This is a genomic window from Aeribacillus sp. FSL M8-0254 (genome assembly GCF_038008845.1).
Taxonomy (GTDB): domain Bacteria; phylum Bacillota; class Bacilli; order Bacillales; family Aeribacillaceae; genus Aeribacillus; species Aeribacillus composti.
Genome location: NZ_JBBOZY010000001.1, coordinates 3135172 through 3365857, shown reverse-complemented (window position 1 = coordinate 3365857; position 230686 = coordinate 3135172). Strand labels below are relative to the sequence as shown.

Below are 230686 nucleotides of genomic sequence, written 5' to 3'. Positions count from 1 at the left end.
AAATCTTATTTTACCTTACATTTTTATGCTGAAATTATTTTCAGCTGTTTCAATATGATGATCGTATAACGAACGTTTTCTCGTATCCGGAACTAACAGACTTAAAATAAGGGATAATATAATGCCTCCCATCATAAATCCGCCAAAGACCCATGGGGAAGGACCGAAGGATTCGGCCATTGTTGTCCAAATCATTGGACCGAAACCAACAATGGCGGCTGCCACTTGATACCCGAAGGATAAACCTGTGTAGCGAACCTTTGCCGGAAATAATTCGGAGAATAAGGTGCCCTGTGTTGCGAAAATCGATGCCCAGATGATTCCCAGCATCACGCCTTGCATGATGTATAACCAGGAAGCGCCCTCGTCAACCAATGAAAAATAAGGGATAGATAAGATAAACAATAAAATTAATCCGACAATATAAATGAGTTTTCGGCCAATATAATCAGACAAGTATCCTACAACCGGAATGGTGATAATCATAGTCGCGCAGCCAATGGTAAGGGCTGTTAGTGCCACTTGGTTGGAATACCCCAAGTACACCGTAGAATAAGAAAGAATAAATGACATTAAGAATACATTGAAAAATCCATCCCCAATTTTTAAACCGATAGCATGCAAAACACTTTTCCAATTCGTTTTGAACGTTTCCAAAAATGGTATTTTCGCAATTGCTCCAGCTTCCTTTTGTTGTTTGAAGGCAGGAGTCTCTTCAATTCCGCTTCGGATCCAGAGCGCGAGTCCAATCAGAACAACGCTAAATAAAAACGGAATCCTCCATCCCCATGCCAAAAATTGTGTATCAGAAGTAAAATAACTAATAACCGTTAAGCTTAATGAACCGAGAACTAAACCGATGGGTACACCTAGCTGGGGAATGGAGCCATACAGTCCGCGAAGGCCTTTCGGGGCATATTCGGTTGCCAACAGAACAGCTCCACCCCATTCACCCCCAAGGGAAATACCTTGGATGAGCCTTAAAAGGACGAGTATAATCGGCGCCCAAATACCAATTTGCTCATAAGTAGGAAGAAGACCAATCAAAAATGAACTTCCGCCCATTCCAATAAGTGTAAATATTAAAGCGGCCTTTCTTCCCATCTTATCACCAAAATGACCGAAGATAATGCTGCCGATAGGTCTGGCTGCATAGCCGATGCCAAAGGTTGCAAAAGAAAGCAACAATCCTACAGCCGGATCATGACTTGGAAAGAATAGAAATGAAAACACAAGTCCCGTAGCAGTACCATATAGGTAAAAATCATACCATTCAATGACAGACCCTGATAAGCTGGCAAACAAGATACGGATTTTGTTCATAAAAATACACCCCTCATCTCACATATCTAATAATCAAATTCAAATTCTCTTTTTGAGGGAATTCACGCTTATTTCATTATCGCTTGCACTGGAACGGCGGAATTCCATTAATGACATTCCGAGGTTTAACATGTTGGAAAAGCAGGTTCATAAAGGTAAATTGAATGATTTTAAAGTACATTTTCGGATTTCCTCAACAAATGTTTTTGAATTTTTCCGACAGACGTTCTAGGAAAGTCCTTCACAAACTCGATGGTATTCGGTATTTTAAATTTTGAAAGACGGTTCCGGCAATGTTCAATCAGCTCCTGTTCCGTCGTTTGTCTGCCTTCTTTTAAAATTACAAACGCTTTAATGGCCTCATCCCGCATCTCATCAGGCACGCCGATGACAGCGGCTTCATACACGTCCGGATGTTCCATGATTACATTTTCTACTTCCATTGCCGCTACGTTTTCTCCAGCACGTTTGATCATATCCTTTTTCCGATCAACGAAGTAAAAATAACCGTTTTCTGTCATAATGGCGTTGTCCCCTGTATACAGCCAGCCGTCTTGAATAGTTTCGTTGGTTGCCTTTTCATTTTTGAAATACCCTTTCATAATAGTGCGCCCCGGAATGCCTTTTACAATGATCTGACCGGGTTTGTTGACCGGTACTTCTTTTCCCGCTTCATCCACAAGTTTGACTTCGGCGCTGAGGATGGGCTTTCCGATTCCAGTATTATCCTTTTGCCCGTATAATGGATTCATTAATGGAGGTGCTACAGTTTCTGTCATTCCGTATAGCTGCAACAGCGGTACATTGTATTTTTGTTCAAATTCCTGCAGTTGTTCAGGCGTGACCGATTGTGCAAAGATGATTAAGCGAAGAGGATTTTCTTTGTCTGCCTCATCAAAACGCTGTGCTAAAATCATGCGGATGGGAGCTGCAAACAATGAACCGACCGTTGCATGCAGCCTTTTTGCCTGCTTAAAATATTGGGAAGCACTGAACCGTTCCGTAATGGCAACACTTGCTCCAACGGTTAAGGCAGGCATAAACAGATAGTATTGGCCATTGCCATGAAAAAGAGGAAGTACGATCAAAGCCCTGTCTTCTGGGGTAAAGTTCAGGGTCTTCGAAACAGCCTCGCCAGTATAAAGATAATTGGCATGAGTAATCATGCATCCCTTCGGCTTAGAAGTTGTTCCCGAAGTATACATGATGGAGACAATATCATCGCTTTTGAGGGATATAGGAGGAATGTCTCCCTCTGCTTTTTCAATTAAATGATCCATGCTTATTTCTTTGTATAGATCATTTTTGCAGCGGCTTAACAATATTTTTTTAAGATTTGGCAATTTGCTTTGAATTGATTGAAATTTTTCTAAATACTCCTCTTCTGTAATTAGGAGAACCGATTCCGAGTGGGCTATTGTATATTCCATTTCATTTGCAGTCGAGAGGATGTTTGTTGGTACCATAACCGCACCGACTCTAGCCAATGAAAACCAGCAGACAATGAAGTCAGAACCATTTGGAAGATGGAGAGTAACCCGGTCGCCTTTTTGAATCCCTAAATCCAAAAGTACTTGGCTGAATTTTTTCACTTTTTGCAAAAACGTCTGATAAGTATACATGGTGGTTTTTTTGTTATTATCTTCAAAGACAAGAAATGGTTTATCTCCGTGTAACCTGCATTTTTCATGAAGCAAATCGATAATCGTTCTTTCTCCAATAATATCCATCGATTTCACCCCTATAGTAAACGCTTACATAAAAAATAGACTGTAGTCTTTATAGACTATAGTTTATTTCAATATATTGGATTTGTCAATAATATTTTGTTAATTTAGAATATTTTGTATAATAGGTTTTCCAAGACCGTTAGATATAATAAAAGACAAGTTGAGTTAGGAAAAAAGGGGATTTTTTTATGACATTAAATGCAAAGCAAAAAAAAGCGCTTAAAACCAAAAAAAGAATTTTGGAAACAGCTTTGGAGCTGTTTAGTCAAAAAGGATATAACCAAGTCACTGTGGATGAAATCGTCGAGAAAAGCAAAACGTCGAAGGGAGCCTTTTACGGGCATTTTGCTTCGAAGTCAGAAATTTTTTTGGAAAAGTTTAAGGAAATTGATAACTTTTATGATGAATTTTGCAAAACATTGCCGAATGATTTATCTGCTAAGGAAAAGATTATACGTCTTTCCATCACACAAATGAAGTATTTGAAAAACGATTTAGGGAAAGAGTTAATGCAAACGATTTATATGAATCCCCAAAGTGCCAAGTTTCTGGCGGATACGAATCGAAGATTATATCACATTCTTGAAAATTACTTACAAGAGGGACAGGAAAAAGGGGAGTTCACCAAAGATTTTTCAATACAAGAGCTGGCCATGATCATTTCCAGGTGCATGCGGGGAACTTTATATGATTGGTTTATTTTCGAAAAGGAACTAGATCCGGTCATCGAGATTGAAAAGATGCTTCAAGCGGTTTTTCAAGGAATTGAAAAATGTTGATTCAAAAAATTACTAGAGCTTCAGGATCATAGGAAACTACTTATCCTTGATATGATGAAATTGAGCCATACTGATCATCCTTTTCTTCCTCTCTTATGTTTGAATGTTCTGACACTTACAAGCATAAGAGAGGTTTTGAAAATTGGGAAATCAAGTGGCTCATTTTTTTATGTGGTCGATCCTCTGTAAAGTGACTTAATATTAAATGATCAAATTCAAACATACATCCTATATGTAAAAATTTGTGTTTTTTTGCATAGAGTGAAATCCACGCCAAAAAATGACAGAACATCATCGCTGCTGGCAAGATAAGCAAACAAAGGGATAAATCCTAAAAAACAATTGGAACTGTTTGTTAAAATTATCTATTTTGGGAGGCAGAATAAGTGACTGATTTTATAATTGAGTGACATGTTCATCATCTGTTGTTTGAAGAGGTGATTTATCTGTTTTATTTTGTGTAACTGTTCGTGTTTGCATCAACGTAAAAATTTTCGATATTCCCCTTTAACCAAGATATATCTCATAAAGGGCTCTATTTGACTGCTTATGGATTCTTTTTTGATCTTCTTTATCGGTAGAAACTCTTATTTAAACAGCACATCTCATTCGTTCAGGTGATATCTGGCGATTGGTAAATAATAGGATATGTTTATGGAGTAAAATGATTCATTTTCAAGAAAAAATTAATTTTAGCGGTCTGGTTGTATAAAGTTGATATAGAATCTGTAAATCTATAAATAATCGTGATGGACTTTAATTAGAAATACTAATAATGAACTATACTTAAATAATGATATACTATAATTAAGATATAATTGTTGTAGAAAAGGCGTGTGGCGAAAGCCATGTAGAGCTTTGAATTAGGCAGGTCGCCTGCATCCTTTCTACAAATATTGGGGGATAAGGATGGGGAAAAATGAGTAGCAGACAAACTAACACAGACGTTATTTTAATTGGTGCCGGAATTATGAGTGCGACTTTAGGGACACTGTTGAAAGAATTAGCGCCGGAATGGGAAATTAAAGTGTTTGAAAAGCTCGACAAACCAGGAGAAGAAAGCTCTAATGAATGGAATAATGCAGGAACGGGGCATGCTGCACTATGTGAGCTTAACTACACACCCGAGAAACCGGATGGATCTATTGATATTAGCAAAGCTATAAAAATTAATGAACAGTTCCAAGTTTCCAGACAGTTTTGGTCTTACCTTGTAAAAAACAATCTAATACAAAATCCGCAGGAATTCATCAGACCGCTGCCCCACATGAGTTTAGTCCAAGGGGAAAATAATGTGAGATATTTAAAGAAACGTTTTGAAGCGCTATCAAACAATCCATTATTCCAAGGAATGGAATTTTCTGATGACCCGGAAAAACTGAAAGAATGGATTCCGCTTATAATGGAAGGACGTACATCGAATGAACCGATCGCAGCAACCAAAATCGACTCAGGTACGGATGTTAACTTTGGAGCTTTAACACGCATGTTATTTGACTACTTAAAAGAGAAAGATGTCGAAATATACTACAAGCATAGTGTTAAGGATATTAAACGCACAAGCGACGGTTTGTGGGAATTGAAAGTGAAGGATCTCAATAGCGGTTCAGTTGAAATCCATAAGGCTAAATTCGTATTTATTGGAGCCGGCGGGGGAAGTCTGCACTTACTTCAAAAATCTGGTATTCCAGAAGGTAAACATATTGGTGGTTTTCCTGTAAGCGGATTATTTATGGTATGTAATAATCCAGAAGTTATAGAGCAGCATCATGCAAAAGTTTACAGTAAGGCTAAAATTGGTGCACCTCCTATGTCAGTTCCGCACCTTGATACACGGTATATCGACAACAAAAAAACATTGCTCTTTGGACCGTTTGCAGGCTTCTCGCCTAAGTTCTTAAAAACTGGTTCAAATTTGGATTTGTTTGCTTCCGTAAAACCGCACAATTTCGTAACTTTGTTGGCATCAGCCTTTAAAAACTTTTCTTTGGAAAAATACTTGATCGAGCAGCTTCTGTTAACGAAAGAAAAGCGCATGAATGAGTTGCGTGAATTTATCCCGACGGCTAAATCAGAGGATTGGGATATAGTCGTCGCAGGCCAACGTGTGCAAATTATCAAAGATACTGAAGCTGGCGGTAAAGGAACGATTCAATTTGGTACAGAAGTTGTTACGGCTGCAGATGGCTCGATCGCTGCATTGCTCGGTGCTTCTCCTGGAGCTTCTACTGCCGTACACGTAATGCTTGAAGTAATTAAAAAATGCTTTCCTCAACATTTGAATAAATGGGAACCGAAAATTAAAGAAATGATTCCTTCTTATGGTGTGTCACTAGTGGAAAACCCGGATCTTTTCCATGAACTTCATACTTTCACAGCAGAGACGCTCGGTCTAAACGGACAAGAACCGATCTCTGGTGTAAACGAAAAAGAACCGGTTTATAGCTAATTTCTTGGATGAGAAACAAAGGTGTGGAATGAATAAAGTTTAAAACAGCCACTTTTCATCAGTGGATAATTGTTTCTATAATAAAGAAAAGAGACTGATAAGTCAATGATTTTAAAGCAGAGCTAATATAAAAAAATTGCAGAATAATAGAATATAATTGAAAATAATCCGTTTTTAAAAATTTTTTGTCACGACGAAAAAAAAGAGGGATGTCTAATAAGTCGTTTTTTCGACTTATAGACCTCCCCTTTAATGTTTTAGTAACGTTTATATATTGATGTTTATGTGTTTTTTGTTTTAATGACGTTTTGATTTTTGATATGCCTCCCCATTAGGTAGACAGATTAATAAATAAAAATCTGTTTATCTTCATGGGGAGTTTTATTATGATAACCAAAAGAGTTTATCCTTACGGTGTTACACACATGCGGAATTTGAATGGAAAGCCATTTTGACAATAAAGAGCTTGCTCTCCCGCAGCCTTAAAAGCATTGTAAAACTTGTGTTTGTAAAGAGACACCTGTCTTGGATAAGATTTAAACTTATTTATCAAGATTGACAACAATATTGCCACATAAAAAACACATGTTAGGAGCTGATTTCGTTTGACTTCATAAACGTGTGTTTTTTTGTTGTGAACTTTTATATTAAAATAGTTTTTTAAAATAATGAATGAAATTCTTGGCTAATGGAGTATCTGATACGAAAGCCGGACAGGTAGAGAAACAATTAAATAGTGATAGTGTGCCGGCAATTCAATTTTTCATCTGGTGGGGACAGCGGAGCTATATCGTCTTATGTTGTGCTGCGGATCAGGCGCTTTGCTATTGGCCATCATCTTTTTAAATGAATTGATAGAGAAGCGTTTTGAAAAAAGATGAATATTTCTTGCGGGTATTATTGAAAATGATAATTGTTATCAAATATAATAATGTATAATCACAATGAAAGGAGCAATGTGAGTGTTTGTTCAAATAAAAACTATTTTAGTGACAGAAGGACATGCCGATCGAATTGTTGACAGCTTCACTTCACAGGGAATAATCGAACAGCAGCCGGGTTTTATCGATTTAAGCGTGCTTAAGAAAAGGCAGAGAAAAGGGAATGAAGAAGTACTCGTTATGATTCGCTGGGAATCAGAAGAGGCTTGGAAAGCCTGGGAGAAGAGCGAGGCTCACCTTGCTGGTCACCGGGCGAACCGAGGCAAGCCTGCTCCCTACTACATTTTGGAGAGTCGTCAAGATGTCTTCTATGTGCTGGGTCAGAAGGGCTATGTAGAGTCCTCTACTCGATAAAATAAAGCAGCCTCCAGTCCAAAAGTAGGTTTTTCCTGAACATATGCTCTAAAAATTTTTAAATGCCCATTCATTTTTAGATGATGGTCTATTGTGAATGGGTGTTTTTTAATTGCTTAAGAATCTATTCATGCGTGGGGTTTCTGGATCCAATTGAGCGTCAAAAAGGATTAGAAGAACTTATTAGAAGAATAGTAGATACATAAGAAGGGGAGATCATTGTTGGACGCGATCTCCCCTTCTGGATTTTATGGTATGCAAAGTCCGTACACGGTGGCATTAAGACACACATCTAATTTTCAGTTGCTTAGTGTTCTTGAAAATTATTATTCAATAATTGGCATGATGTTCCGAAAAAATGCAAATGGACGTTCGTCCATTTAAAGAATCCTAAAAACACCCTTCACAGCTAAGCATGAAGGGTGTTTCATCAGCGTTTTAAGAATACAATCGTTCGGAGATAACGTCATCGACTGGAACATAGTCATAGCCAAGGTCATGTGCTACTGCTTTAAAGGTTATATTTCCATTCATGACGTTCACGCCTGTTTTAATCGCTTCACTTTCTTTAATTGCTTGAATTACACCTTTGGAAGCAATTTGCACAGCATATGGAATCGTGACATTTGTTAGGGCAATTGTTGCTGTACGTGGAACCGCACCTGGAATGTTGGCGACTGCATAATGCAGCACTCCATATTTTTCGATAATAGGATTGTCATGAGTTGTTGCATAATTAATCGTTTCAAAGTTTCCGCCTTGATCAATAGCAACGTCGATTATGACTGACCCGGGCTGCATAGATTTTACCATTTCTTCCGTTACAAGCTTAGGTGCTTTTGCACCGGGAATCAGCACCGAACCGATAACTAAATCGGAGTCTTTGACAGATTCTGCAATATTATAAGGATTTGACATTAACGTCTGCACAGTTGAACCAAAAATGTCTTCTAATTGACGCAGGCGTGCAGGATTTAAGTCAATAATCGTTACATCTGCACCAAGGCCTTGTGCAATTTTTGCTGCATTCGTTCCGACTACACCGCCGCCAATAATCGTGACTTTCCCGCGTTTGACACCAGGAACACCGCTTAGCAGTATTCCCTTTCCTCCTTTAGATTTTTCCAAATATTGCGCCCCGAGTTGAGCTGCCATGCGGCCGGCAACTTCGCTCATTGGTGTCAATAATGGCAATGTATTATTGACAGTAATTGTTTCATAAGCAATAGCGGTCACTTCATTTTCCACTAAAGCTTTGGCCAATTCCGGTTCATTTGCCAAATGGAGATAGGTAAATAAAATTAACCCTTTTCGGAAATATACATATTCAGCCGGAAGGGGCTCTTTTACTTTCAGAATCATTTCTGCTTTTTCCCAAACCTCTGAAGCTCTTTCAACAATCTCGGCACCAGCCTGTTTATACTCTTCATCGGTAAAACCGCTTCCGATTCCAGCGTTTGCTTCAATAACTACTTTATGTCCTGCATTTATTAATTGCACAACCCCTGCAGGTGTGATAGCTACACGATTTTCATTATTTTTAATTTCTTTCGGTACCCCGATGATCATCCTCACCATCTCCTTAAAATAACATCTGCACCACTATCATATCTCTTTTAGTTGAACCTTACTTTATGAAAAAATCAGAAAACCGCAAAAGTAATTTGTGTAAATATACAAATTACTCGACATTCATGCTTTCAAGTTTTAAATCCAGAAATAATGTTATTTTCTGGTTAGGGTCTTTCAGGTTTACTCCTGTTATTTCTACAACTCTTTTTAAACGGTAATTTAACGTATTCGGATGAACATGTAATAATTGCGCTGCTTGATAAACATTGCAGTCACATTCTAAATAACTTTTAAGCGTAAGCAATAAATCGGTGTGATGCTTGAGGTCATACTCTCTTAATTTTTTGATTGCCTCACTTTGATAGTGGTCACGAACTCGGATTTGATAAAGTTCATCTAAAAACTGATAGATGCCGATCTCCTGAAAACTATACTTTTGCTGTAATTCATCGGGGAATTTTTCCTTAAGCCTTAATACTTTCAATGCTTGTTTATAGCTGCAATGAACATGCTCCGGAGAATGATAAACGGAGCCGAAAGCACCAGATATATTTCGGATTTGTAAACGCATACTTATTTTGTTGATAAAATCTTTAATAAAACCGGAAAGAGCGTTCATCGCCTCTTTTTCTGTTCTGAGCCGGGTAAGCAATATTAGTTGATTTTGATCAAATAATTTGCTGACTACTTGAACTTGGTGCAATGTTTCAGCCAAATAATAGGCATGTTTTTCAATAGCTTGTGTTATATCATTTTCAAAGTTAATGATAGCAACAGCAAGATTTCCATCCAGATTAACCCCAACTCGTTTAGCCTGGTGTTTAATCTTAGACACATCGTTCAGATGACCTGTTAATAGCTTCCATAGAAATTCTTGATGACTCTCTTCTTCTTTTCGTTTTCTTATTCGCTGAAGGAGGAGCTGGTTTTTCACAAGCTTTGCGGCTTCCTTTAGCAAATGCAATTGATCATCGTCCATTGTTTTATCATTGATTTGTGCCCATATAAAACCTAAAACCTCATTATGTTTTCGAATCGAAACAGCGACACGGTTGCCTAGTCCAACTTCTTTGATTGCAGGGACAATAACAGGTTCATCGCTTTCGAACAGTTTTGCCATAATCCCATTTTTCCAAAGACTGTTAATGATTTTATCTGGCACTTTTCTACTCATAATCGTGGCCATTCTTGCTTCATCTACATTTTCCTTATGTCTGCTGTAGGAAATGATCTGATGATTTGAATCCTCTATCGTAATTGGACATTCAAGCATTTCACCAATACGGTCTGCCAAAAGGTCTAGGGAATCGTCTTGCCGCAACTGCGAAAGTAATTGTGGATAGCCTAATGAATTCCTCATTAATTCTTGCCCCCTTTTGCATTTTTACAGTCTTAAACTAGTAATGAAGGGTCAATTGAAATGAACAAGAATCACCCGTTTAGTCGATCATTATTAAAAAAATTTCTGAACAATTATTAGAAGAGCCTAAACAAGATTCGTACCAAATATCCTTGCCAAGAAGCTCATACCGCCGAAGGTAACATAAAGAGTAATATAGCGAAAAAAAGAATATCTACATGGTCAGCCAAACACCGAGAATCGCAGATTACATTTTGTTTGCTTCTATAAATGCAGCCAATTCTCCAAGGATTTACAGTTATGAAGAAAACTAAATATTTGCTTTTCCTTTTTCATTTACGTGTTTTGCTAATTTCGAGATATTGATTTTTCCTAAATTCGGCCTGGCTTTCTTTTTGATTGATCGATTCTTTGCCGATCATTTATCCTGCAAAAGGGATGTAATACGAAAAATTACTAATAGGAAACGCACTTTTTGCTAAGTAGAAAAACGCGGGGTCAGCATATATAAAAATCTCTGTTAGTTCATAGTTATTTTGAATTAATCTTGCCGATTGTTCAGCAGTTTCACAAATCAAAGGTGTCGTCATCAATTCATTACATTCGGCAGCGATCTTACCAATTTCATGGTATTAGGCTCAAGCACATCATCTGCAATCATTAATTGAATGATTCCACCTCCTTAAAATGGTTTTAATAATCTATAATGAAAATATTCCGTCTTTATTAAAAGCAGCATCCCATATAAACTGTCTTTAAATAGATTATTTTTTTAAAATGCAGCATTCTCAATATTATCGTCAGGAGATCTGACAAATTATAAAAAGTAAACGTTTTCAAAACTACCTATTTTAGAAAAAGTTGGCGAACGTATAGGATAAAATCTGGGTAAAACCGATGAACTGCTTGTTCATTGCACAGACAACGATGCTTTACATTTTGCCGGGTTTCAAAAGAATAGGACATTTTTGCCAGAAACATATGGATACATATTCAGCTTTGTATAATTGCCACTTGATCGAAATCTTCCGCGAAAAACTTCTTCGTATAACGGGTGAGAATTTGCATTACTGTTGGATCAATAAAGTGCTTGTACTCATGCATTTCGAAAGAATACAGCGCTGCTGAACAGTGCTATGCTGATGCTATTATTTTACCACGTTCTTGAGAAACTTGCTTTTGCTTGTCGTGTCGTTAAAATATTTGCTGTTGTGGATATTTAATACTTTAATGGGAAACGCTGGCTCATTTCGAAGGTTCTTTATTTTACGGAAGCTTCCGAAGCTCAAGCATTGCTTGTTTATGGAGCACCTGGATCATTTTTAGCAGCTCTCCCAACGTCATTGGCAGGAGATATTTTAGAAAAATCGGGTGGAATCAATGTAGCATCGAACTTTCCAAAGTTAAAAGAATATCCGCAATACGCTCAATTAGCGGTAGAACGTGTGGTGGAAGCTGATCCAGATATCATTTACTTAATCACACACGGTGATCCTAGCGGAGTAGAAAAAGCTTTTAAACAAGAAATGGAAAAAAATGCAGCTTGGAAAAACTTAGATGCAGTAAAAAAAGGAAACATTGTGGTGCTGCCATCGAATTTGTTTGGCACTAATCCGGGGACAAAGATCACAGAAGCAGTGGAATATATGCGTCAAAGCTTGAAAGATATAGGAAAGGATTCATGATGAATCGAAAGAAACGAATATGGCTTATCATCATTCTGATCATCTTATTGTTTCTAAGCGTATTCTATAGCCTGACAGCAGGCAGTATCTCTATTTCATTTAAGGAATTTTTTGCGGATATGGGCGATAAGGAATCGTTAGTGTACCGTGTTGTTTGGGATTTGCGGCTCCCAAGGATTCTCGTTGGGCTGCTTGTCGGCATGTGTTTAGCGGTTTCGGGTGCGATTTTACAAGCTGTAATGAAAAACCCGCTTGCGGATCCCGGTATTATTGGCGTGACGTCTGGGGCAGGACTAGCAGCGACGGTGATCATGGTGCTGTATCCCGATCAACTGCACATTTTGCCTTTAGCAGCCTTTCTTGGCGCTTTTCTTACGGCTATGCTCATTTATTTGCTAGCTTGGCAAGATGGAACTTCCATTGTTCGAATTATGCTGGTCGGGATTTCAATCAACGCCTTTTTAGGTGCGATCATGTCATGTATTATGATTTTACATAGCGACAAAGTTCAAGCGGTTCTGCCATGGCTAAATGGCGGGATTAGCGGCGTAAGCTGGGTGCATGTAGAGATGATTGTTTATTATGCCATTTTTGCACTGGCATTAGCGTTTTTTTCCATCAAACATATCCGCATGTTGATGCTGGGGGATGAGGTGGCCACTTTATTAGGCCATCAAGTGGAAAGAAGCAGATTTTTCTTAATTTTTGTCAGTGCTCTTTTAGCTGGAATAGCCGTCAGTGTGGCCGGACTGGTAGGATTTGTAGGTCTTATCGTTCCGCATATCATTCGATTGCTCATCGGAAACGATTATCGTTATTTGCTGCCATTATCCTGTGTAGGCGGCGGCATACTCGTTGTGTTCGCAGATGCTGCGGCAAGAAGCTGGTTTGATCCTATTGAACTGCCGGTAGGGATCCTGCTGTCTTTTCTAGGTGGTCCGTTTTTCCTATATTTGGTCTTTAAAGGGGGAGTGAAGCATGCTCACCGTTAAAGATCTGACTTACCACCATTCCAAACGATTCGGCATCAGCGAAATGAATCTGGAATTGCCAAAGGGTGAAGTGATTAGCATTATTGGGCCTAATGGATCAGGAAAATCCACCTTGCTGCGGCTCATCGCTGCCTTATTACAGCCCCAAAATGGCGAGATCATTCTCGATGGAAAAAATATCGTTTCTGCGAATCGAAAAGATATTGCAAAACAATTAACTATGCTGCCGCAAACACATGATGTTACGCTCGATTTTACCGTACGTGAATTAGTAGAGTTCGGCAGGAACCCTTATAAACGCAAATTTGCCCCATTCAGTCAAGAAGATAAAGAAATCGTTGATTGGGCGTTAGCTCTTGCCAATGTGAAACAATATGAACATCAACACTTGTCTTCCTTATCAGGAGGCGAGAGGCAAAGAGCATGGATTGCGATGGTTCTTGCCCAGAGTACTGAATATTTATTATTGGATGAACCGACCACGTTTTTAGATATTGTACATCAATTGGAAATTTTGGAGGTTGTCCAAACGATCAATCAACAGTATAACAGGACGGTCATCATGATTCTTCACGATCTGAATCAAGCCGCACAGTATAGTGACCGCTTAATCGTGATGAAAGACGGGACGATTTATCAACAAGGCAGTCCAGAGGAAGTATTTTCGGAAAAAATGTTTGAAGAGGTATTTGGTATTTCTGTCTCCATCCATGATATGGATGGAAAACCAATGTTTATTCCAAAACGATTCAAAAGAAAGGGGAAAAAAGAATGTACATCGTTACCAATTCCATTCGCGTGAAAAAAGGATATTCCGGAAAGCTAGTGGAGCGTTTTAAAATTAGAAAGGGAATTGAGAAATTTCCTGGGTTCATTCGTTTAGATCTCTTAGTAACGGACGGATTAAAAGATTATGACGAAGTTCGTGTATACACAACATGGGAGAACAAAGAAAGCTTCGAAGGCTGGTTCCACAGCGATGTGTTCCAAAAAGCGCATGAAAATCGAAAACAACATGATTATGTTATTGGAAATCAAGTGTCCTTCCATGAGCTAGTATATTCTTATGTAAAAGAAGATGAGCGTGCTGTCGAAAATTTATAAATAAAAGATGGCAGAACGATTTTTGTGAAGAAGGTTACAAAAATTGATTGGAAAAAGAATTGATATCCGAATTGCGGCCTTTTCCCAATGAATTGCGGGAAAAGGTCGTTTATTTTTTTTCAGCAAAAACAAAAAATGTGGCACGGGGCTGTCCAGAAAGTCAAATCCCTATTGAAAACCAAAAATCATTAACATCGATATTTCATAAAAGGGGGCCGTCAATAAGCCGAAAAAACGACTTATTAGACAGCCCCAATCAAGAAAATAGTTAGTTAAAACCGCAAACACTCCGGCTTGGACAGCGGAACAGCTGTTAGAAACAAGAAAATAGGTAGTTAAAGGCAGTTGCTAAAACAAAATTTGTATAAAAAATGATTGCAAAAGATTTTTCAATATCCTTTGTAATCAAAACTTTACTTCGTTTTTTCACTCTTTTTCAGCAGGAATTTCTTTGCCGTTCAATATTAGTTTGAACGTAACGTCACCCTTTAAAGATGCAGAAACCGCACAATATTTTTGTTTGCCTAATTGGATGGCGCGCCAAACTTTTTTCGGCGTTATATCCCCATTTACTGTAAATGTGATGGTATAAGCGGTGAAAGAAGAGGGCAATTCTTCGCGACGCGTGCCGTCGACTGTAATATCAATTGCCTCAATATGATCTAATTCATGTCTTAAAATCATCGTTACATCAATTCCAATGCAGCCGGCAAGAGCCGCTAGGAGCATTTCTGTTGGGGTTGCGGCACTTCCTTCTCCACCGTAGTTTTCCGTGGCATCCATTGCCATTTTGTATCCGGATGGACCGACTGCTTCAAAAGCACGGCCGCCCTGCCATGTTGCTTTAATTTGCATATTGTTCAATTCCTCTCTTTTAAAACTCTGTAACTTGTTGCAAAAATTTTTGTGCCCGCGCTGTTTGCGGATGTTCAAAAAATGCTGCTGGCTTCGCATCTTCTACGATAACGCCGTCTGCCATAAATAAAATGCGGTCAGCGGCACTCCGGGCAAATTTCATCTCATGCGTTACAATAATCATCGTCATGCCGTCTTCTGCTAATTCTTTCATTACTTTTAATACTTCTCCTACAAGCTCCGGATCAAGTGCAGAAGTCGGTTCATCGAATAGCATCAACTTCGGTTCCATCGCAAGAGCTCTTGCGATCGCTACACGCTGTTGCTGCCCGCCTGACAGCTGAGACGGATAAGCATCTTCTTTTGCTGCAAGCCCGACTTTTTCTAACAAATTGGCTGCGATGCTGTATGCTTTTTCCTTCGGCATTTTTTTCACTACTAATAAAGCTTCCATTACATTTTGGACGGCCGTTTTATGCGGGTATAAATTAAATTGTTGAAACACCATCCCTGTTTTTCGACGAATGGCATAAATTTCTTTTTGTTGTGCTTTTTTTGAAGCATTTGCATCAATCACGTGACCGTCGACTGTAATGGTGCCGCCTGTAATTGTTTCAAGTCCGTTGATGCATCTTAAAAACGTACTTTTTCCTGAACCGCTTGGACCAATGACTGCCACTACTTGATGGGCTGGAATGGATAATGAAATATTTTTTAATATTTCATGCTGTCCAAAATTTTTCTGTAAATTTTTAATCTCTATCATGCTGTCACCACCTTAATAAACAGACAGCCGTTTTTCGATTTTATTTAATAAAAATGTAAAGAATGTACTCATAATCCAATACATCGCTGCAATGGCTAAATAAAACGGCATGTAAACATAATATTGCGCCACTAATAATTGAGCAGAGCGCATTAATTCTGTGACCGCAATAACGGATACGAGCGATGTTTCTTTTAACATTCCGACAAATGTATTGCCAAGTGGGGGGATAGCGTAGCGAATCGCTTGAGGGATGATAATTCGGCGCATCGCCTGGCGTTCCGTCATACCAGTTGCGAGCGCTGCTTCTGTTTGCCCTTTTGGTATGGATTGAATCGCACCGCGAAACGCTTCTGAAACATAAGCGCCGATGTTAATACTTAGTGCAATATACGCAGCAGTTAATGGGCCTAATTCAATCCCATAATCAACTAAGCCATAATAAACGATGACGATTTGCACCAATGCCGGTGTCCCCCGAATAATGGACACATAGGCTCTTGCTATACCACGCAGAATGCGATTGCCCTTAAGCCGGGCAATCGCAATGATTAAACCAATGATTAAACCGAAGAACATGGAAACTACAGTAATGAGTAATGTATAATATGCCCCTTTTAACAAAAAAGGCAAGTTTTCAATGACTAAGTCCATTTTGGCAACCTACTTTCATCATTCTTCGGTCGGCTCTTCGTCAAACCATTTTACATAAATTTCTTTATATGTTCCGTCTTCTTTCATTTCTTTCAATGCTTTATTTAAAGCATCCACCAATTCTTTATTGCCTTTTTTCACAGCAACACCAGCTTGGTCCTCCTTAATTGGATCGCCGACGGCTTTAATTTTATAGCCGTTTTCTTCAATGACTGGTTTTAATGCATAGACATTGTTGATCGTTGCATCAATTCTGCCAGCATCCAAGTCTTTTAATGTTGTAATCACGTCATCATATGTGTTGATTTTAAAATCGCCCACTTTTGGCAATAATTCATTTCGCAAATATGCTTCATCATTCGTACCAAGTCCAACTCCGATTGTTTTTCCTTTAAAATCGTTAACAGATTTGATGTCATTATTGTCTTCTCGAACGATCACTTTGACTTTATTTGTAATATATGGTTCTGTAAAATCGATTTGTTTTTTCCGTTCATCTGTGATTGTCACTTGGCTTACTAAAATATCGAATTTACCTTTTTGAAGCCCAGGAATTAAACCAGAAAATTCTTGTGCAACAAAATTTGCTTTAACGCCTAGACGTTTTGCCAATTCTTTCGCAATGTCAACGTCAAAGCCGTCGTATTCTTTGTTTTCATTCATAAAATTATACGGTGCATAAGTACCCATAATGCCGACAGTGATTTCGCCTTTATCTTTGATTTCCTGTAATGCGTTTTTCTCTTGATCTTGAGTTTGTTTTTCTTTTTGATCATTGTTATTACCGCATGCTGAAAGTATTAGAGCTGCTATTGCAATGAGTGAAATGAACCATCTTATTTTTTTCATGTTTATATCCATTCCTTTCGCTTCGCTCAAGGCACAAAACGTAATGAAACAATTGTGCCACCGGCGTTATTTTTATTATTCTAAAGTCATAGGGATAACAGTCAACTACAAATCACGCGGAGGTGAGTGGGCCACTCTGGTTGCAGGGTGACCGCATGTTTATATGTGTAGATTGCCTTTCCAAGCACAAATAAGTGTGACTTCGAGCACGCAGACTTATCTTTGTATAAACAACTACTCGTTTATTGCTGGGCAATCAGTCAATGCTGTCTATCCCTATAATTCTCTGAAAGGATCATTCCCTATGGCCTTAAAAATTGTATACCCTATCTGTTGTGGAATCGATGTCCACAAAACCTTTGTTGTTGCCTGTATTGCCTCAACAATCAAAGGAGTTACAACTTACAAACGCCATCGCTTTTCTACCTATACAAAAGGATTGAATGAGCTGTCACAATGGCTTTGTGAAAATAACTGTAAGGATGTCTGTATGGAATCTACCGGGAAATACTGGATTCCTGTGTTTAATGTACTTGAAGCTTCCTGCAACATCACTCTTGCACACCCTAAGTACGTCAAGGCGATCCGTGGCAAGAAAACAGATAAAAAAGACGCCAAATGGATTGCTGATTTATTTAAGCATGACCTTGTGGCTGGAAGCTTTATGCCACCACTTGAGATTAGACAGCTGCGTGACCTTATGCGCTATCGTTTTAAACTGACTAATTTTATGTCAAGTGAGAAGAACCGTCTTCAAAACAGTTTAACTGTGTCTAACATCCAGCTTGGAAATGTTGTTTCAGATACCTTCGGCAAAAGCTCTATGAACATCATTGAAAAGCTCCTTAAGAACCCTTTAGACACTTCTTTTGATATTGAACCTTTAATCCACGGCTCCATGAAGAGTAAACTGCCTGAATTGGAGTTAGCCATTGACGGATTTATTACACCGGAGCAGGCTGAAAAATTAAAGGTGATGAAACAGCACTATGAAGACCTTCAATCTCGTAAAGCTGACCTTGAAAAAATCATTCTTTCCCTTGCCGCGTCCTACACAGAGGAAATGAACTTGATCTTAACTGTTCCGTCCTTTAAGAACATCTTTTCCGCCATTGCCGTGGTTTCAGAAATAGGTGTCAATATGGACGTGTTTCCGACAGCTAAGCATTTATGTTCCTGGGCAGGACTTACACCCACAAATAACGAGAGTGCCGGCAAGAAAAAGTCAGTAAGAATTTCGAGAGCAGGCTGCTACATCAAGCCTCTTTTGGTACAGTGTGCCACCGCTGTAGTCAAAAGTGAAAAACATCCCGAAATTCGAAACCGCTATTTGAAACTCAAAAAGCGCAGGGGTCACAAACGAGCAATTATTGCCATTGCACGTATGCTTTTAACAGCTATCTACAACATTCTCAAAAAGAAAGAACCATATAATCCGAATTTATATAAAAAAGCTGATGTTCTTCCAGTAAACCGTGAAATCACGGTAGAACAAGCTCTTTTATTAGCTAAATCCCAAGGGTTTCGTATAATTACTGTTGCAACCTAATATTTCCATCAAGGTCATCGATCGATGGCTTATTTTACTATGCCCTCTATTTCAGTGGTCGCCCGTAAGAGAAATTTCAGACTTATCCTCCTTCATTAGACACCAAAGATTCCAAAAAATTCAAAGTGTACAGTTTCTTCAATGAGCTGTTGAAGTGTTTTTTGCTGTAATGCATCTTTTGATGATGGCGATTGAAATAGCCATCTGGCTAAAACTCCTTCCAGGAGGCTCATGATGAATACTGCCAGTAATTTTGGATCTACTTCACGTGAGATCATTTTCAGTTCTTTGGCCTGTGCAATATTTTCCGCAAAAGCTGTTTCCATGTCTGCTTTAATCTCTTCCACTTTTTCTTGTATCTTTGGCTGAGAATGAATGCCTTTTAGCAATATGTTCATGAAATACTTATTGTTTTCAGCGAAATGAAAAATACGTTCAAACATTTGTGTCGTGGAAGCAACGGAATCTTGCAAGTCCACTTTTTTTGTGCGGTACCCTAGTTTGATTGCATCTAAAAGTTGGGCACGACCTATTTCCAGCATCTCAAGCGCGATCGCTTCTTTGCTTTTAAAATACCAATAAAATGTCCCTTGGGACACATTGCCTTTTGCGACGATATCTGAGACTTTCGTTTTTTCATAGCCAACTGTCGCAAATAATTCTAATGCAATTTGCAATAATTGCTGTTTTCTTTCCTGTCTTCGAGCTTCTGCCTGCACTATATCCCCCCTGACTGACTCATTAGTCAATTAAATCCTATAAGATTACTATAAATTAGTCAACACTTTTGCTTCATTTTTTTAAAAAGCCATGCTGTAAATTTAGAAATGGTTCGGCTGAAAAGAATAACAGAGCGAATCACCGTTATTTTATGGAAATTTGCATTACGTTATTCGTCCCGCTTTCACACACTGTCCTCTGTGTTCGTTCATGAACATAGCAAGAGAAGAAATCAAAGAAACAATGCTTTTCATGTGGAAAAAATGAATCTGCCGATGTCTGCAGCTGTTTTGCTGTTAACGAGATCAACTATCAACGTTTTCTTCATTATTTTCGACTGTATATCCCAGTAATTGATTTAGCTGACTTAGGAAATCAGTGAAAAAGGAGATAAAGATGGATTCATTGTGACTTTGACCTTTTAGGATTTTATTAGCAAAAAACAATGACGCCGTTTGCGAGCACTGATCCTTCTGTAAAGAGCCTTGCTTTTTGCGCGAAAAAAGAGCAGGAATGAGGATAAAATTTTGACACGTAATCAAGTTGTCTTGCATTTAGTTGTGGATAAAGCCAATTCACCTATATTTTCAAAATGATCCTATCTTCTTTAAGTTTTCCTTCAAAAATATCTTCCTCAATTTCTGCTCGACGGTTTTTTATGAAATGTCCTTGCCTTTGTTCACCTAACGTGTGCTAAAGATACCTTTACTATGAAAAGCCGATGGCAAGAGCATCTTCTGTGGTTGAAGCGATCACACTCTGTTCTAATAGACCTAATTTCAAAAGTTTTATGAATTTTCCATACAGATTATCTATAGGATTAATTTACTATGGTAAAATATTACACGTAAATGTTGTTAGGTATTTTGGAGGTATCATTATGTCGAAAATTGTCAATGCTTTTCGAATGCTTCTTTTATTGAAATCACGAGGACGAATGCAAATTAAAGAATTAGCAGAAGAACTTGAATTAAGTGAAAGGGTTATTCGAGTTTATCGAGATCAATTAGAAATGGCTGGATTCCATATTCAGACAGCTAGGGGAAGATATGGCGGTTATGTTCTGCCGAAAAGCAATATTTTTGAATACTTGTCGCTTTCACCAAAAGAATTAGAAGCATTAGTAAAGGCAAGTGAATATTTAAAAAATCATCCTACCTTTTTGCAATTCGATGATTTTGAAAGTGCCGTCATGAAGATTCAAAGTATTTCCAAACAGCAGATTCAGTCTTCGTCTGAATGGCAGCCAATTATTTTAGAGGAAAAAGCAAATGTCGATTGGAATCATGAAAAAGATAAGTATGAACAATTAAATTTTGCAATCGCGGCTCGCAGAAAAGTGAAAATTGTTTATGAGGCTTTAAATTCAGACCGCACTGAACGCATCATTCATCCTTACAAACTGATTCCGTATAAAAAATTTTGGTATTGCATTGCTTATTGTGAGCTAAGAAATGATTATCGTGATTTTAAATTAACTAGAATTCAAGATTATCAAATATATGAAGAAAGGTTTCAGCGTGATGAATCATTTCTGCTCGAAGACTATATTGGTAAAACGAGTATTTATGCTGATACCTATTTTGTTGAATTGCATGTAAAACCACCATTTTCCAAGATTTTAAGTGAAAAGATCTATTCAGAGGATCAAGAAATAGAGCAACAACAAGATGGATCCATCATTTTTCGGGCGACGATGTCCGGGTTGCCGGAATTAACTAGTTTTGTATTAAGCATGGGATCTGCAGTTCAGGTGCTCGGTCCGAATGAACTTCGCCAAAGCGTCGAGGAAGAAGTAGAAAAAATGTCAAAAAATTTTTTAAACTGACATATTAAGTTCCGGAATAGATGATAGGATGATGATAGAAAAGCTTGGAGGGAAAAGAAATGAGACTTCGATGCCAATTTGAGGTTGAAAGGCTACCCGTTGCCTATCGTATGATGTTTGTCAGTCTGATCAAGGAGAGCATAAAACGGTCAGCTCCGACATTGTATGAATCTTTGTATTTTTTTAACGGAAAACCTAGTAAGAACAGCAAACATTTTAGCACTGCATTATTTTTACCAAAGTATAAACTTATCGATGATGAATTCCATATCGAAGGCAAGATATCATTCTTGATCAGTACGCCTGACTATGAATTTTTTCTTCACCTTTATAATGGGTTGCAGCAGATACAAGAGTTTACTTATCAAACGTATACACTTCATCGGGGAAAAATTACACTTTTAGAAGAAAAACAAATAGATCAAATTCCTGTTTATTTTAAAACACTTTCTCCCATTTATATTCGTGATGCTCATAACAGATCAATCGCGCCAGATGATCCTGCATTCGAGCGTGAGCTGAATTATATTGCTAATCTCCTATTGAAAAATTTTCGTGGGCACGGACTTAAACAGCCATTGCAAGTCTTAGAAAATCAACTAAAGAAAACTGTAGTTAAAGAAAAAATCAGAGAATTTGACCACGGGTATCTTTACTTCACTGCATATAAAGGAAATTTTTGTCTAAATGGAGACATCGATGATTTACGCTTGCTTTCCCAGCTTGGAATTGGGTTTCGCAGGAATCAATCGTTCGGCATGGTGGAGGTGATATAACTTGGAAATTTTTTTGCCTACGGGTGAATGGATGATTAATCAAGGTTTGGTTGGATTTGTACGGATTGCTAGGAAAGCCGGACATCATATAGAAATGAAGCAGGACGGTATTTGTTTTGATAGCAGCATATTTAACACAATGGCTAAAGATTATTTTACATATTTTCTTGAAAAATTCAGTGTTGCTGATCGGGATGAAACAAGGCTAAAAAAAATTTTAAGTCGGTGTCGGAAAGAAGAAACATTTAAAGAAGCGAAAAAAAAGCTTGATGAATCGTTAAAGAGAACATGGGATAAGGCAAAAAATTACTGTTCTGATACAGCTGAAGGAACCGAAATGTCTTTGTTGATTGAACAAATTAAGGGATATGATCAGTTCGAAGACATTGAGCAAATAGAAAAAGAAGTTAACCGTTATCTCGACCTACTGAAAACTCCGTTTATTAATGAAAAACAAACAGTAAACTTTTTTAAACTTTCTATACTTCAACCTTATTTCGGTCAGAATAGTTTTCTCAATATTAGTTTAAATAAGTTGACGATTGAGGAACAAATTCAACGCATACATCAAGATTACATCGTTCCAATTTTGTGTGAACTAAAGCTTAAACAACTGCTTATGAATGCAGAGGATGAAAACCAACTATTAAGTTGGCTCAAAGAATGTCCCTATAAACCGATCAAAAATTTACATAAAACGTGGAAGAAAACATCTCTTGCTGACATTCGGGAAAACGAAAATGAACAGTTTTTATCATGCAGTTTTTTTGATGAATGGTATGCATTCGAACATTTAAATGAAGGTCATTTTGTTCCCTTACAGGTTAGTTCTTCAAATGCTTTGAATTATTTTTGGGATTTTGACAATGAAATGAAAATTCCTATTTCCAATCTTGCCAAATTTATATTGTTTTGTGCGCCTGCCGGAGCGGCACTTTCACCAAACGGAAACCAATCAAGCTTTGTGCAAATCGATGGGAGTATGAATAAACTTTTTGAAGTAAATGAACGTTATGCATTATTGCGCGAAGAAGAGAACCCTTTAAACGAAATTATTTTTGATTTAGTTACAGAATTGAAGGAAAAGGGAAATGCGAATCATCGAAATTATCTTTTTATTGATTATTCATCCGATTATCGGTCGAGAAAGACGATATTGAATTATTTTGATTTACCCCGTTCATTAAGTCGTTTCTTCGTGAATGAGCACGAACTATTGAAAAGGATGCATTATTCTTTGCGCAATGCGCTTGCATATGACTTTTTAACAAGGCGCGATGCAAAATGGAGGATTTTCAATGTACTCCGCCAATGCATCGAGAAAAAATATTCATCATTAGATGCTCAGACGGCAGTAGTTGTCCGTCATTTATACCAAAAATATTTGGAAGGAGATGGAGATGTGAAGATCGATTCGAAAACTGAAAGCAAAAGTATCTGGTTTTTATACAACTGTGGACGTGAAGTTCGGCAAAAATACGTGGAAAAAGGACAAGAACCGAAAGTTCAGGGAATTGCTTACCGATTGTTAAATGCAACAAAAGCGAACAATAAAAAGACTTTTATGGATTCTTTAATTCGCGTGTATATGTCTTTGGAGTTGCCAATGCCCTCTCTCTTTTTACAAGTGCTGCACGAAGAAAAGCTTGATTTTGCGACTGTTGCTAATGCGTTTATCGCAGGCTTGGTATCCCAACCCAATGACAAACAACCTGAAGGAGGAAATGAATAATGAGAAAGGCTTTATCATTTACAGTAATATTTCAAGGGAATTCATTAAATTATGGGGAAGGTATCGCCAATATTTCTGAATTAAAAAAATTCCACCGCGGGAATGGTGATGTTCATACATTTGCCTCTCGCCAAAGTCTCCGCTACGACATTGTCCGCCTTGGTAATCAACTTTTTAACTGGAATTTAGATGTTGTAGACAAATCGAAAGGAGTTATTCAATTTAAAGACGAATGCACCATCAAAGATTCAGTTGAAATGGATTTATTTGGATATATGAAAACAAAGGCGAAATCAGGCGCAGAGAGAAGATCTGCAGCTGTTCGCATTAGTCATGCGATTTCACTCGAACCTTTTCGAAGCGATCTTGAATTTTTAACAAATATGGGCCTCGCTAATCGAATTGGAACAGACGCGAATTTAGCAAATTTAGAGCAGCATCAAAGCCTTTATACGTATACGGTAACCATAGATTTTGCTCGTATCGGAGTGGACGGAAAGATTGAACTGCCGAATGAAGAACGTGCTGCCCGTATCAAACAACTTTTGACAATCATTAAAATATTAAATCGTGAAATTAAAGGAAGACAAGAGAATCTTGCACCTCTATTTATTATTGGAGGGGTATACAGTGTTGCTAATCCATTTTTCCTTGGGAGAGTGTCGTTAAAACAAGGAAATCAATACGAACTCAATACAGGAAAAATTGCATCAGTGCTTGAACAAACGATACTTGGAGAAAAGGTGGCAGATCGTACTAATATCGGGCTAGTACGTGGAGTTTTCGATAATGAAAGTGAAATTGAAACACTCGGGAATATCGTGACAATTGAGCAGTTTTTTACAATTCTTGAACAAGAAATTGACGAATATTTTGGTGATAAATGATGCAAGTACTACGACTAAAAATGTTTCAAGAAACTGCCTGTTATACAAAACCGTTTGCTTTGAAAGTAGGAGAAACATATCCGCTTCCTCCATACTCAACAGTAAAGGGCATGATACATGAAGTGTTAAAAGCCAATGAACTGATTCCATTTCGTTTGAGCATCCAAGGTGATTATGAAACAAGAGTTGTAGATTATAAAAAAAGTTATTTTATAAAAGATAGAAAAAGTAAAGAATTTCCTATAATTTTGGACGGGCTTTCAGGAATTGATTATTCCTATACTTCCATGACAGCGATGCCACTTTATATGCATCTTTTGTACAATGTTCAGTTAGTAATACATATCGCTGCAGAGGACGAAATTTTGCAAAAAATTTATAAAGCTTTTTATAGTTATGACGGTCATATCAGCCTTGGACGCCATGAAGATCTCGTGCGTATGGATGAGATAAGATTTATTGAGCTGATAACAGTTGATGAAAGTGACTTAGCTCATTCGATGTATATCCCGAAAAAGATCATTGCAGAGGATGACCTAACGGGTATCCCTTATCGCCTAAATTGGACTTATACAATTAAAAAGGGAGTTCGTGATTGGGTGAAAATCCCAACATTATATGTTGCACAGGGTGAAAAAATTTACAGTGAATTGTTTTATGAACCAATTCATTTTGATGAAGAAGGATATACTGTCTTCTTTAATTAAGCTTTTGTCTATGGACAAAAGCTCTTTTCTTACAGATATAAGGGAGGGAATCAACATTGTGCATCATTTATGCAAAATCAAATCCCGTTGAATCCTTGAAGGAGCACACAGACGAATTATTGAGACAATATGAAAAATTACGTAATGCATATGGCATTTACATACAGAATGAAAGAGTTTGGGAGCTTTTAAAAATTGCCATTCACTATCATGATGCTGGAAAGGTGTATGGACCCTTTCAGCAACGCATTTCAGATGTGATCGGCATTCCTTATAAGGCAAAAACTGAAGCACAAAAATATTTGCCGCACAATTATTTATCTCCATTTTTTCTTCCCTTGGAGAAGCTTTCACTTACTCGTTTTGAACGAAAGGTGCTTATCCAAGCAATTGCTTATCATCATGAACGTGACCATGAGTTAAATTTTGAAGAACTTCGAGAAGCAATTGAACTGGACTTAGTGAAGAAACAAGATCTAGTTCGAAGCCATCTTGAAATTCCTGTTCCGGATCAAATTAAATTGTCCAATCGAGTTTTTAGAGAAATGGAAAAAAGAATTGTCTACGATGAGGAAAAAATAGATGAATATTTATTTTATGTCTTAGTGAAAGGTCTTCTTCATCGAATAGATCATGCGGCCTCTGGGCATATCGATATTGAAGTAGGGATAGAAGAAAATATCGGTGAACGAGCAGTACAATTTATCCTAGAGAAAGGGTCTTCATTAAGAGATGTTCAATTATTTGCGAAGGAGCAACAAGGAAAAAATGCAATTATTGTAGCACAGACGGGAATGGGAAAAACAGAGGCAGCTTTATTATGGATCGGTAATCAAAAAGCATTTTTTACATTGCCTCTTCGAGTCAGTATCAATGCACTATTTGATAGGGTATTTGAACAAATGGGATTCGAGCAAGCCGGACTTCTGCATTCGACAAGCAGCAACTATCTTGATGAAACAGGAAAAGAAAATTGGGAGGTCATCTATGATCAGTCGAAAAATTTTGCTTCAAAATTGCTTTTTACTACGATTGATCAAATTTTAAAATTTCCTTTTAAATATAGAGGATATGAAAAGCTGTATGCAACCATGGCTTATTCGGTAGTTGTCATCGATGAAATCCAGGCTTATGAACCGAAAATTGTAGCGGTATTAATTAAAGCTTTAGAAATGATTAAACAAATTGGTGGAAGGTTTCTAATTATGACAGCGACACTCCCGACTTTATATGTAGAAGCACTTGAAAGTCGTGGAGTAATAAAAAAAGAAGATTACGTATTTCAAACTTTTGTGAATGACGATATTCGTCATCGTATTGCCATATATGATCAACCAATGAGCGATTACTATGAAAGGATCGCTGAAAGTGGGAAGAAGAAAAAAGTATTAGTTATTGTAAATACCGTTAAGCAAGCTGTGGAAGTTTATTCGAAATTGTGTAAACTTACTGATCAAGTATCGCTTCTGCACTCCATGTTTATTCAGGAAGATCGCAGCATTCTTGAAGAAGCCATTAAAGCATTTGACAAAGATCGAAATCAATCAGGCATTTGGGTGACGACTCAGCTTGTTGAAGCATCTATTGATATCGATTTTGATGAGCTTTATACAGAAGTAGCAACATTGGATAGCTTGTTTCAACGATTTGGCAGATGTTATCGAAGACGCTTGCTTGATCACGACAATCCAAACATTTTTATTTTTACTAAAGATGCTTCAGGTATCGGCTATATTTATGATCAAGAAATTGTTTTAAAAAGTATTGAGGCGCTTTCGTTATTTCATGAAAAGTTGATAAAAGAAAAGGAAAAAGTAGAGCTGGTTGCTAATCTTTATAAGCGGGAGTCATTAAAAAATACAAAATTTTTAAAGGAATTTGATCATGCAATGAGGGCGATTGATTCGATTACTGACCATGAATTAACGAACAAAGAAGCACAAAATATACTCCGTGACATCCAGGCTGTTCTTGCGATTCCGAGAAAAATATTTGATGAATATGAGTACCTCTTTGACCAGTTAGCTCAATGTGAAGATCGTTATGAACGCATGAAACTGCGGAAAGAAATTGAGCGAAAAACGGTGTCCATTACCAAAGCCCGAGCAAGAGGTAATACATCACCGATTTTAAAGACGTATCGATCATCTAACGGTAAAGAATATCCATTACTGCCATATATCGAAATATTAGACTTAGATTATGATTTTGACAAAAAAACAAAAAAAGGTACTGGAGTTTCGCTTACTCCTTCTTTATCCCCTTTTGTATAAAGAGGTGTCATTTGTGCGGCTAGATATTCAAGGGATAAAAGTACACTATTATTTTGTTTGTAAAAGGAAGCTGTGGTTGTTTTCAAAAGGTATACAACTTGAGAGTGAGCATGAAAAAGTCGCCATCGGTCAATTGCTTCATGAGCATTCCTATAAAAGAGTACAAATGAAAGAGAAAATGGTAGATGATGTCATAAAACTTGATTTAGTAGATGATGATTATGTCAGGGAAGTCAAAATGTCTAGCAAAATGGAAAAAGCTGATCGGATGCAACTTTTGTATTACTTATATTATTTAAAGCAGATGGGTATTGAAAAAAAAGGGAAGCTTCATTACCCAAAGGAAAAACGAACGGAAGAAATTGAATTAACATCAGAGAATGAGGTGGAAATAGAAAAATTAATAAAAGCGATCAATGCTATTCAATATCAGCCGACAGCCCCGAAAGTAAAGAGACTTCCATACTGTTCATCATGTGCTTACTATTCTTTTTGTTTTGCTCAAGAGGAGTGAGTGAGTTGCAAGATTTTTATGTGTTTTCAAATGGACAATTAAAACGACAGGATAATACTATTTATTTTATCGATGGTGAAGGAAAGAAAAAATCCCTTCCTGTTGATAAAGTATATAAGTTGAATTAAAGATTTACAACTGAACACACAAACGATCGATCGTTTGTTCTGGTTTCTGGTTGATTCGCTGAATAAAGGCTTGGACATTCTTTCTAATTTCTTGCACACTCGAATAGAACACGTTGTAAATCACGTCTGATTTCAGCCATTTCCATAGCCCTTCAATCAAGTTCAATTGCGGACTGTATGGTGGCAAAAAGACGAGCTCTAACCGATCTTCGTGTTCTTTTAAAAATGGCTGAATGAGTTTGGCATGGTGAATTCGAGCGTTATCTAAAATCATCACTATTTTGCCTGTGGGATAGCGTTCTAACACAAGTTGAAGAAATCGAAGAAATGTTTCCGCGTCATAGCGTTCTTCTTCGATGCAAAACACTTCCCCTGTTTCGTAGTTCAACGTGCCAATCAGCTTCAGCCCTTGATGTTTTCCAAACGTCGGAATGATTCGTTGTTTTCCTTTGACAAACCATGTTTTTTGAATCGCTTGGTAATCACGAATCATCGACTCATCTTGAAAGAGGACATGGGCGATGTTCCCATCTACCAGTTTTTTTTTACTTCAGGGAAGGTGATTTCGACGAATTCTTTTTGTTTCTCTTCATCGGCATTGGCTAGTGTATAGGTCGGTTTCGTATAGCTTAGCCCTAACCGATGCAGAATGTCACTTGTTCCGCGAAGCGTGTATGTTGGCCCCCACTTTTGTTGAATGAGTTCAGCGATTATCGCAAGCGTCCAATTATATTTTGCTTCGAATCCCACATCTACGGGGAGCTGATGTTCAATGATCAAAGCCAGCTCTTTTTCCTGCTCAGGGGTCAATCGACGTGGGGCGCCAGGTGAGTATTTCATCTCCAGTCCATCAAGACCGCGCTGGGCGTAGGCATGAATATAGTTATAAATAGTTTTCTTGGATCGACCAATAATCGTTGCGATTTCTCCTTTGGTATATCCCTGCAAATGAAGATAAATCGCTTGGTAGCGTTCATATGCTCGTTTACTTTTTGCTTCTTTCATGGCAGTGGACAACTTTTCGATCTCGTCTTTGTGATTTGGCATCATAGTTTTCTCTCCGTTCCCCTATTTTCTCTTTGTATTTATTCGCCGTGGAACGGGAGAAAACCTTTATTTCAATTTATATAGAAAATCTTCACTTATTCGGAGAAACACAATTTAATAGCAGCTTTTTAAACTTATTGAATCAATATGATATTAATCTACATATATACAATTATTATGGTTTTTATGCTGGTTCATATGTTCCAAGAGAAAAAAAGGTTTCCGGTTTCGTATTAGTTAAACAGGCTGAACATTATTTGAAAGAAGAAAAAAGACTGGATATTGCCCGTTCTTTTATAGAGAGTGCGTCATTTCATATATTGCGGAATTTAAAATCTCATAAAGAAAAGACGACAGATACAATTCGCATAATAACTGAAGAACGAAAAAAATTGGAAAATGCCAATAGTGTTCAAGAAATAATGGGAATTGAAGGCCGAATTCGAAATTGTTATTATCAATCATTTTCACAATTTTTACGTCCTGAGTTCTCTATGGAAAAAAGAGAGAAGCGTCCGCCAACCAGTCCGATAAATGCCTTACTTTCTTTTGGGAATAGTTTAATGTATACGACAGTGTTGACGGAAATATATAAAACACAGTTAAACCCTACGATTAGCTATTTGCATGAACCTTCAGTTAAACGATTTTCTTTAAGCTTGGACATTGCAGAAATTTTTAAACCCCTTATCGTAGAACCGCTAATTTTTTCGCTGATTAATAACCGTCGAATTACACCAAAGCAATTTTCATATGAACATGGCTTCTGTTTATTAAATGAAGAAGGGCGCAAACGGTTTATTGAAAGTTGGGAAAAGAAAATGCAAACTTCTATAAAACATCGAAAGTTGAAGCGTCAAGTAACGTATCGATATTTAATCCGATTGGAATGCTATAAGCTGATCAAGCATGTAATCGGTGACGAAAAATACAAGCCTTTGAAAGCGTGGTGGTAAGTGTGTTTGTCATAATAACGTACGATGTTGGAGAGAAAAGAGTAAATAAAGTTCGAAAAAAATTAAAAGAGTACCTTTATTGGACGCAAAATTCTGTATTCGAAGGGGAAATCACTTTAAGCAGCCTTGCCAAATGCATGTCAGAGCTTGAGGCGATTATTAACAAAAACGAAGATTCGATTTATGTTTATGAAGTGAAAAACCCGCGGAACATAAAAAAGAAAGTGTATGGGCAGGAAAAAAGTTTTGAGACTTTATTCCTTTAATGAAAAAAGCAGTATAATTGATTGTGCCGATTTTTTAAAAATTCAGTAATATGTGATAGTGATTACGAGAATAATGTTGTTATAATAGATTGTATTGATTGACATAGGGTACTAGTGTTTCCAATCTTTTTTTGGGAAGGTTAGTATACATTCATTATTTTAATGAACTCAATTTATGATGATGCATGAAATGGGCTGCTGACGGCTAGTATGTATTTGTAATTTTAATGAAAAAGGCTGAAATGAGACTTGTTTTCGTAGGGATATGGATCAAGATTGGAAGAGTAGCAAGGATAGACAAATATTCTTAGCCTAAGGAATGTTGTTTTTGTCAACAAGTATCAACATTATCTCAATGTTGAAGGCAAAAATCAATATTTGCAGCAAACCTATTATATGAAAAAAGTGATGAAACCTTCGATGAATTCTAGGTTTCAAAGCTTTTTTTCATAGATCTCAAAACACGATTTAACCTTTACTGCAAACTGTACAAATACTTGATCTCGCAAGTTTATAAAAAAGCTTGATACTATCGTTATTTTGGCATTTTTGTTTAAATGGGTTTTATCTGAACTAAGTGGGATATAAATCGGTTTTCTTATGGAGACAGCAAAAGAATTCCTAAAGGTTTTATCTGAACTAAGTGGGATATAAATTACTTAGGTGGGATGAGCGGAAAAGGATTCGGTTTAGTTTTATCTGAACTAAGTGGGATATAAATAGCAAAGAAACAAGCAAAAGGGCAAGTTGATGAAATGTTTTATCTGAACTAAGTGGGATATAAATTGATTCGAACGGCGGTTTGTATATCGAAGTCTACACGTTTTATCTGAACTAAGTGGGATATAAATAGCCCATACAATATAATGTTGAATACTTCTATCTGCGTTTTATCTGAACTAAGTGGGATATAAATAAAATAACCCAACCTTCCGGAGCAACGAATAACTTTCGTTTTATCTGAACTAAGTGGGATATAAATATTTTATCGACTACGTAAATCAAAACACCGTGTTTTTCGTTTTATCTGAACTAAGTGGGATATAAATAATACTGGAGTACGGAGCAGACGGCGAAAAAGCGCTGTTTTATCTGAACTAAGTGGGATATAAATAAATAGAAAGATATGAAACACGCAACTAGAGATAATGTTTTATCTGAACTAAGTGGGATATAAATTCCAGACCTTGCATTAATTAAAGAGCTTGCAACTAAGTTTTATCTGAACTAAGTGGGATATAAATTCACGATTAGCAAAAGCACCCACCTGGACTTTGAAGGTTTTATCTGAACTAAGTGGGATATAAATCGCGAATTTGCTGACGTGTTTTTTGCGGCAGTGAACGTTTTATCTGAACTAAGTGGGATATAAATCGACCTTCTTTAAGCGATAATTCCGTGTTCGCACGAGTTTTATCTGAACTAAGTGGGATATAAATCTTTATGAAAGAGGTTTGGTTACTAGAAGTGAAGCATTGTTTTATCTGAACTAAGTGGGATATAAATCTTTATGAGAAGGGTTTGATCACTAGAAGTGAAGCAGTTTTATCTGAACTAAGTGGGATATAAATTTACATATAAATATCTGCTTTGAAGACATACGTTTGTTTTATCTGAACTAAGTGGGATATAAATCATGAAGTATATTTTTTGTTTCATTGTTGCCATAGTGTTTTATCTGAACTAAGTGGGATATAAATTTAAACCGTCGTAAAAGTAGCTCGGCAAGTTCCGCGTTTTATCTGAACTAAGTGGGATATAAATTAGATTTATTCGGTGCTGTCGTGTCCATTAGTTTTCGTTTTATCTGAACTAAGTGGGATATAAATTGTATTCGTAAACTCATACATGGTCGCAGATAAGGTTTTATCTGAACTAAGTGGGATATAAATCGCAAACCGAATCCTCGACCGGAAATCGAACGAGCGGTTTTATCTGAACTAAGTGGGATATAAATTTTTCATCGTCCAAATATGTGGAATGATGAATAAGTTTTATCTGAACTAAGTGGGATATAAATAAAAAGTACGCAAAGACAGCAGGACGGGACATAAAGGGTTTTATCTGAACTAAGTGGGATATAAATAAAACAGAGCGCAAATTTTATGAGTTTGCTATAAAAGTTTTATCTGAACTAAGTGGGATATAAATAACGAAGGGCGAGGCGCTCACAACCCGGTTGAACAACGTTTTATCTGAACTAAGTGGGATATAAATAAAAATTAAAATAATGTTGAGAAAGAGGGATGAGGGTTTTATCTGAACTAAGTGGGATATAAATTATTTAACGCAAATATATCGCGAAGGAAAAGATTTAGTTTTATCTGAACTAAGTGGGATATAAATTATAGGGGTATGGGTATAATTTTTTATATACCTACGTTTTATCTGAACTAAGTGGGATATAAATTGGTATAGAATGTATTCAGTCGACCAAGTAGGTCTCGTGTTTTATCTGAACTAAGTGGGATATAAATCGCTTATTCGCCATCAACTTCAGCAGGTTCTAAGTCGTTTTATCTGAACTAAGTGGGATATAAATATTAATAGGATACAGGAACGTGTTCTATGGTATTTCAGTTTTATCTGAACTAAGTGGGATATAAATGATAACGAGTAAAAACAACGCACCGACGAAACCAGTTTTATCTGAACTAAGTGGGATATAAATATCACAGAGTTATCGAAAATCGTAAGACAAAAAATTGTTTTATCTGAACTAAGTGGGATATAAATTTGCAAGAACTGTTTATGGCTATTGACAGGCAATGTGTTTTATCTGAACTAAGTGGGATATAAATTTTGGAATGGAATGATAACAAGATGTTCACCTATTCCGTTTTATCTGAACTAAGTGGGATATAAATTATTTCATTTTATACAGTAAATCTATATTTTCAGCGTTTTATCTGAACTAAGTGGGATATAAATTGCAGTTTGTTAAACGATAAATTCGCGATCTTAGCGGTTTTATCTGAACTAAGTGGGATATAAAATGTTTCATTACAGATTCTTTCAGCTTCGCCCAATCAGTTTTATCTGAACTAAGTGGGATATAAAATGAGGGTAAGCGTCAAATCTTGCACACCTTCTTGATGTGCTAATTTCATGAGATAATCTCCTCAAGATGAAATTGAAGGGGGTTTTTTTTATGCCTAAGAATCCTGAATTACGAAAGGTTTGGGAACAACGAATCGCTGACTATCGTAAAAGCGGTCAAACTCAAGTAAACTGGTGCAAGGAAAATCAATGGAGTATTCACCAGTTTAAATACTGGTTAAGAAAAATTGAAAATCCAATCAAAAATCAAGGAAAGTCTACAAAATGGGCATCCGTTACCCTAGAAGATCATTCACAAACAGTTGAAAATTCATTACGGATTGAAATTAGTGGGATTTCAATTGAAGTAAAACCTGGTTTCGATCCGGCCTTTCTTTCAGAAGTGGTTAGGACGTTGAAATCAACATGTTAGCTGGTACAAGAGCTGAACGAGTTTACTTGGCAAAAGGAAGTACTGATTTGAGAAAATCCATTGATGGATTAGCTGCTTTGGTGAAAGAGGGATTTGATTTAGATCCCTTTTCATCAAGCTATTTTGTGTTCTGTAATCGAAAGCGAGATAAATTAAAAATTCTTCACTGGGACTATAATGGTTTTTGGCTTTATTATCGTCGATTGGAAAAAGGAAAATTTCAATGGCCAAATGAAAATGACACTGGAACGATACAAATTAGTTATCGGCAATTACGCTGGTTATTGGATGGTCTTGCAATGGAGCAAAAGAAAGCACACCCAGAAGTAAAGGCTAGAACAGTTATATGAATTTTTTACTTTTAACAAAAACCTTGGAGGAAAATAGCTAAAACCGTCGAATTATTACTACATGATGAAAAATTTAAAGAATCCTACCCAAAACCCATTTGAATTAATTGAAAAACTTCAACAGCAAATCGTTGAATTGACGGCGAAATTACAATGGTATGAAGAACAGTATCGTCTTAGTCAAAAACGAAAATTTGGCTCTTCAAGCGAAAAAACAAATCCTAATCAATTAGAACTACCTTTATTCAATGAAGCAGAGGTAGAGTCTAATGTAAAAGCCGAAGAGCCAACTGTTGAAACAATTACATATCGTCGTAAAAAGAAACGTGGTCAACGTCAAGCTACGTTTGAAAACCTGCCTATGGAAACGATTGAATATCGTTTACCCGAAGAAGAGCAGGTCTGTTCGTGTTGCGGTGAAAAAACACACGAAATGAGCACAGAAGTACGACAAGAATTAGTGATTATTCCGGCTCAAGTCAAAGTTTTAAAACACGTTCGATATGTCTATGGATGTCGTCATTGTGAGCGTAATGAAATAGAGACACCAATCGTTACAGCACCTGCCCCAAAATCTGTGTATCCAAAAAGTTTAGCTTCACCGTCAAGCATGGCATATATTATGAATCAAAAATATGTAGAGGGGCTACCTCTATATCGCCAAGAACAACAGTTCAAACGATTAGGTGTGATCTTATCCAGGCAAACCATGGCCAATTGGATGCTTTATGGTGCCGAAAAATGGCTTGCGCCAATTTATCAACGAATGAAAGAGCATCTCCTCTCTAAAGACATTCTACATGCGGATGAAACAACTGTTCAGGTTTTACATGAACCTGGAAGGTCAAGTACATCGAAATCTTACATGTGGCTTTATCGGACTGGAAGAGAGGATCCACCACTTGTCCTTTATGACTATCAGGAAACTAGAGCAGGAGAACATGCCAAAGAATTCCTAAAAGGGTTTAAAGGATACCTGCATGTCGATGGATATGCAGGATACCATAAGGTATCCGGTGTAACATTAGTTGGATGTTGGGCTCATGCCCGCAGAAAGTTCGATGAGGCTTTAAACGTACTTCCTGAATCCAAACGTCATTCAGCAGTCACAGCTCGGGAAGGACTCAATTTCTGTAATCAGCTATTTGCCATCGAGCGTGATTTGAAAGAATGTACACCAGAAGAACGATATAAAAAACGACTTAAACGCAGCCAACCATTGTTGGAGGCTTTTTCAGCATGGCTAAAAACAGAGAAAAGCAATGTTTTACCAAAAAGTCTATTAGGTCAAGCCATTACATACTGCCTCAACCAATGGGAAAAACTCGTGGCATTTTTAGAGGATGGACGTTTAGAAATCGATAATAATCGAAGTGAACGATCCATTAAACCATTTGTGATCGGAAGGAAGAACTGGATTTTTAGCAATACTCCGAAAGGAGCTAAGGCCAGCTCAATCATTTACAGTATTGTGGAGACAGCAAAAGAGAATAAATTAAATCCATTTTATTATCTTCGCTACTTATTTGAAAGGCTTCCCAATATGGATATAAGCAATATGGATGAGCTTGATCAACTACTTCCTTGGTCCAAAACAATTCCTTTGAATTGTCGGGTTTTTAATAACTTATCACAATAATAGTATTTAATCCCTATCATTAAAAGGTGGGGATTATTTTACGCTTACAAATGAGGAAACTCATGGAAGGTGCAACGACTACCGCAAGGTTTTATCTGAACTAAGTGGGATATAAAATTGAATTTTTCAATCCATTCCCCAGCGTTGCTTTCGGTTTTATCTGAACTAAGTGGGATATAAAATTCTTTTTGGGGATGAATTTAGCTTTAAACCCTTTAAGTTTTATCTGAACTAAGTGGGATATAAAATTAATACCGCATATGTTTTACCGTTGGAACGTTCACCGGTTTTATCTGAACTAAGTGGGATATAAAATCTCTTTCTGAAGTATGAATGCAATGCATACCGTTCTTGTTTTATCTGAACTAAGTGGGATATAAAACATTTCCAATATCTTCAGTTTGCTTTTTGGTCTCGTGTTTTATCTGAACTAAGTGGGATATAAAACTCATCAGCAATGAGGAAGTCGGTGCCATCCTAGAGTTTTATCTGAACTAAGTGGGATATAAAATGTAAATGCCATAATCGCTGTTAACTGGAGAACCCGGTTTTATCTGAACTAAGTGGGATATAAAAATTTGTATGGGAGTGACACCACATCAGATGGAAAAATCGGTTTTATCTGAACTAAGTGGGATATAAATAGAAGAGGAAGTGTTGACCATTCAACTGCAGGTGGGGTTTTATCTGAACTAAGTGGGATATAAATAAAGATATTGGAGCACAAGTAACAACATCAACCGCGTTTTATCTGAACTAAGTGGGATATAAATTGCGTTTCGGTATGCCGATCAGATGGATCAACGACCGTTTTATCTGAACTAAGTGGGATATAAATCGTGGAATTAAATTCACAAATGCATCAGTTGCTGGTTTTATCTGAACTAAGTGGGATATAAATTTTCCAGGCGTATGGAAGATACAGCCTTGTACTTGCGTTTTATCTGAACTAAGTGGGATATAAAGATTAATCTTCTAAGAAAAGAAATGTCTGATCAGTGTGAGTTTTATCTAAACTAAGTGGGATATAAAGTCCAAACGAATCCATTCTTACGACAAAACGCCTGTGATTTTATCTAAACTAAGTGGGATATAAAGTTTTTTCCGTTAGAACCGAAATAAAAAGTAGATTTGTTTTATCACTAAGTTGGATTTAAATAAGGGGAACTTGAACGAATTCGTACAGGTTGAAAATGGTTGTATCAAAACAAAGTGGGATATCAAACCGCTAAGGCTAATTTAAGCGTTAATCATTTCATAAGCAGGCAACACGAATATAACGGAAAAGCTGGAGAAGAACAGTGCCTACTTTCTTAATTTTTGTTTTATACTAGCTTGTCTCAATGATGGTTTCCGTCTTCAAAGGACGGGTCAGTGCTTACTCTTTCTCATAAATCATTTGTACAAATGTGTGATTCTTTTTAATGAAAATATTTTTATAAAGGTTTAAAATGAAACATATACTAGTGCTTTTGTCATAATGCAAGAGAAATTAGCATTGCATGAATCAGAGGCTGGTTTAGGGGGAGTTTCCAATGGCTTGAAAAAGCGGTGAGACGATAATGAATATAAGCTTCTAAAGGTAAAATATTTTATCTATTTGGTTAGCATTCGGCTTGCTTCTTATTCGTGATGCCATTCGGAAAGATTTTATATTGCATTTTTCCCGGAATGGTTGTTTTTATATTTTAGTCGGTGCTCAAAATAGAAAAATTTTTGGTTATGCGGCAGCTTAAGTGCTTTCTGGTTTACCTGTTTTCTTTTTAGTATTTTCCGGTTCTTTTGCAACAGGTATATTCAAATAGCTTCCTACTTTGCCGCTTTCATTTTAGTGATTTCATACGTTCTTTGCCGATGTGTAACCTCCAACTAGAAAAAGAAAAAAAGTTACATAAGAAGGTACGAGGGGGATTATTATGATACGGATGTATAAAAATTTAAATATTGGCTGGAAATATTCAATTGGTTTGATCGTAACAGTGGGATTATTTATTATAGCGTCTATTATTATAGGAAACCAATTTTTTCAAATAAAAAACAACATTGAACAAATTGACCGTAGAGGAGAAAAGGCTGTACATATAACGGAAATGGCTTCGCTTTTCAGGGCTGCTGATATTCGAGTTAGCGATTATATGAATACAATGGATGAAAAAAACTTGCAAGAGTTTAATGATCGTATGCAGGAGTATGAAGACAAAAAGAAGGGAATAGAGTCTCAACTGGAGACTAAAAATCAACGGGATTTATTAGCAAAGATTGAAACAAACAAGGAAATGATTAATGATCTGTTTTTAAACGAGCTAGTTCCGGCTTTGAAGGGTGGAAACAAGGAAGAAATCGGCAAGTTAAGAGAACAAATCGCTGAATTGCGTACAGAAACAGTTGCTCAGCTAGATCAATTGACAAAGGCTGTAGAGGAAGAACGCATTGTAGCTGTCAATCAAACATTCAATGTTATGCAGCACAGCCTACTCATATTGGTTTTATCTGTCCTTTTATCAATCGTTCTTGGGGTAACAGTGGTTTTCCTTATTACACGGACGATAAGGAAAAATTTACTTGTAGCAGTAAAAATGGCGAATCAAATCGCAGACGGGAACCTGCAAGGTCATGCAGTCATTTATGACGGTAAAGACGAAATCGGCCAATTAATCAATGCTATGAATAAAATGAAAGGAAACTTGCATCAGATTATTGGACATATGACAAATGTTTCAGGCAATTTAAGCAAACAAAGCAGAACGCTGTCACAATATTCCGAAGAGGTTCAGCAAGGCAGCCAACAGATTGCTTCTACCATGCAGGAATTATCAAGCGGTGCTGAAGAACAAGCGAACTCTGCATCAGAGCTATTAGAACAGATGAATGAATTTGAATCGATCGTAACAAATGTATTAAAAAATCAACAAGAAGTGCAGACATTTTCAGACTCCATGCTTACTCTGACGGAGGATGGCAGTCAGGCAATGATAAAATCAATCGAAAAAATGGAATCAATTGATGCGAAAATTCAAGGTTCACTCGCAATGGTAAAAGGGTTAGATACAAAAACAAACGATATTGCCAAATTAATTAACGTCATCCAAGAAATTGCCGATCAAACCAACCTTTTAGCGTTGAATGCTGCGATTGAGGCTGCGAGAGCAGGAGAACATGGAAAGGGTTTTGCAGTTGTCGCTGATGAAGTGCGCAAGCTTGCAGAACAGGTAGCTTCCTCTGTTTCGGAAATTACTTCTATCATTCAAGGCATTCAAACTGAATCTAAAAATGTTGTTATTTCATTGGAGGATGGCTATAGAAACGTAGCAGAAGGTACGGAAACTATTTCCAAAACAGGTGATATTTTTAATGAACTAAAAGAGACCATTAAAAAAGTCTCGCATAAAATTCGCGGTATGTCAGAATCGATTAACAGTGTTCTTGACAATACGAAAAAAATGGGAGAATCCATTGAAAGTATTGCATCTGTATCAGAAGAATCTGCAGCTGGAATAGAAGAGGTGACAGCTACTGTTGAACAGTCTAATTCTTCTATGAAGGAAGTAGCAAATTCAGCAAAACATTTGGATAAAGAAGCAATGGATTTTGATCGATTAATACAGCAGTTTAAAATTTAGTTAGTTTTTGAGATTGTATGTAACACACGTCTATTTTAAAAAATGAGGGCCATTTCAAACTTTGATAAATGTAAGTTTGAAATGGCTTTTTGTAATGCGTTTTGAAATGAATTTTTTAAGTTTCAAAATAATAATGACGGTGAAGTCCACAGCCTGGATTAAACTGCGCATTGCAGTTCGGGCATTGATATGCACTGTGTAAATACTCATTAATAGTCAATTCTTTCCCGCAATGGCCGCATAAAATCGCCTTCTCATCAAACAAGGCTTTGGGCCAAACTTGTGGATTTCCGCATCCCTCTTCCTCATGGCATTTATGACATGGATAATAAGTCTGGCAGCAATAAAATTTGATTGCAATAATATCCACATCTTTATGGTAATGCTTGCAACGAGATTGTCTGTCGACAACTTTACCTTTCACTTCTATTCCATTTATGTGCATTGGCTTTTCACCCCAGTTCAAAACGTCTTTATCATGTGCCACAAACAGAACGAAAAATCGTCATTTTTTTATATAAAAGTATAGCATAACTGTTTCTTTCAATTGTGCTTGGTTGTGATGACTTTGGGGGCTGTCTTAGAAAGTCAAATCGCCATTGAAAACAAAAAATCATAAACACCGATATATCAACGTTTCTAAAACATTAATGAGGGCGTCAATAAGCCGATTTTCTAGAAATAGATCAGTCTTTTCTTGATGATTTTGTGATATTGAGCAAAAACGATTATTTTAATGGCGCACAATATGGGCTTAGGGCATGCCGCAAAAGGACAAAGGTGCAGTTCGAAATTTGGGAAGCGATGAGGTTCAAGCGAAATTCATAAAAGTGCAAGATAAAAAGAGGTACCTAAATTGTTTCCTATGAAATGGAATAAAGAAAATACTGTATGCAAAATTGTTTAAAGAAGGCTTGAAACGGGCAGGATTACATATTAAAATTCCTCTTTTTTAGGAATAACAGAACAGCTAAACATAAAAAAACAGTTTGTTTACCTTATCCCTTATTTTCGTCTTAAAATACAAAGCTTTGTTTGCGTGTTACATAATAATAGTATATAATAGTATTAAGTAACATGGATTAAGGGGAATAACTATATGGAATATGTTGAAGCTCTAAGAGATATAAAACAAATCAATGCCATGAAAAGATATTTAAAAAAGCATTCAGAGCGAGATTATGTACTCTTTGTGTTTGGCATCAATACCGGTTTAAAGATCACAGAAATATTGGAAATAAAAGTAGGAGATGTTTTGGGGGATGACGGCTACATAAAGGATTTTTATCTGCTTCCACATAAAGAATCTAAAACGACTAAGGAAGTGTATCTCAACCAAAAAGTAAAAAGGGCGATTCTCCACTATATCCAATCGAGACAATTGAACCGCGAAGATTATTTATTCCAGTCCGCGAAAACGAAAAAGCCCATCACGCGTCAACAGGCTTACCGCATTATCCATCGTGCCGCAGAAGCGGTCGGCATACAAGGGAAAATTGGAACGAACTCTATGCGTAAAACCTTTGGATTTCATGCCTATAAACGAGGAGTCGCCATTTCTTTGCTTCAGAAATATTTTCACCATTCGTCTCCTTCTGAAACACTCAAATATCTAGGAATTTCGAAAGATGAAAAAATTAGAACGGAAATTGATGTAAACCTTTAATATTCAACAACCTTAATCCATTCATTTAAAACATTTATAGAGGGAGGAATTTTTGCATGAATATTAGAGAAAGTGAACTTCCGGGAATTGGATATAAGTTTGAAATTATTACAAAGAACCAAGATAAGCTTGTTATTGTCATCCATGATGATGGACGGAGAGAAATTTATCATTTTGATTCAGATGATCATGATGAGGTTTTAAGTACTGCCACATTTGATGACTCAGAAGCAAGACAAATTGCTGGAATTTTAGGCGGAATGGCATATAAACCTAAAGCATTAGAAACCGTTGACTTTGCGTTTGATGATTTAATTATTGAATGGTATCAAGTAGAACCTGGTGCACCAGTTGTGAATAAAACGATCGGTGAGATTGATATAAGAAACAATTATGGAGTTACGGTCATTGCTATTAAGAAAAAAAAGACAAAGAAGACACACAACCCAGGTCCGGATACGGTGATTGAGGCAGGAGATACATTAGTAATTTCAGGAGAACGAAACCAACTAAAACAACTAGTTAACAACTTATTATCGAACAAAGGAAAGGAGTGAGGTTTATAGATGGATCATTTAGTCTTTGAAGTTGGAACAGCACTTGTCCTTGTTGCAATTGCAGCTATTATCGCAAATAAGCTTAAATTTTCCATTATCCCTTTCCTGATTGTCCTAGGTATGCTTGTTGGCCCGCATGCCCCAACGATTGGGATTATCGACTTAACCTTTATTGAAAGCAAAGAAATTATCCAATTTTTAGGACGCATTGGTGTTCTGTTTTTGCTTTTTTATTTAGGTTTGGAATTTTCTGTTGGAAAATTGATGAAATCAGGCCGAAATATTGTGGTAGGCGGGAGTCTTTATGTAGCAATCAATTTTGTTTTAGGCCTTTTATATGGACTTATCGTCGGGATGCCATGGATGGAGACTCTTATAATTGCTGGGCTTGTCAGCGTGTCTTCCAGTGCAATCGTCGCCAAAGTCCTTGTTGATTTAAAAAGAACAGCAAATCCAGAAACAGAGTTAATCCTTGGGATCATCTTATTTGACGACATTTTCCTTGCTTTATTTTTAACCACAATGTCAGGTGTCTTGCTTTCCGGCTCTACTTCTGTCCTCGGTATCATTACCTCTGTTCTTATTTCGGTTGGCTATATGCTGCTGTTTTTTTTCATTGCACGAAAAGGTTCGCCTTTATTAAATAAATGGTTGAATATTAAATCTGACGAAATTTTCATTATTGTTATATTTGCTGCATTGTTTTTTGTTGCTGGTTTTTCAGAAACCCTTCATGTTGCAGAAGCGATTGGCGCATTGCTGTTAGGTCTAGTTTTTTCAGAAACTGACTATCGAGACCGCATTGAACATCTGGTAGTTCCGTTTAGAGATTTCTTTGGCGCAATCTTCTTTTTCAGCTTTGGATTGAGTATTGATCCATCAACATTAGCTGGTGTGATCTGGTTAGCTTTAGGCGCTGCCGCACTCACAATTGCTGGGAACTTTGTAGCTGGTATGATTTCGGGGAGGAAAGCAGGGCTATCCCATAAAGCATCTACCAATATTGGTTTAACCATTATGGCTCGTGGAGAATTTTCGATCATTGTTGCAAATTTAGGGATTACAGCAGGATTAAGTCCCATTTTAACTCCTTTTACTGCCCTTTATGTTCTTATTTTAGCGATCATAGGACCGCTACTTGCGAAAGAAAGCAAAAATATTTACAAGTTTTTAAATAAGATTTTCAAATGGAATAACACACCGGAAAAGAAAAAAATAAAAGTCCCAGGCGAGTAGCTCGCCAATGGGAAATTTTAAGCTCAATGAACATTATTATACACTAAAAACATCTCTCAAGAAATATAGAAATAAAACGCGAAAAATGTACGTAAGCTGTTTTCAAAAATTTATTGAAAATGCAGGTTTTCTCCTTAAAACAGAAAACCTGCATTCCTTGTAAACTATTACTTTGCGTATAAAATTTCGCATTTTTTGTTTGCGTTTCTTTAACGTATGGATCGAAGCGGCTGAACAGAATGTGCATTTGCTTGTTGACAGTTTCGCTACATAAAATCATCATTGTTGCTGTTGTTTCAATGTACATTTCGAATTTGTTGCACCACTTTTAATTGACATCATTTTATTGTAAAAGATAATGATTGACAATACTTAAAAATATTTTCCCTGAGACGAGAAGCGCACGCTCGTCAAAGTCAAAGCGGGGATGGTGATGAGGATAATGAGTTTTTGGATCGTCTCCTCTTGCGCCGACATGAAAATAAACACCTGGTTTATGCTTTAAATAGTATGCAAAATCTTCTGCTCCCATTGACGGCTGATAATTATAAAAACAGTCAGATGCATACGTCTCGCTAATAATGGCTCGCAATTGTTCGGTTTCATTTCTAGGATTGATAACTGGAGGATAGCCGTTTAAATAATCAATTTCGTAGCTTGCGTGCGAAGCTTGGCATAGTCCTTGAACAATCGCTCTGATTTCCTCCTCAATTTGCTTCCTAACGTTTGGATTAAATGTTCTTACTGTCCCTTCTATTCTAGCGTTTTCTGCAATGACATTGAAAGCTGTTCCAGCTTGAAACACACCAACTGTCACAACAGCTGAATCTATCGGATTCACGCGTCTGCTGACAATTTGCTGCAAGTAGTTCACAATTTGGCTGCCGATGACAAGAGCATCTACTGTTTCATGCGGACGGGCCCCATGGCCTCCTTTTCCTTTTATTTGAATCGTGAATGCATCGACAGCAGCCATAACGGGTCCTTCTCGTAAGCCTATTTTGCCGTACGGAATATCAGTAGAAACATGTGCGCCAAATACAAGGTCAACATCGTCCAGGCATCCATCTTCAATCATAAACTTGGCGCCGCCGGGCGGTTTTTCCTCCGCGTGCTGAAAGATGAATACGATGTTGCCTTTTAAACGGCTGCGATCGATTTCACTTAATACTTTTGCAACCCCGAGGAGAGCTGCTGTATGCCCGTCGTGGCCGCAGGCATGCATAACTCCTTTTACGGACGATCTGTAAGGAGAGTCATTCTCTTCATGGATCGGAAGCGCATCAAAATCTGCGCGGAAGGCAATGGTTTTTCCTTCTTTTCCGCCCTTAATCATTCCGATAACTCCATTTCCACCGATTCCGGTTTTTACCTCAATCCCAAAGGAGGAAAGCTTCTCTGCAATAAATTTTGGTGTATTTTCTTCTTGGAAAGAAAGCTCAGGATGCCGATGCAAATATCTTCTCCATGAAACCAATTGTTCGAAATTTTCCATTAAAGAACGATGAAGCTCTTTAATCATTTTCGCACCTTCTTTCAAAAATTATGATCCTTTTTTTCGATTAAAGTTTGTTAAATCATCATCAAAAATATGAAGTATCTAGTGGTCTAGCTGGGAAGAGAAGTAAGCTGAGTTTTAAGATCAAAAGTAACTCTTTAGCAGCGTTAGATAAAACTCGTCTTTACTTCTAAGCCAACTAAAAAAGGCTTCATCATGTATTATTTTCTTTAATATTTCGCCTTCTTTAGAAGTACGAAAACTGCTTTTTCAGGTATGGTTAAATATTTTAATCACCAATTCTTTATTAAACCTATACAATATATTGCAATTACTTAATATTCATTTTACCTCCCTTTTTTTGTCACACCAAGTAAAATTTTTCATTTATTTATATTTTACAGAACCATTTAAGAATGCATTCGCTGCCTCTATATAGAACTCTAGTAGAAACAAAAGAGGTTAACTCATGAAAAGTTCGCTATTTCTCAAAACGAAAGAACCAAGCTGGAAAAGAGATATAAAGAAAGCGCCATAAAAATAATCAAACAACCAGAAAATAAAAATGACCTGTCCTTTTCCTAAAGCGAGAAATGTAATATTCGATGATTGGTTTTTAAAAACAACACGTCCGGATTAGTACCATAAGATAAGCTGCCATCTTCTTTTCCGGGTTTCTACCATTTTTAAATTGTACATTCCAGAGTGGTTTAATAATTAATTCTTTTTTTCTAGAATATAATGTATCTCTAATTCTTCAAGATCCAATACTAAACCATCATACTTTCATCAAATGATCGAAAATATTCACCCCAACTTATTTATTTTGACATCATTCCATTTTTTACCTTATTAACAATCCAGCGGTTGTTTTTGAAAAACCGTTTTTACCTGACGTTTAGTTCATCTATACGCAAATTTGCTGAATTCTCCTTTGATTTTTAAGTATTTTTAACATTGTTATTTAATTTTCGTAATTTTATAATGAGCGTGTAAATAATTTTCATTATTCTGATAAATGAAAACGTTTTTTTATACACTAACGCATCAGAAATATTTGATACATGCAAAGGAACTGTTGGAATACCGAAATGTTTAGAGGAGTGAATAAAATGAAAGATATCGTTTTGCTGGAAGGAGCAAGAACGGCATTTGCTGAAATATCTGGATCATTTCGAAATACTACTGCGACTGATTTAGGTGCATTTGCGGCTAAAGAAGCTATTCGAAAATCTAATATTTCGCCTGATGAAATTGATCATGTTGTGTTTGGAAACGTTCAGCAATCAAGCAGAGATGCACACATTTTAGCAAGACATGTTGGATTAAAAGCCGGCACCCCGATTGAAGTTCCTGCCGTAACGATTAATCGTTTATGCGGGACGGGGATTGAAGCAATCCTAACAGGCGCCCGCTACATTTTAACGGGAGAAGCAAATGTTGTGCTGGCTGGCGGCACGGAAAATATGAGTCAAGTACCGCATGTCATTCGCGGTATGAGATGGGGAAGTCCTCTAGGTTCGCCTGTTGTAGAAGACTGGTTATGGGATGGACTATATGATACGTATGGCGGCTGCACAATGGCTGAAACAGCTGAAAATTTAGCTGTCAAATATAATTTAACGAGGGAAGAAATTGACCGTCATGCTTTATCTAGCCATGAGCGTGCGATTGCGGCGAGAGAAAAAGGGTATTTTAAAGAAGAAATTGTACCGGTTACTGTGAAAGGAAAAAAAGGAGACATCATTATTGATCAAGATGAACATATCCGCCATACGAGCATGGAGCAGCTTAGTAAATTAAAGCCTAGATTTATTGAAAATGGTGTTGTCACGCCGGGAAATGCAAGCGGTATGGTTGATGGAGCAGCAGCTGTTGTCATTGCATCAAGTGATTATGCAGAAGAAAAGGGGTTAAAACCGATTGCCCGCCTTGTTTCCTGGGATGTTGTAGGAGTAGAACCGAAGTATATGGGGATCGGTCCGGTTCCTGCTATTCAAAATGCATTAAAGAAAGCAAATTTAACGATTTCTGATTTGGACTTAATTGAAATCAATGAAGCTTTCTCTGCTCAATATTTAGCATGCCAAAAAGAATTAGGCTTTGATCTTGAAATAGGAAATGTAAATGGGGGAGCCGTTGCGCTAGGACATCCTCTTGCTGCAAGCGGAACAAGAATCACGACAACTCTTATTTATGAATTAAAAAGGCGAAACAAAAAATATGGCGCTGTATCTGCATGTATTGGCGGAGGACAAGGAATCGCCGCTGTTTGGGAAGCGCTGTAAATCCGCAGAAAAAATTGAATGCTTCGGCTACACGAGAAAATAACGGGTTAAATATATTGTCGGATCAAGCCTTATTTGTTTCCATTCGGCAACGGGATTTCAAAAGAAAAATGGGACAACTGTATCGGAATGTCAACTGCTGATGCAGAACATATTATTGAAGCAGTCTCTGCAACTTTTTTGATTATAAGAGAGTTGATGATAAATAAAAAGGTATGAAATGTTCAGCTGCTGTTGAAGCTGCCTTTTAATTCCGGCTTGGAAAATCTATTTTGAATGAAAAAGCCTCTAGACTGATGAACTTCGTCTAGAGGCTTTCTATTTTATGATGCGGATTGCTTTAAATATGTTTCTCCTTCAGGTTTTGCCCGTTTGATAAAGAAAGTGAGAACGAGGGCGATCAGTGCAATTAACACTGATATTTTGAAAGAAAAGTTGATTCCATTTAGCATTGCTTCATTCATGATATCGGCCATTTTTGCTGGATCACCCGCTGCGGATTGCGCCAATCGCTCCGCTTCCGACTCTGCTTTGTTTTGCATGAGCGTGACCAGCAGCGCTGAACCAGCAGCTCCTGAAACTTGCTGCAACGTGTTGTTCATCGCTGTAGCGTGCGGGTTCATGGTTTGCGGCAGCTGATTGATTCCGTTTGCCATGACGGGCATCATCACCATCGACATTCCCAACATTCTTAATGAGTACATAAGCATTAAAAAGCTGTAGGATGTATCCATTGTTAAGTGGCTGAATTCATATGTTGTAAAAATGGTAATAGATAAGCCGATAATGGCGAGCGCTCTAGCACCAAATTTATCAAAAAGCCTTCCTGTTATCGGCGACATAATTCCCATGATGATTGCTCCCGGCAGCATTAAAAGTCCGGAATCAAAAGGTGAAATCCCGCGAATTGTTTGAATATATATTGGCATAAGCAGCATCGCTGAGAACATCGTCATCGAAAGGACGATCGAAATAGCGGATGATAAGGCGAACATCGGATATTTATAAATTCGAAATTGCAAAAGAGGCTCTTCCATTTTTAATTGCCGCACAATAAACAAGACTAAGCTGATCGTTCCGACAATAATGGTTCCATATACATAAACGGAATCCCAGCCTTTTTCCCCGGCGGAGCTAAACCCGTATAAAATGCCGCCAAACCCGATGCTTGATAAGATGAGCGATAAAATATCCAAAGATATTTGTTTTTGCGGCAAAATGTTTTTTAATTTAAAGATTGCAAGGATGAGTGTGAGAGCAGCGATCGGAATAACGATGTCAAACAATGTACGCCATGAATAATGCTCAACAATCCATCCGGATAGCGTTGGCCCTATCGCTGGCGCAGTGATCATTACGAGTCCAAAAAATCCCATTGCTGTGCCGCGCCGTTCAACAGGAAAAGCGACAAGCATGACATTCATTAATAAGGGAGCCATGATCGCTGAACCGGCCGCTTGAAACATTCTTGCAACCAATAACACGCCAAATGTCGGCGAAAGTGAAGCTAGCACTGTACCGGCTGTAAACAAGCTCATTGCTGTAATATATAGTTGGCGATTCGTAAACTTTTGCAACAAGAATGCGCTGGCAGGAATTAAAATCCCATTAATCAGCATGTAGCCTGTTGACAGCCATTGCGCGGATGAAGGAGATATTTCAAAATCCTTCATAATGGATGGAAGTGCAACATTTAGAAACGTTTCGTTAACAAAAGACACAAAGGCACCAACAAATAAAATGGCAATCATCCCATAAGGCGGTTTGTTTAATGTTTCATGATTGGTCAAGCGAGAATCCTCCTTGTACTTATAGTATATTATTTTATACTGTTGTTATAAAAGATAATAATAATATATACTGATAGTATAAAAAAATCAACAATAACTTTTATTTTTGAGTTCAATCATAAAGGATGTGCAGTCAAATTGAACGATCGAAAAAGACAAGTAATGGAAGCGGCGCATACTCTTTTTGTTGAAAAGGGATTTGTGAGAACATCAGTTCAAGATATTTTAGATAAAAGCGGGATATCGAAAGGGACATTTTATAATTATTTCTCATCGAAAAAAGAACTTTTAATTAGTATTTTTGAAAAGATTAAAATGGAAACAGATCAGCGGAGAATGGAAGTGTTGGCTGGCAGGCAAGCAAACGATAAAAACGCGTTTATCGAACAAATTCAAGTCAAGATGGAAATCAGTAAAGAAAATAAACTATTCGCTCTGTTTTATGGTGTGCTGATGTCAGAAGATGAAGAGCTTAAAGGATTGGTGCAGCAGTATCATTTTGATGAACTTTGCTGGGCACAGAAGAGGATTGCAGAAGTATTCGGGGAACAAGTACGTCCCTATTCGGTTGATTTGGCCGTGTTGTTATATGGAATGGTTCAAAACACCATTCATTTCGCTGTCACTGCCGGAGCAGAAATAGAAATTAACAGCATAATCGCTTATTCGTTGAGAAGAATTGAAAAAATAGCGGAAAATGTTGTGAAAACGAAGGATCAGCTATTTGATCCGGATATAGTAGAAAGGCTGGAGCCGGAAGAGGCTTTGAATCGGAAAAAGAAAAAGGAATCCCTTTTCAATCAAATTGATAAAATAAAAAAATCGGCAGATGAGGAGCAAAAGGAATTGCTATCCTTTCTAAAGGAAGAATTGCAATCTTCTGTTCCGCGGCGAGCGCTGATTTACGCGGTGATGTCCCAAGTTGATCAGAAGAAAAAGCTTGAGCATTTGGTCGATGAGGTGCTAAGATTTAATACTCAAAGGTCTATAAAAGGCTGAATCGTTTTGCCATTCACTTACCAAAAGACTTGGATATAATAATAGGAAATGAAGTTTATTGGAGAGATTAGCGTGCAATTAAATTCCAACAAGATGATTGAAGCCTGTTTGCTAGCTGGTAAAATTATGCTTGAAAATGGAGCGGAAACGTACCGTGTTGAGGATACGATGCAGAGGATGGCTACATCGCTTGGTATAAAGCAGTCTCATTGTTTTGCTATGCCCACTGGAATTATATTTTCCATTGACGAAATGGAACAGACAAAACTTGTACGTGTGCTGGAACGGACAATAGATTTAAATAAAGTTGCGATGGTGAACAACATTTCTAGAAGGATGGCGCAGGGTGAAATATCTGTTGATGAAGCTTTGCTGGAACTGAAGCAAATAGACGAATCAAAACCTGAATATCCAGTTTGGCTGCAATTGACCTCTGTTTCCATCTTGAGCGGCTGGTTTTTAATCATGTTTCAAGGAAAGTGGGCAGATTTTGTTCCTGCCATGATTTCAGGCGGTTTAGGTTTTACATTTTTACTTTATGTTCATCGTTTTGCTAAAATTAAATTTTTTTCAGAGTTCTTAGCATCGTTTGTCATTGGATTTACAGCCATTTGGCAGGTGAAGCTGGGCATCGGGACAGATTTAGATAAAATTATTATCGGTTCTGTCATGCCTCTTGTGCCGGGGCTGCATATCACGAATGCTGTCCGCGATTTGATGGCAGGACATTTAGTGGCTGGATTATCAAAGGGAGCTGAAGCGTTTTTAACAGCTTTTGCGATCGGGTCAGGAATTGCCATCGTTTTATCGATTTATTAATTGAAAGGATTGTTGTCATGCTGTCACAACTTGCAGCAAGCTTTATTGCAGCATTTGCATTTGGAATTATTTTTAATGTACCAAAAAAGACGTTATTTGCATGCGGAATTGCGGGAGCAGTTGGATGGCTTTCGTATTTATTCTTGATTCATTTTAAGATGGATTTAATTATCGCTGCATTTATTTCAGCGCTTCTTGTTGCCTTCATTAGTCACTTGTTTACGAAAATGTATAAAGCGCCGATCATCATTTTTTCTGTTCCAGGTATTATTCCGCTTGTCCCAGGAGGGATTGCGTATGATGCCATGCGCCATGTAGTCGAGCAAGACTATTTTACGGCGATTGAACTAGCAGCTAAAGCTTTTATCATATCAGGAGCTATCGCCATGGGACTAGTGTTTTCCGAAGTATTGAATCGGATGATTATGAAAATTATTCGGTAATAGCTCTTTTCAATTAGTTTACCGGTGCACATTTGCCGCTTAGGGAACAAATTTTTATACATGTCAGTTTTCATGGTCTTGCTTAGCTGATTATGTTTTTTTTAGGTGGGGGCGGTAGCTCTTTTCAATTGATTTGCCGCCTAGGAATAAATTTTTTTACATACTAGCTTTCATAGACACGCTGACCGGACTATGCATTTTGAGGTGGGGAATCGTTCATTTCAACTTGATTTTTGAGGTGGGTAGTAGCTCGTTTCAATTAGTTTGCCGGTACATTTGTCGTCTAGGCACGAATTTTATACCATACTAGCTTTCATAGGACACGCTGGCTAGGCTATGCTTTTAAGGTGGACAATCGCTCATTTCAACTTGATTTTCCGAAGTATTTGTCGTCTAAGAAACAAATTTTTATACATACTAGCTTTCATAGACACGCTGACCGGACTATGCTTTTTGAAGTGTGCAATAGCTCTTTTTCAACTAAATGTCGGTGTTCGCTGATCTGATTATACTTTTTGAGGTGAGCAGCCATGCTTTATCAAGTTTTTGTGTATGGAACGTTGTTAGTCGGGGAAGCAAATCATCATGTTGTAGAGCCCTATTTAATCTCTTGCAAAAAGGGGCATGTGAAAGGCCGACTGTATGATGTAGGAGATTATCCAGCGCTTGTTCTTGATGAAGGAGAAGACGAAGTTGCCGGTGAATGGCTCATTGTGACAGAAGAAGGATTAAGGCAAATGGATTTGCTGGAGGATTTTTTAGAAGGCCGGCCGAATAATGAGTATGAGCGTGTTTGGGTCAAGGATAGCCGGCAAAATATAGAAGGTTTTGTTTACGTATATTCCTTGGAAAAAGCGCAGCATCTTCCTATCATATATTCCAATTCATGGCGAGAGCATCGGAGAAATCAAAAGTAAAAGGCTGATTCAACACATTGCTTTTCAGCGATGTTGAGTCAGCCTTCTTTGTATAGTTTTAGTATTGATTGTGAATGATGAATATGTTTTCTTGTTCATTACATTTGATTGACGGGATTGTGGCATTAGCCCACAACTTCCTGAAAGTAGCCGGCATCCGCCAGCTACTTTCAGATAAAAATCGAAAAAATATAAAAGCAAGTGGAGAGAAACGAATTGTTTTTCTCCACTTGCTTCATTTTAGGGACTTATCGGACAGCCCCGGTGTTTAAACAGGCAGAATGAACCATCCTGCCTACATTATTTCAATTTGATGAGCTGTTCATATTTTTCAAGAATTAGTTTTGTTAACGGGTCGTTTTCGTCAAGCTGGCTGTACTGCTTCAAAGCTGCAGCTGCTCCTTTTGTTTTAATGATTTCTTGCAATTCGACTGCCTCTTGGTCTTCTTTATAGTCAAACAATAGCGCAGCTGATACGGCTGTTGCAAGATTTTCAGGTTTTTGACCGAATTCCATTAATCTTTTGGCTGGTAAAATTAATCGGTCGTTTGCGCCAAGCTTGCGAATAGGTGATCTGGCTACTCTAGTGACATGATCGGAAATTTGTTTGTTTTCAAATCTAGAGATAATCTTATCAATATATTTTTGATGCTCGGAACGATCAAAATGATAAGTTTTCGCCAGCATGTCGCCGGTTTCAGCTAGCGCTCCTTCTAAAATTGGGCGGACAAACGGGTCCAATACAGCTTTGTCGATTGTTTCTATATTTTTGAAATAGCCTAAATAAGCCGCAGTAGCATGTCCAGTGTTGACAGTAAATAGCTTGCGCTCAATATATGGATTTAAGTCGTCAACATAGGTGATTCCTTGAATATTTGGCAAGCTTCCTTTTATGTCTGTTTTTTCCACGACCCATTCAAAAAATGGTTCAACAGAAACTTTTAAAGGGTCCTCGTGGGTTTGTAATGGAACGATGCGGTCGACAGCGGCATTAGGAAAGCCAACATATTGATCCAATTTTTGTTTTTCTTCATCTGTAAGCGATTTGCGTACCTCTTCTTTTAATAATTGGCTGCCGCCGATCATATTTTCACATGCAATAATGTTTAAAGGCTGGACTGACTGTTTAAATCGTTCCTTAAGTCCTGAAGCGATTGTCGGTGCAATGATTTTTAAAATATTTGGACCGACAGCCGTTGTAATTAAGTCAGCTTGGCAAATGAGATCGATGACTTTGTCAGTTTGTTTTGCACTGTTAATTCCTTTTACACCTGTGACGGTGATTGTTTCTTTTTTTTCGCTGGCTAATTCGATGATATAACTTCCTCTTTTATTTAGCTCAGAGATTAGATTTTCATTCACGTCAAGAAAATATATTTCATAGTTAGCTTGATTTAGAAGAGCGCCGATGAATCCTCTTCCTATATTTCCAGCGCCGAACTGCAAAGCGATCATGTTTATTCCACCTCATTGAATAAATTGATTAATTCTTCTTTAGTTGCTGCATTGATGATACGGTCAACATTTTCTTCCTCTGAGCAAAGGATGGCGATTTTCGACAAGAGCTCCAAATGTTCGTTGTCTTTTCCGGCAATTCCGAACACTACTTTAGCAATGTTGCCTTCTCCATATTCTACGCCTTCAGGAATTTGAATAATGGAAATACCTGATGTTAAAATGTCTTTTTTTCCTTCGTCTGTTCCGTGTGGAATAGCTATATGGTTCCCCATATATGTGGAAGTGATTCGCTCTCTTTCAAGCATTTTACTGATATAATGTTCGTTCACATAGCCGTTTTCCACAAGAACCTTTCCGGCTAATTTAATAGCTTCCTCCTGATTGGACACCTTTGCATTTAAAACAATGTTGTCAGTTGTTAGTATTGGCTTCATCTCACTCACTCCAATTAAAAAATTTTTCTTTCATATAATGATGGAAAATCACATTCAGTTTATGATAGACGGCTGTTTCATCTCCGCTTTCAAATAGTGTTAAACTGCTATTGCTCTCAATAATAGATGAACTGATTTGGCTTAATATTTCCAGCTTATTTTGAGTTAGCTGTTCAGGAGCTAAAAGCAGCAATATCCGGCTGATTTCCATCGCATTTCCGTCCATTCCGAGGACGTTGTCCGCTTTGTCCAAATCATAAATACGAAATAAAGGAATCAATACTTCTTCATCTTTTAAATGAAATAAAGCAATTTTTGTCCCGGGAATTCCCAATCCTCCTTTTTGTTCTCTCGCCAAAAGCTTCTTCGCAACGGATTCATCATTTGTGATCAATTTTTCTTTATGCAATGTGCGGGCGATTTCCAAAAGATTTTTTTTATGCTGTCCTGTATTTTCAAGCAAGCTCACATTGAAATGGAGCAAAACTGTTTTGATAATATCGCCCAGTTCAAAAAATTGATCGATGATGTGAATCATATCGTTTGAAGGATTTTTCCGGAAAGGAATGACCGGAACATTGTTTTCGCTTCTTTTGAATTCTGTCAGCTTTTCATTCATGTACCTTTTTATTTTGGCGATATCATGCTCATTTAACAGCGGGTTAACTGTAATATATGGCACATGACGATACGGAAGATCGGTAGTTGAAATAATAATATCGTATTGGCTGACATCCAGCTTTTTCAAATCAATAAGAGAAGCAATATGAATGTTTTCTATTTCAGGAAATTCCTTGCGAAGTCTCGTTGCCAGCATTTTGGAAGAACCGATTCCGCTGGGGCAAACAACTAATCCTTGCAGCGAAATATTCTCCATCTTTGATTCTAAAGCGGAGCCAAAATGCAGTACGAGAAATCCAATTTCATCCTCTGATAACTGAAGATCATAAAAGATTTTTTTTACCCCTTCTTCGACAGACGCGAAAAGGGCGGAAAATTTTGTTTTGATCTGTTGCAGCAGAGGATTGTGCGTATGAATCTTCTCTTTTGAACGTGTAATAGCAGGGACAAAATGGGCTACCAACCCTTGATATAAAGATTGATCTTCCGTCAAGGGAAAGCCGGTTTTGTTGGAAACAAATTCAATGAGCGCATGGACCTTTCTTGAAATGTCTACATCTACATCAAAGAAGGAAAAATCTTTATCTTCTTTTCTACGCGCACCTAATAAATGAGTCGCGACATAGCCGATTTCCGCTTCAGGAAACTTGATCTGAAAGGCTTTTTCCAATTCTTTGACGATCATGCGGGCGGATTCGAATTCTTTTGTGCCTTTCAATTCTTGAAAAACTTGAGGATCGATATCGATTGTTTCGCCTTTTTGGATTCTTTCCGCTGCCAGCATTAAATGGACTGCAAGAGCAATATAGGCACTGTCCGCAATAGAAAATAAAATGGTTTGCCGAAAATTTTCAAGTACTCCTTCAACCGTTTTTATTTTTTCTTCATCAATGATTTCAAAAATTTTTTCCCTTTTTTCATTTTTCTCTTCTTTTATCTGCCTTTCAATTGCTTGCAAAAAACTTTTTTCATCCAATTTCTCCATTATAATGTTTCCAAGGAGAGCCCTCTTTCCATTTTCTGGTCCAATGAGTTCTATTCCGTATCCTCTTTTTCGGATGAGCTTCAAATCAAATTGAGCAATCCATTCTTCGATTTGATCTAAATCATTGCTTACGGTTGCAGAAGTGACGTTTAATTTTTCAGCTAGTGTAAACAGTTTTAGAGGCTCGCTGGCCTCTAAAAGTGAACATAGGATAAGCACTTTTCTTTCTTCCTGGCTAAAGTCTGTGTGCTCTCCAGATCGGATATCTTTTAATAAATTTTGTTTCCGCAGCGATGGACCGAATAAGCGAATTCCTTTTCCTTGCAGGCTGTCAATATAAAGACCATATTTTTTTATCACTTTTTTTATATTTTTAAGCTCCCGGTGAACTGTTCTTGAGCTGACGTTTAATCGTTCAGCGATCTCTTTTGTGGAAATGTGTCGGTCCTCCTGCAGCATTAATTCGATGATTTCCCGTTCTCTCGCCCGCAAGTACATGGAATTCACCCCTTTTAAAGTGCGCAGCTGTGCAATCTACTTATGACTGTTCTTTTAATTTTTCTAGCAGTTCATCGTACTTAGGACTGTTTAAGAAATTCTCAACAGAAATGTGTGTTGCATTAGGAAGCTTTGCTTTTGCTCTATCTGTTAAATCTTTATGTGTAAATACAATGTCTGCGTCATCAGGCAAATTGTTGATGGCAGTGTTTGTTACTTCGATATTTAACCCAGCTTTTTTGACTTTGTTTCGCAAAATGGAAGCGCCCATTGCACTGGATCCCATGCCTGCGTCACAAGCAAAAACAATCTTTTGGACATTGGCTAATTCATTTTCTTGCAGCTCGGCATCTTCGCTGTCTTTTTGCGCTTGATTTGTGAGCATTTCTGCTGCTTTGCTTTCTTTACCTTTTAATTGCTGCATTTTCTCTGCTGCTGCTGATAAGTCTTCCTCGCTGTCTGCTTTCGCTGCTTTTAAGATGATGCTTGAGATGAGGAATGAAACAGCAGTTGCAACAATAACACCAGCCAACACACTTATATAATGTCCTTTTGGAGTCATAATCATTAATGCAATAATACTTCCCGGTGAAGGCACTGCCACAAGTCCGGCATCAAAAAGTAAGAATGTTAACACTCCGCTCGCTCCGCCGGCAATAGCAGCTAAAATTAATAATGGTCTCATTAAAATATAAGGGAAGTAAATTTCGTGAATTCCGCCCAAAAAGTGAATAATGGCTGCACCAGGAGCAGTTTGTTTAGAATTTCCTTTTCCAAACAGCATATAGGCAAGCAAAATTCCTAGACCTGGCCCTGGATTCGTTTCAAGCAAAAATAAAACGGATTTGCCTGTTTCTGCTGCTTGTTCAATTCCGAGCGGGCTTAAAATTCCATGATTAATCGCATTATTTAAAAACAGCACTTTTCCGGGTTCGATAAATATACTTGCGAGTGGAAGCAGGTTGGCATCGACAATGAATTTAACTCCACCTGCCAAAATGCCGCTCAAAGTTACGACAATCGGGCCGATTCCTAAAAAAGCAATAATCGTTAAAATAGCGGCGACAATACCAGCTGAAAAATTGTTGACAAGCATCTCAAATCCGGATTTAACTTTTCCTTGGAACAGTCTGTCCACTTGCTTTATAATATACCCACCAAGAGGGCCCATTATCATGGCACCTAAAAACATTGGAATGTCCGCTCCAACGATTACTCCCATCGTTGCGGTTGCACCCACAACTCCTCCGCGCAGATCATACACCATGCGTCCGCCGGTAAAACCAATTAGAAGCGGCAACAAATATTGTATCATCGGATTCACTAGTTTTGCTAAAGCTTCATTTGGTGTCCAACCAGTCGGTATAAATAACGCAGTGATGAGTCCCCACGCAATAAATGCGCCGATATTTGGCATAATCATTCCGCTTAAATAACTGCCGAATCTCTGTATTTTTACTTTAAGATTTGATTCTGCCATTGTGTTCACCCCTTTTATTTTTTTAGAATAATGTTTCTACATTTTAAATTTTAAAGCGTTATCATTGCGAGTCTCAATTTAAAGAAAAGTCAAGTTTGTCACTTTTGCTGCTGACAAAATTTATTTGAAGTTTAACCAAACGCATGCTTTTTATCCTTCTTTTTAGCTATTTTTTGGCATCTATCAGATGACAAATTTCCTGTATTTTATTACTATAAATGTAACTTCTATTTTCTGTATAAGGTGCTTGAAAATGGAATCGTATTATGTGGAGGGTATCGTAGTGGGGATGAAAAGACACGAAGCTCTGGAAGAGATTGAGAGAGTGCTGGGTATACGGGCTGTTGAAGTGCTGACTCATGTTGGAGAAGAATACTTTCGCTCCCTTGTTAAGTATATTGCAGAAACATTACATGCGCCAATAGTCCTTGTCGGAGAAGTGGACGAAACATCTTCAAAAATAAATGTACTAGCAATGTATCGAAACGGAAATTTGTCTGATGGAGATGTTCAGCCAATACTAGCTTTGGAAAGTTCTTTAAAGGAAGCGAGCTTTTACGAAAAATTTATTCACCAGTTATTCTCTAGATTAAAGGGAGATATAGAAGGCGCCGGTTATTTGGAAATGCCTCTTAAAAGCTACAAAGGGGAGATCATTGGGCTCATTTTTATTATAAACATAGAGACGACGGAGACAAAGGAGAAAGACGAAACGATTTTTCGCTTGTTTAGGGATCGGACTGCGAAGGAAATAGCTAGGAATAAAAAGGAAAAAAGATTATTAAAGCTGGCACACTACGATTCGTTGACTAATTTATTAGAACGGGCTACTTTTCGAAAAATGGTTGATGAAGAAATAGGAAAACATCCTGAAATAAAAAGAGGCTTTTTCTTTATTGACATTGACAATTTTAAAATGATCAATGATTCTTTCGGGCATAAGAAGGGAGACGAGCTGTTAGTCAAATTTGCAAAACGATTAAAAGATATAATGAAAAACGAAAACGCGCTTCTTTGCCGCAATAGCGGCGATGAATTTGTCATCATGCTGAGAGATGTAGAAAAGGATCAAGTTTATAATTTGGCTGCAAACCTTGTCAATGAGCTTCAATATCCACTAATTTTAGGAGAAAATGCTGTGTTTATCACAGTAAGCATAGGAGTTTCTTTTTTTCCTGAGCATGGCCACAATGCAGACACACTGATCCATCATGCTGACTTAGCCATGTATGAGGCAAAAAAGGATGGGAAAAGCACATATCGCTTCTATCAATCTTTTATGGAGCATCATTACGAACGTTTTCTCCTGAAGCAGGAGCTGCGGCGCGGTATTGCCAATAACGAGTTTGTCTTATATTATCAGCCGAAAGTTGACATCATTCAAAGGCGAACCATCGGGTTTGAGGCTTTAGTTCGATGGAATCACCCGGAGAAAGGGTTTCTTTCCCCATCAGAATTTATTGAGTTGGCTGAAGAAGATAATACGATTGAATTGATAGGAAACTTAGGATTGGATGAAGCGTGTAAACAGCTTAAATGCTGGCAGGAGGAATTTAGTAATAAACAATTAACGATTGCGGTCAATATGTCGGCACGTAAATTTTTTCATAGTGATTTAGTTCATCAAGTCCAGGAATCGATTTCAAAATACAAGCTGCCGTATTCTTCGCTTGTCATCGAAATAACGGAAACAACGGCCATAAAAGATTTTGAACATGCGGTAAAAATTATTCAAAAGCTCCAATCATTAGGTGTGCACATTCATCTGGACGATTTCGGCAAAGGTTTTTCCTCTCTTTATTATTTGAATAGACTTCCTGTCAATGCAATTAAGATCGACCGTTCGTTTATACAACAAATCGGGCAGGGGCAAAAGGAAAATCCAATCGTCAACGCCATCATCGCAATGGCTCATTCTCTAAATTTGGATGTCATTGCAGAAGGGGTCGAAACAAATGTTCAGCTCAAATATTTGCTAGGGAAGGGCTGTCATATTATGCAAGGATACTATTTCAGTAAACCTTTGCCAGCGGATAAAGCCGGGGATTATTTAAGAAGAATGTAAATAATGATTCACTTCTGCCTCCATTTCTCAAACCGTTTTGGGAGAGGAGGCATTTATATTTTTGGGATCGGCGTGTTATCAGAGTGCGTTTTTTCATATAAAAGATGCCGGCATATCGAGTCCGGTCTTTTTGTTTTGTAAAAATGTTTATGTGTTTGATAGACTGTGTTATGTTAAGGGAAGATCCCGTAGATTATGTATTAGTATATTTTGAGAAAGAAAGGATGAGAGAAAGGTTTTGCGCATTTTTGTGTATACAGTTTTGATAGCTATTTATATTTTATCTCGTTTTTTTCATGCTCCAGTCATAAGCTATAGCACTGGAGCTGTCGCTTTGGTAGCACTCGCAATTTCAGCGGTTTATGCCAGAGGACTATATCTCATTTCAGGTGCCATATTTTTATTGATTGGATTTGTTTTATTTATTCAAAGTAAGCAGCCATGGCATACGTTTATTTTGCATTTTGAGCAAGTGCTTGGTTTGCTTTCATTGTTTTTCGTATTGCCATTTATGAATTCCATCATTCGTGTCGGAAGGTATGATAAACATTTAAGCTTGTTACTTCAGGATCAAGCTGCTGATCTGAACCATTTATATCGGCGAAGCTCAGGAGTTTGTCATATACTCGGTCTATTTTTAAATATTGCTACAGCCCCCCTTCTTATTAAATCATTAAATGTTATCCTGCGTGATTTGCCCAAAAAAGTGCTAACGAAATTTTATTCGCAAAACTTGCTGCGCGCCTATGCTTTATGTCTTACTTGGAGCCCGATGGAGGTGATGGTGAGTTCAACGATAGACATTACAAAAGTGCAGTATTTTATCATTTTTCCAATTTTGCTTTCGATGGCAATCATAATGCTTGGGTTTGATTGGCTCATGTCTTCGTATAAATATCAAGGTATCCAACTCGCCTTTCATACGCCTCATTTTTTTAATAAGAAAAAGGGTTATAAAAAAGCTTCTGAATTAATCGGAATGCTGCTTTTGTTTATTTTCATGGTGTCGACTGTTCAATATTTTTTACAAAAAGGTTTTCTGTTTTCTGTTGTATTGTTGATTATCCCATTTTCTACCATTTGGTCTTTGTTTATTAAAAAAGGAAAAAGATATTTTACAGTTGCAATCCAGCATTGGAAAGAGCGGACAAGGGGATTAGCCAATTACTTTTTCATGTTTTTGGGAGCAGGTTTATTTGTAGAAATGCTGGCAGACTCGCAATTGCTATCATTTTTAAAACCTGTTTTTGAATTAGGAACTGAAAAGACGTTGATTTTATATAGTACAATAGGACTTTATTTTTTCATTACATCGTTAATTGGTTTTCACCCTTTAGTAGGTTTTGCTTTATTGGCAGAGCTCTTGCAGCCGTTTTTAGTCGACATACCATCAATTCCACTATCCATTGTGTTAATATGCAGCAGCTTGTCGACTGTGATGTTCAGCCCTTTTAATATATCAGTATCAATTTTGTCTGATGAATTAAACGCACAATCTTATCGGATCGGTTCATGGAATATGATTTTTGCATTAGGGTACATTGGGTTCGGCATTGTGGTAGCATGTTTTATTGAAATGTTTTTTATGTATTGACACCGTTTACAATAAAACTTATAATCTTCTTAAAAAGAGATTATTTCCAAAATTCTCAACAATAAATATTTTTTAGATCGATCTAATAGAATTTTAGATCGATCTAAAGAGCTCGGATATTGGATCGATCTAATAGAAGAGTAAACAGAGCCAAATCGATGTGATAAGCAGGTGATTAGATGAGAAAAGCTCAGCCATTTATTAACGGATGTTGGATCAATTCGGGGCGGCCAGTAGTACAGGTGCGGAGCCCTTATTCTGGCGAAATAATCGGTGAGCAGCTGCTGTCAACAAAGGAAGATGTTGAAAATGCTTTATCCTCAGCATTTCAAGCAAAAAAAGAGATTGCAGGAATTCCAGTTTACGAGAGAGCCAATATTTTAAAAAAAGCATCTTCCTTGCTAGACAGCAGAAAAAAGACATTCGCAAAATTTATTTCCGAGGAACTCGGCAAGCCATTGAAAAACACATTGGATGAAGTATCCCGCTCGGTTGAAACATTGGAACAATCAGCGGAAGAAGCAAAACGGCTGATCGGAGAAACGATACCGGGAAGCGCTTCGCAGCGTGGAACGAAAGCATTGGCCATGACGTTTCGTGTTCCGGTTGGGGTTGTTGCAGCTATCACCCCATTTAATGCGCCGTTAAATCTCATTTGTCATAAGATCGGACCTGCATTTGCAGCCGGAAACAGTGTTGTGTTAAAGCCTGCTCCTCAGACGCCTTTAATTGCAGCGGAACTGCTGAAGCTTCTGCTTGAAGCAGGCTTTCCAAAACATGGTATTAATATGGTGCTAGGAGGAGCAGAAGTCGGTCAGCAAATTGTTCAGGATGACCGGGTCAATGTTATTTCGTTTACAGGTGGAGTTGCTGCCAGCCGTAATATATGTGACTTGGCTGGAATGAAAAAAGTGCTGTTAGAGCTAGGAGGAAATGCCGCAACCATTGTACACGAAGATGCTGATTTAAAGAGAGCGGCAGCTTTATGTGCCTTAACAGGCTACAGCAATTCCGGTCAAAGCTGCATTTCCGTTCAAAGAATTTATGTACACGAGACTGTCGTTGAGCCGTTTACAAAACTTTTCAAAGAGAAAGTGGAGCAATTAAAGGTTGGAGATCCATTATCGCCGGATACAGATATTGGCTGTTTGGTGGATGAACGAGCGGCGGAACGCGTTATGAATTGGATCAAGGAAGCAGTCCAATCCGGAGCCGAGTTGATTACCGGAGGAAAACAGCGGGGGGCGACAGTTGAGCCGACCGTTCTTCTGAATCCGCCGAAGCAAAGCAAAGTTATATGTGAAGAAGTGTTCGGCCCGATTGTCAGCATTATTCCGTATTGTACGATTGAAGAGGCAATAGCGGAAACAAATAATTCGTCCTTTGGACTTCAAGCGGGATTATTTACAAACCGCATGGATGTCATTTATCAAGCAGCTAAGGAGCTGGAAGTAGGAGGCGTTGTAATCAACGGCACTTCAAATTTCCGGCTTGACCATTGGCCTTACGGCGGTGTGAAAAATAGCGGGATTGGCCGGGAGGGGCCGCGTTATGCAATTCAGGAAATGACAGAAATGAAGATGATTGTTTTTCAAGATCCTTATTGAATGAAACAAACATGGTGGTGTACAGATTGATTGAGCTATATGTAAAAAAACCGAACGAACTAGAGCTGCGGCATAACAACTCAGTTCCAGCTCCAAAAGGCGATGAGGTAAAAATTCAATTAGTATATGGAGGGATTTGCGGTTCTGATTTAAGTGTTTATAAAGGAAAGCTCCCTTATGCAAAATATCCCGTTCGCGCCGGCCACGAACTTGTTGGGGTGATTGTGGAAAAAGGGGAACAAGCTTCATTTAAAATTGGAACAAGGTGCGTTGTTTTACCGAATACATTTTGTGGAGTATGCGATCAATGCCAAAAAGGTTTGACAAATATATGCAGAAACAAGAAATCGTTAGGCGTAAATATTGATGGAGGGTTTGCCCAAGAGTTTAACATTTCTTCCAAATATGTTTTAGCAGTGCCTGATGACTTGCCGAATAAAAAAGCAGTTCTCGTAGAGCCGCTCGCAGTTATCGTCCATGCCTTTAAAAAGGTCAATGTGGAAAAAAATATGAAGGCAGCTGTCGTCGGCTGCGGGAATGAAGGAATGCTGGCAGCGGCGCTCGCCCATTATTTAGGTGCAAAAGTGACAGCGATTGACATCAATCAGCACAAGCTTGATTTAGTTAGAGAAATCGGTGATATTTCAGTTTTCTTGCCGCATGAGATTGAATCGCTTGAAACGTTTGACGTTGTATTTGAAGCAGCCGGTACAAAGGTTTCAGTTGAAAGCGCTGTAAAATTGGTGAAGCCAGGAGGAGCTGTCGTTTTGATTGGGCTGGCGCAGGAGGCGAATTTTCCGATTGTCCATATTGTGCGCAGTGAAATCACAATATATGGTTCAATAATTTATCAATTTCCAGATGACTATTTGCAAGCGATTGAATATCTACGGGATCCTGAGTTTTCCGTCGAACAAATTGTTTCTAAAATTTTTTCCATTACCGACTACAAGGAAGCTTATGAAACGGCCGCTTCCGGAAATGCTGGAAAAGTTATTTTAAGCTTTAAGGAGGCAGAAAAATTATGAAAAAGCTGGTTTCCGATCAACTCGTTCAATATTTGGAAAACCGCGGGGTTGAACATATTTTTGGTCTTTGCGGCCACACAAACATTGCTGTTTTAGCCGCTTTAGAAAAAAGCTCCATCAAGTTTGTAAATGTAAGGCATGAGCAAATTGCTGCACATATGGCAGACGGGTATGCGAGGGCAAAAAAAGAAGCGGCAGTTGTCTTAAGCCATCTTGGACCAGGATTGACGAACGCTGCAACAGGTGTTGCAAATGCCGCTTTAGATTCCATTCCGATGGTTGTCATTGCAGGGGATGTACCGAGTCATTTCTATGGAAAGCACCCACATCAAGAAATTAACCTGCATGCAGATGCATCCCAATACGAAATATACCGCCCGTTTGTTAAACGTGCGTGGCGGGTTGAACGGCCGGATCTGTTTCCGGAAATTTTAGAAAAAGCATTTCAATTAGCTGAAAGCGGAAGACCAGGACCTGTTTTAGTATCTGTGCCAATGGATATTTTCTCGAAGGAGGTCGATGTTGCTTTATTTGAAAAATTGAATCATCATACGAAAAAGTTGCATAAGCCTTCTATCGATAACGAGACTGCAAAAGAAATTGTCGAGAAACTAATCAAGGCGGAAAATCCATTGATTTATGCTGGAGGAGGCATTATGCTAGCCGATGCTTCCAAAGAATTGAAGGAATTGGCTGAACATTTTGACATTCCTGTTGCCTACACATTAATGGGCAAGGGAGCCATTTCAGACGATCATCCATTAGCCTTGGGCATGACAGGCTTCTGGGGAACAAAATTTGTAAATGATATGTGTTTGCATGCAGATTTGATTTTAGCACTCGGCACAAGATTTTCAGAGGCGGATTGCAGCTCCTGGGAGCCGGAATACACCTTTAACATTCCGAAAACGAAATTGATTCATATTGATATTGATCCGAACGAGATTGGAAGAAATTATCCGACTGAAATCGGAATTGTGGCAGATTTAAAACAAGCGCTTTCCGTAATAAACCGGGTGGCGAAAGAGTTCGTTCCAAAGGGAAAAGAAAATAAAGAGCTGAAACAGAAAATTTCTCAATATAAACAAGAATTTCGTAAACAGAATGAGGAACATATTCGCAATGACTGCTATCCGATGCGTCCGGAGCGGATTTTACAAGAAGTTCGTGAAGTGCTGCCAAGAAATGCTTTTATAACAACGGATGTCGGCTGGAATAAAAATGGGGTTGGACAGCAATTTCCGGTATATGAAGCGGGCACTATTTTCACGCCTGGGGGCTATTGCACGATGGGCTTTGGTGCGCCCGCAGCATTAGGAGTAAAAATAGCGCATCCAGATAAAGTGGTCGTTTCATTAGTCGGTGATGGAGGCTTCGGACAAAATCCGGCGCTTCTTGCCACCGCTGTTGAAGAAAATATTCCGGTTGTCTGGGTGATCATGAACAATCATGCTTTTGGAACCATAGCCGGACTGGAAAAAGCCCACTTCGACACAACCTACGGAACGGTATTTCGAAAAGATGGAAAGCCGTATTCACCTGATTATGCAGCCATTGCGAAGGCTTACGGTGTGGAAGGTGTAAAAGTTCAAGCTGCAGCGGAATTCAAGCCAGCATTGCAGCGGGCCATTGAAGCAAATAAACCGTTTGTGATTGATGTGGAGATGATCAATGTACCAACGCCGACAGCAGGACATTGGAATATTATGGACATCTATTCCCCGGATAGGAAAGTTCACCATGTTTCAGTGGATTAAAACATTTCCAATTAAATTATGAAGGAGGAATTGATTATGCCGAAAACGAGCGCAGGCATGAAAATTAAAGTTCTTGATCCTTTTCAAGACGCTAAAACATTATGGTTAGGGCTGGATAAGCCGGAGTTGAACCAGATTCGCAAGGTTTTCCAGCTGATTACCCCGCAAACTGTAGGATCTAAACATATTATGGCTGGAATTACGATTTTTTCCCCGGGGGAAGCAAGCTCCCTTCACAACCATCCAGAATCTGAAGAAATGGACGTAGTTATAAAAGGTTCAGGAGAAGTGGTTGATGGAAATGGAAACCGCCGTCCATTTAAAGAAGGAGACTATATGTTCATACCCGAGGGCGAATATCACCAGCATGTTAATACAGGAAATGAACCGCTTTGGTTGTTATGGTGCTATAGCCCGCAAGGAAGCCTGCCAGAAGATTAAAGAAGCAATTTTTTGCAGGAAAACAAAAACGATCATTTTCAAAAAGATGGACTAAGAAAGGGGTTATTGACAGGGTAGAAATGAGGATAATCCATGCCATGTCAGCCCTTTTCTGCTCCCCAAACGCCTAGTTATTAATAAAATCAAAACTATAAACTTTTCGAAAATCAAATTGATTGTAAGATAGACCCCCATGCCGAAAAAAATTCGGCACCATCGGAAGGATGAAAACGAATATTGTCGAAATAACTCCTTGCAGCTGGGGTCATGAGGTCGATGCATCTATGGTACGCAAGAGTCCGAAAGATAGACGGACCCCAGTAGCCTGGTGCACCACGGAATGTCGCTCCCGAGTTGGGAAGCACGCAGGATAGAATGCTTCGTCATAGGCTACTGCACCAGCTGAAGATGAAATGAAGCAGGGAGGGAAAGCGATGAAGGTATTATATGAACGTTGTTGTGGAGTAGACGTGCATAAAAAATCCATTACCGCTTGTACCATCACCCCTGAAGGAAAAGAAATACGAACATTCGGTACCATGACCGATGAATTGCTGGAGTTTGTGAACTGGTTGAAAGAAAAAGGGGTGACGCACGTGGCGATGGAATCGACAAGCGTGTACTGGAAACCGTTGTACAATTTGCTCGAACTCGAACAAATCGAAACGCTTGTCGTCAATGCCCGGCATATTAAAGCAGTTCCTGGACGGAAGACGGATATGAAGGATGCCGAGTGGATCGCCAACTTGCTTCGCCATGGATTGTTGAAAGGAAGTTATATTCCGGACCGAGCCCAACGAGAACTGCGAGAACTCGTTCGATATCGTCGCAGTTTGATCGAAGAAAGAGCGCGGGAATTGAATCGGATTCAAAAAGTATTGGAAGGAGCGAACATCAAGTTGTCGTCCGTTGTTTCCGATATCAATGGGGCATCGGCACGAAAAATGATTCGTGCGTTGATCGAAGGGAAAAACGATCCGATGGTCATCGCTCAGCTCGCAAAAGGGAAATTGAAACAAAAAGTGGAAGAACTCCAGCGCGCATTACACGGGGTAATCGGCCCTCATCAACGGATGATGTTAGCCGAACAATGGCGGCATGTGGAATACCTAGATGAAGCGATTGCGCGATTAGATCAGGAGATCGAGGAGAGAACGCGCCCTTTTGAAGAAGCGCTGGAGCTCTTAGATACGATTCCGGGAGTCGGGCGGAAAAGTGCGGAACAAATTTTGGCGGAAATCGGAACCGATATGAGTCGCTTTGCATCAGCGAGCCATCTGGCATCGTGGGCAGGCATGGCACCAGGAAACTACGAGAGTGCGGGGAAACGGTTATCAAGCCGAACGAGGAAAGGGAACAAGAAGCTGAGAGCGTGTTTAGTAGAATGTGCCCGTGCCGCCGCGAGAAAGAAGGATACGTATTTATCCGCGAAATATCACCGCATAGCCGCAAGAAGAGGGGCGAATCGAGCGAGTATGGCAGTTGGACGAACGATATTAGAAATCATCTATTACCTGTTAACTCGGAAGGAACCGTATAAAGAATTAGGGGCAGACTATTGGGATCGTCAACGGGAAGCAAAGATCGTGCGTCAAACGGTGAAGAAATTAGAGGGGTTAGGGTACGAAGTGAAGTTAGAAAAAGTGGGTGCATAAGGGAATTAAACCATATATAAACTTTAATACCTTCCTTTGGAAATTATATTCCAAAGGCTAGGTGGGGGTTGTTTTTTGCCAAATTTTGTTTTCAGGATAGGAGTGTGAAAAAATGAAAAAAATTTCTTTCATCTTAATATCTTGTTTGTTGCTGTTAGTCGGATGTTCAAGCGGTTCGAGTTCGGGAGAAAATAATGAATCAGGCTCAAAATCTTCAGAAACTAAAATTATGAAATTAGCAGTGGCGACTACAAAAGAACGCTCTCTCTCAAAAGGACTTTATAAATTTGGTGAAATCGTCGAAAAAGAAACAAATGGATCTATTAAAGTTGAAGTATATCCCGATGGACAGCTCGGAGGGGATTTAGAAGTATTTGAAGGATTAAAAATGGGATCTATTCAAGGATCAACCATGTCGACTGGGCCGATCGCATCTTTCGCTCCAAGATTTAACGTATTGGACTTACCTTTTTTATTTAAAGACAGAGAAACCGCTTACAAAGTTTTGGATGGCGAAATTGGGCAAGAATTAATGAAAGATCTGGAAGGAACAGGTGTTATTGGTATAAACTACTGGGAAAACGGGTTTCGCCATTTAACGAACAACGTCAAAGAGGTTAAAAGTGTCGATGATATTAAAGGATTAAAAATTCGTACGCTTGAAAACAAGCTTCATATTGATCTGTGGAAAGAATTAGGGGCGAATCCTGTTCCAATGGCTTTTACAGAGCTGTTTACTGCACTTGAACAAGGGGTTGTCGATGGACAGGAGAATCCTGTTGGAAACGTTGCAGCTAATAAAATGTATGAGGTTCAAAAGTACATTACAAAAACCGGTCACGTGTATAATGCAAGCCCGTTTTTAATAAGCGAAAAGTTTTGGAAAACACTTTCCAGCGAAGAACAAGAGATCATAAAAAAAGCAGCTGAAGAAGCGAAAGAATATCAGCGTCAGTTAAATGCAGAAGAAGATGAAAAATTATTTAAAGAGATTGAAAAAGAGGGGATGGTTGTTACAGAGTTAACAGATGAACAAAAGCAAGCGTTTATTGACAAAGTACAGCCAATTTATAAAAAATACGGAAAAGAATTTGGTGAAGATCTAGTTGCTAAATTATTGGAGGCAGGCAAATAAATGATGACACTATTTAACTCTTAGGAGTGTGCTCACTCTTAAGAGTTATTTTCCAATTATTTGAAATTGAGGAGGAAGTACGGTTGAAAAAGGTTGCATTTATGCTAGATAAGCTGTTGCAGATATTAATGGCGTTATGTTTAGCATCCATGGCAATTCTCGTCTTTGGCAATGTCGTATTGCGCTATGCTTTTCATTCCGGCATTACATGGTCGGAAGAAATGTCGCGATATCTATTTGTTTGGATGGTGTTTTTAGGAGCCATCGGTGCTTTGAAAGATAACGACCATTTAGGGGTGGATGTACTCTTAAAAAAGCTGCCGCTTGGGGCAAAGCGAATTGTATTTATTTTAAGTAATGCAATTGTTCTTTATGTACTGTGCCTGCTTCTGGATGGAAGCTGGAAGATCACTATGAGCAGTTTGGAAAGCAGAGCTCCTGCCACGAATTTGCCACTCGCTTATGTGTATGGAATGGGTATTGTGGTGAGTATCGGAATGGGAATAATAGTAATATTTAATATTTATCAGGCTCTCTTTCGGCCAAATACGCTTGAAAAGCTTATCCGAATGAAAGAATCGGAAGATGAAAATATGGAAGCGGTTCATGAAGAAATCGTGGAATTACATCATGGGAAAAAACAAGGGATGGCAGGAGGTGAGAGGTAGATGGCTTTTGTTGTTTTTGTCAGCTCATTAATTGGTGTCATGGCGTTGGGGATGCCTATTGCGTTTGCGCTTTTGGTGAGCGGTGTTGCTCTCATGTTTTTTCTGAATATTTTTGACACTCAAATTATAGCACAGAACCTCATTAATGGGGCGAACAGTTTTCCGATGATGGCTATTCCTTTCTTTATTCTTGCGGGAGAATTGATGAACGCAGGAGGCATTTCTAATCGAATTATTAACTTTGCCATGTCTCTTGTCGGTCATATTCGTGGAGGATTAGGATATGTAGCGATCATGGCAAGCGTCCTTTTCGCCGGTTTATCCGGTTCAGCGGTAGCGGATACGGCGGCTCTTGGCGCTATTCTGATTCCGATGATGGTCAAGGCTGGATATGACCGAAATCGGTCTGCTGGCCTCATTGCAGCCAGTGGTATTATTGCCCCGATCATCCCTCCGAGCATACCGATGATTATTTTTGGGGTAACAAGCGGCGTGTCGATTACAAAATTATTTATGGGAGGGATCATTCCAGGGCTTCTAATTGGTTTATGCTTGGTTGTCTGTTGGTGGTTAATGGTAAGAAAAGAGCAGGTAGAAGTCTTCCCCCGAAAATCTGCAAAAGAAGTATTGTCTGCTACCCGTCAGGCTATTTGGGCGCTTTTACTTCCAGCTATTATCGTTGGAGGACTTCGGGGCGGGATTTTTACTCCGACAGAGGCTGCTGTTGTAGCTGCATTTTATGCGTTATTTGTCGGGTTGTTTGTTTATCGAGAACTTAAAATACAAGATTTGTTTAAGGTGTTAGTAGCTGCTGCAAAAACAACAAGCGTTGTAATGTTTCTTGTAGCAGCAGCAATGTTGTCAGCTTGGTTGATAACAGTAGCCAATATTCCATCAATAGCTGCGGATATGCTTGGACCGTTAATCGAGAACAAATTGCTGCTTCTGCTAGCAATTAATGCGTTAGTTCTTTTAGTTGGTACGGTAATGGATTTGACCCCTACTGTTCTGATTTTAACTCCTGTTTTAATGCCTATTATTGAAAAGGCGGGAATCGATCCGGTGTACTTCGGGGTGCTGTTTATACTGACCAACTGCATTGGATTGCTCACTCCTCCAGTTGGTACTGTGTTAAATGTCGCTTGTGGGGTTGGAAAGATAGGAATGGAGGACATTATGAAAGGAATATGGCCTTTTTTACTTGCAGAAACACTTGTTCTTTTACTGCTTATTCTGTTTCCATCCATTGTTACCGTTCCGCTTCAATGGTTTACAGATATGTAGATTTTTAAAGTGTTTACTATCTGATTTAAAGATACTTTGATTGGACTGAAGATATTGTTAATTTGCACATTATTTCAGGAAGGATGGAGCAAATGATTGGCTCCTTTTCTGAAATAATGTGCAGTTTTTTATGATTAAATCTTTTATTTTGCGATTTTCTTCTGATACTCGTACTTGAATGAATTTTTCCCTATTCAAAAAAGCTGTCTTTCGCACATCGAGCTTCACTCTCTTGGTGATATTCCACTGCCTCCAATCGCACGATTTCTTTTTCGAACGGGGCTTTTTTCATTTGGTATCCATACAACAGGCAAAGGTGAATCACTTAGAGCCATCTATGAAACGGTTATATGGCGGCTTCCTCCCGACAGAAGTACATATTTGCTCTATGATCTTGTCTATATATAAACCGACTTCAGCCCATTTTTTCAGGAGATTTGTGGTGCTCCCGCAGCCAGAGGAGAGGTGATTATTTTGAAAGCCGATAATATAACATTTTCAAAGCCATAAAGCCTGGAAATAAACAAATTGACAACGTTTTAAATGTAAAGGTATACTTTTCTCAACTGAATTCGTTGATTAATTGCGTTAGCAGGTGATTGAACAGATGGGACGAAAAAAACAGTCCCGCGTGACGCTGCAGGAGGTTGCAAAACACGCGGGTGTGTCGAGGGCTACAGCTTCCCTTGTTGTTCGGGGCAGCCCAAATATTTCAAAAGAAACAAGAGAAAAAGTGTTAAAATCGATAAAAGAGTTGGGGTATATATATGATCGTGTTGCAGCGAATTTACGATCCCACCAATCTTCAACAGTTGGTTTGATTATAACAGAGATCGGCAACCCCTTTTTCTCGGAATTATTGGTGGGCGTTCACGAAGCTTTAGATAAAGAAGGATATACCGTAATATTAGGAACGACGTTTGATTCCCCTGATAAACAAGATGCGCTGCTTGCGACAATGCTTGAATATCGTGTCGGCGGGGTAATTATGAGCCCTGTCCCAGGCAGTTCACCAGATATGGTAGAACGGTTAAAGCAATGGGGGATTCCTGTTATTTTAGTAGCGAGAAAAATGCTGTCAGAAGAGCCGTTTGATTATGTCGGAATCGATAATGTTGCAGGCGGACGGATAGCGGCTGAACATTTAATCGAACAAGGCCACCGCCGCATCGCTTTTTTGGGCGGTTTTTCTAATTCATCAGTATGGACAGACCGGAAAAAAGGATTTTGTGAAGCGATTGAACAAGCCGGGCTGGAAATGGATGAATCGCTGTTTGTCCAATCTCCCGCAACTAGGCAAGGGGGAATAGAGGCGATTAAGCGAGTTATGCAGCATCCTCAGCCTCCAACCGGGGTTTTTTGCTATAATGATGTTGTTGCATCTGGTGTTATGCTCGGATTAAAAGAACAAGGCATTGTTCCAGGCAAAGATGTGGCTGTGGTTGGTTTTGATAATATTCCGGAGTCAGCGGTATTCAGCCCTTCTTTAACAACCATTGCAGCTTTTCCTGATCGGCTCGGTGCAAAAGCTGCTGATCTCTTGCATCGGAGAATGAAAGGTGATGAAGAAGAGGCAAAAAAACTGATTTTACAGCCTGAGCTTGTAGTGCGGGAGTCAAGCTGACACACCATGATGAAGAAATCTAGGGAAGTGGATGCGTTATGAAGGAACATGTAGAAATCCCTCTTCGGGAAAAAAATATTGTTTTAATTGGATTTATGGGAGTCGGCAAAACGACTATTGGCCAGTTGGTCGCGAAAAAGCTGTACCGAGATTTCATTGATGTGGATCAGGAGATTGAAAAAAAGCAAAATATGCCCATCTCATTAATTTTTCAAAAATTTGGCGAAGATTATTTCCGAAAAATCGAAAAGGAGTATATTGTTGATATTTGCACGAACACACGCTTGAAGGTTGTATCTTTAGGAGGGGGAGCCTATTTACAAGAAGAGGTCCGCAATGCTTGTTTATCAAACTGCATCGTCTTTTTGCTGGATTTATCTTGGGACAGCTGGAAGGATCGAATGCCGCTTTTAGTCGAGAACCGCCCTCTTTTAAAGGAAAAATCAATGGAGGAAATTGAAGAATTGTTTATAAAACGGCAAAATGCATACTCTCTCCATAACTCAAAAGTATCGACCAATAATCTTGATCCTGAAACAGTAGCAGATGAAATTGTAAATTCGGTGAAATTAACGTGGAGCATCTATGAACCGAACCAATAATATGAGATTATCCCTTTAAATGAATAGTTTGCAAGATTAGATTAGGGAAAGGGATTTAAAAACATGAATGTAGAAAACTTATTGTCTCCTTATCTTCAACTGGCTGATGCTGTCATTGTGACAGATAAAGATCATGTTGTCGTCACTGTTAACGATGCGTATGAACAAATAACGGGATATAAAAAGGATTTCATTGTCGGCAGAAGAGCAGGTGTCATTAAATCTCATTTGACCCCGGAGCAAACTTATGCTTCGATGAAAAAAGCATTATCGGAAAAAAAGCCTTGGTCCGGTGTTTTTGTGAATCGTAAGAAATCCGGAGAATTATGGCACTCATCTATAACAATAACTCCTATTCTAATAGAAGATGAACTGTTTTTTGTAGGAATTTTTCGGGAATTGGAGCAGCTGGACAGCGGAGCATACGTTCCGCAGGAGCAAATAGAAGAAACAAAAAAATCAATATTGGAAGTGCTGGCGATTTCTTGTGAAATTCAAGATCCAAGCATTGAGGATCATTTGATCAACGTTCGAAAACTAACTGAAAAGCTCATTTATGCTCACAACAGCTATCATAATCTTAATTTATCAGAAGAATATATGAGAAATGTTGCTTATTCCAGCATTTTGCATGATATAGGAAAAGCTGGCATACCTGAAGGAATTTTATATAAACCAGGACCACTAACAAAATATGAACGCTTAATCATGGAGACGCATCCGTTAATAGGCTTTGACATTTTGAAAAAAATAACAAGCAAACTGAAAGATAACTTTTTAAGGCAAAGCTATAAAGTGGCCGAAAATATTATTCTCTTTCACCATGAAAAATGGAATGGAACGGGATATCCGAAAAACTTGAAAGGAGCAGAAATTCCTTTAGAAGCTAGAATTGTTGCGGTTGTCGATGTGTTTGAAGCTTTAACGAGCAGCCGGCCATATAAAGTTGCTTGGCCGATTGAAAAAGCGTTGAATTTTTTAGTGGAGCATCAAAATACGCATTTTGATCCAGATGTAGTGGCCTCATTCTTGACAATTAAGGATTTTTAAACAGAAGGAAATTTTAGTTGAAGATTAACTAAAATTTCCTTCTTTTTTTGAAAATTTTTTATTGTGTTTTTTGTGTAATTGTGTATAATAAATCGTCGTGAAATAAACAATTTTCGATAAATATATTAATTTTTTTTGACAAAAAGTTTACTAGTATTAAACAAATGAGGTTGTTATGATGAAAATTGGGAGGAAAATTCGAAATTTGCGGATAAAAAAAGGTCTGACGCAAGAAGAGCTAAGCGAACGAACCGATTTGTCTAAAGGATACATTTCCCAATTGGAAAGAGATTTAAGCTCTCCCTCATTGGAAACGTTTCTGAATATATTGGATGTGCTGGGATGCAATCCAAAAGATTTTTTCGATGATGAGGATGCCGAGCAAAAAGTAGTTTACGGCAAAGAAGAACGAAAAGTATTTATTGACCAAGAGAGAGGATATAAGGTTGAATGGATTGTTCCTGAATCAAATGAAAAAGAAATGGAGCCGATTCTTTTAACGTTGTTTGAAAAAGGAGAGTTTAAAGTTTTTGAACCATCCTTATCTGAAACGTTTGCCTATGTTCTGAAAGGAACGATAAAAGTTCGGATCGGAACAAAAAAGTATGTGGCAAAGGAAGGAGAATCCATTTATTATCATGCATCCGATGAGCATCAAATTGTCAATGAGGCAGAAAGCATGTCGCAAGTAATTTTAGTGGCAACTGAATCTTATTTATAATTCTTGATGCGGTTGGAGGAATCGTTCATGAACAATAAAACAATTATTCGTTTTGAACAAGTGACAAAAAAATATGATGATGATTTGCCAGTATTGGATAATGTAAGTTTTGAAATCGAACGCGGAAAATTTTACACGTTGCTTGGACCTTCAGGATGCGGAAAAACAACCATTCTCCGTCTAATTGCGGGATTTACGGAACCGACCAGCGGCACGATTTATTTTAACGGAAAAAATATTAACCATGTAACGCCGAACAAACGTCAAGTCAATACAGTGTTTCAAGATTATGCCCTTTTTCCGCATCTGAATGTGTTTGAAAATGTTGCCTTTGGCCTTAGAATTAAAAAAATGAAAAAGGATATCATCGAACAAAAAGTAAAAGATGCCCTTCGTTTTGTAAACTTATCTGGCTATGAACAACGGAACATTCAGGAGATGTCAGGAGGACAGCGGCAGCGGGTCGCCATTGCGAGAGCGATAGTCAATGAACCGGAAGTGCTTCTGTTAGACGAACCGTTGTCAGCTCTTGATTTAAAGCTGCGCACGGAAATGCAGTACGAGCTGCGGGAGCTTCAGCGCCGGCTCGGCATTACATTTATTTTTGTCACACACGACCAAGAGGAAGCTCTTGCAATGTCTGATGAAATCTTTGTTTTAAATAAGGGGAAAATTCAGCAAAGCGGAACGCCGAAAGATATTTATGATGAACCTGTTAACCGCTTTGTGGCAGACTTTATCGGAGAATCGAATATTGTCGCAGGAAAAATGATTCAAGATTATCTTGTTGAATTTGTCGGAAAGCAGTTTGAATGTGTTGATAAAGGCTTTGCTCCGAACGAGGACGTAGAAGTGGTAATTCGACCGGAGGACTTGGAAATAACAACACCTGAAAAAGGAAAGCTGAAGGTTTATGTGGATTCCCAGCTGTTTAGAGGAGTTCATTATGAAATTTGCTGTTATGATAAGGATGGCAACGAGTGGCTTGTTCATTCTACAAAAAAGGCAGAAGTCGGCGATGAAATTGGTCTTTATTTTGAACCGGAAGCAATACACGTTATGCGTTTAGAAGAAAATTCTCGTATTGGTGTTGCCGATGAAAAGTAATATTCGCGCATTATACTTCTTACCATATGTGTTATGGATCTTACTATTTGTTGTCGTTCCGATTCTGCTTATCATTTATTATTCGTTTTTTAACATTGAAGGAACATTTTCTTTTGAAAACTACGAGAAATTTTTCACGCCGGTCTATTTGAAAATGGCGTTAAGCTCATTTTGGTATGCGTTTTTAATTACAGCCTTTTCGCTATTGATCGCTTATCCGACAGCTCTTTTATTAACGAAAACAAAACATAAGCAGCTTTGGCTTTTGTTAATCATTTTGCCGATGTGGATCAATTTGCTGTTAAAAGCATACGCCTTTCTCGGCATTTTTGGAACCTATGGAATAGCCAATCATTTTTTGGAATTAATGGGTGTCGGTGCTAAACAAATATTATTTACAGATTTCAGCTTTGTGTTTGTTTCTGTCTATATTTTCGTTCCATTTATGATTTTGCCGATTTTTAATGCTTTAGAAAAATTAAATCCAACGCTTGTAGATGCAGCTAAGGATCTTGGAGCATCCCCTTGGATTACGTTCCGCCGGGTCATTTTTCCGCTGACGCTGGACGGCGTTAAATCCGGATGCCAAGCAGTGTTTATTCCTGCATTATCGTTATTTATGATTACCCGCTTGATTGCAGGAAACCGGGTAATTACGCTTGGCACAGCAATAGAGCAGCATTTCCTAGTTACTCAAAACTGGGGAATGGGAGCAACCATTGCGGTCTTTTTAATTCTTGCAATGGTGATCATCATGTTTTTAACAGGAAATCGGAAGTGAGGGATGAAAAATGAACAGAAAATGGAAGGTTTCAAATATATATTTAATCATCGTATTTTTCATCTTATACGCTCCGATTTTCTACCTTATTTATTACTCGTTTAACAGCGGCGGAAAAATGCATCATTTTGAAAATTTTACGTTGGACTGGTATAAAGAAGTCCTGCAGGATGTGCGTCTATTGATTATTGTACTGAATACGATTGTAATTGCTTTGCTTTCTGCGGCGATTTCAACGATCATCGGCGTTTTCGGTGCGCTCGCCATTTACTCCGTCAAAACAAGACGGGTGAAAAATACATTGCTTTCGTTAAATAATGTTCTATTAGTCAGTCCTGATGTCATCATCGGAGCTTCCTTTTTAATTTTGTTTACCATTGTCGGCATTCAGCTTGGTTTTATTTCTGTTTTGCTGTCTCATATCGCCTTTAGTGTGCCGATTGTCGTATTGATGGTATTGCCAAAGCTTCAGGAAATGAGCCCGACATTAATCGATGCGGCAAGAGATTTAGGGGCGAGCCAGTGGAATGTCATAACAAAAGTAGTAATTCCCTACATTACCCCTGGGATTTTTGCTGGATTTTTTATGGCTTTAACCTATTCTTTGGACGATTTCGCCGTTACATTCTTTGTTACTGGAAATGGTTTTTCCACTTTATCTGTTGAAATATATTCAATGGCTCGACAAGGCATTTCCCTTACCATTAATGCTTTGTCAACACTCATTTTCCTTTTAACGATTTTGCTTGTGATCGGCTATTATTTCATCACGCTGCGCTATAATCGTCCGGGAAGATTGGGGGAACGGAAATGAAAAAAATTGTGCAGATGTTTGCGATAGTATTTATCGCTTCGTTTGCCATCCTGTTTTTTATTGCGAGACTGAATGCATCTGAAGGCTACTCCGGTGATAATACCCTTACGATTTACAACTGGGGAGAATATATTGATCCGGAATTGATCGACCGTTTTGAAAAAGAAACAGGTATAAAAGTGATTTACCAAACATTTGATTCAAATGAAGCGATGATGACAAAAATTTCCCAAGGAGGAACAACATTTGATATTGCCGTCCCTTCTGAGTATGCCATTAGCAAAATGAAGGAAGAAGGTCTTCTTATTCCGATTGATCATTCGAAAATTCCTAATTTAAAATATATCAACCCCCGTTTTCTAAATTTATCGTTTGATCCTGGGAATAAATATTCCATTCCATATTTTTGGGGAACGGTCGGCATTTTGTATAATCCGGAAGCTCTCGGGGGAAAAAAGATCGACAGCTGGAATGATTTATGGGATAAAGATATGAAAAATCAAATACTTCTTGTCGACGGCGCCCGAGAGGTAATCGGAATGGGGTTGAACAGTCTTGGTTACTCGTTGAATGATACGAACAAAGACCATTTGCTAGAAGCGAAAAAGAAACTGGATAAACTGACTCCAAACGTGAAGGCGATCGTTGGAGATGAAATCAAAATGCTGATGGCAAACGAAGAAGCAGGTGCCGCTCTCGTCTGGTCGGGAGATGCTGCAGATATCATGTGGGAAAATGAGAAGCTAGATTACGTGGTGCCGAAAGAAGGCTCTAATCTTTGGTTTGATAATATGGTTATTCCGAAAACGGCCAAAAACATAGAAGGCGCTCATAAATTTATCAACTTTATGCTAGACCCGAAAGTGGCTGCGCAAAATGCTGAATATGTCGGCTACTCTACTCCAAATGAAAAGGCGCTTGAATACTTGCCGAAAGAGATTTCTGAAGATGAGCGGTTTTACCCGTCCCCTGAATTAACGGATAAATTGGAAGTGTATGAAAACCTAGGGAAACGAATGCTTTCCTATTATAATGATTTATTTTTAGAATTTAAAATGCACTCGAAATAAAAGGAAACCATCGCCATCCTCAATTTGGGAGGCGATGGTTTTTTAATGATTTTTGCGAAATCTGATCTTTGAAGCAAGAACGGGCTGTTGTTGGAACATATACGGCATAAGCTACCCTTATGTACTGTAAAAATGGATGCATAGTAGATCTAATGGTATTTTGAAGGGCAGCTGTTTGCAGCATAGAAAAAATGCGCATATGGGCTTTTAAAATCGAAAACAAGAATCGGCACTTTGCCGGTTTCTGCTCATCGCGCTCACCTTTAAAAGAGTGTGGTTATGAACATTTCCTTAGCTGCTGCCGCATCCTCCGCCGCAGCTGCTTCCGCAATTTGAACTGGAGCATCCTGAAGAAGAGCATCCGGAACCCCCTGAATGATCATTGGAATCGCTGAGTGCAGCCCCGCATGCATAAACAGAACCTCCGCTTGCCCCTGCATCCTTATTCAAAAGCTGCGACATTTTTTCTGTATAACTGTCCTGCTCGTACAGCGATAAAAATACCATAGCCGGCAGCAGCATCGAGTACGTATCGTCTGTTTTTATTTCCTTGCGGAGCGATTTGTTTTGCCGTTTCATTTCTTCTGCTTTTTCAATATCGTTTTTCAGCTGTTCAAGCAGCTTTGTTTGTAATGGCTTGATCGGGTCAAACGAACGAAAATATTTATCAAACAGTTTTTCGTCACTAGCTGAGCGAACTTCTTCCAAAAGTGTTTTGCTTAGCGGATTTTTTAAAAAGCCTCCCCACAGCTTCGTGCTGTTTGGATAGATTTCAAATAAGTGCAAATACATCCAATCAAAAAGGGCTCTTTCGTGAGGAATCGGTGTCCGTTCCACATTAGGGCTGTGATGCAGAAATGATCCAAAAAATTTTTTTGAAAAATTTTCGTATTCTTTCGTAAACATAATCATTTCATGCCATATTTCATCCACTTCATCGCTGAACATTGGAACTGATTTTAAAATTCCTGCCAACAAAAAATATCTTTTTAATTCAAATAGGCGCCAGTTAAAGTCCGTTTCGGTCCAACTAGGATGATTTGCTAACACTCTTTTCTTTACTTTTTCCATATATTCTGAGTTTAGAGAGTCTTCCAAACGAGAGATAATTGGCAGCCCTTCTGGAATGCGGCAGGCTAATTCTGCCGGGACAGCCTCTTGAACAAGCTTTAATGATCTTTTTTTCTTCGTTTTATTGATATTGACAACGATGAACATAATGAAAATACCAATGATCAATCCTACTAAAAGCTCAGTCATAATATCCCTCCACAACACTATATATATCTTAATTATACTATTGGAATAGGAAATTTATAGAAACGATTTTCGTGAAACTCGAATATTGTATAATTTCAAAAATATCGTAAAATGGAAAGAGCAAAAAATTCCTATTTTTTAATCATATAGAAAGGTTTTGGCGATGAACGTTCAAAAAATAAATATAGCAGGGAAAAAAGATCATATTATTTTTTTAACAGTTATCTTTTGCTTTTGGTTTTCCATTTATATTTATGTTCCAATCTTTGGGGTTTATTTAGAATATTTGCAGTTTGACTATTCACTTGTTGGCATTATTTTTGGCAGTTACGGCATCACCCAGATTTTGATTCGTTTGCCTCTTGGAGTTTTATCAGACTATTTAGGGCAAATGAGAAAAGGAATGCTTATAGCTGGTTTTTTTATGGCGTTTGCCAGCGGAATCCTGTTTCTTTTCTTTCAATCATTTATCCCGATTTTTATTGCAAGACTTCTTTCAGGAATTACCGCGTCGATGTGGGTAATGGCTACTACATTATACGCTCAATATTTTACGGAAAGTCAATCTTCCAAAGCGATGGGAATTCTCCAGTTTATGACGGTCGTTTCCCAATTTATTAGCATGGCGATCAGCGGGAAAATTGTAGAGTGGTTCGGCTGGGAAATGCCGTTTCTCATTGGGACCGTCATGGCTTTGATTGGTCTTATTCTTTCATTTCGCATTAAAGAAATCGGCGATAAGGTGAATCTTATTGATTTCAAATATATGAGTCAATTAAAATATGTTCTCGGCATCAAGCCGCTTTGGGGCATCTCAGCATTATCGCTTGCCGGACACGGAATTTTGTTTATGACGATTTTTGGATTTACACCGGTTTATGTCTCGAAAATCGGATTTAGTGAGTCCGTGTTTTTTTGGGTCGTCACTTCCTTTTTTATTCCGCATGCAGCTGCATCATTGCTGCTTGCCTATTTTCCTGTTCGAAAGCAAAAACAACTGCTTTTGCTTTCATTTATTTTAAGCGGATTATTTCATCTTCTGTTGCCGTTGTCAAATTCGATTCTATGGATTTGCTTCATGCATATTTTCATAGGGTTTTGGCTTGGTTTTATTTTTCCGCTGCTGCTTGCGATGGTTATTCAAAGCTGTCAAGAAGCATATCGGACGACCGCAATGGGCTTTTATCAATCATTTTATGCAATCGGCATTTTCACTGGTCCGATGTTAGCGGGCTTTATTGCAGATCACATCGGTTTTTATGAAGTGTTTCTTGCAACAGGCCTGCTTGCCTTTGCAGCTGCTTTTCTGTCTTTATTCATTCCAAGCTCCCGCATGGAAAGGAAAGCGGAGCGAATCTCTTCGTAAAGAGATAAAGTGGAATACGAACATTTTTCATATTAGCGTTGAATCCTATATTGCTTGGGAATATGAAATGACATCTTGTCATAAATGAAAATGGCTGGCTGTTTTTGCACGGAGAGATCAACGGTCTTTTTCATCTATGTATGTTGTTTTTTCAGTTTCCATTCGATAGCTTCCATAAGAACCTCTCAATTTGTAGCGGCTGAGCTATATTTGCTCAGCCGTTTTTTTCTGCCAATTTTTTTTTAAACAACAACTTTTCAAAGAAAATAAACAGAACAACATGAAAAAAATAGTGGCTAATTGATAATAAACGAGGTTCATTGATTGATAGATCAACGGTTTCAAACTCCTTTATTAAAATTATTATAATTTACTATTGATTTTTAATTAAAATATGTTATCATATAGTTGTAATGATTAGAGAAATATTATTTTAAATTATGAGGTGATCGGTAAATGGGAGAGAATAAAAAGCTTACGACGAGCTGGGGTGCTCCTGTAGGGGACAATCAAAATTCGATGACAGCAGGCCATCGAGGTCCGACATTAATTCAAGACGTACATCTTCTGGAAAAACTAGCCCATTTTAATAGAGAAAGAGTTCCTGAACGAGTTGTTCACGCAAAAGGTGCCGGTGCTCACGGATACTTTGAAGTGACAAATGATATGTCAAAATATACGAAAGCGAAAGTCTTCAACGGAGTAGGCAAGCGAACACCAGTATTTGTAAGATTCTCAACTGTTGCAGGTGAGCTTGGCTCCGCTGATACGGTCCGCGATCCGCGCGGTTTTGCCGTTAAGTTTTACACAGAAGAAGGAAACTATGACATCGTAGGAAACAACACGCCGATTTTCTTCATTCGCGATGCGATTAAATTCCCTGATTTTATCCACACACAAAAACGCGATCCAAAAACACATTTGAAAAATCCTACTGCCGTATGGGATTTTTGGTCTCTATCGCCTGAATCATTGCACCAAGTAACTTATTTGATGGGAGATCGCGGAATTCCGGCAACATACCGTCATATGAATGGTTATGGAAGCCATACATTTAAATGGACAAACGAAGACGGGGAAAGCGTCTGGATCAAATATCATTTCAAAACTGACCAAGGTATAAAAAACCTTGATACGAAAACAGCTGTAAAAATTGCCGGAGAAAATCCGGATTATCATACAGAGGATTTATTCAATGCGATTGAAAACGGAGACTATCCTTCTTGGACGCTTTATGTGCAAATCATGCCGCTTGAAGATGCCAACACATACAGATGGGATCCATTTGACGTGACAAAAGTATGGTCTCACAAAGATTATCCATTAATTGAAGTAGGAAAATTAGTATTAAATAAAAACCCTGAAAACTATTTTGCAGAAGTTGAGCAAGCTGCATTCTCACCGGGAAACCTAGTTCCAGGAGTCGATGTATCGCCGGACAAAATGCTGCATGGTCGTCTCTTTGCATATCATGATGCACATCGCTACCGCATCGGGGCAAACTATAACTCACTTCCAATCAACCGTCCGCGGGTTGAAGTGAACAACTATCAACGCGATGGATTTATGCGCTTTGACTCAAATGGCGGAGGCTCTGTATATTATGAACCAAACAGCTTCGGCGGTCCAAAAGAAACACCTGAAGCAAAACAAGCATCATACCCAGTATCAGGTGTTGCGGAAAACGTTCCTTATGACCATGATGACCATTATACTCAAGCGGGCGACTTATACCGTCTCATGAGTGAAGATGAAAGAGCACGCCTTATTGAAAATATTGTAAATTCAATGAAGCCAGTTAAGCTGGAGGAAATAAAACTCCGCCAAATCGGCCACTTCTACAAAGCAGATCCTGAATATGGAACCCGCGTTGCAGAAGGTCTTGGTTTGCAAGTGCCTGAAGAAGTAAAAAAAGGTTAATAAATATTTCATAGCTGGACGATCTCGGAAGGTTCAAACGAACTTTTCGGGGTCGTCTTAATTTTTGTCACTTTCGAAAAAATATTTGGAATTACAACCTGCTTGCTTGTGAATGCGTCAGCTTTCAAACAATAGTTGGAATTACCACACGTCCCATAAAAACATATAATTGCCTTCTTTAATAGGGAAAAGTAAAAATAGTTAAAAAATTTTATATAAAGTTGTATGATGGAAAATATAAATAGTTTCGTTCATCTTTTTGGAGGCTATGCTTATGAAAGAAGTGGCGTCTTTCTTAAAACCGTACCGCCTGGCGGTTGTTATTGCTCTTGCTCTCATGTTAACCGAGCTGACAGTGGAGCTTGTCCAGCCTTTGTTTATGGCAAAAATTGTAGATGATGGAATTTTGAAAAGGGATTTATCAGCTGTCGTCCATTGGGGGTTGGTGATGGTTGGTGTATCGGCTCTTGCCTTTGCAGCAGGCATCATTAATTCATTTTTTGCGGCGCATGTCAGCCAGAGCTTTGGATTTGATATTAGAAAAGTTCTTTTTGGGAAAATTCAATCCTTTTCATTTGCGAACTATAATCAATTTTCCAATTCATCTTTCATTACAAGGATGACAAATGATGTCTCCCAAGTGCAAAACACAATTTTTATGGGACTTCGGATTATGCTGCGTGCTCCATTGTTGGTGATCGGCGGCGCGGTTATGGCTCTAGCAGTAAATTTTACCTTATCCTTCATTCTCATCGTCATTCTTCCGTGCCTGATCTTTTTTCTTTTATGGGTGATGAAAAGAGCAGGATCGATGTTTCGAATCGTGCAAGAAAAGCTGGATACGGTGAATAAAGTCATACAGGAAAACTTGACGAATATGCGCTTAATCAAAGCTTTTTTGCGAAATGACTATGAAGTTAATCGCTTTCAGCAGGCGAACAAAGATTTAAAAGACCAAACAATTTCCGTGCTCCGCTTTATGGAAATTATGCAGCCTGTCTTGCTTTTTGTAATGAATGTAAGCATTTTAATTATTTTATGGGCGGCTCATGCTGGACCAAGTGAGGTAAAAGTAGGTGAAGTCGTTGCGATCGTCAATTATTCAACGAGGATCATTTCTGTTTTATCTATGCTGTCTTTTATTGTCTCTGGTTTTTCAAGGGCAAAAGCCTCCAGCTTAAGGATTTCGGAGGTGCTTCAAACAGAAGTAAAATTGACTGATGAGCTTGCCGAATCAAGTCATCAAATAAAAGAGGGAAAAATTGAATTTCGATCGGTGTCCTTTGCATACCCGGATTCAGCCGTTAAGGTGCTTGATGATGTGTCGTTTACGGTAAATGCTGGAGAAACTATGGCGGTGATGGGGGCTACCGGCTCCGGCAAATCGACTCTTTTCAATTTAATTCCGCGATTATATGACTTAGAAAAAGGAGCCGTTTATATTGACGGTTTCGATATACGTACGATCAAGCTTGAGCATTTAAGAAGGTCAATTGGGATGGTTCCGCAAGAATCGCTGTTATTCACTGGAACGGTAAAAGATAATATTTTATGGGGAAAAGAAGATGCTACTATGGAAGAAATCATTGCTGCTGCAAAGGATGCCCAAATACATGATACGATTTTAAAGCTCCCTCATGGATATGATACCCTTATCAGCCAAAAAGGCGTGAATCTTTCCGGAGGGCAAAAGCAGCGAATTTCGATTGCCAGAGCGCTTGTCCGAAAGCCAAAAATATTGCTGCTTGATGACAGCACGAGTGCTTTAGACTTAAAGACGGAAAGAAAACTGCTTCAAGCATTGATGAAATATCCATGTACGACCTTGATCATTACGCAAAAAATTTTAACAGCGATGGCGGCTGATCAAATTTTGCTACTAGAAAACGGAAAGGTGCTTGCGAAAGGAAGGCATGATGAATTAATACGCAGCGTTCCACTTTACCAAAAAATCTATGAATCACAATATGGAAAGGATGGCATCCGTCATGCTCAAAAGTCTTATTGAACCTTTCCGATATGAAAAACTAAAGCTGACAAATGAGTCAAAAGTGAAGAAAAGCTCTTCAAAAGTTAAAGACTGGAAAGGAACATTAAAAAGAATTTGGGGATATATGTCAGATCAAAAGGTTTTGTTTTTTTTCGTTTTGCTCATGGTTTTTATTAGCACAGTTTTAACAATCCTTGGGCCTTTTTTAGTAGGGAAAGGGATCGACATTTATATTGTAGAAAAAAGCGGAAATCACTTTTTCTTTTTTTTCGTCGTTCATGTTTTAATCTATGCATTGCATTCCCTTTCCATTTGGCTGCAAAACATATGGATGATCAAAGTGGCGCAAAATACTGTGTATAAAATAAGATCCGATCTATTTCGCCAGTTTCATCTTCTTCCCATTTCTTTTTTTGATCAGAAAAAAACGGGAGAGCTGATGAGCCGAATGACCAATGATGTTGAAAACGTCAGCTCGACATTAAACAGCTCAGTGATTCAAATCTCATCCAGTGTTCTTACATTAATTGGTGTTGTTTCTGTTATGTTATGGATGAGCCCTTTTTTAACAATCATCACCTTAATAGTTGTTCCTTTATTGGTTGTAGGTATGAAATGGATTACCCGGCGGACTGGACAATTGTTTAAAGAGCAGCAGCGAAGTTTAGGAGAACTGAATGGATACATTGAAGAAACCATCACTGGTCAGCGAATTGTCAAAACTTTTTCACAAGAGAACCGGGTTATGCATGAGTTTTTAGAAAAAAATGAAAGGCTGCGGAGATCTTCATTTTGGGCTCAGACGATTTCCGGTTTTATCCCAAAGCTTATGCACGTATTAAACAATTTAAGTTTTACATTGATTGCAGGGTTCGGTGGAATCTTTGCTCTAAAAGGGTGGATAACCATCGGAACGATTGTTGTTTTTGCGGAGTACGCCAGGCAGTTTACACGGCCTTTAAATGATCTTGCCAATCAATTTAATACATTATTATCTGCGGTTGCCGGTGCAGAGCGGGTATTTGATTTGCTCGATGAGCAGGCAGAGGAAGCTGATTTTGGAGAATATGTACAATCCGCAAATATAAAAGGGGACATTGTGTTTGATCGAGTATCTTTTTCATACGGGGAAGAGAGCCAAACGATAAAAAATATTAGCTTTCATGTTTCTACGGGAGAAACAGTTGCTCTTGTCGGTGCCACCGGCGCCGGAAAAACAACGATCATCAATTTACTGGCACGCTTTTATGAAGTAAAAGAAGGGAGAATTTTGATAGATGGAATGGATATTTCCAAATTAAGACGGAGTGAACTTCGTCAAGCAATGGGGTTTGTATTGCAGGATCCTTTTTTGTTTCACACGACAATTCGTGAAAATATCCGATACGGAAGATTAGATGCAACAGATGAGGAAGTGGAGGAAGCGGCAAAGCTAGCAAATGCTCATTCATTTATTAAAAACCTACCTGATCAATATGATACAATCATTAACGAAGGTGGAACGAGCATCAGTCAAGGTCAAAAACAACTTCTTTCAATTGCGAGGGCGATTTTAAAAAATCCGTCCATTTTATTGCTGGATGAAGCGACAAGCAGCATTGACACTGTAACAGAATTAAAGATTCAAGAAGCGCTGGAGAGGCTGATGAAGGGGAGAACAAGCTTTGTGATCGCTCATCGGCTCAATACAATTAAAAAAGCAGATCAAATATTTGTTATCCAGGATGGTCGCATTGTGGAAAAAGGATCTCATGATGAATTGCTGGAAAAAGAGGGGTTTTATTTTGATTTAGTCACAAACCAGCTAAAACCGCAATTAAAAACGAAAGACATGTTGTCAGAAATAAAGGATCATATATAATGAATATAATCACTTTACTTTGTTAAAAGGGGAAACAGTATGAAATTAGTAGCTATTGATTTAGACGGGACATTGCTATCTTCCAATTTATCCATATCAGAAGAAAATCTTACAGCTATTCGGGAAGCACAAAATGAGGGAAACATCATCATGATTTGCTCCGGCAGGGCGCCTGAGAGTATTCGTGAACTGCTGGACGAATATGATTTTGCATGTCCATTTGCAGCAAGCAATGGAACAGTTGTCGTAATCGAAGGAGAAAAGCCGAAATACATTTCAATGAACAAACAAAACATGTTGGAAGCAGCCGAAATTTTGGAGAGTTATGGTGTGCCGTATAAACTTTATACAAATGATGGTATTTGGATGCCGGAAGACTGGAGCGCCAAAGTTCGCTCTGCTCTGCAGTCGAATCCGGAGCTGGCAAAATGTTTGCTTGAATCTGAGTACAAACAGTTTATCGAGCAGCCAAAAAGGACCGACAATAATCGATACTTTCGTCATATACAAGATGTTATAAACCGCGGTGATTTATCGGTCCAAAAGTTTTTTATTTTGCAATTTAATCAACATACTAGAAAAGAAATCATGGAACAATTAGAAAACATTGCTGGGATTGCGGTTACGACATCAGGTGACTACAACATTGAAATAATGGATGAAAAGGGAAATAAAGGATACGGATTAAAAGCTGTTGCCAAGCACTACAATATCCCATTGGAACAAACGATTGCGATTGGTGATAATTTCAATGACGTTCCAATGCTGGAAGCTGCAGGGCTTTCCGTTGCAATGGGGAATGCCGAGCCTGAGGTGAAAGAAATGTGCGATATCGTGACCAGGACAAACGATGAACACGGTGTTGCCCATGCTATTCGACAATTTGTGCTGTAAATGGTTTATGGATGTGAAGGGGTGTCTAATAAGTCGTTTTTACGGCTTATTGACGCCCCCTTTAATGTTTTATAAACGTTGATATATCGACGTTTATAATTTTGGTGCGCCCGGCATGTACATGAACTATAGGGTGTAAGTCCCGAACCCCGAAGACAGAAGTAGAGGTTAGCTCAACGAAAGGGTGTCCGTGGTGACGCGGAATCTGAAGGAAGCGAGCGGCAAACTTTAAGGTCTCTCGGAACACGAACTTCATATGAGGCTAGGTATCACTGGGTGAGTTTGCCAAACAAAACAAAGCTCTTTCTGTCGAAGGTCATATCGAGTAAATGAGGCGGATAGATGGTGTGAAAGTGCATGTACTTACCCGGGGAGGTCTGGCGGATAGGTGAAATGCTCTTCATAACCTACTTAGTGATAAGTAGCTGAACCGTCAGAAGTCAGCAGAGGTCATAGTATTAGTTGGTCTAGAACAACTAAGAAGGACCGAACAATTAAGAGAGAATAGCCCTTGGCATTCAGTGAGTCATGATGAACACAGGAAACGTAGTACCTCACTTGAGGGAGGAAGCGGTGAATACCGTGGGAGACCTCTTGGAGGGTGGAGTGACCACTGGCATAAAGATTACACTCTTACCCGGGGAGGTCTGGCTGGCACGCCAAGTAACCTTGGTAACCTATCTAGTGATAGATAGCTGAACCGTCAGAAGTCAGCAGAAGTCATAGTACTCTTTCAAGCTCGAGATGGAAGAGGAAGGACTGAACAATTAAGGAGAACGAATCGCTAGGCGTTCATCTTCTGTGTGGAAGCAGACAATCCGATAGGACTTACTTGAAGGAGGAAGTGGTGAATCACACGGGGGACTTCAAGAGGGTGGAGCAGAAGATGGCACAAATAGAAGAATTCGTTCACGTGGAGCTACGTCATACTTAATTGAACCGCCGTATACGGAACCGTACGTACGGTGGTGTGAGAGGACGGGAGTTAATCGCTCCCTCCTACTCGATTTACGATAGGGATTTGACTTTCTGGATAGCTCCTTTCATTTTATTTACTATTGAAAACTGCGACGGTGCGGCTTCTTTGAGGCGGGCAATAAAAAAGTGTGATGAATTATTGTTTCGCTAGTTCTGTCTGCCATACTTTTTTTAACATAGCTGTTTCGTCACACGATGGAAGTTTCGGACAATTGATGCAATCCTTCCACATTTTTTGCGGGAGAGATTGCTTGTCAACGATATCGAATCCTAGTTTGGTAAAAAACTCGATTTGATACGTTAAGGCAATCAAATTTTCAATTTCCAACCTGTTTGTTTCATAAATGATTTGTTTTACGAGCTCTTTTCCGATGCCTTTTCCGGTATGGTCAGGGTCAACGGCCAGCGAGCGGATTTCAGCCAAATCTTTGTCTAAAATATGCAAGCTGGCAACGCCAGCCACTGCTCCGCCTTCATCTGCAACATAAAAATTTTGTAAATTTTCATAAATAGATGCGTACGTTCTGCTGAGCAGTTTTCCTTCCAATGCATAATGTTTAATTAATTGATAGATGGCATCTGTATCGCTCATAGTCGCTCTTCGAATGTGCATGTATACTCCCTCATTTAATCGAATGAATAATTATAAGTAAAATAAAATATTTATTCATATATATTATCGGTATGAACATTATTTTGTCAATAAAAAAACCAAACAATTTATAATTATGCAAGTTCATCAAATCTTTAAACATTTTCTGTAAGTAAAATTTTGGCGGGAGAAAATATTTGATAAGAGGATTTTACTACAAGGAAGCTAGCATTCAATGTAATTTATGGTAAAAAATGATGTTTATAAGAGAGGTTTAATCTTCTTCATCCATCAAATTGTGGACAAATTCAGGCATTTTTTCTAAATGTGTTGAAAATGAGTCTTATTCTTATTATAATTGATAACGAATCTCATTATTAATTTATTACGGAAAGAGTTAAAAAATGAAAAAACGATATTTGATCATTGCTCTCATTATTCTTTCAATTGCATCGATTTTTATCGGGGTAAAAGATATTAAACCAACTGATTTATTCAATTTGACAGATGAACAAATACAAATTTTGATCATCAGCAGAATTCCGCGCGTTATTAGCATTATTATTGCAGGAACGAGCATAAGCATTGCCGGTCTTATTATGCAGCAGCTGAGCAGAAACAAGTTCGTTTCCCCAACTACGGCAGGAACGATGGATTCCGCCAGATTGGGGATTTTAGTTGCGATCATGGTTTTTGCAGACGCTAGTCCGATTCAAAAAATGATTGTCGCTTTTGCTTTTGCACTTTTAGGAACATTTATCTTTATGAAAATATTAGAAAAAATTAAATATAAAGATACTATTTTTGTTCCTCTAGTCGGGCTGATGTTCGGCAATATCATTGGATCTATCACTACTTTTTTTGCATACAAAAATAATTTGATTCAAAATGTTTCCTCATGGCTGGAAGGAGATTTTTCGTTAATTTTAAAAGGTCAATATGAATTATTGTACGTCAGTATTCCTTTTGTATTAATTGCATACTTGTATGCGAATCAATTCACTGTCGCTGGAATGGGAGAGGAATTTTCGAAAAATTTAGGCTTGAATTATAAACAAGTTGTCAATATCGGACTTGTTATCGTAGCTTTGATCACTTCATCTGTTGTATTGACGGTTGGAACCATTCCGTTTCTAGGTCTTGTCGTTCCGAATATTGTCGCCATATACAATGGAGACCATTTGAAAAAGAATTTGATTCATACCGCTTTGCTCGGTGCTGTTTTCGTTATGTTCTGCGATATTTTAGGGCGAATCATTATATATCCGTACGAAATCTCGATCAGCTTAACCGTCGGTGTCATCGGCAGTGCCATTTTTGTTTACTTACTTATGAGGAGAAAAGCATATGGGTTATAGAGCGAAAATAACATCTCTTCTAGTGGTCGCAGTCCTTTTAATGATCACTTTTTTGTTCATCGACCTCGGCAAAAATTGGGATTATGCATTGCCGCGCCGTTCGGTGAAGATGCTGGCGGTTATTATTACAAGTGTAGCAATCGGTTTTTCAACATTAGTATTTCAAACGATTACAAACAACAGAATTTTAACTCCGAGCATTTTAGGTTTAGATTCTTTATATATGCTTTTGCAAACCATGCTTGTCTTTTTATTTGGTTCAACACATGTTGCGATGATCGATAAAAATATTAACTTTGCGCTTTCCTTGTTCTTTATGATGCTGTTTGCACTGATCTTTTACAAATTCCTTCTTCGAGGCGAGGGTCAAGACATTTATTTTCTTCTTCTAATTGGACTGATATTCGGAACATTATTTAACAGCTTGACTTCTTTTATGCAAGTGCTGATAGATCCTAACGAATTTCTAATTGTGCAGGACAGAATGTTTGCCAGCATCAATAACGTGAATACGGATTTGCTGTACTTGTCGATTGCCGTTATGCTGCTGGCGGGTCTTTATTCACTGAAATATGCCAAATATTTAGATGTGCTGGCACTTGGAAGGGAGCATGCGATTAATCTCGGCATTGATTACGATCATGTTGTCAAAAGGCTTTTGATCATTGTGGCTGTTTTCGTTTCGATTTCGACAGCTTTAACCGGTCCGATGACGTTTTTAGGCCTTCTTGTGATTAACGTGGCAAGGGAATTTTTAAACACATATAAACATAGTGTTTTAACAATCGGGACCGTTCTTTTTTCCATCATTGCGTTGGTTGGCGGTCAGCTATTGGTCGAAAGAGTGTTTACATTTTCAACTACGTTAAGTGTTGTCATTAATTTTGTTGGAGGGGTTTATTTTATTTATCTTCTATTAAAGGAGAATCGATCATGGTAGAAGTAAAAAATGTTTCAAAACAGTACGGAAACAAATTTGTAGTAAAAGGCGTCTCGCTGAAAATTCCGAAACAAAAAATCACAGCCTTCATCGGCCCAAACGGAGCTGGGAAAAGCACGCTGCTATCAATGATCAGCCGATTAATAAAAAAAGATGAAGGAGAAATCTTGATTGACGGAAAAGAAATTGGCGCATGCAAAAGCAACGATTTGGCGAAAAAAATTTCGATCTTAAAGCAATCAAACCACATTAATCTTCGCTTAACAGTCAGGGAACTTGTCTCTTTCGGCAGATTTCCGTATTCAAGCGGAAGATTAACAAAAGAAGATCAAAGGCATGTGGATGAAGCGATCCGTTACATGGGGCTTGAAGAGATTGAACATAAATTTCTTGATCAGTTGAGCGGAGGCCAAAAGCAGCGGGCTTTTATCGCTATGGTGATCGCGCAGGATACCGAATATATTTTGCTTGATGAGCCATTGAACAATTTAGATATGAAGCACTCTGTGCAAATTATGAAAATGTTAAGAAAACTTGTCGATGAACTTGGAAAAACAATTGTCATTGTACTGCACGATATCAATTTTGCATCGGTGTATGCCGATTATGTGGTTGCAATGAAAGATGGAGAACTCGTACACGTCGGGCCAACTGATCAAGTCATAGATCATTCTGTCTTAAAAGACGTATATGATATGGATATAAACATCCAGCAAATAAACAATTGCAAAATATGTGTGTACTTTTCTTAAAGGGTAGTATTGATGGAGGCATTTTGATAAACATCTCAGCAGAAGGAAGAGCTGTCAGCTCTTCCTTACAAAGAATTCGAAATGATAATGATTTTCTTATTCAATTGCGAGATGTTTAAAGAATTGCCGACATCATTTAAAAAATATACAGGGGGTAATTTTTATGAAAAAGTTTTTAGTTTTTCTCATTGCTTCTTTGATGGTTTTTTTTGTTGCAGCTTGCGGCTCGAACGGAGCAACTAGCGGCGAAGGTGAAAAAAATGACACGAAACAGGAGTCAGAAGAACTGACAATTAAGCATCAACTTGGCGAAACAAAAGTGAAGAAAAATCCAGAAAAAGTCGTCGTTTTTGATTTTGGTGCTCTTGACACATTGGATAAGCTTGGCGTTGAAGTGGCAGGTGTACCGAAGGATAACCTTCCATCCTATTTAAAAGACAAATACAGTGACGATAAATATGAAAATGTCGGCGGTTTAAAAGAACCGGATTTTGAAAAAATCAGTTCGATTGAGCCTGATTTGATCATTATTTCCGGAAGACAATCAGAGGTTTATGAAGAGTTTGAGAAAATTGCACCAACCATCTTTATGGGTGTTGATACAACGAAATATTTAGAGTCATTCCATGAAAATGTGAAAACACTTGGAGAAATTTTCGGTAAAGAAGAGGAAGCTGAAAAAGAACTGGCAGCAATCGATGAATCGATTAAAAAGCTAAAAGAAAAAGCAGAAGCGTCTGGAAAAAATGCATTAGTTATTTTAGCCAATGAAGGGAAAGTCAGCGCATATGGACCGAAATCTAGATTTGGACTCATCCATGATGAATTTGGAATTAAAGCTGTAGATGAAAACATTGAGGTTTCTACACACGGACAAAGCATTTCATTTGAATATATTGTTGAAAAAAATCCTGATTACTTATTTGTGGTAGACCGCGGTGCTGTTGTAGGCGGCCAATCATCTGCAAAACAAACAGTAGAAAATGAATTAGTGAAAAAGACAAATGCCTACAAAAACGGCAATATTGTGTACTTAGATCCTAACTACTGGTATTTATCCGGCGGCGGATTGATTTCGGTTGCTGAAATGGTGAAAGAAGTGGATAATGTGATCCAATAATTTTTCAAAAGGGAGCTGAAAACAGCTCTCTTTTTTCATATGCGCCCGGGCATGGGTGTAATCTCTAGGGTGAAAGTCCCGAGCTGTAAAGACAAAAGTAGCAGTTAGCTTAACGCAAGGGTGTCCGTGGTGATGTGGAATCTGAAGGAAGCGGGCAGCAAACTTAAGGTGTCTCTCGAAACACGAACTTCATATGAGGCCAGTTGCCATTGGATGAAACAAAGTCCTTTCTGTCGAAGATGGTACAGAGTAAATGAAGCAGACAGGTGGAAGGAAAGACTGCACCCTTACCCAGGGAGGTATGACCGACATGTCGAATTGATTAGTATGTGCTTGAACGTCTCAACCTTTTCGATAAAAGAAACAGACGCAAGAAACACATCCATATGCCGAAAGTCATAGACGAGGTCAACATTTGATTATGAGACTCGCAAGTTAGACACCGTGAGAAGGCATTACAAAAAGCCAATACCTTGCTACATAGTATTGGCTTTTAATCATTGATGAAAAATGAAGTGAATAGACTCTCATCTCCAAAAACAATAGCGGTACTTATTAAGACAGAAAGCCAGGTGTGCTTTTCCTATAATCCCGTCTACCGCTAACATACAAAAGCATTGAAATTCCATAACGGCTCTAACGCTACTTCCATAAAAAGTTGCCCACAAATACTTGACTCAAACTTTTTCATTTGAAAATAAGGGATGAACGGAGTATTTATAGTATGATAGAGAAAAAGGGGGAAGAAAGGCATGGGGAATTTACATGGGAAACGGATCGCTATCACAGGCTCTCGAAAGAGCGAGGAAATTTCCACGTTAATTCGTAAAAAAGGAGGGGAGCCTGTTATTCGAGCTATTCAAGAAACAATAAAATGCTCTCCTTCGGATTTGGAGGCTGATCTTCGAAGCATTGTTGAAAAAGGGACTGACTGGGCTGTGTTTACGACAGGAATAGGGACGAACGCTCTGTTGGAAGCGGCAGAAAAGATCGGCATTTTGGATTCATTAATAAACGTTTTAAAAGAAGCAAAAATAGCTGCCCGCGGCTATAAAACGAAAGCGGCTCTTAAACAAATCGGTATTCAGCCGGATGCTTGTGATGATGACGGAACGAATGACGGGCTGCTTCGGGCTATTGAAGGATTTTCTTTTAAAGACAAGCATGTTTTTTTACAATTGCATGGAGAACCGGTGCCAAAGCTTTCAGAATGGTTTGAAAAGAACGGAGCGATTTTGCATGAAATTTTGCCATACCGCTCCATTGTACCTAATCCTGAGACCGTTGAGCAGCTGCTGGATGAAATAATCCAGAATAAGCTGAATGCTGTTGCGTTTACAGCTGCCCCGCAAGTAAGAGTGCTTTTTAAATTGGCTGAAAAAAAAGGAGCAACATCCGACCTTATAGAGGCATTTCAACAAAATGTTTTGGCAGCAGCCGTCGGCAAAGTAACTGCTGGAGAATTGAAGGAATATGGGGTGCAGCGCATCGTGGCTCCAGAGCTGGAGCGGATGGGGGCGATGATTGTCGCTTTGGATGAGTATTTTCAATGATGTTGTCGTCAAAAAATTTAATGGCTGATTGTGTGTATAAAAAACAGGTGGAGCGTGACAGCTTCGAGGATGAATCACGTCCACCTGGGTTTGAACTTTTTACCTAAAAATCAGTATGTATGAAAGCATCGATTTATTTCATGAAAAACAAATACTGTAAATTTTGTGCAATATAATTCGGGTAAATTTTGTTTTTTTCAATATCTTCTTTTCTAGAGGCTCCGGTTAATACAAGGCATGTGCGGCAATTATTTGTTTTTCCAAGCAAAATATCGGTTTCTAAACGATCGCCAATGATTAAGCACCTGTTGCTGTTTATGTTTAATTTTTCAAGAATTTTTTTGCCGTAAAAAGAGGAAGGCTTCCCGATCACCTGATCGATCGGCCGTCCTGATGCAGCTTCTATTGCTTTCGCTATTGCCAGTGTATCTGAGATATACCCTTCAGGAACTGGACAAAGCGAATCCGGATTGGCTGCAATTAATTTGGCTCCATTACGAACCGCGTTCATTGCCAAATTGAGTTTTTCGTAAGTAAAGCAGCGATCAAGTCCGACAAGTACGTGGGTCGCGTCCATAGGATTGTCGGTCATTTTTAGTGAAAATTTATGGAATTCTTCCGAAATCGCTTTTTCACCTACAATATAGACTAAAGCATCCGGAGATTTCTCTAAAAAATATACAGCTGACAAATAAGAAGCTGTCATGATTTCGTCCAGTTTCGCTTGAATTCCTAAATGATGAAGCCGCTTTCTGCATTCTTCTCTTGTTTGTGTCGATGTATTTGTGATAAAAAGAATTTTTTTGTTATGGCGCCTTAATCGGTCGATCGTTTCTTTTACACCGGGCAAAAGTTTATTGCCAATATATATAGTTCCATCTAAATCAAAACAATATGCATCAAAATCGTCAATGTGTAACAATACAATACTCCACCTTTATTCTGTTGAAAGTTCTTTTAGAAGAATTTCTTTGCCTTCGCGTAACTTTTCTAACGGTGTTCCGGGGGCATATTCTAGGATGAGCTGACAATCGATTGATTGTTCATGAATCGTTTTAAAGATTTCTTGCCATGGGACAGTTCCTTCACCGATTGGCAAGTGATCGTCTCCTGTTCCGTTATTATCATGAACATGGAGGGCAATCAGTCGATCCTTTGTCTGCTTCATTATTTGCGGAATATCCCAACCGTTTAAATTTGCGTGGCCAATATCAAGTAAATATCCTGCCGTGTCATGAATATTTTCTAAAAAGCTTATAAACTCATCTTGCGTAAAAATCGAACTGCCGTTGTATCCGACGTTTTCGATTGCCAGCTTGACGTTCAAAGGTTTAGCAAATTCACATAATTGATGGATATAATCTTCAGCTCGCTGCTTTGCTAAACGTTTGTCAAAAACCGGAGAAAAACAGAACCCAGGATGGATCACAACATGCGAAGCCTGAATCATGCCGGCAAACTCAATCGCTTTTTTGTATTCAAAAAATGAAGCTTCCCGAATCGCTTTATTTTCACTTGTTAAGTTAATATCCCATGCTGGCGGATGAATGGTGTAGCCGATGGGCAATTCTTTTAGTTTGGAAGACAATTTTTTGAATGATTTTTCCATGTCATCCCATTTTTCGCCATCCATTAATAGTTCAACTTTATCAGCTCCATATTCAATTAAGTCATGGACATTTTTTAAAGGATCTTTTGATACAAGCGGCAAATCAGAATAACAGATTTTTCTTTTCATAAACAACCACCTCATGAAAGATATGTTTCCACATTGATTTTGTGATTCATCGGACTGCTTTCATTCAGATCCAGCTCTTGCGGATAGCCTATTGATTGTGTGGATTCTTGATCAAAAATATGAATACGATCCATTTTTGGTTTTAAATAGACCATTTCCCCCGGATGCCAATTCTTTTTTTCACTCATCGCAATCACTTCATGACCTTCTAAATTTATATAAATACTGTAGCTGCTTCCTTGGTTTTCCACGTATTTCACTGTGCCTTTTAATGTGTTTTCTTGGGGAGTTTTATAAATTTCTAGATGTTCTGGACGAATTCCAAAAACAAACGTTTTAGCATTGCTTTCATTTATTTTTCGGATCCACATCGGATGCAATAAAAATGATTGTTTCCCGATCACAACTTTGCCATTATAATAATCCATATCGACAATATTCGTTGGAGGCGAGCCGATAAATTTTGCCGTAAAGATGTTTGCAGGGCGGTTATATACATTTTCCGGCGTATCTACCATTTGCAATTGCCCTTGATTCATTAACGCAATCCGATCCCCTATAGTCATTGCTTCAATTTGATCATGTGTAACATAAACGATTGTTTGCTTATACATTTCATGGATTTTCACTAGTTCCTTGCGCGCAGATACTCTTAGCTGCGCATCTAAATTTGATAATGGTTCATCAAGCAGAAAGAAATCAGATTTTTTTACAACGGCTCTTGCTAAAGCGACACGCTGCCTTTGCCCGCCGGATAAATCTTTCGGCAATCTGTTTTCATATCCTTTCAGCTGGAGCATTTCTAACACAGCATTTAATCTTTTTTGAATTTCGTCTTTATGAACCTTCTGAACTTTTAAACCGTACGTAATATTTTCAACGACATTCATATGAGGATATAATGCATAATTTTGAAATACCATCGCTACATTTCTTTTTCCGCTTGGAATGTCATTCGCCTTTACGTCATTCAAATATAAGTCGCCCGAAGTAATTTCTTCAAGGCCTGCAATCATGCGTAAAGTTGTCGATTTGCCGCATCCGGACGGACCTAGAAGAACTAAACGTTCTCCAGGATGAATGGTAAGATTGAGCCCTTTTACAACATGTGTTTTTCCATAGGATTTCCAAACGTTTTCAAATCTTATTTCCTTCATTGTGCCATCCTCCGTTATTTAATTCCAGAAGAAGTAAATGTTCCGATAATATACTTCTGGAAAATTAAATATAAAGTTAAAGGTATTATCATTGTGATGACTGATACGGCCATGGCGACAGTAAAATTCGTGCCGCCTTCTGAGCTGATGTACATCTGTAAAGCAAGAGGCAATGTATAATTTTCCTTGCTTTTTAAAATGAGCACCGGCCATACGTATTCGTTCCAGGTAGTAATGAAAAACCAGATGCCTGTTGATGTGACAGCCGGTCTCACTAATGGGAGAACGATATCTTTCATAATCCGGGCGTGTCCAATATGATCTAATTTGGCTGCTTCAATTAACGAGATGGGGATTGTTTTCATCGACTGCCTCATTAGAAAGATACCAAGCGCATTGGCAAGCTGCGGCAAAATAACACCCCAAACGCTGTTGACTAAACCGATACCCGATATGATCAAATAGTTTGGAATCATTGTTACGGTAAAAGGGATAAAAATTGTACTAATTAACATAAAATATAAAATGTTTTTCCCTTTAAACTGCAAAAATACGAAAGCATACGCTGCTAAAAATGAAGTAATCAGTTTGAAAATTGTCGCAACAGAGGCAATAATGAACGTATTCATCGTAATTTTGAAAGCAGGTAAACTATTAAAGAATGTGATATAGTTTTCGAATGTCGGATTTAACGGAACTATGTTCAAAACATTGTTGTAGGCATCTTCCAACGTTTTAAACGATGAACCTAATGCAAAAACGATAGGATATAATAGAATAATGATTGTGATGATAAAAATAATGTGCCAAGGTATCGCAACAGATCGTTTAATTTTCATAATAGATACCTCTTTCAACAAACTTAAATTCAAGAACTAATAATATGAAAAAGATTAACATCGTCATAATTGATAAAGCTGCAGAATGTCCTGTTCTGTAAAGTACGAAGGCTTCGTGATAGGCGTGATAAATCGCGTTCGAACTGGCGTAATTTGGACCGCCTTGCGTTATCACTTTTATGGGTGTGAATACATACTGCAGCCCTTGGACGATTGTGATGATAAATACATAAATGCCAGTGGCGCTGCTCATAGGCAAGACGATATGGAAAAATATTTTCCATAAAGGCACATTATCCAAACGGGCAGCTTCTATTATTTCGCGTGAAATACCGTTGATAGAAGCATAAAGGACGATAAAGTTATAGCCAAATACTTTCCAGGATGTAATCAAACTTAAAACCAATATGACCCAGCCGTCTAATTTGCTCCAAATCGGCATTTCAATGCCGAACCATCCTAAAATAATGGCAACAGGTCCGGAAACTGGATTTAAAATCCACGTAAACAATATCGAACCGACGACCAATGAGATGAATGCCGGCAGAAACAAGGCGCTTTTATAAAAACCATTAAATCGTTTTAAAATTAAATCTAAAACGAAAGCAAAAAGATACGGTATGATACAGTTTATAACTAATAAGAAAGCAATATATATAAATGTATTTCCCAATATTTTATATGTATTTCGATCTGATAAAACATCAATGTAGTTTTTCAATCCGACAAATTCTTTTGTCGGAGTAATCATGTTCCAGTCAAAAAAGCTTAAATAAATCGTGTATAAAAATGGCCAGAACATGAATATCGAAAATATAATTAACGTTGGAATCAATAAGCAATACGCTTTCCAACTCTCTTTATTTTTTAAAACCGTCCCATCACTCATATTTTTATTACCCTCCGTACTGATACCGAAAATAAAAGTTAAAAGGGAGGGTGACTAAAGGAAGTTTTTTGAAAAATTGTTATAAATGTTAGTCACCCTTTGTAGACATTTCCTTTTACTTTAACAATTCGTTGATGGATTTTTCCGTTGATTTTAAACCTTCTTCTACTGATACTTTTCCTGTAAGAATTTCGTCGCGTACATCTATTAATAATTGCTCTGCCTGTAAACCGGCGTCTCCAGGGAATGATGCCCAAGGAACAATCTTGTCCATTTGTTCTATGGCAGGCTTCATCATTTCATTTTCTTCTAAAAATGATTTAAGTCCATTTTCTGCTTCTGCAACATCTTTACGTGGAGGCACATAACCTGTTCCTTCTGTCCATTTGGCCATTGATTCAACGCTATAAAGAAATTTCATGAATTCCCATGCTGCTTTTTGCTGATCTTCATCTTTTGCTGTAATAGCCAGCATTGCGCCACCTGCCGGCAGTCTTACTTCTTTTCCTTCCCATGCTGGCGATTTGATTGCCGCTACGTCAAATTTGGCATTCGCTTGGATATGCGAACGTTGGGCAATCGTTGTATAGACCATGGCGACATTGCCATCGATAAAGCTTTGTACACCTTGATCCCAAGGCAAATGCAAGGCTGTTTTATCTTTTAACACCATATCAGCCCATAGTTGATACGCTTCAATTCCTTCTTTTGAAGCAAATGTTGCTTTTCCGTCCGTAATCATTTTGGCTCCGTTGCTTTCTAATAAAGCTTGTGTAGCCCAGTTATCTGCCGGCTCCTGCAAATAAAACCCATATTTTCCGGTTTTCTCTTTTATTATTTTGGAAAATTCTCTTACCTCTTCCCACGTTTTTGGCCCATTTTCATCTAGTCCAGCTTTTCGCAAAAGGTCTCGATTAATATAGAGGACTGGATTGCTTAACGAATATGGAATCCCGACTTGTTCACCATCCGAATTTTTCGCTAAATCCAAAACATTTTTTAAGAAATGATCTTTTAAAAATGTTTTATCTTCTGGAAAATATCTATCTATTATTTCTTGCGGCGACACATAATGAAAATTATTTGAGAAGTAGTCTAAAAATGCCCATCCTACTTGTACAACTGCTGGTGAATTGCCCGCAGCTACTTCAGCCTGTAAATTTTGCATCAACCCTTTATACATGTCCGGGTTGTATTTGGCTACGACTTCTACAGTATCACTTTGTGCATTAAATTCCTTCACTAACTCTTCTACTGTTTTTCCACCTTGAGTTTCAGCATTTACGTGCCAGTATTCGATAACCGTTTTTTTGTTGCCGTCCTCTGATTTAGAAGGAGAGTCATTGGCTGCCTGCTTGCTCGTGTTGTTACAAGCTGCTAACATAAATACTAATGTAAATGCGCAAATCAATTTTACAAATGATTTCATTATATTCCTCCTCACCAAATTGTTTGACCGTAATTAATGAAAGGATCTTCAAAATGTCGTGACATTTCGGCTATTTAGAAAATTCTTTACATGAATCAGTTAACAAATCGTGTTGCCTTTGACTGGCTATCACCGTCCGTGTTCGAGCAAGCGGCTTCTACAAGCTGTCTTCAATTTCAGATAAAGCTATTTTTCATCGTTATGCCAATGACAGGTTGGCAGATCGTTTGCATTAATATTTTAGGTGTAAATGCTTTTTTATCTCCCGACCTGACAAATCTATTAAATGATGTCGAAATCACCTCCAATTGCTTGCATAACAAAAAAAGAGACTCCAAATATAATGTATATATCTATTCCATATACATTAAATTTGAGGTCTCTCTATTTGCACCAGTAATTATTCACTTGTTACTTATAATATAGATGAGAATTGTTAATCTAGTATAAATCATATGTAAATTCTCTTTTAAAATTTATTTAAATCCATTTCCCACAATTTTGAGTTGGACGTCGTTACAGCGAGTGCGCCATTATTTATCGCTTCCTTCGCATGTTCAGGCAAAGTCAACAGCCCTCCTGTTATAACGGGAACTTGCGAAACCTTTGTGAATTTCTTTAAAAAATCCGGCGCACGGCACGGCATAATTTCTATTATATCTGAGCGGATTTGGTCCGCATCCTTCACTAAATTATGATAAACTTCCGTGTCAATTAAAAAGATTCGCTGAATAACAAATAAACCGCTTGATTTTGCCTTTTTTATAATGCCGTTCCTCGTTGTAACGATCGCCGTTGGCTGGACATTCTTTTTTACAAAGTCAATTCCATCGCCATCCATTTCCAGACCGCCTATTTTTTCAACATGCAATATGACGGGGAGCCCTTCAGACTGGATGAAATCAACATATCTTTTTACCGTTAAAATGGTTCCTGTCATTAGTAAGACAGCACTTAAATGTTCTTTATTCTTGATCGCTTTCTCAATATATTTCGGTTCTTTAATAGCTGCTACCATTCTATGTTTTTTTAATCTTTCCAACAAAATTGTTCCTGCATTGCTTTTTGCCACAGCTAAATTTCCTTTCTTTTAAAATTCCGAATCTGCTCTAAAGATTTAAAAGTATTTTGTTATAAAAGCAATTCGATTGGCAAACGTTTGATATACTTTGGATTGTGCGAAACATCTTGTTGGGCAGAATATGCTTGCTCTTTGGATGGGGGCAGAGGATCAAAAGCTTTTAAAAGAAATATAAAAAACAAATATTAAGCAAATATTGTGCCCAAGCTAATTCATTGTAAATTTTGCTTTACAAAAGATTTACATCTAGCATGATTTTGCCCGAAAGATTATTTTTAATGTTTTTTTGTGTTTTTTGAGTAAAAAGTGTGTTCACAGGTTAGTTGAAAGCAGTTTTGTGTGTTTTTTGAGTAAAAAGTGTGTTCACAGGTTAGTTGAAAGCAGTTTTTTTTGTGTGTTTTGAGGAAAAAGTGAGTTCATAGGTTAGTTGAAAGCAGTTTTTTTGTGTTTTTTGAGAAAAAGTGAATTCATAGGTTAGTTGAAAGCAGTTTTGTTGAGTGTTTTGTAAAAAAATGTGTTCATGGGCCAACTGAAACCAGTTTTGTTTCGTTTTTTAAAGAAAAAGTGAGTTCATGGTCTAACTATAACCGGTTTTTCCCGACAAATCAAAAGAAAAGTATGTTCATCAAGTCTATGAAACCAGTTTTTTTCATCAAATTCGAGAAAAACTGCATTCGTAAGGTTTCCGCTCCTATCTTCTGCAAAAGGTGTGCGTTCATTAACTTTATAGAAAGTGTCCTTTATACAATAAGTTAGAATTTGCGAGCATTTTTGGAGAATTAAAGGGAAATTGGGTAAAAAGATACCCATAAGTAATAAGAACACCGATCTCCCCCACAAATCCACCATGATCCAATTTTAACTACTGCCGTTAATCTGCTACAATATAATATTAGAAAGTGAGTGTTTTGAAGCTCACCTACCTAATGTGTTGTTCTAATAAAAACGTTTGAATAGTTAAATCATCTCAAACGTTTATCGAATTGTTTTTCCCATTGTCACAATGTCTCTTTGCTAAAAGAAGGGGTGTTCGTAAGCACACTTTCTACGAGTCAACCGTTTTGGCTTACGAATAACTAGTTTCCAACTTGAAGCAATTGGTGCGTGAGAAGTCCTTCGCAAACTTGTCCGTTCCAAAGTAGAGAGGCTGAAATCATTGCGACGATAAGAAAAATAATTCGTGAAATTCCAATCATATCTCATTACGTACGTTCCTCAATTCGTAATAGATATGATCCCTTTACTACTTCCCCTTCATCTTGCCTAGCTATTGTTTTACAAGAATTCCAAAAGGGCTTGTGAGCAATAGAAATTTTTTTCAAAATTGCGGAAAACCAATCGAATCGAAAGGATGAGTTGATGAAGTCTCGAAGTAAACAAGTAAATATTGTGTTTTGGGTATCGGCAGTGACGGTATTGTTTTTCGTTCTGCTTGGTATTATGTTCCCAAAAGGATTTGCAAATGGAGCGGAAGCGGCATTCCAATTTACGACTGAAAATTTTGGCTGGTTTTACTTATTATCCGTTTTAGCTATGGTTATTTTCAGTCTATATATGGCCTTTAGTAAATTTGGAAAGATCCGCTTAGGCGGAGATCAGGAAAAGCCGCAATTTAGTCGATTTACATGGATTGCTATGTTGTTTTCTTGTGGTCTTGGAATTGCGCTCGTCTTTTATGGTGTAGGTGAACCAATGACCCATTTCTTTAATCCGCCGTCGGAAGATATAACATCCCAATCGGCTGAAGCTGCTCGAATTGCCATGGGACAAGCGTTTTTCCATTACGGATTAAGTATGTGGGCGATCTTTGCAGTTGTTGGTTTAGCTATTGCTTATTTTCAATTTCGAAAAAAGAAAAATGGACTTATTTCAACGTCGTTACAGCCACTGATGCCAAAAAATCGCAGTAGTCGAAGTATTAAAAATACAATTAATATATTAGCTATTGTTGCTACTGTTATGGGTGTAGCAACATCAGTTGGTATGGGTGTACTACAAACAAACGGTGGTTTAAATGCTGTTTTTAATACACCAATTCATTTTTGGGTTCAATTGGCGATTATCGCTATAATGACGCTTCTCTTTCTCTTGTCCTCAACATCTGGTTTAAACAAGGGAATCAAATGGTTAAGTAATGCGAACTTAGCTTTAGCCATATTATTAATGATTTTCGTATTTTTCGCAGGACCAACTGTATTTATAATGGAGACATTTACAGTTGCCATTGGAGATTATATTTCGAATTTCATTAGTTATTCATTAAATATGACACCATACAGTGGTGAGCATTGGGTACATGAATGGACGATCTTTTATTGGGCTTGGACCATTGCTTGGTCGCCATTCGTAGGAGCTTTCTTCGCACGTATTTCACGAGGACGGACGATTCGTGAATTTATAATCGGAGTCATGGTCGCACCAGCATTACTTTCGATGATGTGGATGGCTGTTTTTGGTGGAACATCTTTATATATGGATCTATTTAAAGGTTCCAATATTGCGACTGTAACCAATAATGATATTACATTGGCGATTTTTACACTGTTTGAAACGTTGCCAATTACGGAAATTTTATCAGTAGTCACCATTATATTAATCTTTACGTTTCTAATAACATCTGCAGACTCTGCAGCATATATTTTAAGTAGTATGTCCGAAAATGGAAGTACCAATCCACCAATTGGTATGCGCATTGTTTGGGGAGTACTAATCAGTTCAATTGCATTAGTATTATTATCGACAAGTGGCCTAACAGGATTACAGTCAGCATCCCTTGTTGCAGCTCTGCCATTTACGGTTATTATCGTCTTTATGATGATTTCACTCGTTAAAGTCGTCTCAAAAGAAGTTGCTCCAAAAGCAGAAAAACAGAAGGTCAAAGTAAAAGAAAAACAAATTAAACCTGTAAAAACGGGAATGAAGAAGAAAAAAGAACAAGATGTGCTTTCTGTCTGAAAATGAGGTAGCCGTTTAATTTCAAAATTCAAGCCGAGAATCTGTGGATTGATTTTTTATCATCGACAGTTTCTCGGCTTTCTTATTTTGTAAGGATAGCCCTTAGATTGTTTATAAAGTTTCATTATTGCAATAATTTAGTTCTCTATCTCTATTATAAAAGTGCTGTAAAATAGAGATGTATACATATTTACATTACTAGGGTGATCTAAGTGAATGGGAACTTTCGGTTGCGTTTATTTGCAATTATAATTATGTTTGCATCGGTCATCGCCATACGTTCGCGATGATCAATCATGTTAAACTTGAATCTCTTGTAAAAGAGAATAATCAGTTTCAAGTGGAACGTATTGAAGAAACGGTTCTTTATGCTTTAGAAAATTTCGATAAAGTATATTACTATTTTGATAGTGAAACTGCTGATCGAATGGAGTCAACAACCTATCGATTACTTAAATATTACGAAAAAAAACCGAATGTTGACGAGTGGGATTTTCACGGATTTCCGAAAGAAGTCTCCCATCCTCAAGGAATGTGCAGGGCGTAGCCCAATGAGTAGGTGGGAGATGAATTTCGGTTGGCTTTAGCCAAAGGTTTTGATATAATCAGTCTTATATATAAAAAAGGATTGATATATCAATGAAATTGGATAGTAATAATCATTCAGTGTTCCTATTACATTATCATCTTGTATTAGTTGTAAAGTATCGCAGAGAAGTGTTCACCGATGAAATATCTGATTTTGCAAAAGATATGTTCATTGAGATCGGAAAAAAATACAACATTACTTTGACAGAGTGGAATCATGATAAGGATCATATCCACATCCTATTCAAAGCACATCCTAATTCTGAATTATCGAAGTTCATCAATACTTATAAGAGTGCAAGTTCTCGACTGATAAAGAAAAACTTTCCTCATATCCGAAAAAGACTATGGAAAGAGATGTTTTGGTCAAGAAGCTTTTGCCTGCTTACAACAGGCGGTGCACCAATAGAAGTCATAAAAAAATACATTGAAAATCAAGGTCAGAAGTGAGGTGATTTGATATGGCCAAACAAAACAAAGCCTTCAAATTTCGTTTGTATCCGAATAAAGAACAGAAAATCCAATTAGCCAAAACATTTGGTTGTGTTCGCTTTGTCTACAATAAGATGCTGGAAGAACGTAAGGAAACGTATGAGAAATTCAAAAACGATAAAGAAACGCTTAAACAACAAGCATTCCCGACACCAGCGAAATACAAAGATGAATTTCCATTCCTAAAAGAAGTGGATTCTTTAGCTTTAGCAAACGCACAGATCAATTTGCAAAATGCTTATAAGAACTTTTTTGAAGGTCGTGCGGAGTTTCCTAAATTCAAAAGCAAGAAAAATAAACAATCTTACACAACCAATATGGTCAACGGCAATATTAAGCTAGAAAATGGTCATATCAAACTACCAAAAATCAAAAAGCCAATGAAAATGAACCGACATAGAGAAATACCTGCTGATTATAAAATCAAATCTTGTACTATTTCTAAAACAAAGACAGGTAAATATTATATTTCGATTTTGACAGAATACGAGAAAGATATTCAGTCAGTAAAGATTCAAAAAGTAGTTGGCTTAGATTTTGCTATGGACGGTCTATATGTCGAGAGTGAACAGGGTGAGAAAGCCAATTACCCACGGTACTATCGACAAGCATTAGACAAACTGGCAAAAGCACAACGAATTCTTTCTCGCAGAAAAAAAGGTTCTGCACTTGGGAAAAACAACGTTTGAAAGTAGCAAAGTTACAAGAGAAAATTGCCAATCAACGCAAGAATTTTCTTCACCATAAATCAAAAGAATTAGCATCAACCTATGACGCAGTTATCATTGAGGACTTAGACATGAAAGGAATGTCTCAAGCCCTCAATTTTGGAAAAAGTGTTCATGATAATGGCTGGGGTATGTTCACTACTTTCTTAGAATACAAGCTAAAAGAACAAGGGAAACAACTTGTAAAAATCGATAAGTGGTTCCCTTCTACTAAGAAATGTTCTTGTTGTGGCAAGGAAAAAGAAATGCCATTATCTAAACGTGTATATGAATGTTCTTGCGGTTTTGTATTAGATCGTGATCACAATTCAGCAATCAATATCAAAAATGAAGGATTACGCATATTAGCATAAAGAATAATAACTTTCGGAACGAGAGGGTTAGCTCGGTCAATTTCCCGTCAATAGATAGGATTACCCGAGAAGCCCCCACTTCAAGCGACCCGCAAGAGTGGTAAGTGGAGGGTAGTTCACCACCAACAGTGAAACATTTAGAAAAAGTTCTTCACTCATAAAAAATCCCTCATGGTTATCCATAAGGGATTTTTTGGTGCGCCCGGCATGTACATGAACTATAGGGTGTAAGTCCCGAACCCCGAAGACAGAAGTAGCAGTTAGCTCAACGAAAGGGTGTCCGTGGTGACGCGGAATCTGAAGGAAGCTGGAGGCAAAACACCGGTCCGAGGAACACGAACCTCATATAAGGCTAGGTATGATTGAGTGAGTTTGCCAAACAAAACAAAGCTCTTTCTGTCGAAGGTCATATCGAGTAAATGAGGCGGATAGATGGTGTGAAAGTGCATGTACTTACCCGGGGAGGTCTGGCGGATAGGTGAAATACGCTTCATAACCTACTTAGTGATAAGTAGCTGAACCGTCAGAAGTCAGCAGAGGTCATAGTATTAGTTGGTTTAGAACTACTAAGAAGGACCGAACAATTAAGAGAGAATAGCCCTTGGCATTCAGTGAGTCATGATGAACACAGAAAACGTAGTACCTCACTTGAGGAAGGAAGCGGTGAATCCCGTGGGAGACCTCTTGGAGGGTGGAGTGACCACTGGCATAAAGAGAACAGCTATTCACGGAAGTTATAAAGACTTGCGTCAATCATCTTAATTGAACCGCCGTATACGGAACCGTACGTACGGTGGTGTGAGAGGACGGGAGTTAATCGCTCCCTCCTACTCGATTATGTGCTGGGTATCTGTACATTCGCCAAGCTTTAAAGCAGCAGTATTTTGTTTAAGACAAGGGTGTCTAGGGCGCCAAGATCTGAAGGAAGTCAGCAGCCAATTTTCGACTTGCGGAAAAGATGATCGATGTTTTATTCTTTCTCCTTTTTTTTCTTTAACCTTCCTTCGCGCCGAGCAGCGTCCCGCAATAAAAATTCAATATGGGAATTGACGCTGCGGAATTCCTCTTGCGCCCAACGTTCAATAACGGCATACAATTCAGGATCGATTCTTAAAGGGAAATGTTTCTTTTTTGCCATGATGCGACACAACCATTAATATAGACTTCCGGTATTTATGACCGGCTGGGTGCCGCGATCGGAGATGATCGCAACCATTAAATTATTCACCATGTTAACCTTTCTTTCTTCATCAAGCTCAATCGTTCCGTCGCTAGCCAGCTGCTCGACAGCCATTTGGGCCATGCTGACGGCTCCTTCGACAATCTTTTTTCTCGCAGATAAAACGGCGGCTGCCTGCTGACGCTGAAGCATGGCGCTGGCAATTTCAGTCGAGTAAGCTAAATGAGTCAGTCTAGCTTCTATTACTTCAACTCCAGCGACGTTCAACCTTTCTTGCAATTCATCTGCCAGCTCTTTTGAAACAACATCGGCGTTGCCTCTTAATGTAATATTGTTGTCATCAAACGTATCGTAAGGATATTTCGTTGCTACATGACGAATGGCAGCCTCGCTTTGGATTTCCACGAATTCTTCATAATCATCCACATCAAAAGTTGCTTTTGCGGAATCGATTACTTTGAAGACGATGACCGAAGCAATTTCAATCGGATTCCCTTCCACATCGTTTACTTTTAGCTTTTTGCTGTTAAAATTTCGAACGCGAAGGGACACCTTTTGTCTAATAGTTAATGGAACCGTTAAAGCAAGGCCACTTTTCCGAATGCTTCCTAAATAACGTCCGAAGAAAATGACAACGTTTGCTTGATTCGGCTGTACAATGGTAAGGCCGCTTCCAAGCAGTGCGGCAAGAACAACCAATACAATTGCAGGAACAATAAACTCCTGGATAAATGTAAAAGCTGCTCCGAGCAAAAGTGCAACGATTAATACAATTCCAATAAACCCGTCAATAAACCATGCCTTTTTTTCTTTCAACTTTCATTGTCCCTCTCATATTATTTTTATATTAAAATGATATCACTTTTTGAAATAAATGTAAATTAGTATCATCAAAAAATTTTGGTGAAAAACGTTTTTGGAGCTATGAAAATTCAATGAAAGCCAAAATAAAAAACCTCAACTAACAACCATGCTAAACGTCATTTCGTTAGCAAGGGCTAGTCGAGGATTTCGGTTTAAATATATTTAGTTCATTATTGTTTGCATAGGTTCGTTTCTTTAGCATTAAAACAGAAAAATAAGACATACAATGAGGATGACAATAAACAATAAGGTATAAATCCATGTCAACGAGCGAACATTGCGAAAGGAGCTTGTTTCATATTCCCTTGACCTTGCGAGTTCATCATGGGGACTGTTCCCGATCGCTTTATATGTTTCTATTTTGTTTCCTACTTCTTTTCCGATAAACGCAGTTAAAATGAGTGCAAGTACACAAATAATAATGCCTACGGTCAATAACATACTATACATAAAACCATCTCCCTGTCTCTTTACATTGTGGTAGAGAATTGATTCGTTAATGTCCTTGCTTGATAATCACCTGAAAATAGAAATTTATTTATGCTGAATATTATAAAATGCATCAGCAAATCTTTTTATTCCTTCATTTATATTTTCTTCATTTTCTCTTGCGAAGGTAAAACGGACATATTTTGTACTTGATCCAAGCGTTGAGCCCGGAACATAAATAACCCCGCGCTTGATCGACTCTTCTAGCAGCTGGATCTCATTAAAGTCTTTCTTTATTTTGCACCATAAATGAATGCCTCCTTGCGGGATATAAAAATCAACATCGTCTTTTAAGTAGAATCGAAGGCTTTTGACAATTTGATCCCTTCTGTTTTCGAGCCGTTTGACTAAGCAGTTGATATGGGCATCGAAGTCGTCAGATTCCAGAAAATCATTGGCAATCCATTGAGTAAAGCTGGCATGACCGAAATCCACTTGCTGTTTGGCATCAGACAATCTTTCAATCACAGGCTTTGGTCCAATAACCCAACCAATTCGCAAACCAGAAGCAACAATTTTCGACAATGAGCTGATATATAAGACATTTCCATGCTCATCCATTGATTTTAGCGGGTAGGTCTCTTCCCCATTAAAGGACGTTAAACTGTAAGGATCGTCTTCAACAATCGGTATTCCATACTCAGACGATATTTCCAATATTTTTTCCCGCCGGTTTTTATGAAGGAAAGCGCCTGATGGATTTTGGAAAGCAGGATTTAAAAAGATCATCCTGATTCGATGTTTTTTATGCAATAGAAGCAAATCATCCGGGTTTATACCCTCTTTGTCAACTGGTAAATAGAAAGGTCTAATTCCGGTTGATTTAAAGACCGGGAGACTGTAATAATACGAAGGCTCTTCTAATGCTATCGCATCACCCGGCTTTAATAAGCATTGGACGATTAAATATAAAGCTTGCTGCGCTCCTGATGTGATGAGAATGGAAGACGGATTTGTCTCAATTCTCCGATATCGTTTCACATGCTTTGTGATAGTTTTTCTTAATATCTCATTCCCTTGAGGATGATCATATCCTAGGCTTCCGATAAATGACCTTGTCGAAATGATTTCTCGCAAGGAGTCGATTGGAAAAAGATCTTCCGACAATTCACCGCTAGCTAAATTGATTAGTTTATGCTCTTCCATCTCTTTGCGTATTCTCTGGGTCACAGGTAAATTCGGCAAGAACGATCCTGCCTCAATATACCGATTCCAGCTTGGTACACGCTTCTTTGTCATACCCCATATATCTTTGCTGATTGTTGTTCCGCTTCCTCTCTTTCTCTCGATAAGTCCGTTTGATTCTAATTCGTCATATGCAGCCACAACTGTGCTTCTGTTTATTTGCAGCTTATTGGCCAAAAACCGTTCAGAAGGCAGCGGTTTATCAGGGGGAAATGTGCCATCCGCAATTCCATTTTCAATATATTCGGCCAGCTGTTTATATATAGGCTTTTTTGCATTTCGATCCGGTTTCCAGTCCATATGCTTCACCCTTTAGATTTGCTTGGCACTTCCTGCTATATGGCAAGTTAACCAGGTTCTTTGTTATTTATCTATAGAATGTTCCTATTGAACATAATCGAAAATGTTGTTATATCCATCAAAATTTGAACCTGTTCAAACATTAATTATAACGCTAGATGAAAGAATAATGCCCATCCAATTCAGTAACATTTTACCCATCCACTTTTATTTTAACTTGGAGTTTTTAGCACATGATTTGAACGCTGCTGAAAAATCATTATCTTTTGTAACATGGACGCAATGCTTAAAGCTGTCCTGCCCGATTTTTTCTTTACTTGAAGTTGAAAACCCTTAAAATAGATGTGCGATTTTCGGCAAATTTATTTCACTTTATGGTTCGTCTTGGATAAATGGCTGTTGCAGTATTGAAATTGGATGATTGACAAAATCTTTGATTGGATGGTCCAAAAATTTTTGAACATTTTTATTATGAATAATATACTCCAATTCAAACCGTTTCTCATATTTTACGCTTAATGCTTCTATAGAATTAAGTGTTGATAGTTACTTCGACACTCAGCCACAGCTGTATTGTACAAAGGAGCATGCTAAGAAATTACCATTAAATTACTTCAGATGAGATATCACATGAAAAGCTCTCATGGAAAAACATAATCCAATTATTTTGAACTCTAATACATGGGCCGGCCCTTCTATGCTTAAAAAGAGGATTATTCAAAGTGTTTTCCTTCCTGTGCAGATTTTTTTATGGAAGATGAATAGGGTGCAACTTCCGAAGGTTATGACTTTGAAGGTTCATGAGCTTCGGCATTTAAGATTGCTTTAGATTTTTTGATTTGGTGGAGGGGAAAAATATGTCGAACAGAGCACAAAAGGTTAAAGTTGCTGTTATACAAGCCTCATCTGTTATTATGGACCGAGACGCCACGACAAAAAAGGCGGTTAGCCTCATACATCAAGCTGCTGAAAAAGGAGCAAAGATTGTTGTATTTCCTGAAGCTTTTATTCCCGCTTATCCTAGAGGCTTATCTTTCGGTACAACGATTGGGAGCCGTTCGGCTGAAGGGAGGAAGGATTGGTATAGATACTGGAGCAATTCTGTAGCTGTTCCAGACGAAACGACGGAACAACTTGGTGAAGCGGCTCGAAAAGCAGGTGTCTACCTTGTGATAGGTGTAACAGAAAGGGATAATGAATTTAGCGGCGGGACTCTTTACTGTTCTGTTTTATTTTTCGATTCTGACGGACAGTTGTTAGGAAAACACCGCAAATTAAAACCGACTGCAGCAGAACGGATTGTTTGGGGGGAAGGGGATGGAAGCACATTACCAGTGTTTGACACCCCTTATGGAAGAATAGGGGCGCTAATCTGCTGGGAAAATTATATGCCGTTAGCAAGGGCTGCGATGTACGCACTAGGAATTCAAATTTATATTGCCCCAACGGCTGATGCAAGGGAAACTTGGCAGTCAACAATCCGTCACATTGCTTTGGAGGGGAGATGCTTTGTTTTGTCTGCCAATCAATATGTGACAAAAGATATGTATCCGAAAGATTTGGCTTGTTATGATGAACTTACTTCTTCACCTGAAGTAATGAGCAGAGGAGGTAGCGCGATTGTTGGACCGTTGGGTGAATATGTGGCAAAGCCCGTATTTGGTAAGGAAGACATCATCATTGCAGAACTGGATATGAAACAAATCGCCTATAGCCAGTTTGATTTTGATCCTGTTGGGCATTATGCAAGACCTGATGTTTTTAAATTGCTAGTCAACAAAGAGAAGAAGACAACTATTGAGTGGAAAAATTAATCTCATGATGAGACTCGTTTCTACGATGATCTCATTATTTATTTGAGGCTTCGCAGTTCAATAAACAATAAGGGAAATAAAGAAATCCCTTGCTCCTTTACATTAAGAAAGCGTTTATTTTATAATTAGTGTAAAACAAACGTTCGAGTGGATTCGCTATTTTAAGAAATATTTTCCGGGAAATATCGAGCCCTCTGGCGAATGGGAATGATTTTGTCGAACTTAGCTGAGAGCTTGGCTAAAAAAGGAGATGCTCTTAATTGATAAAAATTAAGAAAATTGTTTTGCATATATTACAGATGCGTTTAAAAGCCCCATTTTCTACTAGCTATGGAGACATTCACGATCGCGAATTGTTGATCGTAGAAGTAAAGGATGATGATGGTGCAGCCGGTTTTGGGGAAGGGGTTGCTTTTTCCATTCCATGGTATACAGAAGAAACCGTGAAAACAACTGTGCACATGATCGAAGATTTCCTCATTCCGATTTTATCAAAGACGTCGTTTCATCATCCTCGTGAGTTGGTTGAATCGTTTCGTTTTATTCGCAGAAATTATATGGCAAAAGCGGCTTTGGAAGGTGCCGTGTGGGATCTATATGCAAAACAGCAAAATATACCTCTTTCACAAGCTCTCGGGGGAATGAAAAAAGAAGTTGAAGCTGGGGTGAGCATCGGTATTCAGCCGACAATAAAAGATTTAATCAGTCTTATTGAACAATATCAGGAGGAAGGATACAAGAGAGTAAAAATAAAGATTAAACCAGGTTGGGATATTGAAGTAGTTAAGGAAATACGGAAGCATTTTCCGAACTTGGATTTAATGGCTGATGCGAACAGTGCCTATACATTAAAAGATATAAATCATCTAAAACAATTGGATGAGTTTCAATTAATGATGATTGAGCAGCCTCTTGCGCACGATGATATTGTGGATCATAGCAAACTTCAAAAAGAATTGGAAACACCGATCTGTTTAGATGAAAGTATTTGTTCCTTAGAAGATGCTCGAAAGGCTGTTGAACTTCGAAGCTGCAAAATTATGAATATAAAAATCGGCCGTGTTGGCGGTTTGACAGAAGCAAAAAAAATCCATGATTTTTGCAAAGAGCAAAATGTTCCAGTTTGGTGCGGAGGGATGCTTGAATCAGGGATTGGACGGGCCCATAATATATCCCTAGCGACACTTGAACAATTCACACTGCCAGGAGATATATCCAGTTCATCTAAGTATTGGGAAGAAGATATTATTGAACCGGAAATATCGGTTTATAATGGAAAAATTGCCTTGCCTGATAGCCCGGGGATCGGTTTTCATGTAAGCCGTGAAAAATTAAAAAAATACACTGTTGAAACGAAAGTATTTACCCTATAAACAAAATAATCCTCTGCATGTTTTGCAGAGGATGATTTTGTTTATTTTACAACCAATCTTGGCGCCGCCATAATGAGAATAACAGTAACGACAGCGCATAATACAAAGGCTCCTATCATCGTAATGCCGTTTACGATCAAAGAATAAACGACCGCTGACATTCCTTCTGGTGCATATTCTCCGAAGAAAAAGACACCGCTGATAAAATGCCAAAAATAACGTGCAAAAGCTCCGATGAAGATGCCAAAGATGATGAAAACAAGAGCAGAGCTTTTCTTTCCATCTTTCAGCTTATTTTGGATAGTTTTACTGAAAAGACCGGCTAAACCGATAAAGGAAAAAGCTAGGAAATAGTCGATGAAACCTTGAACAGGCGTCAGGATGTATGCATCACCTAATACAATTTGCAATAATCCCCATAAAAGGCCGGAAATGAAGCCAATCTTTGCACCGGATCGAAACGATAATATGAGTACAGGCACCATGGCAATGGATATAGAAATGGCTGATGATAATTGAATGGAAGGGAGAAGATCAAGTATAACTGCCAATGCTGCAAAGATTGCTGCTTCTATTAATAGTAATAAACGATTTTTTTCCAAAAATAAAACCCCCTGTATATTATTTGCTATCAACAAATATCCATAAGGGGGAAAAAGGCTGTATCATGGATCAGTTACTTCCACATCCCTACGCTAGCATTAACTAACAGGTTCAAAGGGTCTGGACGAAATACCCGTCCACTCTCAGCATATAGCTCCCCTTGTGGATCTGTTGATATTCGAATCTTATGTCTATCATAATAGACTATAAGAAAATTGTCATTCTTTTTTCGCTATATTCAAATATTTAAACACGATAAAGCTGAAATGCAGCCTTTGGACAAAAAATAATGAAAAAAGGGCGTTTATAATAAGAACTTTTTTCAGAATGGGGGTTTTGATTTGAATCTTAATCGTGAGCGTTATGAAGTAGTGGATGTGGTGCGGGGGGCTGCGATATTTGGAATTTTACTTGTGAATATGGCGCATTTCAGCTATCCAGATGTATATTTATACCAAATAGGCAGCGAAAATTTTTTTACTGAAACATGGAGAACATGGGATTTTCTAACGAAAAATATTTTGGATATATTTGTACAAATGAAGTTTATTACAATGTTCTCATTATTGTTCGGATTTGGAATCATCATCATGGAGGAACGGGCTTTAGGAAACGGCAGGAACTTTGTTTCTATATATATACGCAGACTGGTGGTGCTTTTTGTATTTGGACTAATTCATTCATTTTTCATCTGGGATGGAGACATTTTAATGGATTATGCTGTGCTGGGGTTTCTTCTCCTTTTTTTCCGGAAGTGTTCCTGGAAAATCCTTTTGGTATGGACTGTATGTTTATTTAGTTTATATTTGCTCCTTATTGGTTTGATGACGGCTGTATCCAATGGTGAGGATGCTTTAGTCCAAAAAAGAGAGCAGGCTGCCTTACTGGAAGAGGAGGCAAGAAACGCAATCCATTCATATCAAAACGGAAGTTTTACTGATATTTTCCATCAGCGTATTCATGATCGGCTTTTTTACATGTCTATGTCTGGCATGTGGCCTTTTCAACCGCTTGTCTATTTATTAAACATGATCCCATATATCAGCATGTTTTTAGTTGGCATGATATTTGCGAAACAAAAGCTTTTTCAAGAACCGGAGAAGCATCGAAGGTTATTAACAGCCATCTGGTTTTTCGGGCTTATCATTGGGCTTCCGTTAAATATTTTTGCGGTCACCGCTGAAAATAGTTTTTACATGGTGTTCGGTGCACCATTTCTCATGTTGTTTTATGTGACCTCTCTCATATTTTTATATTTTCACCCAATCTGCCGGCAAATTGTTAAGAAGATTGCGCCTGTTGGACGCATGTCATTGACAAATTACATCATGCAATCTGTTATTTGTACATATATTTTTTATCATTACGGATTGGGATTGTACGGTAAAGTATACCCCTTCGCCGGTTTTTGGCTTGCACTCGCAATTTTTGCCGTGCAGCTTATCATCAGCCATATTTGGTTTAAATATTTTCAATTAGGTCCGTTGGAGTGGGTATGGAGAACAGCGATGTATTTCAAGCGCCAGCCTATTCGCATGAAAAAGGAAGTTTTGAAGCATAATAACAGATCAAGATGAATTGTAAAAATGTAGTTTCAAATCTCAGATTTTGAGTTTATGATAGCTCTTTCTTTTCGAAAATAATTTATAGTATGATGGAACAAAGGAGTGTCTAGGCAACATGTTTCTACAAGCAATTTTTATTTTTTTGCTGCAATTATTGTATGTACCAGTATTGACGATCCGAACTATTTTGTTAGTGAAAAATCAAACAAAGGCTGCTGCTGGTATAGGTTTGCTAGAAGCAGCGATTTATATTGTCGCTTTAGGAATAGTTTTTCAAGATTTATCTAATATTTACAATATTAGTGCATATATTATCGGTTTTGGTGCAGGGCTGTTGTTGGGCGGTGAACTGGAGAAAAAGCTGGCTTTTGGATATGTAACATACAATGTGAATTTAATGGATAAAAATTCTGAATTAGTAAAAAAATTGAGGGAGGCTGGTTTTGGGGTTACGGTCTTTCAAGGAGAAGGAATGAATTCGATCAGGTATCGTTTGGAAGTTGTTGCTCAACGCTCTCGGGAGGAAGAATTTTTAAACCTTGTCAATGAAATAGAACCAAAAGCGTTTTTAAGCTCGTATGAAATTCGTTCTTTTAAAGGCGGATATTTAACAAAAGCGATGAAAAAGCGGGTAAAGCGTTTAGAAAAGGGACGAACATAACGGTCGAAGGGAGGGTGAAGCGTGGATATATTTGCACAAATTGCTGAGGATCGGATCAAAAAGGCATATGAAGAGGGAGAGTTTAAAGAACTTCCCGGGATGGGGAAGCCTCTCCCGCATGACGATTTGTCTGATATTCCGGAAGAACTCCGAATGGCTTATCGTCTTTTGAGAAACGCCGGAATGGTCGATCAAGAAAATGACTTGAAAAAGGAACTATTAACTATTCAAGATTTACTAAAATGCTGTGAAGATGAAGCCGAAAGGAAAAAATTACAACAAAAGCTGTCGGAAAAACAATTAGCATTGGAACGAATCGTGAAGAAAAGGAATATATTCAACACATCTGCATCTCAATTTTATAAAGATAAAGTTTATAAAAAGCTTATTTGACGTTTTCGAAAAAGAATGGTGCCTTTATTTTCGCCATTCTTTTAAATTTGCTGTTTTTTCAAGGCTTCTCTATGGAAGACATAATATAAAGCAAGATTGAAAAAGCCTAAGAAAATGACTATCACCGAAAGCGGAAGCTCCTTTGCAAAACCGACCAAAATTCCAGACAATAAACAGAAGAGAGCAACGAATAAATAAAAATATTTCATAAGTGTCACGACCATTTTTTTGACCCCCAAACAAAGAAAACGTTTTCTTTTATTATAAATCATTTGTCACAAAAACGAAACAAAAAATTCACATTTTGTTCAAAAAATAGACACCGTTTTGACAAAAAGTTATTATACAAAAAGCAGCTTATACTGAATTTATAAAGCTGCTTTAAAGTAAAAACGATTTCTTCTGAAATCTGGCATCTAAACAACAAGGAGGTCTATCTTTATTTTTCTCTTGCAAAAGAAAAAAGAGAATGATGAAAATGGAGCGCGAACACGATTCGCCTGCTTTAGAATCCAAGCTAAACCTCTGATGGATGGCAGATTGGGCGGTTCCTAATGTGACTCGAACATCGTTTTGAGAAGCGTATAGAACCACATATAACAAATCAACTGAAGCAAGCTGATGAGGACAGCAGCTGCGAGTTTTCACAACACTTCAACATCGCTAAGTTAAACACTTATTGCCGTCATTTGCACAAGCCCATTCGCAATGAGCAGCAGAAAGCTCAATTCACTTAAAGAGTGCTCTTTCGTAGGTTCCCCAATTCCTCTGCAATTGCTTGCATTTCGCTGGGGCTGAAAGTATTTTTTTTCATTACATGGTCATAAATTTCTTTTAGGTCTTCATACATATTTACATTAAAATGTGTTGGTTGAACTGCACTGATGTTGATCATATTCAATTTTTCTGTAATTTTTTTAATCATGTATTCCATATTTTCTGCTGATTTTTCACATAAATTCAATTGATTTCATCCTCTCGTTTTTTTCTTTGTTTCATTGTATCATGTATTATGAAAGATTGAATATTATGAGAAAAAATTGATCTTTCCAAACTATTCTTTGCAGCTTATGAAAAAACGATTGAAGCAATGTTTTCAGGAGGTTTCAGCAATGATAAAAGTACTTTTTGTTTGTTTAGGAAATATATGCCGTTCGCCAATGGCTGAGGCGGTTTTTCGTGATTTAGTTAAACGGGAGGGTCTGGAAGATAAAATTTTTGTCGATTCAGCGGGAACGGGAGGCTGGCATGTAGGAAGCCCGCCGCATAGAGGGACTCGAGAAATATTAGACCGTTACCAAATTTCTTATGAAGGTTTAAAAGCACGTCAAATTCATAAGAATGATTTATCAGATTTTGATTATATTATTGCCATGGATGGAGAAAACTTAGGAAATTTGCGCCGGATGGCAGGATATAACAATACGGGTGAAATCAGTCGTTTAATGGATTTCGTACCAGATGCTGATATTTTGGACGTCCCTGATCCGTATTATACTGGGAACTTTGAAGAGGTTTATGACATGGTTGTCAAAGGCTGCAAAGGACTGCTCCAGAAGATCAAAGAAGAACACCATCTTTCGTAGAAGAGGTGAAAGTCAAATGAAATCGCAAAATAAATTGTTAAAAGGGCTGTTCATCGGAGCGATCGCAGGCGCAGCGCTTTCTTTATTGGATAAAAAAACAAGGGACGATGTAGTCAGCAAAAGCAGATCAGCTTTTAGCAAAATCAAGCAGTGCGCAGAAAATCCGATGGAGATTGCTGATAAAACAAAGGAAAAAATGAACTCTGTCAAAAGAACAATCGAGCAAACAATCGAAGATATTGAATTTGTTTCTGAAAAAGTGAAAGAATTAAAAGAAACGACACCGAAAGTAATGGAAATAATGAAAGAAGCAAAAGAGAAATGGAAGGATCGCCTTTGACAGAAACTAGTTTGAAATGAGGTGCCAAGATGGATGACCACATCAACCTTCTTCAAATCGCTAAAGAGCTTTTTAAACGGTTTAAAGAAGATGAAATATCAAGTTTAGCTGCGGAGCTAGCCTACTTCTTTCTTTTGTCTCTTTTTCCATTCCTTATTTTTTTAATGAATCTCCTTGCATATTTGCCCCTCTCTTCAGATGTTGTTCTTGATTTTGTCGCACAATATGCACCGGGAAATACAATGAAATTGATCGAAAACAATGTGAGGCATATTATTGAAACTCAAAATGTGACCCTTTTGTCGTTCGGAGTCATTGGAACAATTTGGTCTGCCTCAAATGGGATTAATGCGATTGTCAGAGCTTTTAATAAAGCGTATCAAGTGGAAGAAAACCGTCATTTCCTTGTAGCTCGCTTGATGTCTATTTTGTTGACTTTTGCCATGATTTTAGTCATTTTAGTTGCACTGCTGCTTCCGGTGTTTGGCAGAGAGATAGGCTTGTTTATATTTCGGGCGTTCGGATTTACAGAAGTGTTTTTAACGATATGGAATACGATAAGATGGTTATTAAGTGCTGTTATTTTGTGCATCGTTTTTACAGGACTGTATTTTATTGCGCCAAATAAACGGATGAAAATTTCTGAAGCATATCCAGGCGCTTTATTTGCTACCGTTGGCTGGATTGTTGTTTCTCTTCTTTTTTCTTACTATGTCGGAAATTTTGGGAATTTCAGCGTGACATATGGAAGCCTCGGCGGGGTGATCATTCTTCTAATTTGGTTTTATCTTTCCGCGGTTATTATTATATTAGGCGGGGAGATCAATGCAATTTTATCAAAAGATTCCAATAATTAATAAAGGCCGCCATTTATTTCGAAGACTTTTTTTCATTTCACATGGTCATATTAAAAATGAGGCTGAAAAAATTGACGTAAACAGGAGGACATACGAGTGGCAAAGCAATCAAAAAAAGGCGGTCAACACAACAAGCAAAACTCAAAATCCAAGCCGAAGCATAAAACAAGCGGAAGTGCGAACGGCCAAAACGGCTACCATTAAAAGAGATATTATCAAGCGCATTCCTCGGGCTGTCGACTTTTTCGACAGCCCGGGTTTTTGTATTCAGCAAGAATTTAGCTATGTTTGCCATGAGTTCAGAGCTTTAATTTTATATTAAATAAAGTTCGGCAAGAGGTTGAGTGTCTGCGCGTTGAAGCTTCTTTTTTTTGCGGGAATGTTCGCATCGGACCTCCGGCGGCGGAAGGCTTCTTTTGCGTTTTCTACTCAGCCATTTCTAAATATCGATCATAAATAGAAGCATAAATGTGTTCAATATCCGCATCCGTCATGTACATAAGCGTTTCCCGATCAATATTTCCTATTTTTTCAATAAAATCAATCATATTTTTTCTTTCCTGCCGTTTCATCATTTTTCCCCTCTCCTCTATAATGTTATGATACAGTTTTTTTATTTTGAAACTATTATATAACAGATGGAGTAGTTGTTCAACTTATTTTTTAATTTTTTTCCCGCAATTTGTATTAATTGCAAATAAAAAAATTAATCAATTACAATAAAATTGTAGATATTAATGGAGGAGATGATACAGCATGGAATTTCAAATGAAGGAAATTGGATATAAAACAACTTTTGAATACGGAGAACTGCATGTGGCAGGTGATGTTACATACGGATTCCGTCCATTTCAATTGATGGTTTCCGCCATTGCTGGCTGCAGCGGAAGTGTTTTCAGAAAAATTTTAGATAAAAAAAGAATCGTTTATGACGATATTACGATTCAAGCTGAAGTTGAACGGAACGAAGAAAAAGCGAACAGAATTGAAAAAATTCATCTTCATTTCATCATTTCAAGTTCCAGCGAGGATTTGGACCGTGAGCAAATTCAAAAATGCTTGGAGCTGGCGCACAAAAATTGTCCAATGGTTCAATCAGTAGAAGGCAGCATCAACATTACGGAAACATTTGAACTAAAATAAAAGCTTTTCTGAGCAAAAAAATTGTTTTTAGAAAAAAATGTAATACAATAAATGTGTATAATTCCGATCTGATTTCTTGGAGGTAATGTGATGACACAAACGAAGCTTGCCCGCCAGGCCGAATATGAAATTGATTCTATTTATTTAAAACGCTGGTCTCCGCGTTCGTTTTTAACTAAAGAGGTCCCGGAGGATGTGTTACTAAGCCTTTTTGAAGCAGCACGCTGGGCGCCTTCTGCTTTCAATTTCCAGCCATGGCGTTTTATTATCGCTCGCACAGAGGAAGACCGCAAAAGATTTATGTCATTCATTGGCGAGTTTAATCAAATTTGGTGCAAAAACGTCCCGGTTTTTGCGTTGATTATTTCTAAAAAGACTAGCGAGCGGGGGGAAATCGGCTCCCACGCCTTTGATGCAGGTGCAGCTTGGGGCTATTTATCATTAGAAGCAACAAGAAAAGGCTTGATTACGCATCCGATGACAGGCATAGACTTTGAAAAAGCACGTCAAGTTTTAAACATCCCTGAAGAGTATGCAATCAATGCGCTCATTGCAATTGGCTATCAAGGGGAAAAAGAAGCTCTGCCGGAAAGCCTGCAGGAAAGAGAGGCACCAACCCCTCGTCGTCCTATAAAAGAATCCATTTTTGAAGGCCTTTTTGGCGAATCGCTGAATGAATAAAAGTTTCAACAAAAAAATAGAAGCAGATGATAGAGATCTGCTTCTATTTCATTTTTATGAAGAGGAATTGTGGCATTGCCGATTTACCACATTTAGTTCTGAAAAATTTCCTTTCAGTTATTACGCTAGAGTCGAAGGTGTAAAAATTCGTCCGGCAAATTCAAAAACAAATAGTTATACGGCCTCGCTAAAACGGCGTTTATGTTGGATTGTAAAGTAGGTGATCGTTGCGAGAACAAACACGATCATAAAAGTGAGCAAAATAAATGCATTTTGCCACATAAACGCATAATCGCCGCTCGAAATGACTGAACGGAAGCCGGCTACGGAATATGTCATTGGCAGCCAGTTGTGGAGCGGCTGCAACGCTGTTGGGATTAACTCTAACGGGAAGATACCGGCGCTTGTAGTTAATTGTAAGATTAAGATAATGATTGCTAAAAATCTTCCCGGATCACTTAACGTTGTGACAAGCAGCTGAATTAACGTCATGAACGTTAAGCTTGTGATGATCGTAAATACGATAAATCTCGCAATACTTTGCACTTCAATGCCTACTCCTGCTAGTAAAATTGTATCGGCTATCAATGATTGCATGACGCTGATCATAACGAGAACACCAAACTTGCTAAAAAACCAGCTCATTCCCGTTTTAGGTGTAGTTGCTGGTTCACGAAGAGGGTACACAATTGTTACGAGCAAGGCGCCGACAAACAATCCCAGCGATAAGAAGTACGGAGCAACCCCCGTTCCATAGTTAGGAACTTCGTTTAATTTTTCGTTTTTAATTTTAATAGGTTTTGCAAACATATCGTATATTTCTTTGTCCGCTTTGACGTTGCTGGCATCTTTGGCTCCATCGTGCAATTTTTCCGCCAATTCATTAGAACCTTTATCCAGCGTCGTCATTCCTTCCGTCAATTGACCAGACCCGTTAGAAAGCTGCTCGATTCCGTGTGAAAAGTTCCCTAACCCATTTGTGAGTTTTTCCATTCCGTTTGCTAATTCGCCGGAACCAGCAGCAAGCTGATTAGTGCCATTTTGCAGTTGATCAGAACCGGAAGCGAGATCATGCAAGCCGGCTGATAATTGTCCGCTTCCTTCCATCAGCTGGGTTATTCCGCTTTTCGCTTCATTCATTTTTTCACCGAATGTCGATAATCCTTGGGAGAGCTCCTTCTGTCCGCCAGCTAATGATTCGGCACCTGCGGCGAGCTGCTCTTGCCCTGCTACTAGTCGTTTGAGACCGTCGCTTAAAGCGACTGTTCCGCTATGCAATTGCGCTGATCCAGAAGAAAGCTGATCAGCTCCATCTTTCAATGCTGCAGCATTTTCGGAAAGCTGACTTATACCGCTTGTTACTTGTTTGCTTCCATCCGCCAGCTGCCCTACACTTGCACGCAGTTCTTTGAGTGCCGTTTTTTGCTGCGGATCAGACGTTTGAGCGATCATAGCATCAAGCCGGGCTGTCAGCTGTTCCAGTCCGGCACTCACCTGTTCTGCTCCCGTTTTCGTTTGTTCTGCTCCCTTAGCCCATTGTCCGAGTGATGACGACAGATTGCTGGCTCCGCTTCGTACTTGCTCGGCTCCGTTTGCGAGCTGAGGAGCTTTTTCATTTATTTGTTTCATTCCATGAAGTGATTGCTTTAATCCATCCGCCAGCTGCTGAGAACCATTTCTTGCCTTTTCTGCACCATCGAGCAATTTCTCTTGGGCTGCAATCAATTGGTCAAGACCGGAATTAAAACGGTTCATTCCGCTGTTCAGTCGCTCGGCTCCGGAACTAGCGGATTGCAGCCCATTTTTAAATATCAATGATTTTTCAGCCATCGTTTTTAAATGTCCATATATTTCTTGAACTCCTTGTTCCGCAGAGAGCGCGCCGTTGTACAGCTCTTGTGAACCATCTTTGGCCGAATCAACCCCGTCCTTCAGCTTTATTGCTCCTTGTTTTGCTGAATCAATGCCATCATGCAGTTTCTTTGCTCCTTCGCTTGCCGATTCGAGCCCTTCTGCCAGCTTCTTAATATTTTGGAACATTGTTTCGGCATATGTTTCCGTTAATGTATCACCAACTTCTTCTTTCAGTTTTTCAATGGTTTTATCCCCGATTTGTGCTGCGAAAAAGTTCATGCTCTCATTCGGCATATAAATGAGCTCCATTTTTTGAGGGTGTTCGTCCTTTATCGTAGTTGCATGCTTTGAAAAGTTTTCTGGAATTTTGATAACTAGATAATATTTCCGGTTTTTTAATCCGTTTTCCGCTTCTTTCTCGTCAACAAATTCCCAAGAAAGCTGCTTTTTCTTTTTTAGATTTTCCACTAGATCGTCGCCGATCTTTAACTTTTCCCCATTCAATGTTGCCCCTTTGTCTTGATTGACTACAGCGACCGGCAATCTCTCTAAGTGGCCATACGGATCTCTAAATCCCCATATAAACATTCCGCTATACATAATGGGGATAAATAAAATAGCGATAACAGGAATCAAAATTTTCCGATTCGCTACAATCATTTTTAGCTCATGTAAAAATAATGAGATTCCACGCAACGGTTATCTCCTTCCTTTTTCGTACTTTTGACCATTTTGCTCATTTAGTCATTTTATGATAAAAGAAGAAGGACTATCTATTTCGACAATCCTTTTAAAAAATACAGCTCAAATAATTCAGTGATTTTCTCCTTTGGCAGCGGCTCATGTTCCTTTTCCCAATCAAAGTTTAGGGCGATATACATTTTTAACATTAAAAAGGCGGTGATTTCGGAATCACAGTTGCGAATTTCTCCTTTTTTTATGGCGTTGTCAATTTTTTCGCGGATAAAGGCGATAATCGCCCGATCCAATCTTTTCATCACTTCTTGAACTGCCGGAGTCCCGATATCCCGAATTTCTTGGAGAAGCTTAATTGTTAGTGGATGTTGCTTTCGAAACTCTGCAATGCGATATAAAGCGCGATGGGCGTTTTCAAGAAATGGACGATCGGGGTCCATTGCATGCTCTGCCGTTTCTTTTATTTCTACTATAACCGAGGAAATAATTTCATCTAACAAATCCTCTTTGCTTTTAAAAAACGTATAAATTGTTCCTTTGCCTACATTCGCGAGTTTCGCCACTTGTTCTATCGTCGTTGCCTTATACCCGAATAAGGAAAAAGATTTTGTCGCCGCATCAATAATATTTTGTTTTCGATCGATAGCCATGCACCTCATCCTCTTGATTGACTAAATGGACATTTTGGTCATTTCGTTAAAATTATCATACTATATCGCCTGATTAAAATAAAGGGGTTTTTTTACAAAATGATCGACAGGCTTTACACATGCGGCTGTCCTCATTTTTAAAAAGGGAAGAAGGTCCAAGCACGATAACGTTGTGAAATGTTTGCAAAAACCACCACATTATAGTATACCGTCAATCATCCGAAGCTGTAATCGGCAAAAGGCTTCTGCTTCAGACATCATTTTTTTCTTGTTGTTGTATTTTTTAGATTTGAGTATTTTGCACATGGTGTCCTCTAAATGATAGAGCAGAAGGAACAAAATAATCAATTACCAAATAAACTAAAATCCGTTTTCAACGAATTAGAAATCTTGAAACATCTTCGAAAGGCAAACATCCAAAAAAATCTCTGATTCACCTGTTCTTATTTGTTTCAACTGGTGTTTTGCCTCATTTTCCAACAGAAGAACTGGTTCCGGCTTTTGGACTCTAAAAAAGCGGATCAGCTGCCAGTCAAGGATGCGGTCTACCGTTTCCTCAACCATGGTGCCGTTCTACTTTCCTTTAGTTCCTCGGTCATTGCCAAGGTTAGTAGCCTAACAGATAAATACCGGGTAAAAGTATTCATTATTGATGATTCGATGTTTGGACGGAATCGCAGTAAGAAAGTGGAACTGCTTGCACGTTGTATGGATCACTCGTCGCTCCGGAAGCGATTCTATAAAGGCTTTCGTATGCTTACTTTAGGCTGGTCTGACGGCTACTCCTTTATGCCGATTGACTTTTCTTTATTGAGCTCCAAAAAGGCTCAAATCAATGGGATTTCAGAAAAAATAGATAAGCGTACATCAGGGGATAAACGCCGTGTTGAGGCATTACAGACAGCACCAGAACAAATCCCTGCTATGCTTGAGCGTGCCTTGACCGCAGGGTTGGAGCCCGTTACGTCTTGATGGATACATGGTTTACTCAACAACCTCTCATTCAAGCAATCGTGGAACAGGGACTTGATGTGATCGGCATGGTGAAAGCGACCAATCAACGCTATCTCGTAGGGGGCAGAGCCGTCTCTTTAAAAGAACTCTATCGATTGTCTAATCCGGTTCAAGGAAAGAAAGGAATCCTTCGTTCCATTCACACGGTGATGGCAAATGGAATACCAGTTAAAGTGGTCTTCATTCAAAACCGAAACAAGAAAAACGAATGGGTGGCCATTCTTAGCACCGATTGTACCCTGACAGAACAAGAAATCGTGCGCATCTATGGAATACGCTGGGACATCGAAGTATTTTTCAAGACGACTAAGTCACTGTTGCGCCTTCAGGAAGAATTCCAAGGCCGTTCTTTCGACTTGCTTATCAGCCATACCAACATTGTGTTTACTCGTTACATCGTTCTCTCGTGGCAAAATCAATGTAACACGGATGATCGGACCATTGGCGGTCTCTTTTATGAACTATGCGATGAAATCAATGAACTGGATTGGGCTGTAGCTTTACAGCAGTTGATCGAGCTTCTTCAAGATACCCTAAAAAAGATAAATAAAATGACAAAAAATCATTGAAAGTCAACTACAGCAATGGATTGCAGGCCTTCCTAGTTATATCAAGGCTTATTTGCCAATTTCTATCTGCGAAAGTTGAGTTAGTAATTAAAATAAAATCAAAAATAAAGGAGAAAATGGATATGACTATTACTAGCAATTATCTTCATTCCCCTGCACTTAAAACAGTACAGGGGAATGTTGTAAAGATTTTATACAGCGAAAATGTGTATCAATCTATTTTCCCAGTAGCCTATATATCAGCACAATACCAATTAATAACACGGGTATTTGAACCGATAACTTAATTAAGCTATTTGTGAATATATACTCACCTATTAAAACGACTAATCCTGCAAAAATTGCAGATATAATAGCTTTTTTCATAATTTTCAACCCTTTTTATTGAGGTAAGACAATAGGAGGATATTTATTACCATAAGTATATTTAACATAAATCGGGACACCTGTTATATACTCAGATATTATGGCTCCTACAACAGCTCCTGCAACTGCGCCAGCTATTCCAAATATACTACCTAGATATGCTGCACCACCAGAAATTCCACCTTTTACTATGGCTCGAACATCAGTCTTAGTCAACCACAGTTCGATTCCTCACCAATGAAATTTAATTGCTCTTTTTCCTTCAGAAGCTTTAGCGTAACTAATAGTTTTAGCTGAAACGTCTTTAGGCATTACAACAACACTATTTCCTACTACCGCTGTATTAGCTCCACTGATGGTCTCTAAATTATTATTAGCTTGAGATACTAAATTGTTAACAATCTCAAAATCTCTTTCAGAAAGAATCTCCTTTAACTTTTTCTCATCTTTCAATACAAATTTATTTTCTTCGACAACAACATATTGATCAGCTGTTTGAATAAGATTTTCTGATAACGATACATTATATCCTTGAGAATAGACGTTTAATGTATTTTGTTTTTCTGCCGCAAACGCTGAGTATGATGGTAATGTACTTCCTAACAAAGATAAACTTAAAGCCCCAAGTAAAATTTTTTTACGCATATTAAATTACCTCCTTAGTATATTAATTTCTATCACACTTATAGACGTTAATTTTATCAATATAGTTCCATATATTTCATTTTTTGGTATAAAAATACCATTAAATAAAGTATTCTAGAACTTTATTACTGGTAGACTAAATACCAACAAACTCGAAAATCCTTAAAAGAAAGAAACTAATTACAATGCCTTAATGGATAAGTGACCTTTATTTTTTCTCTTTAGTAGCTTACTTAACGCTTGTTCCCAAAATGGAATACCATCTACAAAACCCGCTTCTTTGCAACGTCTCATCTCATTTGTAATCTTTTGAATGGCCTTTTCTAATTTTTCCATATTTACAGCAATCGTCCGGGACGCCGATCTATCATGCCCTGTCTGAATTCAAGGGATGGTAAAAAAAGGTATACATATCGGTCTGTCATGGCAAGGGATGATAGTCCCAAAGCGCTTACAGATGAAATTCAAAAAAATGGTTCGCTAACCTATGACTTACATCTGTTTTCAGCGAATCAAAAAAGTTCCCTCAAAGTCTTGACTGACTCTTTGCAAAATGCTCGATTTATCAAAATATAGTGCTTATGTCAGAATAAAAATAATTTTTACGGACAAATTTTTTTCCATAATTGTAAACGGCCTTTTTTTAGAAGGAAATGTTTATTTTAAACAACTTTTGTTAAAATAAGTAAGCAAAGTTTTCGGGAAAATTATTGCTAAATATGGGTGGTGAGCTTTATGTTCAATCGTATATTATCGATCTTGGTTGTTGTTGGATTGCCGTTGTCCGTTATTGGCAGTTTGATGCATTGGAATGCACTGCTTCTATTTGCAATTTATTGTTTAACGATTATCGGACTCGCCAGTTTTATGGGAAGAGCGACAGAAAGCTTGGCGATTGTGGCAGGTCCACGAATTGGCGGACTGTTGAATGCAACTTTTGGGAACGCTGTTGAGCTCATTATTTCAATCTTTGCGTTAAAAGCAGGTTTAATTTCAGTTGTTTTAGCATCTCTCACAGGTTCTGTAATCGGCAACTTGCTGCTTGTTGCAGGTTTATCGTTTTTTGTTGGTGGATTAAAGTACAAGCGGCAGAAGTTTAATGAATACGACGCAAGACATAATTCTGGATTGTTAATGTTTGCGGTCATTGTTGCCTTTGTCATTCCAGAAGTGTTTGCACAAACAATGAATGATACGGACACATTGACGTTAAGCATTGGCATTTCCATCATTATGATCGGGCTCTATTTAGCCGCGTTGTTTTTTAAATTGGTAACCCATCGGGGAGTTTATCAGAAAAAAGAGGAGCAGATCGAAGAACACGAAAGCCCGGAATGGTCTGGCAAGATCGCAACCATCATTTTGTTTTTGGCAACAATTGCGGTTGCATATGTTTCGGAAAATCTTGTACATACGTTTGAAACGGTCGCACATGAACTTGGCTGGAGTGAATTATTTATTGGGGTAATTGTCGTTGCCATTGTTGGAAATGCAGCGGAGCATGCGTCTGCGATTATTATGGCTTACAAAAATAAAATGGATGTGGCGGTTGAAATCGCCATCGGATCAACCTTGCAGATCGCCATGTTTGTTGCGCCTTTGCTTGTATTAATTTCGCTTCTGTTTTCAGAAAAAATGCCGCTCGTCTTTACACTTCCTGAGTTGATTGCCATGGCGACAGGAGTACTGCTCATGATTGTAATTTCCAATGACGGCGATACGAACTGGTTTGAAGGGGCTACTTTGCTTGCTGCTTATGTCATCATGGGGATAGGCTTCTATCTATTATAGGAAGATATTTTGCGGATAAAATACAAATAGCTTGAAAAAACTACAAGCAAAGGCTACTTGAAAGGAGATAACCACATGAAACAGCTAATGACGTTATTTATTTCAGTCATGCTTGCATCGGTTTTTTCAAGCTTAAGCTTCGCTGAAGCACCAACTATCCCCAAATCGGTGATGGATATTTCAAAAGAAAATACGTATCCAAATCCGAGTCAAAATCTTCCTTATTTACAGCCAAGTGAATTAACAAAAGAGTTAATCAAAACATCCAACGTCCCGATTGAAAATCCTGTTTTAATTAAAATGTTAAATGAGTCTTCCATTACACCTTCTCCAACCGCCATAGGATATAGAGCCGCCATTTACTTGGGACGGTGGGCATTGAATTATGAATCTGAAGAAACAACAGTCAATTGGGAGTATCAAAAAATCAATACAAACTTTTTTGACAATCGAGGCGGTAAGTCGCCCGTTCAAATTAGCTATAAACAGGAGGCGCAAAAACGGGTAAAAGGAGGATTAACCGCTAGAATTTCTGATCATAAAGATGTCAAAAAAATGATGCTGATGAAGGCGGCAGAGAAATCGAAAATGCCGCTAGCATTTGAAACAATTGTCGGCTTCGGGACGAAAAAAAATCAAGTATATAATATCCCGCCGAAAAAAATGGGGTATTTATACGCATACGTTCCCGCTGTCAACGAAAAAGGAAAAGTCACTTACGGAGAAGTGTATTTAATGTTAAAGGGAAGCAAGAAGCAAATTGTTGTCAAAAATGTTACGCAGCAAGGCATTGGAGCATGGATTCCTGTGCAGGATCGGGCATCCTTCCACTTTCTTATTACCAATCAGCCTAGATAATAGAAAAGGGCGGGCGAAAGGCAAATATATTGCCGAAAGAAGCCCAAGCCCTTTTATTATATGCGCGCTTTTCTTTTTGTAAAATCTAAGTCTCGGTAATAACTATTTTTCACTAAAAGATTCGGTCCAAGACACGCTACGTTTGGACAATGGCAATTCAGCTGTTGGGCAATCGGGGATTGCATCCATTTTTCATAGGCTGATAAAAGAGTATCTTTTTTGATGTTTCCAAGCGGCGGTACATCGCCGAAATCTGTCACAATAATGTCCCCTGTAAAAATATTGACATTGAGACGGGATCTGCCGTCAGGGTCATTTCGAACAGTCACGTTTTTGCTTTCTCTCAATCGCTTCAGCAATGCTAAATCTTCCTCATTGTCGCTGCAAGCGTAAAACGGGAGTGTTCCAAACAGCATCCACACTGATTCGTCGCGGATATCCAAAAGCTTATGAATTGCTTCGCGTATCTCATCCAAGCTGAGCGTTTCAAGATTGCTAGCGAAATCACTTGGATACATTGGATGCACCTCATGGCGTTGACATTTCATTTCGTCTACAATTTGTCTATGGATTTTTTCAAGATGAGGAACCGTCCGTTTATTCAGCATCGTCTCCGCTGAAACAATTACTCCCGCTTCAGCCAGAGCTCTAGAGTTTTCAATGATTCGTTCAAAATATTTTGCACGTTCTTTATATGGAGGCTTCTTTTTCATCATTGCAAATCCGGCTTCAACAAAATCATCGACTGTTCCCCAGTTATGGGAAATATGCAAAACATCTAAATACGGGATAATTTTTTCATAGCGTTTCAAGTCCAATGTTAAATTGGAATTAATTTGGGTTCGTATTCCGCGTTCATGTGCGTATTTTAAAATGGGAACGACATAATTTTCCACAGATTTTATCGAAAGCATCGGCTCCCCGCCGGTAATCGAAAGGGATCGCAATGTCGGCACTTCGTCTAGCCTTTTTAAAAGCAAATCGAGCGGCAGCCCTTCCGGATCTTTCGGAGATAAAGTGTATCCTACAGCGCAATGCTCACATCGCATATTGCAGATTGTGGTGGTGGTAAATTCTATATTTGATAATGTTAATTCACCGTATTCCTTCATATCTAAATAAGCTTCCCAAGGGTCATAGGAAGGAGTAATCTTTTTGAGGGTTGTATAAGTTTCCATAAAAATCATTTCTCCTTTAATTAACGTTCTCAAGACATAACGTTCCTTATGACGATATTGCCCTGTTACCTCTACACCGTTTTTTGAATTAATGCTTCCAGCAATGCGGAATACCCTTGAAGCATCAACCGCCCTAGAGTCGCCCCCTAGCTCTTTTAATTGTTCTAAGAAGTGATTTTGTACCGCTTGCCATAACGGTGAAGCTTTGTAAGGAACAGGCTCTTTAAGCCAAATTAAAACCATTTCTTGACCGCTAAAAATGATTATATTCGGCTCTGGAATCGATTGGCCAAAATAATCGTATTCTAATTTGCCGATTATCCAGTTCGAATTATAATTAAACAAATAAAAATCTAAATCAACATATAACGACTTTAATTGCCTTATATTCGTAATTTGTCGGCTAGGCTTATAAAATTGTATTCTAGCTAAAATAAACATCCTCTTCGAGCCATTCTGTTAGTTTTTCAGCCAATTCCTGTGGTTTGTAATGATATTGGATGAATTTACCTTCTTTTTTCTTTGCAACAGTAATCCATCAATCAGAGTTATGATGATGAAACCATGCATGGTATCTAGCGTTATCTAGCCTTTTTGCATTTTCCATAAATATTTTCTGGTGTGCGTAAAATGTTTGTGGGAGAAATTCTTAGAATTCCCGATGAGGGGGGTAGGAACGTAGGTTCGTAATCCCCTCATCGGGGTCACCAAGCGAAAGCGCGGTAGGATCCCAAGCAGGAACATGAAAAAAGGACTCTCTCCCTGATAAGATGATTATTGACCACACTATCAAACAGGAGGAGAGAGTCCCATGAATATTCAACAACATCTTACCACAAATTCGTTGACATGGAAAGAGATCGAACTTGATTTGTTTCGGCCCTGCAAAACGCCTTCGCCGAGCTGTTTACGGCTTTGTTGGAGGACATCGACCGACAATTGGCGGAAACCCGGGACAAGCGCCGGTACCACTTGAAAGACAAACGACGCTCCACGATTCAAACCCTGTTTGGCGAAGTCACCTTTGAGCGAAACTACTATTTAGACCGAGAACAAAACCGTTACACGTTTTTGCTTGACTCCCTTCTAGCGTTTGATGGATCGCAGTCAATCAGTCCTTGTCTAGAAGAAACGGCGGTGGGATTGGTTGTGGAGTGCTCTACTTATCGCAAAGCGGCTTGTACGCTTGCCCAGATGGTCGGGTATCCGGTGATAAGCCATGAGGCGATCCGCCAGTTGGTGCTCGAAGCCGAAGCTCCGCTGCACTGCCCGGTTGACCAGCAATATGGACGGATGCTGTTTGTGGGAGGCCGATGGACTGTTTGTCTCTCGCCAAGGGAAGAGAAAACGGGCCAAGGAAGACAAATCCTGATCGTTCACGAAGGGTGGAAGCGCAACGGCTTACGGATCGAATTCGTGAATCAGCGCCATTACGTCCATGAGGGGAAGAGGGAGGGCTGTCAAGAAAAACTCGACAGCCTAAAATTAAATCCAGATTTTAATTAACAAATTTAATTGTTTCCAACCTTTAAAATTCCCTTTGCTCTTCCACCTTTAGCATTTCCTTTTCTATAACGTCTACCAATTTTTTAGTACTATACATATATAGCACTAACTCTTTATCCCCATCTTCAATGTGGATTTCAGCTTGAACCCTTATTTTTGATGGCTTTCCTTTATAGATAACATCGAAAGTTCCAAACTCTTTGATCTCATTGTCTTCATTCATTTTATCTATTTCAGATAGAATCATGTTGATTTCTTCTTGAGTCAAGCCTGAATCTAAAATTGAGTTTGATAAATGGTTTAAAAAGGGTTCTATCTCTTCAAGATCAAAATTCATTCCTGCAGCATAACGTGCTTCTTTGTATTTAGTAACTTTATTCCAAAAATTAATCATAAAAATAGGTTCCTCCTATCAAATGTTTAATTTTCAGGTTTAATTCTAGAATATAAAACATCATGTTCTTTAATTGATCGATCCTCGTTTTTAATTAAATCATCCGTTCCAGTAAATAACATATAACATCCTTTCCTTACATACGATTCACTTATTCCTAGCAATTTAGCTAATTTGTAATTCGAGAAATCAGGATTCAACTCAATTGCTTGTCTAAGTTTTTCTAAGTTCTTATCCGTTTTATTGCGCTGTTCTTTTAAATACTCCTCACGGCTTTTTACGCCCATTTCCCGGCGTTTTTGTTTCCTTCTCCGCTTTTCATTCGCATCTATAATCGTGCTTAAATGGCGTTGTTCGTCCTCTGTTATATCTTATCTAACCATTCAATTAATTTTTTATTGCTGATATTATATCCAGCGCCAGGATACCCTTTTTCTCTAGCTATTCGGTTTGCTTCTTCGTTATTCCGTGCATAATAGGCCTTTTCAGCGCTTCTGGTGGATCTTCTTAAAGGCTCATTAAACTGTAAATTAAACGTTAGCGTTTGTTTTAAGGCTTCTTCTGGATCATTCAAAAAGCAACATAACCAATAACGGTACAAGAAACAAATTGTCTCACGATAACCAGTAACGTTATAATTGCGTAATTCAACCAGTTTTTCTAAGTCTAGTAATCTAGCATGATGCGATCGGAAGACGTTAAAAAGATGTTGTACCTTCTTTTTTCGTCCTCTTTTTTTAGGCTTTCCTGTTTTGGCTCAACCTCAAGTTCCGGAAAATACCTCAAATTGTAAACTGCACCATTAAATAATTGTAGCATGCCATCAGAAAAATGTAAGCGAATTTGAATCGAATATGATGTAAAAAAGTGTTGACAGAGGGGAAGGATAGTGGCATAATCCAAGTAAACGAATAAGAATTATAAAGTTAATAATAAAACTCTTATCAAGAGCAGGTGGAGGGATGAGCCCAATGAAGCCCGGCAACCGACTCATATGATGAGCACGGTGCTAATTCTCCCAACAGAGATGTTGAAAGATAAGAAGTTGTTTTGACAAAAAACCTCTTCTTATTGAAGAGGTTTTATTTATATAAAAAAATCTGAATGAAGAGGATTGAAAAAATGGGTCACGTAACAGCAGTATACCAAATCATTGCGAAACGAGAAGATTTAGAAAAAAAAGCGGAAGGGATTGCTCTTGGATTGACTGTAGGTTCGTGGACTGACCTTCCTCTTTTAGTGCAAGAGCAGTTGAAAAAGCATAAAGGACAAGTGGTTGAAATAAAAGAAACAGGCGAGGATCCATCCTCCGGCAAAACGATTGCACAGCTTCACATTCGTTTTCCGGGAGAAAACTTTTCTAAAGACATTCCTGCCATCTTAACGACAACTTTTGGAAAATTATCACTAGATGGAGAAATAAAATTACTAGATTTGCAGTTTGACGATGAGATCTTTCGGTATTTTCCAGGTCCTCGATTTGGAATTCAAGGGTTACGAGAAAAACTTGGCGTTTACGACAGACCGTTAGTGATGAGCATCTTTAAAGGTGTAATTGGACGTGATATGGATTACCTTCTTGCTCAATTGCGGGAGCAGGCTCTCGGGGGCGTCGACTTAGTAAAGGATGACGAAATACTTTTTGAAAATTCGCTCACATCATTTGAAACAAGAATAAAGGAAGGCAAAAAAGTTCTTGATAACGTGTATCAAGAAAAAGGGCACCGAACTTTGTATGCGGTCAATTTGACGGGAAAAACATTTGAATTGAAAGATAAGGCAAGAAAAGCAAAAGAATTAGGTGCCGATATTTTGCTATTTAATGTTTTTACATATGGCCTCGATGTGCTGCAAGCATTAAGGGAAGATGATGAAATCGCCCTCCCAATTATGGCTCATCCGGCGTTTAGCGGATCGTTTACTTCATCCGAAAAATATGGGCTCTCTCATTCCTTATTGCTTGGAAAATTGATAAGAATTGCTGGAGCAGATTTTTCGTTGTTCCCTTCACCATATGGCAGCGTTGCATTGGAGCGTGACAAAGTTTTAAACGTGAAAGAAGAATTGGTGAAGGAATCAGTTTTAAAACCAGCTTTTCCTGTTCCATCTGCTGGCATTCACCCGGGTCTTGTTCCCATTTTAATTCATGATTTTGGAAAAGATTGTGTCATTAATGCAGGAGGCGGTGTTCACGGTCACCCGCAAGGTGCTAAAGGCGGAGGAAAAGCTTTCCGTCAGGCAGTTGACGCTGTTTCCCGGGGTGTTCCCCTTAATGAAGCAGCTGAATACATAGAATTACAAGAAGCGATTCGGCTCTGGGGATGGAAGGAGGCACCGTCCAATTGAAGCCAGTAATATTTTGTGATTTTGATGGAACGGTGACAAAAAAAGATAACATCGTTAGCATCATGAAGCGTTTCGCTCCAAAAGAGTGGGAGCAATTGAAGGATGGCGTCCTTTCCCAGTCGATTAGTATTCAGGAAGGAGTCGGCAAGATGTTTGCACTTCTTCCATCTTCTTTAAAGGGTGACATCGTTCGCTACATTTTAGAAACTGCAGAAATAAGGGAAGGATTTCGCGACTTTGTTCATTATGCGAAAAACATGAACATTCCTTTATACATTGTCAGCGGCGGAATCGATTTTTTTATTAAACCGCTGTTGCAGCCTTTTGATTCTATTACCGCACTGTTTTGCAATAAAGCGGATTTTAGCGGAGAAACGATCACCATTCATTGGCCTTATACGTGTGATGAAAAATGTCCCAACCAAAATTGTGGGTGCTGCAAACCGACAATTATTCGGCAAATTGCAAATGCTGACACTCATTCCATCATCATCGGGGATTCCGTCACAGATTTAGAAGCCGCGAAGATTGCAGATACAGTTATTGCACGTGATTATTTATCAAAAAAATGTCAAGAATTTTCTATTCCTTATCAATCTTTCGAAACATTTTACGACTGTATTGACATTTTAGAGAAGACAATAAACAAAACAAATTTCATAGAAGAAAAAGGTGGCGCAAAATGAGTGTCGTTTTAACTCGTGTTCATGAGCTTGCGGAGATTAAAGAGGAGCTTGCTGCGAGGGATTGGTTTATGGGGACAAGCGGCAATTTAGCCATAAAAGTTCAAGATTCCCCGCTTCAGTTTCTTGTGACCGCAAGCGGCAAAGATAAACGAAAAAAAACGAAGGAAGATTTTTTGCTTGTAGATGGAGAAGGAAATCCTGTAGGCGCAACACAGCTGAAGCCTTCGGCAGAAACGCTGTTGCATTGCGAAATATATAAAAGAAGCAAAGCCGGCTGCAGCCTGCATGTACATACGGTTGCAAATAATGTCATCTCCGAACTTTATGGTGACGCTGGGAAAATTGTATTTCAAGGACAAGAACTGATAAAAGCGTTTGACCGCTGGGAGGAAGATGCAGAATTACAGATTCCGATTATTTATAATTATGCCCATATTCCTACATTAGCAAGCACTTTGGGCGATTTCGTGAAGGAGGATAAAGGGGCAGTTCTTATTCGCAACCACGGAATTACTGTATGGGGAAAAGATGGCTTTGAAGCGAAGAAAATTTTAGAAGCTTGTGAATTTTTATTTCAGTATCAGCTTGCTCTTATTCAAGCAAAAGCCGGTCTCCTTGCGAGTACAGGAGCTTTAAATAATTAAACATTTTAAGGAGGTATTTTACATGACAACGATTAAAATTCAAGGAACAAACGAAGTTATCAGCAATCAAGAGGAAGTGATTTCATTTTTAAATCAACAAGGTGTTATTTACGAGCAATGGGATATTGCCAAATTACCAGAGCATTTAAAAGAGAAGTATCTTTTAAATGATGAGGAAAAACAAACGATTTTACAATCTTTTGAAAATGAAATTAAAGATATTTCAGCAAGACGCGGCTACAAAGCTTGGGATGTCATTTCTTTAGCAGATCATACGCCAAACCTTGAAGAGCTGCTGAAAAATTTTCAGCGTGAACATCATCATACAGATGATGAAGTGCGCTTTATTGTAAGCGGCCATGGAATTTTTGTTATTCAAGGACAGGACGGGAAATTTTTTGAAGTGCATCTTAATCCGGGAGACCTTATTTCTGTTCCAGAGGGCAGACGCCACTATTTCACATTAGCTGATGACCGAAAAGTTGTTGCGATCCGCATCTTTGTGACAGAAGAAGGCTGGGTGCCTGTTTACGAAAAAGAAGAAGTAAATTAAGTTTACAAAAAATTTATGAAAAAGCGGCTTTAAACATTCACAGCTGCAAGCTTAACATCATCTTTTTCATATAACTGGCTGCTCTTCGGATACACAATTCATCCAGCTCAGTGAACAATGTTCCTGAATGCAAAGAAACTATGAAAATACCACAGCGGCTGCTGGCCCGGTTTTAATAGGTTTACACATTTTTGCGAAGAAGCTTGCAGCTAAAAGAGCAACACAAAAATAGGCTTGTCTTATGTTACAAGAGGATATAGTTTCACTTGAAAACCAAGTAAACACAGATAATTTATCAAGTATTATGGCGGGATGGGGAAAATCAAGAATAAATGATGCAGATTTATATTTTTAGGAAGGGGCTGTCTTAGAAAGTCAAAATCCATTGAAAACGAAACATCATAAGCATTGATATATCAACGTTTCTAAAACATTAAAGGGGCGTCTATAAGCCGGAAAATCGACTTATTAGACAGCCCCCTCTATTTAATGGATGCGGCGGCTGCTTTGGATCTAGAAATCCGAATCCATTTGGAGCATTTGCCGAAATCGGCTTTTACAAGCAGGTGACGAAGTGGTCTTGTAATAATGTCGTCCCCATATTGTGAATGGATATTATGAAAGACTCTTTTTTCGCTTTATGACAAACAAAGATAGAGGAGGGAATTTTTTTGAAGGATTTTACAACATATTTTACGATGACTGAGCAAGATGTCATCGAATATGTACAGAAAAAACTCGATATTTTTGAACAAAACGCAGAATTGGAATGCCGAGAGATTGGCGATGGCAACTTAAATTATGTATTTCGAGTCGTTGATCAAAATAGCGGCCAGTCTGTCATTATTAAACAAGCTGGTCCGGTTGCGCGTATTTCAGACGCCTTTAAAGTTTCGCCAGATCGCAATCGGATTGAAAGCGAAGCATTGAAGCTGCAAGGGGAATTAGCGCCTGGATTTGTACCTAAGGTTTATTCGTATGATCCGATTATGAATTGTTGTGTGATGGATGATCTATCTGACCATGAAATTATGAGGACAGCTCTTTTAAAACATAAAAAATTTCCTTTGTTTGCCGATCATATTACAACGTTTCTTGTCAACACCTTATTGCTTACTTCAGATGCCGTTATCGATCATAAAGAGAAGAAAGCATTGGTGCAAAAATTTACAAACCCAGAATTATGTGAAATAACAGAAGATCTCGTGTATACAGAACCTTTTTACGACTGTGAGCAAAATGATGTATTTCCAGAAACGAGAGAATTCATCCGCGAAGAAATTTGGAATGATTCAAAGCTTGCATTGGAAACAGCTAAACTGAAGTTTGATTTTATGACAAAAGCACAGTCCCTCCTCCACGGCGACCTTCATACCGGTTCCATTTTTATAAAGGAAGATTCAACAAAAATAATCGATCCTGAGTTTGCTTTTTATGGACCTGCTGGGTTCGATATTGGGAATGTGATTGCAAACCTTTTTTTCGCCTATGTAAATGCAAGCTTTACAATTGAAGATCAAGAAACAAAGGAAGACTACTTGCAATATATTCAACAAACAATCTCAGACGTAATAGAACTGTTTACAAAAAAATTTTTACATGCTTGGGATGAGAATATAAAAGAAAGAACTGCAAGTGCACCTGGTTTTAAAGAATGGTATTTAAATTCCATCCTTGAGGATGCCTCAGCCGCTGCCGGACTTGAATTATGCAGAAGAATTATTGGGATCGCCCATGTAAAAGACATCACGTCAATTGAAAATAAAGAATCCCGAGCTTTGGCTGAAAAAATTTGTTTAACAGCTGGTAAAACCTTTATTCTTGAACGTGCAAACATTCGTACAGGCGACGACTTTGTGAATGTTTTATTACAAAGTGTCCGCAAATTTATTGAAGGGGAAAAGTTTTATGACAGCAGTAAAAGCCATTCAATCCGTACAACTGGATGATGAAAACAATACGGTGATCATACTCGACCAAACGCTACTGCCGAATGAGAAAGTATTTCTGCATCTTTCTACTCCAGAAGAAATATGGGAAGCCATTTACCATCTGAAGGTTAGAGGAGCGCCTGCGATCGGAATTGCTGCTGCATTCGGTGTTTATTTAGGCACGAAGCAATCAAAAGCGTCGACTTATGAACAGCTTTTGGATGATTTTCAAAAAATCAAACAGTATTTGGCTTCATCGCGGCCGACTGCAGTGAATTTATTTTGGGCTTTAGATCGCATGGAGGATAGACTGAAAGTAGAAAAAGACAAAAGCATCGAGGAAATTAAATACGCACTGAAGGAAGAAGCAGAACATATCCGTAATGAGGATGAGCAAGTCTGTTATTCGATCGGGGAGCATGCCCTGTCATTATTAAAACCCGGCTGGGGTCTTCTGACCCATTGCAATGCAGGAACAATTGCGACGGCGAGATATGGGACTGCGTTAGCACCCATCTACTTAGGCCAAGAAAGAGGCTACCATTTCAAAGTTTTTGCAGATGAAACAAGACCGCTTCTTCAAGGTGCACGTCTAACTGCATGGGAATTGCAGGAAGCTGGTGTGGATGTAACGTTAATTTGTGACAACATGGCATCCATTGTGATGAAGGAGGGAAAAGTACAAGCGGTTTTAGTCGGGTGTGATCGAGTTGCCGCAAACGGAGATACCGCCAATAAAATTGGAACTTCCGGAGTGGCAATCTTAGCAAAATATTATGGAATCCCGTTTTATGTTTGTGCTCCGCTTTCAACAATCGATTTAGATTGTCCGACAGGGGAACATATACCGATCGAAGTGAGAAAAGCAGAGGAGATCACGACAAAATGGTATGAAAAACCGATGGCGCCGGAAAATGTGCAAACATATAATCCGGCATTCGACGTGACCGATCATGAACTCATTACGGCAATTATTACAGAAAAAGGGATTGCCTATCCACCCTTTACCAAAAGTTTAAAACAAATGAAAAGCGTTTAATTGCCTTTTCATACAAAAACCCCTTAAAAGGGAATGCTTTCACATTCTTTTAAGGGGTGTAAAATTTTATTCGAAATATAATTCCGGACGTCTGTCTTGAAAAATAGGAATGGTTTTTCTTACACGGTCAATTTCTTGAAGATCCAGTTGGGCGTAAAAAATTCCTGCATCTGTTTGATCATGAACAAGAAGCTCGCCCCAAGGGGCAATGACCATTGAGTGTCCATTAAATTCATTATTTTGATCCGCTCCGACCCGGTTTACTGCTACAACAAACATTTGATTTTCAATTGCCCGTGCTTGGAGAAGCAATTGCCAATGGTCAATTCGCTTTTTCGGCCATTCGGCAGGAATGAACATAATGTTTGCACCTTTTAATGCATGGGTGCGAATCCATTCCGGAAAACGCAAATCATAACAAATAACACCACCGCAAGTGATGCCGTCCAGCTCAAATATATTTACTTTTTGGCCGGCACTCATAAATTTATGCTCATCCATCAATTTAAACAGATGGGCTTTGTCGTATTCAGCGGTGATATTTCCGAATCGGTCGACAACGTACATGGTATTAAAAAATTGTCCGTTTTTTTTCGTTGCAACTGAACCGCCGACAATATTGACATGATATGTTTTAGCAAGGGATGTCAGCAGCTCAATTGTTTTTTCTCCATTTTTGTCTGCAAGCTCATCAAGCTGATCAAGGGCGTATCCTGTATTCCACATTTCAGGCAAAACAATTGTATCCGCTTGATGGCTTGCTGCTTCTATTATATTTTTTTGAGCGATTTCATAGTTTTGGTCCGGTTCGCCTAAAATGATATTCATTTGTATACAAGCAACTTTCATGATTTTCAGCCCCTAGACATTTTTATATAAAGACTATAGAATTTTTATAATAATTTCAACTATTTTTATAAAAAAAGGTGGATTAGAGTGGAGATTTCAGAACGTTTAAAAAAGCTTCCAACACAATTTTTCTCTGCCCTTGTGAAAAAAGTGAATAACGCTGTAGCCGAAGGAAGAGATATTATTAATTTAGGACAAGGAAATCCTGACCAGCCGACTCCCCCGCATATCGTCAAAGCGCTGCAAACCGCAGCAGAAGACCCGAAAACACATAAATATTCACCATTTTCAGGTCTGATCGAGTTAAAACATGCGGCTAGTGAATATTATAAGAAACAATACGGAGTCGATATAGATCCGGAAAAAGAAGTGGCGATTTTATTCGGTACGAAAACTGGACTTGTTGAATTGCCGATGTGCCTATTAAATGAAGGAGATCTAATGCTATTGCCCGACCCGGGTTATCCAGACTATTTATCAGGCGTTGTTTTAGCCGGGGCTCAATTTAAAACGTTCCCGCTGTTGGCAGAAAATCGGTTTTTACCTGATTACAACGCCATTCCGTTGGAGGATAAAGAAGCGGCAAAATTGATGTATTTAAACTACCCGAACAATCCGACAGGAGCAACGGCCGATCTTAAGTTTTTTGAGGAAACGGTTACGTTTGCAAAGAAGCATCGAATTTCCGTTGTCCATGATTTTGCGTACGGTGCGATCGGCTTTGACGGCAAAAAACCGACCAGCCTTCTTGAAGCGGAAGGAGCCAAGGACATCGGCATTGAAATGTACACATTGTCGAAAACCTACAATATGGCCGGCTGGCGCGTTGGATTTGCTGTAGGGAACCAGAATATCATTGAAAGTATTAATCTTATTCAAGATCACTTATATTGCAGCCTTTTTCCAGCAATACAATTAGCAGCAGTTGCCGCATTAACAGGCGATCAGTCGTGTGTAGAGGAGCTTGTCTCCCTTTATGAAAACCGCCGAAATACGTTTATCAATGCTATTCAGCAAATTGGCTGGAACGCTCAAGCTCCGAAAGGGTCATTTTTTGCCTGGCTCCCTGTTCCGAAAGGTTTTACTAGCGAAGAGTTTGCCGATTATTTGCTTGAAAAAGCAGATGTCGCCGTTGCGCCAGGAAACGGCTTCGGGCAATATGGAGAAGGATACATACGCGTTGGTTTATTAGTTGATGAGAGCAGGCTTTTAGAAGCGGTTGATAGAATTCGCAAGCTGAACCTTTTTTAACTGCTGCAATGAATGTTGAAACACTCTCCTTATCCCCCTAAAAAATGATCAGCACGTGAATGCCTTTCCAATCAAAATTAAAAGAAGTATAATAAAAATTGTGTTAAGTGGGAGTTTTTTGACTGAATGTAAGGGGGATAAGCGGGATGGAAAAATTATATGAGAGTATGTATCAATTAATTGTGGAAACGTCTACAAAATTGCCGAAGGATGTCCGCCGCGCTATTTTGAAGGCGAAGCAGCGTGAAAATGCTGGTACAAGAGCTGCGATGTCGCTTGCCACGATAACCGAAAATATTAAAATGGCAGATGAAAATGTATCGCCGATCTGCCAAGATACCGGATTGCCGACATTTAAAATTAAAGTGCCAGTCGGTATCAATCAAATTCAAATAAAGGAAACAATAAAAAAAGCGATCGCTCAAGCGACGAAGGACGGGAAGCTTCGCCCGAACTCGGTCGATTCGCTCACTGGAGAAAATTCCGGCGATAACTTGGGCGAAGGGCTTCCAGTCGTAAAATTTGAACAATGGGAAAAAGATTATATCGATGTTCGCTTAATATTAAAAGGCGGCGGCTGCGAAAACAAAAATATTCAATACAGCCTGCCGTGCGAACTAGAAGGATTGGGAAGAGCCGGGAGAGATTTGGATGGAATCCGCAAATGTATTTTGCATGCGGTATATCAAGCACAAGGCCAAGGATGCAGCGCAGGATTCATTGGAGTTGGAATCGGTGGAGACCGTTCAGCGGGGTACGATTTAGCGAAAGAACAATTATTCCGCGAAGTCGATGACGTAAATCCGAACGAAGAATTGCGGCAATTGGAAGAATATATTATGGAAAATGCGAACAAGCTTGGCATCGGAACGATGGGATTTGGCGGGGAAACCACTTTATTAGGCTGCAAAGTCGGCGCAATGCACAGAATCCCTGCAAGCTTTTTTGTTTCTGTCGCATACAACTGCTGGGCATTCCGCCGTTTAGGTGTGCATATCGATCCAAATACGGGTGAAATCATAAAATGGCTTTATCAAGATGGAGAAGATGTTGATTTTCAAGAAAATGCTGCACAAGAAGAACATTTAGCATCAACGGACTCTGAAAGACGTGTCATCACGCTGCAAGCGCCAATTACAGAAGAACAAATCCGCGAGCTGAAAGTCGGCGACGTTGTTCGCATCAACGGAATCATTTACACAGGAAGGGATGCCATCCATAAATATTTAATGGATCATGATGCGCCGGTTGATTTAAACGGTCAAATTATTTACCACTGCGGACCTGTCATGTTAAAAGATGAAAACGGCAATTGGGAAGTGAAAGCGGCTGGGCCGACCACTTCCATTCGCGAAGAGCCTTATCAAGGGGATATTATGAAAAAATTTGGCATCCGTGCGGTAATGGGCAAAGGCGGCATGGGGCAAAAAACGCTGCAAGCTTTAAAAGAGCATGGCGGAGTATACTTGAATGCGATTGGCGGTGCTGCTCAATATTATGCGGATTGCATCGAAGCGGTTGAAGGTGTTGACTTGCTGGAGTTTGGAATTCCAGAAGCTATGTGGCATTTGCGCGTAAAAGACTTCACGGCCGTTGTCACAATGGATTCACACGGCAACAGCCTGCATGAAGACATTGAAAAATCGTCATTAGAAAAGCTTTCTCAATTTAAAGAGCCGGTATTTAGCTAAATATTAAACTCAATGCCATAGCCAGATGATTGGCTATGGTATTTTTTTGAAATCAAGATGGAGCATAATTCCTAAAAACGGATAAAGACTAATAGTAAAAATAATGGAAAGGAGATTCACAGCTTGAATTATTTCCGGATTTTATATTGCTCTGTCTTGTTATTTTTTTCTTTTTTTAGCTGCGCCTCTGCTGCTGTCAGCAATCACCCGATTCATTGGGGTTTTCAAAAAAACAATAATCATCAGCCTCCTGATGCCGGGAAAGAATGGAATGAACTTTTAAATAAATATGGAGCGTTTTATTTAGGAGATCCCAGCAAAAAAGAGATTTATTTAACGTTTGATAATGGCTATGAAAACGGCTATACATCGAAAATTTTGGACGTACTGAAAAAGCACGATGTACATGCGACGTTTTTTGTAACAGGCCATTATTTAAAAACAGCCCCTGATCTTGTAAAGAGAATGGTGAAGGAAGGGCATATTGTCGGCAATCATTCATGGAGCCACCCTGATATGACGACAATCAGTGCTGATAAAATAAAGAAGGAGCTTGATGCCGTCAGCGACAAAGTAAAGGAGCTTACAGGCCAAGAAGGAACAGTATATGTGAGACCGCCAAGGGGCATTTTTAGCGAACGCACACTTGCATTGTCCGAAAAATACGGTTATCGCAATATTTTTTGGTCGCTTGCATTTGTCGACTGGAAGGTGAATGAACAAAAAGGCTGGCGATATGCATACGACAACATTATCAATCAAATTCATCCGGGCGCGATCATTTTGCTGCACACCGTATCAAAAGACAACGCTGATGCGCTTGATGAAGCGATTAAAACTTTAAAACAGCAAGGCTATACTTTTAAAAGCTTAGACGATCTAGTGATGGAGAAAATGTTTGAAAGTCCATTTCTTTATTAATAGAAGCGGATTATGTGATATAATAGCTCCGAAAAAATACGATAAAGGTCGGTAAAAACATGTGGAATGTGACGATAAAAGCGGCGCCGCCGTATGACTTCGACCGCGTGTTAGAGCGCCTTTCACTTGATCCGTTGAACAAGGTGGACGTGCACAAGCGAACCGTCCTTGTTCCTCTTTATAGTGAAAAAGAAGAACCTTTTGTTGCCGCTGTAAAAGCAATCGGAACGAAGGAAAACCCAGTATTTGAAATATCAGGGGAACAGGATGAACAAAAAGAACGAGCCATCCATGAGCTGACACGCATATTTCAATGGAAGAATTCGCTTAAAACCATTCAAGATCATTTCCTGCAAACCAACCTTGCTCCGCTTTTTCAAGAGCATGAAGGGACGCCGCTCGTGTTAGATTTTCATCCGTATGCTTGTTTAATGAAATGCATTATTCATCAGCAATTAAATTTATCATTTGCCTATCAGTTGACGACCGCTTTTGTGCAAACTTTTGGGTTTCAAGTAGATAATGTATGGTTTTATCCAAAACCGGAAACAGTAGCCAAATTGAATTATGAGGATTTGCGGGCGCTGAAATTCAGCATGAGAAAAGCGGAATATGTTATTGATACCTCCAGACTGATTGCAGAAGGAGCACTGCCGCTTCATGCCTTCCATGAATGGGGCGATGATGACATTATGAAAAAATTGGTTCAAGTGCGCGGCATCGGCCCGTGGACGGTGCAAAATTTTCTTTTATTTGGGCTGGGCAGGCCGAATCTGTTTCCTGCTGCTGATATCGGCTTGCAAAACGCGATCAAGCATTATTTTCAACTGGAAACGAAACCGACAAAAGAAGAAATGGAAAACTACAGCCGCGAGTGGGCTCCTTATTTAAGCTATGCAGCTTTTTATTTATGGCGAAGCATCGAAAAGAGACGGGGAGAAGCGAAATGAAGATAAAAAATAGATCGGCATCTGTGACGATTCAAAAGGGACAGCAATTTCCGCTGACCATTAAGCGGCTTGGCATTAACGGAGAAGGTGTCGGGTATTTTAAGAAACAAGTCGTCTTTGTCCCGGGAGCTTTGCCCGGGGAAGAAGTGGTCGTTCAAGCAGAGAATATTCAACCAAATTATGCAGAAGCCGTTATTAAAAAAATACGGAAAAAATCCCCTCATCGTGTGAAACCGCCCTGCATCTATTATGACCGATGCGGAGGCTGCCAATTGCAGCATTTGCAATATGAACAGCAGCTTGCTGCCAAACGGGACATTGTCATTCAAGCGCTTGAGCGCCATACGAACCTCGAGGTTGACGCCCTCGACATCCGTCCGACAATCGGTATGGACGACCCTTGGCATTACCGCAATAAAAGTCAATTTCAGCTCGGAAATGAAAAACAGCAAGTGATAGCAGGCCTGTATGGTGCGAATTCACACAAGCTTGTTCCAATTCACTCTTGCATGGTTCAGCACCCGCTGACAGATAAAATTACCCAAACGGTAAAACAAGTACTGGAGGATTTTCACATTCCGATTTACCATGAGCGAAAACGGACGGGCATCGTTCGCACAATCGTTGTACGCGCCGGCGTTCAGACGAACCATGTGCAAGTCGTCCTCATTACAAAAGCGGAAGAATTGCCGCGAAAAGAACTGATTGCAGCGGAGATCATGAAGCGCGCGCCGGAAGTAAAATCAGTCATGCAAAATATAAATGGAAGCAAAACACCGCTGATTTTCGGCGACAAAACGGTTTTGTTAAAAGGTGAAGAAGTCATCCAAGAAACATTGGGCGACCTTTCCTTTGAACTATCCGCCCGCGCTTTTTTCCAGCTTAACCCGGTGCAAACGGTCAAACTTTATGACGAAGTCAAAAAAGCAGCAGGTTTAACAGGAAGCGAAAAAATCGTAGATGCCTATTGCGGCGTCGGCACGATCGGCTTGTGGCTGGCAAAGGATGCAGCAGAAATCAGAGGAATGGATGTCATTGAAGAATCCATCCGCGACGCGAAAAAAAACGCCGAAAAACACGGGATCAAAAATGCAACATATGTCACAGGCAAAGCAGAAACATGGATGCCAAAATGGGCAAAAGAAGGCTGGCGCCCAGATGTTGTCGTCGTCGACCCTCCCCGCACCGGCTGTGACCGAGCGTTTCTCAAAACAATCAAAAAAGTGAAGCCAAAACGATTCGTTTACGTCTCATGCAATCCGTCCACCCTGGCAAAAGACATTCAATTTCTTTCCAGCTTGTACAAAGTCGAATACATCCAGCCCGTCGACATGTTCCCGCACACGGCGCATGTGGAGTGCGTTTCGCAGATCGTTTTAAAATGAAAAAATGAGGCAAGATAAGGTTTCTCTCTTGCCTCTATTCAATTTTTGGTGTGGTAAACCGGTAATGAATTATTGGTGTACCGTCCTCTTTTACCTCGATTCGATTAATCAGTCGATGGAGAATATCCTCGGTTAATTCATCGAAATTTAGGAATTGAAGTAATTCCTTTTTAAGCTTTTCAATCGTTTCGATTACATCCTCGCTTTCCATCAATGAAAGAAGTTCATTTTTCTGTTCCATTAATTTAGTTAAATACTTGTTCGTTACTTCAATACTCTCTTGATATTCTTCATGTGTGATAATTCCGTCAGCTAACAGGTTGATGAATTTCCTTTTTCGATTTTTTAAAACATCCATCTGTTTGTTAATCTTATTAATTTGCTTTTGAGAATCCGATTTTGTACTTTTCGATTTTCTCTCCATCTTCTTTATATATTGCTCTTTGTCCATTTGATGAATTAAAGATTTTATGTCATTTAGAATTGTTTCTTTTAAAAAATCCTCTTTTATATCGTGTGGGCGGTACAAGCTTTTTTTCCATGACGCGCATAAGCCCCACAAATGTATCCGTCTCGATTGCTTCGGAACCACATACCTGTACCACAATCGGCACAAAAGAGGACATTAGTAAACAGATGTATCTTGGGTGCTGTAATATATTTTCTTCTCTGCTCTAATTGATTTTGGACAGCATCAAACGTTTCCCTAGATATAATTGGCTCATGTGCATTTTTGATAATAAATTGTTCTTCTTTAGGAACGTTTTTTCTTCTTTTACTTGTTACACTTACTGTCGTTGTTCTTCCTTGAACAAGATCCCCAACGTAATGGGGATTTGTTAAGATGCATTAATGGTAGAATCATGCCACTTATCTCCTGCGTTTGCTTTTCCAGCTATTTGAGCAGGGGTTGGAACTCCCTCGTTATATAGCCGTCTTGCAATACTTTGTCGTCCGTTTCCTTCCAAATATTCTTTAAAAATTCGTCTAACAATATTTGGTGTTTCATCATTTCGGATATACAATTTTCCATCTCTTACTTCATAACCATATGGAGGATTCGAACCTTTAAAAAGTCCATTTTTTGCTCGAGTCTTTAATGTCTCTTTCACACGATTACTCGTGTTTTGAGATTCTTGTTCATACATCCATGCATAAAGGCCAAACATATGAGTGTTCCCTGTTAATGTATTGATTGCATTATCTAATGTAATGATGTGAATCCCTTGGTTTTCACATAAGTTTTTGATTTTATAGGATAACTCTCCATTGCGGGCAAGACGTGATAACTCTTTAGCAAGAATGATATCGAACTCCTTATTCTGAGCATCTTCAATAAGTTTTTGAAGTTCTTCTCTTTTTGCCGTCGTCCCGCTTTCAACGTCAATATAAAATTTGTAAATATCCCAACCTTTTTCCGCTATATAATTATAAAACAGTTCTTGCTGATATTTTAAGGAATCTTTTTGTTCTTCTTTATCGGTAGAAACACGAACATATACTGCACATCTCATTTTGAATCATACTCCCTTCTCGTCTTTTTGAGATGTAGCAGTGTTTACCTTACTAGCATTATTGACGAGTTCTTCAATTTTATGATCAATAATTGAATTTATAACATCCATGAAGGTGAGCGAAGTATCTGCAAAAATTCGCTCAACGGTGTTTTCTGATCTATTCATGATTATCGCTCTCCCTTTTATAATTTTCCAATATAAAAAAATCCGCAGAATTACATAACCAACAATGTGAATGGTTACGTAACCTCTGCGGTTCTCGCTTTTTTTCGGCTTACACTATTTATTTGACTTTGACAAATATTCTTCAATGCGATGTTTATAGGTATTTCCCTTTCCATTGTAACGATTTCTTCTATACTCAAATAAGAAATTAGTTAGCTGTGAATGTTCTTCTGTTGAAAGTTTTGATGGATGATTCACTCTTATATAGAGAAATCCCTTTAGATTTCCTTGGTTGTTAATCATTTTTCTTCTCCTTTTTTATTTGTATTTTTCGTTTTGCATAAAGCATTGTATCTTCGTTTTTTCATATTTGAAGAGGAAAAAGGAATTTTTTAGTTGATTTTTTGATTAACCGATTTGTTCTGAAACATTATACTTATCGATTCAATGTATTTTAATAGGATTTTAAAATTTTTTAAGATATTTTGGATTAATCAATTGGGTAAATAGTTATAGGTCTCCATGATTATCCTTTTAATAAAATAAGATAAATAGGTATAATGAAGATATATTAGATGCAGCAGGAGGAAGTTAGATGATTACAGGGGAAATTAAAAATAAAGTTGATAAAATATGGGAAACGTTTTGGACAGGTGGAATTACGAATCCATTAACGGTTATCGAACAATTTACTTATCTTTTATTTATAAAAAGTTTAGATGAAGCAGAAACAATTAAAGAGAAAGAAGCGGAAGTTCTAGGAATACCATTTGAAGGGATCTTTCCAGAAGATAAACAACACTTGCGCTGGCACCGTTTTAAACAGCTCGGATCCCCAGAAGAAATGTATCGTGTTGTTTCCGATGAAGTTTTTCCTTTCATTAAAAATTTACATGGGAAAGATAATTCAGCATACTCCAAGTACATGGGCGATGCGATGTTTTTAATCCCAACAGCGAATATGTTGGCAAAAATTGTTGATGGAATTGACAATCTACCATTAGATGATCGGGATGTACAAGGGGATTTATACGAGTATCTACTGTCAAAATTATCAACGTCTGGTACAAATGGACAATTCCGTACGCCAAGACATATTATTGAAATGATGGTTGAACTCATGAAACCAACGCCAGAGGATATTATTATTGACCCTGCAATGGGGACTGCTGGATTTTTAGTTGCTGCAAGCGAATACTTACGTAAACATCACAATGATATGTTTCTTGTTCAAGGCTTAAAAGAACATTACCATAATACCATGTTCTACGGAAATGATATGGACCGGACAATGCTACGTATTGGTGCCATGAACATGATGCTACATGGTGTCGATAATCCGAATATTGACTATAGGGATTCCCTTTCTGAAATTAATAAAGATAAAGAAAAATATACGTTGGTACTCGCTAATCCGCCATTTAAAGGCTCATTAGATTATGAAGCAGTTTCAAATGATTTATTGAAAATTGCCAAAACTAAGAAAACCGAATTATTATTCTTATCCTTATTTATTCGTATCTTGAAACCGGGTGGACGAGCTGCTGTCATTGTTCCAGACGGTGTGTTATTTGGAAGTTCAAAAGCACATAAAACGATACGAAAAGAAATCATTGATAACCATAAATTGGAAGCCATTATTTCAATGCCAAGTGGGGTCTTCAAACCATATGCAGGAGTTTCAACGGCGATTATGATTTTCACAAAAACCGGTGCAGGTGGTACAGATAATGTCTGGTTCTATGATATGAAAGCAGACGGATTTTCATTGGACGACAAACGTACACAGATTGAAGAAAATGATATACCAGATATTATAGAACGGTTTAATAATTTAGAAGCAGAAAAAGAACGGAAACGGACAGAACAATCCTTCTTTGTACCGATTGAAGAAATACGGGAAAACGAATATGATTTGTCGATAAATAAATATAAAGAGATTGAATATGAAGAAGTGGAGTATGAAGCGCCGAGTATGATACTTGAAAGAGTGGAAGCGTTGGAAAAAGAGATTATGCAGGGATTACAAGAATTGAAAGAAATGATTAGAGGGTAGTGTGTAACATGGGATTTGAGACGGTTAAACTAAAAGATTTAACTATTAATTTAGATAATAAAAGAAAGCCCTTGAATGAGTTAGAAAGAAAATCTCTAAAAAAGAAAGGTTTATATCCATATTGTGGTGCAAATGGAGTGTTAGACTATATTGATGAATTCATTTTCGACCAAGAAATTCTATGTATAGCAGAAGACGGAGGAAGTTGGGGATTTAGAGAAAAGTGTGCTTACATCATGAATGAACCGTGTTGGGTAAATAACCATGCTCATGTGTTAGTAGCAAAAGAAAACGTTAATGTTAAGTACTTATGTTACTATTTAAACTATGCTGATCTAAGTAAACATATTACAGGGACAACAAGAGGTAAACTAACTAAGTCTGCATTAGAGAAAATAGAAGTTAAAATTCCTGATTATAGTACTCAAAATAAAATTGTAAATGCATTAGACAAAGCCCAAGAACTCATCGACAAACGCAAAGCCCAAATTGAAGCATTAGACCAATTAACGCAAAGTGTGTTTTTGGAGATGTTTGGTTCAATTCAAGGAGAAAAGTTACCTTTAAGTGAGTTATGTGAAATAAATCCTCCGAAAAGAGAGGTAGCTGACTTAAAAGAGGATACGATTGTTTCTTTTATTCCCATGGCAAATGTTTCAGAAAACGGAGAAATTGATTTGTCTGAAACCCGTAATCTTGGTGAAGTGTATAAAGGATTTACTTATTTTAAGGAAAACGATGTTCTTTTTGCAAAAATTACACCTTGCATGGAAAATGGAAAAGGTGCTATTGCGAAAAATTTAACCAATGAAGTCGGGTTCGGTTCAACTGAATTCCATGTTTTAAGACCAAAAGAAGGAATTACAAGTGAATGGCTATATTATTTAACAACATTACCCAAATTTCGTCAGCAAGCTGAGAAAAACATGACCGGAAGTGCTGGTCAAAAACGTGTACCTAAACAGTTTTTTGACAAATATAAAGTTAACAAACCTACGATAGAATCACAGGAAGAATTCAAAAAAATTATTTTGAAAATCAATAGTCAAAAAGAAATGTTAAAAAAGAGTCTAGCGATTTTAGATACAAATTTCCAATCACTTATGCAACGCGCTTTCAAAGGCGAATTATTTACAGAAGAAAAAGTTTCTAACCTTTAATCAAAGGGAGGTGGCAATGTGTCAAACTTTAGCTTTCTAAAGGAAAAGAAGCAATATCGCAGTTTTGCCAATGCTTGTTTTGAAGCGGAGAAAGGTTTAGTTGTAAGTCCCGCTGTCAGCGCGATTCAGTCACGACGTGCGCTGGAGCTAGCAGTTAAGTGGGTTTATAGTTATGACAGTGCTTTGAAAGTTCCTTATCAGGATAACCTTTCTAGTTTAATTCACGACCGAGAATTTTTAGGAATTATTGATGAAGATTTACTTCCGATGATGAAGTATGTAGTAAAACTTGGTAATCAAGCAGTCCATACTAATGCACCAATTACTCGAGATGAAGCGGTGTTATCCCTTCATCATCTATTTCAATTTATTGCATGGATTGATTATTGTTATTCTGATGAATTTACGGCCGGGGAATTTGATGAATCCTTACTTCCTGTTGGTGAAGAAAAGAAGATCCGTCCGAAAGAATTACAAGATTTATACGAACAACTAAGTGCGAAGGACAGGAAACTTGAAGAAATTATTAAGGAAAATCAACATCTTCGTAAAAAGGTCACAGAAAAACGTGAACAGAACACGAAAGAAAATAATTTCCAAGTTGATCAATTAAATGAATTTGAAACAAGACTAAAATATATCGATTTAGACTTGAAACTTGCCGGTTGGGAATTTAATAAAGATATCATTCGAGAATATCCAGTAGTAGGTATGCCCAACAAAGAAGGTAAAGGATTCGCTGATTACGTTTTATTTGGTGATAATGGAAAGCCCCTTGCTGTTGTGGAAGCAAAAAGAACAGCAAAAGATCCGAAAATTGGTCGTCAACAAGCTAAGCTTTATGCTGACTGTATTGAAAAAATGTCAGGTATTCGTCCAGTGATTTTCTATACGAACGGCTTTGAAACATATATTTGGCATGATCAGTATCCTCCACGAAAAGTTTCTGGTTTTTATAATAAAGAAGAATTAAGTTTGTTAATCGAACGCCGGCAAATGAAACGTCCATTATCAAATGTACAAATAAATGATGATATTAGTAACCGATATTATCAAAAGGAAGCCATTTTATCTTTTTGTGATGCATTGAGTCGTAATCAAAGAAAAGCACTTCTTGTAATGGCTACAGGTAGTGGAAAAACGAGAACAGCAATTTCAATTGTCGATGTTTTGACTCGGCATAATTGGGTGAAAAATGTTCTCTTCTTAGCAGATCGTAAAGCTTTAATAAACCAAGCATATCGTAACTTTAATAACTTACTGCCAAGTATACCTTTATGCAATCTTTTAGATAACAAGGATAACCCAGAGGAAAGCCGAATCGTCTTTTCTACATATCCAACGATGATGAATGCCATCGATGAGGCGAAAAGAAAAAATGGCAAAAAACTATTTACCGTTGGACACTTTGATCTCATCATCATTGATGAGTCGCATCGAAGTATCTATAAAAAATACCGTAGCATTTTCGATTATTTTGATGGAATTTTACTCGGCTTAACGGCAACTCCAAAAGATGAAATTGATAAAAATACGTATGAAGTGTTTGAAATGGAAAATGGTGTTCCGACTTATGCTTATGAGCTGGATCAAGCTGTAAAAGATGGATTTTTAGTTGATTACCGAACTATCGAAACAAAGACAAAGTTTCTAGAAGAAGGTATTCATTACGATGATTTATCGGAAGAAGATAAAGAAAAATATGAAGAACTTTTCGATGAAGAAGATTTCAGAGAAGACATTGATAGCTCTGCCTTAAATGAATGGCTATTTAATGATAATACGATCGATATGGTATTGAAAGATTTAATGGAAAAAGGCATCCATGTAGAAGGCGGAGACAAGCTAGGCAAAACGATTATTTTTGCGAAAAATCATCGCCATGCCGAAAGAATCGTAGAACGGTTTGATGCATTGTTCCCAGAGTATGGTGGAGATTTTGCTAGAGTCATTGATTATAGCATAAAATATGTTCAAACATTAATAGATGACTTTTCAGATAAAAGTAAAATGCCACAAATAGCTGTATCTGTAGATATGCTCGATACTGGTGTGGACATTCCAGAAGTAGTTAATCTTGTATTCTTTAAAAAGGTTCGTTCGAAAACAAAGTTCTGGCAAATGATTGGTCGTGGAACACGGCTTTGTCCAGATTTATTTGGAATTGGACAAGATAAAACGCATTTCCTCATCTTTGACTATTGCGGAAACTTTGAGTTTTTCCGTGAAAATCCAAAGGGAATGGAAACTCAAGTTGGTAAAAGCCTGACAGAAAAACTATTCAATGCCAAAGTGGATATTATTCGTGAATTACAAGGGACTGAATATCAAACAGAAGAATATATCAACCATCGCAGTGAATTAGTCCATGAAGTAACAAGGGACGTTCTTGCGCTTGATAATGACAATTTCCGTGTTAGACAACATCTGCAATATGTGGAGAAATATAAAAATAAGGACAATTGGGTGTCATTATCTGTTCTTGATACGAATGAAATTAAAGAACATATCTCACCGATCATTGTCCCAGTTCAAGATGATGAATTTGCTAAACGTTTTGATTTATTAATGTATACGATTGAATTGGCCAAATTACAAGCCAACAATGCCACAAAACCAATTCGCAGTGTCATTCAAACGGCGGAAGCACTTTCTAAACTTGGTACGATTCCACAAGTGATGGAGCAAAAGCATGTCATTGAAAAAGTATTGACGGAAGAGTTTTGGGATAGTGCTGATATTTTCGAGTTAGATGAGGTACGTGAAGCGTTAAGGGATTTAATCAAGTTTATCGAAAAAGAAACACAAAAGATTTATTATACAAACTTCCAAGATGAAGTAATTGAAGTAAAAGAAAACGCTTCGATCTTCAATGTAAATGATTTACAAAATTACCGGAAGAAAGTAGAACATTATCTTATCGAACATAAGGACCAAATGGCGATCTACAAGCTGAATCATAATAAACCGCTAACAGCCCAAGATGTGAAAATGCTTGAAGATATCCTCTGGAAAGAACTAGGTACGAGAGAAGATTACGAAAAAGATTTTGGCGACACACCGATTACAAAACTAGTTCGGCAAATTGTTGGCTTGGATCCGAAAGCAGCCAACGAAGCATTTTCCGAATTCCTTTCAGAGGAACGGTTAAATCTAAACCAAATTCGTTTTGTTAAACACATTGTTGATTATGTCATTAAAAACGGAACACTCGATAAAAAAGTATTACAACAAGAACCATTCAGATCAGTTGGCAGTATTGTTGAACTGTTCAAGGATAATATGGATGATGCAAGAAAAATCATTGGCATTATTGATGAGATTAATCGAAATGCGGAAGAAGTGACAGGGGCGTAAATATTATCAATCATGAAATGACACCTAGGATAAATATCTTAGGTGTCTTTATTTTTAGGAGGGCATATATGTCAAAGGATATTGTAATTAATTCTGGTATTTTTCCTGTGATAATGAGTATCCAAGATAAAGACATCAATGGTAAGTATTCTAAAGTATATCATATACCAAGAAGTATCAATCTACTATATTTAGAAAATATAAAAGATAACTGTGAAAAAGATCTTCTTAGAAAATATGCAAATGCAGAAAAATTTAATGATAATATTATAATCATTTATTTTGCTTATATTAAAGAAGGTTGATTGATTCACATAAAATCAATGACAATGATAAAACCCCGATGATGAACAAAAACACATAAAGGCTTGTATTGTTTACTCGAAAGGATTTTTATGAAGAAAGGTGTTAAAGAAGTGAAGGAAAAAATCCGCACCGTTACAGAAGACACCAAATACATTCAGCATCATTAGCTAACAACGAACGTTTTTAGCATGGATTCGAACCGCGATTGCGATTACAGGAATCGGGTTTTTGATTATGAACTTACATATCAAATCGTCCGCCCGTCCTTTGTCAAATGCAGCGGTGCAAATAATCGGCATATTATCGGTCATTACGGGAATATGTACGATGATCTTTTCGACGATTGGATATTTTTAAAAGCAAAACAAATTATTGAACAGACATTTCGTACATCGCATCCTCTTGTTTATTTTTAGCAATGTTAATGTTACTAGTCACATTATTGTTCGGCTATTATTTTTTAATTTATAAAGTAGAATGGCTATCGCCTTGTTGATTGTAACCATTCTTATTTTTTTATAATAAGGGTATCAGTCCTTTTTCTTTGTAAAGGTGATAAGAAATTAGTTAAAATACACATATAGGTATATGAAGACAGTGTGTTTAAAAAAAGCAGCACAAGTTTTTAGATAGACCCCCATGCCGAAAAAATTCGGCACCATCGGAAGGATGAAAATACCCTTCTGTCGAATATTTTAAGTTTATACATTTTGGAATTTGGGTATTTTCAGGATAGAATTTTTCACTATATTCAAGATGGAATTGTTGTAATGAATCATTAAGAGATATCAGTGAAATAAGCCTACCAGCGAAACGATTAATAACGTGGAATATCGGTAATAATGTTCCGTATTGTGTAAATGTTTAGGAGTAGAATAGTGGATAATCACTTTTTAATTTGGAGGGGTAAATCAATGAGTGATGTGATAGCAATCGGCCCGTTTTTATTCCGCACCAATTGGTTAGTATGGCTGTTGTCTGGTATTAGCGGCTATGTATTTTTGCACTTCTTATTAACCGAGAGGAAAGAATACAGAGATAAAATAGAAGCTCTTTTGTCCAATGCTTTGCTTTATTATCTTGCTATTTGGAAAATCAGCCCCGCGCTATTTGATCCCTCCTTGTTTTTGAATAATCCGTTGAGCATTTTGTATTTGCCTAGTGGAAATAAGGGAGTTCTCCTGGGAATTGTAGTTGCTTCTATTTCTGTTTTCATTGGAGCATATCGTGCAAAGATCCCTATCTATGTGTTGACAAACTCACTGATAGCTTTCTATGTCATGGCTGGCTTCGTTTATTATTTGTTTCAGCGGCAGTACGGTGTTCCTATTTCACAAGATTCGTGGCATGTTGGATTGACGCATCATCCAATTCATTTGTATAAATTGCTATTGTTTTTCTTGCTTATTGTATGGGTTCTTTTACGTAAAAAACCGATAAACTTTCCCGGACATACATATTTTTTCCTTATCTTATTTAGTACGGGGCAGTTGCTCATTTCCTTTTTCGCTGGCCAACATTCATATTTCTTTGGGCTATCGAAGCTGCAGGTATGGAGCATTTCTATGCTTATGTTTGGCGTTGTTGGTAAAGTACTATTGTGGAAAAAAGAAAGAAACTAAAATCTTAAAAAAATCTTAACATAAGGAAGATATCATGAAAAAAGAATGAAACGACGGAAAGGTGCAACACAAAAATGTCTGCGTTATTTGCTTTAACAGCCGGCATGCTTTCTTTTTTCTCGCCCTGTATTTTTCCTTTAGTTCCCGCCTATGTCGCACATCTTACCGGAACATCTGTAAAAGATAACAAAATTCAAGGAAGAAAATGGGATATATTTACCCGTTCGCTAGCGTTTATTTTCGGATTTAGTATTATTTTTGTCCTGATGGGGGCCACTGCTAGCTTTATTGGGCAATTCTTTATAGAATACCGCACATTCATTGAAAAAATTAGCGGCTTATTAATCATAGTCTTTGGTCTACAGATGGCTGGAATATTTAAATTTCGGTTTTTCATGCGTGAAAAGAGATGGAGTCTCCGTAAAGAGAAAACAGAAAATATATTTAATTCTATGATTGTCGGTATGGCGTTTGCCACTGGCTGGACTCCTTGTGTTGGTTTGACTTTATCCTCCATTTTGCTTTTGGCTGGATCGACAGAAACGATGTACAATGGAATGTTCTTGCTCTGGTTTTATTCCTTAGGATTAGGAATTCCATTTCTTATCATTTCACTCGCTATTACGCGTTCTTTAAGAATAGTTAAAAATGTTAACAAATGGCTGCCGGCGTTATCAGTAATAAACGGGTGGGTCATGGTTTTACTCGGGGTTCTTCTATATACGGGACAGATGCAAAAAATAAGTGCTTTATTATCGAGTTATTCCGTCTTTTCGTACTAAGGATTGAAAAGGGGTGTTTTTTTTGAAAAAAGTGATAGCAATTATCATATTGTTCGGCTTATTGGGCTGGACTTTCTATGATACAGCCTTTAAGGGAAAATCATCTTCATCTATAGATAATAATAGTTCTTCCTATGTGGAAGGAATTAATAAGGGAAACCGTGCACCAGACTTTAAACTACAAACATTAGATGGCCAAACGGTTGCGCTGTCTGACTTTCGAGGAAAAAAAGTAATTGTCAATATGTGGGCGACGTGGTGTCCACCTTGTCGTGCAGAGATGCCGGATATGCAAAAATTTTATGAGAAATACAAAGATGAGGGGGTTGAAATATTAGCGGTAAACTTGACACAAGCCGAAAAAAACAAAGAAGACGTTGCTCGTTTTTTAAAGGACTATGGAATTACGTTTACTGTAGTTCTTGATGAAATGGGGGAAGTGTCTGAGAAGTATCAAGCTCAAGCCATTCCGACGAGTTATCTTATTGATTCGAAAGGAATCATACGCGAAAAGATTACAGGACCGATGAGCTATGATTGGATGGTAGAGAAAATTGCTTCCATGGAATAAACTCCGTTTTTTAGGGAGGAGATGGACATGAGCACTCCAATTCTAGTTGTCGAAGACGATGCGAAAATTAGGCAATGAGTAAAAATATATTTAGAAAAAGAAGGATATGAAGTATGGGAAGCGGGAGATGGAGAAATGGGAATGGATATGTTTTTAAAGCGTTTCCCTTGTTTAATTATTCTGGATCTCATGCTTCCTAAAATGAATGGAATAGAGCTATGCAAACAAATTCGTCAGGACTGGAAACATGATGTTCCAATCATTATGTTAACAGCTAAAATACGGGAGGAAGATCGTGTTGCTGGGTTACAGGCGGGAGCAGACGATTATGTAATAAAGCCGTTTAGCCCCAGAGAGCTTGTAGCCCGTGTGGAAGCCGTGTTGCGACGAACAGAACAACGATGCAATAAAATTTCTTATAACGGATTAACTATTAAGCTGCGCAGGGGAGAAGTTTGGTTGCATGGACGGCAAATTCACCTTACTCAATCTGAATTTCGCCTTCTTCACTTTTTCATGCAACATCCTAATCAAATTCTTTCCCGGGAACAGTTGTTAGAACAGTTGTATCCAAATGGAGAAAAATGGGTGATGGAGCGTACTATTGATGTGCATATAGGAAAATTGAGGGAAAAATTAGAAGATAACCCTTCGCAGCCAAAATGGATTCAAACGGTTCGAGGAATGGGGTATAAATTTGTTGCGTCTTAAATTAAAAACTTTGCAAGAAAAACTATATTCCCGAATTTTTTGGAAATTAATCGCGATTAATGTGTTAGTCATTGGCAGCGTTATTTGGTTGACAGGTGTTTCCGTTAATGACTTTGCTTGCTTTTTAGTGAATCAATTTAATATGGTTGGAGAAGCAAGGAAAGCCTTTTTTAACAGTACCATGGAATATTATTTAATTCGTACGAGCATCATCGCAGTAATTGTCGCGGTTGTTTTGCATTATTATTTAACAAGGAAAGTCGTGGCTCCGCTTCAGAAACTCGTCCAATCAACTAAAAAATTAACTAGCGGTCAGTATCCTCACCTTCTCGAAGTGGCTTCGAAAGACGAAATTGGCGAACTGACGAAGAACTTTAATCAGTTGATTATCCGTTTAAAAAAGATAGAAGAAGCAAGAAAAAATATGATTAGTGATATGGCTCATGAGTTACGCACGCCTTTGACCAATCTAAATGGATATCTAGAAGGATTAAGCCAAGGCGTATTAAAAGGAGATGAATCATTGTTTCAATCACTTTACGAGGAATCTGCGCGATTAACGCGCATGGTCAATCAACTCGATCAATTAACAGAGTGGGAGTACAAACATTTACATCATTTTGAGCTAAAAGATAAAGTGGATATAAAGACGTTCATAGAAGAGTGTGTAAAATTGTTTCAGTTAGATTTGGAGCAGCGCGGCATCTCCTATATCGTTTGCATCGAAGAGGCACAAGTTCTCGTTGACCGGGATGGCCTGAAGCAAGTAATGAACAACTTAATACAAAATGCTATTCAATATAAGATAGGAGATGGGGATATTTGTATTTATGGCAGAAAAGAGGAAGGAATGTACAAGGTGACGGTGCAAGGAGAAGGAGAACCGATTCCTGAAGAGAAAAGAGAATGGTTATTTGAACGATTCTATCGAGTAGATTCAGCAAGAAGTAGAAATACCGGCGGAACGGGGTTGGGGCTATCGATTGTGAAAAAGATTATCGAACGTCATATGGGAGAAGTAGGAATGTATTCTGAAGGGAATACACATTCGTTTTGGTTTACGATACCGTTAGCTTCTAGAAAATTGGACAGCAGTAATTGAAATTAGCTTCTGTCTGTTTTTTGATCATGCATAAAACAAAAGATAAGATCCCCTCCCGCTCCTTGGCAAGTGGGAGAGGACATATTTACGGTTTTCAACCCAAAATATTTGCCTCAACATTGCTTCTGCTTGAGGAAACGGAAGCCCCAATTTCCATCCCCCCATTCCTCTAATGCCATATTGAGAAATTAATCGATATTTCGCAATAATGCTCCGGGCATCCTCAAACCATACCACATGTTTATTTCCTTTTTTATCTGTATAGAAAAAGTATGGCGATTTTGATGAGGGATCGTATATAATTGACGACCCGTGATCCATGGCAAGTTTTACAGCTTCATTTTGTGAATGGGATGTTCCTTTTGTCGCGCCGTTTCGCAAATAGATCCAATCATAAGCATACATAGCAATACCTAAAAATAGTTTCTGCTTCGGAACGGTATTTACTGCATAATTTAAAGTAGCGCGCACTTGATTAATGGGTGCGATCGGTCCAGGAGGCCCTCCAAAGCAGTGCCAATCATACGTCATGAGAAACATATAATCGACAACTTTTCCTAACGCCGCATAATCATACCCCGCAAAATGAGATGGATACCGATCTCCTTGTTTAGGAGGCACAGAAATGGAAACAGTGAATCCAGACGGTCGCAATTTATTAGCTAGTTCTTTCATAAACAGATTCAGTGCTGTCCTATCTTCGGAACGTACTTCCTCAAAATCAATATTTACCCCTTTGAAATCATTGTATCGGAGTAACCGTTCGATATTATTGATTAATTTTTTTCTTAAGGATGGATTATTCAAAATATGGTGTGCTAATTGATGATCAAATCCCTTTGCACTTAGGTTGGTAATAACGGCTACTGGTACCATATGTTGCTTTCATCCTTCAGTAATGTCCGTTATTGCTTGCAATGAACTTAAATTTCCATTCCAATCCGGATGATATTCGAATACACCGATTTGACTGACCAAGGGGCGATAATTACGTAGTAGCGATTGATCAGATTCTTTATTTTTCGGCACCATATAAGCACCTGTCATAATACGGTGTTTTTTATATTGCGGAATGTAGATCTTTGCTTCTTACTACGGAAGGGTCTTTAATACCATTGAACCGAGCTAATTGCCAAACCGAAAGAGAATGGCGGTTTGCAATCGTCCACAATGATTTTCCTCGAGAAATCGTATATGTTGTTCCTGGAATAAGAAGAGACTATCCAGGCACAATTTGATCGGTAGAAAGATCGTTCATTTTTTGAATACTGCTTACGGTTTGATTGTATTTGTTGGCGATTTTCCATAACGGTTCCCCTGCTTTGACTTCATGGATGATAAAAGAGCTGCTTGTGGACTGGGCAAAGGCCTGAGTGTGGAATTGGATAATGGCTAAACATAAAATTATAGTGGCTAGAACAATTTTGTTCATTTGAATAAAACCTCCCTTCAGAATGGTTTCCTAGGATATAATTTGTGCCATTTGTGAATGTATATTCTCCTATATCGCAGTATAACTTTCAAAACCTATGTTCTAGAGTGGTGAAAACGATTTTTATTTTTCTATGCGGCGGTTGTTTTTTAAGAAAAAAGTGCAGAGCATTTCAGTATATAAATTTGTTTATATCGTATAAAAATTCAATCTGAATTCTCGCTATTGGGGGCTTGACATGGAGCCTCTACAACCATGATTCTTTTGCAAAGCGGCCAACTGCAACAGACTTGGCAAACCCAAACATGTTACCATGGCTGCCCCTCCATGTAAAGCCTCTCAGCATAACCATTGCATAAAAATTTTGCACATTTCTGTACTTTAATGGTTCTTACGCAATCTTGGTGATAGGGAGGAACTAATTGAGAAAAATAGTGTGTAGAATTTTTAGCTTCTTATTCTCAATTATGTCGACTTTTCACCAAAAGAACGTAAGAACCACTTTAATTTTGCAATAAACAGGCGGTCAGGATATTGTCAGTTGTGTTGATGTTTTGGATAGATTAAAACATGGCAATAGGGCATGAGAGGGTATGATAAAAATCAATAAGGAAAATGTGTTGACAGATGGAGAGAAGTTAAGTAATATAAAATATACATATACACGTATATGTAATTTATATGTGTATATGTGAATGGATACACGGATAATAATGTACCCGTGTATAGGGAAATTTTTTTAATCCAAAATATAAACGAAAAAAATAAGGAGGCATCAATTATGAAAGTAGCTATTATTGCTGCAAATGGTGGTTTGTTTGATGCGTACAAAGTATTCAATATCGCGACGGCTGCGGCGGCTGTCGAGGCGGAAGTGGGAGTATTTTTCACGTTTGAAGGATTGAATTTAATCCATAAAGAGGCGCACAAACAACTTCCGATCCCAGCGGGAAAAGAACACTTCCAACAAGGATTCCAAAAAGCGAAGGTTCCGTCAATTGAAGAACTTCTCCAAATGGCGCAAGAAATGGGCGTGAAGTTGATCGCCTGCCAAATGACGATGGACGTGATGGGGCTTGAGAAAGAACAGTTTGTTGATGGAATTGAAGTCGCTGGAGCGGCCACATTTCTGCAATTTGCGAAAGACGCCGATATTACATTAGCGTTTTGATCATTAGGAGATGAATGAGAATGAAGAAAGTCACTGTCTATACGACAACGACGTGTCCGTATTGCGTGATGTTAAAAAATTTCTTGCGCGAGCAAGGCATTCCGTTTACTGAGGTGAATGTTCAACTAGATCCAGCGGCAGCGCGCAAGTTAGTTGCAACAACTGGGCAAATAGGCGTGCCACAAACGAAAATTGACGAGCAATGGGTGCTCGGGTTTGACCCGGAAACAATTATGCAATTATGGAATCGATAATTTTTAGAGGGAGGGTATAGTCGATGGCAAAAATCATTTCAGTTAAAGAAGTGGCCAATAAAATTATTCGCGGCGAAAAAATGTTTATCGTTGATGCCCGCAATGCAGAAGAGTTTGCTAATTGGAGAATTGAGGGAAAAAACGTAGAGGTCGTCAATATCCCATATTTTGAAATTCTCGATGGGGTGGAGCCGTTTTTAGATCGCCTGCCGAAAGATAAAAACACGACGATTTATTCGGTTTGTGCAAAAGGCGGTTCGTCGGAGTTTGTGGCGGAACAGCTCGAGCAAGCCGGATATCAAAACGTTTACTCGATTGAAGGCGGCATGAAAGCGTGGAGCGAGCATTTAGAACCAGTTAAAATTGGAGAGTTGAAAAGTGGTGGCACGCTCTATCAATTCGTTCGCCTTGGCAAAGGGTGCTTATCTTATCTTGTCGAGTCCAACGGCGAAGGGGCGCTCATTGATACAAACCGCATGACAGATGTATACGTTCGGTTTGTGAAAGAACACGGTATTACCATTAAGCATGTGATTGACACCCATCTGCATGCTGATCATATTTCTGGAGGCCGCAAGCTGGCCGAACAACTTGGAGCGACGTACTATTTGCCACCGAAAGATGCGGAAGAAGTGACGTTTTCTTACACGCCGATTCAAGATGGGGATCGCATCCAAGTTGGCAACGTGGTGATCAAGGCGTTGTATTCGCCGGGGCATACGATCGGGAGCACGTCGTTTATTGTTGATGATCAATATTTATTAACAGGGGATATTTTGTTCATTGACTCGATCGGCCGCCCAGATTTGGCCGGGAAGGCACAAGACTGGGTCAGTGATTTGCGTCAAGCGTTATATAAACGCTATAAACAACTCGCTGATGACTTGGTTGTTTTGCCAGCGCACTATATGGGACCGAATGAAATGAACGAGGATGGAAGTGTGGCAGAGGCGTTAGGCGTTCTCTATAAGCAAAATCATGGTTTAAATATTGGAAGCGAGGAAGAATTCCGAAAAACGGTGACAGAGAACTTGCCGCCGCAGCCGAACGCGTACAAAGAAATTCGGCAAACGAACATGGGCAAACTTTCTCCGGACGAAGAACAGCAACGGGAAATGGAAATAGGGCCGAACCGTTGCGCTGTACGATAACCGAGCCGTTTCATAGCATATAGCAGCTAAAAAGAAAAGGGGGCTTGGTATGCAGTTGCATCGAGCCCTCTATTTTTTAAAGCCGTCTCACTTTGGATCGTTGTATAACGTTCGCGATCTTTCGTTTTCACCTTGCTTTTGATATGATTTAATGCAAGGGCAAAACACAATAGCAGGAAGGTGAACATATGGCTGGACATCGTTTTCATTATGAAAAAGCGGAAAAACTGCTCGATCCAAAACGAAAGGAATGGATTTCTCCCGAACAAGTGATTTCTGTCTTATCTGTTCAACGGGACGATGTGATCGCTGATCTTGGAGCAGGGAACGGCTATTTTACCATACCGCTTGCTAAGGAAACAAATGAGAAAGTACATGCTGTCGATGTACAACCGGAAATGATCCAACTGCTAAAACAGCGCGCGGAACAAATGGCGATTACTAATATTGAGTATCAGGTCGCGGATGTCAGCTCTACTGCCCTTCCATCTCATTCTATTGATAAAGGTTTAATGGCATTCGTGTTTCATGAGGTTGAGCCAAAAGATGCTGTGATGGATGAAATTCGCCGCATTATGAAGCCAAACGGACAGTTTTTGTTCATTGAATGGGAAGTGATTAACAGTGAAATGGGACCGCCTGTGCACGAACGAATCGCTTCAAGTAACTTGCTTGCTTATTTGAAAACGAAAACGAGCCAGGTAGAGTTCATTCGTTTTCATCCGGCAATATATGGAGTTTTAATCCACTATTGAGTAGTAGCGGATTAAAATGAAAATATTTCTGTTGATTATATACCTATAAGGGTATATAATACAATCGTAATAAGGAGGCGGTAAAACGGGTGGATAAAATCATTTGGTTACTATTATTAGTATTAGGGATATTGTTGCTGGCCGTTTACCGTCGGTATTATCCAGTGGGGGGAATTCGATGCATCCAGTCAGCTGATGTGCCCAAACACTTGATTAAGGTCGATCTTCGTGATTATAATGAAGTAAGTCAGGACGGCCTTAAAGGGACATTGAATATTCCTTTGGCGTATTTGAAACGACATGTTTTCCTTATTCCACGGCAATCGTTGCATGTCATTGCTAAGGATTCCGTGGAAAAAAATTTAGGCATCCGTTGGTTGCGCCGCTACGGTTATAATGTCCAAAGTTACTCCTTGGCCGTCTGTCGTTGCCAGGAAAGGAGCCATACTAAAAAATGGAGTACAATAAAGAAATCAAAAACCGCTTAAAACGAATCGAAGGACAAATTAAAGGGGTTCTTGGTATGATGGAGCAAGGAAAAGATTGTAAAAGCGTCGTTGCCCAACTGTCGGCAGCGCGCAATGCGATTGATCGCGCCATTGCGGTGATCGCCAGCTCTAATTTGGAACATTGTCTTCGTGAAAGTTTGGAAAAAGGCGAGAAAACGGATCATCTTGTGAAAGAAGCAGTGGAATTGCTCATAAAAAGTCGCTAAAATCGTCGCGTCAACAAGTATAAAAGGTGTTGACAACACTCTTTTTATTTATTAATATACCCATAGGGGTAATAGTAAATCAAGGAGGTTATCAAAAATGAACGTAGAAAAAGTATTGGATGCGAAAGGATTGTCTTGCCCGATGCCGGTCGTTAAAGCAAAAAAAGCGATGGATGAATTAACGTCTGGTCAAGTATTGGAAGTCCAAACAACCGATAAAGGGGCAAAAAGCGACTTGCCGGCGTGGGCGCAGGCAAGCGGCCATAAAGTGATCGATATTAAAGAAGAAAATGGCATTCTAACTTTCTGGATCGAAAAAGGATAATACGATCGCTTACTGTACACTTGCATATGATTCATGGAGGGGGACGAAAGATGTCGCAACAAAAGAAAAAAACGACAATCATTTTGTTTAGCGGCGATTACGATAAGGCAATGGCGGCGTACATCATCGCCAACGGCGCCGCTGCTTACGATCATGATGTAACGATTTTCCATACGTTCTGGGGGCTGAACGCATTGCGTAAAGACGCCCACGCTCCAGTCCAAAAAGGATTTTTAGAAAAAATGTTTGCGAAAATGATGCCTCGCGGCGCCGACCGCATGGGCTTGTCGCGAATGAATTTTGCGGGCATCGGCCCGAAATTGATTAAACATGTCATCAAAAAACACAATGCCATGCCCCTTCCGCAACTCATTGACATGGCGAAAGAGCAAGGGGTGAAGCTCGTAGCCTGTCAAATGACAGTCGATCTTTTAGGATTGAAGCCGGAAGAACTGATCGATGGAATTGAATTTGCAGGAGTGGCCGCGTATTTAGCTGATGCTTCTGAAGGAAATGTAAATTTGTTTATTTAAATGAGGGGACAACGACATGGTCCAAACAATTGTTAACATCGTTTTATTCATTCTCATTATATGGTTTATCACAAGCAGAGTGTTGCCGCCGAAGGGAGTGCGGATGATCACCCCGACGGAACTGAAGCAGCAACTGCGGAAAAAAGATGTGCAATATGTTGACGTCCGCACACCGATGGAGTTTCGAGCTCACCATTTGCCGGGATTTAAAAATATCCCACTGAATGAACTTCCTTCTCGGGTACATGAGCTGTCAAAAGAAAAAGAAGTAATCGTCATTTGCCAAAGTGGTATGCGAAGCATGAAAGCGAGCAAACTATTAAAGAAAATGGGTTTCCGACATGTGACAAATGTGAAAGGCGGAATCAATGCATGGGTGTAAAGGAGGGGGAACGAGATGAAGACGATCACAGCAAAAGAAGTGGAAACGTTGCTTCGTGAGGGAAAGCCGCTGAATATTGTCGATGTGCGTGAAGCGGATGAAGTCGCGGCTGGAAAAATCCCAGGGGCTATGCATATTCCGCTTGGGCTCATTGAATTCCGAATGGATGAGCTTGATAAAAATAAAGAGTATATTCTTGTCTGCCGTTCCGGCGGGCGAAGCGGACGGGCGGCAGAACTTCTTGAAAAACATGGATATCGCGTTGTCAATATGACTGGCGGCATGTTAGCGTGGGAAGGGCCGGTCGAGTAATTAGTGAAGGAGGAATGTAGCGTGATTCAAGTGAATTTGACAGTCGATGCGAAAGGATTATCTTGCCCGATGCCGATCGTAAAAACGAAAAAAGCGATCAATGATCTTGAACCGGGGCAAGTGCTCGAAGTGCAGGCGACGGATAAAGGTTCGAAGGCGGATATCAAAGCATGGTCCGAAAGCACAGGACACCAATATCTCGGGACGATTGAAGAAGATGGGGTGTTAAAGCATTATATCCGTAAAGCAACTGACAGTGAGACGAAGAAAGAAACGAAATTTCCAAATGTCGTTTCGAATGAAGAATTGCACAATCAAATGGACGATCCATCTGCTTTGATTTTAGACGTGCGCGAACCAGCAGAATATGCATTTGGCCATATTCCTGGCGCCTTGTCGATTCCGCTTGGAGAATTAGAAGATCGCATTAATGAGTTGCCGAAGGATAAAACGATTTATGTTGTTTGCCGTACTGGCACGCGCAGCGATTTAGCGGCACAAAAATTAACAGAAAAAGGATTTACTAATGTATGGAATGTTGTTCCAGGCATGTCCCAATGGAACGGGCCGCTCGATACAGCTCAATCCTGATTGAGCGGTTTTTTAAAAACAAAATATACTATAGGGGGTATAAAAATGGCGGTAAAAGAAATGACGGTGCAAACATTAACAGAAAAAGTATTAAATAAAGAACATCTCGTTATTTTTGACGTACGTAACGAAAGCGATTTTCATGATTGGAAAATCGAAGGGGAGAACTTTGAATATATTAATGTTCCATACTTTGAGTTGATTGATGGTGTCAATTCGGTAATCGACCGCCTTCCAAAAGAAAAAGAGGTTGTCGTCGTTTGTGCCAAAGGCGGTTCAGCGGCGTTTGTTGCAGAACAATTAGTAGAAGCAGGATTTGACAATATTTATACGCTCGTTGGCGGCATGAAAGCGTGGAGTGAACATCTTCATAAAGCAAAAGTATATGAAGATGACAAGATGAAAGTATATCAATTCATTCGTGTCGGAAAAGGATGTCTCTCTTATATGGTGATTTCCGGAAAAGAAGCGCTTGTCGTGGACCCGTCGCGGTTTATTGATGTATATGAACAAGTCGCAAAAGAAGAAGGAGTAGCGATTACGCATATCGTCGATTCCCACTTGCACGCCGACCATATTTCCGGCGGAAAAGCGCTAACGGAACGGACAGGAGCGACATACTATTTGATGAAAAGCGAAGGAGCGGTGTTTGATTTCGAACCGCTGGAAAAACATGACCGCATTGATTTTGCGCAAGTGCAATTAGAAGTATTAGCGGTGAAAACGCCAGGGCATACGCCGGGAAGTGTTTCCTTCTTCGTGAATAATCAATTGCTTTTCTCTGGAGATACAATTTTTGTCGGCGGACTCGGACGCCCGGATTTAGGCGGAAAAGCGGCGGAATGGGCCGCGGATTTGTATGACACGGTATACGAAAAAGTAGCCGCGATTGCGGATGATGTAATCGTTCTGCCTGCCCATTACGCTAATTTGGATGAAGAAATGAGCAAAGCGGGATATATTGGCGATACATTAGGCAACATTCGCGCCCGCAACGACATGATGCGGTATAAGCAAAAACAAGAATTTATCGATATTGTCGTTCAAAACGCGAATACAGAGACACCGCCAAACTTTGAAGATATCGTAGCGATTAACCGCGGGCTAAAAGCGGTCGACATCGAACAGCAGCAAGAACTCGAAATCGGCCCAAACCGTTGTGCGCTGCATCATACTCGTTAATTGAGGAGTGAAAAAATGAATGCAAATAAGATCATAGATACAAAAGGATTATCTTGTGCCATGATCGTTGTGAAAGCAAAAAAGGCTATCGATGACTTACCGCCCGGCCAAATACTTGAAATCGAAACAACGGATCAAGGAGCAAAAAATGATCTAACCGCTTGGATAAACGTAAGCGGTCATGAGTTAGTCGATTATAAAGAAGAAAACGGTGTATGGAAATTTTGGATAAAAAGAAAATAATCATTCGGGGGACATTAAGTGCCCCCTATTTTTCACAACGTCAAAAGGAGTGACGTGTTGATGGAAGTGACGCTGAATTTCATCATCGTGATTTTTCTCATAGGTTTTATCGGTTCATTCATTTCTGGAATGGTTGGCATTGGCGGGTCCATTATTAAATATCCAATGCTTCTCTATCTTCCACCGCTATTTGGTCTTGCAGCGTTTAGCGCCCATGAAGTATCGGGCATTAGCGCCGTGCAAGTTTTTTTCGCCACGATTGGTGGTGTATGGGCATATCGAAAAGGCGGTTATTTAAATAAAACGTTAATTCTTTATATGGGGATTAGTATTTTAATCGGCAGTTTCATCGGCGGCTACGGCTCCAAACTGATGAGCGAAGGAACGATTAACGTCGTTTACGGTATTTTGGCGGCTTTGGCAGCCATCATAATGTTTGTACCGAAAAAAGGGATTGATGATATTCCGTTGGACAAAGTGATCTTTAACAAATGGCTGGCCGCCGCATTGGCATTTCTGATCGGAATTGGCTCCGGGATTGTCGGGGCGGCGGGGGCGTTCCTTCTCGTTCCTGTGATGCTCGTGATTCTGAAAATTCCTACTAGAATGACGATTGCCACTTCATTGGCTGTCACCTTTATTTCTTCCATTGGCTCGACATTTGGCAAAATCACCACTGGTCAGGTCGATTACATCCCTGCCCTCATTATGGTGGTTGCCAGTTTGATTGCCTCGCCGCTAGGGGCAAAAGCAGGACAAAAAATGAATACAAAAGTACTCCAAGTCATTTTAGCCGTTTTAATTTTGGCAACGGCGGTGAAAATTTGGGTCGATATTTTGTAGATGAATTCTTTAGATAAAGCAACCGCAGCGCGGTGCACTATAATTGAAGATTCTTTGCCTACTGAATACTAAGTTTTTGCTCTGCATATAACTAAGCTGACTGATGCCTGCTATATGATGAAGAAAGGTGGTTAAACGAATATGTTCCATTATACGGTCGAAGTACAAAAGGAAATGAACGAGGCGATCGAGCAGCTGGAAGAGATCTTGAAAAAAAGAAGGTTTCGGGGTTTTGTGGCAGTTTAGTGTCACGGATAAATTGCAGGAAAAAGGGGTTGGTTTTTCGATCCCGATGGTCATTTTGGAAGTATGCAATCCGCAGGAGGCGGCGCGGGTGCTGTCGAAAAACATATCCGCCGGTTATTTTTTACCGTGCAAAATCGTCGTCTATAAAGAGAACGGAATAACCAAAATCGGAATGCCTAAACCAACGATGCTGGTCGGCATGATGGATGATCCGGAACTGAACAAGTTAGCCGAGGATATTGAACAACGGCTTATATCGTATATCAATCAATGCCGATGACGTCAAAACGGGCATTGAAAAATTGCTGCCATGAATAGCAGAGCTCACTCCTCCATTATGGAGCGAGCTCTTTTTTCTTTCCATCATGGGACACCTATTGGCCCAGGACGACTAGATAATGTCATCAAGCCGCTCTTCGCGCAGCTGGCGGTTGACGATCTCATCGAGCTCCCGGATTTTTTTGAGGGCGAGGTGGTAGTCGTCAAACGGCCAAGATCTAGAAAAGATGGCGGGGTATCAGGTATTAATATTAAGCCATAAAACGATCCGTCGGTTGATTCTTGAGACAGAGGTGGACCTTCATCGCTCGATCGATTCGTCCTAACTGCGCGTGTTGTTTGTTGAAGTGGATGGCCTGTTTGTTTCCCGGCAACGAAGCCGGCGTAAGGTGAAAGAAGAAAAGATCTTAGATGTTCATGAGGAATGGAAAACGGGTGGAACTGGTGAATCAATGTCATTATGTTCATCGGGGGAGGGGGATGTCTGGGAAGGGCTCGAATTGTTGATCAGGACAGGAAAAGGAGAGGAGGTGGCCAGGGAAGAGACGAAAGAGACGAAACGAACGATCATCGAGAAAGCCAAGTCCTGAGCCAGCGCGGCGTTACCGGACGTCGCACGGAACCACATTCCGTACTTGCAAGGGCCGTCGGGAACGATTATACATGAGGCGCTATCCAGCCTTCGACGGTTGTAAGAAAGGAATTGATCATCTTTTCGTAGAACGAGGGAAGAGAGTTCAAAAACGCTTACGAAATCAATTCAAAAAATGGTTGGATATCCTTGGATTAAATACCCAAAAAAGTTCCCACAAAGTCTTGGCTCACTCTCATTTGGGATGGATTTTGTCTGAAATGGGGAAAAGGGTCTTAATGATAGACGCAGATTCCCAGTGCAATTTGACCGGTTTGTGTCTTAGTTTAGCAGGAACTGAGGATATAGAGGAATTTTATAATTATAGTGGAATTGACAATATAAAAACATCGCTTGAGCCGGTATTTGAAGGATTGCCTAAAAGGTTAGAACCAGCCAAATGTTTTGAGTTCTCTAATAGAGAAGATTTGTATTTGTTACTCGGACATACTGGTTTTACTGAACTCGATGTAACTATAGGGATTGCACAGGAATTAAAACGTAGTCTAAGAAAGACACAAAATATTCCGGGAGTAATTAACTATTTAATTAACATTACTTCTCGGGAATATGGTTTTGATTACGTGTTAATTGATATGAGCCCAAGTGTATCTGCAACGAATGCCAATTTATTAATGCAAAGCGATTATTTTATTATTCCTTGCAGTCCTGATTACTTTTGTAATATGGCCATCCATTCATTAGCGCTAGTCCTTCCTGAGTGGAAAAATACATATGACAATATTAGAAGGCATCAAATTTTCCAAAATGCAGAATATCGTTTTTCTAATACGCTTCCGAAATTTATTGGAACAATACTTCAACGATACAGACCGAAAAATGGTGTTCCGGCAATATCATTTCAATCTTGTATTGGTAAAATTAACCATAACGTTGCTACAAATCTAGTGCCAACTTTGAGAGAACACGGTATGCTAATTAATGAAGAGATGTTTGGTACAACTAGAATAGATGGAGGACCTTACAATTTAGTAAATATATCTGATTTTAACAGTTTAATTGCCCAGTCACAGAAATTACAGCATTCCTGTTTTTGCTCTGTCAGAAGAACAATTTGAACAATCAGGAAGTGTTTTACTGAATAGTATGAATTCAAGAGATGAGTTTAGAAACACGTTCACACAGTTGGCGCGTAAAATTATTAGATTGACTTCTTAAGCAGTTTGCATTTTTAGATTAAAAAACAAGGAAATCTCCCTCCTATTTTGAATCAGATGAGTGAAAAGGAGGGGGATTTTTTATGGTTAAAATGTTGCTTGAGTATAATCTGCTTATATTCCAATATTGTTTTAAATATACCGTGTTCAAATTCACCAACACTGATAAAACGTATTATGTCGCTGTGGTGGAAATGTCTAATCGCGGAGGAGAATTTGAAATCATTCAGAGCAAAGTGCTGAATGATCTGTCTGATGCCAAAAAATATCTTTTGGAGTTAACCGAATTAAATTTTTGCTCTGATGATATCAATGAGTTAAATGAGTCAATTCACTTTCTGGAGGAATAGAAATAGAGGTAAAAAGCAATTCAGATAGGGGAGCCTATTCTGAATTGCTTTTTTTCTGTGAAAATAATTTAATTCCACTTAGCCCATGAATAGCTTCAATCTATTGAGGGTAATATATAAATAACCTAAAAAAGACAATAAGAAAGCAGAGCTACCTAATGGAAGGTAACTTTGTTTAAACTTATTCTTCTTTGGTTATACTAATTAATTAAAGGTTCTTTATAAGGCTCCTTATTAATTAGCATAGAGTAAATGATTCGAAGCATTCGATGCGATATGGCAACGAGTGCTTTTTTCTTTCCTCTTCTTGCAGCAATCGACCAATATTTAGCAGCTAACCAACGATTCCTACTTTTAGAGATTGCCCATGCTACTTCGCACAGTACAGTTTTGATATGAGGATTCCCTTTAGTCGTTTTAGTTGACTTTCGTTTTCCTGCACTTTCATGATTTCCTGGAGCAACTCCGGCCCAAGACGCTAAGTGTTGAGAGGTAGGAAATTGTTCCATGTTCACCCCAATCTCTGCAATAATAATTGCTGCGGAATCCTTTTTAATACCCGGAATCGTTAGTAATAACTCCACTTCTTCTTTATAATTCTTCAGAATTTCATCTATTCTTTCCTCGATTTGGCTGATTAATGATTCTAAATAAACGATGTGTTGCCAAGATTGTTTGATTAGAAAGACTTGATGATCGTTTAAAGTACCGAATAAAGAGTCTGTAATCATTTGTTTTTTGTGCTTCATTCTTCCGTGAATACTATTTTCTACATCAATGGAATCAACATATCCATTTTGAATTAATTTGGATAGAAGTTTTCTTCCAGAAACACCAAACACATCTGAAATAACTGAATTTAGTTTAACATTTGAGCATTCTAATACTTTCAGAATCCTATTTTTTTCTGAAGTCAAATGGCCGATCCATTTTTTACGAAGCCGAGTTAAATCACGAAGGTTTCGTATATCTTCTGGTGGAACAAAACTTTTTTCAATCAGTCCATAACGCAATAACTTTGCAATCCACTCTGCATCCGAAACATCTGTTTTTCTTCCAGGGACATTCTTGATTCTTTGAGCATTCGCTAATGTAATATCAAAGTAATCCTCCAAAATGTTATAAACGGGCTTCCAATAAATCCCAGTACTTTCCATCGCAATGTGCGTAATGCCATGGTTTTCCAACCACTTTAGTAAACGAAAGAGATCCTTTGTTAAAGTGGGGAAAGTTTCTGTTTCAATGAATAATTCATCGTCCTGTTCGCCAATCATGACACAAGCAACAATTGTTTCAGCATGTACATCTAATCCTGCACAACGTGTCATCAGTACATCCAATATAATCCCTCCCATAAAGTAGATTCACAAACAGCGAGTGAATTTGAAATATAAGCATTTTTCTGTACGTAGTCATCATTCTAAAGGAATGAGCTAACAATGGGTTGTTCACCAAATCCACTCAAACAGTTTTTTATTCAGGGTATCATCCACCATAAAAGCCTACGTATTGTTAACTGTTTGTGTTATCTACATTATGGGAAAGAAATATCCATTTTCATGCCAGGGTTGTGAATGAAAATTCATGATTGTTTTTTATAGAGAAGTGAAGAAAGGTCGTGACAGCCTAAGAACCGTGAGCATGAATTTGTACTAAAAACTGGCCAACTTCACTGTCCTTATTAGAATCAGGTTCATTATGTTGGATCATTGAGATCGTGTATAAGAAAAGGGAATAGATGAGGTTATGTGAAGACTTAAAGAAATAATGGGGAAATCGTCAAGTCTACTGAACTCCGGTTTTCGAAGATATGAAAACAAATGCAAAAACAGCCCTTGAATGTGAAAAGAATGCCACTATCTACGCGCGGCGCAAAGTCGAGGTGGAAAGTGTATTCGGTTACATCAAGGGCAAGCGGTCGGTATATGAAAAGTATGGGTTGTGGCATAAAACTTAATGAAAGTAGTCGTTATCCGCCAGTACCTTTTGCTACTTAATATTAGTTACCCTGGTAATAAATTCAGCCAACACTTCGTACATCTTCACCGCTTTGGATTTTAGTAAATTCATCTGGTGCAACGGAAGCTTTAACCTTCATGGCAATGAAATATATGTATATCTTACATTAGATGGGTACGCTTCGCGGTCACTACTGGTTAAATTTGGTTGTAGTGAGGGAAGCGTATGGGATGCACCTTGGATCTCTGCATCGCTGATGATGACGAACCCTCCCATGTCTCTGGGCATCCTTACGCCTACATTCCTTCGTTCGGTCTAGTCATCAGGCAGAGGCTGGCGAAGCTGCTTTCTTTTGCAGTTGCGTTTGCAGCGATTACATTTTTGCATGTTGTCGTTGGGGAGCTGGCTCCGAAAACATTGGCAATTCAAAAAGCAGAAACCGTTACGTTGTTATGTTCAAGGCCTTTAATCTTTTTCTACAAAATCATGTATCCGTTTATTTGGGCATTAAACGGATCAGCACGTGCAATCACCGGATTATTTGGACTAAGACCGGCATCAGAACATGAAGTCGCCCATTCAGAGGAAGAGTTGCGGCTTATTTTATCTGAAAGTTATAAGAGCGGAGAAATTAATCCATCGGAATATAAATATGTAAACAATATTTTTGAGTTTGACAATCGGATCGCCAAAGAAATTATGGTGCCGCGCACAGAAATTGTCGCATTAGATAAAAACGATTCAATCGCGGACATTTTGGAAATTATGAAGAAAGAAAAATATACACGCTATCCTGTTATGGACGACGATAAAGACCATATCGTTGGGATGGTGAACATAAAGGAAATATTAACGGATTGCATTCAAAATCCACAAGCGGTTGAAAAAAAGTTAGATGGTTATATTCGTCCAATTATACAAGTAATCGAATCGATCCCTATTCATGACTTGCTTGTGAAAATGCAGCGGGAACGAGTCCATATGGCGATTTTAGTCGACGAATACGGCGGGACGGCCGGTCTTGTGACGGTTGAAGATATATTTGGAGGAAATTGTCGGTGAAATTCAAGATGAGTTTGATATAGATGAAGTTCCAATGATTCGCAAAGTGAACGAACATACTACCATTGTTGATGGAAAAGTCTTAATTGAAGAGATAAACAATTTACTTGGAACGGATATCGATGATACGGATGTTGACACGATTGGCGGTTGGATTTTAACGAAGAAATTTGATATTCAACAGGGCGAGATTCTCTCTCACGGTGATTATGAATTTAAGGTATTAAAAATGGAAGGTCGTCATATCCAATTAGTTGAAATTACAAAACGTGTGCAATCTCCTTTACTTGCCGTACAAGAAGCGATAACAGAATAAGAAGTGAAAGAGAAGCTGTCTCAAACGTCCATGCCTTACTTAGCAAAGGATAATGTTTAAAAACATGATTCATACCCTAGTGACTAACAAAAATAAAAATAATAATTGACAGATTCATATAGGTTATTTTATGATTAAATTGGACAGTTGAATAGTTCTCCTAAAGGGGAGTAGCTTTTACAACAAAGTCGTCATTTCGGAGTTTTGCCGCTCCCGGCTTTGTTGGCAACGTTAACGTTGTTAGCAAGACCTTTACCCGTTGGTAAAGGTCTTTATTTGTATGTAAAACCTTTACCATACATGGTAAAGGTTTTTTATGTGCGCCCGGCATGTACATGAACTATAGGGTGTAAGTCCCGAACCCCGAAGACAGAAGTAGTGGTTAGCCTAACGCAAGGGTGTCCGTGGTGACGCGGAATCTGAAGGAAGCTGGAGGCAAAACACCGGTCCGAGGAACATGAGCTTCATATAAGGCTAGGTATCATTGGATGAGTTTGCATAACAAAACAAAGTCCTTTCTGCCAAAGGTGATATAGAGTAAATGAAGCAGATAGATGGAAGGAAAGATTACACTCTTACCCGGGGAGGTCTGATGGATATGTGAAGTACCCTTCATAACCTACTTAGTGATAAGTAGCTGAACCATCAGAAGTCAGCAGAGGTCATAGTACGGATTGGTCTAGAACAATTCGGAAGGACCGAACAATTAAGAGAGAATAGCCCTTTGCATTCAGTGCGTCATGTTGAACACAGAAAACGTAGTACCTCACTTGAGGGAGGAAGCGGTGAATTCCGCAGGGGTCCTCTTGGAGGGTGGAGTGACCACTGGCATAAAGAGAACAGCTATTCACGGAAGTTATAAAGACTTGCGTCAATCATCTTAATTGAACCGCCGTATACGGAACCGTACGTACGGTGGTGTGAGAGGACGGGGGTTAATCTCCCCCTCCTACTCGATTTGATAATCTGGGAGGTAAGTGTATGAAAAAAGACAGCATTTACTCGTTGTAAAAAGGATGCTTTACTTGCTTGAGTGTATAATAAGAATAAAATTCATAATGGTTGGTAAAAATGAATGTTGGCTCTCCTAAAGGAAAATACGGTCTTATTTAGAAAATGAAATATCAAACTACAGTAAAATACTAAAGGAGGATTCAGGTTACATGGAACTTTCAATTTTATTAGAATACAGCTGGGTATTACTACTTCTAATTGCACTTGAAGGGCTTTTGGCAGCTGATAATGCACTTGTTTTAGCTATTATGGTCAAGCATCTTCCGGAAGAACAAAGAAAGAAAGCGTTGTTTTATGGGCTTGCAGGTGCATTCGTTTTCCGTTTTGCTTCACTATTTGTGATTTCATTCCTTGTCAATGTATGGCAGATTCAGGCGATAGGTGCTCTTTATCTTTTATTCATCGCAATCAATCATATTATTAGAAAAGTTGCTGTAAATAAAGAAAAAGAAAAAAATAAAGAAATACAGGAAAAGAAACAATCCGGATTTTGGGGAACTGTTTTCAAAGTAGAATTGGCCGATATCGCATTTGCAGTCGACTCCATTCTTGCAGCAGTAGCATTAGCAGTTACGCTTCCGAATACAAATCTTCCGCAAATCGGCGGACTGGATGGAGGTAAGTTTCTCGTTATCTTTGCTGGAGGATTAATAGGCTTAATTATTATGCGCTTTGCTGCTAATTTCTTTGTAAAATTGCTTCATTCGAAACCTGGTTTGGAAATCGCTGCGTTTCTCATTGTTGGCTGGGTTGGGGTAAAGCTATCTGTTTATACGTTATCACACCCTCAACTGGCAATTTTACCTGAAGGGTTTGCAAAATCACCTGAATGGAAAATAACATTCTATGCTGTACTCGTTCTGATCGCATTAGGTGGCTGGTTTTTATCAAAGGAGAAAAAAGAACTGCCTTCCGCAGAATAATCCAATGGAAATGAGTAGTTTCAAAGATTTTCATTTTTAGAAACATAGCTTGAGCCGCCCTTTATTTGGACGGCTCGGGCTTTAATAATCTAGAAAGAGAACATTTATTTGAAATCGTTCAATGAATTGGTTCAAAGGTGTGTACAAAGAAAAGTTCGAGAATATTACTGAATGATAAGAACAAGATTTGAAATTTATCGGCGCAGGAAAAAGCAATTTTAAGATTCAGTCAACAAATATAAGTTAAGAATTTTGTTGTTATCTAGAAATACTATGATGTTTTATTATAATTTGATTAGGCGGACAACCGGAGCAATCAGGAATGTTTGTTCTGCTTTGGCGATTATGAGTATCTTTGTTCCCTTGCTCATTAATTTTACTGATTATTGAACGCGCGTTCTTTACTTACGCTTACGGCTCAGGGCTTGTCGGACTGTTTTTTCATAAACTGACATATGCTATTATTTATACCTAAACAGGGAACTAACCGAACCCTCTATTTGCTTGATAGGTAAAAAACCGAAAAATGAAACCACCAATTTTTTTTAGAAAAACCCTTAAAATCAGTAGCCTAGCATAAAAAATAAAAACATTTTATGCAGAATTTTCTGAATAAAATATTTTATGATAAACGAAAAACAAGGCAGTAACCAACTAAAGGTGATCACTATACATTTGGTAATAAATGTATTTGTTTTATTGTTACATGGCTAACGCGCTTCGTCGACTTTTTTCACTCATTCTCGTTGAATTCGTTCCACCCACACGGTACTTGGTTTCCAAAGAAAAACGCAAAGCCAACGATAAATCTGGGTGAGAGAATGTTTCGATTTCATTTCAAGTTGAATAAGAATGAGTAAACAGTAAGAAATCAGAGCTAAGTAAACCTGATTTTCTACAGCTTCTGAGTGTTAAACGTTGCTTAATCCACTTAAAAAATAGTTCAATGGCCTTATCGAGAACGATAGATATCACCAAGTTCTTCTGGATCTAGGTCGAATCGGTTCGTAATAATTCGAATTCGATTCCCGTCCGAATCGAATGTTTCGATTAATCGAAAGACATTTTCCGTTCGTTTTTGTGGAGTCCCAATGACCTGATGTTAGTCTAAAAATTAGACACGGAGAACAGGGAGATTATAATAAACTTAATTACAATAGGTTTGTTTTTTGAAAATAAAAGTGCAGAGAATTGCAAAATCCTTATGCAGTGATATGCAAAGGAGCTTTACATGGAGGAGGAGCCATGATAACCTTTTTTGGTTTTGCCAAAACTGTTGAAGCTGGCGCTTGGCTAAAGAATCATGGCTACAGAGGATCCATGTCAAGCCCTTGATGGATAGATCACATATCTGTATATTTATACAAAATTTTGATAAAGATATACTGCAACACTCTGAATTTTCTTCTTGCAGAAAATACCTTACATCATTTTACAGAAATATATTTGGAAAATGCACAAATGCTTGGTAAGAATGTGCATCATCTAGGGGATTCGCAAAATTTTTCGCGGTATTTCGAATGTTAGGATGAAATTGCCCTAATTTACAACATAGCATTTCAATATATACTCTCCCCTTTGTATTTCACCAGCTTCCCGCACAACTATTTTCTCAGTCTTTTCAGCGCTATTTGTAATAATAATTGGCGTTACGATTTCTTTATTATTTTTTTCAATAAATTCTATATCAACATTCATTATGGGATCTCCAATTTTTACTTTTTGCCCTTCACTCACAGTTACTTCATAACCTTCACCATTTAATTCAACCGTATCTAGTCCAACGTGAATTAATACTTCTAACCCATGTTTTGTTCGAATACCTATTGCGTGCTTAGTAGGAAATACTTGAATAATTTGTCCTTCTACAGGGGACACCACCTTTCCGTCTTTAGGAATAACCGCTATCCCATCCCCCATCATCTTTTGGGCAAACACGGGATCCGGTACTTCTGATAATGAAATTACTTCGCCATACATAGGTGAAAAAATTTCTTCTATAATAGTTTTGGGATTTTTCGCAAATATTTTTTTTAACATACTAATTCCTTCTTTCTATCTATAATAATTTTATGAAAATTGTATTTTAATAATAAAGACAAGACAAAGAACAGACAGCAATCCAACAATAATGGTACTTCCGACAAATCTTAAATTTGCTCCTTTTTCCTTCCGGTTCAACGTACTATTTTTTATGAATTCTTTATGTGCTTTCCGGTATTTGCTAATAGCTAAAAGAAGCAACATACTGCCAAATATATTTCAACCAGCAATAATGAAATCGCCAACCTTCCTATTTCTAACTGGATATGTTTAATAAATTTTTCGTTTTATAAATCTGACAACACCATTCTTGTCAATATACCAAAAAAAGATTTAACATGGCAAACACAAACAAATTTTAATGAAAGGATCCTCTTTTACTTGAGCAAAAAAAGGTTGGTTTGCCTGCAGCGACATTATATATAAATAACTAAGAAAGAGAAATGGGACGTATAAAAAAGATGACCGATATTTTAAAAATGCGCAAACTTTGTAATATGGAAGGGGAATCATTCGAATGTTTTTGTTAGCACGTTGTATTATGCGTCTTCATCTTTTCCCGCCCTTTCAATGGTTTCTTTTTTCTCTTTCAGGTAGTCAACATAATGGCTAAAAATAGCTTCTCCAATAATAAAAAAAGGGGTAAATGTTTTCAATTTTGTTCCGTTATGGCTTGCGAGATTTGAACTCCTGGCATATAAATTATACGGAGTCATTCTAGCCAAACGATTATTTACTAAATTTGTTATAGAGATAAAAGGAATTCCTTTGGCAACTAAATTTTGCACTGCAGGAAAAATTGTTGGTGTATCTCCTGATAAAGAAAAAATGATCACAACATCGTTTTTCTGCAAATCCTTTACAATTATTTCAAACTCCAATTGGGAGTGGATAACATTCAAATACTTTTGAAGCGGCAGAAACATTCTTTGCAACTCTAATGCACAATGTAATTGTGCAGTGCCCGTCCCAAAAACAAATACTTGATTGGCATTATATATCAATTCACAAACATCCGAAAAATCTTTGGTTTGAATATATTTGATTGTTTCATGAAGATCTTCCTGCAAAATTTCTACACCGCTTTTTTCTTCTATCGGATCCTCTCGACCTTGCCATTTTAAGAACACTCGGAATTCACTATATCCACTAAATTCCAATTTTTGTGCCAACCGCAATATTGAAGAGCGGGAAACATTGCATTTTTCAGCTAGATTATTAATCCCTAACGAATAACAAGTATTTTTATTATTCATAATGTACTTTAAGATGTGTAAATCTGTCTCATTTAATTTTTTATAATGTTTATTAATAAGTTCTTCTAATCTCAAGCCATATCTCCTCCTTCAATAAATAATTTATGTTTGCTCTTGTCATCTCCAATGGCCGTGCCGTTAACTGCGAATAAATTCGCTGGCAGAACTATATGGAACTGTACTGGATTATTATCCTTTACATTCTTTCGGAAGCAGCCAAATGTAATGCCAGAACACTACAATACTTAGTTTAAAGGAAAAAAAGGTGTAAGTCTGCTGCTTGGCAAAAAATAATTATTCATTAACAGAAGGAGGAGTGAAACAAAAAAGTACAAAAGATTGTTACCCTTTTGTACTTTTTTGTTTGATAAAATCGATCATCTTAAAAAAATTCGCTCACTACCACATCATCTTTATGAAGTTCAGGCCAGAAATCTTTATTTGCTTCAATTAAATCATCCAATATTTCTTTAGCAACTTTTGCACTCGGTACTGTTTTGGATAATGTTATTGCTTGCCATAATTTTTGGTAAGACCTTGTTATCCATGCTTCTACCACTAGCTTTTCCACAGATACTTGTTGTTCCATTAATCCTTTTTGGAATTGCGGGATTTCCCCGATCGATAGCGGTTCAGGACCATTGCTGCCGACAATGCATGGAATTTCCACCATTGCGGTCGGATCAAAATTGGAAATAGCCCCTTTATTTTCTACAATAAGCAACATTCTTTCATGAGTGTTATAAGCAATGGCACGCGCCAAATCTACAATATATGCTGCATGTTCATCTATATGAAGTTTACTGCCTTCTGTGGATTGATTTTCAATTATTTTTCTACATTCGCCGAAAACAAATTTTTCACGGCCTTCCATTACTTCATTTGCTCTTGTATAATTCGGGTTAGAATTTGCCACTACTTCATCCGGGAATAAATAGTATTTTAAATATGTGTTCGGCAACGTATCTGGGTCTAATGCATATACGTCTCTCGCTTTTAAGAATGTATCTTGCCAGCTAGCATCAACATGCTGATTGTCTCCGCTATCATTGACAACATACCCGTACTTTGCAACATGCTCCTTTAATTTAGGCATTAAATCATTTCCTTCTTTGTCGCGAATATCCGTCCACCATCCAAAATGGTTCAATCCATAATATCTTACCGTCATTTCTTTGCGAGATTTTAACCCTAAAATTCGCGCCATACGTTCTTCAATCCCGACAGGCATATCACAAATGTTAAGTACTTTCGAATGAGGACGGAGACGGCGCGTCGCTTCAGCTACAATCGCTGCTGGGTTGGAATAATTGAGCATCCATGCATTAGGAGAGTATTTTTCCATATAATCAATTAATTCTAATACTCCTCCAATAGAACGCATTCCATATGCAATTCCACCTGGCCCGCATGTTTCTTGACCAACTACACCATGTTTCAAAGGTATTTTTTCATCTAATTCACGCATTGCATATTTTCCTACACGAATATGCGCCATGACAAAATCAACATCTGTAAAGGCTTCTTCAGGATTTGTTGTTGCCAAAAATTCTATTTCCGGAGCTCTTTCTTTGAGAATTATTTCGCAAGCTCCTGCAATTGTTGCTTGACGTTCCTCATCATTATCATAAAGTTTTAATTTCCGAATTGGAAACTTATATAAATTATCTAATAACATCAAAACAATCCCTGGAGTAAAAGTACTTCCCCCGCCTGCAATTAATACCGAGAATTTTTTCATTTTTAGGTTTCCTCCTTTAATGCAATATCCTCTTTCATCCAAGTTATAACAATTCATTTGTATGAAAACAATATTTCTTAACCATTCTGGTCGCTATCTCAAGTTCAGTTCTATTTCCCATAAGAAGGGAATTTTCCCGCTTGTCAAATAAACAACATTTTAGAATTTGCAAGTAAATGTGGAGCCTTTTAGTTTTCTTTATATTGTTTTTTGCTAGAATCACTCAATAAATTCTCAAATTGTTCCCTTACTTGTGGAACCGATAAACCGACTATCACTTGAATTGCTTTCCCATTCTTAACAATTCCGTGGGCTCCAGCTGATCTAAATCGGCTATCAGGCGCTATTTTTGATTCATCTACTACTGTTACGCGGAGTCTTGTAGCACAGTTTGTTACATCGGCAATATTAGAAGATCCGCCTAGAGCTTCTAAAAATTCACTAGCTTGAACAAAATAAGCATTTTCTTTATTTGCACTATTTTTATTTTCTGCTTGCTTTTTAGCTTTGTAGTCTGCTTTTGTATACAGTTTTACTTCTTTTTGGTCATCTGCTTCACGACCTGGGGTAGCTACATTTAGCTTTACAATTAAATAACGAAACGTGAAAAAATAGATAACCGTAAATGCCAATCCAATTATCCACTGAGTGATATAAGTGGAAGAATGGTATTTGAATAACGGAATCCAGTTGGAGCTAGCAATTTCTAACAATCCACCACCCATATTACCAACTGCACCAAACGCATACATCACCGCAGCCATAGAAGCTGCTAAAAATGCATGCACAGCAAATAGAAGAGGAGCAACAAATAAAAATGTGAACTCTATCGGTTCTGTGATCCCAGCTACAACAGATGTTAAAGTTGCTGCAATCAACATACCTGATACGATTTTCTTTTTCTCAGGTTTTGCTGTTACGTATATCGCTAATGCAATGCCAGGGATTCCAAAAATTTTGGACATACCATGCAAAGCAAAACCGCCTTCCGGGAACATTTCTTTTAATGAATGAGCACTTGTTGCATATTCTGATAAATGCTCCATCCAATATTTTGCAATTCCGCCATCAACAACTGCCGGGCCGTAGATAAAAGGACCGTATATAAAATGGTGCAGCCCCGTTGGAATTAAGATTCTTTCAAGGAATGTATACAACCAAACCCCTAATACATCAGAGGAAGCCAAAAACCCTTGTAAAGAAGCAATTCCGTTCTGAATTATCGGCCATCCCCACGAGGTAAGCAAGGCAAGAGGCAACATAGCAAAAAAACAAACAATGACAACAAAGGATGTTCCTTGGAAGATACCTAGGAAATCTGGTAGTTTTTTGTCAAAATATCGATTGTGGATTAAAACAACAATGGAAGAAATAACAATCGCACCGATAATATTTGTATCTAAAGTTTTAATACCGGCAATTTCCGTTAACCCGCTCACTCCTCCAACTTCTTGGCTAAAATCGACACCAAAATTTTCCCCCCAAATCGTTAAAATAGCGTTTACAAAATAATTGAAAGTTAAATAGGTTACGAGTGCTGCTAAAACAGCTCTCGCGTGTGCTTTTTTCGCTAATCCAATAGGGAGGCCGGCAACAAAAAGCAACGGGATTTGATTAAATACTGTCCATCCACCTTCCTCTATTACCGTCCAGAATTTATACCATGCTCCATCTGGATCAGCCAAAGAACCCATAATATCCCCGTTTTTAAATAAAATTGTGAGGCCTACAAGTATCCCCGCAAATGGGAATAATAATACTGGCACAAACATCGCCCCACCGAACCGTTGGATTTTTTGCATCATCCTTGATCCACTCCTTTTCTAGCAATTAAATAACAATACTTAAGAAGAAATTTGTGGGATCTGTTATTTCATGCAAAAGATGATTGCCATAGCAAAAATGTCAAGGTGCTTATAGTTGCAACTATAAACTGTCAGCGCTTACAATTAATTTATATTAAAATCTAATTTTTAACAATAACTTGGCAAGATGTCGGGACTTATCCTTTCCATTTGAACATTTTCCCACAGTTTGAAAAATTTCACGAACTTTTCAAACTGGAAAAACATATAAAATTTCTTTCTCACGGTTATTCACTATGTAGCTTTAGCTTCCCTAAACATCGAGTAGGAGGCTAATGAATTAGAAGTGCCGCAGCATTTGAAAACCGGCGCAGCAAACGGTGCGCCTAAAGTCGGCCGATTCGTAGACAACGCCATAACAAAATCTGAAAAATACGAACCCTGACCGGCAAATAGGATTCGCCATGGAAGGGGTTGGGGATGTTCAGGTTCCGGCGGAAAACAAAATCCAGGCATACTTGAGCAAGGTCGATGGGGTGAATGTGGAGGACATAAAAGAAATTAGAGATAATTCAAAAGGTTTAAGCCCAGGTGATAAAGCGAAAATTGAAAAATGGATGTATCCACCCAGTGAGGAAAAGTACCTTAAATATAAAGATGTATATGATAATCCAAAATATCAAGAAACTGGAGAAGTAATATGGCTCCAAATGATGGATTCACAGAAGAGCCGGTTGACACAATCCTGAAAAATGGAATGTTAATAGATAGATATGGAGAACCAACTGGGGGCTTCTTTTCTCCAAAGGTGTTCCGTATGAAGAGAGAGCGCTCGTATTGCATAGTGACGAAGTTATCGAGTATTGGAAGACTTCAATGTTAAATCTGGTAAAGCTGCGCCTTGGTTTGGCAGACCAGGCGGGGGAACACAATTTGTAAAATACCATGAAAATGGGAAACCTTATACAATTAATGAAATTAATTGAAGAAGATTTAATTGAACTTGTTTCTGTAAGGAAGTGGAGTCCATGATGAATGTGCTAGAACTCTTAAAGAAGGATCTTAATCTTTTTATCGTTGAAAATGATAACCAATCGTTAAAAGAAGTTTCTGTCTATCAAAAAAATTATGATAAAGACAATGTGTATTTCGATATGTCTATAAGATGTAAAACTGATATTGTCAACAAAAAAATGAGATTATATGAAGTCCAAAGAAATAAAGAATTTTTGATTGGACAATATGCCGATTCGGAATTTGGCCAATTGGCATTTTATATTGTTGTGTATAGTTACTTTAATCAAGATAAACCAAGTAATAGCGTAAGAAAAATGCTGCGAAATATAGGAGAAGATGTTAATAAAGCAAATAAAATCCTTGAAGATCATATAGGGAAAAAATTATTTTTCTTTGTATAGGAAAGAAATTGGAAAAATAAATATTGATAAAATAAATGACGATCGTTGTGATGTTTTTTCTTGTCTTTTGAGAATAATATAATCCCAATTGTCCGAAACAAAAGATTGCCAAGTGCATTTGTGATAATTTACAATTATGGCTTTTATTTAAAGCAATTTGACTCCTTAATGAAAAAGATCATTTCACATTATAATTTTAAATTAAAGAAAGAAGAAACAGAAGAATTAAAGAGATTGTATTTAAAAAAATAATTACAGCGGTGATAGTTACGAAACTGATTTAATTTATCATAAACACTAAAATATGAAGTCTTAATTCATAGAACCTTAGCTTTCTTTATTATCGCGGTATCCCCCTATGCCACTCGTAACTGGCTTTTAATGGAATCAAAAAGATTAGCTTTTTAAACTAATCCCAGTTTGTCGACTTTGTCGATAAGCTGAAAGCACGTTTCTGGAAATCATGAAACGTGCTTTTCCTATATCTTTTATTCTTTTAAAATATCATTTTTGAAATGATAATAAATCTTTGGTGAAACATCTTCTTTTATTTCGATTCGATCAACCAAACGGTGAAGCATCTCAGAAGTTAGTTCATTGAAATGTCTATTAAATCATTTTGTAATCTTTCCTCATATTTCTTTCGTTCACGTTTGGATTGATAGTAGATTTTTCCAGCTTAAGCTTCAGTTTATTCGAAAGCAGATTATTGATTTCTTCAGTTATTAAGCGGTAATTTTCATTGCAAGCAATTTTCTGTTGGTTGAGCTTTTTCAATATTTTGCTCAACTTTTGTTAAAAAGTACAAAAACTTCCCCCTATCTTTTAACACGGATCAAATGAACAATTTATTTTTCTTGCAATAACATACGCCAGTAATTTTCAATTCGATTGAATGTGTCATCGGCACGCTGTGCAACAAAATCTCTTGCAAATTGGTAATCTATATCCCTTGGTGAGATGCCTTTCGTAGCAAATGAAAGCAGTTGTTCTTTTGCTTTTGCAAGCACTCCAGACAAATCTTCTTCATTTTGAATGCTCTCAAACATTTCTTGATAATTTTTGATGACTGATTCAATTTCTGCTTGTGTATATACCGTTTTCCCAAGTTTATTCGTCATGGACAGCTCACGGCTTTGTTGGTATGTTAAAGGAGCATTTAGTGACCTGATTTTGGCTCGTGCTGCGATGAATCGCTCCTCTACCGATTGGTGATTTATGGCTATTTTCGTATTGTGGCGGACATAATCTTGAATCAGTTGATCAAATCCTTTTTTTACATCACCGCTTAAAAACGTATCACTGAAGTATTGAAGTGCAGCTGTTGAAGAAGCCAATTCAAGATGGGCTTCATAAGAATGCTGTTGTTCTTTACTAATTCCAAAAAGGCTAATCCCTAGATATGGCGACAAACTATCTACTCCGTCCGTTATGTGTTGTAAGATGGATTCTACTTTTTTTACTTCTTCATTACTTAGCGAATCAAAGTATTTGGATTCATATAAATATTGGCTGAACACAAGCCATTGATCCTTTGGCCGATAAGAGAAAATATCAGAAGGGTCAGCGTTTTCTACGTGAAAAAACTTTTCCATCGGTATGGCCATCAAGCCTTGAACTTGTTTGATTTCATCCGAAATCGTAAGTTTATAGGCTTGTCCGTTTCGGATGACTTCCACTTGTTGTCCGGCCAATGGATTTTTGATTTCGTGTACGGTTGGCATTTTGGCTCTATTTCGAGCGACTATTGCTCCGATATATCCAAGATCAATTTTCACGGTTATTCCCTCCCTATCTAAATAATTAATGGAAGGTAATGGTTCAACTTTGCTTTCATAGTAAAAATTCAATGCACTAAAGAAATCGATTGATTTACCTGTTTTTAAATCGACGATTAAAATGTGATTGCCATAGTTAAAATCGCCAGTTTCCAGTCTGCGTTGTGTTGTTTTTTTAAAGTATCAACAAACGAACTATAGTAGTACGGGTTTGGACCAGATTAATATTGTGATTCGTGCTATGTAAAAAGCGTACCTACTTCCAGATATCCCGTAATTGCAAAAATCGGAACTTGCAGAGTTCATGTTTGGTTGGTCTTCCGCAAAGCTTTTCTGCACACAATAGTCATCAAAGTGATAATTAAATTGAAAACCAAACAATTTCATTATTTATAATCGGCTTTTTAAATAAATACTGTAGTTGAGCAATTTTAATTACAATAATTACCATGTAAAAGAGGCAAACAGGGTACCCCTTATGCCACGTGGAGCTGTTTTTTCACGGTATCAATGGGAATATTTTGTTTCGCTGCACGGTAAATGAACTCCACGAGGCTATGTCCTTTTCTCTTGCGCAGAAGATCGAGCCCATCAGAAAAATCGCTGTTCGACTCGAACATGCTGTACACGTAAGCAAGCTGCACCAAGATCCAGTAGCGTTTCACCGCCCGACGTCCGCGAACGCGGTACCCATCGAGCTTCAGCTGGTCTTTCGCTTGTCGAAAAAAGCATTCGATCGACCAACGCTGGGCATAGTAGCGCAAGATCTCTTCATCGCTTAGCTCCCGGTCGGTGCTCAAGACGCAGTGAAGATGTTCAGGTGTCATCGGCTGATCGGCTTTCCAAGCGAGCAGCACAACGGCATCATCGAGACCTTTCAGCGCTCCCTCGTAGCGATACACGCGATAACGCTCTTCTCCCACCGTGACGAGATGGGTGTCGTTCGGTTCGATATAGCGGGCAAACTGTTTGGCTTGGATGGCGATGCCTTTTGGATAAAGAACCCGATTCGTCTTGAGCATTGCGATTACGTGGAATCCCTTTTTCAGACAAGCTTCCACGAGCTTTTGCGATGGATACCAAGAGTCCATCAGCACATAAACAGGACGGTGTACATCCAAAGAAGAAAGCATCTCGATCGCGAGTTCCCCCTTGCTTTTCCCAGCCGCCTTGTCGTAGAGGCGGAACGCAAAGGGAAAAGCCTGGGTCATCGTATGAACCATGAGCCAAACGAGAGAATGTCCCCAGATCGACTTTTTCTCTGTGTGAGAATAGTGCCAATCACACCCTTGAATGGCGTGCGTTGCCTGTGACGAAGGCTTGGTTTTTTGGCAAATCGTATCATCGATCGAAACAAAAAGGGGTTGATTCTCCTGTTTGGCGATGCGTTCGACACGACGAAGCATCCACTGTTGAAGTTTGCGAAGCAGCGTCTCTTCATCCCAAGGGCTTTTCGTGAAAAAATGGCTGAGTGTCGTTCGATGATTGGGGTGAAAGCTCCAATGATGAAGATCGGTCAACGTTCCAGAAAAGCCTTTCGTGATCATCGCATCCACGATATGAACGAGATGCTTCATGACAGGTTTTGAAAAATAAAGTGCCAACCCCAACATCGTGAAAAACTTGTGGATTCCTTGATGATGTGCTAATCTATTCATGAGACATGAACCTCCTTGTGAATAATTTTGGTGACACATCTATTCTAATCAAGGAATCGGGTTCATGTCTCTTTTTTTGTTTGGTTGTAAATTTATGTTAGCGAATTTGCTCATCTACAGTAAATAGTTAAATGATTATAAGGAAAAATTTAAATAATCTACCTAAAACTTGGTTCATCACCAAAAGATGTACTTGATTTTTACGTTAAAATGTGATAGAGGTCTCTAGACGGACACGCAAAGTAAAACGCTGGATATTTCGATACCCATATCCTCGCCTTTTGATCAATTTTATTTTGTTGTTGATTCCTTCCATTGGACCATTTGAGTAAGAAAAAACGATGCAAGAAAGCACTGCGTCTCTTCGGGTGATGAGTGCCTTGGCAATACTGCGTACGGCGGCACAGTCGCTAAAAAGGTACCGGTCAAACCATTGGGTCAAACGAGTTTCGGCTTGCTTTCTTGTTTGGCTTTTGGATACGTAACGGAAATGTTGAAGTGCTTGATAGACATCACGTAAATAAGCACTTTCTTGGCACCATTGTCGAACTTCCTGTCTCTCTTCTTCTGTTAATTTTTCTGGACGTTGGCTTAACAATCGGCACACGCGGCGAACGCTTCCATGTTTGGTTCCGCCTTTGGCAAGGTATTTGCGACAACGTTCCAGTGCATCGGTGAATAACTGAATCACATGGAAGTGGTCAAGAACATGGATGGCTTTTGGACATACCTTTTCAATGGCTTTTCTCATGGCAGGAGCCAAGTCGCTGACAACATACTTCACTTTGGAGGCGACGGGTTGAAGCGCCTCCACAATGGCTTCTTCATTTTTTCCAGAAGCAATGGAAAGGACATTCCGAGTCTGTGTGTCCATCACCGCTACTCCGTAATCATGTCCCTTTCGGAAAGCGAATTCATCCACACATACTACTGTAGGATTCGATGTTGGTAAAAGAGCCGGGGCATATTGATAAAACCAGCGTTCTACTGTCGTATAGGCGAGTTGTAACAAGCGAGCGACTTCTTGAATCGTTTTTCCGATGCATAACTGGGCGACCCAATGTTGAAACGATTCCGTCGCGATACTGTGAGACGGAAGTCCCGGATAAGAAACGGTGAACGTCAGAAAACAGGCTTGGCAACGCCGTCTTTCTATGGGAAGTTCAATCCAAAATAAACCGACCGTATTGGTATAGCCATGAATCCATTGTTTTCGTTTCGATGATATTTTGGTTGTCCGTCCGAAGCAAGTCGGGCAGATCGGACAATGAGGAGGGAGGGAAAGTTCAAAAATCCATCGTTCTCCCTCTTTTCGTTCTCCTTGAATAAGAAAGTCTGGTAAAGTGATCAAATCTTTGATAAACTGAGATTGCATGCGAAATTTCCTCCATGGTTGATGGTTTGGTCACCTTTACCATACAGGAAATTTCGCATTTTTTGTACCCTTGATCAGAAAACAACCTGATTGTCAAGTACATTTTGTGGTGAAGAGCCTAAAACTTTCTATTTTAAGTAAAATATCCTAGGGTTTGAGACGCATCATCCAGAAATTGGATGGAATAAGTAGTCAATGAGGGATTGTTTGTTGCAAATGGTAAAAAAGTTAAAAATATCATAAGTATATCGCCTGATTTTAAACATGTATTATCAATTAGAGTGGGGATGCCGTTTACTTGAGGTCTTATTACGGAATTCTGTCTCGTCCAAAAGAAAGGCTTCCCTATAAAACAGATGGGGAATTTTAAAGTGGAATAGTTAGCGAATGTTATTGCCGCCGTTACATATAAAACCGTTGATCATACGATTCAACAATTTATCGGGACTTATGGTGATCGCGGTAACGGAAGGTCTTATTATTATGTCGGGGCTGAAATCCATGGTCGGTGGCAAGGAAATAACGTTGAGGTTGTGAGCAATTCAGAAGGAATTTCTGTTACTCATAATGGTAAAAAGGAATTATTTTACTGGGATCATATTACTCAGTTTGGCACTCTTGCTGTTGTTTTAATGAGACATAACGAAGAGATTTGGACTATATCATTAAATGAAAATTTTGTGGCTGATTCCGCAGACTCCGAACATACAACTGGTGAAATTAGTTTATATAAAGCAACAATGAAAAAAATAAGCCTATCATCCTGCATTATAAAGCTTCGCAATAACATCTGCCGCCGGTTGGTATACGAGAAAGTAATCGATTGCCTAGGTGAAAATGACCTGGCAACCACAACCTTATGATTGAGGATTTGGTCAATTAATCCTAGACTAGCCAAGTTAAAACATTCAACCTATACAGAGTTCGTTTTCCAACTAAAAACGCCATCCCAAAGTTGCAATCTTTCCTGTCTTTTTTCTGTCTACTATAAGGGGATCATATCATCATGTTTTTTCTTATCTTCTAAATCCCTTTTCTTTTTTATGCCCTATTAAAATAAACTCCAACCCCGATTTCGGAAAATAAACATTTCTGATTTCGGGGTATTTTTCTGTCAAAATACTTACCGCATCTTAATCCTATCCAAAAAAAAAAGAAATTGTTGATATCGAACCTGTAAAAGGAACGCGTGCTCCAGAGAGTTTACATTCGAAGAGGGGAAACTGCGATCAATTTTGTTGTTTCCATACAGTGGTGCCTCATGTACTATCTTCCTATATTTGTAACGGTGGTCAGTACTTATCAGCTAATGAGAAATGGGCAGAGCGAAAGTTGCCAGGATTGGCCGAAGTACAAGCAGCCCTCGAGCAAATGTTTGAAGAACTAAATAATGCAAATCAAAAAAATAGGAGGATTCCCACTTTCCACATGGGGGTGTCTAATAAGTCGTTTTTACTACTTATTGACGCCCCCTTTGATGTTTTAGAAACGTTGATATATCGATGTTTATGATTTTTTGTTTTTTATGGGGATTTGATTTTCTGGACAGCCCCGTGTGGAGAAACATTCCAAATCCCTTTCAGAGACCCCCTATCTATCTTGTATTACACAAAATTTTTGACGGTACCTGAAAGGTAGGGGATTATCTATTGTTTCTTTATCAAGTGCACCTAACAAATAAAAATTAAGTATTTGATCGGATACGTTTAAAAGTGTGCTGATTCAATATTTCTTTCAATGTATCTTTCGTTGCCATTCCGTTCACTGAGATTGTACCATTTTGAGAAATTCGAATTTCAATTTTATTTTGAAATTGATGAAAGTTCGTTTCTAAATGTTTATAAACATCCGTGAGGAAATGATAGTTTTGATTGGATGAACCAACCCAAGGACGGCTTAAATCTAATTTTTCTTCGATAAAAGGTCCATCGATTAGCAAATCTGTCACTGATAGCAGCTGTTGATTTTGTTTTTGTTTTTTCAAATCATCATATAAATACCCTGTAAATGTCATAACTGTTAAGCCGAGTTGTTTCACTTTTCTTCCTAGTTCCCCTAAGGCTTCAGCTTGATCAAACGGTTCTCCTCCAAGAAATGTGACGCCTTCAATCTCGTTTTGCTCTTTACTATCTTTAATGAATTCAAATAAATTCTCCACATTCATTTTTGTACCGTTTTCATTTACCCAAGTCCAAGGAACGGCACACCCTTTACAACGAATTGAACAACCTTGTACCCAAATTGCAAATCTTTTGCCTGGTCCTTCCACTTCAGTAACTGGAATATAACGATGTATGTACAGTTCCATCAAAAGTCCACAACTCTTCCTCGTTCCATTTTTTTCTTTTGATTTCCTTGATTATTATCGTCAGTATTAAACTGTAAATATGGTCTCATTTTTTCAGCTACATGAGGCTTAATCCCAAGAACTTGGATAAAGTGTTCGAAATTTTGAAAGAATCCTACCCTTTCTCTCTCTGCAAGTATTTTTTTCGCAAAAATCAATCCAACCCCAGGTACCTTTGCAATTTCATCTGCTGAAGCATGATTGACATCGATTCGTTTACTTACGCTTTCGTTTTCAATTGATGGCTGCATTGGGTTTATAAATTCTTCCTTTGGAGAAATCACTTGCTGTTCATCATTCGATTCAAGGATATGTTCTTTCGCAATAGCTTCTTTTAATTGCTTTAAATTTTTTTCTTGTACTTTTTGCTGTGATTCAAGACGGAGTAAATATTCAGGTCTAATTCTAAAAACATGAAAGATGGAAGAAACCCAACTAATAAGTGCTAATGCAACCGCGATATCAAATAAGAAATGTCCTTCTTCTGCAATTAAAAATATGATAAAAGGTAAAGTATATATGAGTCCTGCAAAAAACCATTTTCTTTGTCTTACTCTGAAAGCTGCATAGAAAAAAGAAATATAATTAAAAAAAGCAAAAGGGAAAAAGACCCATAGCATCCAGATGGAGTTACGTAATTCCCAACCTATCCCCTTCTCGGTTATACTCCGCATCATTCACTCCTCCTTTAGCTTCAATTTATTTTGTTCAGTTATAGTTTCTTCAAATTGAAAATATTCTTCTTTATAATTTGAATCAACTGTTTCCGATTCGAGTAGTTTCTCCAAAAGGTCAATATACTTGATGCATTCTTGTCCCTTCATGCCAATTGTTTCCGCAAAGATTTTACCGTCTTCTGTCAATTTGATCTGTATTTTTTTGGTTCCCATAGCATCACCTATTTAGAAATATTGTTGACATTAAAAGTTAAAACAATTGTTCGGTCTTCTTGCATAATTTCCGATTCCAGATGTAGGCCATGTTCTGCTGCTTGTTTAAGTAAATGTTGATAAGTTTCTTGTTGTATTAGATATTTGTATTCTGTCTGTAAATTTTCAATAAATTCCATGGCAGCTTGTGTGTCAACACTATTGTTAAATATCGCTTCAAAATACCCCTGTTCAGTTAGTTGAAAATAAATTTGAAGATCTTCAATTGTCGTTTGGTAATTTTGTTCAGTCAATTTTGTCACTTTGCAACCATACTGTTCAATCGATTTTTGAAGTAAATCTTCTTTCTTCATAATCGTTGGAATGATAAAGGAATCATTTTTTTGATTTGCAAAGGCTTTAATCGAACTAATTGTTGCAATACCAATTGGAACTAACAAAAGTTCAATGCTCAATTCATTCACCTACTTCTATTAAAAGTCAATCGCACGACCGCCACGAGTGGACTTAATATCCATATCCATGTTAGAGCTATTTGATTCGCAATACTCCGCTCGATCTTCTCTAGGCGTAGCCGCAACCGCTCTAACACTAGCCCATTCACGAATCTCTTTAATTTGTTCAGCCTGTGTCACCGCAAGTGGTACAATTAATTTCGAAACTTTTTCAAAATCACTAAATTGAACACTTCGTTCTTCATAAAATGCCTCAAATAATCCATTTATGACAACTTGTTCAATCTCTGCTCCTACAAACCCCTCCGTCATGTCAGCCAATTTTTCCAGGTTTTCAGTACTAATTTCAAAATTACCTTTTACGCTTGGGTTATTTAATCTTTTCTTTAAATGAACTCGGAAGATTTCAATACGTTCTCTATGTGTTGGTAAATCAACAAAGAAAATTTCATCAAATCGACCTTTTCGCAACATTTCAGGAGGAAGTGCCGATATATTGTTTGCAGTGGCAACTACAAATACGGATTTTTCTTTTTCTTGCATCCAAGTTAAAAAGTGTCCAAAAACACGAGAACTTGTCCCGCTATCTCCAGATGAACTAGTTCCGTTAAATCCTTTTTCGATTTCATCAATCCATAAGATGGAAGGAGCAATGGCTTCAGCTGTTTGAATCGCTTTTCTCATATTTTCTTCACTACTACCAACAATGCCGCTAAACACTTTTCCAATATCTAATCGCAGTAATGGAAGCTGCCACATTCCACTAATCGCTTTACTTATTAAACTTTTACCACAACCTGGAACACCTGTAATGAGCACACCCTTTGGAGCTGGTAAACCATATTGTTGCGCAGACTCTAACCAAGATTTATCTCTTTTTTTCAACCAACGTTTTAAATTTTCTAATCCACCGACTTCATCCATATTAAGATTACTCGATATAAATTCTAGTATCCCTGTTTTCTTAATGATTTGTTCTTTTTCTTGAAGGATTACTTCAACATCCTTGATTGATAATTTTCCATCATCAACCATTGCCCGTGCAAAGGCATTTTCGGCTTCCGAAAGTGTTAAACCCAATGATGCTTTTACGAGTTTTTCTTTTTCTTCTTCATTTAAGTTAATTTCAATTCTTCCTGTTTGTCGGTTTACTTCAATCATTTCATCAAGCAGTTGCTTCATTTCAGTAAAGGTTGGTAAAGGAAAATCAACAATTGTAATATCTTTCTCCAAATCTTGCGGTAATTTAAGAATTGGAGATAAAAATACAATATTCTTTGGATTAACACTTTGTTTTAAACTCATTACAATGTCACGTAGTTTTCTTATCACAAGAAGATCTGGTAATCTTCCTTGATCACCAAAATAAACATGGAAGTCTTGCAGTACAAAAATAGCGGGCTCATCATACTTTTCAATAAATTCTAATGCTTTTACAGGAACCTTCGTATCGTCTTTACGTATACCCTCTCCTACAATCCCTTCCGTAATCTTCCAAGTAAATAATTTTCTTGTTGTTTTAATCAACTGTTGATCATAGGCAATGTCATTAATAAGTGCTAGTGCTCTTTGCTCTTCCCAAGTTGGAATATATATAAATGGGAATCTAGCTTTAAACAAATTAGCTACAAATCTTTTTTGCTTTACTAAGTAATTCAATGCTTTCCCTTCTTCCTTTAGATTTTTGGGTTATTAAGAATTTTATAAGCAGTTGTAATGTTTAAAATATATCTTTACCCATATATCCTATAGATACCTGAATCCGTGATAAAAGGTAACTTACCTAGATAATTTTGGAATAACTTTCTTTTACCTTAACTTTGGATATTTTTACTGGAATTAACGTTTTTGGGTATATCAAATAAGTTTCCCATACTGATAAAAGCTAGCAGTCTAAATAAATCAAAGCTTTGTAATTAGTTTCTTGTTCAAGGCATTTAAGCAAGTGTATGAGTTTAGTGTTGTAATTTTACCTTTCTCTTCATCATTAATATTACATTAATTTTGAACAATACTAAAAATAATAAATTGAATGAATTTTATAAATATTATTCATCCAGACTCAAAGATTTCTAAGCACTAAATAAGAAGTGCTCCCGAAAATGTCGAAATAAGTAAGCGGGCAAACAATCTATCGACTTAAGGTTGACCCCCTATGCCTATTATAAGACAAGGAAGCTTTTTTGACATCAAGATTTATGCAGATTTACCAGTTGCAAAGTTAGATCGGAGTGGCTCAAAATTCAATTATCAAATACAATCGGATATTGGTTGATACAGGCTCTGATAGTAACGGTTATTTCAAGTGAATTGGCTGAGACAATATTGTTCTTGAGGAAAATGATACGATTTATAGAATAAGTGGCGTTGGCGACTCTGAATTTGTATTTTCGAAAAAAGTAGATTCTATTAAATAGGATTCGAAAGTGCAGCCGCATTCATATGGTTGGCTGTTCTTTTTTCTATATATTTGGAACGATTATAGATTGAAAGAGGCGTGAGGATAAAAAAATGAAGGATATTTCTTTCGTATCTCGAATTATTTAAAAGAGTTACTTTTTTGTTAAACGAAAAGAACTCTTCTCATCCTCGGTAATTTGTTTTCCATATAAGGATGTCATTCATTGTATAGGCTGCATTATTGAATATGAACCGGCCGATGCTCTCAGTAAACATTAAAAAGATGACTTCAACAATAAAAGATAGCGGAGGAGTAGTCACTATATGTTACGTTTATTCATTATTTTTGTAGCTACAGCAAATGCGTTCATTGTTCTTTATGCACCACAGCCTCTACTCCCGTTGTGGACTCAAGAATTTAATATATCGATAGCAACGGCAAGCTCAGCTATTTCGATTACCATTATTTCATTAGCCGTGTCATCTTTTGTATTTGCACAATTATTGGACCAATGGGATCGAAAAAAAGTTATTCTTTTTGCAAGTATATTATTAATTTTTCCGAGTATGATGATTTACATTAGTGAATCATTTTCATCAATTTTATTTTGGCGATGTATGTATGGTCTCATCATACCTGGCATCTTGGCTGTGATGATGGCATATGTATCTGAAGAATTTCCTCTAAATCAACGTGGAAGAGTGATGGGAGTATATGTAAGTGCTAATGTGGCGGGCGGATTGCTGGGACGGGTTATTTCTGGACCGATAGCCGACACATTTTCCTGGAGGACTGTTTTTTCAATAATCGCGGTGTATTCCATGGTCGTTGCTTTTTTAGTTTGGAAATATCTCCCTAAACCTAACTATCAAAGAGAAAGGAAGAAACAAAGTTTTGGCATACATTTTAAAAATCCTGCTCTGATAGGTACATTCACTATAGGTTTTTCGCAATTCTTCGCATTTATTAGCTTTTTCACATATATTCCTTTTTATGTTGCTCAACCTTTTCAGTTAAGCAATACACAAATTTCGTTGCTTTATGCTACATATGCGTTCGGCATTTTCTCCGCTCCTATAGCCGGCATGATATCTGATAAGATTGGACGGCGTTGGACAATGAGTATGGGGCATATTCTTGGCGGAATCGGTATTTTCATAACGCTTTGGCCAACGATTCCTGCGCTTGTTGTGGGATCATCATTGTTGACGCTCGGAAATTTTGCTTCTCAATCAGCAACAACAGCTTATGTGACAGATATGGCCGCCGATTCACGGGGAGCTGCTACGTCTTTATATTTGGTGTTTTTCTATTTAGGAGGAAGCCTTGGCGGTTGGATTCCCGGCCTTTTATGGGAAAATTACGGATGGCATGGTGTCGTTTTTTTAACAATTGGAACAATCATTTTGGCACTATTAAGTAATTTATTTCTCGCAGGAAGAACCCCAGGGAGATTGAGTTTTAATACAGCATATGCAGAAAAAAATAAAAAATAGCCTCTATGACATCAAGAAAAAAAGCTGTGATCGCAAATATATATCCTGAATACCCTCTTCTATTTAAAAATTTACCCCATTGATTTTTCCATCTTATATAAATCTTCCATTTAATCCATGCTGCTCTCATTTTGACTCCCGACTTTCATAAATTTAATGTAATCAATCCCTCTACAATGGAAGCTAGAAGGATTCCTATAATTACCATTACGACATGTTTTAATAAAAATTTCAACCCATATTTTCTATTAAAATAAAATGTAAATCCTAAAAAGCCGATAGCTCCTGCTAATAAAAACATCCATGAGTAATTTTACTCCCCACTCATGCATGAAAATCCATCATTCCTTCCCATAATGGATATGAACGCAAACAGTTTTGAAAGACGTTCTCTTTAATGGTGGTTCGACCCTGTAATAAAAACTGTTTGAGTCCATTTGGTGTTCCACCCATTGTCAGCCCTTTTCGTGTGAAAAGGTGACTACGAACAGAAAAATGCCTAACGTGCAAATGGACTCCCTGTTTGCGAATTTATCGATGGAAGGAGTAAGAATCATGGATGTTCTTTATCATCGTTGTGCAGGATTAGATATCCATGCCGAAACAATTGTCGTTTGTGCTCTTCTTGGAGAGGAAGAACACGTTCAAAAGGAAGTTGAAACATTTCCTACTTTCACGAAAGACTTGTTTCGTCTTCTGAAATGGTTAGAAGATCGTGGTGTCACTCATATTGCGATGGAGAGTACGGGCGTTTACTGGAAACCTGTGTTCAATATTTTGGAAGATTACTTTGACATTACACTTGCCAACGCTCAGCGAATCAAAAATGTACCGGGGAGAAAAACCGATGTTTCCGATGCAGAATGGATCGCCAAATTGTTGCGTTACGGATTGATCGAGAAGAGTTTCGTACCTCCTGAGAACATTCGAGAATGACGGGATTTAACTCGCTTGCGCAAAAAATGGATCGGGCAGTTAACCGCGGAGAAAAACCGCATTCAAAAAGTGTTGGAATGTTCCAATATCAAGTTAAGTTCCGTGATTTCGGATGTATTTGGTGTATCTGGGCGAAAGCTACTGGAACGTTTAATGAAACAGGGATACATCGAAGAAACCGAAGTCGATGCTTGCATTCACAGGAGTATGAAGAGGAAAAAACAACAAATTCAGGATTCTCTCTTTGGTACATTGACCAACCATCAACTGTTCATGATTCGCCAATCGTGGAAGCACATCGAATCGTTGGAAAGTTTACTTCGAGACATCGAAGAACGAATCGACCAACTCTTACAAGTATACAAACAAGAGATGGAGCTTCTTGTGACCATACCGGGGGTCAAGAAGGAAACCGCTGCCGTGATTATCGCTGAAATCGGAGTCGATATGGGACAATTTCCAACGTCTCAACACCTCGCTTCATGGGCGGGAGTCGCGCCGGGAAATCATGAAAGTGCTGGAAAACGAAAAAGTACCCGAACGACGAAGGGGAATCCGCATATCAAGTCGGCGTTATGTGAGGCGGCTTGGGCTTTGTCTCGATGTAGGAATCAACGTTTGGCAGCGAAATATTGGTCATTGGCGGCACGCAGGGGAAAGAAAAAAGCACTCGTTGCGATCGCGCACCGAATGCTTACCATCATTTACTGCATCATTTCTCGAAAAGAACCGTTTCGAGAGCAGTAAATAAATTAGTATAACCAAAAAGGTTCAGAAATATACGAGATACCTAAAAATAAGGTAGCTCTGCTTTCCTATTGCCTTTTTTTGGTCGTTAATAGGGTATCCAATTTGATTGTGGGGTATACCGCTTCAGCCATGGTTAATTGATTTTCACAGAAAAAAGGGAGAAGATACTAACAATGTTGTTCACTATCGGTTATCACCCCCTTTAGCTGAAAAAAGGTTAACCAAGCCAAGAGTAGGGAGTAAATACCGAAAGAGGTTACCTTTAGATACTGTGATTATCAAGGTAAGATTCATGTTATTGAATCGTTAGTTGGTACTGACGGCTGGCTTTATTTAGATTTGCTTAATGTAGAGTCTGTCGAAACTGAACAGTATCTAATATTTTCAGCTGTAGATAATAGTGGTAATCAGATTGACCAAGATATTTGTGAGAAATTATTTTTATTACCAGCAATTGAACATGAAGAAATTGAAGTACCTAATTCTATAAATAATACACTTCAATATATTAAAGAATGTCAGGTAGAAGCGGTATGAAACAGTATAATGGAACGAACTGCAGAATACACTAAAGACAGAACCAAAGACAGAACCAAAAACAACCACGCAAATCTCGATTCAACCACGAGAATTCCAAAATAACCAGGGAGCTCTCAATTTAACCAAGGGAATCCCGAAATAACCACGAAGATACTGATTTATCACGGGTCCTCAAAATACCTGTTCATACATTAGCCACAAAGTCATCGGATTAACAGTAGTTTTCTTAGAGTTATTGACCTTCGAGCCTAGGTTTGATATACTTCAAGTGAATACGTAAATGAAAATCATTCTCATTTCAATCGGCGATGTGAAAAATGGCATTTGAGGAGGATCTGAAATGAGTTTTATCAAACTAACGAATATAAAAAAGGTCTTTAATCGCTTAGATAAACCAGCTGTAGACAATTTTAATTTGACGATCCAACAAGGGGAAATTGTAAGCATTTTAGGTCCAAGTGGATGCGGAAAAACAACGATATTAAGATTAATCGCCGGATTTGAGCAGCCGACTGTTGGAACGATTGAGATTGATGGAAAAACGGTCTATGATGAAAAGACCTTTGTTCCACCGGAGAAACGTGGTGTAGGGATGGTGTTTCAAGATTATGCACTTTTTCCTCATTTAACGATTGAAAAAAATGTTGCGTTCGGGCTTAACAAATGGCGACGGGGCGATAAACGCCGGCGGGTAAGAGAAGTACTTGAGCTAGTAGATTTAGCAGAATATGCTAAACGTTATCCAAACGAATTGTCTGGTGGACAACAGCAACGTGTCGCTTTAGCGCGGGCGTTGGCACCGCAGCCAAATGTTGTTTTATTGGATGAACCGTTTAGTAATTTAGATGCAAGCTTACGAGAAAAAATGCGGCACGAGATAACCGATATTTTGAAAAAGGCAGAAACAACTGCTATCATCGTTACGCATGACCAAAAGGATGCATTCGCTGTGTCAGATCGCGTCGTTGTCATGAATGAAGGGGTTATTCAACAAGTAGCCCACCCGCGTGATATATACACATGTCCAACGAACTGTTTTGTTGCTCAATTTGTTGGTCGTACCAATTTGCTACAAGGAAGAGTGGCAGAAGATTTAAAACATGTTGATACTAAAATAGGTCGGATTTGTTTAGCAGAAAAAACAAAAGAAGCAATCGATGAAGATGTCATGATTTCCATTCGTCCAGAAGGTTGCCGTTTGCTTGAGAATGGGGAGGGGCGCTATAAAGGAAGAGTTGCTCGTGTTGTTTACAGTGGTGAGTATCAGGAATTATTCGTACGTTTATCAGAAGAAGAGGATACCACTGATCAACATTTGCTAATTTATGCTCCCGTGGAAAAACATATCGAAATCGGCTCATCTATTTCATTTGATATAACACCAGAATTAGTCGCATTAGTAGACTAATGGACGAAAATTTGAATGAAATCATGAAAGCTTGTAGGGACTTAGACGAAAGTTTCTACGAGTTTTTTTATTGCAAAAAACATAAAAATTTATCAGATATTGATTGACAACGAGAATCATTATCAGTAAACTGATTTATAGTATAACGAACACTTTATGGTAATTAGGATAGACTGTGGAAAAAATTTGTTGGACTTTTAAATAAACATACATATTTTCCACACACTATTCATATTACCTAATTCTTAGTAGGAGGGAAACATAATGAATGGACTACATAAGTTCATCACGTTTACGGTGCTTGCTATTGCCCTAGCGGCACTTGCAGCTTGTGGAGGAGCTTCAGATAATAACAATGCAGAGGAAGGTGCTTCCGATCAAAACGTAAGTGAGAATAATAAAGGCGAATTAGTCGTTTATTCATCTCGTAATGAAAAATTCATTGAACCACTTTTAGATAAATTTGAAGAGGAAACTGGAATAACTGTGAAACTGTTAAGTGGTAAAGATGAAATTATTAATAAAATTAAAGAAGAGGGCGAAAATCCGCATGCGGATATTATCATCTCCAATGATGTCGGGGCATTGGAACACCTTCGTCAAAATGGATTCTTACAAGGTTATGATGCAGAAGGCGTTGAATCCATAGAAGAAAAATATCGTGCGGAAGATAATTCTTGGTATGGGTTGTCTGCAAGAACAAGAGTATTTATGTACAATAAAGATTTAATTACAGAAGAAGAAATGCCAAAAACAATTGAAGAATTAGCAGATGATAAATGGAAAGGTCAGTTCGCAATTACTCGTGGTGGAAATGGTAGTATGATAGCTCACGTTTCTGCTCTTAGAAAAGAGTGGGGCGATGAAAAAACATTAGAATGGCTTACTGCGATTAAAGAAAATGCAGCCATTATTACAGATGGACATGGGGAAATTCGTCGTGCAGTAGGTTCAGGAGAAGTAAAATTTGGTCTCGTAAATAATTATTATTACCACCAACAATTAAATGAACCAACAGATAATAATGTTGGCGTTATTTATCCAGATCAAGGAGAAGACGAGATGGGAGCATTTGTCAATGCTGCCGGGGTCGGATTTATCAAAAATGCACCAAACGAAGAAAATGCAAAAAAGTTTTTAGATTGGATTATGCTACCTGAAAATCAGCGAGAATTCTCTTATACTTCCATGGAAGTGCCAATTAATCCAGAAGTAGAGGCGATTGATGAAGCAGCTAAAATTACAGACTATAAAGTTATGGATATACCGTTACGTAATTTAGGTGATGTGTGGGAGGATACCCGTCAGCTGATTGAGAAGTCTGGGCTTGATTTAGAAATAGGTGGATAATTGGAACACTAGCATTTTACGACATGTTCATGCATAATATGAGTAGGTTAGTTTAATTAATATATTTGGTGGTATTTCTTATGAATAAACATAAAAATAGTCATCAAGAGAATAAAGAACATCAAGTTGAGGGAACATCTCATCCCTCAACTTTTTCAAGTAAACCAATCTATAAACGATGGACCGACAAACGATACGGTGGAATTTTATTAGTCGTCAGCTTGTTCACTGCCGTATTTATGGCTGTTCCACTTATTTATGTAGTCATCCGTTCATTTTTTGCCGGGAAAGATCGTTGGCTAAAACTATTAGACGACCGAATTCCAGAACTACTATGGAATACGTTAAGTTTAACAGTTTGTGTCACATTTGTTGCTATTGTCATCGGTGTCACCTTAGCTTGGTTAGTGCATCGAACGGATTTGCCGGGCAGAAACATTTGGTCATGGATGTTGGCTTTACCATTAGTCATACCACCATATGTTGGTGCGGTCGCCTATTTAATTTTTCTAGGTCCTCGAGGTTGGATGTATGATCTCTGGAATAAAACAGCTTTGTTTTCTGGTGATTACCCGTTTAATATGTACACATTTTGGGGGATCTTTTTCGTTTTAACGATGTTCACTTATCCCTATGTATACATAATTGTGAGCGCCGCGCTACGTAGAATGAATCGAAATTATGAAGAGGTTGCTCGTTCACAAGGTATGAATATGTGGGAAGTATTTTGGAAAGTGAACCTTCCACTACTACGCCCAGCGATTGGTGCAGGAGGTATTCTGGTTGCACTTTATGTCGTATCTGATTTTGGGGCTATTTCGATGCTGCGTTATATGACGTTTACCTCAGCGATTTATTACCAAATGGGCAGTTATGATAACTTATCTGCAACCGTGCTAAGCGTCATTTTAATCGCGTTAACTTTAATCATTTTGTGGATCGAAGGCCGAATGAGACGAAAAGGCGAATATGTTCAATCAGCAACCGGTGCGATCAATCGACCTGAGCCAATTTCACTTGGAAAATGGAAACCGATTGCGCTAGGATTTTCAACGCTGGTTTTTCTTGTTGCACTTGTCCTCCCAATTATCGTTTTAATATATTGGTCTGTGATTGGCTATCAAGAAGGGGCATTTGATCACAAGTTTTGGGTATATGTGTTTAATAGCTTTAAAGTATCTGGATTGGCAGCCTTAGTAAGTATGTTGCTCGCTCTTCCAATCATCTATCTAAAGTCGCGTTACCCTTCGATTGTTTCCGAGGTGATTGAAAAATTATCCTATTCCGGATATGCGCTCCCTGGCGTTATCGTAGCACTTGGAATTATCTTTGTTTTTAATAATACACCATTATATAATACGGTGATTTTACTCGTCATTGCTTCTGTCATTCGTTTTCTACCACAAGCAATGCAAGCACAGGAAGCGTCCCTTAGCCTCCTTTCTCCACGAATTGATGAAGCGGCACAAAGCCTAGGCTACCCGCCGTGGAAGGTGATGTTCACTGTCATTCTTCCGAATATTTTACCCGGTATTTTGGCAGGTGGGGCATTGGTCTTTGTTAGTTCGATGAAGGAATTACCAGCTACTCTGTTACTAAGACCTCCAGGGTTTGATACGATGGCGATTCGCATTTGGGTCGAAGCAAGTGAAGCATTGTATCATCTCGCAGCACCACCAGCTCTATTAATCATCTTTGTATCGATCATCCCATTACGATACATGTTACAAATGCGCAAATAAATGAAATAACATCTCGTTTACAGCACCTTTGGCTAAGCAGATGAAGGAGTTCGACTAGATTAGTATCTAATCTCGCTAACTTTATTTCTGGAATTGTGCGTGTACCACAGAAGTGTATTTGCTCTGGTAGGCATACATTTATGATCGAGTGCCTCTTCTTTTTTGGCTAGGGTTTTGAATTAGTACCACCGAGAACTATTTTACACATACGAAATCCGATTTTGGAAGAAATGAAAGCTAAAGCTAAAGCAGTCCTTGAATGTGACAAGAACGCCACGATCTACTCCAAACGTAAGATTGAGGTAGAAAGTGTGTTCGGTCATATCAAGGACATGATGATTGTAGCGTGTGTGCCTTAAATCGTGAAAACGAATTTTTGGCACACCGCATTCTTTAATGGTCTTATTAAATTCGAACGTCATTGCACTTGGGTAGAAAGGATTTCAGTGGGTAAGTCTAAGATGTGGGTGAAGAATAAGACTACTTCATACAAACTGTTGCTAAAATTTTCTGTATATCATAAATACTTTCGTCTTTTCTAAACTGCTTACTTATAACAGGCGTTTCTGCACCTGATACCCATACCCCCCTTCATCCATTAAGGGAATGAGTTTTGGCGGATTTAGTCGTTGCTTATATCCAATCCAAAAATTTGATGCGGAAAATGAGCGTAGATTCGCTGTTATATGTGAACAAGATCCAAAAGTAAAAGTCTGGTTTAAACCAGCCCTAAATCAACTGAAAATCTATTATAATCAAAAACAATCATACAATCCAGATTTTATAGAAACGGAAGATAAAAAATATCTGGTAGAATTGAAAGCAGCTAATAAAATTGATAGCGATAAAGAAGTAGAGGCAAAAAAACATGCAGCGATTGAATGGTGTAAGTATGCAACAAAACATGAAATGCAAAATGGTGGTAAAGTATGGGTTTATTTATTAATACCACATAATGATGTGAATGAAAATATGACAATTGCCGGATTAGAAGCGAGATATTCAAGAAAATGAAAGCACTCTCTAATTCGGTAAAATGAGCAGTTCGTTAATTATTTTTTCGGTAAAGTACTCATCGAAGTATGGAAAAGGGGATATCCTATCCTGAAAAAGCTTTGATGACAACGGCAAGAGAACATGACCGTGGACAGCTTGAAATCATGGTGGATGACAAGGACTGCATGTATGTGTTTGACCGTGGCTATCTAGACTATGAGCGCTTTGATCGTATGACGGATGACGGCTACTTCTTTCTTTCCAGACTACGGAAAAACGCTGTTATACGGGAAGTTTATGATTTTAAACTACCCGAAGATACGAGTGTTTTGTCGGATCAAATGGTATTGATTGGCACAACTCAAAACCGTGCTGAAAATGACTTTCGCCTTCTAAAAGTGATGGATTCAAAAGGAAATGAACTCCATTTAATCACAAATCGTTTTGATTTAAGCGCCGAAGAAATTTCCGAGATGTACAAATCACGATGGGCTATTGAACTGTTTTTTAAATGGGTCAAACAACATCTCAGCATCAAAAAATTCTATGGTCAAAGTGAATGGGCGATTCAAAATCAAGTATGTATCGCACTTATTGTTTTTTGCCTACATGTTCTGGCACAAATCGAAACAAATAGTACGCGAAAAACCTTACAAATTAGCCGTTATTTAAGGGCTGCATTGTGGAAACCAGCACATATCTGGCTTCGAAAAATTGAAGGAAAAGCCATCCCTTAATAAGTAAATTGTCGTCGTCGCACAGGTCTGATTGTCAATAAATTTCCAAATGGATGGAGTCGCCTTTAATTGGGTACTTACCTTTTTGGCTCTAAACAGGAAAAATAATAAAACTGAAAATTACGACAATATTTATGTAACACTAGTGATAAAAAGATTTTAATAGAAAAAGACAAGAGGTAGAAATCCTTCTTGTCTGCAATTAAAATCCTAATTTTGTTACTGTTTTCCACTTAAGCAATTAGTTTCAGACACATCTTGAGTTTTCAATCGTGGATCTGTTATTGTGTCACAAGCGTTTATTCATCCCATCTTCATCCGTATCTTTATCATTTTTATCCTTATCCGCTTCTTTATTGACTTCTAGTTCTTTTCCGTTGACAAATTCAACTTCAATCTTTAGTTCTGAAAAAGTGTTAATACCAAGAACTCACTTCACTTGATCAATTAACTCCTCTTCTGTTATATCTGGAGTTAAGGTTAATTGATCAACAACCGTTTTAGGGTCCATAATTCCAATTTCATCTTTAAACTTGATTTCTAATTCTTCCCTTGAAAGTTCATATTCCAATTTGAACTTTTTACCATCTGAATCAATTAACTTGATTTCAAGTTCTTTTACTTCATAAACTGTTTGGAACCCCATCTCTTCTTGTTTTTGCTCACATAAAATTGAGCCACTTCGCTCATGAAAACGTGAACCACTCTATTTCCATCAAAAAACACCGTCTTGATATGGAGTGAGAGGCATGATAGGCTTGTTGCCTATCGAAACACTTTGATGTGTCGCCTTTCGAGTGAAATCATGCCTCTGGAGGCTCCATGTCAAGATACACCAGATTTACCATTTGCCAATTTCGAAGTGACTCACAAGGATGTAATCGGAGTGGCTCAAAATTCAATTATCAAATACATCTCTATCAAAATCTTCATCACCATCTTTTAAACCGTCCCGATCACTATCAGAATTTTTCGGGTTATATCCCAATTCAAATTCAAGATAATTAGCTATTTTATCGTTGTCTCTATCTTCATCACCATCAGTTATGCCATCTTTGTCAGAGTCAGCGTTAGTTGAGTTTGTCCCTACGATAAACTCTTCTTTTGTGTTCAATTTATCAGAGTCATTTGTCTTCTTCCGCGTCTTTTATGCCATCTTTATCGGTATCCTTCGTTATAAGTTGAATCTTCCGGTTGCCTTTATATAAAAACGTTATTAAGATAACCGTTTCATGAGAGTTGCCTTTTCAACTTCAAAACCCGGCTTGCCAAGTAAGGCAAACATATTTTTCTTGTAAGCCTCCACTCCCGGCTGATCAAACGGATTCACGCCCAGTAAATGTCCGCTCATGCTGCAAGCTTTTTCGAAAAAGTATATCATTTCACCAAAGGTGTATTCATTCATTTCGTCCAGTTCAACAATTAAGTTAGGCACTCCGCCGTCTACGTGTGCTAATAGCGTACCTTGAAACGCTTTTTTGTTTACCTCATCCAGTGTCTTACCGGCCAAGAAATTCAATCCATCGATATTTTCTCGATCTTCTTGAATCGTCAGTTCGATTCGCGGTTTTTTAACTTGCAGCACTGTTTCTATCAGATTGCGGCGACCTTCCTGAACGTATTGCCCCATGGAATGTAAATCTGTTGTAAAATCAACGGATGCAGGAAATAGTCCTTTCTGATCTTTCCCTTCGCTTTCGCCAAACAGCTGTTTCCACCATTCGGATACGTAATGAAGGGACGGTTCATAGTTCACCAATAATTCGATCGCTTTCCCTTTACGGTAAAAAATATTTCGCACAGCGGCATACTGATAACTTCCATTGGTTAAAAGATCAGGATTGTTATATTTATAATATGCCGATGCTGCTCCTTCCATCATTCGATCAATATTCAATCCAGCTACGGCGATTGGCAACAGGCCAACTGCTGTCAGCACAGAATATCTTCCGCCTATGTCATCTGGAATAACAAACGTTTCATATCCTTCTTGATCGGCAAGCTTTTTTAATACTCCCTTTTCTTGATCAGTGGTAACATAGATACGTTTTCTTGCTTCCTCTTTTCCATATTTTTTCTCCATGTAGTCGCGGAAAATTCGGAAAGCAATGGCAGGCTCTGTCGTTGTTCCTGATTTAGAAATAACGTTGATAGACAGCTCTTTGTCTTCTAATACATCTAATAAATGAGAGATATAAGTAGAGCTGATATTCTGACCCGCAAAATAAATTTGCGTCGTATCGTTCGCCTGGTTATGAAAAGTATGGGACAATGCTTCAATAGCTGCCCTCGCCCCTAAATAAGATCCGCCAATGCCGATAACGACAAGAGCGTCTGAATGACTCCGGATTCTTTCAGCAGTTTGTTTGATTCGCACGAATTCGTTTTTATCGTAACGAATCGGCCAATCAACCCAACCAAGAAAATCCGATCCTGGTCCTTTCTTTTCATGAAGCATAGTATGAGCCACTTTTACAAATTCACTTAGATGATCTAGTTCACTCTCTTTCATAAATGGTAAAGCATTGGAGTAATCAAAAGAGATAGCCATATACCTTCTCCTCCCTCTAGAAATGTTGATATATCAAGGCTTTTCGGCCTCTCAGGGGTGTCAAAAAAATATTTTTCGACAAAATCCCTTACATCCTTTTTCAGTTTTGTGGATATCTTACAGAGCCAGGGTGCGCTTCGCGGCCACGTCTGGATACATTTTCCTGACGTGGGGGGAAGCGTATTCGATGCACCCTTGGATCTCCGCATCGCTGATGAGGACGAACCCTCCCATGTCTCCGGGCGTCTTTGCGCCAACATTCCCTCGTTCGGTCTCGTCATCAGGCGGAGGCCGGCCAAGCTTTCTTAGGGACTCGAGGTCGCATGGAGGAGATCACGCCAGCTTCTCCGGTGTCATCCTGTTGTCAAACATTTTTTCTGTTCGTGGGGGAGGCCTTATGCCACCCGGTGTTGAACTTGGGACAAGACGTCCTGCATCATTCGCTCTGCGTCAAAGGCTTGTTTCTTCGTACAAATCGCAAACAGCACATTCAGCAGTTTTCGGCATAACACCACGATAGACTGTTTTCCGGTCAGCGGGTTGACGGATCGGGTCGTGTAATACTCATGCAGCTCGCGAAACGCCTCGTTGTGCCGGATCAGCGGAATCATCGCCCGAAACAACACCGATCGCAGCCGTTTTCGTCCCCGTTTGGAGATCCGCTTTTGCCCTTTGCGCTGGCCGGAGGAGTTCTCCTTGAGCGTCAGGCCCGCTAATTTCACCAATTGACGCGGGTCCCGATAGTGGGAGAAACTGCCGATCTCCGCCAGCAGGTCAATGATCGTGGCATCCCCCAACCCGTCGACCGTTTTCAGCCATTGATACTCCATCGTCGTTTGAACCAACGCCTTCAACTCCGCGTCCAGCGCCGCGATCTCGGCTTCTAATTGGCGGTATTGGCGGACGAGCGCGGCGATCTCAAACCGGGCCATCGTCGTCCCTTCCGTCACCCCAATGGAGTCCTTCGCGGCGTCGATCAACGCCTGAATTTTGGCCTTCTGCGGGCATTTCAGCCCTTCGCTTTGCCGGTACACCTCGATGAGCTCCTCGGCGGTCCGACCCACCATATCGGCCGGAAACGGCGTCCACTCCAACACCGAAAGCGCCGTTTTCCCCAGATCGCGAAACACCGTCCAAAACTCCGGAAAATACCGATCGGTCCAACGAATGATCGCATTTTTCACCGCCGTCTGTTCCTTGCGGAGCTTTTCTTTGAGGGTGCTCCCGACGCGCAAATCCGCTTCGATCTCGTGCAACAGCCGGGGGACGAGGAATCGTCCGTCTTTCGCCAGTCTGGCGATGACCAGGGCGTCTTTGGCGTCGTGTTTCGTCGGCAGGTTGTCATCGAGTTCTTTCGACCGGCACACATGCGCTGGGTTGACCATGACCAGCGGGATCCCGTTTTCCTCGAGAAAGTAGGCCAGGTTCAACCAGTAGTGCCCGGTCGGTTCCACGGCGACGATCACCTGTGACTTCCCGAACGCTTGCATCGCCTCCTGAATCGCTTCATTCAGCTGCCGAAATCCCTTCTTCGACTGGAGGAACGGGAAGGATTTTCGAAGCACACGCCCCCGGTCATCCACGAAGCAGGCGTAGTGGGTTCGTTTCGCGATATCGATTCCCACGACAAGCGTTTGTTCGGTGACTTGATTGATTTTATGATTTTGTGTACAATTCATCTGAAGTCCTCCTTGGCATGATGGTAGGTGTTGTTTGACACCCCTGCATCATACCAAGAGGGCTTTTTTTGATCAAGTCCCCGGAAAAGCTCCTAACAGGAATGCTTTCTTTTCGAAAATTCACCATCGTTCTTCCGTGTAGATCTTGGACCTGAAAATTACTCTTATGCAATTTCATTGAACCTTTCGTGAAGATGTTTCAAATGCTTGCAACGATTTATTTCTTTTCCACGGCATGTCCACCAAATTCGTTGCGTAGCGCGGCTACCACTTTACCTGTAAATGTATCGTTTTCTAATGAACGATACCGCATCAATAAGGACATAGCGATGACAGGAGCGGCAATTTGTAAATCTAAAGCCGTTTCGACTGTCCATTTTCCTTCACCGGAAGAATGCATAATTCCTTTGATTTCCTCTAATTTTGCATCTTTAGAAAAGGCGCGTTCTGTTAATTCCATAAGCCATGAACGAATAACCGAGCCGTTATTCCATACTCTTGCTACTTTTTCATAGTCATAATCGAATTCGCTTTTCTCTAATATTTCAAATCCTTCACCAATGGCAGCCATCATCCCGTATTCAATCCCATTGTGAACCATCTTTAAAAAGTGGCCGCTGCCTGCTTTTCCTGCATATAAATACCCATTTTCTACAGCCGTATCCCGGAAAAGAGGCTCGACAATGCTCCAAGCTTCAGGATCTCCTCCAACCATGTAGCATGCTCCGTTCCGAGCACCTTCCACCCCGCCAGAAGTCCCGGCATCCATAAAACGAATCCCAGCTTCTTTTAGCTCATTATAACGATGAATCGATTCCTTATAGTGAGAATTGCCGCCATCAATCACGATGTCTCCTTTGTTTAAAAATGGGGTAATCTCACGAATAACCGAATCAACAACATTGTGCGGAACCATGAGCCAAACAATTCTTGGATTTTCTAATGATAAAACGAGTTCCTCTAAGCTTGATACACCTTTAGCGCCGTATTTTTTTATTTCTTCAACCGCATTTGCATTTACATCGAACGCCACTACTTCATGTTTATGGTCAATGAGATTTTTACCTAAGTTTAATCCCATTTTCCCTAAACCGATTAACCCGACTTTCATGTTCATTGCCCTCCTCGAACTGATTTAACCTTTCGACATTATTCACATTTTATACGTATATATGCACAGCTAATCTATAGTTCCATTTAGAAATGATATTTTCTAATGATGAGAATGAAGTTCGACAAGATCATTCGTAACTACCACCAATTGAATCCGTCCTCTTCCAGTAACCGATGAGAAGCCTCTGGCCCCATTGAACCTGAACGATACGAATGAAGGGGAAGGAGATTTCCCTCAAATGCCTCTAAAACAGGCTGTACCCACTTCCAAGAGAGTTCAACTTCTTTCCAATGAGCAAAGAAAGTCGAATCGCCTCGCAAAGCATCAAAAATTAACAATTCATAGGCTTCAGGTACATTTTTCTCATTAGTTGAAAAATGCATATGAATAGGCTCGATTTTTCCATTGTTTAATATATTTTTACTATTTAATTGCAACGTAACACCCTCATTCGGATTGATTTCAATCACTAAAAGATTAGGAACCGTTTCCTCATTTTTTGGCAAGTACCATTCCTTTAATGAATTTTTGAATTCAATAACAATACGAGTAGATTTTTCCTTCATTCTTTTCCCTGTACGGAGATAAAATGGCACCCCACTCCAAAACTCATCATCAATCCACAAGCGAGCCGCAACAAATGTATCTGTTGTTGAAGAAGCAGCAATTCCAGGCTCTTCTTTATATCCAACAACTGGTTTACCAAAGATTTCTCCAGGACCATATTGGCCACGAACGACATGTAAACCTACTTCTTCTTTTTGTAATGGGCGAAGAGATTCGATGATTTTTCTTTTTTCGTCACGGATGTCTTTTGCGCTGATCCGTTTTGGCAGGTGCATGGCTGTCATCATCAACAATTGCAGCATATGATTTTGGAACATATCGCGAATGGCCCCTGCCTGGTCATAATACCCCGCTCTCTCTTCTACCCCAACCGTTTCACTAGCCGTAATTTGTACATTCGCTATATACTGATTGTTCCATAATGATTGAAACACAGGGTTGGCAAATTTTAAGACTTCAAGATTTTGGACCATCGGCTTTCCAAGGTAATGGTCCACTCGATAAATTTCCTCTTCTTCAAAAGCTTGACTTAACTTTTCATTTAAATGTTGTGCCGATCTCCAATCGTGCCCAAACGGTTTTTCAATCATCAAACGTTTCCAACCTCTTGCCGATCCTAATCCGCTCTCCTTGATGTTTGAGACAATCACATCAAAAAACTCTGGCGCAACAGATAAATAAAACATGCGGTTTTCTGGAATATTCAACTCTTTTTCACGTTGCTGAACGATTTCCAATATCTTTTTATACCCTTCCATATCCGTTACATCTAAAGAAGTATAACGAAATGCACGGAGAAATTCTTCCATTTTGGAACGGTCATTGATGAAACGTGTAGAAAATGTTTTTAATGAATGTGCCACATGTGTTTGAAAGTCATCATCCGACCATTCTCTTCTACCTAAACCAATAATGGAAAACGAATGAGGCATTTTTTGATCGAGAAATAAATGATATAATGCAGGGAAAATTTTTCTTTTCGCTAAATCCCCTGTTGCTCCAAACAAGACAAAGGTCATAGAATCCAATTTTCATTCCCCCATCCTTTCGAAACATTTTCTAAACCGAAAATTTTTGAATACAGTGAGATAAAAAGATCAGATTCAAATGGAATCCGATCTTTTTATCTTTGATAAGAAATTTTGATGGTACGTGCCGATTAGAAGTTAACATCCAGACCATAAAACGCTGCGATGTATAATTTTTTCATTTCTTCTACCGATGTTTCACGCGGATTCGTGCTTGTGCATGGATCTTGCACGGCATTGGCTGCCATTTCATCCACGTGTGCATGGAACATCTCCTCGGATACCCCATATTCTTGAAGCGTATTTGGAATGTTCATCTCGCGATTCAAGTCACGAATCCAAGCAATGAGTGAATCCACCAATTCTTTATTGTTTTCACCCTTCAGGCCAAGTCGTTTGGCAATGGCAGCATAACGGTCCTCGACTACTGTGCGGTTAAATTGAATCACATATGGTAAATAAATCGCATTGGCACATCCGTGTGGAATGTTAAACGTTGGACCGCTTTTATGCGAAAGACTGTGCACGTTTCCTAGTACGGCATTAGCAAATGCCATTCCGGCCATCGCCTGAGCATAATGGACTTGTTCACGAGCTTTTCGATCTCCCTGGTAAGAAGCAAGAAGATTTTCTTTAAGTACTTCAGCCGCTTCAATCGCCAGCGAATCCGTGAAAATGGTACGAGGCTTGGCCACATATGCTTCAATGCTGTGTGTAATCGCGTCCATCCCACTGTAGGCCGTCACATGCTTCGGCATGGATTGGACCATAATCGGATCAACAATCGCAATGTCTGGTGTCAATTCGAAATCAGCCAGCGGATATTTGACACCTGTTTCCGCATCGGTAATCACAGATAAATTGGAGATTTCAGATGCACTTCCACTTGTAGTTGGAATTCCCACGAATTTTGCTTTTGTGCGTAAGCGCGGCAGGCTAAATGGACGAGTAGCGTCTTCGAATGTTAATTCTGGATGCTCATAGAACAACCACATCGCTTTCGCCGCATCCATGACAGAGCCGCCGCCAATTCCAATCACCCAGTCCGGCTGAAAATCATTAAGAACACGCACTCCCTTTTTTACCATTTGAGTCGTTGGTTCTGTCGTAATTCCCTCGATCACGGTTGTTTCTATATTGGCTTCTGAAAGAAGTTGTTGAATCTTATCGAGATTCCCGCTTTTCTTGACGGATCCACCGCCAATGACGAGAACAGCTTTTGTTCCTTCCAATGTTTTCAAGACATCAAGAGCATTCTCTCCGAAATAAATATCGCGCGGAATAGTAAAACGATTCATGTTGTTCCCTCCTGTGCTTATGATTTGCTGTACAGATGCTAGTATAATCTGTATAATCCTATTTTAGAAGTACGCACTTTATTATCATGTAGTGATAAAAATACAATATAGTATATAAAAGTATACCTAAATGTTATAATGGACAAAGAGATACGATGAATGGGACATATTCCCATGAGAAGGAAAAAACACTGACTATTATTTGTGGAAATGAAGTACTTAAATGTGTATAATGTTTGTATGTAAGTATGTTCATTTTTAGTATATAGTGATAAAAAGTATACTATTGGTTTATAATAGAGATGGAGGTGGAATAAATGGGACATGTTTGTGGCAAAATGTATAACTGTGAAAAAGAATTGACACTTGCTGTTATTGGCGGTAAATGGAAAATGCTTATTTTATGGCATCTAGGAAAAGGTGGGACGAAGCGGTTTGGCGAGCTGAAGGCTCTCATGCCGGGGATTACCCAACGAATGCTTGTTAACCAGCTGCGAGAACTGGAAGCAGACCTTATTGTTGAACGCAAAGTCTATCCAGTAGTTCCTCCAAAAGTAGAATATTCACTGACTGAACATGGAAAAAGTCTAATGCCAATTCTCGATGCTATGTATGAGTGGGGTAAAAATTATATGGAGACTGTTGTGAAAGACCAAGTAAAAATTCATGAGTCCGTCAAGTAAAAACTCTCTCTATTTAAAGGTTCAAAACAAACTTTCTTTTGTTATTATGCGCTTTTATTGACGCGCAATTTGTAGAGATCCCTTCCCTCCAAGATAGCGATTAACAAAAAAGCAACGAAAATGAATGATAAGTGAGTCAAACACTAAAAAACCAACGGGCAGATCGCTTCCCGTTGGTTTTTCTGCATGTACGTTGATCACTCATTAATTTGTACATTTTTACTTATAGTATACTTTTTCACACTATATTACGTAAAAGTATGTACTTGGTAAAGTTGATGATGTACTTTATAATAACATTATCACTTATCATCCATAACATGAATAGAGCAAAATTTTTTCACTTATAATAACCGTATCACTTATCATAACATGAATAGGTATAATTTTCTAATTCTATGAAAAGTGATCTCGAGCTACTGTTTTTTTGCAAGAAAAAAATACAGAGTGTTGCAGTATATCTTTATCAAAATTTTGTATAAATATACATATATGTGATCTATCCATCAAGGGCTTGACATGGATCCTCTGTAGCCATGATTTCTTTAGCCAAGCGCCAGCTTCACAGTTTTGGTAAAACCAAAAAAGGTTATCATGGCTCCGCCATATAAAGCCCCATTGCATATCACTGCATAAGGATTTTGCAATTCTCTGCACTTTATTTTGCAAAAAACAGCTACCTTTTGTAGGAAAATGAAGGGAAATGTGCGGTTGGCTTCGCCCTTGACCAACACTCGCCAAAGGAGAGAAGAAGTCAGTAAGGGAAAGAGCAGGAAAAAAGGGCATAGGAAAGCAGCCCTTGCCCATTCCTGATTAAACCTATGGCGAGGTTCGGATGGTCAAGGGTTCGCTCCGTTGAATCCGTTTCTGTTCGGCAACCTTTTGCTGAAGGAAACCTTTAGCCATGGCAATGAGTTTGCCCCATCGCGCTGGCATATGTGGGAGGCTGTCTAACTCTGGAATGACGATTGGAACTCGGTTTTCGAGTGCACCATGAGGGCGCAAGAAGTTAAAATACGCCACAAATAAAGTGACGAAAGAAACAGATCCTTCTTCTGCGCCGAAGGCATGGGTCGGTCGATAGTTGCCTTTAAACGTTCGGTTGAATCGTTTGATGATCTGTTTGAGTGGGCGGAACTCTTCCGATACAGGATCGTCATTGGTGAGCCCAATCACTTGGTGGACATCGAAACGAATGCCGTGTTCAGCAAAAAAGTGTTGAGCCAATAAGTAAATCGGGTTCCCATCGACGACAAGTGTCAAATCACCTGAGATGGAAGACAGTTTCTGCAGGACGTCATCGATGGCGCGAATCGCCGATATCGTATCTCGGTTGGGGGAGACACGATAATACAACACGACTTTTTTTACGGCAACAAATCAAACATAAAGAACCAATAATGCCAACGTCCTTTCACCCGAATGTACGTCTCATCCCCACAGAAAGAGCCAGACAACTCGTATGGGAATCGATCAACAAAAGGTTTGATCATAAGCGCGACACTGATTGCATAGTTGATGACCGTCTGATGCGAAATCGACAGACCATATACATCCTTCATGATGCTCGCTGTTTTTCGGGAAGACATCCATAATTGACGTAATACGTCAAAATCAGTCCAAGGAGGAAACTTTATGAAGCTAAGAGTCTCAGCTGTTCAATATCATCTCCATACCATAAATTCTTTTGAGGAATTTGCCAATCAAGTGGAGCATTATATTAAAACAGCTCAAGAATTTGATGCAGATTTTGTTTTATTTCCAGAATTTTTTACCACTCAACTCATGTCCATTGGCAATGAACAAGGACAGCCTTTGACGATTCAAGAGCTTCCTGATTTTACAGAACAGTATCGTTCTTTGTTTATAAATTTGGCTAAGCAAACAAAGATGCATATTATTGGGGGAACCCATGTTATTCGTAAAGGCGACCGATTATACAATGTGGCTCATTTGTTCTATCCAGATGGAAGAGTCGCCGAACAGGCAAAGCTTCATATTACGCCTACGGAAGTAAAGGAATGGAACATGTCGCCTGGCGATGGTCTACAAGTGTTTGAGACTGAAAAAGGAACGATTGCGATGTTGACCTGCTATGACATTGAGTTTCCAGAAATTGTTCGTATGGCTAAAGCGAAAGGTGCTGATGTTATTTTCTGTCCTTCTTGCACCGATGATCGTCACGGATTCCATCGTGTCCGTTACACAAGTCATGCAAGAGCCATCGAAAATCAAGTCTATGTTGTCACGACGGGTACAGTAGGTTCCCTTCCGACGGTTGACTTTATGCGGGCGAATTTTGGGCAAGCAGCGGTGATTACACCAAACGATATTCCATTTCCTCCGCGCGGCATCTTGGTAGAAGGAGAAATCAATCATGATATGGTTGTAACCGCTGATCTTGATTTAGACCTGTTATACCAAGTTCGCGAAAGCGGTTCCGTCACCACATGGCGCGATCGTCGCACCGATCTTTATCCGGATTGGAAATAAGGTAAGACTAGCGCTCTTAAAGGAGGGAGAAAAATGTATCGAAAAGAATTTTGCGTCTTTGACCAAGATCGGCCTGTTCCGGCGGTCATTCGAAATTATGAAGAAAAGGACTTTCCCGGCTTAATCCGCATCCAGCAGGAAAGTTTCCCGCCGCCATTCCCTTCTGAGTTATGGTGGAACACGGAACAATTGAAAAACCACATTACGCTCTTTCCAGAGGGTGCCTTATGTGTGGAAGTTGATGGGGAAATCGCAGGATCGATGACAGGGCTGCTTGTTGATTTTGATCCGAACCATCCGGAACATACATGGGAAGAAATTACCGATAATGGATATATTCGCAACCATAATCCAAATGGAAATACGCTCTATGTAGTCGATATTGGCGTGCGTCCTGCTTATCGCAAATTAGGATTAGGAAAATGGCTAATGTTATCCATGTATGAAGTCGTCGTTCAATTGGGATTAGAACGTCTGTTAGGCGGAGGAAGAATGCCCGGCTATCATAAAAAAGCTCATGAGATGACGGCAGAACAATACCTCGAAGCGGTCGTAAAAGGCGAATTAAAAGACCCTGTTATCACTTTCCTGCTTCGCTGCGGCCGTACCCCTGTTCAAGTGGTGGCTAACTATTTAGAGGATGAAGAATCTTGTAACTACGCAGCGCTGATGGAATGGAAAAATCCTTTTTGTACAGCAAAATCTTAACAAGGAGAATGATGAACATGGAATATCGGAGAATTACGAGTATTGAGGACCCTTTGTTTAAAAAAATGCACGAATTGATGCAAGAGGTATTTCCTCCTGAAGAAGTATTAGCATTCGATCTTTGGAAAGAACCTTTGGAAGATCCGGGAATTCGTGTGTGTGTTGCTGTTCATGAAGGGAATGTCGTAGGTGCGACAGAGTACCGCTATTATGAAGATTTAAATGTCGCAATGACAGACTTCACGATCATTGGCCGAGCAGGGCTTGGCATCGGCCGATTTTTAGCGCAAAAGAGGCTAGAAGATTTGAACGCTTGGGCAGCAGCAAACGGAAAGCAGTTATTTGGCATGTTTGCGGAAATTTATGATCCTTATCGGGTGGAACATTATGAATTTGGCGGAATTAAGCCGATGGATCCATATGTCCGCCGTGAAGTATTGTCTCATCTTGGTTATAAGCGCCTTGACTTCCCTTATGTTCATCCATCTTGGAACAATGATGGGGAGGCTGTAACCGGACTCGACCTTTGTTTCCTTCCAATGGATGATAACGTAAATGAACTTCCAGCGGAGCTTGTTGTGAAGTTTTTGAAACGTTATTATTCTGTCTTATCAAACAAGCCAAAGGCTTGGTATGAAATGGTTGAAAATCTTGAAACAAAAAATACGGTACCTCTTTTAAGCATTTAATGTACTAACATCGTATTCATTTAATTTCAAAAGTCCAAATTCAAAAAACTAAAAAATCCTTTATCAATTCAAATAGTGACAGTACACTTTGTTTGTTAAAATTCTTTCTATAAATATATCATAGTAATGAAGGAGGTTGTTCATATGAGCAAAAAAGTGTTAATTGTTACAGGAGATGCGGTGGAAGCTTTGGAGATTTATTATCCGTATTACCGTTTGTTAGAGGAAGGTTTTGATGTCACAATCGCTGCTCCGAAGAAAAAGAAACTGCATACAGTTGTCCACGATTTCGCTGATTGGGATACTTTTGTAGAAAAGCCAGGCTATCTCATTGATGCACATGCATCGTTTGCAGAAATCGATCCAACACAGTACGATGCGCTCATTATTCCGGGAGGACGTGCGCCAGAATACATCCGCCTCGATGAAAACTTGCCAAAAATTGTACGCCATTTCTTTGAAGCGAACAAACCAGTTGCGGCGATTTGCCATGCTTCACTTGTATTAGAAACCCTTCCTGATATTATGAAAGGGCGCAGCATGACTGCATATATTGCCTGCAAGCCAGGTGTAGAGGCAATTGGCGCCAACTATGTATCTGAGCCAACTCATGTTGACAACAATTTCGTATCTGCTCATGCATGGCCGGATTTACCAGCGTTTATGCGTGAATTTATTAAGTTATTAAACAAGTAACATCGTTTGTTAAGGCGTTCTCCTATGGGAACGCCTTTTTGATTTAAACGACATTAGACACAAAGATTGATGAGCTGTTTTTACTTCTCAATCAGACACGAAGACGTATTCTCATGAAAAGGTAGGACATCTCATACTCCTGAGCGTAACAGGCATGACTCTAATGAAAAGACCGCAAAACGCTTCCTTTAAGAAATGTAAGAAACGCTTTGCGGTCTTTTTGTTCTTTGTTTATTGAGGTGAAAATTCAGTTTGATCAATTACTTGAATTAGTTTAAAATTTTGGTTAGGACTTAAAATGGTGATTAGGACTCCTTACGCTATTCAAGGTTGGCATGTCTTTTAAACATCGTATTGGAGTCCAATCCTTTTTTTTCCATGCATCTCAATATGATCGCATCATAGAATAATAAGAGAGTTTGCTCAAATAGTGAGCCCATTGGCTGGATCGTTTTATATCCGCTGTCTGATTGGTCTTTCGGTGAACCAGGTAATTTAACAGTGATATCAGCTAATTGTCCGATGGTTGATTCAGGGAAAATCGTAACAAGCGCTACTGTCGCGCCTAAGCGTTTAGCTTTCTCAGCCATGGAAACTAACGTTTTCGTTTCTCCTGAACCGGAGCCGATGATTAAAATGTCATCTTGTTCCAGGTTAGGGGTTATCGTTTCTCCTACTACATAGGCGTCTAAACCCATATGCATCATTCGCATCGCAAAAGATTTGGACATAAATCCAGATCTGCCTGCACCAGCTACAAAAATTTTCTTTGCCTCAAGAATCCCCTTTACCAATTTTTCAGCTTCTTCATCAGCGATTAAATCGACTGTGCGATTTAACTCTTTTATGATTTCCGCTAAATATTGTGTAGTCTGCATGATTTTATTCACCTTGCTGGATCATTTTTTTCATTTCAGCAGCTACAGCTCGTTTATCTTTTTGTCCGGTAATACCGCCGCCGACAACGACAAGATCCGGTTTTGCTTTAATGACTTCTGGCAGCGTGTCTAATTTAATGCCGCCGGCGATGGCTGTTTTCGCATTTTTCACAACACGCTTAATTGTGTGAAGTTCTTCAAGAGAATCTTTTCCGACTGCTTGAAGATCGTATCCTGTGTGTACACAAATATAGTCTACACCAAACTCATCCACTTCTTTAGCGCGTTCTTCTAAATTTTTAACACCGATCATGTCAACCAAGATTTTTTTGCCTTGTTTTCTAGCTTCCTCAACGGCCCCCTTGATTGACATATCTTCAGCAACTCCAAGTATCGTGATAATATCCGCGCCAGCTTCGGATGCTTTCATCACTTCATACGCAGCTGCATCCATGATTTTTAAGTCAGCTAGAACGGTTAAATTAGGGAATGCCTCTTTGATTTCCTTAACAGCTCTAAGACCTTCATTAATAATAACAGGAGTACCGATTTCTACAATATCCACATACTCCTCAACTTCTTTCACAAGCTCTTTCGCTTCAGGAATATTTACAAGATCCAATGCTAATTGTAACTGCATGAATTCTTCCCCCCTAACAAAAATTTGTTATTTGTCGTACAAGCGAACGTATCTCCGTATCTGTTTACCGCTTATACAGCAACCAGTATACTATGTATGATTTTCTTTAGAAAGTACGCACTTTATTTTTACATAGTGACAAAAAATATACTATTGGTTTATAATAAACTTCTTTCAAACGGCTATATACTGCTACCATTTCGACTTGCACGATCAAACCCATTGGATATAAACCCTTTCCATAATAACGATTAAAACGATGTATAAAAGTTGGTATGTCAACACTAAACTAGACAATTTTTTGAGGTGTTTCTCTTTGTACTCCACCGGGTGTTTAGTGCAAAATGAAAGTACAGAGTTCTGCAACAAAAAAGTGCAGAGCTTCATGGCATAAAAAAAGGCTTGCCAGCTCCTAAAATACCCTCTACTGTTTAAGGTTGTGAAGAACAAAACAGTGGAGGTAATGAAAGGATGCTAGCAAAGCCTGAAATTCATCATATCAAACATTTGCGTGAAAAGTAAGGGTTATCGCTTTCCGAAATTGTCCGCAGGACGGGATTTAACTGGAGAACAGTCAAGAAATATGCGGATGGAGACATTTCGGTCAGACAAAAAATGAAGCGAAAACGGGGGATGATGGAGGAAGAAGGATACGGTCAAAGCTTTGTAATTAGTTTCTTGTTCAAGGCATTTAAGCAAGTGTATGAGTTTAGTGTTGTAATTTTACCTTTCTCTTCATCATTAATATTACATTAATTTTGAACAATACTCACTAGTGTCGCTTAAATAAATTTTGAACTTTCAGTCTATATTTTTTTATGAAATTGGTAAAAAGTGAAAACACCATAATAAAGGTAGTAAACATCCATTTCTTACCTATAACTTAAGACGAATGAGACAACGACAACTCAACCTTACGGGACACTCTTCCCTTTTATTTTTCGTAACCAAATGTGTGCAGATTTCCATAAAGCTGCTTTTAAATAGCGACTTATTTGTAAATAGCTACGATGGCTATTCGTATTCAGCTGTGCTAATACATTTAAGCAATACACAATCATCGCCATGTACATTTGGTTGTGTACTGCTTGTTCACTGTGTCCATAGAACTTTTTAATGTTTAAATGTTGTTTCATCCATTTGAAAAACAATTCAATCGCCCAGCGCGATTTATAGATTTCTGCTATTTCATCTGCACTTATGTCGAAACGATTTGTGAGTAAATGCAGTGTGTTTCCTTTTGTATCAACCAATTTCAGTAAACGGAACGCATTCTCAGAACGATTTTGTGTGGTACCAATGTAGACCATTTTATCGGATAGAACGTGACAATCATCAGGAAGTGAAAATGTATAGACTTCACGAATGACTGCGTTTTTCTTCAGTCTTGAAACGAAGAAATAGCCATCATCTGTCATCCGATCAAAACGTTCATAGTCCACATAACCGCGGTCAAACACATACATGGCTTCTTGATCATCCACTAGGACTTCGAGTTGATTTCGGTCATGTTCTTTTGCTGTCGTAATCACTGCTTTTTCAGGATAGACGGTGTCTTGATCCATGAAAACGAGCCGTAAGTGTAGCGTTACACCAGCTTTTGTTTTCCGGAATTTTGCCCATTTATAATTGGTCAAATTCAACGGGAGTGTACTTGAATCAATGATTTTCAGTGGCATATTCTTTCCGTTTTGATAATGGTGCCGTTGAATTTTCCAAACAAGATCCAAGAACAAATTTGCAAGAATTAGTGGGTGGATCTGATTGTTTTTTCGGGATAGCTGAGAGGCACTTATCGATTCAAATCCGAGTGCTTTTTGAAGATCTTCGTCTACAAGTGCATCACTCATTTCCTCTAAGCTCTTAAATTCGAGCAGCTGGGCTACCAATAAAAGTTTAATATAGGCTTCTGTTGTCAGCTTTTTTGTGTAATAGTCCTGTTTCAATTCTTTGACTTGTTCGCTAAGTTTTTGAATATTTATGGGTGAAACCCATTTACCAAATGATGAAATTAGTGTATTCTTGTCCATAATGGTTATCCTTTACGATTGGATTTGGGCAGGAACCACCTGTACTTCCATTGTAAAGGATTTTTTTGTTTCGAAATCAATAAAAAATTGAACATTCTTAGTATTTTGAATCATCAGATTTAATTACTGCAATGCTAGTGAGTCAAACTAAAGGAAAATAATCGAAATTCTTGTATTTTTAAAGAATTTTCACGATTCTTTCATATCTGTGTGGAACAGATTTCGCAGTGTTTAAACTAAAAAGTGTATTTTGTAAGCGTTATCAAGAAATTTTTAATCTTTTATGGAAATAGGCAGACCGAATAGCATTTCATGCGGGCAAAACGGCGGTTTGAGCGATCTCCGAAGTCCCGTTCGATGGTCACAATGGCGCCAAAGCATTCACATGTTTTTGTCTAGGCGGCGGAAACATTTCGGAATACGAGATTTAATTAACACGCAAAAAAGTAAACGAATGGAATTTCTTTTTTTGCTGTAAAAGTCAGGATAAACATGGTTCTTACGTTCTTTTGGTGAAAAATCGAGGTCATTGATAACAAAGAGATAAAAATACTTATTTGTACACTCATTTTCTCCATTAACCTCCTTCCCATCACCAAGATTGAGTAAGAACCATAAACATGTACATTGTTGACTGTTTAAGAGTGTACATGTTTTTTTCTCTTTAAGTGATTTTGATATGTACAATATAAATCAAGGTCGCGCATGTTAAAATCTTGTCCAATCACTTTTGTGCATTCTTAAACTAGCATTTCATTTCTGCCGATTCACCCCGCACCTTTAAATGTAATGAAGGGGAGAGGAATCAGGTTTTTTTATCATGATATTCTTGAAATACCTTCCTATATTGTAATAAAATGAAAATAGATTCATAGAACTTTAGTTCTATCAGGAGGTGGGATTTGGAAAAACTTAGGACTTTTGAAATGTGGTCAGGGAAATGAGAATTTCCTTTTTCAATCGGCATGATCCGGTAAGGAAGGGAATTTGCAAACCCTAAAACCTGTGAAAAATGTGCTTGCCCTCATAACAGTGTGTGCATGCTGCAGACAGCTGGCAGAAAACTATATGATTGATCAAATAGTCACTAAATTCAGGTAAAGAGGCATTTGGCAAATAGAACATTTGAAAGAAGAGGGCTGATTTTTATAATTAAGATATTTTTGACATTTAAGGCTTAAGCTGACCTCATGATCATGGTAATTGCCGCATGACAAATATGCTCCTGTTCCATGAAGCTTGTACATATCATAGTTTGAAAAAGAGCCAATCACAAAATAAGCAATTTCTTTTATAAAATAATTTCGAATTTTTTCGATATGATAAAAATAGGACTAAAAAATGATACAATGAAAGCGATTATAAAATTGGGAGGGGAAATGAAATGAAAGCAGCAAGATGGCACAACGCTAGAGACATTCGAGTAGAGGAAGTAGAAGAACCGAAAGCAGGGAAAGGAAAAGTAAAAATTAAAGTAGAATGGGCAGGAATTTGCGGAAGCGATTTACACGAATATGCGGCAGGTCCAATTTTTGTTCCTGTTCAAGAGCCTCATCCTGTCAGTAAAGATGTGGCGCCTATTATCATGGGCCACGAATTTTCTGGTCAAGTAGTTGAAGTTGGAGAAGGCGTTACAAAAGTAAAGGTTGGGGATCCTGTCGTTGTAGAACCTATTCTTCGCTGTGGAGAATGCCCAGCTTGTAAAAAAGGTAAGTACAATCTTTGCGAATCTTTAGGATTCCACGGTTTATCCGGTGGCGGCGGCGGATTCTCTGAGTATACTGTCGTTGATGAGCATATGGTGCATAAAATGCCTGAAGGTCTTTCTTATGAACAAGGAGCATTGGTGGAGCCTGCGGCTGTAGCCTTGCATGCTGTTAGATTAAGCAAAATCAAACCTGGCGATAAAGCCGCTGTGTTTGGAACAGGTCCTATAGGTCTTCTTGTGATTGAAGCATTAAAAGCAGCTGGCGCTTCAGAAATTTATGCAGTAGAAGTTTCCAAAGAACGTTTGCAAAAAGCGAAAGAACTCGGTGCTACATCTGTCATCAATCCAATAGAGGAAGATCCGGTTCAAAAGCTTCATGAATTAACCGATGGCGGAGTCGACGTTGCGTTTGAAGTAACGGGAATACCGGCTGTTTTACAACAAGCTATTGACAGCACTGCATTTGAAGGAGAAACAGTCATCGTTAGCATATGGGAAAAAGAAGCGGGCATTCAGCCAAATAATATCGTATTAAAAGAAAGAAACGTAAAAGGAATTATTGCATACCGCGATATCTTCCCTGCTGTAATGGAATTAATGAAACGAGGCTACTTCCAAGCAGAAAAACTCGTTACGAAACGAATTCAGCTAGATGATATAGTAGCAGAAGGATTTGAAACGCTGATAAAAGAAAAAGACCAAGTGAAAATTTTGGTAAAACCAGAATAAACATTTAAACAGAGTAGGGAGAAAACGGTGCGGACAAGCTGAAGCTTCAATAGATGGATGCAATGTGAAAAACGCGTGCACCGTTTGGCAAGCAGGGAGAAAGTTGCAGGGGATTTGCCGATGCTTGAAAATATATACAAACAAATAAGTAAGGTTAAATCCCCTCTCTCTATCCAAATTTTTTCATGAGCCTTTATCATTCCATAAAAATTCCGTTGGTTCAAAAACATGTAAATACGTTAAGACATCGGTACTTGGGGGATAATTTTGCCTTCGATACGTTCAAAGATGTCATCTTTAGTCCATGGTTTTTAAGACCAATAATAGCTTTAGAAGGCTCTTTTGAAATTCGGACAAGTTCAGCCACTGTTTTTGCAAGTTCAATTGTTCCACAAGGATAGTTAATCTCTGTAGCCTTTATGCCGTCCATCCAAGCATGAACATGTACAATCGCTCCTACCTCCGGGTGTTCTTTATAAATCATCCAGTGCTCAATAGCGTCGACAGATGCCCTTTTTGGTGTTATATTCGGGGGAACGCTTACTTTCATGGCATTTTTATCAGGATCGTATCCACTTATTAAGAGAAAATCTTCACCAACTGTTTTCATATTTGCTTTGTTAATTCCGCTTGCACTCATCCAAAAGCTTTCACTGTCCCGTCTGGCACTGAGGTTTCCATAGCTTAGACCTCCTAATCCGTAAAGTTTTTTTAGATGACGGAGATCACGAGGTGTAAGATATTCCTCCAATGGAAATGGGGCGGGAAGTAAATTCATGCGGTCAAGCTTTTTTCCGGATTCGCTTAATGATCTCGTAATCTCATCTCCGTTCCACATCTCTTCCGGAAGATCATCATAAAAATTATTGTCAATGACTAACTGCGAAGCTGCGAGCGGTTCCAATCTTTCAAAAATTTGTTTAAAAAATGTTGCTTCTTCTCCTTTTCTATACTCCAATTTATAAAAACCTTGTTCAGGTGTAAGAAAATAAATATCTGTTGTTTCATTATCGTTATGTAAGATATACATTAAATGATTTGCTAAAGACCTGATTAAATACGGATAGGCTGATTTGTGTATGTTTTCGGATTTTTCCGATGTTTCCATAACAGAAACGACAAACGTTGCTTGGGCCTTTCTTCGGTAGGGCCGTGGTTTTTCAGGATCAATAAAATGAAACACAAGTTTTATATTTTCTTTAGGAATGTGATAAAACATATAGCCTCTTGATATAAACTCCTACTTTATTTAGAACGAGAATATGTTCGTGGATCCAAAATAATGTTTTGCTCACTTCTCATTGTAAAATTGTTGCAATTTAAATTATTTGCCAATAAATAGTTTGAAGAGAAGGCTCTTGATCGTTCAATCAAAAAATAGGAGAAAGTAAAAAAATGATAAAACATTTTCATGGAAAAGGGCAATGAATCAATTCAGAATTTTAACCCATTTTTTATTAATAAAGTACCTTAGTCAATTTTTAAACACTGCGATTCAGGTTGTGTCCTAGATGCTGGCAATGGAAAATTAGGATTGTTCGGTGCGAAAAGCACATAAAGTTTCTCCGTTAAATATCAAGGAATACAGCATCTAGTGAAACAAAACAAGAGCTGAGACGTATGAAAATGGTGCTATACCGTATTTACATCCTTAACGATTAATCAGCCATCCGAGACGAAGGAACTAGGTGATGCACTTGAGGGGAAAATTGGAGAAGAGATTTTTCTATTTATATACTGGGGAGGCAATGGCAGCAGTAATTTTTTTCATCATTAGTTTCATTTGGAATAAAGTCTTTGCCCATTTGCATTTATATTCGCTGTTCTCTTTTTGGATTTCGTTTTTTCTGTTAGAGTTTCTCTTATTTCAGGGTAGTGTGTATTGGTTTGCAAAATGGAAGCGATTAAAAAAAGAAAATACTGCCATAACTCCTGCTTATATCGTCCATCGATTAAAAAATATAAAGAAATGGAATACACTGTTTATCATCATTTCACCTTTCATGTTTTTTGTCGATCTAGTCAGATGGTATCCGTCGGTACCTGCAACAGGATTGTACATAGCGGGATTTATTTATGTTTTTGCCATACTTGAGTATATAAACTATTTTCATATTCAGCTTTCATATGACAATTTTTCTGATATGAAGTACCTCTTAAAGTCGAAAAAGCTGAAAAAATCGTGTTTACGTAAAGACTTTGAAAGATTAGGATAAAGTAATAAGATAGCGGAAGGAAGATTATAAATGATACATATTCTGCTTGGCGCTTCACCTTCGGGGAGTTTAAAAATGGTCTTAAGGGATTTAGATGTGGAGAAAAAAGAGCGCGTCATTTCTTTTTGGGAAACATTCTCGGTAGGTCCGATCTGGAGACTGCATGAAGACATTGGAAAAGAAGCGAGATTTCATTGGATAAAAAATAATTTGACGGATGCATACAATGAGTTTCATGAGTATGAACAAAACTTTCAAAAAACAGTCAATGAAATAACAGCGATTCCAGAAGGATCACCTATTATGATATGGATTTCTGACAACGCTCATGAACAGACCGGATTGCGATTTGTTTTATATCTATTGAAGAATAAAAATAATGACATCTTCCTCATCAACACGACAAAGGTATATGGCGAGCTTTTTAAGAAACGAAAAGAAAAATATACTGTTTTGGA

201 protein-coding genes, 15 pseudogenes, 2 CRISPR repeat arrays and 2 riboswitches (1 of these 220 cut by a window edge) are annotated in these 230686 nt (G+C 38.5%); of the genes and pseudogenes, 137 read left to right on the top strand and 79 right to left on the bottom strand.

The genetic code is table 11. From position 1 onward, the window contains the following. Positions 1-15: 15 nt before the first annotated feature. A complete protein-coding gene (locus NSQ44_RS16280) occupies positions 16-1323 on the bottom strand; it encodes an MFS transporter (protein ID WP_144598291.1) in 1308 nt (435 codons plus the stop codon). A 170-nt stretch (positions 1324-1493) separates the two neighbouring features. Beyond that, positions 1494-3053: an AMP-binding protein gene (locus NSQ44_RS16275; RefSeq protein WP_340857671.1), complete on the bottom strand. Its 1560-nt coding sequence runs from the start codon at positions 3051-3053 to the stop codon at positions 1494-1496. A 188-nt stretch (positions 3054-3241) separates the two neighbouring features. On the opposite strand from NSQ44_RS16275, the gene NSQ44_RS16270 reads away from it, so the two are divergent. The 3 genes from NSQ44_RS16270 to NSQ44_RS16260 all read left to right on the top strand — a co-directional run bounded on the left by NSQ44_RS16270 (position 3242) and on the right by NSQ44_RS16260 (position 7576). Continuing rightward, positions 3242-3832: a TetR/AcrR family transcriptional regulator gene (locus NSQ44_RS16270; protein WP_340857670.1), complete on the top strand. Its 591-nt coding sequence runs from the start codon at positions 3242-3244 to the stop codon at positions 3830-3832. A gap of 919 nt (positions 3833-4751) precedes the next feature. Continuing rightward, a complete protein-coding gene (locus tag NSQ44_RS16265; RefSeq protein ID WP_340857668.1) occupies positions 4752-6281 on the top strand; it encodes a malate:quinone oxidoreductase in 1530 nt (509 codons plus the stop codon). A gap of 962 nt (positions 6282-7243) precedes the next feature. Continuing rightward, a complete protein-coding gene (locus tag NSQ44_RS16260) occupies positions 7244-7576 on the top strand; it encodes an antibiotic biosynthesis monooxygenase family protein (RefSeq protein ID WP_340857667.1) in 333 nt (110 codons plus the stop codon). Positions 7577-8014: 438 nt separating this feature from the next. Here the strand turns inward: NSQ44_RS16260 and ald are convergent, their stop codons facing one another. Together ald and NSQ44_RS16250 are read right to left on the bottom strand one after the other, a co-directional pair. Further along, a complete protein-coding gene (ald, locus tag NSQ44_RS16255; protein WP_340857665.1) occupies positions 8015-9145 on the bottom strand; it encodes an alanine dehydrogenase in 1131 nt (376 codons plus the stop codon). 112 nt (positions 9146-9257) lie between these two features. Beyond that, entirely contained in the window at positions 9258-10508 is a 1251-nt protein-coding gene (locus tag NSQ44_RS16250) for a PucR family transcriptional regulator (RefSeq protein ID WP_327873952.1), read from the bottom strand. Between the two features lie 1265 nt (positions 10509-11773). Here NSQ44_RS16250 and NSQ44_RS16245 point away from each other — a divergent pair. The 4 genes and pseudogenes from NSQ44_RS16245 to NSQ44_RS16230 form a co-directional block, all read left to right on the top strand. Then, positions 11774-12193 (top strand): annotated as a pseudogene (locus NSQ44_RS16245) (ABC transporter substrate-binding protein); the annotation flags it as partial. Then, complete coding sequence (locus tag NSQ44_RS16240; RefSeq protein ID WP_340857663.1) at positions 12190-13185, top strand: FecCD family ABC transporter permease; 996 nt, start codon at positions 12190-12192, stop codon at positions 13183-13185. The pseudogene NSQ44_RS16245 and the gene NSQ44_RS16240, both read left to right, overlap by 4 nt. Further along, a complete protein-coding gene (locus NSQ44_RS16235; protein ID WP_340857662.1) occupies positions 13172-13987 on the top strand; it encodes an ABC transporter ATP-binding protein in 816 nt (271 codons plus the stop codon). The genes NSQ44_RS16240 and NSQ44_RS16235 overlap by 14 nt, the downstream gene beginning before the upstream one ends. Further along, positions 13957-14289: an antibiotic biosynthesis monooxygenase gene (locus tag NSQ44_RS16230; protein WP_340857661.1), complete on the top strand. Its 333-nt coding sequence runs from the start codon at positions 13957-13959 to the stop codon at positions 14287-14289. Before NSQ44_RS16235 ends, NSQ44_RS16230 begins: the two co-directional genes overlap by 31 nt. Before the next feature lie 426 nt (positions 14290-14715). On the opposite strand, the gene NSQ44_RS16225 is transcribed toward NSQ44_RS16230, so the two are convergent. Genes NSQ44_RS16225 through NSQ44_RS16210 form a run of 4 tightly spaced genes read right to left on the bottom strand, consistent with a single transcriptional unit; the run spans position 14716 to position 17413 of the window. Then, positions 14716-15144, bottom strand: coding sequence for an OsmC family protein (locus tag NSQ44_RS16225; RefSeq protein WP_063387719.1), 429 nt, complete (start codon positions 15142-15144; stop codon positions 14716-14718). Positions 15145-15163: 19 nt separating this feature from the next. After that, positions 15164-15910, bottom strand: coding sequence for an amino acid ABC transporter ATP-binding protein (locus tag NSQ44_RS16220; protein WP_066250100.1), 747 nt, complete (start codon positions 15908-15910; stop codon positions 15164-15166). 12 nt (positions 15911-15922) lie between these two features. Beyond that, the gene (locus NSQ44_RS16215) at positions 15923-16564 is read right to left on the bottom strand and encodes an amino acid ABC transporter permease (RefSeq protein WP_063387721.1); all 642 of its coding nucleotides are present in this window, start codon (positions 16562-16564) and stop codon (positions 15923-15925) included. Between the two features lie 18 nt (positions 16565-16582). Then, positions 16583-17413 carry a substrate-binding periplasmic protein gene (locus NSQ44_RS16210; protein ID WP_063387722.1) on the bottom strand — a complete coding sequence of 277 codons (831 nt, stop codon included), beginning with the start codon at positions 17411-17413 and terminating at the stop codon, positions 16583-16585. 304 nt (positions 17414-17717) lie between these two features. Between NSQ44_RS16210 and NSQ44_RS16205 the strand changes: the two genes are divergently transcribed. Then, positions 17718-18962 carry an IS110 family transposase gene (locus tag NSQ44_RS16205; protein ID WP_094244418.1) on the top strand — a complete coding sequence of 415 codons (1245 nt, stop codon included), beginning with the start codon at positions 17718-17720 and terminating at the stop codon, positions 18960-18962. Positions 18963-19057: 95 nt separating this feature from the next. Here NSQ44_RS16205 and NSQ44_RS16200 read toward each other — a convergent pair whose 3' ends face one another. Then, positions 19058-19681 carry a TetR/AcrR family transcriptional regulator gene (locus NSQ44_RS16200; RefSeq protein WP_232515597.1) on the bottom strand — a complete coding sequence of 208 codons (624 nt, stop codon included), beginning with the start codon at positions 19679-19681 and terminating at the stop codon, positions 19058-19060. Positions 19682-20562: 881 nt separating this feature from the next. Between NSQ44_RS16200 and NSQ44_RS16195 the strand changes: the two genes are divergently transcribed. Genes NSQ44_RS16195 through NSQ44_RS16160 form a run of 8 tightly spaced genes read left to right on the top strand, consistent with a single transcriptional unit; the run spans position 20563 to position 28527 of the window. After that, a complete protein-coding gene (locus tag NSQ44_RS16195; RefSeq protein ID WP_340857659.1) occupies positions 20563-21510 on the top strand; it encodes a helix-turn-helix transcriptional regulator in 948 nt (315 codons plus the stop codon). Between the two features lie 59 nt (positions 21511-21569). Continuing rightward, the gene (cas6, locus tag NSQ44_RS16190) at positions 21570-22286 is read left to right on the top strand and encodes a CRISPR-associated endoribonuclease Cas6 (protein WP_063387724.1); all 717 of its coding nucleotides are present in this window, start codon (positions 21570-21572) and stop codon (positions 22284-22286) included. A gap of 1 nt (position 22287) precedes the next feature. Continuing rightward, positions 22288-24018, top strand: coding sequence for a type I-B CRISPR-associated protein Cas8b1/Cst1 (gene cas8a1 / locus NSQ44_RS16185; RefSeq protein WP_063387725.1), 1731 nt, complete (start codon positions 22288-22290; stop codon positions 24016-24018). Beyond that, positions 24018-24905 carry a type I-B CRISPR-associated protein Cas7/Cst2/DevR gene (gene cas7i, locus NSQ44_RS16180; protein WP_311066552.1) on the top strand — a complete coding sequence of 296 codons (888 nt, stop codon included), beginning with the start codon at positions 24018-24020 and terminating at the stop codon, positions 24903-24905. The genes cas8a1 and cas7i overlap by 1 nt, the downstream gene beginning before the upstream one ends. After that, complete coding sequence (cas5b, locus tag NSQ44_RS16175; RefSeq protein ID WP_063387727.1) at positions 24905-25612, top strand: type I-B CRISPR-associated protein Cas5b; 708 nt, start codon at positions 24905-24907, stop codon at positions 25610-25612. The genes cas7i and cas5b overlap by 1 nt, the downstream gene beginning before the upstream one ends. A 56-nt stretch (positions 25613-25668) precedes the next feature. Further along, positions 25669-27885, top strand: a complete 2217-nt coding sequence (gene cas3, locus NSQ44_RS16170) for a CRISPR-associated helicase Cas3' (protein WP_340857656.1) — start codon at positions 25669-25671, stop codon at positions 27883-27885. A 13-nt stretch (positions 27886-27898) separates the two neighbouring features. After that, positions 27899-28399 (top strand): CRISPR-associated protein Cas4, encoded by a 501-nt coding sequence (gene cas4 / locus NSQ44_RS16165; protein ID WP_235600436.1) that lies wholly within the window; start codon positions 27899-27901, stop codon positions 28397-28399. A gap of 5 nt (positions 28400-28404) precedes the next feature. After that, a complete protein-coding gene (locus NSQ44_RS16160; RefSeq protein ID WP_340857655.1) occupies positions 28405-28527 on the top strand; it encodes a hypothetical protein in 123 nt (40 codons plus the stop codon). Between the two features lie 4 nt (positions 28528-28531). On the opposite strand, the gene NSQ44_RS16155 is transcribed toward NSQ44_RS16160, so the two are convergent. Further along, a protein-coding gene (locus NSQ44_RS16155; protein WP_015374552.1) for an IS630-like element ISBs2 family transposase occupies positions 28532-29577 on the bottom strand; the annotation gives its coding sequence in 2 pieces (ribosomal slippage) (positions 28532-29071 and positions 29074-29577; 1044 coding nt in all). Positions 29578-29621: 44 nt separating this feature from the next. Between NSQ44_RS16155 and cas1b the strand changes: the two genes are divergently transcribed. From cas1b to NSQ44_RS16125, 6 genes are all read left to right on the top strand, one after another. Beyond that, positions 29622-30530, top strand: coding sequence for a type I-B CRISPR-associated endonuclease Cas1b (cas1b, locus tag NSQ44_RS16150; RefSeq protein ID WP_340857654.1), 909 nt, complete (start codon positions 29622-29624; stop codon positions 30528-30530). A gap of 2 nt (positions 30531-30532) precedes the next feature. Next, positions 30533-30796 carry a CRISPR-associated endonuclease Cas2 gene (cas2, locus tag NSQ44_RS16145; RefSeq protein WP_063387729.1) on the top strand — a complete coding sequence of 88 codons (264 nt, stop codon included), beginning with the start codon at positions 30533-30535 and terminating at the stop codon, positions 30794-30796. A gap of 561 nt (positions 30797-31357) precedes the next feature. Next, positions 31358-33857: direct repeats of the CRISPR family, unit length 29 nt; unit sequence GTTTTATCTGAACTAAGTGGGATATAAAT. 90 nt (positions 33858-33947) lie between these two features. Next, positions 33948-34268 (top strand): IS66 family insertion sequence element accessory protein TnpA, encoded by a 321-nt coding sequence (gene tnpA / locus NSQ44_RS16140; protein ID WP_003352856.1) that lies wholly within the window; start codon positions 33948-33950, stop codon positions 34266-34268. Beyond that, positions 34262-34618, top strand: a complete 357-nt coding sequence (gene tnpB, locus NSQ44_RS16135) for an IS66 family insertion sequence element accessory protein TnpB (RefSeq protein WP_157727923.1) — start codon at positions 34262-34264, stop codon at positions 34616-34618. Before tnpA (NSQ44_RS16140) ends, tnpB begins: the two co-directional genes overlap by 7 nt. A gap of 61 nt (positions 34619-34679) precedes the next feature. After that, a complete protein-coding gene (gene tnpC, locus NSQ44_RS16130; protein ID WP_340857653.1) occupies positions 34680-36257 on the top strand; it encodes an IS66 family transposase in 1578 nt (525 codons plus the stop codon). An 88-nt stretch (positions 36258-36345) separates the two neighbouring features. Continuing rightward, positions 36346-37355: direct repeats of the CRISPR family, unit length 29 nt; unit sequence GTTTTATCTGAACTAAGTGGGATATAAAT. 818 nt (positions 37356-38173) lie between these two features. After that, a complete protein-coding gene (locus NSQ44_RS16125) occupies positions 38174-39877 on the top strand; it encodes a methyl-accepting chemotaxis protein (protein ID WP_340857652.1) in 1704 nt (567 codons plus the stop codon). A 115-nt stretch (positions 39878-39992) separates the two neighbouring features. Here NSQ44_RS16125 and NSQ44_RS16120 read toward each other — a convergent pair whose 3' ends face one another. Then, on the bottom strand, positions 39993-40322 hold the full coding sequence (locus NSQ44_RS16120) for a CHY zinc finger protein (protein ID WP_066250083.1): 330 nt from the start codon (positions 40320-40322) through the stop codon (positions 39993-39995). A 654-nt stretch (positions 40323-40976) separates the two neighbouring features. Here NSQ44_RS16120 and NSQ44_RS16115 point away from each other — a divergent pair. Genes NSQ44_RS16115 through NSQ44_RS16105 form a run of 3 tightly spaced genes read left to right on the top strand, consistent with a single transcriptional unit; the run spans position 40977 to position 43336 of the window. Continuing rightward, positions 40977-41543: a tyrosine-type recombinase/integrase gene (locus NSQ44_RS16115; protein ID WP_130157422.1), complete on the top strand. Its 567-nt coding sequence runs from the start codon at positions 40977-40979 to the stop codon at positions 41541-41543. A 56-nt stretch (positions 41544-41599) separates the two neighbouring features. Beyond that, on the top strand, positions 41600-42100 hold the full coding sequence (locus tag NSQ44_RS16110) for a cation:proton antiporter regulatory subunit (protein ID WP_066250077.1): 501 nt from the start codon (positions 41600-41602) through the stop codon (positions 42098-42100). Positions 42101-42109: 9 nt separating this feature from the next. Further along, on the top strand, positions 42110-43336 hold the full coding sequence (locus NSQ44_RS16105) for a cation:proton antiporter (RefSeq protein ID WP_340857651.1): 1227 nt from the start codon (positions 42110-42112) through the stop codon (positions 43334-43336). 343 nt (positions 43337-43679) lie between these two features. Here NSQ44_RS16105 and NSQ44_RS16100 read toward each other — a convergent pair whose 3' ends face one another. Further along, complete coding sequence (locus NSQ44_RS16100; protein ID WP_066250069.1) at positions 43680-44858, bottom strand: M20 metallopeptidase family protein; 1179 nt, start codon at positions 44856-44858, stop codon at positions 43680-43682. A gap of 1088 nt (positions 44859-45946) precedes the next feature. Here NSQ44_RS16100 and NSQ44_RS16095 point away from each other — a divergent pair. Beyond that, a complete protein-coding gene (locus tag NSQ44_RS16095) occupies positions 45947-47122 on the top strand; it encodes an acetyl-CoA C-acetyltransferase (protein WP_063386832.1) in 1176 nt (391 codons plus the stop codon). A gap of 323 nt (positions 47123-47445) precedes the next feature. Here the strand turns inward: NSQ44_RS16095 and NSQ44_RS16090 are convergent, their stop codons facing one another. Further along, the gene (locus NSQ44_RS16090; RefSeq protein WP_340858288.1) at positions 47446-48873 is read right to left on the bottom strand and encodes a DHA2 family efflux MFS transporter permease subunit; all 1428 of its coding nucleotides are present in this window, start codon (positions 48871-48873) and stop codon (positions 47446-47448) included. A 177-nt stretch (positions 48874-49050) separates the two neighbouring features. Here NSQ44_RS16090 and NSQ44_RS16085 point away from each other — a divergent pair, with 177 nt between their 5' ends. From NSQ44_RS16085 to NSQ44_RS16070, 4 genes are all read left to right on the top strand, one after another. Continuing rightward, the gene (locus NSQ44_RS16085) at positions 49051-49911 is read left to right on the top strand and encodes a TetR/AcrR family transcriptional regulator (protein ID WP_340857650.1); all 861 of its coding nucleotides are present in this window, start codon (positions 49051-49053) and stop codon (positions 49909-49911) included. A 48-nt stretch (positions 49912-49959) separates the two neighbouring features. Further along, on the top strand, positions 49960-50730 hold the full coding sequence (locus NSQ44_RS16080) for a threonine/serine exporter family protein (protein ID WP_445659512.1): 771 nt from the start codon (positions 49960-49962) through the stop codon (positions 50728-50730). A 17-nt stretch (positions 50731-50747) separates the two neighbouring features. Continuing rightward, positions 50748-51173 (top strand): threonine/serine exporter family protein, encoded by a 426-nt coding sequence (locus NSQ44_RS16075; protein ID WP_063386829.1) that lies wholly within the window; start codon positions 50748-50750, stop codon positions 51171-51173. A gap of 530 nt (positions 51174-51703) precedes the next feature. Next, positions 51704-52090 carry a gamma-glutamylcyclotransferase family protein gene (locus NSQ44_RS16070; RefSeq protein ID WP_066250059.1) on the top strand — a complete coding sequence of 129 codons (387 nt, stop codon included), beginning with the start codon at positions 51704-51706 and terminating at the stop codon, positions 52088-52090. Between the two features lie 300 nt (positions 52091-52390). Here the strand turns inward: NSQ44_RS16070 and NSQ44_RS16065 are convergent, their stop codons facing one another. The 4 genes from NSQ44_RS16065 to NSQ44_RS16050 are packed head-to-tail and all read right to left on the bottom strand — an operon-like array spanning position 52391 to position 57566. Beyond that, a complete protein-coding gene (locus NSQ44_RS16065; RefSeq protein WP_340857649.1) occupies positions 52391-53545 on the bottom strand; it encodes a mannitol-1-phosphate 5-dehydrogenase in 1155 nt (384 codons plus the stop codon). Between the two features lie 2 nt (positions 53546-53547). Continuing rightward, positions 53548-53982: a PTS sugar transporter subunit IIA gene (locus tag NSQ44_RS16060; protein ID WP_340857648.1), complete on the bottom strand. Its 435-nt coding sequence runs from the start codon at positions 53980-53982 to the stop codon at positions 53548-53550. A 1-nt stretch (position 53983) separates the two neighbouring features. Next, positions 53984-56086: a BglG family transcription antiterminator gene (locus tag NSQ44_RS16055; RefSeq protein WP_340857647.1), complete on the bottom strand. Its 2103-nt coding sequence runs from the start codon at positions 56084-56086 to the stop codon at positions 53984-53986. Positions 56087-56126: 40 nt separating this feature from the next. Continuing rightward, the gene (locus tag NSQ44_RS16050; protein ID WP_340857646.1) at positions 56127-57566 is read right to left on the bottom strand and encodes a PTS mannitol transporter subunit IICB; all 1440 of its coding nucleotides are present in this window, start codon (positions 57564-57566) and stop codon (positions 56127-56129) included. A gap of 289 nt (positions 57567-57855) precedes the next feature. On the opposite strand from NSQ44_RS16050, the gene NSQ44_RS16045 reads away from it, so the two are divergent. The 18 genes from NSQ44_RS16045 (at position 57856) to NSQ44_RS15960 (ending at position 78569) form a co-directional block, all read left to right on the top strand. After that, positions 57856-59631, top strand: a complete 1776-nt coding sequence (locus tag NSQ44_RS16045) for a putative bifunctional diguanylate cyclase/phosphodiesterase (protein ID WP_340858285.1) — start codon at positions 57856-57858, stop codon at positions 59629-59631. Between the two features lie 238 nt (positions 59632-59869). Beyond that, positions 59870-61225, top strand: coding sequence for a hypothetical protein (locus NSQ44_RS16040; protein ID WP_340857645.1), 1356 nt, complete (start codon positions 59870-59872; stop codon positions 61223-61225). Between the two features lie 179 nt (positions 61226-61404). Then, entirely contained in the window at positions 61405-62832 is a 1428-nt protein-coding gene (locus NSQ44_RS16035) for an aldehyde dehydrogenase family protein (protein WP_340857644.1), read from the top strand. A 26-nt stretch (positions 62833-62858) separates the two neighbouring features. Further along, on the top strand, positions 62859-63860 hold the full coding sequence (locus tag NSQ44_RS16030; protein WP_340857643.1) for a zinc-dependent alcohol dehydrogenase: 1002 nt from the start codon (positions 62859-62861) through the stop codon (positions 63858-63860). Continuing rightward, complete coding sequence (locus tag NSQ44_RS16025) at positions 63857-65617, top strand: thiamine pyrophosphate-binding protein (protein ID WP_340857642.1); 1761 nt, start codon at positions 63857-63859, stop codon at positions 65615-65617. The genes NSQ44_RS16030 and NSQ44_RS16025 overlap by 4 nt, the downstream gene beginning before the upstream one ends. A gap of 36 nt (positions 65618-65653) precedes the next feature. Next, the gene (locus NSQ44_RS16020; protein ID WP_242009354.1) at positions 65654-66058 is read left to right on the top strand and encodes a cupin domain-containing protein; all 405 of its coding nucleotides are present in this window, start codon (positions 65654-65656) and stop codon (positions 66056-66058) included. 434 nt (positions 66059-66492) lie between these two features. Beyond that, positions 66493-67713 carry an IS110 family transposase gene (locus NSQ44_RS16015; RefSeq protein ID WP_044899176.1) on the top strand — a complete coding sequence of 407 codons (1221 nt, stop codon included), beginning with the start codon at positions 66493-66495 and terminating at the stop codon, positions 67711-67713. 112 nt (positions 67714-67825) lie between these two features. Then, positions 67826-68848 (top strand): TRAP transporter substrate-binding protein, encoded by a 1023-nt coding sequence (locus NSQ44_RS16010; RefSeq protein WP_311066534.1) that lies wholly within the window; start codon positions 67826-67828, stop codon positions 68846-68848. Positions 68849-68949: 101 nt separating this feature from the next. Continuing rightward, positions 68950-69516: a TRAP transporter small permease gene (locus NSQ44_RS16005; protein ID WP_445659539.1), complete on the top strand. Its 567-nt coding sequence runs from the start codon at positions 68950-68952 to the stop codon at positions 69514-69516. Next, positions 69517-70800, top strand: a complete 1284-nt coding sequence (locus tag NSQ44_RS16000; protein WP_340857638.1) for a TRAP transporter large permease — start codon at positions 69517-69519, stop codon at positions 70798-70800. A gap of 607 nt (positions 70801-71407) precedes the next feature. Then, positions 71408-72424, top strand: coding sequence for a LacI family DNA-binding transcriptional regulator (locus NSQ44_RS15995; RefSeq protein WP_066250028.1), 1017 nt, complete (start codon positions 71408-71410; stop codon positions 72422-72424). Positions 72425-72462: 38 nt separating this feature from the next. Next, positions 72463-73026 carry a shikimate kinase gene (locus NSQ44_RS15990; protein WP_130157446.1) on the top strand — a complete coding sequence of 188 codons (564 nt, stop codon included), beginning with the start codon at positions 72463-72465 and terminating at the stop codon, positions 73024-73026. A gap of 63 nt (positions 73027-73089) precedes the next feature. Next, positions 73090-74076 (top strand): HD domain-containing phosphohydrolase, encoded by a 987-nt coding sequence (locus NSQ44_RS15985; protein WP_340857636.1) that lies wholly within the window; start codon positions 73090-73092, stop codon positions 74074-74076. Between the two features lie 178 nt (positions 74077-74254). After that, positions 74255-74797, top strand: coding sequence for a helix-turn-helix domain-containing protein (locus NSQ44_RS15980; protein WP_066250024.1), 543 nt, complete (start codon positions 74255-74257; stop codon positions 74795-74797). A gap of 27 nt (positions 74798-74824) precedes the next feature. Further along, positions 74825-75904 (top strand): ABC transporter ATP-binding protein, encoded by a 1080-nt coding sequence (locus NSQ44_RS15975; RefSeq protein WP_063386811.1) that lies wholly within the window; start codon positions 74825-74827, stop codon positions 75902-75904. Further along, a complete protein-coding gene (locus NSQ44_RS15970) occupies positions 75894-76685 on the top strand; it encodes an ABC transporter permease (RefSeq protein WP_130157448.1) in 792 nt (263 codons plus the stop codon). The genes NSQ44_RS15975 and NSQ44_RS15970 overlap by 11 nt, the downstream gene beginning before the upstream one ends. A gap of 10 nt (positions 76686-76695) precedes the next feature. Continuing rightward, on the top strand, positions 76696-77499 hold the full coding sequence (locus NSQ44_RS15965; protein ID WP_094244438.1) for an ABC transporter permease: 804 nt from the start codon (positions 76696-76698) through the stop codon (positions 77497-77499). 14 nt (positions 77500-77513) lie between these two features. Next, a complete protein-coding gene (locus NSQ44_RS15960) occupies positions 77514-78569 on the top strand; it encodes an ABC transporter substrate-binding protein (protein ID WP_395994391.1) in 1056 nt (351 codons plus the stop codon). A gap of 291 nt (positions 78570-78860) precedes the next feature. On the opposite strand, the gene NSQ44_RS15955 is transcribed toward NSQ44_RS15960, so the two are convergent. Then, positions 78861-79829 carry a hypothetical protein gene (locus NSQ44_RS15955; protein ID WP_340857634.1) on the bottom strand — a complete coding sequence of 323 codons (969 nt, stop codon included), beginning with the start codon at positions 79827-79829 and terminating at the stop codon, positions 78861-78863. Positions 79830-79992: 163 nt separating this feature from the next. Here NSQ44_RS15955 and NSQ44_RS15950 point away from each other — a divergent pair, with 163 nt between their 5' ends. The 5 genes from NSQ44_RS15950 (at position 79993) to NSQ44_RS15930 (ending at position 87860) form a co-directional block, all read left to right on the top strand. After that, entirely contained in the window at positions 79993-81195 is a 1203-nt protein-coding gene (locus NSQ44_RS15950; RefSeq protein ID WP_340857633.1) for an MFS transporter, read from the top strand. A 456-nt stretch (positions 81196-81651) separates the two neighbouring features. Then, complete coding sequence (gene katA / locus NSQ44_RS15945) at positions 81652-83115, top strand: catalase KatA (RefSeq protein ID WP_340857631.1); 1464 nt, start codon at positions 81652-81654, stop codon at positions 83113-83115. Positions 83116-83389: 274 nt separating this feature from the next. Beyond that, positions 83390-85123, top strand: a complete 1734-nt coding sequence (locus NSQ44_RS15940) for an ABC transporter ATP-binding protein (protein ID WP_340857628.1) — start codon at positions 83390-83392, stop codon at positions 85121-85123. Then, positions 85104-86966 (top strand): ABC transporter ATP-binding protein, encoded by a 1863-nt coding sequence (locus NSQ44_RS15935; RefSeq protein WP_340857625.1) that lies wholly within the window; start codon positions 85104-85106, stop codon positions 86964-86966. Before NSQ44_RS15940 ends, NSQ44_RS15935 begins: the two co-directional genes overlap by 20 nt. Positions 86967-87005: 39 nt before the next feature. Next, positions 87006-87860, top strand: a complete 855-nt coding sequence (locus NSQ44_RS15930) for a Cof-type HAD-IIB family hydrolase (RefSeq protein WP_340857624.1) — start codon at positions 87006-87008, stop codon at positions 87858-87860. 1114 nt (positions 87861-88974) lie between these two features. Here NSQ44_RS15930 and NSQ44_RS15925 read toward each other — a convergent pair. Continuing rightward, on the bottom strand, positions 88975-89451 hold the full coding sequence (locus tag NSQ44_RS15925) for an N-acetyltransferase (RefSeq protein WP_063386801.1): 477 nt from the start codon (positions 89449-89451) through the stop codon (positions 88975-88977). 383 nt (positions 89452-89834) lie between these two features. On the opposite strand from NSQ44_RS15925, the gene NSQ44_RS15920 reads away from it, so the two are divergent. The 5 genes from NSQ44_RS15920 (at position 89835) to NSQ44_RS15900 (ending at position 95153) form a co-directional block, all read left to right on the top strand. Continuing rightward, positions 89835-90788, top strand: a complete 954-nt coding sequence (locus NSQ44_RS15920) for an ABC transporter permease (RefSeq protein ID WP_339197568.1) — start codon at positions 89835-89837, stop codon at positions 90786-90788. After that, on the top strand, positions 90778-91728 hold the full coding sequence (locus NSQ44_RS15915; protein WP_340857623.1) for an iron chelate uptake ABC transporter family permease subunit: 951 nt from the start codon (positions 90778-90780) through the stop codon (positions 91726-91728). Before NSQ44_RS15920 ends, NSQ44_RS15915 begins: the two co-directional genes overlap by 11 nt. Continuing rightward, complete coding sequence (locus NSQ44_RS15910) at positions 91722-92480, top strand: iron ABC transporter ATP-binding protein (RefSeq protein ID WP_094244445.1); 759 nt, start codon at positions 91722-91724, stop codon at positions 92478-92480. The genes NSQ44_RS15915 and NSQ44_RS15910 overlap by 7 nt, the downstream gene beginning before the upstream one ends. A 163-nt stretch (positions 92481-92643) precedes the next feature. Next, positions 92644-93600, top strand: a complete 957-nt coding sequence (locus tag NSQ44_RS15905; RefSeq protein WP_340857622.1) for a siderophore ABC transporter substrate-binding protein — start codon at positions 92644-92646, stop codon at positions 93598-93600. A gap of 752 nt (positions 93601-94352) precedes the next feature. Continuing rightward, a complete protein-coding gene (locus NSQ44_RS15900) occupies positions 94353-95153 on the top strand; it encodes a uroporphyrinogen-III synthase (RefSeq protein ID WP_340857620.1) in 801 nt (266 codons plus the stop codon). Between the two features lie 133 nt (positions 95154-95286). Here the strand turns inward: NSQ44_RS15900 and NSQ44_RS15895 are convergent, their stop codons facing one another. The 7 genes from NSQ44_RS15895 to NSQ44_RS15865 all read right to left on the bottom strand — a co-directional run bounded on the left by NSQ44_RS15895 (position 95287) and on the right by NSQ44_RS15865 (position 102277). Then, on the bottom strand, positions 95287-96075 hold the full coding sequence (locus NSQ44_RS15895; protein ID WP_340857619.1) for an HAD-IIA family hydrolase: 789 nt from the start codon (positions 96073-96075) through the stop codon (positions 95287-95289). A 15-nt stretch (positions 96076-96090) separates the two neighbouring features. After that, positions 96091-96891, bottom strand: coding sequence for a sugar phosphate isomerase/epimerase family protein (locus NSQ44_RS15890; protein WP_063386793.1), 801 nt, complete (start codon positions 96889-96891; stop codon positions 96091-96093). Between the two features lie 11 nt (positions 96892-96902). Continuing rightward, entirely contained in the window at positions 96903-98048 is a 1146-nt protein-coding gene (locus NSQ44_RS15885) for an ABC transporter ATP-binding protein (protein WP_340857618.1), read from the bottom strand. Positions 98049-98062: 14 nt separating this feature from the next. After that, on the bottom strand, positions 98063-98887 hold the full coding sequence (locus tag NSQ44_RS15880) for a carbohydrate ABC transporter permease (RefSeq protein ID WP_003252244.1): 825 nt from the start codon (positions 98885-98887) through the stop codon (positions 98063-98065). After that, positions 98877-99776 carry a carbohydrate ABC transporter permease gene (locus NSQ44_RS15875; RefSeq protein ID WP_340857617.1) on the bottom strand — a complete coding sequence of 300 codons (900 nt, stop codon included), beginning with the start codon at positions 99774-99776 and terminating at the stop codon, positions 98877-98879. The genes NSQ44_RS15880 and NSQ44_RS15875 overlap by 11 nt, the downstream gene beginning before the upstream one ends. Positions 99777-99891: 115 nt before the next feature. Then, on the bottom strand, positions 99892-101205 hold the full coding sequence (locus tag NSQ44_RS15870) for an ABC transporter substrate-binding protein (RefSeq protein ID WP_340857615.1): 1314 nt from the start codon (positions 101203-101205) through the stop codon (positions 99892-99894). A 469-nt stretch (positions 101206-101674) separates the two neighbouring features. Continuing rightward, positions 101675-102277 (bottom strand): glycerol-3-phosphate responsive antiterminator, encoded by a 603-nt coding sequence (locus NSQ44_RS15865; RefSeq protein ID WP_232515598.1) that lies wholly within the window; start codon positions 102275-102277, stop codon positions 101675-101677. A 1368-nt stretch (positions 102278-103645) separates the two neighbouring features. Between NSQ44_RS15865 and NSQ44_RS15860 the strand changes: the two genes are divergently transcribed. The 4 genes and pseudogenes from NSQ44_RS15860 (at position 103646) to NSQ44_RS15845 (ending at position 107402) form a co-directional block, all read left to right on the top strand. Then, complete coding sequence (locus tag NSQ44_RS15860) at positions 103646-105241, top strand: BCCT family transporter (RefSeq protein ID WP_340857612.1); 1596 nt, start codon at positions 103646-103648, stop codon at positions 105239-105241. Positions 105242-105527: 286 nt separating this feature from the next. Next, positions 105528-105788: a hypothetical protein gene (locus NSQ44_RS15855; protein WP_340857607.1), complete on the top strand. Its 261-nt coding sequence runs from the start codon at positions 105528-105530 to the stop codon at positions 105786-105788. 92 nt (positions 105789-105880) lie between these two features. Then, on the top strand, positions 105881-106279 hold the full coding sequence (tnpA, locus tag NSQ44_RS15850) for an IS200/IS605 family transposase (protein ID WP_094245197.1): 399 nt from the start codon (positions 105881-105883) through the stop codon (positions 106277-106279). A gap of 11 nt (positions 106280-106290) precedes the next feature. Continuing rightward, a pseudogene (locus NSQ44_RS15845) lies at positions 106291-107402 on the top strand (RNA-guided endonuclease InsQ/TnpB family protein). Positions 107403-108372: 970 nt separating this feature from the next. On the opposite strand, the gene NSQ44_RS15840 reads toward NSQ44_RS15845, so the two are convergent. The 4 genes from NSQ44_RS15840 to pdxR all read right to left on the bottom strand — a co-directional run bounded on the left by NSQ44_RS15840 (position 108373) and on the right by pdxR (position 111420). Then, positions 108373-108540, bottom strand: coding sequence for an Arc family DNA-binding protein (locus NSQ44_RS15840; protein WP_340857605.1), 168 nt, complete (start codon positions 108538-108540; stop codon positions 108373-108375). Positions 108541-108555: 15 nt separating this feature from the next. Beyond that, the gene (locus tag NSQ44_RS15835) at positions 108556-109398 is read right to left on the bottom strand and encodes an SPFH domain-containing protein (protein WP_340857596.1); all 843 of its coding nucleotides are present in this window, start codon (positions 109396-109398) and stop codon (positions 108556-108558) included. A gap of 249 nt (positions 109399-109647) precedes the next feature. Continuing rightward, the gene (locus tag NSQ44_RS15830) at positions 109648-109896 is read right to left on the bottom strand and encodes a hypothetical protein (RefSeq protein WP_063386782.1); all 249 of its coding nucleotides are present in this window, start codon (positions 109894-109896) and stop codon (positions 109648-109650) included. Between the two features lie 84 nt (positions 109897-109980). Then, positions 109981-111420, bottom strand: a complete 1440-nt coding sequence (gene pdxR / locus NSQ44_RS15825) for a MocR-like pyridoxine biosynthesis transcription factor PdxR (protein ID WP_340857591.1) — start codon at positions 111418-111420, stop codon at positions 109981-109983. A gap of 857 nt (positions 111421-112277) precedes the next feature. Between pdxR and NSQ44_RS15820 the strand changes: the two genes are divergently transcribed. Both NSQ44_RS15820 and menC read left to right on the top strand, forming a co-directional pair. Then, the gene (locus NSQ44_RS15820) at positions 112278-113234 is read left to right on the top strand and encodes a carbon-nitrogen hydrolase family protein (protein ID WP_340807856.1); all 957 of its coding nucleotides are present in this window, start codon (positions 112278-112280) and stop codon (positions 113232-113234) included. 263 nt (positions 113235-113497) lie between these two features. Next, entirely contained in the window at positions 113498-114607 is a 1110-nt protein-coding gene (gene menC / locus NSQ44_RS15815) for an o-succinylbenzoate synthase (protein ID WP_063386838.1), read from the top strand. Positions 114608-114648: 41 nt separating this feature from the next. Here menC and thiT read toward each other — a convergent pair whose 3' ends face one another. Then, positions 114649-115209, bottom strand: a complete 561-nt coding sequence (gene thiT, locus NSQ44_RS15810) for an energy-coupled thiamine transporter ThiT (protein ID WP_340857589.1) — start codon at positions 115207-115209, stop codon at positions 114649-114651. A gap of 68 nt (positions 115210-115277) precedes the next feature. Beyond that, positions 115278-115381: riboswitch (TPP riboswitch) on the bottom strand. 170 nt (positions 115382-115551) lie between these two features. Here thiT and NSQ44_RS15805 point away from each other — a divergent pair. From NSQ44_RS15805 to NSQ44_RS15795, 3 genes are all read left to right on the top strand, one after another. Then, a complete protein-coding gene (locus NSQ44_RS15805) occupies positions 115552-116787 on the top strand; it encodes a DUF418 domain-containing protein (protein ID WP_340857586.1) in 1236 nt (411 codons plus the stop codon). Positions 116788-116890: 103 nt separating this feature from the next. Continuing rightward, the gene (locus NSQ44_RS15800) at positions 116891-117436 is read left to right on the top strand and encodes a DUF2179 domain-containing protein (protein WP_340857583.1); all 546 of its coding nucleotides are present in this window, start codon (positions 116891-116893) and stop codon (positions 117434-117436) included. A gap of 21 nt (positions 117437-117457) precedes the next feature. Continuing rightward, complete coding sequence (locus NSQ44_RS15795) at positions 117458-117829, top strand: DnaJ family domain-containing protein (protein ID WP_063386776.1); 372 nt, start codon at positions 117458-117460, stop codon at positions 117827-117829. 41 nt (positions 117830-117870) lie between these two features. Here NSQ44_RS15795 and NSQ44_RS15790 read toward each other — a convergent pair whose 3' ends face one another. After that, positions 117871-118053 (bottom strand): hypothetical protein, encoded by a 183-nt coding sequence (locus NSQ44_RS15790; RefSeq protein WP_063386775.1) that lies wholly within the window; start codon positions 118051-118053, stop codon positions 117871-117873. Positions 118054-118562: 509 nt separating this feature from the next. Further along, a complete protein-coding gene (locus NSQ44_RS15785) occupies positions 118563-118793 on the bottom strand; it encodes a DUF1128 domain-containing protein (protein ID WP_063386774.1) in 231 nt (76 codons plus the stop codon). Between the two features lie 148 nt (positions 118794-118941). On the opposite strand from NSQ44_RS15785, the gene NSQ44_RS15780 reads away from it, so the two are divergent. The 3 genes from NSQ44_RS15780 to NSQ44_RS15770 are packed head-to-tail and all read left to right on the top strand — an operon-like array spanning position 118942 to position 120612. Beyond that, positions 118942-119415: a low molecular weight protein-tyrosine-phosphatase gene (locus NSQ44_RS15780; protein WP_130156865.1), complete on the top strand. Its 474-nt coding sequence runs from the start codon at positions 118942-118944 to the stop codon at positions 119413-119415. A gap of 16 nt (positions 119416-119431) precedes the next feature. Continuing rightward, complete coding sequence (locus NSQ44_RS15775) at positions 119432-119755, top strand: YtxH domain-containing protein (protein ID WP_340857581.1); 324 nt, start codon at positions 119432-119434, stop codon at positions 119753-119755. 29 nt (positions 119756-119784) lie between these two features. Then, positions 119785-120612 carry a YihY/virulence factor BrkB family protein gene (locus NSQ44_RS15770; protein WP_144598399.1) on the top strand — a complete coding sequence of 276 codons (828 nt, stop codon included), beginning with the start codon at positions 119785-119787 and terminating at the stop codon, positions 120610-120612. A gap of 425 nt (positions 120613-121037) precedes the next feature. Here the strand turns inward: NSQ44_RS15770 and NSQ44_RS15765 are convergent, their stop codons facing one another. Next, a complete protein-coding gene (locus tag NSQ44_RS15765; protein WP_375338764.1) occupies positions 121038-121187 on the bottom strand; it encodes a BH0509 family protein in 150 nt (49 codons plus the stop codon). A 181-nt stretch (positions 121188-121368) separates the two neighbouring features. On the opposite strand from NSQ44_RS15765, the gene NSQ44_RS15760 reads away from it, so the two are divergent. Both NSQ44_RS15760 and NSQ44_RS15755 read left to right on the top strand, forming a co-directional pair. Then, positions 121369-121755 carry an OsmC family protein gene (locus NSQ44_RS15760; RefSeq protein ID WP_063386769.1) on the top strand — a complete coding sequence of 129 codons (387 nt, stop codon included), beginning with the start codon at positions 121369-121371 and terminating at the stop codon, positions 121753-121755. A 90-nt stretch (positions 121756-121845) separates the two neighbouring features. Further along, the gene (locus tag NSQ44_RS15755; protein WP_063386768.1) at positions 121846-122436 is read left to right on the top strand and encodes a nitroreductase family protein; all 591 of its coding nucleotides are present in this window, start codon (positions 121846-121848) and stop codon (positions 122434-122436) included. Between the two features lie 174 nt (positions 122437-122610). Here NSQ44_RS15755 and NSQ44_RS15750 read toward each other — a convergent pair whose 3' ends face one another. Beyond that, the gene (locus tag NSQ44_RS15750) at positions 122611-124986 is read right to left on the bottom strand and encodes a YhgE/Pip domain-containing protein (RefSeq protein WP_094244464.1); all 2376 of its coding nucleotides are present in this window, start codon (positions 124984-124986) and stop codon (positions 122611-122613) included. Between the two features lie 77 nt (positions 124987-125063). Further along, positions 125064-125636 (bottom strand): TetR/AcrR family transcriptional regulator, encoded by a 573-nt coding sequence (locus NSQ44_RS15745; RefSeq protein WP_340857577.1) that lies wholly within the window; start codon positions 125634-125636, stop codon positions 125064-125066. 318 nt (positions 125637-125954) lie between these two features. On the opposite strand from NSQ44_RS15745, the pseudogene NSQ44_RS15740 reads away from it, so the two are divergent. Further along, positions 125955-127298 (top strand): annotated as a pseudogene (locus NSQ44_RS15740) (IS4 family transposase). A 302-nt stretch (positions 127299-127600) separates the two neighbouring features. Here NSQ44_RS15740 and NSQ44_RS15735 read toward each other — a convergent pair. The 3 genes from NSQ44_RS15735 to NSQ44_RS15725 form a co-directional block, all read right to left on the bottom strand. Continuing rightward, complete coding sequence (locus tag NSQ44_RS15735; RefSeq protein ID WP_340734213.1) at positions 127601-127801, bottom strand: hypothetical protein; 201 nt, start codon at positions 127799-127801, stop codon at positions 127601-127603. A 15-nt stretch (positions 127802-127816) separates the two neighbouring features. Beyond that, complete coding sequence (locus tag NSQ44_RS15730; RefSeq protein ID WP_340857574.1) at positions 127817-128230, bottom strand: hypothetical protein; 414 nt, start codon at positions 128228-128230, stop codon at positions 127817-127819. 180 nt (positions 128231-128410) lie between these two features. Further along, complete coding sequence (locus tag NSQ44_RS15725; protein WP_340857573.1) at positions 128411-128566, bottom strand: hypothetical protein; 156 nt, start codon at positions 128564-128566, stop codon at positions 128411-128413. Positions 128567-128965: 399 nt separating this feature from the next. Between NSQ44_RS15725 and cax the strand changes: the two genes are divergently transcribed. Both cax and NSQ44_RS15715 read left to right on the top strand, forming a co-directional pair. Then, positions 128966-130021 carry a calcium/proton exchanger gene (cax, locus tag NSQ44_RS15720; RefSeq protein WP_130156871.1) on the top strand — a complete coding sequence of 352 codons (1056 nt, stop codon included), beginning with the start codon at positions 128966-128968 and terminating at the stop codon, positions 130019-130021. Positions 130022-130129: 108 nt separating this feature from the next. After that, positions 130130-130879, top strand: coding sequence for a YfkD family protein (locus NSQ44_RS15715; RefSeq protein WP_445659538.1), 750 nt, complete (start codon positions 130130-130132; stop codon positions 130877-130879). A 56-nt stretch (positions 130880-130935) separates the two neighbouring features. On the opposite strand, the gene yfkAB is transcribed toward NSQ44_RS15715, so the two are convergent. After that, positions 130936-132057, bottom strand: coding sequence for a radical SAM/CxCxxxxC motif protein YfkAB (gene yfkAB / locus NSQ44_RS15710; RefSeq protein ID WP_063386763.1), 1122 nt, complete (start codon positions 132055-132057; stop codon positions 130936-130938). Between the two features lie 915 nt (positions 132058-132972). Between yfkAB and NSQ44_RS15705 the strand changes: the two genes are divergently transcribed. Next, positions 132973-133563, top strand: coding sequence for a UPF0236 family transposase-like protein (locus NSQ44_RS15705; protein WP_340857569.1), 591 nt, complete (start codon positions 132973-132975; stop codon positions 133561-133563). Between the two features lie 22 nt (positions 133564-133585). Here the strand turns inward: NSQ44_RS15705 and NSQ44_RS15700 are convergent, their stop codons facing one another. The 3 genes from NSQ44_RS15700 to NSQ44_RS15690 form a co-directional block, all read right to left on the bottom strand. Further along, positions 133586-133957 carry a hypothetical protein gene (locus tag NSQ44_RS15700; RefSeq protein WP_094244471.1) on the bottom strand — a complete coding sequence of 124 codons (372 nt, stop codon included), beginning with the start codon at positions 133955-133957 and terminating at the stop codon, positions 133586-133588. 26 nt (positions 133958-133983) lie between these two features. Then, entirely contained in the window at positions 133984-134244 is a 261-nt protein-coding gene (locus NSQ44_RS15695) for a hypothetical protein (RefSeq protein WP_094244472.1), read from the bottom strand. A gap of 77 nt (positions 134245-134321) precedes the next feature. After that, on the bottom strand, positions 134322-134531 hold the full coding sequence (locus NSQ44_RS15690) for a hypothetical protein (protein WP_339212085.1): 210 nt from the start codon (positions 134529-134531) through the stop codon (positions 134322-134324). Positions 134532-134895: 364 nt separating this feature from the next. Then, positions 134896-135001, top strand: a riboswitch (SAM riboswitch). A gap of 78 nt (positions 135002-135079) precedes the next feature. Between NSQ44_RS15690 and NSQ44_RS15685 the strand changes: the two genes are divergently transcribed. The 6 genes from NSQ44_RS15685 (at position 135080) to mtnA (ending at position 141156) form a co-directional block, all read left to right on the top strand. After that, complete coding sequence (locus NSQ44_RS15685) at positions 135080-136303, top strand: 2,3-diketo-5-methylthiopentyl-1-phosphate enolase (RefSeq protein WP_340857567.1); 1224 nt, start codon at positions 135080-135082, stop codon at positions 136301-136303. Next, positions 136300-136989 carry a 2-hydroxy-3-keto-5-methylthiopentenyl-1-phosphate phosphatase gene (locus tag NSQ44_RS15680; RefSeq protein ID WP_445659511.1) on the top strand — a complete coding sequence of 230 codons (690 nt, stop codon included), beginning with the start codon at positions 136300-136302 and terminating at the stop codon, positions 136987-136989. The genes NSQ44_RS15685 and NSQ44_RS15680 overlap by 4 nt, the downstream gene beginning before the upstream one ends. Continuing rightward, positions 136986-137633, top strand: coding sequence for a methylthioribulose 1-phosphate dehydratase (locus NSQ44_RS15675; RefSeq protein ID WP_063386760.1), 648 nt, complete (start codon positions 136986-136988; stop codon positions 137631-137633). Before NSQ44_RS15680 ends, NSQ44_RS15675 begins: the two co-directional genes overlap by 4 nt. 22 nt (positions 137634-137655) lie before the next feature. Continuing rightward, positions 137656-138186, top strand: a complete 531-nt coding sequence (locus tag NSQ44_RS15670) for a 1,2-dihydroxy-3-keto-5-methylthiopentene dioxygenase (protein ID WP_063386759.1) — start codon at positions 137656-137658, stop codon at positions 138184-138186. A gap of 671 nt (positions 138187-138857) precedes the next feature. Further along, positions 138858-140135 carry an S-methyl-5-thioribose kinase gene (gene mtnK, locus NSQ44_RS15665; protein ID WP_340857562.1) on the top strand — a complete coding sequence of 426 codons (1278 nt, stop codon included), beginning with the start codon at positions 138858-138860 and terminating at the stop codon, positions 140133-140135. Further along, positions 140095-141156, top strand: a complete 1062-nt coding sequence (mtnA, locus tag NSQ44_RS15660) for an S-methyl-5-thioribose-1-phosphate isomerase (protein ID WP_340857561.1) — start codon at positions 140095-140097, stop codon at positions 141154-141156. Before mtnK ends, mtnA begins: the two co-directional genes overlap by 41 nt. Before the next feature lie 66 nt (positions 141157-141222). Here the strand turns inward: mtnA and NSQ44_RS15655 are convergent, their stop codons facing one another. Beyond that, positions 141223-142005: a carbon-nitrogen family hydrolase gene (locus tag NSQ44_RS15655; RefSeq protein ID WP_311066503.1), complete on the bottom strand. Its 783-nt coding sequence runs from the start codon at positions 142003-142005 to the stop codon at positions 141223-141225. Positions 142006-142092: 87 nt separating this feature from the next. On the opposite strand from NSQ44_RS15655, the gene NSQ44_RS15650 reads away from it, so the two are divergent. From NSQ44_RS15650 to rlmD, 5 genes are all read left to right on the top strand, one after another. Continuing rightward, the gene (locus tag NSQ44_RS15650; protein WP_340807874.1) at positions 142093-143256 is read left to right on the top strand and encodes a pyridoxal phosphate-dependent aminotransferase; all 1164 of its coding nucleotides are present in this window, start codon (positions 142093-142095) and stop codon (positions 143254-143256) included. A gap of 146 nt (positions 143257-143402) precedes the next feature. Beyond that, a complete protein-coding gene (locus NSQ44_RS15645; protein ID WP_094244479.1) occupies positions 143403-144947 on the top strand; it encodes a fumarate hydratase in 1545 nt (514 codons plus the stop codon). A 123-nt stretch (positions 144948-145070) separates the two neighbouring features. Further along, the gene (gene pdaA / locus NSQ44_RS15640) at positions 145071-145868 is read left to right on the top strand and encodes a delta-lactam-biosynthetic de-N-acetylase (RefSeq protein ID WP_327856984.1); all 798 of its coding nucleotides are present in this window, start codon (positions 145071-145073) and stop codon (positions 145866-145868) included. Between the two features lie 59 nt (positions 145869-145927). Continuing rightward, the gene (locus NSQ44_RS15635) at positions 145928-146818 is read left to right on the top strand and encodes a DNA-3-methyladenine glycosylase family protein (RefSeq protein ID WP_339210373.1); all 891 of its coding nucleotides are present in this window, start codon (positions 145928-145930) and stop codon (positions 146816-146818) included. Continuing rightward, positions 146815-148203: a 23S rRNA (uracil(1939)-C(5))-methyltransferase RlmD gene (gene rlmD, locus NSQ44_RS15630; RefSeq protein ID WP_340857557.1), complete on the top strand. Its 1389-nt coding sequence runs from the start codon at positions 146815-146817 to the stop codon at positions 148201-148203. The genes NSQ44_RS15635 and rlmD overlap by 4 nt, the downstream gene beginning before the upstream one ends. A 34-nt stretch (positions 148204-148237) precedes the next feature. On the opposite strand, the gene NSQ44_RS15625 is transcribed toward rlmD, so the two are convergent. From NSQ44_RS15625 to NSQ44_RS15610, 4 genes are read right to left on the bottom strand one after another with little or no spacing between them, the layout of a single operon-like run. Beyond that, positions 148238-148732 (bottom strand): hypothetical protein, encoded by a 495-nt coding sequence (locus NSQ44_RS15625; RefSeq protein ID WP_340857555.1) that lies wholly within the window; start codon positions 148730-148732, stop codon positions 148238-148240. Continuing rightward, on the bottom strand, positions 148711-149049 hold the full coding sequence (locus tag NSQ44_RS15620; protein ID WP_340858284.1) for a recombinase family protein: 339 nt from the start codon (positions 149047-149049) through the stop codon (positions 148711-148713). The genes NSQ44_RS15625 and NSQ44_RS15620 overlap by 22 nt, the downstream gene beginning before the upstream one ends. Further along, entirely contained in the window at positions 149043-149717 is a 675-nt protein-coding gene (locus NSQ44_RS15615) for a recombinase family protein (protein ID WP_340857554.1), read from the bottom strand. The genes NSQ44_RS15620 and NSQ44_RS15615 overlap by 7 nt, the downstream gene beginning before the upstream one ends. 6 nt (positions 149718-149723) lie before the next feature. Next, the gene (locus tag NSQ44_RS15610) at positions 149724-149885 is read right to left on the bottom strand and encodes a hypothetical protein (protein ID WP_340857553.1); all 162 of its coding nucleotides are present in this window, start codon (positions 149883-149885) and stop codon (positions 149724-149726) included. 595 nt (positions 149886-150480) lie between these two features. Here NSQ44_RS15610 and NSQ44_RS15605 point away from each other — a divergent pair. The 10 genes from NSQ44_RS15605 to NSQ44_RS15560 all read left to right on the top strand — a co-directional run bounded on the left by NSQ44_RS15605 (position 150481) and on the right by NSQ44_RS15560 (position 161552). Further along, complete coding sequence (locus NSQ44_RS15605; protein WP_340857552.1) at positions 150481-151941, top strand: type I restriction-modification system subunit M; 1461 nt, start codon at positions 150481-150483, stop codon at positions 151939-151941. Positions 151942-151949: 8 nt separating this feature from the next. Beyond that, positions 151950-153101 (top strand): restriction endonuclease subunit S, encoded by a 1152-nt coding sequence (locus NSQ44_RS15600; RefSeq protein WP_340857549.1) that lies wholly within the window; start codon positions 151950-151952, stop codon positions 153099-153101. Between the two features lie 18 nt (positions 153102-153119). Then, positions 153120-156458, top strand: coding sequence for a DEAD/DEAH box helicase family protein (locus NSQ44_RS15595; protein WP_340857548.1), 3339 nt, complete (start codon positions 153120-153122; stop codon positions 156456-156458). A gap of 68 nt (positions 156459-156526) precedes the next feature. Beyond that, on the top strand, positions 156527-156763 hold the full coding sequence (locus NSQ44_RS15590; protein WP_340857547.1) for a hypothetical protein: 237 nt from the start codon (positions 156527-156529) through the stop codon (positions 156761-156763). Between the two features lie 229 nt (positions 156764-156992). Then, positions 156993-157121: a hypothetical protein gene (locus tag NSQ44_RS15585; RefSeq protein ID WP_340857546.1), complete on the top strand. Its 129-nt coding sequence runs from the start codon at positions 156993-156995 to the stop codon at positions 157119-157121. A gap of 557 nt (positions 157122-157678) precedes the next feature. After that, positions 157679-158386 (top strand): hypothetical protein, encoded by a 708-nt coding sequence (locus NSQ44_RS15580; protein WP_108897608.1) that lies wholly within the window; start codon positions 157679-157681, stop codon positions 158384-158386. A gap of 74 nt (positions 158387-158460) precedes the next feature. Further along, positions 158461-159168 carry a cytochrome c biogenesis CcdA family protein gene (locus NSQ44_RS15575; RefSeq protein ID WP_108897609.1) on the top strand — a complete coding sequence of 236 codons (708 nt, stop codon included), beginning with the start codon at positions 158461-158463 and terminating at the stop codon, positions 159166-159168. A 31-nt stretch (positions 159169-159199) separates the two neighbouring features. Beyond that, complete coding sequence (locus NSQ44_RS15570) at positions 159200-159739, top strand: TlpA disulfide reductase family protein (RefSeq protein ID WP_340858283.1); 540 nt, start codon at positions 159200-159202, stop codon at positions 159737-159739. An 84-nt stretch (positions 159740-159823) separates the two neighbouring features. After that, positions 159824-160450, top strand: coding sequence for a response regulator transcription factor (locus tag NSQ44_RS15565; RefSeq protein WP_340858282.1), 627 nt, complete (start codon positions 159824-159826; stop codon positions 160448-160450). Further along, positions 160437-161552 (top strand): sensor histidine kinase, encoded by a 1116-nt coding sequence (locus tag NSQ44_RS15560; protein WP_340857539.1) that lies wholly within the window; start codon positions 160437-160439, stop codon positions 161550-161552. Before NSQ44_RS15565 ends, NSQ44_RS15560 begins: the two co-directional genes overlap by 14 nt. Before the next feature lie 24 nt (positions 161553-161576). On the opposite strand, the gene NSQ44_RS15555 is transcribed toward NSQ44_RS15560, so the two are convergent. Both NSQ44_RS15555 and NSQ44_RS15550 read right to left on the bottom strand, forming a co-directional pair. Beyond that, positions 161577-162428, bottom strand: a complete 852-nt coding sequence (locus NSQ44_RS15555) for a glycosyl hydrolase family 18 protein (RefSeq protein ID WP_108897613.1) — start codon at positions 162426-162428, stop codon at positions 161577-161579. A 343-nt stretch (positions 162429-162771) separates the two neighbouring features. Continuing rightward, a complete protein-coding gene (locus NSQ44_RS15550) occupies positions 162772-162984 on the bottom strand; it encodes a LysM peptidoglycan-binding domain-containing protein (RefSeq protein WP_270897437.1) in 213 nt (70 codons plus the stop codon). Between the two features lie 781 nt (positions 162985-163765). On the opposite strand from NSQ44_RS15550, the gene NSQ44_RS15545 reads away from it, so the two are divergent. The 18 genes and pseudogenes from NSQ44_RS15545 (at position 163766) to NSQ44_RS15465 (ending at position 174125) form a co-directional block, all read left to right on the top strand. After that, a complete protein-coding gene (locus NSQ44_RS15545; protein WP_108897616.1) occupies positions 163766-164155 on the top strand; it encodes a DsrE/DsrF/DrsH-like family protein in 390 nt (129 codons plus the stop codon). A gap of 20 nt (positions 164156-164175) precedes the next feature. Continuing rightward, positions 164176-164409: a glutaredoxin family protein gene (locus NSQ44_RS15540; RefSeq protein WP_108897617.1), complete on the top strand. Its 234-nt coding sequence runs from the start codon at positions 164176-164178 to the stop codon at positions 164407-164409. Between the two features lie 23 nt (positions 164410-164432). Continuing rightward, the gene (locus NSQ44_RS15535) at positions 164433-165560 is read left to right on the top strand and encodes an MBL fold metallo-hydrolase (protein ID WP_340857536.1); all 1128 of its coding nucleotides are present in this window, start codon (positions 164433-164435) and stop codon (positions 165558-165560) included. A 188-nt stretch (positions 165561-165748) separates the two neighbouring features. After that, complete coding sequence (locus NSQ44_RS15530; protein ID WP_270897447.1) at positions 165749-166315, top strand: class I SAM-dependent methyltransferase; 567 nt, start codon at positions 165749-165751, stop codon at positions 166313-166315. An 89-nt stretch (positions 166316-166404) separates the two neighbouring features. Next, positions 166405-166803, top strand: coding sequence for a rhodanese (locus NSQ44_RS15525; RefSeq protein WP_340857534.1), 399 nt, complete (start codon positions 166405-166407; stop codon positions 166801-166803). Further along, entirely contained in the window at positions 166770-167030 is a 261-nt protein-coding gene (locus NSQ44_RS15520; protein ID WP_108897620.1) for a metal-sensitive transcriptional regulator, read from the top strand. Before NSQ44_RS15525 ends, NSQ44_RS15520 begins: the two co-directional genes overlap by 34 nt. A 97-nt stretch (positions 167031-167127) precedes the next feature. Beyond that, a complete protein-coding gene (locus tag NSQ44_RS15515; RefSeq protein ID WP_340857533.1) occupies positions 167128-167355 on the top strand; it encodes a sulfurtransferase TusA family protein in 228 nt (75 codons plus the stop codon). A 50-nt stretch (positions 167356-167405) separates the two neighbouring features. After that, positions 167406-167888 carry a DsrE/DsrF/DrsH-like family protein gene (locus NSQ44_RS15510; protein WP_094245781.1) on the top strand — a complete coding sequence of 161 codons (483 nt, stop codon included), beginning with the start codon at positions 167406-167408 and terminating at the stop codon, positions 167886-167888. Positions 167889-167904: 16 nt separating this feature from the next. Next, the gene (locus NSQ44_RS15505) at positions 167905-168270 is read left to right on the top strand and encodes a rhodanese-like domain-containing protein (protein WP_094245782.1); all 366 of its coding nucleotides are present in this window, start codon (positions 167905-167907) and stop codon (positions 168268-168270) included. A gap of 15 nt (positions 168271-168285) precedes the next feature. After that, a complete protein-coding gene (locus NSQ44_RS15500; RefSeq protein ID WP_270897443.1) occupies positions 168286-168582 on the top strand; it encodes a rhodanese-like domain-containing protein in 297 nt (98 codons plus the stop codon). Between the two features lie 21 nt (positions 168583-168603). Beyond that, complete coding sequence (locus NSQ44_RS15495; RefSeq protein ID WP_340857531.1) at positions 168604-169173, top strand: sulfurtransferase TusA family protein; 570 nt, start codon at positions 168604-168606, stop codon at positions 169171-169173. A 45-nt stretch (positions 169174-169218) separates the two neighbouring features. Continuing rightward, positions 169219-170355, top strand: coding sequence for an MBL fold metallo-hydrolase (locus NSQ44_RS15490; protein ID WP_340857530.1), 1137 nt, complete (start codon positions 169219-169221; stop codon positions 170353-170355). 15 nt (positions 170356-170370) lie between these two features. Beyond that, a complete protein-coding gene (locus tag NSQ44_RS15485; RefSeq protein ID WP_108897626.1) occupies positions 170371-170598 on the top strand; it encodes a sulfurtransferase TusA family protein in 228 nt (75 codons plus the stop codon). Between the two features lie 60 nt (positions 170599-170658). Further along, the gene (locus NSQ44_RS15480; RefSeq protein ID WP_108897627.1) at positions 170659-171441 is read left to right on the top strand and encodes a sulfite exporter TauE/SafE family protein; all 783 of its coding nucleotides are present in this window, start codon (positions 170659-170661) and stop codon (positions 171439-171441) included. A 141-nt stretch (positions 171442-171582) separates the two neighbouring features. Continuing rightward, positions 171583-171967 (top strand): annotated as a pseudogene (locus NSQ44_RS15475) (DUF302 domain-containing protein). Positions 171968-172298: 331 nt separating this feature from the next. Then, positions 172299-172556 (top strand): UPF0236 family transposase-like protein, encoded by a 258-nt coding sequence (locus NSQ44_RS19095; RefSeq protein WP_445659510.1) that lies wholly within the window; start codon positions 172299-172301, stop codon positions 172554-172556. A 73-nt stretch (positions 172557-172629) separates the two neighbouring features. Next, complete coding sequence (locus NSQ44_RS15470) at positions 172630-173676, top strand: ParA family protein (RefSeq protein WP_340857528.1); 1047 nt, start codon at positions 172630-172632, stop codon at positions 173674-173676. A gap of 182 nt (positions 173677-173858) precedes the next feature. After that, positions 173859-174125, top strand: a complete 267-nt coding sequence (locus NSQ44_RS15465; protein ID WP_340857527.1) for a hypothetical protein — start codon at positions 173859-173861, stop codon at positions 174123-174125. 200 nt (positions 174126-174325) lie between these two features. On the opposite strand, the gene NSQ44_RS15460 is transcribed toward NSQ44_RS15465, so the two are convergent. Next, positions 174326-175465, bottom strand: a complete 1140-nt coding sequence (locus tag NSQ44_RS15460) for an IS110 family transposase (protein WP_340857525.1) — start codon at positions 175463-175465, stop codon at positions 174326-174328. Between the two features lie 955 nt (positions 175466-176420). Between NSQ44_RS15460 and NSQ44_RS15455 the strand changes: the two are divergent. Then, a pseudogene (locus tag NSQ44_RS15455) lies at positions 176421-177462 on the top strand (hemolysin family protein); the annotation flags it as partial. A 1163-nt stretch (positions 177463-178625) separates the two neighbouring features. Further along, positions 178626-179399, top strand: a complete 774-nt coding sequence (locus NSQ44_RS15450) for a TerC family protein (RefSeq protein WP_340857524.1) — start codon at positions 178626-178628, stop codon at positions 179397-179399. Between the two features lie 1539 nt (positions 179400-180938). Here NSQ44_RS15450 and NSQ44_RS15445 read toward each other — a convergent pair. The 4 genes from NSQ44_RS15445 to NSQ44_RS15430 form a co-directional block, all read right to left on the bottom strand. Then, complete coding sequence (locus NSQ44_RS15445; protein WP_340857523.1) at positions 180939-181439, bottom strand: PTS sugar transporter subunit IIA; 501 nt, start codon at positions 181437-181439, stop codon at positions 180939-180941. Between the two features lie 542 nt (positions 181440-181981). Next, positions 181982-182773 carry a MurR/RpiR family transcriptional regulator gene (locus NSQ44_RS15440; protein ID WP_340857522.1) on the bottom strand — a complete coding sequence of 264 codons (792 nt, stop codon included), beginning with the start codon at positions 182771-182773 and terminating at the stop codon, positions 181982-181984. A 307-nt stretch (positions 182774-183080) separates the two neighbouring features. Further along, positions 183081-184439 (bottom strand): 6-phospho-alpha-glucosidase, encoded by a 1359-nt coding sequence (locus NSQ44_RS15435; protein WP_066250754.1) that lies wholly within the window; start codon positions 184437-184439, stop codon positions 183081-183083. A 188-nt stretch (positions 184440-184627) separates the two neighbouring features. Then, positions 184628-186244, bottom strand: a complete 1617-nt coding sequence (locus NSQ44_RS15430) for an alpha-glucoside-specific PTS transporter subunit IIBC (protein ID WP_340857521.1) — start codon at positions 186242-186244, stop codon at positions 184628-184630. 542 nt (positions 186245-186786) lie between these two features. Between NSQ44_RS15430 and NSQ44_RS15425 the strand changes: the two genes are divergently transcribed. The 3 genes and pseudogenes from NSQ44_RS15425 to NSQ44_RS15415 all read left to right on the top strand — a co-directional run bounded on the left by NSQ44_RS15425 (position 186787) and on the right by NSQ44_RS15415 (position 187662). Beyond that, positions 186787-186993 carry a hypothetical protein gene (locus tag NSQ44_RS15425; RefSeq protein ID WP_340857520.1) on the top strand — a complete coding sequence of 69 codons (207 nt, stop codon included), beginning with the start codon at positions 186787-186789 and terminating at the stop codon, positions 186991-186993. Between the two features lie 111 nt (positions 186994-187104). Next, positions 187105-187230 (top strand): annotated as a pseudogene (locus tag NSQ44_RS15420) (glycohydrolase toxin TNT-related protein); the annotation flags it as partial. Positions 187231-187272: 42 nt separating this feature from the next. After that, complete coding sequence (locus tag NSQ44_RS15415) at positions 187273-187662, top strand: hypothetical protein (RefSeq protein ID WP_340857518.1); 390 nt, start codon at positions 187273-187275, stop codon at positions 187660-187662. A gap of 488 nt (positions 187663-188150) precedes the next feature. Here the strand turns inward: NSQ44_RS15415 and NSQ44_RS19090 are convergent. From NSQ44_RS19090 to NSQ44_RS15395, 5 genes and pseudogenes are all read right to left on the bottom strand, one after another. Further along, positions 188151-188264: pseudogene (locus tag NSQ44_RS19090) on the bottom strand (hypothetical protein); the annotation flags it as partial. A 246-nt stretch (positions 188265-188510) separates the two neighbouring features. Continuing rightward, positions 188511-189440, bottom strand: coding sequence for a hypothetical protein (locus tag NSQ44_RS15410; RefSeq protein ID WP_340857517.1), 930 nt, complete (start codon positions 189438-189440; stop codon positions 188511-188513). A gap of 15 nt (positions 189441-189455) precedes the next feature. Beyond that, positions 189456-189721 (bottom strand): annotated as a pseudogene (locus NSQ44_RS15405) (hypothetical protein); the annotation flags it as partial. 195 nt (positions 189722-189916) lie between these two features. Next, positions 189917-191098, bottom strand: coding sequence for an IS701 family transposase (locus NSQ44_RS15400; protein ID WP_340857514.1), 1182 nt, complete (start codon positions 191096-191098; stop codon positions 189917-189919). Positions 191099-191303: 205 nt separating this feature from the next. Beyond that, on the bottom strand, positions 191304-192473 hold the full coding sequence (locus NSQ44_RS15395) for an ISL3 family transposase (RefSeq protein WP_340857512.1): 1170 nt from the start codon (positions 192471-192473) through the stop codon (positions 191304-191306). 533 nt (positions 192474-193006) lie between these two features. Between NSQ44_RS15395 and NSQ44_RS15390 the strand changes: the two genes are divergently transcribed. Further along, positions 193007-193336 (top strand): hypothetical protein, encoded by a 330-nt coding sequence (locus NSQ44_RS15390; RefSeq protein ID WP_340857511.1) that lies wholly within the window; start codon positions 193007-193009, stop codon positions 193334-193336. 821 nt (positions 193337-194157) lie between these two features. Here the strand turns inward: NSQ44_RS15390 and NSQ44_RS15385 are convergent. Genes NSQ44_RS15385 through NSQ44_RS15365 form a run of 5 tightly spaced genes read right to left on the bottom strand, consistent with a single transcriptional unit; the run spans position 194158 to position 197824 of the window. Further along, positions 194158-194781 carry a 4Fe-4S single cluster domain-containing protein gene (locus NSQ44_RS15385; RefSeq protein ID WP_066248060.1) on the bottom strand — a complete coding sequence of 208 codons (624 nt, stop codon included), beginning with the start codon at positions 194779-194781 and terminating at the stop codon, positions 194158-194160. Then, entirely contained in the window at positions 194781-195497 is a 717-nt protein-coding gene (locus NSQ44_RS15380; protein ID WP_340857510.1) for a ComEA family DNA-binding protein, read from the bottom strand. Before NSQ44_RS15380 ends, NSQ44_RS15385 begins: the two co-directional genes overlap by 1 nt. Beyond that, positions 195498-195710, bottom strand: coding sequence for a DUF2997 domain-containing protein (locus NSQ44_RS15375; protein ID WP_066248063.1), 213 nt, complete (start codon positions 195708-195710; stop codon positions 195498-195500). It abuts the gene before it with no gap. Positions 195711-195718: 8 nt separating this feature from the next. Continuing rightward, complete coding sequence (locus tag NSQ44_RS15370) at positions 195719-196165, bottom strand: hypothetical protein (RefSeq protein ID WP_066248066.1); 447 nt, start codon at positions 196163-196165, stop codon at positions 195719-195721. Positions 196166-196183: 18 nt separating this feature from the next. Continuing rightward, positions 196184-197824: an AAA family ATPase gene (locus tag NSQ44_RS15365; RefSeq protein WP_130157217.1), complete on the bottom strand. Its 1641-nt coding sequence runs from the start codon at positions 197822-197824 to the stop codon at positions 196184-196186. 1065 nt (positions 197825-198889) lie between these two features. Here NSQ44_RS15365 and NSQ44_RS15360 point away from each other — a divergent pair. The 5 genes and pseudogenes from NSQ44_RS15360 (at position 198890) to NSQ44_RS15340 (ending at position 206788) form a co-directional block, all read left to right on the top strand. Next, positions 198890-200062: an MFS transporter gene (locus tag NSQ44_RS15360; protein ID WP_340857509.1), complete on the top strand. Its 1173-nt coding sequence runs from the start codon at positions 198890-198892 to the stop codon at positions 200060-200062. A gap of 555 nt (positions 200063-200617) precedes the next feature. Next, a pseudogene (locus NSQ44_RS15355) lies at positions 200618-201745 on the top strand (IS110 family transposase). Positions 201746-202628: 883 nt separating this feature from the next. Next, positions 202629-203696 carry an ABC transporter ATP-binding protein gene (locus NSQ44_RS15350; RefSeq protein WP_327856990.1) on the top strand — a complete coding sequence of 356 codons (1068 nt, stop codon included), beginning with the start codon at positions 202629-202631 and terminating at the stop codon, positions 203694-203696. 264 nt (positions 203697-203960) lie between these two features. Then, entirely contained in the window at positions 203961-205046 is a 1086-nt protein-coding gene (locus NSQ44_RS15345; RefSeq protein WP_340857508.1) for an extracellular solute-binding protein, read from the top strand. Between the two features lie 80 nt (positions 205047-205126). After that, positions 205127-206788 (top strand): ABC transporter permease, encoded by a 1662-nt coding sequence (locus NSQ44_RS15340; protein WP_340857507.1) that lies wholly within the window; start codon positions 205127-205129, stop codon positions 206786-206788. A gap of 347 nt (positions 206789-207135) precedes the next feature. Here NSQ44_RS15340 and NSQ44_RS19085 read toward each other — a convergent pair. Then, a pseudogene (locus NSQ44_RS19085) lies at positions 207136-207228 on the bottom strand (site-specific integrase); the annotation flags it as partial. A 40-nt stretch (positions 207229-207268) separates the two neighbouring features. Further along, a pseudogene (locus NSQ44_RS15335) lies at positions 207269-207373 on the bottom strand (PH domain-containing protein); the annotation flags it as partial. Positions 207374-207394: 21 nt separating this feature from the next. On the opposite strand from NSQ44_RS15335, the gene NSQ44_RS15330 reads away from it, so the two are divergent. Continuing rightward, positions 207395-207802, top strand: coding sequence for a hypothetical protein (locus tag NSQ44_RS15330; RefSeq protein WP_340857504.1), 408 nt, complete (start codon positions 207395-207397; stop codon positions 207800-207802). A gap of 68 nt (positions 207803-207870) precedes the next feature. Continuing rightward, a pseudogene (locus tag NSQ44_RS15325) lies at positions 207871-208521 on the top strand (IS4 family transposase); the annotation flags it as partial. Between the two features lie 430 nt (positions 208522-208951). Here NSQ44_RS15325 and NSQ44_RS15320 read toward each other — a convergent pair. The 7 genes from NSQ44_RS15320 to NSQ44_RS15290 all read right to left on the bottom strand — a co-directional run bounded on the left by NSQ44_RS15320 (position 208952) and on the right by NSQ44_RS15290 (position 216758). Further along, positions 208952-209167, bottom strand: a complete 216-nt coding sequence (locus tag NSQ44_RS15320; protein WP_340857503.1) for a hypothetical protein — start codon at positions 209165-209167, stop codon at positions 208952-208954. Between the two features lie 252 nt (positions 209168-209419). Then, positions 209420-209635 carry a hypothetical protein gene (locus tag NSQ44_RS15315; RefSeq protein ID WP_340857502.1) on the bottom strand — a complete coding sequence of 72 codons (216 nt, stop codon included), beginning with the start codon at positions 209633-209635 and terminating at the stop codon, positions 209420-209422. A 102-nt stretch (positions 209636-209737) separates the two neighbouring features. After that, positions 209738-211072: a glucose-6-phosphate isomerase gene (locus tag NSQ44_RS15310; RefSeq protein WP_340857501.1), complete on the bottom strand. Its 1335-nt coding sequence runs from the start codon at positions 211070-211072 to the stop codon at positions 209738-209740. Between the two features lie 395 nt (positions 211073-211467). Beyond that, positions 211468-212751 carry an IS110 family transposase gene (locus NSQ44_RS15305; protein ID WP_340855228.1) on the bottom strand — a complete coding sequence of 428 codons (1284 nt, stop codon included), beginning with the start codon at positions 212749-212751 and terminating at the stop codon, positions 211468-211470. Between the two features lie 217 nt (positions 212752-212968). Continuing rightward, positions 212969-213862 (bottom strand): phosphogluconate dehydrogenase (NAD(+)-dependent, decarboxylating), encoded by an 894-nt coding sequence (gene gnd / locus NSQ44_RS15300; RefSeq protein WP_340857500.1) that lies wholly within the window; start codon positions 213860-213862, stop codon positions 212969-212971. Between the two features lie 140 nt (positions 213863-214002). Beyond that, positions 214003-215460 (bottom strand): glucose-6-phosphate dehydrogenase, encoded by a 1458-nt coding sequence (gene zwf, locus NSQ44_RS15295; RefSeq protein WP_340857498.1) that lies wholly within the window; start codon positions 215458-215460, stop codon positions 214003-214005. A 131-nt stretch (positions 215461-215591) separates the two neighbouring features. After that, positions 215592-216758: an iron-containing alcohol dehydrogenase gene (locus NSQ44_RS15290; protein ID WP_340857496.1), complete on the bottom strand. Its 1167-nt coding sequence runs from the start codon at positions 216756-216758 to the stop codon at positions 215592-215594. 317 nt (positions 216759-217075) lie between these two features. On the opposite strand from NSQ44_RS15290, the gene NSQ44_RS15285 reads away from it, so the two are divergent. Further along, positions 217076-217441: a winged helix-turn-helix transcriptional regulator gene (locus tag NSQ44_RS15285; protein ID WP_327862916.1), complete on the top strand. Its 366-nt coding sequence runs from the start codon at positions 217076-217078 to the stop codon at positions 217439-217441. Positions 217442-218260: 819 nt separating this feature from the next. Here the strand turns inward: NSQ44_RS15285 and NSQ44_RS15280 are convergent. Then, a pseudogene (locus tag NSQ44_RS15280) lies at positions 218261-219068 on the bottom strand (IS6 family transposase); the annotation flags it as partial. 8 nt (positions 219069-219076) lie between these two features. Between NSQ44_RS15280 and NSQ44_RS15275 the strand changes: the two are divergent. From NSQ44_RS15275 to NSQ44_RS15260, 4 genes are all read left to right on the top strand, one after another. After that, positions 219077-219934, top strand: coding sequence for a carbon-nitrogen hydrolase family protein (locus NSQ44_RS15275; RefSeq protein ID WP_340857494.1), 858 nt, complete (start codon positions 219077-219079; stop codon positions 219932-219934). Between the two features lie 33 nt (positions 219935-219967). Then, a complete protein-coding gene (locus NSQ44_RS15270) occupies positions 219968-220642 on the top strand; it encodes a GNAT family N-acetyltransferase (RefSeq protein WP_340857491.1) in 675 nt (224 codons plus the stop codon). 17 nt (positions 220643-220659) lie between these two features. Further along, positions 220660-221331 carry a GNAT family acetyltransferase gene (locus NSQ44_RS15265; RefSeq protein ID WP_091703675.1) on the top strand — a complete coding sequence of 224 codons (672 nt, stop codon included), beginning with the start codon at positions 220660-220662 and terminating at the stop codon, positions 221329-221331. Between the two features lie 144 nt (positions 221332-221475). Further along, positions 221476-222027, top strand: a complete 552-nt coding sequence (locus NSQ44_RS15260) for a DJ-1/PfpI family protein (RefSeq protein ID WP_020961363.1) — start codon at positions 221476-221478, stop codon at positions 222025-222027. A gap of 320 nt (positions 222028-222347) precedes the next feature. On the opposite strand, the gene hxlB is transcribed toward NSQ44_RS15260, so the two are convergent. Next, a complete protein-coding gene (gene hxlB / locus NSQ44_RS15255) occupies positions 222348-222905 on the bottom strand; it encodes a 6-phospho-3-hexuloisomerase (RefSeq protein WP_077429955.1) in 558 nt (185 codons plus the stop codon). Positions 222906-222909: 4 nt separating this feature from the next. Then, positions 222910-223545, bottom strand: coding sequence for a 3-hexulose-6-phosphate synthase (gene hxlA / locus NSQ44_RS15250; RefSeq protein WP_340857490.1), 636 nt, complete (start codon positions 223543-223545; stop codon positions 222910-222912). Between the two features lie 471 nt (positions 223546-224016). Between hxlA and NSQ44_RS15245 the strand changes: the two are divergent. After that, positions 224017-224205, top strand: a pseudogene (locus NSQ44_RS15245) (IS21 family transposase); the annotation flags it as partial. Positions 224206-224459: 254 nt separating this feature from the next. Here NSQ44_RS15245 and NSQ44_RS15240 read toward each other — a convergent pair. Continuing rightward, positions 224460-225575 (bottom strand): IS4 family transposase, encoded by a 1116-nt coding sequence (locus NSQ44_RS15240; protein WP_340857489.1) that lies wholly within the window; start codon positions 225573-225575, stop codon positions 224460-224462. Positions 225576-226959: 1384 nt separating this feature from the next. Between NSQ44_RS15240 and NSQ44_RS15235 the strand changes: the two genes are divergently transcribed. Continuing rightward, complete coding sequence (locus tag NSQ44_RS15235; RefSeq protein WP_340857487.1) at positions 226960-228012, top strand: 2,3-butanediol dehydrogenase; 1053 nt, start codon at positions 226960-226962, stop codon at positions 228010-228012. A 239-nt stretch (positions 228013-228251) separates the two neighbouring features. Here the strand turns inward: NSQ44_RS15235 and NSQ44_RS15230 are convergent. Continuing rightward, positions 228252-229252: pseudogene (locus NSQ44_RS15230) on the bottom strand (class II aldolase/adducin family protein); the annotation flags it as partial. Between the two features lie 457 nt (positions 229253-229709). Between NSQ44_RS15230 and NSQ44_RS15225 the strand changes: the two are divergent. Next, the gene (locus tag NSQ44_RS15225; protein ID WP_340858281.1) at positions 229710-230228 is read left to right on the top strand and encodes a general stress protein; all 519 of its coding nucleotides are present in this window, start codon (positions 229710-229712) and stop codon (positions 230226-230228) included. Between the two features lie 30 nt (positions 230229-230258). Further along, on the top strand, positions 230259-230686 hold the 5' portion of the coding sequence (locus NSQ44_RS15220) for a DUF1835 domain-containing protein (protein WP_066247358.1). The gene runs 403 nt beyond the window's last position; the window shows 428 of its 831 coding nt (coding positions 1-428); it begins with the start codon at positions 230259-230261; its stop codon lies off the right edge, out of view.

Bases quoted from the DNA above. Each gene is read 5' to 3' on its own strand.
- NSQ44_RS16280 (WP_144598291.1), bottom strand. From the start codon at position 1,323: ATGAACAAAATCCGTATCTTGTTTGCCAGCTTATCAGGGTCTGTCATT.
- NSQ44_RS16275 (WP_340857671.1), bottom strand. From the start codon at position 3,053: ATGGATATTATTGGAGAAAGAACGATTATCGATTTGCTTCATGAAAAA.
- NSQ44_RS16270 (WP_340857670.1), top strand. From the start codon at position 3,242: ATGACATTAAATGCAAAGCAAAAAAAAGCGCTTAAAACCAAAAAAAGA.
- NSQ44_RS16265 (WP_340857668.1), top strand. From the start codon at position 4,752: ATGAGTAGCAGACAAACTAACACAGACGTTATTTTAATTGGTGCCGGA.
- ald (WP_340857665.1), bottom strand. From the start codon at position 9,145: ATGATCATCGGGGTACCGAAAGAAATTAAAAATAATGAAAATCGTGTA.
- NSQ44_RS16250 (WP_327873952.1), bottom strand. From the start codon at position 10,508: ATGAGGAATTCATTAGGCTATCCACAATTACTTTCGCAGTTGCGGCAA.
- NSQ44_RS16240 (WP_340857663.1), top strand. From the start codon at position 12,190: ATGATGAATCGAAAGAAACGAATATGGCTTATCATCATTCTGATCATC.
- NSQ44_RS16235 (WP_340857662.1), top strand. From the start codon at position 13,172: ATGCTCACCGTTAAAGATCTGACTTACCACCATTCCAAACGATTCGGC.
- NSQ44_RS16230 (WP_340857661.1), top strand. From the start codon at position 13,957: ATGTACATCGTTACCAATTCCATTCGCGTGAAAAAAGGATATTCCGGA.
- NSQ44_RS16225 (WP_063387719.1), bottom strand. From the start codon at position 15,144: ATGCAAATTAAAGCAACATGGCAGGGCGGCCGTGCTTTTGAAGCAGTC.
- NSQ44_RS16220 (WP_066250100.1), bottom strand. From the start codon at position 15,910: ATGATAGAGATTAAAAATTTACAGAAAAATTTTGGACAGCATGAAATA.
- NSQ44_RS16215 (WP_063387721.1), bottom strand. From the start codon at position 16,564: ATGGACTTAGTCATTGAAAACTTGCCTTTTTTGTTAAAAGGGGCATAT.
- NSQ44_RS16210 (WP_063387722.1), bottom strand. From the start codon at position 17,413: ATGAAAAAAATAAGATGGTTCATTTCACTCATTGCAATAGCAGCTCTA.
- NSQ44_RS16205 (WP_094244418.1), top strand. From the start codon at position 17,718: ATGGCCTTAAAAATTGTATACCCTATCTGTTGTGGAATCGATGTCCAC.
- NSQ44_RS16195 (WP_340857659.1), top strand. From the start codon at position 20,563: ATGTCGAAAATTGTCAATGCTTTTCGAATGCTTCTTTTATTGAAATCA.
- cas6 (WP_063387724.1), top strand. From the start codon at position 21,570: ATGAGACTTCGATGCCAATTTGAGGTTGAAAGGCTACCCGTTGCCTAT.
- cas7i (WP_311066552.1), top strand. From the start codon at position 24,018: ATGAGAAAGGCTTTATCATTTACAGTAATATTTCAAGGGAATTCATTA.
- cas5b (WP_063387727.1), top strand. From the start codon at position 24,905: ATGCAAGTACTACGACTAAAAATGTTTCAAGAAACTGCCTGTTATACA.
- tnpA (WP_003352856.1), top strand. From the start codon at position 33,948: ATGCCTAAGAATCCTGAATTACGAAAGGTTTGGGAACAACGAATCGCT.
- tnpB (WP_157727923.1), top strand. From the start codon at position 34,262: ATGTTAGCTGGTACAAGAGCTGAACGAGTTTACTTGGCAAAAGGAAGT.
- tnpC (WP_340857653.1), top strand. From the start codon at position 34,680: ATGATGAAAAATTTAAAGAATCCTACCCAAAACCCATTTGAATTAATT.
- NSQ44_RS16125 (WP_340857652.1), top strand. From the start codon at position 38,174: ATGATACGGATGTATAAAAATTTAAATATTGGCTGGAAATATTCAATT.
- NSQ44_RS16120 (WP_066250083.1), bottom strand. From the start codon at position 40,322: ATGCACATAAATGGAATAGAAGTGAAAGGTAAAGTTGTCGACAGACAA.
- NSQ44_RS16115 (WP_130157422.1), top strand. From the start codon at position 40,977: ATGGAATATGTTGAAGCTCTAAGAGATATAAAACAAATCAATGCCATG.
- NSQ44_RS16110 (WP_066250077.1), top strand. From the start codon at position 41,600: ATGAATATTAGAGAAAGTGAACTTCCGGGAATTGGATATAAGTTTGAA.
- NSQ44_RS16105 (WP_340857651.1), top strand. From the start codon at position 42,110: ATGGATCATTTAGTCTTTGAAGTTGGAACAGCACTTGTCCTTGTTGCA.
- NSQ44_RS16100 (WP_066250069.1), bottom strand. From the start codon at position 44,858: ATGATTAAAGAGCTTCATCGTTCTTTAATGGAAAATTTCGAACAATTG.
- NSQ44_RS16095 (WP_063386832.1), top strand. From the start codon at position 45,947: ATGAAAGATATCGTTTTGCTGGAAGGAGCAAGAACGGCATTTGCTGAA.
- NSQ44_RS16090 (WP_340858288.1), bottom strand. From the start codon at position 48,873: ATGATTGCCATTTTATTTGTTGGTGCCTTTGTGTCTTTTGTTAACGAA.
- NSQ44_RS16080 (WP_445659512.1), top strand. From the start codon at position 49,960: ATGAAGTTTATTGGAGAGATTAGCGTGCAATTAAATTCCAACAAGATG.
- NSQ44_RS16075 (WP_063386829.1), top strand. From the start codon at position 50,748: ATGCTGTCACAACTTGCAGCAAGCTTTATTGCAGCATTTGCATTTGGA.
- NSQ44_RS16070 (WP_066250059.1), top strand. From the start codon at position 51,704: ATGCTTTATCAAGTTTTTGTGTATGGAACGTTGTTAGTCGGGGAAGCA.
- NSQ44_RS16065 (WP_340857649.1), bottom strand. From the start codon at position 53,545: ATGATCGCTTTGCAGTTCGGCGCTGGAAATATAGGAAGAGGATTCATC.
- NSQ44_RS16060 (WP_340857648.1), bottom strand. From the start codon at position 53,982: ATGAAGCCAATACTAACAACTGACAACATTGTTTTAAATGCAAAGGTG.
- NSQ44_RS16055 (WP_340857647.1), bottom strand. From the start codon at position 56,086: ATGTACTTGCGGGCGAGAGAACGGGAAATCATCGAATTAATGCTGCAG.
- NSQ44_RS16050 (WP_340857646.1), bottom strand. From the start codon at position 57,566: ATGGCAGAATCAAATCTTAAAGTAAAAATACAGAGATTCGGCAGTTAT.
- NSQ44_RS16045 (WP_340858285.1), top strand. From the start codon at position 57,856: ATGAAAAGACACGAAGCTCTGGAAGAGATTGAGAGAGTGCTGGGTATA.
- NSQ44_RS16035 (WP_340857644.1), top strand. From the start codon at position 61,405: ATGAGAAAAGCTCAGCCATTTATTAACGGATGTTGGATCAATTCGGGG.
- NSQ44_RS16025 (WP_340857642.1), top strand. From the start codon at position 63,857: ATGAAAAAGCTGGTTTCCGATCAACTCGTTCAATATTTGGAAAACCGC.
- NSQ44_RS16020 (WP_242009354.1), top strand. From the start codon at position 65,654: ATGCCGAAAACGAGCGCAGGCATGAAAATTAAAGTTCTTGATCCTTTT.
- NSQ44_RS16015 (WP_044899176.1), top strand. From the start codon at position 66,493: ATGAAGGTATTATATGAACGTTGTTGTGGAGTAGACGTGCATAAAAAA.
- NSQ44_RS16010 (WP_311066534.1), top strand. From the start codon at position 67,826: ATGAAAAAAATTTCTTTCATCTTAATATCTTGTTTGTTGCTGTTAGTC.
- NSQ44_RS16005 (WP_445659539.1), top strand. From the start codon at position 68,950: ATGCTAGATAAGCTGTTGCAGATATTAATGGCGTTATGTTTAGCATCC.
- NSQ44_RS16000 (WP_340857638.1), top strand. From the start codon at position 69,517: ATGGCTTTTGTTGTTTTTGTCAGCTCATTAATTGGTGTCATGGCGTTG.
- NSQ44_RS15995 (WP_066250028.1), top strand. From the start codon at position 71,408: ATGGGACGAAAAAAACAGTCCCGCGTGACGCTGCAGGAGGTTGCAAAA.
- NSQ44_RS15990 (WP_130157446.1), top strand. From the start codon at position 72,463: ATGAAGGAACATGTAGAAATCCCTCTTCGGGAAAAAAATATTGTTTTA.
- NSQ44_RS15985 (WP_340857636.1), top strand. From the start codon at position 73,090: ATGAATGTAGAAAACTTATTGTCTCCTTATCTTCAACTGGCTGATGCT.
- NSQ44_RS15980 (WP_066250024.1), top strand. From the start codon at position 74,255: ATGAAAATTGGGAGGAAAATTCGAAATTTGCGGATAAAAAAAGGTCTG.
- NSQ44_RS15975 (WP_063386811.1), top strand. From the start codon at position 74,825: ATGAACAATAAAACAATTATTCGTTTTGAACAAGTGACAAAAAAATAT.
- NSQ44_RS15970 (WP_130157448.1), top strand. From the start codon at position 75,894: ATGAAAAGTAATATTCGCGCATTATACTTCTTACCATATGTGTTATGG.
- NSQ44_RS15965 (WP_094244438.1), top strand. From the start codon at position 76,696: ATGAACAGAAAATGGAAGGTTTCAAATATATATTTAATCATCGTATTT.
- NSQ44_RS15960 (WP_395994391.1), top strand. From the start codon at position 77,514: ATGTTTGCGATAGTATTTATCGCTTCGTTTGCCATCCTGTTTTTTATT.
- NSQ44_RS15955 (WP_340857634.1), bottom strand. From the start codon at position 79,829: ATGACTGAGCTTTTAGTAGGATTGATCATTGGTATTTTCATTATGTTC.
- NSQ44_RS15950 (WP_340857633.1), top strand. From the start codon at position 79,993: ATGAACGTTCAAAAAATAAATATAGCAGGGAAAAAAGATCATATTATT.
- katA (WP_340857631.1), top strand. From the start codon at position 81,652: ATGGGAGAGAATAAAAAGCTTACGACGAGCTGGGGTGCTCCTGTAGGG.
- NSQ44_RS15940 (WP_340857628.1), top strand. From the start codon at position 83,390: ATGAAAGAAGTGGCGTCTTTCTTAAAACCGTACCGCCTGGCGGTTGTT.
- NSQ44_RS15935 (WP_340857625.1), top strand. From the start codon at position 85,104: ATGCTCAAAAGTCTTATTGAACCTTTCCGATATGAAAAACTAAAGCTG.
- NSQ44_RS15930 (WP_340857624.1), top strand. From the start codon at position 87,006: ATGAAATTAGTAGCTATTGATTTAGACGGGACATTGCTATCTTCCAAT.
- NSQ44_RS15925 (WP_063386801.1), bottom strand. From the start codon at position 89,451: ATGCACATTCGAAGAGCGACTATGAGCGATACAGATGCCATCTATCAA.
- NSQ44_RS15920 (WP_339197568.1), top strand. From the start codon at position 89,835: ATGAAAAAACGATATTTGATCATTGCTCTCATTATTCTTTCAATTGCA.
- NSQ44_RS15915 (WP_340857623.1), top strand. From the start codon at position 90,778: ATGGGTTATAGAGCGAAAATAACATCTCTTCTAGTGGTCGCAGTCCTT.
- NSQ44_RS15910 (WP_094244445.1), top strand. From the start codon at position 91,722: ATGGTAGAAGTAAAAAATGTTTCAAAACAGTACGGAAACAAATTTGTA.
- NSQ44_RS15905 (WP_340857622.1), top strand. From the start codon at position 92,644: ATGAAAAAGTTTTTAGTTTTTCTCATTGCTTCTTTGATGGTTTTTTTT.
- NSQ44_RS15900 (WP_340857620.1), top strand. From the start codon at position 94,353: ATGGGGAATTTACATGGGAAACGGATCGCTATCACAGGCTCTCGAAAG.
- NSQ44_RS15890 (WP_063386793.1), bottom strand. From the start codon at position 96,891: ATGAAAAGAAAAATCTGTTATTCTGATTTGCCGCTTGTATCAAAAGAT.
- NSQ44_RS15885 (WP_340857618.1), bottom strand. From the start codon at position 98,048: ATGAAGGAAATAAGATTTGAAAACGTTTGGAAATCCTATGGAAAAACA.
- NSQ44_RS15880 (WP_003252244.1), bottom strand. From the start codon at position 98,887: ATGAAAATTAAACGATCTGTTGCGATACCTTGGCACATTATTTTTATC.
- NSQ44_RS15875 (WP_340857617.1), bottom strand. From the start codon at position 99,776: ATGAGTGATGGGACGGTTTTAAAAAATAAAGAGAGTTGGAAAGCGTAT.
- NSQ44_RS15870 (WP_340857615.1), bottom strand. From the start codon at position 101,205: ATGAAATCATTTGTAAAATTGATTTGCGCATTTACATTAGTATTTATG.
- NSQ44_RS15860 (WP_340857612.1), top strand. From the start codon at position 103,646: ATGAAGTCTCGAAGTAAACAAGTAAATATTGTGTTTTGGGTATCGGCA.
- NSQ44_RS15855 (WP_340857607.1), top strand. From the start codon at position 105,528: ATGATCAATCATGTTAAACTTGAATCTCTTGTAAAAGAGAATAATCAG.
- tnpA (WP_094245197.1), top strand. From the start codon at position 105,881: ATGAAATTGGATAGTAATAATCATTCAGTGTTCCTATTACATTATCAT.
- NSQ44_RS15840 (WP_340857605.1), bottom strand. From the start codon at position 108,540: ATGGCAAAAAAGAAACATTTCCCTTTAAGAATCGATCCTGAATTGTAT.
- NSQ44_RS15830 (WP_063386782.1), bottom strand. From the start codon at position 109,896: ATGTATAGTATGTTATTGACCGTAGGCATTATTATTTGTGTACTTGCA.
- pdxR (WP_340857591.1), bottom strand. From the start codon at position 111,420: ATGGACTGGAAACCGGATCGAAATGCAAAAAAGCCTATATATAAACAG.
- NSQ44_RS15820 (WP_340807856.1), top strand. From the start codon at position 112,278: ATGTCGAACAGAGCACAAAAGGTTAAAGTTGCTGTTATACAAGCCTCA.
- NSQ44_RS15800 (WP_340857583.1), top strand. From the start codon at position 116,891: ATGTTTCTACAAGCAATTTTTATTTTTTTGCTGCAATTATTGTATGTA.
- NSQ44_RS15790 (WP_063386775.1), bottom strand. From the start codon at position 118,053: ATGGTCGTGACACTTATGAAATATTTTTATTTATTCGTTGCTCTCTTC.
- NSQ44_RS15780 (WP_130156865.1), top strand. From the start codon at position 118,942: ATGATAAAAGTACTTTTTGTTTGTTTAGGAAATATATGCCGTTCGCCA.
- NSQ44_RS15775 (WP_340857581.1), top strand. From the start codon at position 119,432: ATGAAATCGCAAAATAAATTGTTAAAAGGGCTGTTCATCGGAGCGATC.
- NSQ44_RS15770 (WP_144598399.1), top strand. From the start codon at position 119,785: ATGGATGACCACATCAACCTTCTTCAAATCGCTAAAGAGCTTTTTAAA.
- NSQ44_RS15765 (WP_375338764.1), bottom strand. From the start codon at position 121,187: ATGATGAAACGGCAGGAAAGAAAAAATATGATTGATTTTATTGAAAAA.
- NSQ44_RS15760 (WP_063386769.1), top strand. From the start codon at position 121,369: ATGGAATTTCAAATGAAGGAAATTGGATATAAAACAACTTTTGAATAC.
- NSQ44_RS15755 (WP_063386768.1), top strand. From the start codon at position 121,846: ATGACACAAACGAAGCTTGCCCGCCAGGCCGAATATGAAATTGATTCT.
- NSQ44_RS15745 (WP_340857577.1), bottom strand. From the start codon at position 125,636: ATGGCTATCGATCGAAAACAAAATATTATTGATGCGGCGACAAAATCT.
- NSQ44_RS15730 (WP_340857574.1), bottom strand. From the start codon at position 128,230: ATGCGTAAAAAAATTTTACTTGGGGCTTTAAGTTTATCTTTGTTAGGA.
- NSQ44_RS15725 (WP_340857573.1), bottom strand. From the start codon at position 128,566: ATGGAAAAATTAGAAAAGGCCATTCAAAAGATTACAAATGAGATGAGA.
- cax (WP_130156871.1), top strand. From the start codon at position 128,966: ATGTTCAATCGTATATTATCGATCTTGGTTGTTGTTGGATTGCCGTTG.
- NSQ44_RS15715 (WP_445659538.1), top strand. From the start codon at position 130,130: ATGCTTGCATCGGTTTTTTCAAGCTTAAGCTTCGCTGAAGCACCAACT.
- yfkAB (WP_063386763.1), bottom strand. From the start codon at position 132,057: ATGGAAACTTATACAACCCTCAAAAAGATTACTCCTTCCTATGACCCT.
- NSQ44_RS15700 (WP_094244471.1), bottom strand. From the start codon at position 133,957: ATGATTAATTTTTGGAATAAAGTTACTAAATACAAAGAAGCACGTTAT.
- NSQ44_RS15695 (WP_094244472.1), bottom strand. From the start codon at position 134,244: ATGGGCGTAAAAAGCCGTGAGGAGTATTTAAAAGAACAGCGCAATAAA.
- NSQ44_RS15685 (WP_340857567.1), top strand. From the start codon at position 135,080: ATGGGTCACGTAACAGCAGTATACCAAATCATTGCGAAACGAGAAGAT.
- NSQ44_RS15675 (WP_063386760.1), top strand. From the start codon at position 136,986: ATGAGTGTCGTTTTAACTCGTGTTCATGAGCTTGCGGAGATTAAAGAG.
- NSQ44_RS15670 (WP_063386759.1), top strand. From the start codon at position 137,656: ATGACAACGATTAAAATTCAAGGAACAAACGAAGTTATCAGCAATCAA.
- mtnA (WP_340857561.1), top strand. From the start codon at position 140,095: ATGACAGCAGTAAAAGCCATTCAATCCGTACAACTGGATGATGAAAAC.
- NSQ44_RS15655 (WP_311066503.1), bottom strand. From the start codon at position 142,005: ATGAAAGTTGCTTGTATACAAATGAATATCATTTTAGGCGAACCGGAC.
- NSQ44_RS15645 (WP_094244479.1), top strand. From the start codon at position 143,403: ATGGAAAAATTATATGAGAGTATGTATCAATTAATTGTGGAAACGTCT.
- NSQ44_RS15635 (WP_339210373.1), top strand. From the start codon at position 145,928: ATGTGGAATGTGACGATAAAAGCGGCGCCGCCGTATGACTTCGACCGC.
- rlmD (WP_340857557.1), top strand. From the start codon at position 146,815: ATGAAGATAAAAAATAGATCGGCATCTGTGACGATTCAAAAGGGACAG.
- NSQ44_RS15615 (WP_340857554.1), bottom strand. From the start codon at position 149,717: ATGAGATGTGCAGTATATGTTCGTGTTTCTACCGATAAAGAAGAACAA.
- NSQ44_RS15610 (WP_340857553.1), bottom strand. From the start codon at position 149,885: ATGAATAGATCAGAAAACACCGTTGAGCGAATTTTTGCAGATACTTCG.
- NSQ44_RS15605 (WP_340857552.1), top strand. From the start codon at position 150,481: ATGATTACAGGGGAAATTAAAAATAAAGTTGATAAAATATGGGAAACG.
- NSQ44_RS15600 (WP_340857549.1), top strand. From the start codon at position 151,950: ATGGGATTTGAGACGGTTAAACTAAAAGATTTAACTATTAATTTAGAT.
- NSQ44_RS15590 (WP_340857547.1), top strand. From the start codon at position 156,527: ATGTCAAAGGATATTGTAATTAATTCTGGTATTTTTCCTGTGATAATG.
- NSQ44_RS15580 (WP_108897608.1), top strand. From the start codon at position 157,679: ATGAGTGATGTGATAGCAATCGGCCCGTTTTTATTCCGCACCAATTGG.
- NSQ44_RS15575 (WP_108897609.1), top strand. From the start codon at position 158,461: ATGTCTGCGTTATTTGCTTTAACAGCCGGCATGCTTTCTTTTTTCTCG.
- NSQ44_RS15555 (WP_108897613.1), bottom strand. From the start codon at position 162,428: ATGGTACCAGTAGCCGTTATTACCAACCTAAGTGCAAAGGGATTTGAT.
- NSQ44_RS15550 (WP_270897437.1), bottom strand. From the start codon at position 162,984: ATGAACAAAATTGTTCTAGCCACTATAATTTTATGTTTAGCCATTATC.
- NSQ44_RS15545 (WP_108897616.1), top strand. From the start codon at position 163,766: ATGAAAGTAGCTATTATTGCTGCAAATGGTGGTTTGTTTGATGCGTAC.
- NSQ44_RS15540 (WP_108897617.1), top strand. From the start codon at position 164,176: ATGAAGAAAGTCACTGTCTATACGACAACGACGTGTCCGTATTGCGTG.
- NSQ44_RS15535 (WP_340857536.1), top strand. From the start codon at position 164,433: ATGGCAAAAATCATTTCAGTTAAAGAAGTGGCCAATAAAATTATTCGC.
- NSQ44_RS15530 (WP_270897447.1), top strand. From the start codon at position 165,749: ATGGCTGGACATCGTTTTCATTATGAAAAAGCGGAAAAACTGCTCGAT.
- NSQ44_RS15520 (WP_108897620.1), top strand. From the start codon at position 166,770: ATGGAGTACAATAAAGAAATCAAAAACCGCTTAAAACGAATCGAAGGA.
- NSQ44_RS15515 (WP_340857533.1), top strand. From the start codon at position 167,128: ATGAACGTAGAAAAAGTATTGGATGCGAAAGGATTGTCTTGCCCGATG.
- NSQ44_RS15510 (WP_094245781.1), top strand. From the start codon at position 167,406: ATGTCGCAACAAAAGAAAAAAACGACAATCATTTTGTTTAGCGGCGAT.
- NSQ44_RS15505 (WP_094245782.1), top strand. From the start codon at position 167,905: ATGGTCCAAACAATTGTTAACATCGTTTTATTCATTCTCATTATATGG.
- NSQ44_RS15500 (WP_270897443.1), top strand. From the start codon at position 168,286: ATGAAGACGATCACAGCAAAAGAAGTGGAAACGTTGCTTCGTGAGGGA.
- NSQ44_RS15490 (WP_340857530.1), top strand. From the start codon at position 169,219: ATGGCGGTAAAAGAAATGACGGTGCAAACATTAACAGAAAAAGTATTA.
- NSQ44_RS15485 (WP_108897626.1), top strand. From the start codon at position 170,371: ATGAATGCAAATAAGATCATAGATACAAAAGGATTATCTTGTGCCATG.
- NSQ44_RS15480 (WP_108897627.1), top strand. From the start codon at position 170,659: ATGGAAGTGACGCTGAATTTCATCATCGTGATTTTTCTCATAGGTTTT.
- NSQ44_RS15470 (WP_340857528.1), top strand. From the start codon at position 172,630: ATGAGGCGCTATCCAGCCTTCGACGGTTGTAAGAAAGGAATTGATCAT.
- NSQ44_RS15465 (WP_340857527.1), top strand. From the start codon at position 173,859: ATGGTTAAAATGTTGCTTGAGTATAATCTGCTTATATTCCAATATTGT.
- NSQ44_RS15450 (WP_340857524.1), top strand. From the start codon at position 178,626: ATGGAACTTTCAATTTTATTAGAATACAGCTGGGTATTACTACTTCTA.
- NSQ44_RS15445 (WP_340857523.1), bottom strand. From the start codon at position 181,439: ATGTTAAAAAAAATATTTGCGAAAAATCCCAAAACTATTATAGAAGAA.
- NSQ44_RS15435 (WP_066250754.1), bottom strand. From the start codon at position 184,439: ATGAAAAAATTCTCGGTATTAATTGCAGGCGGGGGAAGTACTTTTACT.
- NSQ44_RS15430 (WP_340857521.1), bottom strand. From the start codon at position 186,244: ATGATGCAAAAAATCCAACGGTTCGGTGGGGCGATGTTTGTGCCAGTA.
- NSQ44_RS15415 (WP_340857518.1), top strand. From the start codon at position 187,273: ATGATGAATGTGCTAGAACTCTTAAAGAAGGATCTTAATCTTTTTATC.
- NSQ44_RS15400 (WP_340857514.1), bottom strand. From the start codon at position 191,098: ATGAATAGATTAGCACATCATCAAGGAATCCACAAGTTTTTCACGATG.
- NSQ44_RS15395 (WP_340857512.1), bottom strand. From the start codon at position 192,473: ATGCAATCTCAGTTTATCAAAGATTTGATCACTTTACCAGACTTTCTT.
- NSQ44_RS15385 (WP_066248060.1), bottom strand. From the start codon at position 194,781: ATGGAACTGTACATACATCGTTATATTCCAGTTACTGAAGTGGAAGGA.
- NSQ44_RS15380 (WP_340857510.1), bottom strand. From the start codon at position 195,497: ATGATGCGGAGTATAACCGAGAAGGGGATAGGTTGGGAATTACGTAAC.
- NSQ44_RS15375 (WP_066248063.1), bottom strand. From the start codon at position 195,710: ATGGGAACCAAAAAAATACAGATCAAATTGACAGAAGACGGTAAAATC.
- NSQ44_RS15360 (WP_340857509.1), top strand. From the start codon at position 198,890: ATGTTACGTTTATTCATTATTTTTGTAGCTACAGCAAATGCGTTCATT.
- NSQ44_RS15350 (WP_327856990.1), top strand. From the start codon at position 202,629: ATGAGTTTTATCAAACTAACGAATATAAAAAAGGTCTTTAATCGCTTA.
- NSQ44_RS15345 (WP_340857508.1), top strand. From the start codon at position 203,961: ATGAATGGACTACATAAGTTCATCACGTTTACGGTGCTTGCTATTGCC.
- NSQ44_RS15340 (WP_340857507.1), top strand. From the start codon at position 205,127: ATGAATAAACATAAAAATAGTCATCAAGAGAATAAAGAACATCAAGTT.
- NSQ44_RS15330 (WP_340857504.1), top strand. From the start codon at position 207,395: ATGAGTTTTGGCGGATTTAGTCGTTGCTTATATCCAATCCAAAAATTT.
- NSQ44_RS15320 (WP_340857503.1), bottom strand. From the start codon at position 209,167: ATGGGGTTCCAAACAGTTTATGAAGTAAAAGAACTTGAAATCAAGTTA.
- NSQ44_RS15310 (WP_340857501.1), bottom strand. From the start codon at position 211,072: ATGGCTATCTCTTTTGATTACTCCAATGCTTTACCATTTATGAAAGAG.
- NSQ44_RS15305 (WP_340855228.1), bottom strand. From the start codon at position 212,751: ATGAATTGTACACAAAATCATAAAATCAATCAAGTCACCGAACAAACG.
- gnd (WP_340857500.1), bottom strand. From the start codon at position 213,862: ATGAAAGTCGGGTTAATCGGTTTAGGGAAAATGGGATTAAACTTAGGT.
- NSQ44_RS15290 (WP_340857496.1), bottom strand. From the start codon at position 216,758: ATGAATCGTTTTACTATTCCGCGCGATATTTATTTCGGAGAGAATGCT.
- NSQ44_RS15285 (WP_327862916.1), top strand. From the start codon at position 217,076: ATGGGACATGTTTGTGGCAAAATGTATAACTGTGAAAAAGAATTGACA.
- NSQ44_RS15275 (WP_340857494.1), top strand. From the start codon at position 219,077: ATGAAGCTAAGAGTCTCAGCTGTTCAATATCATCTCCATACCATAAAT.
- NSQ44_RS15270 (WP_340857491.1), top strand. From the start codon at position 219,968: ATGTATCGAAAAGAATTTTGCGTCTTTGACCAAGATCGGCCTGTTCCG.
- NSQ44_RS15265 (WP_091703675.1), top strand. From the start codon at position 220,660: ATGGAATATCGGAGAATTACGAGTATTGAGGACCCTTTGTTTAAAAAA.
- NSQ44_RS15260 (WP_020961363.1), top strand. From the start codon at position 221,476: ATGAGCAAAAAAGTGTTAATTGTTACAGGAGATGCGGTGGAAGCTTTG.
- hxlB (WP_077429955.1), bottom strand. From the start codon at position 222,905: ATGCAGACTACACAATATTTAGCGGAAATCATAAAAGAGTTAAATCGC.
- hxlA (WP_340857490.1), bottom strand. From the start codon at position 223,545: ATGCAGTTACAATTAGCATTGGATCTTGTAAATATTCCTGAAGCGAAA.
- NSQ44_RS15240 (WP_340857489.1), bottom strand. From the start codon at position 225,575: ATGGACAAGAATACACTAATTTCATCATTTGGTAAATGGGTTTCACCC.
- NSQ44_RS15235 (WP_340857487.1), top strand. From the start codon at position 226,960: ATGAAAGCAGCAAGATGGCACAACGCTAGAGACATTCGAGTAGAGGAA.